General features: G+C 73.8%; 165 protein-coding genes, 5 tRNA genes, 1 other RNA gene and 2 pseudogenes (1 of these 173 running past the window's edge). 110 read left to right on the plus strand and 63 right to left on the minus strand.

Translation table 11 applies throughout. The features are described from left to right. From E0504_RS24360 to E0504_RS24375, 4 genes are all read left to right on the plus strand, one after another. Positions 1–751: the 3' portion of an ATP-binding cassette domain-containing protein gene (locus E0504_RS24360; RefSeq protein WP_071061785.1), read on the plus strand. 32 nt of this gene lie to the left of the window's left edge; the window shows 751 of its 783 coding nt (coding positions 33–783); its start codon lies beyond the left edge, outside the window; the stop codon is at positions 749–751. Next, a complete protein-coding gene (locus E0504_RS24365; protein WP_131625925.1) occupies positions 748–2,076 on the plus strand; it encodes a sugar ABC transporter permease in 1,329 nt (442 codons plus the stop codon). Before E0504_RS24360 ends, E0504_RS24365 begins: the two co-directional genes overlap by 4 nt. A 429-nt stretch (positions 2,077–2,505) precedes the next feature. Continuing rightward, complete coding sequence (gene dxs / locus E0504_RS24370; RefSeq protein ID WP_112108136.1) at positions 2,506–4,458, plus strand: 1-deoxy-D-xylulose-5-phosphate synthase; 1,953 nt, start codon at positions 2,506–2,508, stop codon at positions 4,456–4,458. Between the two features lie 201 nt (positions 4,459–4,659). Next, positions 4,660–5,742 carry a lysylphosphatidylglycerol synthase domain-containing protein gene (locus tag E0504_RS24375; RefSeq protein WP_112108144.1) on the plus strand — a complete coding sequence of 361 codons (1,083 nt, stop codon included), beginning with the start codon at positions 4,660–4,662 and terminating at the stop codon, positions 5,740–5,742. A 392-nt stretch (positions 5,743–6,134) separates the two neighbouring features. Here the strand turns inward: E0504_RS24375 and E0504_RS24380 are convergent, their stop codons facing one another. The 8 genes from E0504_RS24380 to E0504_RS24415 all read right to left on the minus strand — a co-directional run bounded on the left by E0504_RS24380 (position 6,135) and on the right by E0504_RS24415 (position 15,618). Further along, on the minus strand, positions 6,135–7,655 hold the full coding sequence (locus E0504_RS24380; protein WP_131625926.1) for a DHA2 family efflux MFS transporter permease subunit: 1,521 nt from the start codon (positions 7,653–7,655) through the stop codon (positions 6,135–6,137). Between the two features lie 150 nt (positions 7,656–7,805). Then, positions 7,806–8,318, minus strand: coding sequence for a TetR/AcrR family transcriptional regulator (locus E0504_RS24385; RefSeq protein ID WP_071061649.1), 513 nt, complete (start codon positions 8,316–8,318; stop codon positions 7,806–7,808). Between the two features lie 169 nt (positions 8,319–8,487). Then, positions 8,488–10,656 carry a 3-hydroxyacyl-CoA dehydrogenase NAD-binding domain-containing protein gene (locus E0504_RS24390; RefSeq protein WP_131625927.1) on the minus strand — a complete coding sequence of 723 codons (2,169 nt, stop codon included), beginning with the start codon at positions 10,654–10,656 and terminating at the stop codon, positions 8,488–8,490. After that, on the minus strand, positions 10,653–11,870 hold the full coding sequence (locus E0504_RS24395) for an acetyl-CoA C-acyltransferase (protein WP_112108133.1): 1,218 nt from the start codon (positions 11,868–11,870) through the stop codon (positions 10,653–10,655). The genes E0504_RS24390 and E0504_RS24395 overlap by 4 nt, the downstream gene beginning before the upstream one ends. A 165-nt stretch (positions 11,871–12,035) precedes the next feature. Beyond that, positions 12,036–13,502, minus strand: a complete 1,467-nt coding sequence (locus E0504_RS24400; protein ID WP_235014487.1) for a ribonuclease D — start codon at positions 13,500–13,502, stop codon at positions 12,036–12,038. Between the two features lie 165 nt (positions 13,503–13,667). Continuing rightward, the gene (locus E0504_RS24405; protein ID WP_235014484.1) at positions 13,668–14,330 is read right to left on the minus strand and encodes a DUF3000 domain-containing protein; all 663 of its coding nucleotides are present in this window, start codon (positions 14,328–14,330) and stop codon (positions 13,668–13,670) included. A 233-nt stretch (positions 14,331–14,563) separates the two neighbouring features. Then, positions 14,564–14,833 carry a hypothetical protein gene (locus tag E0504_RS24410; protein ID WP_071061661.1) on the minus strand — a complete coding sequence of 90 codons (270 nt, stop codon included), beginning with the start codon at positions 14,831–14,833 and terminating at the stop codon, positions 14,564–14,566. Between the two features lie 377 nt (positions 14,834–15,210). Then, on the minus strand, positions 15,211–15,618 hold the full coding sequence (locus E0504_RS24415; protein WP_112108143.1) for a DUF3817 domain-containing protein: 408 nt from the start codon (positions 15,616–15,618) through the stop codon (positions 15,211–15,213). Between the two features lie 150 nt (positions 15,619–15,768). On the opposite strand from E0504_RS24415, the gene hemE reads away from it, so the two are divergent. The 4 genes from hemE to E0504_RS24440 all read left to right on the plus strand — a co-directional run bounded on the left by hemE (position 15,769) and on the right by E0504_RS24440 (position 22,281). Then, positions 15,769–16,851, plus strand: coding sequence for a uroporphyrinogen decarboxylase (hemE, locus tag E0504_RS24420; RefSeq protein WP_112108130.1), 1,083 nt, complete (start codon positions 15,769–15,771; stop codon positions 16,849–16,851). 226 nt (positions 16,852–17,077) lie between these two features. Beyond that, positions 17,078–18,490: a protoporphyrinogen oxidase gene (gene hemG, locus E0504_RS24425; protein WP_131625961.1), complete on the plus strand. Its 1,413-nt coding sequence runs from the start codon at positions 17,078–17,080 to the stop codon at positions 18,488–18,490. A 110-nt stretch (positions 18,491–18,600) separates the two neighbouring features. Continuing rightward, on the plus strand, positions 18,601–19,455 hold the full coding sequence (gene hemQ, locus E0504_RS24435) for a hydrogen peroxide-dependent heme synthase (protein WP_165938599.1): 855 nt from the start codon (positions 18,601–18,603) through the stop codon (positions 19,453–19,455). A gap of 1,317 nt (positions 19,456–20,772) precedes the next feature. Further along, positions 20,773–22,281 carry a sugar transferase gene (locus E0504_RS24440; protein WP_112107779.1) on the plus strand — a complete coding sequence of 503 codons (1,509 nt, stop codon included), beginning with the start codon at positions 20,773–20,775 and terminating at the stop codon, positions 22,279–22,281. 48 nt (positions 22,282–22,329) lie between these two features. Here the strand turns inward: E0504_RS24440 and cysC are convergent, their stop codons facing one another. Then, positions 22,330–24,150 carry an adenylyl-sulfate kinase gene (gene cysC, locus E0504_RS24445; RefSeq protein ID WP_131625928.1) on the minus strand — a complete coding sequence of 607 codons (1,821 nt, stop codon included), beginning with the start codon at positions 24,148–24,150 and terminating at the stop codon, positions 22,330–22,332. 35 nt (positions 24,151–24,185) lie between these two features. Here cysC and E0504_RS24450 point away from each other — a divergent pair, with 35 nt between their 5' ends. Both E0504_RS24450 and E0504_RS24455 read left to right on the plus strand, forming a co-directional pair. Next, a complete protein-coding gene (locus tag E0504_RS24450) occupies positions 24,186–25,079 on the plus strand; it encodes a 3'(2'),5'-bisphosphate nucleotidase CysQ (protein ID WP_020462642.1) in 894 nt (297 codons plus the stop codon). A 50-nt stretch (positions 25,080–25,129) separates the two neighbouring features. Beyond that, positions 25,130–26,338: an ATP-dependent DNA ligase gene (locus E0504_RS24455; protein WP_235014330.1), complete on the plus strand. Its 1,209-nt coding sequence runs from the start codon at positions 25,130–25,132 to the stop codon at positions 26,336–26,338. Between the two features lie 65 nt (positions 26,339–26,403). Here the strand turns inward: E0504_RS24455 and E0504_RS24460 are convergent, their stop codons facing one another. The 6 genes from E0504_RS24460 to glgX form a co-directional block, all read right to left on the minus strand. After that, positions 26,404–28,515 (minus strand): hypothetical protein, encoded by a 2,112-nt coding sequence (locus E0504_RS24460; protein ID WP_071061672.1) that lies wholly within the window; start codon positions 28,513–28,515, stop codon positions 26,404–26,406. Between the two features lie 12 nt (positions 28,516–28,527). Further along, positions 28,528–28,863: a hypothetical protein gene (locus E0504_RS24465; protein WP_112107774.1), complete on the minus strand. Its 336-nt coding sequence runs from the start codon at positions 28,861–28,863 to the stop codon at positions 28,528–28,530. Between the two features lie 243 nt (positions 28,864–29,106). Continuing rightward, entirely contained in the window at positions 29,107–29,919 is an 813-nt protein-coding gene (locus E0504_RS24470; RefSeq protein ID WP_131625929.1) for a pyrimidine reductase family protein, read from the minus strand. Positions 29,920–30,117: 198 nt separating this feature from the next. Next, the gene (treZ, locus tag E0504_RS24475; RefSeq protein ID WP_131625930.1) at positions 30,118–31,950 is read right to left on the minus strand and encodes a malto-oligosyltrehalose trehalohydrolase; all 1,833 of its coding nucleotides are present in this window, start codon (positions 31,948–31,950) and stop codon (positions 30,118–30,120) included. 102 nt (positions 31,951–32,052) lie between these two features. Beyond that, positions 32,053–34,629, minus strand: a complete 2,577-nt coding sequence (gene treY / locus E0504_RS24480) for a malto-oligosyltrehalose synthase (RefSeq protein ID WP_112107777.1) — start codon at positions 34,627–34,629, stop codon at positions 32,053–32,055. Continuing rightward, complete coding sequence (gene glgX / locus E0504_RS24485) at positions 34,619–36,826, minus strand: glycogen debranching protein GlgX (RefSeq protein ID WP_112107778.1); 2,208 nt, start codon at positions 36,824–36,826, stop codon at positions 34,619–34,621. Before glgX ends, treY begins: the two co-directional genes overlap by 11 nt. Positions 36,827–36,953: 127 nt before the next feature. Between glgX and E0504_RS24490 the strand changes: the two genes are divergently transcribed. From E0504_RS24490 to E0504_RS24505, 4 genes are all read left to right on the plus strand, one after another. Continuing rightward, positions 36,954–37,403 carry an NfeD family protein gene (locus tag E0504_RS24490; RefSeq protein WP_071061800.1) on the plus strand — a complete coding sequence of 150 codons (450 nt, stop codon included), beginning with the start codon at positions 36,954–36,956 and terminating at the stop codon, positions 37,401–37,403. A gap of 40 nt (positions 37,404–37,443) precedes the next feature. Further along, positions 37,444–38,502 carry an SPFH domain-containing protein gene (locus tag E0504_RS24495; protein WP_243657605.1) on the plus strand — a complete coding sequence of 353 codons (1,059 nt, stop codon included), beginning with the start codon at positions 37,444–37,446 and terminating at the stop codon, positions 38,500–38,502. Between the two features lie 252 nt (positions 38,503–38,754). Then, complete coding sequence (locus tag E0504_RS24500) at positions 38,755–39,288, plus strand: DUF3145 domain-containing protein (protein ID WP_041254795.1); 534 nt, start codon at positions 38,755–38,757, stop codon at positions 39,286–39,288. Between the two features lie 192 nt (positions 39,289–39,480). Further along, positions 39,481–39,774, plus strand: coding sequence for a DUF4193 domain-containing protein (locus E0504_RS24505; RefSeq protein WP_018500123.1), 294 nt, complete (start codon positions 39,481–39,483; stop codon positions 39,772–39,774). A gap of 77 nt (positions 39,775–39,851) precedes the next feature. Here the strand turns inward: E0504_RS24505 and E0504_RS24510 are convergent, their stop codons facing one another. Then, the gene (locus E0504_RS24510; protein ID WP_071061687.1) at positions 39,852–40,463 is read right to left on the minus strand and encodes an isochorismatase family protein; all 612 of its coding nucleotides are present in this window, start codon (positions 40,461–40,463) and stop codon (positions 39,852–39,854) included. Between the two features lie 171 nt (positions 40,464–40,634). Between E0504_RS24510 and E0504_RS24515 the strand changes: the two genes are divergently transcribed. Together E0504_RS24515 and E0504_RS24520 are read left to right on the plus strand one after the other, a co-directional pair. Beyond that, entirely contained in the window at positions 40,635–41,450 is an 816-nt protein-coding gene (locus E0504_RS24515; protein ID WP_020462633.1) for a DUF3097 domain-containing protein, read from the plus strand. 225 nt (positions 41,451–41,675) lie between these two features. After that, entirely contained in the window at positions 41,676–42,563 is an 888-nt protein-coding gene (locus E0504_RS24520; protein ID WP_112107106.1) for an N-acetylmuramoyl-L-alanine amidase, read from the plus strand. Between the two features lie 184 nt (positions 42,564–42,747). On the opposite strand, the gene E0504_RS24525 is transcribed toward E0504_RS24520, so the two are convergent. From E0504_RS24525 to E0504_RS24535, 3 genes are all read right to left on the minus strand, one after another. Further along, positions 42,748–42,822: transfer RNA gene (locus tag E0504_RS24525), tRNA-Val, on the minus strand. 13 nt (positions 42,823–42,835) lie between these two features. Continuing rightward, positions 42,836–42,907, minus strand: a tRNA-Cys gene (locus tag E0504_RS24530). A 43-nt stretch (positions 42,908–42,950) separates the two neighbouring features. Beyond that, a tRNA-Gly gene (locus E0504_RS24535) sits at positions 42,951–43,022 on the minus strand. Between the two features lie 647 nt (positions 43,023–43,669). Between E0504_RS24535 and E0504_RS24540 the strand changes: the two genes are divergently transcribed. Further along, positions 43,670–44,806: a chorismate-binding protein gene (locus E0504_RS24540; protein ID WP_198145367.1), complete on the plus strand. Its 1,137-nt coding sequence runs from the start codon at positions 43,670–43,672 to the stop codon at positions 44,804–44,806. Between the two features lie 125 nt (positions 44,807–44,931). Here the strand turns inward: E0504_RS24540 and E0504_RS24545 are convergent, their stop codons facing one another. Then, complete coding sequence (locus tag E0504_RS24545) at positions 44,932–45,363, minus strand: SsgA family sporulation/cell division regulator (protein WP_018500117.1); 432 nt, start codon at positions 45,361–45,363, stop codon at positions 44,932–44,934. 540 nt (positions 45,364–45,903) lie between these two features. Between E0504_RS24545 and E0504_RS24550 the strand changes: the two genes are divergently transcribed. After that, a tRNA-Val gene (locus E0504_RS24550) sits at positions 45,904–45,975 on the plus strand. 239 nt (positions 45,976–46,214) lie between these two features. Here the strand turns inward: E0504_RS24550 and E0504_RS24555 are convergent. Next, complete coding sequence (locus tag E0504_RS24555) at positions 46,215–47,639, minus strand: cytochrome P450 (protein WP_131625931.1); 1,425 nt, start codon at positions 47,637–47,639, stop codon at positions 46,215–46,217. A 301-nt stretch (positions 47,640–47,940) separates the two neighbouring features. Here E0504_RS24555 and E0504_RS24560 point away from each other — a divergent pair, with 301 nt between their 5' ends. Beyond that, positions 47,941–48,510, plus strand: a complete 570-nt coding sequence (locus E0504_RS24560) for an HIT domain-containing protein (protein ID WP_112107092.1) — start codon at positions 47,941–47,943, stop codon at positions 48,508–48,510. Positions 48,511–48,638: 128 nt separating this feature from the next. On the opposite strand, the gene E0504_RS24565 is transcribed toward E0504_RS24560, so the two are convergent. Beyond that, a complete protein-coding gene (locus E0504_RS24565) occupies positions 48,639–50,915 on the minus strand; it encodes an elongation factor G-like protein EF-G2 (RefSeq protein ID WP_131625932.1) in 2,277 nt (758 codons plus the stop codon). A 328-nt stretch (positions 50,916–51,243) separates the two neighbouring features. Between E0504_RS24565 and pgsA the strand changes: the two genes are divergently transcribed. From pgsA to E0504_RS24585, 4 genes are all read left to right on the plus strand, one after another. After that, on the plus strand, positions 51,244–52,116 hold the full coding sequence (gene pgsA, locus E0504_RS24570; RefSeq protein ID WP_131625933.1) for a phosphatidylinositol phosphate synthase: 873 nt from the start codon (positions 51,244–51,246) through the stop codon (positions 52,114–52,116). 25 nt (positions 52,117–52,141) lie between these two features. Beyond that, on the plus strand, positions 52,142–53,002 hold the full coding sequence (locus tag E0504_RS24575) for a phosphatidylinositol mannoside acyltransferase (RefSeq protein WP_071061699.1): 861 nt from the start codon (positions 52,142–52,144) through the stop codon (positions 53,000–53,002). A 13-nt stretch (positions 53,003–53,015) separates the two neighbouring features. After that, complete coding sequence (locus E0504_RS24580; protein ID WP_071061701.1) at positions 53,016–54,149, plus strand: glycosyltransferase family 4 protein; 1,134 nt, start codon at positions 53,016–53,018, stop codon at positions 54,147–54,149. A 132-nt stretch (positions 54,150–54,281) separates the two neighbouring features. Continuing rightward, a complete protein-coding gene (locus E0504_RS24585; protein ID WP_112107089.1) occupies positions 54,282–54,845 on the plus strand; it encodes a hypothetical protein in 564 nt (187 codons plus the stop codon). On the opposite strand, the gene E0504_RS24590 is transcribed toward E0504_RS24585, so the two are convergent. Beyond that, complete coding sequence (locus E0504_RS24590) at positions 54,758–55,477, minus strand: hypothetical protein (RefSeq protein WP_112107088.1); 720 nt, start codon at positions 55,475–55,477, stop codon at positions 54,758–54,760. The genes E0504_RS24585 and E0504_RS24590 overlap by 88 nt on opposite strands. Before the next feature lie 881 nt (positions 55,478–56,358). On the opposite strand from E0504_RS24590, the gene pdxS reads away from it, so the two are divergent. The 13 genes from pdxS (at position 56,359) to cutA (ending at position 72,092) form a co-directional block, all read left to right on the plus strand. Continuing rightward, on the plus strand, positions 56,359–57,324 hold the full coding sequence (gene pdxS, locus E0504_RS24595) for a pyridoxal 5'-phosphate synthase lyase subunit PdxS (RefSeq protein ID WP_020462622.1): 966 nt from the start codon (positions 56,359–56,361) through the stop codon (positions 57,322–57,324). Beyond that, positions 57,321–57,932 (plus strand): pyridoxal 5'-phosphate synthase glutaminase subunit PdxT, encoded by a 612-nt coding sequence (gene pdxT / locus E0504_RS24600; protein ID WP_071061708.1) that lies wholly within the window; start codon positions 57,321–57,323, stop codon positions 57,930–57,932. Before pdxS ends, pdxT begins: the two co-directional genes overlap by 4 nt. Further along, a complete protein-coding gene (locus E0504_RS24605; RefSeq protein WP_071061710.1) occupies positions 57,929–58,684 on the plus strand; it encodes a YebC/PmpR family DNA-binding transcriptional regulator in 756 nt (251 codons plus the stop codon). The genes pdxT and E0504_RS24605 overlap by 4 nt, the downstream gene beginning before the upstream one ends. Positions 58,685–58,799: 115 nt before the next feature. After that, entirely contained in the window at positions 58,800–59,336 is a 537-nt protein-coding gene (gene ruvC / locus E0504_RS24610) for a crossover junction endodeoxyribonuclease RuvC (RefSeq protein WP_112109192.1), read from the plus strand. Continuing rightward, complete coding sequence (ruvA, locus tag E0504_RS24615; RefSeq protein WP_112109209.1) at positions 59,333–60,037, plus strand: Holliday junction branch migration protein RuvA; 705 nt, start codon at positions 59,333–59,335, stop codon at positions 60,035–60,037. The genes ruvC and ruvA overlap by 4 nt, the downstream gene beginning before the upstream one ends. 31 nt (positions 60,038–60,068) lie before the next feature. Continuing rightward, complete coding sequence (gene ruvB / locus E0504_RS24620; protein WP_112109208.1) at positions 60,069–61,130, plus strand: Holliday junction branch migration DNA helicase RuvB; 1,062 nt, start codon at positions 60,069–60,071, stop codon at positions 61,128–61,130. A gap of 112 nt (positions 61,131–61,242) precedes the next feature. Beyond that, positions 61,243–61,773 (plus strand): preprotein translocase subunit YajC, encoded by a 531-nt coding sequence (yajC, locus tag E0504_RS24625; protein ID WP_071061714.1) that lies wholly within the window; start codon positions 61,243–61,245, stop codon positions 61,771–61,773. A 238-nt stretch (positions 61,774–62,011) separates the two neighbouring features. After that, positions 62,012–64,072 carry a protein translocase subunit SecD gene (gene secD, locus E0504_RS24630; protein WP_131625962.1) on the plus strand — a complete coding sequence of 687 codons (2,061 nt, stop codon included), beginning with the start codon at positions 62,012–62,014 and terminating at the stop codon, positions 64,070–64,072. Position 64,073: 1 nt separating this feature from the next. After that, entirely contained in the window at positions 64,074–65,327 is a 1,254-nt protein-coding gene (gene secF, locus E0504_RS24635; protein ID WP_112109194.1) for a protein translocase subunit SecF, read from the plus strand. A 124-nt stretch (positions 65,328–65,451) separates the two neighbouring features. Continuing rightward, a complete protein-coding gene (locus E0504_RS24640; protein ID WP_071061720.1) occupies positions 65,452–66,006 on the plus strand; it encodes an adenine phosphoribosyltransferase in 555 nt (184 codons plus the stop codon). 202 nt (positions 66,007–66,208) lie between these two features. Continuing rightward, positions 66,209–68,800, plus strand: a complete 2,592-nt coding sequence (locus tag E0504_RS24645) for a bifunctional (p)ppGpp synthetase/guanosine-3',5'-bis(diphosphate) 3'-pyrophosphohydrolase (protein ID WP_112109195.1) — start codon at positions 66,209–66,211, stop codon at positions 68,798–68,800. 17 nt (positions 68,801–68,817) lie between these two features. Further along, on the plus strand, positions 68,818–71,568 hold the full coding sequence (locus E0504_RS24650) for a RelA/SpoT family protein (RefSeq protein WP_131625935.1): 2,751 nt from the start codon (positions 68,818–68,820) through the stop codon (positions 71,566–71,568). Positions 71,569–71,762: 194 nt separating this feature from the next. Beyond that, a complete protein-coding gene (gene cutA / locus E0504_RS24655) occupies positions 71,763–72,092 on the plus strand; it encodes a divalent-cation tolerance protein CutA (RefSeq protein WP_020462610.1) in 330 nt (109 codons plus the stop codon). A gap of 104 nt (positions 72,093–72,196) precedes the next feature. Here the strand turns inward: cutA and E0504_RS24660 are convergent, their stop codons facing one another. Then, positions 72,197–73,663, minus strand: a complete 1,467-nt coding sequence (locus E0504_RS24660; protein ID WP_071061728.1) for a helix-turn-helix transcriptional regulator — start codon at positions 73,661–73,663, stop codon at positions 72,197–72,199. A gap of 200 nt (positions 73,664–73,863) precedes the next feature. On the opposite strand from E0504_RS24660, the gene E0504_RS24665 reads away from it, so the two are divergent. Then, a complete protein-coding gene (locus E0504_RS24665) occupies positions 73,864–75,672 on the plus strand; it encodes a DEAD/DEAH box helicase (RefSeq protein WP_235015021.1) in 1,809 nt (602 codons plus the stop codon). A 150-nt stretch (positions 75,673–75,822) separates the two neighbouring features. Here E0504_RS24665 and E0504_RS24670 read toward each other — a convergent pair whose 3' ends face one another. Beyond that, positions 75,823–76,683, minus strand: coding sequence for a peptidylprolyl isomerase (locus E0504_RS24670; protein ID WP_071061730.1), 861 nt, complete (start codon positions 76,681–76,683; stop codon positions 75,823–75,825). Positions 76,684–77,056: 373 nt separating this feature from the next. Here E0504_RS24670 and serS point away from each other — a divergent pair, with 373 nt between their 5' ends. Further along, a complete protein-coding gene (gene serS, locus E0504_RS24675) occupies positions 77,057–78,319 on the plus strand; it encodes a serine--tRNA ligase (protein ID WP_020462606.1) in 1,263 nt (420 codons plus the stop codon). A 45-nt stretch (positions 78,320–78,364) separates the two neighbouring features. On the opposite strand, the gene E0504_RS24680 is transcribed toward serS, so the two are convergent. The 5 genes from E0504_RS24680 to crtI all read right to left on the minus strand — a co-directional run bounded on the left by E0504_RS24680 (position 78,365) and on the right by crtI (position 84,373). Continuing rightward, entirely contained in the window at positions 78,365–79,351 is a 987-nt protein-coding gene (locus tag E0504_RS24680) for a phytoene/squalene synthase family protein (RefSeq protein ID WP_131625936.1), read from the minus strand. A 73-nt stretch (positions 79,352–79,424) separates the two neighbouring features. Continuing rightward, a complete protein-coding gene (locus E0504_RS24685) occupies positions 79,425–80,384 on the minus strand; it encodes a VWA domain-containing protein (protein ID WP_112109198.1) in 960 nt (319 codons plus the stop codon). After that, the gene (locus tag E0504_RS24690) at positions 80,381–81,481 is read right to left on the minus strand and encodes a DUF58 domain-containing protein (RefSeq protein WP_071061740.1); all 1,101 of its coding nucleotides are present in this window, start codon (positions 81,479–81,481) and stop codon (positions 80,381–80,383) included. Before E0504_RS24690 ends, E0504_RS24685 begins: the two co-directional genes overlap by 4 nt. Next, entirely contained in the window at positions 81,478–82,680 is a 1,203-nt protein-coding gene (locus E0504_RS24695) for a MoxR family ATPase (protein WP_112109199.1), read from the minus strand. The genes E0504_RS24690 and E0504_RS24695 overlap by 4 nt, the downstream gene beginning before the upstream one ends. Before the next feature lie 172 nt (positions 82,681–82,852). Continuing rightward, positions 82,853–84,373, minus strand: a complete 1,521-nt coding sequence (gene crtI / locus E0504_RS24700) for a phytoene desaturase family protein (protein ID WP_112109200.1) — start codon at positions 84,371–84,373, stop codon at positions 82,853–82,855. A gap of 354 nt (positions 84,374–84,727) precedes the next feature. Here crtI and E0504_RS24705 point away from each other — a divergent pair, with 354 nt between their 5' ends. Further along, the gene (locus E0504_RS24705) at positions 84,728–85,414 is read left to right on the plus strand and encodes a hypothetical protein (RefSeq protein WP_083390869.1); all 687 of its coding nucleotides are present in this window, start codon (positions 84,728–84,730) and stop codon (positions 85,412–85,414) included. A gap of 128 nt (positions 85,415–85,542) precedes the next feature. Continuing rightward, the gene (gene metF / locus E0504_RS24710; protein ID WP_235015023.1) at positions 85,543–86,418 is read left to right on the plus strand and encodes a methylenetetrahydrofolate reductase [NAD(P)H]; all 876 of its coding nucleotides are present in this window, start codon (positions 85,543–85,545) and stop codon (positions 86,416–86,418) included. An 89-nt stretch (positions 86,419–86,507) separates the two neighbouring features. Here the strand turns inward: metF and E0504_RS24715 are convergent, their stop codons facing one another. Then, positions 86,508–86,759, minus strand: coding sequence for a hypothetical protein (locus E0504_RS24715; protein WP_041254788.1), 252 nt, complete (start codon positions 86,757–86,759; stop codon positions 86,508–86,510). On the opposite strand from E0504_RS24715, the gene E0504_RS24720 reads away from it, so the two are divergent. Then, positions 86,722–87,489 (plus strand): CDP-alcohol phosphatidyltransferase family protein, encoded by a 768-nt coding sequence (locus tag E0504_RS24720; RefSeq protein WP_112109202.1) that lies wholly within the window; start codon positions 86,722–86,724, stop codon positions 87,487–87,489. The two genes, E0504_RS24715 and E0504_RS24720, sit on opposite strands and share 38 nt — an antisense overlap. On the opposite strand, the gene E0504_RS24725 is transcribed toward E0504_RS24720, so the two are convergent. The 7 genes and pseudogenes from E0504_RS24725 to E0504_RS24755 all read right to left on the minus strand — a co-directional run bounded on the left by E0504_RS24725 (position 87,473) and on the right by E0504_RS24755 (position 99,488). Continuing rightward, a complete protein-coding gene (locus E0504_RS24725; RefSeq protein WP_131625937.1) occupies positions 87,473–89,008 on the minus strand; it encodes an NAD(P)/FAD-dependent oxidoreductase in 1,536 nt (511 codons plus the stop codon). The genes E0504_RS24720 and E0504_RS24725 overlap by 17 nt on opposite strands. A 461-nt stretch (positions 89,009–89,469) precedes the next feature. Next, positions 89,470–90,162, minus strand: a pseudogene (locus E0504_RS52235) (glycosyltransferase family 2 protein); the annotation flags it as partial. Beyond that, positions 90,159–90,977, minus strand: coding sequence for a carotenoid biosynthesis protein (locus tag E0504_RS24735; protein ID WP_131625938.1), 819 nt, complete (start codon positions 90,975–90,977; stop codon positions 90,159–90,161). The gene E0504_RS24735 and the pseudogene E0504_RS52235, both read right to left, overlap by 4 nt. A 128-nt stretch (positions 90,978–91,105) precedes the next feature. Continuing rightward, positions 91,106–91,717: a GNAT family N-acetyltransferase gene (locus E0504_RS24740; RefSeq protein ID WP_112109205.1), complete on the minus strand. Its 612-nt coding sequence runs from the start codon at positions 91,715–91,717 to the stop codon at positions 91,106–91,108. A 91-nt stretch (positions 91,718–91,808) separates the two neighbouring features. Then, positions 91,809–94,316 carry an FAD-binding oxidoreductase gene (locus E0504_RS24745; RefSeq protein WP_131625939.1) on the minus strand — a complete coding sequence of 836 codons (2,508 nt, stop codon included), beginning with the start codon at positions 94,314–94,316 and terminating at the stop codon, positions 91,809–91,811. A gap of 314 nt (positions 94,317–94,630) precedes the next feature. Next, entirely contained in the window at positions 94,631–95,416 is a 786-nt protein-coding gene (locus E0504_RS24750) for a spheroidene monooxygenase (RefSeq protein ID WP_112109207.1), read from the minus strand. 1 nt (position 95,417) lies between these two features. Continuing rightward, positions 95,418–99,488: a BTAD domain-containing putative transcriptional regulator gene (locus E0504_RS24755; protein ID WP_131625940.1), complete on the minus strand. Its 4,071-nt coding sequence runs from the start codon at positions 99,486–99,488 to the stop codon at positions 95,418–95,420. A 287-nt stretch (positions 99,489–99,775) separates the two neighbouring features. On the opposite strand from E0504_RS24755, the gene E0504_RS24760 reads away from it, so the two are divergent. The 6 genes and pseudogenes from E0504_RS24760 to E0504_RS24790 all read left to right on the plus strand — a co-directional run bounded on the left by E0504_RS24760 (position 99,776) and on the right by E0504_RS24790 (position 105,417). Continuing rightward, positions 99,776–100,591 carry a hypothetical protein gene (locus tag E0504_RS24760; protein WP_071063920.1) on the plus strand — a complete coding sequence of 272 codons (816 nt, stop codon included), beginning with the start codon at positions 99,776–99,778 and terminating at the stop codon, positions 100,589–100,591. 120 nt (positions 100,592–100,711) lie between these two features. Then, positions 100,712–101,281 carry an SAV_6107 family HEPN domain-containing protein gene (locus E0504_RS24765; protein WP_235013602.1) on the plus strand — a complete coding sequence of 190 codons (570 nt, stop codon included), beginning with the start codon at positions 100,712–100,714 and terminating at the stop codon, positions 101,279–101,281. Positions 101,282–101,360: 79 nt separating this feature from the next. Continuing rightward, positions 101,361–101,672: pseudogene (locus E0504_RS24770) on the plus strand (IS607 family transposase); the annotation flags it as partial. Beyond that, a complete protein-coding gene (gene tnpB / locus E0504_RS24775; RefSeq protein ID WP_112104789.1) occupies positions 101,669–102,997 on the plus strand; it encodes an IS607 family element RNA-guided endonuclease TnpB in 1,329 nt (442 codons plus the stop codon). The pseudogene E0504_RS24770 and the gene tnpB, both read left to right, overlap by 4 nt. 476 nt (positions 102,998–103,473) lie before the next feature. Next, entirely contained in the window at positions 103,474–104,736 is a 1,263-nt protein-coding gene (dinB, locus tag E0504_RS24785) for a DNA polymerase IV (RefSeq protein WP_112104787.1), read from the plus strand. 258 nt (positions 104,737–104,994) lie between these two features. After that, positions 104,995–105,417, plus strand: a complete 423-nt coding sequence (locus tag E0504_RS24790; RefSeq protein ID WP_020462585.1) for a DUF3040 domain-containing protein — start codon at positions 104,995–104,997, stop codon at positions 105,415–105,417. Between the two features lie 134 nt (positions 105,418–105,551). Here the strand turns inward: E0504_RS24790 and E0504_RS24795 are convergent, their stop codons facing one another. The 3 genes from E0504_RS24795 to E0504_RS24805 are packed head-to-tail and all read right to left on the minus strand — an operon-like array spanning position 105,552 to position 110,776. After that, on the minus strand, positions 105,552–108,029 hold the full coding sequence (locus tag E0504_RS24795; protein WP_112104786.1) for a transglutaminaseTgpA domain-containing protein: 2,478 nt from the start codon (positions 108,027–108,029) through the stop codon (positions 105,552–105,554). Further along, complete coding sequence (locus E0504_RS24800) at positions 108,023–109,741, minus strand: DUF58 domain-containing protein (protein WP_131625941.1); 1,719 nt, start codon at positions 109,739–109,741, stop codon at positions 108,023–108,025. The genes E0504_RS24795 and E0504_RS24800 overlap by 7 nt, the downstream gene beginning before the upstream one ends. A gap of 6 nt (positions 109,742–109,747) precedes the next feature. After that, a complete protein-coding gene (locus E0504_RS24805) occupies positions 109,748–110,776 on the minus strand; it encodes a MoxR family ATPase (protein WP_020462582.1) in 1,029 nt (342 codons plus the stop codon). A gap of 526 nt (positions 110,777–111,302) precedes the next feature. On the opposite strand from E0504_RS24805, the gene mraZ reads away from it, so the two are divergent. From mraZ to murC (E0504_RS24860), 11 genes are all read left to right on the plus strand, one after another. Beyond that, entirely contained in the window at positions 111,303–111,734 is a 432-nt protein-coding gene (mraZ, locus tag E0504_RS24810) for a division/cell wall cluster transcriptional repressor MraZ (RefSeq protein WP_026239192.1), read from the plus strand. Positions 111,735–111,966: 232 nt separating this feature from the next. Beyond that, positions 111,967–112,968, plus strand: a complete 1,002-nt coding sequence (gene rsmH, locus E0504_RS24815; protein WP_112106085.1) for a 16S rRNA (cytosine(1402)-N(4))-methyltransferase RsmH — start codon at positions 111,967–111,969, stop codon at positions 112,966–112,968. Beyond that, positions 112,965–114,389: a hypothetical protein gene (locus tag E0504_RS24820; protein ID WP_131625942.1), complete on the plus strand. Its 1,425-nt coding sequence runs from the start codon at positions 112,965–112,967 to the stop codon at positions 114,387–114,389. The genes rsmH and E0504_RS24820 overlap by 4 nt, the downstream gene beginning before the upstream one ends. After that, positions 114,386–116,788: a penicillin-binding protein 2 gene (locus tag E0504_RS24825; RefSeq protein WP_131625943.1), complete on the plus strand. Its 2,403-nt coding sequence runs from the start codon at positions 114,386–114,388 to the stop codon at positions 116,786–116,788. The genes E0504_RS24820 and E0504_RS24825 overlap by 4 nt, the downstream gene beginning before the upstream one ends. Positions 116,789–117,035: 247 nt before the next feature. Continuing rightward, positions 117,036–118,577 carry a UDP-N-acetylmuramoyl-L-alanyl-D-glutamate--2,6-diaminopimelate ligase gene (locus E0504_RS24830; RefSeq protein ID WP_112106088.1) on the plus strand — a complete coding sequence of 514 codons (1,542 nt, stop codon included), beginning with the start codon at positions 117,036–117,038 and terminating at the stop codon, positions 118,575–118,577. After that, the gene (gene murF, locus E0504_RS24835) at positions 118,574–120,055 is read left to right on the plus strand and encodes a UDP-N-acetylmuramoyl-tripeptide--D-alanyl-D-alanine ligase (protein ID WP_112106089.1); all 1,482 of its coding nucleotides are present in this window, start codon (positions 118,574–118,576) and stop codon (positions 120,053–120,055) included. Before E0504_RS24830 ends, murF begins: the two co-directional genes overlap by 4 nt. A gap of 7 nt (positions 120,056–120,062) precedes the next feature. After that, positions 120,063–121,130, plus strand: coding sequence for a phospho-N-acetylmuramoyl-pentapeptide-transferase (gene mraY / locus E0504_RS24840; protein WP_071063813.1), 1,068 nt, complete (start codon positions 120,063–120,065; stop codon positions 121,128–121,130). Between the two features lie 2 nt (positions 121,131–121,132). Next, complete coding sequence (gene murD, locus E0504_RS24845) at positions 121,133–122,713, plus strand: UDP-N-acetylmuramoyl-L-alanine--D-glutamate ligase (RefSeq protein WP_131625944.1); 1,581 nt, start codon at positions 121,133–121,135, stop codon at positions 122,711–122,713. 56 nt (positions 122,714–122,769) lie between these two features. Next, entirely contained in the window at positions 122,770–124,209 is a 1,440-nt protein-coding gene (gene ftsW / locus E0504_RS24850; RefSeq protein WP_131625963.1) for a putative lipid II flippase FtsW, read from the plus strand. 135 nt (positions 124,210–124,344) lie between these two features. Next, positions 124,345–125,475: an undecaprenyldiphospho-muramoylpentapeptide beta-N-acetylglucosaminyltransferase gene (gene murG / locus E0504_RS24855; RefSeq protein ID WP_112106092.1), complete on the plus strand. Its 1,131-nt coding sequence runs from the start codon at positions 124,345–124,347 to the stop codon at positions 125,473–125,475. 98 nt (positions 125,476–125,573) lie between these two features. Further along, positions 125,574–127,112, plus strand: a complete 1,539-nt coding sequence (gene murC, locus E0504_RS24860) for a UDP-N-acetylmuramate--L-alanine ligase (RefSeq protein WP_112106093.1) — start codon at positions 125,574–125,576, stop codon at positions 127,110–127,112. 115 nt (positions 127,113–127,227) lie between these two features. Here the strand turns inward: murC (E0504_RS24860) and E0504_RS24865 are convergent, their stop codons facing one another. Next, a complete protein-coding gene (locus E0504_RS24865; protein ID WP_112106094.1) occupies positions 127,228–127,818 on the minus strand; it encodes a nitroreductase/quinone reductase family protein in 591 nt (196 codons plus the stop codon). A gap of 113 nt (positions 127,819–127,931) precedes the next feature. Then, positions 127,932–129,572, minus strand: a complete 1,641-nt coding sequence (gene murC, locus E0504_RS24870) for a UDP-N-acetylmuramate--L-alanine ligase (RefSeq protein ID WP_131625945.1) — start codon at positions 129,570–129,572, stop codon at positions 127,932–127,934. A 306-nt stretch (positions 129,573–129,878) separates the two neighbouring features. Between murC (E0504_RS24870) and ftsZ the strand changes: the two genes are divergently transcribed. The 7 genes from ftsZ to E0504_RS50495 all read left to right on the plus strand — a co-directional run bounded on the left by ftsZ (position 129,879) and on the right by E0504_RS50495 (position 135,391). Beyond that, positions 129,879–131,507, plus strand: a complete 1,629-nt coding sequence (gene ftsZ, locus E0504_RS24875; RefSeq protein WP_131625946.1) for a cell division protein FtsZ — start codon at positions 129,879–129,881, stop codon at positions 131,505–131,507. Positions 131,508–131,513: 6 nt separating this feature from the next. Beyond that, positions 131,514–132,188 (plus strand): peptidoglycan editing factor PgeF, encoded by a 675-nt coding sequence (pgeF, locus tag E0504_RS24880; protein WP_083391030.1) that lies wholly within the window; start codon positions 131,514–131,516, stop codon positions 132,186–132,188. Next, the gene (locus E0504_RS24885; RefSeq protein WP_131625947.1) at positions 132,185–133,144 is read left to right on the plus strand and encodes a YggS family pyridoxal phosphate enzyme; all 960 of its coding nucleotides are present in this window, start codon (positions 132,185–132,187) and stop codon (positions 133,142–133,144) included. The genes pgeF and E0504_RS24885 overlap by 4 nt, the downstream gene beginning before the upstream one ends. 10 nt (positions 133,145–133,154) lie before the next feature. Further along, on the plus strand, positions 133,155–133,712 hold the full coding sequence (locus E0504_RS24890) for a cell division protein SepF (protein WP_071063794.1): 558 nt from the start codon (positions 133,155–133,157) through the stop codon (positions 133,710–133,712). Between the two features lie 106 nt (positions 133,713–133,818). Further along, the gene (locus tag E0504_RS24895; RefSeq protein ID WP_020462564.1) at positions 133,819–134,073 is read left to right on the plus strand and encodes a YggT family protein; all 255 of its coding nucleotides are present in this window, start codon (positions 133,819–133,821) and stop codon (positions 134,071–134,073) included. A gap of 94 nt (positions 134,074–134,167) precedes the next feature. Next, positions 134,168–135,217, plus strand: coding sequence for a DivIVA domain-containing protein (locus tag E0504_RS24900; protein ID WP_112106097.1), 1,050 nt, complete (start codon positions 134,168–134,170; stop codon positions 135,215–135,217). 6 nt (positions 135,218–135,223) lie between these two features. Then, positions 135,224–135,391, plus strand: coding sequence for a hypothetical protein (locus tag E0504_RS50495; protein ID WP_165938600.1), 168 nt, complete (start codon positions 135,224–135,226; stop codon positions 135,389–135,391). Positions 135,392–135,487: 96 nt separating this feature from the next. On the opposite strand, the gene ileS is transcribed toward E0504_RS50495, so the two are convergent. After that, positions 135,488–138,733 carry an isoleucine--tRNA ligase gene (ileS, locus tag E0504_RS24905; protein WP_112106098.1) on the minus strand — a complete coding sequence of 1,082 codons (3,246 nt, stop codon included), beginning with the start codon at positions 138,731–138,733 and terminating at the stop codon, positions 135,488–135,490. Positions 138,734–139,229: 496 nt separating this feature from the next. Here ileS and lspA point away from each other — a divergent pair, with 496 nt between their 5' ends. The 7 genes from lspA (at position 139,230) to E0504_RS24940 (ending at position 146,164) form a co-directional block, all read left to right on the plus strand. Then, a complete protein-coding gene (gene lspA, locus E0504_RS24910) occupies positions 139,230–139,976 on the plus strand; it encodes a signal peptidase II (RefSeq protein ID WP_373693934.1) in 747 nt (248 codons plus the stop codon). Further along, a complete protein-coding gene (locus E0504_RS24915; RefSeq protein WP_131625948.1) occupies positions 139,973–140,914 on the plus strand; it encodes an RluA family pseudouridine synthase in 942 nt (313 codons plus the stop codon). The genes lspA and E0504_RS24915 overlap by 4 nt, the downstream gene beginning before the upstream one ends. Before the next feature lie 503 nt (positions 140,915–141,417). Continuing rightward, positions 141,418–142,293 carry a hypothetical protein gene (locus E0504_RS24920; protein WP_243657606.1) on the plus strand — a complete coding sequence of 292 codons (876 nt, stop codon included), beginning with the start codon at positions 141,418–141,420 and terminating at the stop codon, positions 142,291–142,293. Between the two features lie 306 nt (positions 142,294–142,599). Then, positions 142,600–143,244, plus strand: a complete 645-nt coding sequence (locus tag E0504_RS24925) for a DUF6308 family protein (protein ID WP_020462558.1) — start codon at positions 142,600–142,602, stop codon at positions 143,242–143,244. Positions 143,245–143,389: 145 nt separating this feature from the next. Further along, positions 143,390–144,352 (plus strand): ABC transporter ATP-binding protein, encoded by a 963-nt coding sequence (locus E0504_RS24930; RefSeq protein ID WP_020462557.1) that lies wholly within the window; start codon positions 143,390–143,392, stop codon positions 144,350–144,352. Further along, positions 144,349–145,317 (plus strand): ABC transporter permease, encoded by a 969-nt coding sequence (locus tag E0504_RS24935; protein WP_131625949.1) that lies wholly within the window; start codon positions 144,349–144,351, stop codon positions 145,315–145,317. Before E0504_RS24930 ends, E0504_RS24935 begins: the two co-directional genes overlap by 4 nt. A 157-nt stretch (positions 145,318–145,474) precedes the next feature. Beyond that, on the plus strand, positions 145,475–146,164 hold the full coding sequence (locus tag E0504_RS24940; RefSeq protein ID WP_200835389.1) for a hypothetical protein: 690 nt from the start codon (positions 145,475–145,477) through the stop codon (positions 146,162–146,164). A 44-nt stretch (positions 146,165–146,208) separates the two neighbouring features. On the opposite strand, the gene E0504_RS24945 is transcribed toward E0504_RS24940, so the two are convergent. Continuing rightward, a complete protein-coding gene (locus E0504_RS24945) occupies positions 146,209–146,883 on the minus strand; it encodes an LON peptidase substrate-binding domain-containing protein (RefSeq protein WP_071063780.1) in 675 nt (224 codons plus the stop codon). Positions 146,884–147,070: 187 nt separating this feature from the next. Between E0504_RS24945 and E0504_RS24950 the strand changes: the two genes are divergently transcribed. Beyond that, the gene (locus E0504_RS24950) at positions 147,071–147,439 is read left to right on the plus strand and encodes a hypothetical protein (RefSeq protein ID WP_131625950.1); all 369 of its coding nucleotides are present in this window, start codon (positions 147,071–147,073) and stop codon (positions 147,437–147,439) included. 31 nt (positions 147,440–147,470) lie between these two features. On the opposite strand, the gene E0504_RS24955 is transcribed toward E0504_RS24950, so the two are convergent. Together E0504_RS24955 and E0504_RS24960 are read right to left on the minus strand one after the other, a co-directional pair. Beyond that, positions 147,471–149,747: a hypothetical protein gene (locus tag E0504_RS24955; RefSeq protein ID WP_131625951.1), complete on the minus strand. Its 2,277-nt coding sequence runs from the start codon at positions 149,745–149,747 to the stop codon at positions 147,471–147,473. Positions 149,748–149,982: 235 nt separating this feature from the next. Continuing rightward, positions 149,983–150,204, minus strand: coding sequence for a hypothetical protein (locus tag E0504_RS24960; RefSeq protein ID WP_020462551.1), 222 nt, complete (start codon positions 150,202–150,204; stop codon positions 149,983–149,985). 174 nt (positions 150,205–150,378) lie between these two features. Here E0504_RS24960 and E0504_RS24965 point away from each other — a divergent pair, with 174 nt between their 5' ends. The 3 genes from E0504_RS24965 to E0504_RS24975 all read left to right on the plus strand — a co-directional run bounded on the left by E0504_RS24965 (position 150,379) and on the right by E0504_RS24975 (position 153,397). Further along, positions 150,379–151,335 (plus strand): Nif3-like dinuclear metal center hexameric protein, encoded by a 957-nt coding sequence (locus E0504_RS24965; RefSeq protein ID WP_131625952.1) that lies wholly within the window; start codon positions 150,379–150,381, stop codon positions 151,333–151,335. Between the two features lie 11 nt (positions 151,336–151,346). Further along, a complete protein-coding gene (locus tag E0504_RS24970; protein ID WP_112107803.1) occupies positions 151,347–152,090 on the plus strand; it encodes a zinc ribbon domain-containing protein in 744 nt (247 codons plus the stop codon). 170 nt (positions 152,091–152,260) lie between these two features. Further along, the gene (locus E0504_RS24975) at positions 152,261–153,397 is read left to right on the plus strand and encodes a bifunctional RNase H/acid phosphatase (protein WP_112107804.1); all 1,137 of its coding nucleotides are present in this window, start codon (positions 152,261–152,263) and stop codon (positions 153,395–153,397) included. A gap of 103 nt (positions 153,398–153,500) precedes the next feature. Here E0504_RS24975 and E0504_RS24980 read toward each other — a convergent pair whose 3' ends face one another. Together E0504_RS24980 and E0504_RS24985 are read right to left on the minus strand one after the other, a co-directional pair. After that, entirely contained in the window at positions 153,501–154,493 is a 993-nt protein-coding gene (locus E0504_RS24980; protein WP_131625953.1) for a hypothetical protein, read from the minus strand. After that, positions 154,490–155,116 carry an RNA polymerase sigma factor gene (locus tag E0504_RS24985; protein ID WP_200835390.1) on the minus strand — a complete coding sequence of 209 codons (627 nt, stop codon included), beginning with the start codon at positions 155,114–155,116 and terminating at the stop codon, positions 154,490–154,492. The genes E0504_RS24980 and E0504_RS24985 overlap by 4 nt, the downstream gene beginning before the upstream one ends. A 427-nt stretch (positions 155,117–155,543) precedes the next feature. On the opposite strand from E0504_RS24985, the gene E0504_RS24990 reads away from it, so the two are divergent. Beyond that, positions 155,544–156,551 carry a hypothetical protein gene (locus E0504_RS24990; RefSeq protein ID WP_235014342.1) on the plus strand — a complete coding sequence of 336 codons (1,008 nt, stop codon included), beginning with the start codon at positions 155,544–155,546 and terminating at the stop codon, positions 156,549–156,551. Positions 156,552–156,716: 165 nt separating this feature from the next. Then, complete coding sequence (locus E0504_RS24995; RefSeq protein WP_243657607.1) at positions 156,717–157,928, plus strand: ABC transporter substrate-binding protein; 1,212 nt, start codon at positions 156,717–156,719, stop codon at positions 157,926–157,928. A gap of 231 nt (positions 157,929–158,159) precedes the next feature. Here E0504_RS24995 and rnpB read toward each other — a convergent pair. After that, positions 158,160–158,575, minus strand: an RNA gene (gene rnpB / locus E0504_RS25000) — RNase P RNA component class A. Between the two features lie 119 nt (positions 158,576–158,694). Here rnpB and E0504_RS25005 point away from each other — a divergent pair. Continuing rightward, positions 158,695–159,198 carry a lipopolysaccharide assembly protein LapA domain-containing protein gene (locus E0504_RS25005; protein WP_071063760.1) on the plus strand — a complete coding sequence of 168 codons (504 nt, stop codon included), beginning with the start codon at positions 158,695–158,697 and terminating at the stop codon, positions 159,196–159,198. A 453-nt stretch (positions 159,199–159,651) separates the two neighbouring features. On the opposite strand, the gene E0504_RS25010 is transcribed toward E0504_RS25005, so the two are convergent. Both E0504_RS25010 and E0504_RS25015 read right to left on the minus strand, forming a co-directional pair. Further along, a complete protein-coding gene (locus tag E0504_RS25010) occupies positions 159,652–160,299 on the minus strand; it encodes an MBL fold metallo-hydrolase (protein ID WP_112107809.1) in 648 nt (215 codons plus the stop codon). A gap of 126 nt (positions 160,300–160,425) precedes the next feature. Continuing rightward, entirely contained in the window at positions 160,426–161,526 is a 1,101-nt protein-coding gene (locus E0504_RS25015) for an S-(hydroxymethyl)mycothiol dehydrogenase (RefSeq protein ID WP_112107810.1), read from the minus strand. 549 nt (positions 161,527–162,075) lie between these two features. On the opposite strand from E0504_RS25015, the gene E0504_RS25020 reads away from it, so the two are divergent. The 9 genes from E0504_RS25020 (at position 162,076) to der (ending at position 171,186) form a co-directional block, all read left to right on the plus strand. Then, positions 162,076–163,065, plus strand: a complete 990-nt coding sequence (locus E0504_RS25020; protein ID WP_112107811.1) for a ParA family protein — start codon at positions 162,076–162,078, stop codon at positions 163,063–163,065. Positions 163,066–163,178: 113 nt separating this feature from the next. Then, positions 163,179–163,868 (plus strand): M50 family metallopeptidase, encoded by a 690-nt coding sequence (locus E0504_RS25025; RefSeq protein ID WP_112107812.1) that lies wholly within the window; start codon positions 163,179–163,181, stop codon positions 163,866–163,868. 67 nt (positions 163,869–163,935) lie between these two features. Then, the gene (locus E0504_RS25030; RefSeq protein WP_131625954.1) at positions 163,936–165,039 is read left to right on the plus strand and encodes a ScpA family protein; all 1,104 of its coding nucleotides are present in this window, start codon (positions 163,936–163,938) and stop codon (positions 165,037–165,039) included. Next, on the plus strand, positions 165,036–165,752 hold the full coding sequence (gene scpB, locus E0504_RS25035; protein ID WP_020462537.1) for an SMC-Scp complex subunit ScpB: 717 nt from the start codon (positions 165,036–165,038) through the stop codon (positions 165,750–165,752). The genes E0504_RS25030 and scpB overlap by 4 nt, the downstream gene beginning before the upstream one ends. Next, positions 165,749–166,528, plus strand: a complete 780-nt coding sequence (locus E0504_RS25040) for a pseudouridine synthase (protein WP_071063746.1) — start codon at positions 165,749–165,751, stop codon at positions 166,526–166,528. Before scpB ends, E0504_RS25040 begins: the two co-directional genes overlap by 4 nt. Then, positions 166,525–167,715 carry a prephenate dehydrogenase gene (locus E0504_RS25045; protein WP_112107815.1) on the plus strand — a complete coding sequence of 397 codons (1,191 nt, stop codon included), beginning with the start codon at positions 166,525–166,527 and terminating at the stop codon, positions 167,713–167,715. The genes E0504_RS25040 and E0504_RS25045 overlap by 4 nt, the downstream gene beginning before the upstream one ends. 213 nt (positions 167,716–167,928) lie before the next feature. Then, entirely contained in the window at positions 167,929–168,759 is an 831-nt protein-coding gene (gene cmk, locus E0504_RS25050) for a (d)CMP kinase (RefSeq protein WP_071063742.1), read from the plus strand. Further along, complete coding sequence (locus E0504_RS25055; protein ID WP_112107816.1) at positions 168,756–169,685, plus strand: 1-acyl-sn-glycerol-3-phosphate acyltransferase; 930 nt, start codon at positions 168,756–168,758, stop codon at positions 169,683–169,685. The genes cmk and E0504_RS25055 overlap by 4 nt, the downstream gene beginning before the upstream one ends. A 112-nt stretch (positions 169,686–169,797) precedes the next feature. Continuing rightward, positions 169,798–171,186, plus strand: coding sequence for a ribosome biogenesis GTPase Der (der, locus tag E0504_RS25060; protein ID WP_071063738.1), 1,389 nt, complete (start codon positions 169,798–169,800; stop codon positions 171,184–171,186). A gap of 750 nt (positions 171,187–171,936) precedes the next feature. On the opposite strand, the gene E0504_RS25065 is transcribed toward der, so the two are convergent. Next, positions 171,937–172,010, minus strand: a tRNA-Pro gene (locus tag E0504_RS25065). Between the two features lie 144 nt (positions 172,011–172,154). Then, a complete protein-coding gene (locus E0504_RS25070; protein ID WP_112107817.1) occupies positions 172,155–172,661 on the minus strand; it encodes a hypothetical protein in 507 nt (168 codons plus the stop codon). Between the two features lie 339 nt (positions 172,662–173,000). Between E0504_RS25070 and E0504_RS25075 the strand changes: the two genes are divergently transcribed. The 14 genes from E0504_RS25075 to E0504_RS25140 all read left to right on the plus strand — a co-directional run bounded on the left by E0504_RS25075 (position 173,001) and on the right by E0504_RS25140 (position 187,221). Next, positions 173,001–174,062 (plus strand): class F sortase, encoded by a 1,062-nt coding sequence (locus E0504_RS25075; protein ID WP_243657608.1) that lies wholly within the window; start codon positions 173,001–173,003, stop codon positions 174,060–174,062. Positions 174,063–174,801: 739 nt separating this feature from the next. Beyond that, on the plus strand, positions 174,802–175,845 hold the full coding sequence (locus E0504_RS25080; RefSeq protein ID WP_112107818.1) for a C40 family peptidase: 1,044 nt from the start codon (positions 174,802–174,804) through the stop codon (positions 175,843–175,845). A gap of 226 nt (positions 175,846–176,071) precedes the next feature. Then, positions 176,072–176,674 (plus strand): CDP-alcohol phosphatidyltransferase family protein, encoded by a 603-nt coding sequence (locus E0504_RS25085; protein WP_112107819.1) that lies wholly within the window; start codon positions 176,072–176,074, stop codon positions 176,672–176,674. Positions 176,675–176,700: 26 nt separating this feature from the next. After that, positions 176,701–179,217 (plus strand): mannose-1-phosphate guanyltransferase, encoded by a 2,517-nt coding sequence (locus E0504_RS25090; protein WP_071063728.1) that lies wholly within the window; start codon positions 176,701–176,703, stop codon positions 179,215–179,217. A 67-nt stretch (positions 179,218–179,284) separates the two neighbouring features. Beyond that, a complete protein-coding gene (locus E0504_RS25095) occupies positions 179,285–180,202 on the plus strand; it encodes a DUF881 domain-containing protein (protein WP_131625955.1) in 918 nt (305 codons plus the stop codon). Then, positions 180,199–180,549, plus strand: a complete 351-nt coding sequence (locus tag E0504_RS25100; RefSeq protein WP_112107821.1) for a small basic family protein — start codon at positions 180,199–180,201, stop codon at positions 180,547–180,549. Before E0504_RS25095 ends, E0504_RS25100 begins: the two co-directional genes overlap by 4 nt. Further along, entirely contained in the window at positions 180,546–181,397 is an 852-nt protein-coding gene (locus E0504_RS25105; protein WP_112107822.1) for a DUF881 domain-containing protein, read from the plus strand. Before E0504_RS25100 ends, E0504_RS25105 begins: the two co-directional genes overlap by 4 nt. Before the next feature lie 114 nt (positions 181,398–181,511). Beyond that, positions 181,512–181,892 carry a glycine cleavage system protein GcvH gene (gene gcvH / locus E0504_RS25110; protein ID WP_112107823.1) on the plus strand — a complete coding sequence of 127 codons (381 nt, stop codon included), beginning with the start codon at positions 181,512–181,514 and terminating at the stop codon, positions 181,890–181,892. Between the two features lie 409 nt (positions 181,893–182,301). Continuing rightward, positions 182,302–182,847 carry an FHA domain-containing protein gene (locus E0504_RS25115; RefSeq protein WP_020572244.1) on the plus strand — a complete coding sequence of 182 codons (546 nt, stop codon included), beginning with the start codon at positions 182,302–182,304 and terminating at the stop codon, positions 182,845–182,847. Next, positions 182,825–183,679: a MerR family transcriptional regulator gene (locus tag E0504_RS25120; RefSeq protein WP_373693935.1), complete on the plus strand. Its 855-nt coding sequence runs from the start codon at positions 182,825–182,827 to the stop codon at positions 183,677–183,679. Before E0504_RS25115 ends, E0504_RS25120 begins: the two co-directional genes overlap by 23 nt. A gap of 159 nt (positions 183,680–183,838) precedes the next feature. Further along, entirely contained in the window at positions 183,839–184,324 is a 486-nt protein-coding gene (locus E0504_RS25125; RefSeq protein WP_006540374.1) for a bifunctional nuclease family protein, read from the plus strand. A 360-nt stretch (positions 184,325–184,684) separates the two neighbouring features. Beyond that, entirely contained in the window at positions 184,685–185,311 is a 627-nt protein-coding gene (locus E0504_RS25130; RefSeq protein ID WP_112107828.1) for a MerR family transcriptional regulator, read from the plus strand. 63 nt (positions 185,312–185,374) lie between these two features. Next, on the plus strand, positions 185,375–186,412 hold the full coding sequence (locus E0504_RS25135; protein ID WP_112107824.1) for an ATP-binding cassette domain-containing protein: 1,038 nt from the start codon (positions 185,375–185,377) through the stop codon (positions 186,410–186,412). Then, positions 186,409–187,221 carry an ABC transporter permease gene (locus tag E0504_RS25140; RefSeq protein ID WP_020462472.1) on the plus strand — a complete coding sequence of 271 codons (813 nt, stop codon included), beginning with the start codon at positions 186,409–186,411 and terminating at the stop codon, positions 187,219–187,221. The genes E0504_RS25135 and E0504_RS25140 overlap by 4 nt, the downstream gene beginning before the upstream one ends. 61 nt (positions 187,222–187,282) lie before the next feature. On the opposite strand, the gene E0504_RS25145 is transcribed toward E0504_RS25140, so the two are convergent. After that, a complete protein-coding gene (locus tag E0504_RS25145; RefSeq protein ID WP_083391037.1) occupies positions 187,283–187,825 on the minus strand; it encodes a hypothetical protein in 543 nt (180 codons plus the stop codon). Between the two features lie 527 nt (positions 187,826–188,352). Here E0504_RS25145 and E0504_RS25150 point away from each other — a divergent pair. The 6 genes from E0504_RS25150 to E0504_RS25175 all read left to right on the plus strand — a co-directional run bounded on the left by E0504_RS25150 (position 188,353) and on the right by E0504_RS25175 (position 196,269). After that, positions 188,353–191,244 carry an FtsK/SpoIIIE domain-containing protein gene (locus tag E0504_RS25150; protein ID WP_112107825.1) on the plus strand — a complete coding sequence of 964 codons (2,892 nt, stop codon included), beginning with the start codon at positions 188,353–188,355 and terminating at the stop codon, positions 191,242–191,244. A gap of 56 nt (positions 191,245–191,300) precedes the next feature. Beyond that, positions 191,301–192,533 carry a hypothetical protein gene (locus E0504_RS25155; protein WP_243657610.1) on the plus strand — a complete coding sequence of 411 codons (1,233 nt, stop codon included), beginning with the start codon at positions 191,301–191,303 and terminating at the stop codon, positions 192,531–192,533. Positions 192,534–192,644: 111 nt separating this feature from the next. Then, entirely contained in the window at positions 192,645–192,908 is a 264-nt protein-coding gene (locus E0504_RS25160; RefSeq protein ID WP_018499991.1) for a hypothetical protein, read from the plus strand. 393 nt (positions 192,909–193,301) lie between these two features. After that, on the plus strand, positions 193,302–194,822 hold the full coding sequence (locus tag E0504_RS25165) for a trehalose-6-phosphate synthase (RefSeq protein WP_071063714.1): 1,521 nt from the start codon (positions 193,302–193,304) through the stop codon (positions 194,820–194,822). A 38-nt stretch (positions 194,823–194,860) separates the two neighbouring features. Continuing rightward, positions 194,861–195,085 (plus strand): hypothetical protein, encoded by a 225-nt coding sequence (locus tag E0504_RS25170; protein ID WP_071063712.1) that lies wholly within the window; start codon positions 194,861–194,863, stop codon positions 195,083–195,085. Positions 195,086–195,177: 92 nt separating this feature from the next. Then, complete coding sequence (locus tag E0504_RS25175) at positions 195,178–196,269, plus strand: ATP-grasp domain-containing protein (RefSeq protein ID WP_235013967.1); 1,092 nt, start codon at positions 195,178–195,180, stop codon at positions 196,267–196,269. Positions 196,270–196,313: 44 nt separating this feature from the next. Here the strand turns inward: E0504_RS25175 and E0504_RS25180 are convergent, their stop codons facing one another. The 4 genes from E0504_RS25180 to E0504_RS25195 all read right to left on the minus strand — a co-directional run bounded on the left by E0504_RS25180 (position 196,314) and on the right by E0504_RS25195 (position 199,345). Continuing rightward, complete coding sequence (locus tag E0504_RS25180; RefSeq protein WP_112106299.1) at positions 196,314–196,865, minus strand: histidine phosphatase family protein; 552 nt, start codon at positions 196,863–196,865, stop codon at positions 196,314–196,316. A 269-nt stretch (positions 196,866–197,134) separates the two neighbouring features. Next, positions 197,135–197,503: a WhiB family transcriptional regulator gene (locus tag E0504_RS25185; RefSeq protein WP_020462464.1), complete on the minus strand. Its 369-nt coding sequence runs from the start codon at positions 197,501–197,503 to the stop codon at positions 197,135–197,137. A gap of 784 nt (positions 197,504–198,287) precedes the next feature. Next, positions 198,288–198,671 carry a rhodanese-like domain-containing protein gene (locus tag E0504_RS25190; RefSeq protein ID WP_112106298.1) on the minus strand — a complete coding sequence of 128 codons (384 nt, stop codon included), beginning with the start codon at positions 198,669–198,671 and terminating at the stop codon, positions 198,288–198,290. After that, positions 198,668–199,345: a cysteine dioxygenase family protein gene (locus tag E0504_RS25195; RefSeq protein ID WP_131625956.1), complete on the minus strand. Its 678-nt coding sequence runs from the start codon at positions 199,343–199,345 to the stop codon at positions 198,668–198,670. The genes E0504_RS25190 and E0504_RS25195 overlap by 4 nt, the downstream gene beginning before the upstream one ends. Before the next feature lie 622 nt (positions 199,346–199,967). Here E0504_RS25195 and E0504_RS25200 point away from each other — a divergent pair. Next, positions 199,968–201,806, plus strand: coding sequence for a GAF domain-containing sensor histidine kinase (locus tag E0504_RS25200; protein WP_243657611.1), 1,839 nt, complete (start codon positions 199,968–199,970; stop codon positions 201,804–201,806). 74 nt (positions 201,807–201,880) lie between these two features. Here the strand turns inward: E0504_RS25200 and E0504_RS25205 are convergent, their stop codons facing one another. From E0504_RS25205 to E0504_RS25215, 3 genes are all read right to left on the minus strand, one after another. Continuing rightward, positions 201,881–202,540 carry a response regulator transcription factor gene (locus E0504_RS25205; RefSeq protein ID WP_049795750.1) on the minus strand — a complete coding sequence of 220 codons (660 nt, stop codon included), beginning with the start codon at positions 202,538–202,540 and terminating at the stop codon, positions 201,881–201,883. A 134-nt stretch (positions 202,541–202,674) separates the two neighbouring features. Then, the gene (locus E0504_RS25210) at positions 202,675–203,886 is read right to left on the minus strand and encodes an MFS transporter (RefSeq protein WP_131625957.1); all 1,212 of its coding nucleotides are present in this window, start codon (positions 203,884–203,886) and stop codon (positions 202,675–202,677) included. A gap of 106 nt (positions 203,887–203,992) precedes the next feature. Continuing rightward, positions 203,993–204,862, minus strand: a complete 870-nt coding sequence (locus E0504_RS25215) for a rhomboid family intramembrane serine protease (RefSeq protein ID WP_071063700.1) — start codon at positions 204,860–204,862, stop codon at positions 203,993–203,995. 187 nt (positions 204,863–205,049) lie between these two features. Between E0504_RS25215 and E0504_RS25220 the strand changes: the two genes are divergently transcribed. After that, positions 205,050–206,447, plus strand: a complete 1,398-nt coding sequence (locus E0504_RS25220) for an MFS transporter (protein ID WP_235014886.1) — start codon at positions 205,050–205,052, stop codon at positions 206,445–206,447. A gap of 19 nt (positions 206,448–206,466) precedes the next feature. Here E0504_RS25220 and E0504_RS25225 read toward each other — a convergent pair whose 3' ends face one another. Next, entirely contained in the window at positions 206,467–206,835 is a 369-nt protein-coding gene (locus tag E0504_RS25225) for a hypothetical protein (RefSeq protein ID WP_112108858.1), read from the minus strand. Positions 206,836–207,429: the final 594 nt, after the last annotated feature.

The raw sequence follows: 207,429 nt of genomic DNA on the forward strand, positions 1-207,429 counted from the left end.
CTCCAAGCGTTTCGGCGCGGTGCAGGCGCTCACCGACGTCGACCTGGACCTGCGCGCCGGGGAGGCGCTCGCCCTCGTCGGCGACAACGGCGCCGGCAAGTCCACGCTGGTCAAGTGCATCTCCGGCGTCTCGCCGCCGACCGGCGGGGAGATCTGGTTCGCCGGCCGCCCGGCACGCCTCGAGCGCCCGCAGGACGCGGTGGCTCTCGGGATCGCGACCGTCTACCAGGATCTCGCGCTCTGCGACAACCTCGACGTCGTCAACAACCTCTTCCTCGGCCGCGAGCGGCGCCGCCGGCTGGGCCGGTTCGCCGGCGCGCTCGACGAGATCGGCATGGAGCGCAGCGCGCTGGACCTCCTGCGCACCCTGGCGGTGAGCATCCCGAGCGTGCGCATCCCGGTGGCGTCGCTGTCCGGCGGCCAGCGGCAGTCCGTCGCGATCGCGCGCTCGCTGCTCGGTGATCCGGCGGTGGTCCTGCTCGACGAGCCGACCGCCGCGCTGGGCGTGGCGCAGACCGAGCAGGTGCTCGACCTCATCGTCCGGCTGCGCGAGCGCGGCCTGGCCGTACTCGTGATCAGCCACAACCTCGCGGACGTCTTCGCCGTGTGCGACCGCGTCGCGGTGCTCCGGCTCGGCCGCAACGCCGGCACGTTCGACATCGGCTCCGCCTCCCGGGAGGACGTCGTGGCCGCGATCACCGGCGCCGACACGGCCCACGGGACGGGCCGGGCGGAGGTGCGTTCGCGATGAGTGAGCTCGCGCCCGGCGCCGCCGAGCCCGCAGCCGGCTCCGCCCAGTCGAACCCCGCCCAGCCGGTTCCCGCCGCGGGGGCGGTCGGTGTCGTCGCGCCCGGGCGGGGTGACGCGGCGGTCGACCCGCGCCTGCTCTTCGCCGGCCCGGGCCTGCGCGGCCTGGCGGACTCGGCGCTGCGCCACGTGCGCGCGGGCGAGCTCGGCTCGCTACCGGTCATCGTCGGGCTCGTCGTGATCTGGACGATCTTCCAGTTCCAGAACTCGAACTTCCTCACCTCCTACAACCTCACGAACCTCGCACTGCAGGTCGCCGCGACCGGGACGATCGCCACCGGCGTCTTCCTCGTCCTGCTGCTCGGCGAGATCGACCTGTCGGTCGGCTGGGTCAGTGGGCTGTGCGCGTCGGTCATGGCGGTGCTGTCGGTGCGCCACGGGTGGGCGCCGGTTCTGGCGATCGTGGCCGCGCTGGTCGTCGGCGCCGCCGTAGGTGCCCTGCAGGGCAGCCTGTTCGCCGTGTTCGGCGTCCCGTCCTTCGTCGTGACGCTGGCGGGCTTCATCGCCTGGCAGGGCGTGCAGCTCAAGGTGCTCGGCCGGGACGGATCGCTCAACCTGCCGGACAGCGAGATCACGAAGCTGACGTCCACCTTCTTCACCGACGCCACCGGATGGGTGATCGCCGGGATCGCCGTGGCCGGGTATGCCGGTGCCCAGCTCGCCGAGGTCCGCGGCCGCCGTCGGGCCGGGCTGCGGCCCCGCCCGATCGCGGAGGTCGCGGTGCGGGTGGTCGTCGTGGGCGGCGCGCTCATCGCGGCGGTGGCGATCCTCAACGACGACCGCGGGCTGCCGCTGGCGCTGCTGATCTTCGGCTGCCTGGTGCTGCTGGTGGACCTGGTTTCGCGGCGCACCAGCTACGGCCGCCACCTGTACGCCGTCGGCGGCAACGTCGAAGCGGCGCGCAGGGCCGGCATCAACGTGCGCGCGCTGCGCGTCTCGGCGTTCGCCGCCGCGTCCTGCCTGGCCGGCGTCGGCGGTGTCCTCGCCGCCGCGCGGCTGACGAGCGTCACGCAGGCCTCCGGCGGCAGCGACACGCTGCTCAACGCGATCGCCGCGGCGGTGATCGGCGGGACGAGCCTGTTCGGCGGGCGCGGTCGAGCCTGGTCGGCGCTGCTCGGCATCCTGGTGATCGGTTCGATCGCCAACGGGATGGACCTGCTCGGTCTCGACCAGTCGGTCAAGTTCATCATCACCGGGTCGGTCCTGCTCGCCGCGGTGCTTCTGGACGCGGCCGCGCGCCGGGGGAGGCAGGCGAGTGGCCGCGGGTGAGCCGCCCGAGTCCCCAACGGCGCTGACCGTGTGTAATCGCGAGCGAGCCGATCAGGGGTGCCCATAACGGCCGTTCACATGTGACGGCGACGTGACAACAAGATGACAGACCCAGCAGCGTTCGTGCGAAGGGCCCGCCGGCCCGGGAAAAAAGCCCCGCCGGCGGGCCCTTGTGGCGTCGGGAGCGGCCCGGCGTGGGGCCGCACGCCAGGCCCTCCGACGCGTCATGCCTGGTTCCCGGGCTCTCTTCACCGACTACTCGTCGCACATTACCGACAACGGGGAGGTGGATTCTACCGCGACCCGGCGAAATATCTGACGCTCTTCGGGCAGCTCACATGTCGGGAGCCTGTCTGCGGAGCCCGGGGTGCCCTGCGTAGACTTTGCCGGACCCGGACCGATCCCCTTTCGGGGGAGGGAGAGCACGCCGTGTCGCTTCTGTCGACGATCGACAGCCCGCAGGACGTCAAGCGCCTCGACCATGAGGAGCTGGTGACGCTCGCGGCTGAGATCCGTGATTTCCTCATCCACGCGGTTGCCCGCACAGGCGGCCACCTAGGGCCGAATCTGGGCGCTGTAGAACTGACTCTCGCAATCCACCGAGTGTTCGATTCACCATTCGACCGTGTCCTCTGGGACACGGGCCACCAGTCCTATGTTCACAAGATTCTGACCGGCCGCCGGGAGCAGTTCGACCGCCTCCGTCAGCGCGGCGGGCTCTCCGGCTACCCGAGCCAGGCCGAGTCCGAGCACGACATCATCGAGAACTCGCACGCCTCCACGGCGCTGTCGTACGCCGACGGGCTGTCCCGCGCCTACGAGCTGCGCGGGGAGAACCGGGCCGTCGTCGCGGTCGTCGGCGACGGGGCGCTGACCGGCGGAATGTGCTGGGAGGCGCTGAACAACATCGCCGCCAGCGACCGGCAGGTCGTCATCGTCGTCAACGACAACGGCCGGTCCTACTCACCCACCATCGGCGGCCTCGCCGACCACCTCGCGTCGCTGCGCCTGGCGCCCGAGTACGAGCAGGTCCTGGACGTCGTCAAGCAGGTGCTGGGCCGCACCCCGCTCGTCGGCGCGCCGCTGTTCGACGCCCTGCACGGCATCAAGAAGGGCATCAAGGACGTCGTCACCCCGCAGGGCATGTTCGAGGACCTCGGGCTGAAGTACGTCGGCCCGGTCGACGGCCACGACGTGGTCGCCATGGAGTCGGCGCTGCGCCGGGCCAAGGACTTCGGTGGCCCGGTGATCGTCCACGCCATGACCCGCAAGGGCTTCGGGTACCCGGCGGCCGAGCAGGACGACGCCGACAACTTCCACGCCGTCGGCGTCATCGACCCGCTGACCGGTAAGCCGAAGTCGGCAGCCAAGGGCGCCACCTGGACCTCGATCTTCTCCGAGGAGATCGTCCGGATCGGTTCCGAGCGGCCCGACGTGGTCACCATGACCGCGGCGATGCTCCAGCCGGTCGGCCTGAAGTCGTTCGCCAAGGCCTTCCCGGACCGGGTCTTCGACGTCGGCATCGCCGAGCAGCACGCGGTCACCTCGGCCGCCGGCCTGGCCATGGGCGGTCTCAAGCCCGTCGTGTGTATCTACGCGACGTTCCTGAACCGCGCCTTCGACCAGGTCCTCATGGACGTCGCCATGCACCGCCAGCCGGTGACCTTCGTGCTCGACCGCGCCGGGATCACCGGCGAGGACGGCGCGTCCCACAACGGCATGTGGGACATGTCCTTCCTGCAGGTCGTGCCGGGTCTGGCGATCGCCGCCCCGCGTGACGCCGCGACCCTGCGCGCCGAGCTCGACGAGGCGGTCTCCAACACCGACGGCCCGACGGTCGTGCGTTACCCCAAGGGCAAGGTCGCCGCGGACTCCCCGGCGATCGACCAGGTCGGCGGGGTCGACGTCCTCTACCGGGCGCCGGCGGCCGCGCGGCACCGCGAGGTGCTGCTCGTCTCGATCGGCGCGATGGCCCCGACCTGTCTGGACGTCGCCGAGCGTGTCGCCAGCCAGGGCATCGGCATCACCGTGGTCGACCCGCGGTGGGTCAAGCCGCTCGACCCGGCGCTGGTCGACCTCGCCCGTGACCACGACCTCGTCGTCACCGTCGAGGACAACGGGCGGGTCGGTGGCGTCGGTGCCTGCGTCGCGCAGCTGCTGCGGGACGCCGACGTCGACGTCCCGGTGCGTGAGTTCGGGGTCGCCCAGCGCTTCCTCGACCACGGCAAGCGCGACGACGTGCTGGCCGAGGTCGGCCTCGCCCCGCAGGACCTGGCCCGCAAGGTGATCGAGGCGGTCGCCAAGCGCCAGCACGCCCTCATGGGCGACGAGGTCGGCGCGGACGAGTCCAACCAGACCCCCGCCGGCGGCGGTCAGGCCTGACCGGCCGGGCCTGACCGGCAGGGCCCGCTCGGCCGGTCACGACCGGCCGGGCCTGGACCGGCCAGGCCTGACCGGCGCGGGGCCGGGTCGCGCCCGTGTGCGCCCGGCGCGGGTGCCGTCCGGTGGACGCCTTAGGCTGACCCGGTGAGTCGGCGTCCCGCGCACCGCGAATCCCCGTCCGCCATGGCTGGCGGGGACGTCGTGCGTGGGCCCGCCGTCGCACCGGCGGCGGGCCCCGACGAGGCCCGCCCGGCGGAGGAACCGGCTGCCCCCGCCGCCCGTCGGGGCGTGCGGTGGTGGGTGGTCCGCGCAGCCCTGGTGCTCGCCGCCGCGCTTCTGGTCGTGGCGCTGGTCGGCCAGTGGAACGACGTCCGGGACTCGCTGGGCGACCTGACCGTTCTCGGTGTCGTCGGCTCCGGCGTGGCGACGACGCTCGCGGTCGGCGCCACCGTCCTGTCCTGGCGTGCCGTGCTCGCCGGGCTCGGTGCGCTGCTGCCGCTGCGCGCCGCCGTCCGGATCTTCTGCGTCGGCCAGATCGGTAAGTACATTCCGGGCAGTGTGTGGCCCGTCCTCGCCCAGATGGAGCTCTCCCGCGACTACGGGGTCTCCCGGCCGAAGTCGGCCCTGGCGAGTCTTGTGGTGCTCGCGCTGGCGGTGCCCTGCGGCGGTCTGGCTGCGGCCGTCACCCTGCCCTTCTCCTCCCGCGACGCGCTCGCCGACTACTGGTGGGCGCTGGCGGTGGTGCCCGTCTTCGCGGTGGTGCTCTACCCTCCGGTGCTCGCCAGACTGCTGGCGGTCGCGTTCCGGCTGCTGCGCCGCCCGCCGCTGACCGAGCCGCTGACCGCCCGCCCCATCGCCGTCGGCGCCGGCTGGCTGCTGGGCAGCTTCGCCTGCTACGGCGTGGGGACCTGGCTGCTGGTCCGTGACCTGCAGCCGGAGGTCGGCGGCGCCCGGCTGGTGGCGCTGTGCGTCGGCGCCTACGCCCTGGCCTGGACCGCGGGCTTCCTGGTGCTCGTCCTGCCCGCGGGCGCGGGCGTGCGCGAGGCCGTACTGGTGCTTGCCCTGGCCCCGGCGCTGCCGAGTGGCCCGTCGACGCTGATCGCTCTTGTCGCGCGCCTGCTCGCCACGGTCGCCGACATCGTCTGGGCGCTGGTCGGGGTGGCGCTGCGCCCGCGTGGCGAGGCGGTCGCCAGTAGGCCGGAGGACCTCGCCGGGTCGGGCCAGGCCGGCCCACGGGCCGGGGGCGCCGCGGCCGTCGCCCAGCCGGCGCCGAGTAACCGCTGACCCGCGCACCGGCGTGGGAATGTCGCCGTTCCGCACCGTCAATGATCGGAAGCGTGACCGGTGAGGTGCCCAGAGCGATGTCCTCCGTATTCGGATCATCGATCGGGTGTCCTACGGGCGGAGTTCAGGAAACTGTGGCGCCCCAGCTTTTTCGCCGGAGGTGACGCTCAGCGTTGAAGCGGCCGGTGATGCTTTTGTCCTGGGGGGCTTCGGCGGCCTGATGCGCCGGGTGGGTTTTTGTCGGTGGCCTGTTCCGACTGATGCCGTGAACCGGGGCGAATCGGTGGGATCCAGCTACTGATCGCGCCGCCGAGTATCGATTCTCCGCAGGCGGGCGCAAACGACGTCCGGGTACGGATCACCGTGGTCGGTGATCCGTACCCGGACCCGCTTCAGACGGACGACGGCCGGCCGACCACGGGCAGGGCCCGGGGTGCCGCGGGCGTGGCGGCTGCCGCGGGCGTGGCGGCTGCCGCGGGCGTGGCGGGTGCCGCAGGCGTCGCGGATGCTGCCGTCCTCGCGGGCGCTGCCGTCCTCGTGGGCGACGGCAGCAGCGTGGCCACTGCCGCGGCGGTGAGCAGGACGGCCGCCCCCACCCACAGCGCGGGCCGGGTGCCGTCCACGAACGCCCCCGGGCTCCCGTAGCCGCCGTTCGCGGCGAAGACCGAGGCCAGCACCGCGACCCCCAGGACGCCGCCGAGCTCGCGCATCGCGTTGTTCGTGCCGGAGGCGAGACCCTCCTGCTCCGCCGGGACCGAACCGAGGGCCACCGACGCGACCGGAACGAAGAACAGCGCCATGCCCACACCGGCCAGGACGAAGGGCGGGACGAGCCCGGCGTAGTCGGCCCCGGTGTCCAGGATCGTCGCGAGCCAGGCCAGGCTCACGGCCTCGATCGCCATACCGGCCACGATCAGCGGGCGCCCGCCGATCCGATCCGAGAGCGGTCCGGCGATCGGGGCGATCAGCAGGGGCATCGCCGTCCAGGGCAGCGTGCGGATGCCGGCCTCGAGGGGCGAGTAGTCGAAGACGTTCTGCAGGGCCTGCGCCAACAGGAAGATCGACCCGAACATGCCGACCGAGAACAGCAGCGACACGGCGTTCACCGCCGCGAACCCGCGGCGGCGGAACAGGGCCATCGGCAGCATGGGGCTCCCGCCGCGCCGGGCCACGCGCCGCTCCCAGGCGATGAAGGCGCCGACCCCGGCCGCGCCGGCCAGCAGTGACGTCAGGACGGCCGGGCTCGTCCACCCGTGGCTCTCACCGCGGACCAGCCCGAGTGTGACGCCGAGCAGCCCGGCGGAGATGATCGCGACCCCCGGCAGGTCCAGCCGTCCGGCCGGCCCGCGGGACTCCGTGAGCCTGCGCAGCGCGAGCGGGACCGTCACCAGGCCGATCGGCACGTTCAGCCAGAAGATCCACTGCCAGCTCGCCCCCTCGGTGATCGCGCCACCGACCAGGGGCCCGACGGCCACGGCAAGCCCGGACATCGCCCCCCACACGCCGAGCGCGGCGCCCCGGCGCTCGGGTGGGACCGCCGCCGACAGCAGCGTCAGGCTCAGTGGCAGGACCAGCGCCGCGCCGACGCCCTGCATGGCCCGGGCGGCGATGAGCGCCTCGATGGACGGGGCGAGCGCCGCGCCGAGGCTGCCCAGGGTGAACACCCCGAGCCCGGTGGCGAACACGGCCCGCCGCCCGAGCCGGTCGCCGAGTGCGGCGCCGGTCAGCAGCAACACCGCGAACGGCAGCGTGTAGGCGTTCACCACCCATTCCAGGCCCTCCAGGCCCGCCCCGAGGTCGTCGCGGATCTGGGGAAGTGCGGTGGTGACCACCAGGTTGTCCAGGGCCACCATGAACGCCGTTATGGACGTCACGACGAACGTCCAGACGGTGGCGGATCGCTTGTCGGTCACGAGTTCCCTCCAAGGTCTTGAGTGCTCACTACCTTCGTTGGATAGTGATTGGTCACTAGATTCGTGGTGTGGGCGAGGGTGCGGACAGGTGGAACGGGTGCGAGGGAGGCGAACGCGGGTCTGGAACGGCGTGGGCCGACCCAGGCCGGTCTAGCTGCAGATCTCCCGGGCCCAGCGGTCGCCGATCTCCTGCAGGTTCATCGCGGCCACGACGTTGAGCAGCATGCCGTGCCCGAAGAACGTGCGCAGTTCCTCGTCGTCGCATCCGCTGACGCGTTCGACGGTCTGCCACAGGTCCCGGAAACCCTGCCGGGTGACCTCCTGGATGTCCGGGTCACCGCAGGAGGCGTAGCTCTGCATCTGCATGAGCAGGTAGGTGCGGTCGGTGAGCAGCTCGTCGTAGGCGGACCCGATCGCCGTCAGGGCGTCGGCGCCGACCAGGTCGCCCGCCGCGGTCTCGAAGCGTTCGCGAGTCAGGGTGAAGGTGGCCCGGACGGCCGCCAGGAACAGTTCCTTCTTGGTGGGGAAGAGTCGGAACAGATAGGGCTGGGAGATGCCGGCACGACTGGCGATCGCCTCGGTGGACGTGCCGGTCAGGCCGCCCAGGGCGAACTCCTCGACGGCCGCCGCGAGCACCACCGCGCGTCGTTGCTCCGCGCTCATCCGGGTGCCGGCGCCGCCGGTTGTCCTTGGGGCCACAACCTCAAGGTAGTGGTCACTCAATAACCAAGTCAAGGAGAATGTCGGCCCGGAGCGCGGCGGATCCGAGCGGCGGCCTCGGACGGGCACTCCGGGCGGGCAGTGCCGGTGTCCGCCCGGAGTGCCCGTCCGATCAGGCGACGGTGGCGACGCCCGGAGGGTTGAAACGGCGACCGGTCACGCGTTCGCTGATGCCGGTGCGGTCCAGGTACGGGGTGATGCCGCCGAGGTGGAAGGGCCAGCCGGCGCCGAGGATCATGCACAGGTCGACGTCCGCCGCCTCGGCCACGACGCCCTCGTCCAGCAGGAGCCTTATCTCCTGGGCCAGCGCCGAGAGCGCCGCCTCGCGGACCTGCTCGGGCGTCATCGCCGCGCCCTCCCGAGCGGTCGGCGCGGTGCCGTCATCCATGCTCCGGACGAGATCGGCGACCTCCGGGTCGACGATCTGCTCGCCGCCCGGTCCGGCCGTGTAGAAGCTGCTCTTCCCGGCGGCCACGACCCGCGCCAGGCCGTCCGGCGTGCGGAACCGGTCGGGCATGGCCTGGTGCAGGGTCCGGGCCACGTGCAGTGCGACCGGCGGGCCGACCAGCGAGAGCAGGACCAGCGGCGACATCGGCAGTCCGAGCGGGTCGAGCGCGCCGTCGGCCTGTTCGATCGGGGTTCCGGTCTCGGTGGCCGCGAGCACCTCGCCCATGAACCGGGTGAGGAGGCGGTTCACCACGAAGGCCGGCGCGTCCGCGACCAGCACCGCGTTCTTCTTCAGCTGCTTCGCGACCTGCAGCGTGGTCGCGATCGCGGCGTCGTCGGTCCGCGGGGTGCGGACGACCTCGACCAGGGGCAGCACCGCCACCGGGTTGAAGAAGTGCAGCCCGGCGACCCGCTCCGGATGGGTCAGGTCGGCGGCCATCTCGGTCACCGAGAGGGCCGAGGTGTTGGTGAGCAGCAGCGTCTCCGGCTTCACCACGGACTCGAGCTCGGCGAGCACCGCCTTCTTGACCGACATGTCCTCGAAGACGGCCTCGATGATCAGGTCGGCGTCGGCGAACGCGTCCTTGGTCAGTGAGCCGGTCACGGAGGCCTTGAGCCGGTTCGCGCGGTCGTGGGAGATCCGCCCGCGCAGCAGCAGGTTGTCGATCTCGCTGTGGACGTGTGCGACTCCCGCGTCGAGACGCGCCTGGTCGAGGTCGGTGAGGACGACCGGCACCTCCAGCCGCTGGGCGAACAGCAGCCCGAGTTGGCTGGCCATCAGCCCCGCGCCGACCACGCCGACCTTGGTCACCGCTCGGGCCAGCGAGCGGTCGGGCCCGCCGACCGGCCGCTTGGCGCGCCGGTTCACCAGGTCGAAGGAGTAGAGCCCGGCGACGAGCTCCTCGCTGGACCCGAGATCGGCCAGCGCCGCCGTCTCGGCGGCGTACCCCGTGTCGGCGTCCGCGGTCTCCGCCAGGGCCATCAACTCGAGGGCGCGGTAGGCGGCCGGGGCCGCGCCGTGCAGCCGGGCGTCCGCGAGGACGCGGCCGCGCTCCAGCGCCGCGGCCCAGGCGGCACCCCGCTCGACGGGACGGCGGCCCTTGGCCGGGTCCACCTCGCCCCGCAGCACCTGGCCGACCCAGTGCAGCGCCTCCTCGAGGAAGTCCGCGGCATCCAGCAGGACGTCACCGAGGCCGAGCGCGAACGCCTTGGGGCCGCGCAGCGTCCGGTTCTGGCTGAGCGCGTTGTCGATCATGATGGTGACCGCGTTCTCCGGGCCGACCAGGCTCGGCAGCAGCTGGGTGCCGCCCCAGGCCGGCACCAGACCGAGGAAGACCTCGGGCAGCGCGATCGGCGCGGCACCGGCGGAGATCGCCCGGTAGTCGCAGTGCAGCGCCAGCTCCAGGCCGCCGCCCATCGTGGCGCCGTTGACCAGCGCGAAGGTGGGGACCCGCCGGTCGCCCAGCCGGCCCTCGCCGACCCGGCGCAGCGCGGTGTGCCCAAGCTCGCCGAGCGCGGTGAGCTTGGGCCGGACCTCGGCCGGGTCGGTCAGCGACGACCGGTAGGAGAGGTCCGCGCCGGCGCAGAAGATGAACGGCTTGCCGGTCACCGCCACCGCCGCCACCGGCGGGTCGTGGGCCTCGATCTCCTCGACGGCGGTGAGCAGCGACCGCAGCCCGCCCGGGCCGAAGGTGCTCGGGCGGGTGTGGTCCTGCCCGTTGTCCAGGGTGATGAGCGCGACCGGGCCGCTCACGCCGGGCAGTTGTGCGTACCGGACATGGGCCTGCGTGACGACCTCGTCCGGGTGTTCCAGGGTCATCGCGGCGCTGCTCATGCTCCTTCTCCCGTTCGGCCGAAGTGCGGGTTCTCCCAGATCGTCGTCGCTCCCATGCCGAAGCCCACGCACATCGCGGTCATCCCGTAGCGGACCTCGGGATGCTCCTCGAACTGGCGGGCCAGCTGGGTCATCAGCCGCACTCCGCTGGAGGCGAGCGGGTGCCCGTACGCGATGGCGCCGCCGTAGGGGTTGACCCGCGGGTCGTCGTCGGCGAGGCCGAAGTGTTCCAGGAAGGCGATCACCTGCACGGCGAAGGCCTCGTTCAGCTCGAACAGGCCGATGTCGTCGATGCTCAGGCCGGTGCGGGCCAGCGCCTTCTCCGTGGACGGGATCGGCCCGACCCCCATGACCTCGGGCGCCACACCGGCGAACCCGAACCCGACCAGCGACATCTTCCGGGTCAGGCCGAGCTCGGCGGCGACGTCCGCGGCGGCGAGCACGCAGCCGGTGGCGCCGTCGTTGATGCCCGCGGCGTTGCCCGCGGTGACCCGCCCGTGCGGCCGGAACGGTGTCCGCAGCCCGGCGAGGCCCTCGACGGTGGTGCCGGGCCGGGGCGGCTCGTCCGCGGTGACCAGCTCCCAGCCGCTGTCGACGTGCCGCGCGGCGACGGGGACGAGGTCGGGCTGGATCCTGCCGTCCGCGTACGCCTTGGCGGCCTTCGCCTGCGACGCGGCGGCGTACGCGTCCGCCCGGGCCCGGGTGATCCCCGGGAACCGGTCGTGCACGTTCTCCGCGGTCATGCCCATGACCAGCGCGGAGGAATCGACGAGACGCTCGGAGACGAACCGCGGGTTCGGGTCCACGCCCTCGCCCATCGGATGGCGCCCCATGTGCTCGACGCCGCCGGCGATGGCGATGTCGTAGGCGCCGACGGCGATCGCGGACGCGGTGGTGGTCACCGCCGTCACCGCGCCCGCGCACATCCGGTCGATGGCGTAGCCGGGCACCGACTCGGGCAGCCCGGCCAGGATGCCGGCGACCCGGCCGATGGTCAGGCCCTGATCGCCGATCTGGGTCGTCGCCGCGATCGCGACCTCGTCGACCCGCTCGGGCGGCAGCGCGGGATTGCGCCGCATCAGCTCGCGGATGACCCGGACCACCAGGTCGTCGGCCCGGGTCTCGGCGTAGACGCCCTTGGCCTTGCCGAAGGGAGTGCGTACACCGTCGACGAACACCACGTCACGGATCGAACCCTGCGCGCTGACGAACACCACCGGCCTCCTCGACGCCTCACCCGTGGGCGGCACGTGCGCGGCCCGCGGCAGACGGTGTCGGGCCGGCTGCCCGCAGTGGCGCCGGACCGCGACGGGAACAGCCTACGGCAGGAGTTACCCATGGGTAGGTAAGGGTCGGTACGTACCGCGCGTGCGGCCGGATCAGGACGCGGCGGGTTCCCCACCGGACGGCGGACGGCCGCCGGTCCGCCGCGTTCTCGCCCGCGCGGACCCGCCGCCCGCCGCGGCACCGGTGCCGCGGCCGGCCGTCCCGGAACCGGTGCCGCCCGCTCCGCCGCCGGCGGTCTCGCCGCCGGTGGCTCCGGGCACGGCGGCGGTGCCCGCGGGCGGGTCCACCAGGGCCGCGGCCACCGCGGCCGCCGTCAGCTCGACCTGCCAGGGGCGGGCGCCACCCGTGGTCAGCGCGGCGGTCACCGTCTCGGTGTCCCGCGTGGCCGGGGGAGCCCAGGTGACCCGGCGGGCGAGTGCCGGCTCCAGCAGGTTCTCCACCGGCATGCCCTGATCCTCGGCGATCGCGTTCAGCGCCGCGCGCACACGGGCCAGCCGCGCCGCCGCCACGGGGTCACGTTCCGCCCAGCGGTTCTGCGGGGGGAGGCCGTCGCCGCCCGGGCCCGCGGTGCTCGGCAGCTGGTTCTCGGGCATCTCGGCGGCGGCGCGCAGGGCATCCATCCAGGTGGTCGCCGAGCGCCGCATCCGCTGCCCGGAGAAGATCGGCAGCCGGGTCAGCGCGGCGGCGTCCTCGGGGACCTTCAGTACCGCGTCCATGATCGCGCTGTCGGGCAGCACCCGGCCCGGCGCGATGTCGCGGGCGCGGGCGACCCGGTCTCGGGCCTGCCACATCGACCGGACGGCGGCGAGCTGGCGGCGGCTGCGCGCGCGGTGGATCCCGCTCGTGCGCCGCCACGGCTCGGCCCGCGGCTCCCGCGGCGGAGCGGCGGCGATCGCGCCGAACTCCTGCCGGGCGAACGCCATCTTGTTCTGCGCGACCAGCTCGCTCTCGAGCTGGTCGCGCAGCTCCACCAGCAGCTCCACGTCGAGAGCGGCGTAGCGCAGCCACGGTTCGGGCAGCGGGCGGGTCGACCAGTCGGCGGCGGAGTGCCCCTTCTCCAGCCCGAAGCCGAGCACCCGCTCGACCATGGCGCCCAGCCCCACCCGTTCGTAGCCCAGCAGACGGCCGGCGAGCTCGGTGTCGAACAGCGTCTTCGGGCGCAGGCCCAGCTCGGCCAGGCAGGGCAGGTCCTGGCTGGCGGCGTGCAGCACCCATTCAGTGTCGCCGACGGCGTCCTGCACGCCGCTCAGGTCGGGCAGTGCGATCGGGTCGATGAGCAGGGTGCCCGCGCCGGCCCGCCTGATCTGGACGAGGTAGGCGCGCTGGCTGTACCGGTAACCGGAGGCGCGCTCGGCGTCGAAGGCGACCGGGCCGGTGCCGGCGGCCAGCCGCTCGGTGGCGCGGGTGAGGTCCTGCGGGTCGTCGAGGACGGGCGGGACGCCACCGGCCGGCTCCAGCAGCGGGATGGGTACGGTTGCCGACTCTTCGACAGCGGCGGCAGCATCGATCGCCGCACCCTCACTGACCTGGTGCGTTGAGTCAGGAACCGTCGACGTCACGATCGGCGATGGTACGTGTGAATGACCGGCCTGGCAGCCCAGTCGGCCGAGCAATCGCACTAATTATACGCTTCGTGTTCGATGGTGGCTCCAAGGTAGTCGTCGCGGATGCGCTCCGTTGACATTCCCGGTGCGCAGTGTTCGGACGGGGAGGTTCGGATCTGCTCAGGCGCGGCGGGCAGGTAGCGGTACGACCCCGGAGAGACGCGGCGGCAGCCCCGCCATCGCGGCCAACAGGTCGGCGAAGGAGTGCAGGTGCGCGGCAGCGTCCGCCGGGTCCCACGGCGCCGCCCCGTCGGCCCCGCTGTGCGGCGGCTCCGGCACCGTCGGGTCCTCGGCTTCCTCCACCGATCCTGCCCAGCGTGGTGACCAGGAACACCGGAGCTCGACGTCGAAGTTGTCGCCGTCGGTGGCGAGCACCCCGAAGCGCCGGGACGAGGTGGTGGTGACCGTCCCGCCGAGGGCGCCGAGCTCGGCGCCGTGCGACTGCAACGACTCCCGCAGCCACGACCAGGCGACCCCGGGCAGCAGCGGGTCGTCGGCGACCTCCGGGTCCACCGAGGCGCGCGCATAGCAGACGATCCGGGTGGTGCCCTCCCAGGCGTCCTGCCCATCGGGGTCGAACAGCAGCACGAACCGGCCGGAGGCCGCCTCGTCGTCACCGGTGAGGCCCCCGGCGAGCGCGAACGCGTAGGGAGCGATCCGGGCGGGCGCGGGGATCTCGCGGACGGCGACGTCCGGCCGCAGCTCCTCCAACGCCGCCCGCAGCGCCTCGGTGGCGGCCACGAAGAGCGCCGGAGCGTCGCTCGGTGCCCGCGTGCCCCCCATGGCGGCAACGTTAGGGCGTGCACCTTGGTCGCGCTGGCCGGACGTCGGAGAGTGCCGCTTAGCGCCCTCCGGGTGGGAACGGGCGCTTCGGGTCAGCGGGGCGAGCCGTGCCGGCACGGCCTGCTCGGGCGGCTGCGCCGACGCCGGGCGTGTCCCGCCGAGCGCCGCCGGCCGGCCGGCCGGGACGAACGGGTCGCCCGGGAGGCCTGGATGTGGTGCGGGACTGTGCAGGCTCACGCCACGGCCCTGGAATCGGATCGGCCGGCGCCGCGGCGCGCGGTAACGGTCACGACGGTCACGGGCCGGTCGGCCCCGGCACCCGCCGGTGGCACCGCGGCGGGCGCGGCGCCGACGAGAATCGCGTGGCCGCACACGACACAGGCACGTTCCGGGCAGTCGGCGCTGTGGCCGTCCTCGCACGGCGGTTGCTCGAACTGTTGCTGTCGCGCGCATCCCGCGCAGTAGCGGATGTGATCGTCGGCGCTCACCAGGACCTGGTCCACTCGCGTATCACTCCCCGGGCACGGCTGCGTCGTTCGCGTGGTAGCTGCGTCGTTCGCGTGGTGTCAGCCTGCGGGCGGGTGTGGCGTGAACCTGACCGCGGCGCAGCCCCCCGCGGGCCGCGTCAGCGCGCCGTCCAGCCGCCGTCGGCCGGTCGGTCAGGAGGCTGAACGCGGGACATCGCGGATTGTTGCCGCCTATTCCGACCGGTCTGACGGTGCCACGGGTAGGGCGGTTCTCCGCGCATTCTCACCGGCGTGTCGCGTGCGGCCGGCTGTGCGCGGTGCGGGGCCGACGTTCCCTCGGGGGTGGAAGGAGGTGGTTCGTCGCCGCCGGGCGGGTGACCTCGGCGTACGGGTGACCCAGAGCGCCGGCGAGCTCAGCTCGCGGGCGCGGAGCTGGCGCGCCCCGGGGAGCCGCCGTGCCCGGACGTGCCGTGCCCGGCCGCGCCGTCGGATGCCGGGGCCGGCTCCCGTAGCCAGTGCCGCTCCACGAAGAACGGCGCTACCGGCAGGACGGACGCCCCGAGCGCGAGCAGAGTCCGCTTCACCGGCCACCGCCGCAGCGACCCCACGTACAGGACGAGCAGGCAGTACGCGATGAACAGCCCACCGTGGACCGGCCCGAGGATCTTCACGCCGATCTCGTGGTCGGCCCCGTGCTTGACCGCGGTCGCTATCAGGAGCAGGAGGAAGGAGGTCGCCTCGGCCAGGGACACCGCGCGGGCGGCGCCCATCGGCCACGCGCCGTCCCGGGTGGAGCCGTCCTGAATGGAAGGGTCGGTCATCGGACACTCCTCGACGTCGCTTGCGGCCTCGCCGTGCTCTGACATCGCCGGACGCGTTCTCCAGCCTGACTTCTACTGCGAGTAGAAGATATCGCACACAGTCGTGTGCCCTGCGCGGCATCTGTCCGCCGGGCGTGCAACGATCGGGCCATGTCCCTCGGAAGTACCGCCGTTGCGCCGCCTCGCCCCGGGGTCTCGCCCCGACGTCCAGGTCTCGCCGCGACTTCGCCGTTCCTGCGCGCCGCCGCCGGGGACCGCCCCGACAGCGTGCCCGTGTGGTTCATGCGGCAGGCCGGCCGGGTGCTTCCCGAGTACCGCGCCCTGCGCGCCACCACCGCCATGCTCGATTCCTGCCGCAACGCCGACATGGTCACCGAGATCACCCTGCAGCCGGTGCGCCGTTTCCGGCCCGACGCCGCGATCTTCTTCTCGGACATCGTCCTGCCGCTCGCGGCCGTCGGGGTGGACGTCGACATCGTCGCCGGGGTCGGGCCCGTGGTGGCCCATCCCGTCCGGGCGCCGTCCGACCTGGACGTGCTGCGCCCGCTGGAGCCCGGTGACGTGCCCTACGTGAGCGAGGCGGTGGCCTCCCTGGTCCGCGAGCTCGGGCAGACGCCGCTGATCGGTTTCGCCGGTGCGCCGTTCACCCTGGCCAGCTACCTGATCGAAGGCGGGCCGAGCCGCAGCCACACCCGCACGAAGGCGCTCATGTACGCCGAGCCGGTGCTGTGGCACGACCTGCTCGGCCGGCTCGCCGACATCACGGCCGCCTTCCTGCGGGTGCAGGTCGACGCCGGCGCCGACGCCATCCAGCTGTTCGACTCGTGGGCGGGCGCGCTCAGCGAGGACGACTACCTGCGCTACGTGGCTCCGCACAGCACCCGGGTCCTCGCGGCGTTCGCCGACGACGGCATCCCGCGCATCCACTTCGGGGTGAACACCGGGGAGCTGCTCGGCGCGATGGGCGCGGCCGGCGCGGACGTCGTCGGGGTCGACTGGCGCGTCCCGCTGGACGAGGCCGCCCGCCGGGTCGGCCCCGGCCGTGCCGTGCAGGGCAACCTCGACCCGGCCGCGGTCTTCGCCCCGTCCGACGTCCTCGCGGCGAAGGTCCGCGACGTCTGCCGCCGGGGTGCGGCCGCTCCCGGGCACATCTTCAACTTCGGGCACGGCGTGCTTCCGGAGAGTGATCCGGGCGTGCTGGCGCACATCGTGGACCTCGTCCACCAGTTCTGACAGCGGGGCGGCAGCCACCGACTCGCCAGGCCCGCGCACGGGGCCGTAGGCCGGTCCGGGGCCGCTCGGCGGTGCCCGCCACCGGCGTGGCACGGCCGCGGGCGAGACTGGAGCCGGCCGCGGGACTCGGGCCGGCCCGGCCAGGTGAGGTCGGTGGAGCCGTGGGCCCAGGGCCCCGATCCGGGGGCGGCCACACGGGGACGGCGTGAAGGGGCTGGGAGAAGACGTGCGGGTTGTGATCATTGGAGCGGGTATCGCGGGGCTGTCCGCCGCGAGCGCGCTGGCGGGCAGGGCCGAGGTCACCGTGGTCGAGGCCGGTGACCGCATCGGCGGCAAGCTGCGCACCACCCCGATCGAGGGGCTGGCGGTGGAGGAGGGCGCGGAGGCCTTCCTCGTCCGCGTGCCGGAGGCGCTCCGGCTGGCCCGGCACATCGGGCTCGGGCACGACATCGTGCATCCGACGACGACCAAGGCCTCGCTGTGGGTGGGCGGGCGGCGCCGTCCCATCCCGCCCAACACGATGCTGGGGGTCCCCACCGACGTGCTCGGCCTGGTGCGCTCCCGGGTGCTCTCGCCCTTCGGGCTGCTGCGCGCCGCGGCCGACCTGGTGCTCCCGCGCACGACCCTGCCGACGGACCCGACGGTCGGCGGGTACGTCGGCGCCCGCGTCGGGCGGGAGATCGTGGACCGGCTGGTGGACCCGCTGCTCGGCGGCGTCTACGCTGGGCGGGCTGACGCGCTCTCGCTGCAGGCGACCGTCCCCCAGCTCACCCCGATCGCGACCGAGGACCGCTCGCTGCTGCTCGGCGCGCACCGCGTCCGGGCCCGGACCGGACCGGCCCCGGCGCAGACGCCCGTGTTCGCCTCGCTGCGCGGCGGCCTGGGCTCGTTCGCGGAGAAGGTGGCCAGCACCAGCGGTGCCACGGTGCGGACCGGGCTGATGGCCCGGGAGCTGCGCCGGGTCGAGGGCGGCTGGCAGGTGCGCTGCGACCCGGTGGGCGGCGGTGAGGTGCCCCCGCCCCTGGTCGCCGACGCGGTGATCCTCGCGGTTCCCGCCGGCGCCGCGCGTGATCTCCTCTCCCCGATCGCCCCGCACGCGGCCGCGCCCCTCGCGGGGGTGCCGTACGCGTCGGTGGGCCTGGTCACACTGCTCTACCGGGGAGCTGTACCGCCGCCCGGCAGCGGCCTGCTCATCCCCGCGCGGGCCGGCCTGTCGATCAAGGCGGTGACCTACCTGTCGGTGAAATGGCCGCACATCGCCCGCGGCGGCGACCTGACGGTCGTGCGGGCCAGCGTGGGCCGCGCCGGCGCCGACGACGACCTGCGGCGCGGCGATGTCGAGCTCGCCGGCGTCGCCGCCGCCGAGGTCGCCCAGGTCACCGGGATCAGTGCCCGTCCGATCGCCAACCGGGTCAGCCGCTGGGGCGGGGCGCTCCCGCAGTACCTGCCGGGGCACCTGGGCCGGATCGCGGCCGTCCGGCGCGCGCTGCCGGCGGGCATCGCGCTCGCCGGCGCCGGCTACGACGGTGTGGGCATCCCGGCGTGCATTCGTTCCGGCGAGGCGGCCGCGGCGTCGGTGGTGGGCCAGCTGCGGCCGGACGGGACGCAGGCGGCGGAGTCCGAGCCGGCGGGTGCCTGACCCGCGGGAGCCTGGGGCGGAGGGCGCACCGCGGTGGTGGGCGCCCCCGCACCCCGCGACGGTGGGCCTGGCTCGCTCGCCGACCCGCGGCCGGGGTGGACAATGGTGGCATGTCAACTGGCGATGACGTCCAGCGCAGCGGCACCACCTCGGCGTCCGCGTCCTCCGTTCCGGGTGGGCGGCCTCCGGTCACCGTGCCCACCAACAGCGCCCCCCCCACCACCACCGTCCCCACCGGTGCCCCCGCCTCCGGCGCTCCCGGACCTGCCGACGGGGAGTCCACGAAGTCGGCCCGTGAGCTGAACGACGAGCTGCTCTACACGGGCTGGTTCGTGTTCGCCGCCCGACAGCCGCTGCCCGCCGATCGCGCGGGCATCACGGCGGAGGCCGGCGAGCTGCTTGACGGCGCACTGGCGAAGGACGTCTACACCCGTGGTATCTACGAGGTCTCCGGCTACCGGGCCGACGCCGACGTGATGATCTGGTGGACCTCACCCAACCCGGACCTGCTGCAGCAGACCTACCAGCGTTTCCGGCAGACCGGCCTGGGGCGGTGCCTGGAGCCGGTGTGGTCCGCGGTGGGTCTGCACCGTCCGGCGGAGTTCAACCGGAACCACATCCCGGCCTACGTGCGCCGGGAGGACCCGCGGGACTACATCTGCGTGTATCCGTTCAACCGGTCGTTCGAGTGGTACCTGCTGCCCGACTACGAGCGCCGCGGCCTGCTCGCCGAGCACGGGATGATGGGCCGGGAGTACGAGGACGTGCGGGCCAACACCGTGGCCGCGTTCGGCCTGGGTGACTACGAGTGGCTCCTGGCGTTCGAGGCCGACGAGCTCCACCGGATCGTCGACTGCATCCGCCACCTGCGGGCGAGCGCGACGCGCCGCCACACCCGGCTGGAGACGCCGTTCTACAGCGGCGCCCGCAAGCCGCTGCCGGACGTCGTCGCCGCCCTGCCGTAACCCCGGGTCCCGGCCTTCCGGTTCCGGTCTCGCCTCCGCGAGCTGAGCCCCGGTCTCGCCTCCGCGAGAAGAGGTCGGCGCCTGCCCGGGCGCCCCCACCCGTCCGGCAGGCGCCGACCGCCCCATTGCTGCCCTCACGGCCGGGCGGCGGATGTCGACCCGGGCGGGCAGAAACCACCGGCATCCATCGGTCCGCAGAACCCGGGCGCTCGGTGGTCGGCGGCCGGACGCTCCCCGGCCCGGCCATGACTGACAGTAGCATCGCCGCTCGGTTCTGTCTGCTACTCGACAATAGAATGCACTGAACGTAACCGCAAATCGCCTCAATTCGGTTGATTCGGTTTCTGTGTGACGGTGAGCAACTGAAGGGCCTCGGTTGTTTTAACTACTCCTAGTCATCGGCGGGGCGGCCATACCCGACGCGGAGCTGTCGGAAACACGGCTTCGGCCCCGGGCGGGGCGCTGGTCGGCGGCGGTGGTCGTGCCGGTAACGTTGCCGCCTGACCATCGAGCGCCGCATGTCGGGGCCTGGGCGGACCGCGGCGGTCCGCGTCGGCGTCCCGGGTCGCGTCGGTTGCCCACACCGCGCGGAGGTGTTCCCCGGGCCGATTCGGGGCTGCCCGGGTCCGTACACGATCGCTGGAGGTCGGAGTCGGTGAAGCCGCGAGCGATGAAGCCACGGGGGAGTGAACCTGCGATGAACGCCTCGGTGCGAGGCGTCAACGTGCCTGGGCCCCGGGTCCGACCTTGTGTCCGCGTCGGCGATCTGCCCCACGAGCCGGTTGGTTCTGATCGACAATGGCTGCGGCGGGGAGATGCGCGGGGGGCGGTCTCCACCCGTCCAGCTCGCCGATCGGAACTGATGTACCGAGGTCCTGGGGGGGTCCTGCTGTGACGGAGACTGTGTCCGGAGGAACGAGACCATTCGGGGGGGCGAGATCGTCCGGGGGGGCGGTGCCCCCCGGCGGCCCGCGTTCGTCCGGCGGAGCCATGCCGTCCGGTGGGGCGAGGCCGGCGGGAGGGGCGAGGTCCGTGGGTGGAACGAGGCCGGCTGGTGGATCCTGGCCGCCCGCCGGCGGCCCGGGTGTCGTGCCGCAGTCCCGCGGCTACTTCGAACCGGGCCAGCCGACCCCTCCGGGGCCGCCCGTGCGGCCAGGCTGGCCGGGGCCGCCCGAGGAGTCCGACTGGCTGGAGTCGGAGCCGCCGGCAGAGGCTGACTGGTCGGAGCCGCCGGCGGGAACCGGCTGGCCCGAGCCGCCGGCCGCGCCCGGCTGGCCGGGGCCGCCCGCGCAACCGGCCGCCGGCCGGCACCATCGTGTGCCCGCTGGCACGCAGTTCGACTTCGCCCACGTCGAGACCTCGCCCGACGCGACCAGCTACCGGGCCCAGGTCGGCTGGGAGCGGCGCTACGTCCGGCTGCTGGTGCTCTTCGACGCGATCGCCTGTGTGATCTCCGCGGGCCTGGCCTACTTCGTCCGTTTCGGGGACGTCGTCGACTTCGACACCAAGCCGCCCTCCTCGAAGCCGTACATCATCATGACGGTCCTGCTGCCGCTGGCCTGGGTGCTGGCGATGTCGCTCAACCGCGCCTACGAGAGCCGCTTCCTCGGCGGCGGCTCGGAGGAGTTCCGGCGGGTCGTCAACGCCGCCGCCCGGCTCACCGCGCTGGTCGCCGTCGCCTCTTACGCGACAAAGGCCGAGATCGCCCGTAGCTACGTGCTCATCGCCTTCCCGGCCGCCACACTGCTGTCGGTGGCCGGCCGCTCCGCCGGGCGCGGCATCCTGCACCGCATGCGGCGGCAGGGGCGTTGCCTGCACCGTGTCCTCGTCGTGGGGGCCGGCGAGTCCGCGGCCACCCTCGTCCGGCTCGCCCAGCGCGACCCGACCACCGGCTGGTCCGTCGTCGGTGTCTGCCTGGACCGCCTGCCCGGCCGGCACAGCCACGACCGCCCCGAGCGCAGCGGGTTCGACCTGCTCGGTGTGCCGATCGTCGGCACCTCGGAGAACCTGCACACCGCCATCCAGGCGACCCACGCGACAACCGTCGCGATCGGCCCGCAGATGGACGGCGAGACACTGCGCCGGGTCCTGTGGGCCCTCGAGGGCAGCGACGTGGACGTCCTGGTCAGCTCGGCGCTGACGGACGTGACCGGGCCGCGGATCTCGATCCGGCCGGTGGCCGGCCTGCCGCTGCTCCACATCGAGGAGCCCGAGCTCAGCGGCACGCGCCGGCTGATGAAGATGGCCTTCGACCGGATCGTCGCCGGCATCGCGATCCTGCTGTTCGCTCCGCTGCTGATCGGGCTCGGCCTGGCGGTGCGGTTCACCAGCCGCGGTCCGGCGATCTTCAAACAGATCCGGGTCGGGCGCGGCGGCAGCGAGTTCCGGATGTACAAGTTCCGTTCGATGTATGTAGACGCCGAGCAGCGCAAGGCCGAGCTCGAGTCGAGCAACGAGCGCGCCGAGGGCCTGCTGTTCAAGATGCGGGACGACCCTCGGATCACCAAGGTGGGCAAGTTCCTCCGGAAGTGGTCGCTCGACGAGCTGCCCCAGCTGTTCAACGTGGTCAACGGCAGCATGTCGCTGGTCGGCCCGCGCCCGCCGCTGCCCTCGGAGGTCGCGCGCTACGAGGACGACGTCTACCGCAGGCTGATGGTCAAGCCCGGCCTCACCGGGCTGTGGCAGATCAGCGGGCGCAGCGACCTGGAGTGGAACGAGTCCGTCCGGCTCGACCTGCGCTATGTCGAGAACTGGTCGCTGGCCATGGACTTCGTCATCCTGTGGCGCACGCTGTTCGCCGTGCTGCGCCGCGAGGGCGCCTACTGACAGCGGGTCCCTCCTGCTGCCAGCGGGCTGGCGGGTGCCCACTGGGGCCTACTGGCCGCGGGCGCCCTCGACCCAGCCGGCCTCGACCAGGTGCGCGAGCACCCGGTCGACGGCCTGCTCGGTCGGCAGGCCCGCCGTGTCGACCACCACGTCGGCGTCGGCCGGCTCCTCGTACGGGTCGGAGACGCCGGTGAAGGCGGGGATCACCCCCGCCCGGGCCTTGGCGTAGAGGCCCTTGCGGTCCCGTGCCTCGCACACCTCCAGCGGGGTCGACACGTACACGAGCACGAAGCCGCCGCCGCGGGCGGTGGTCATCGCCCGCACCTGGGCGCGGACGTCAGCGTAGGGCGCGATCGGCGCGCACACGGCGATCCCGCCGGCGCCCGCGACCTCCGCGGCGACGAAGCCGATGCGGCGCACGTTCGTGTCCCGGTCGGCGCGGGAGAAGCCCAGGCCCTGGGAGAGATGCGTCCGCACGATGTCGCCGTCGAGCAGGGTGACCCGCCGGCCCCGTTCGAGCAGCCGGCACACCAACAGGCCCGCCAGGGTCGACTTGCCCGAGCCGGACAGCCCGGTGAACAGGATCGTCAGGCCGCGCTGGCGGCGCGGGGGAACCGCGCGGGTCAGCTCGGCCGCCACCGCGGGCGGGGTGAGCTCGGCGGGCAGCGGCACACCCGCGTCGAGCAGGGTCGTGAGATCGTCGGCGCGCGGCGCGCCGATCGCCGGCCCGGTCAGGCTGCCGGCACAGCCGTAGACCTCGGCGAGATGGGCCCGCAGGGCGGTGAGCTCGGCGATCTCGTCCAACGCCGGCTCGCTCGCCGCCTCGTCGGCCAGGCCGCCCGGGGCGGTCGCGCTCATCGCCGGCTCACGGGGCGCGGCGAGCCGCTCCGACGGGACGACCGGGACCAGTACGAGCATGCTGCGGTGCCGGCGGGACTCCGGCGCGAGCGCCGCGGTGTGGGCCGGCTCCGGCGGGCTGGCCGGATGCGTCCGGCCGTCGTCCCGCGACACCGCGTCGGAGGCGACCGGCTCGTGGGCCAGCGTCGCCTCGGCCGGCCGGGGCGGTGCGTCGATCGCGTCCAGCGCGGCGAGCAGGCAGCGCACCCGCAGGTGGTGCGCGGCGTCGGCCGGGTCCGCCCCGCCGACCGGGGCCAGGATCACGCAGTGCTTGCCCTGCCGGGTCAGCGCGCGGATGCGCCCGACGTCGGCGGTGTACAGCAGGCCGTCGGCCCACACCGCCCACGGGGCCGCGCCCGCGCCGGTCGCCCAGCCCCGGGCGGCGAACTCGGCGCGCAGCCCTTCCGGGGTCAGCCGTAGCCGCGGGTAGTCCGGATGGCTGGGCAGCTCCAGGCCCTCCACCGTGCCGACCAGGCGCACCGGGCCCGCCCCGGTGGCAGTCGCCGGCGTTCCGGAGGCCTCCGCCGGCATCGCGGTGGCGGGCGTCGGTGAGTCGTCCGCGGTGGGCTCCAGACCGAGCAGGTGCAGGGCCGCGATCATCACGCCCTCGCGGTCGCGCAGCGCGACGTCCATGCCCGGGCCCAGCGCGGCCGCTGTCTCACCGGGGACGGTCAGGCTCGGCACCGGCGGCCCGGCGGGCTGGCGGGCCCGGCCCGGGTAGCTCGGCGCCGGGCCGAACGCGCCGAGCAGCATCAGCTCCAGGTCGGTGAGCTGGCGCGTGTCGAGCACGACCGACGGCCAGGCCACCGAGGCGGCCCGCAGCTCGCGGGCGCGGTCGGCAGCGACGACGGCAAGCGGACAGACGCCGTTCGCGCCGCGCTGCTCACCAGCGCCCGGTATGTCGGGCGGACCAGCCGTGGCATGCGGATCCGGGGCGGACGAGCCGACGGCGGTGTCGGAGGTGGCGCTCACACCCGCGACGGTAGCGGGTGGAAGACTCCCACCCGATGAGCACCGACGACATCCGCCGGCCGGACGGGTTCGCCACGGTTCCGGTCGACATCGCCACGGATGAGCTCAGCGATGCCACGCTGGCCGTCCGGCTGGCCACTGACGCGGGCAAGCTGCTCCTGCGGATCAGGGCCGAACTGGGATTCGCCGAACCGGCGACCCTGCGCGAGACCGGCGACGCCCGGTCGCACCGGCTGCTGGCCCGCGCCCTCGGCCGTCACCGGCCGGGCGACGCGGTGCTCTCGGAGGAGGCGGCGGACGATCCGGTGCGGCTGGGCGCGGACCGGGTGTGGATCGTCGACCCGCTCGACGGCACCCGTGAGTTCGCCGAGCCGGGGCGGACCGACTGGGCCGTGCACGTCGCGCTGTGGGAACGAGGCGAACTGACCGTCGGGGTCGTGGCGCTGCCCGCGCTGGGCGTGACGCTCTCGAGCGAGGGCCCGCTCCCCGCCCGGGCGCTCCCGGCGGCACGCGGGGCCGGCGCGGTGGCCGCAGGCCCCGCGGGGAACCGGGGGATCCCGGCCGGCCCGGTGGCCCCGGCAGGCGCCGACGCCGCGGTGCCGCGCATCGTCGCGAGCCGGACGCGGGCGCCGCGGGTCGTCACCGACGTGGCCGAGAAGCTGGGCGCGACCGTGCTGCCGATGGGGTCCGCCGGGGCTAAGGTGGCCGCGGTCATCCGCGGCGACGCCGACATCTACGTCCACGACGGCGGGCAGTACGAGTGGGACTCCGCGGCGCCGGTGGCCGTCGCGCGGGCGGCCGGCCTGCACACCAGCCGGCTCGACGGGTCGGAGTTGCGTTACAACCAGCCCGACCCGCTGTTGCCCGACCTGGTCGTGTGCGATCCCGCCCACGCCGAGCAGGTGTTGGCCGTGACCCGCGCGCGCTGACCCGCCTGCCGTGCTCGCGATGCGCCGGCCCGATGCGCGAGGATCGGCGGGTGGACCTGCCTGTGACACCACCGGTGAAGCCGATGCTCGCCCGCGCGGCGCCGCAGATCCCCCCGGACATGCTGTATGAGCCGAAGTGGGACGGCTTCCGCGCCCTGGTCTTCCGTGACCGGGCCGAGCTGGAGATCACCTCGCGCAGCACCCGGCCGATGACCCGCTACTTCCCCGAGCTGGTCGAGGTGCTGCTCGCGGCACTGCCCGACCGCTGCGTGCTTGACGGCGAGATCGTCGTCGTCGGCCCGGACGGACTGGACTTCGAGGAGCTGTCGCAACGGGTGCATCCGGCGACCAGCCGGGTGGCGAAGCTCGCGCTGGAGACCCCGGTCTCGTTCGTCGCGTTCGACCTGCTGGCACTCGGTGACGAGGCGTTCACGGACCAGCCGTTCGCCCGGCGGCGCGCCGTGCTCGAGGAGGTTCTCGCCGGCCACGCCGGCCCGGCTGCGCCCGGATCGGCACCGGTCCGGCGAGTCCCGAGCGGGGTCTACCTCACGCCCTCGACCGGCGAGCTCGACATGGCCCGGCAGTGGTTCGAGCGCTACGAAGGCGCGGGGCTCGACGGGCTGGTCGCCAAGCCGCCGGACGGGGCGTACCAGCCGGACAAGCGCGTAATGTTCAAGATCAAACATGACCGCACCGCCGACTGCGTCGTGGCCGGCTACCGGCCGCACAAGAACGATCCGGAGGCGGTCGGGTCGCTGCTGCTCGGGCTCTACGCCGACCCCGCGGACGAGGCCGACTCCGAGGACGCGACGGACCCGGCCCGGGAAAGCCCGCTGCTGTCCGTCGGGGTCACCTCGGCCTTCCCGATGGCGCGCCGGCGGGAGCTCGTCCGCGAGCTGGCCCATCTCGTGGTGCCGATCGACTCCCACCCCTGGGCCCGCCAGGGCCCGGAGAACGCCGCGCAGCCGGGCGGCGACGCGGGCGAGGAACCGACAGCGGCCGCGGGGCAGCCGGCGCGCACGCCCTGGGACGCCGAGGAGAGCCGGTGGGCCCGTGGCCGTGACCTCTCGTTCGTCCCGCTGCGGCCCGAGCTGGTCGTCGAGGTGCGCTACGACCACATGGAGGGACCGCGCTTCCGGCACACCACGCAGTTTGTCCGTTTCCGGCCTGACCGTGACCCCGGCGGATGTACCTACGCCCAGCTCGAGCGCCCGGTGCGGTTCGACATCGCCGACGTCCTGCGCATCCCGCCGGACTGACCGGCCCAACCTCAGGTTCGGGCGCGCGGCCGCGGCGGTGCCCGGGCGGCGGGTGCGGTGGGGGATCATCCCGGCGGCACCTTGCCCGCGGGCGCAGACCGGGCCCAGCCCGGGGCCCACCCGGGCACCACGTCCGCGGGTGGCGCCGTGAGCACCGCCGGCAGCCGGTCGTTGTTCGCCACGATCGCGGGGCTGGCCAGCCAGGCGGCGTACGCCGTCCGCTGCTCCCGGTTCATCCGGGCGACGTCCATCGGCTCGCCGCCCGGACCGGTGAAGTCGTTCGCCGGCCCGGTGACGAACCCGTCGGCGCGCGGGTCGCCGGTGTAGTGGCGGGTACCGCCACCGGGGAGCTGGACGACGACCGGCCGCAGGGGGTCGCCGTCCCGGTGCCGCCACATGTCCGCCACCGAGGCGCGGTAGCGGGACTGCCACCCCGGAATGGCCCGTAACCCGGCGCGCAGGTCGGCCAGGACGGCCTGGGAGCCCGCGGTGGGCAGGTGGGCGGTGGCCCGGCGGACCCGGTCCTCGACGATCTCGACCGTCAGACCCCGGGCGGCGTTGGTGAGGGTCCGGACCACGCTGGTGAAGTCGATGGACTTCGCCACCTCGGCCAGGATGTCGATCATGACTGCGGTGCGCAGCCGGTGCTCCTCCTGCCTCGTGGCGTGCTCGCGCAGCACCCGCTCGGCCGTCTCGCTCAACGCCGTCCCGAAGAACGTGGTCACCTCGTTCGCCTGGTGGTAGGCCAGGGCCCGCGGGCTCGCCGGGTAGTGCGCCGCGCCGGGACCGTTGTAGCCCCGGGTCTGCTCCCAGGCCCGCTGATCGATGCCCGCCCCGACGGCCACCGCGTCCGCCGCGAGCAGCGGGGCGCTGGCGCCGCCGCGCAGGCTCTCACGCAGCAGCGCGGCCCACTGCCGGGGCTCCCGCCCGAGCCCGGGCGCGTCGAGCGCGGCGGGGTCGGGCGGCAGCGGCGAGACGACCGCGGCGTAGAGGTCGTCGCGCCAGGCGTGCAGGACCTCGCCGTAGGCCGCTCGCATCCGCGGGGAGACCTCGCTCGGGCCGGCCCCTGCCACCACGTCCACCAGTTGTGCGACGAACTGCCGGGCGGCGCCCGGGCGCGCCAGCCGAGCCTCCGCGCCGCCGGCCGCCGCGACCAGCTCCGTGCGCGCCGTCTCGAGTTCCGGGGCGCGCCAGCCTCCGGCTGGGCGCAGGCCGGCCGGCACGTCGGCGCTCTGCGCCCTGGAGGCGTGCAGGAGCTGGGGGAGGTGCCTGGTGCTGAAGGTGGGCGCGAGCTCGGGGTCGGCGGCTATCGCGCGCAGCAGCGCGGAGCCGAACGCCTCCCGGCTTAGCCGGTCACCGCCCGCATCCCCGGCGCCGCCCGCGCCTCTGATGCCGGCCGCGCCCCTGGCGGCGGGCCCGCCCGGCCCCGCCTGGAGGCCGACGTCGCGCAGCGAGCCGTCGCCCGTCCCGAAGAGCAGTTCGCCGAGGCGCGCCAGCAGCGCGGAGGCGAAGCGGCCGTGCCGCAGCAGCGGCCCGAGCAGCGAGGTCTCGACCTGGTCGTCCCGGCGCCGGCTGTTGAACCGGCCGAGCCAGGAGGCGTCGAGGCGGCGCAGCCGGCTGTAGCTCGCCAGGGTGCGACCGATGATCTCCTCGCCGTGCCGGGCGGCGCCCGGCTCCCGGGCCCCGAGGACCTGGTGCAGAAGACCGGCCAGAGCGGAGGGGCCGAGGCGGTCGTAGAAGCCGGTCACGAAGTCGGGGTCCGCGGCCCGCCCGGACAGCGCCGCCGCCAGGTCGGCCAGCCTGCTCCGGTCGCGGCGGTCGGGATCCGGGCGGAGCAGGCGGTCGGCGAGCGAGCGCCCCGCGGCCCGGGCCTGTTCGGCGGTGTCGTACAGGTCGGGAACGCCGCGCAGGGCGGCCGGGGGCAGCGGGCCCGTGGTCCCGGGATCGGCGGCCTCGGCGAGTGCCAGCCGCCGGCGCAGCATCGTGATGTCCTGATCGGCCCAGGCGTGGGCCGCCCGCAGCCTGGCCGGCGTGTCACCGGCGATCCGGGTGGCGTCGACGTGGGCCGACAGCAGCCGGGCCTGGGCCTGCGCCGTCTCCCGCAGGTCGGCCATCGCGGTGATCAGTCTCCGCAGCGAGTGGGGATCGACAACGACTCGGTTGGCGGGTGCGGGCATGGCTCGGCGCGGTCACCGGCCGCCGGCCGGCAGGGCCGGCCCGGGGTGCCGGGCACGGGGATCGTCGGCGGGCACCCACTCGGGCTGTCCGGCCAGTGACCGGCGGCAGGCGTCGGCGAACGCGTCGACGGTGCCGAGGGTCGCCGTGCGCGCCTGCTCGGCCTGGCGCCGCCAGTCGCTCGCCGCGCGGCCCTGCCAGCCGCCCTCGTCCGCGACGGCGAACAGCCGGTGGAAGGCGTCGGCGAGCCTGACCCGCCCGTCGGCAGCCGCCGCGAGCGCGGCCTCGACCGCCTCGCGGTGGCGGTTCGGGCGTGCAGCCTCGCCGGTGGGCGCGCCCGGCCCGGTCATCGGCCGTCCGCACGCCCGGGTGCGGACGGCGAGGTCGCAACCACCCGTCGATGCGCCGGAGCAGGTCGTTCGGAACTCATGAAGGCCACCGTTCGCCGAAGCCGCCGGGGAGACCGCCGGCCGGGCCCACCGTCTCCCGTCGGAGGCCGGCACCGGAGGTCGCTGTCGACGCTATTCACGCGGATCGCCGCCGCACCCGGCGTCAGCCAGGCTGTGGACGAAACGAAACCGTGCACAGGGCGGTCAGCGGAGGTAGCGCAGGAACAGCGCCCCGTCCTCCTCCAGGACCTGGCCGAGCCGCAGCCCGACGGGCGCCGGCCACGTCGGGCCCTGCATCAGTCCGAGGCGCCCCGGCCCGGCGAGGAGCGGGGCGAGGGTCAGGCACAGCTCGTCGAGCAGGCCGGCCTGGGCGAACTGGGCGTGCAGGCGCGGGCCGCCCTCGGTCAGCACGCGCAGCAGCCCGCGCTCGGCGAGTGCGTCGAGCGCGGCGCGCGGCTCGACGGTCTTATCCCCGCAGACCACGATCTCCGCCACAGGCTCGAGCGCACGGCGCCGCTGCGGTGGGGCGGCGTCGCAGGTCAGCAGCAGCGGCCGGACGGCCGCGGTGAACAGGCGGGCGTCCGGGTCGAGCTCGAGCCGCCCGCTGACGACCGCGACGGGGGGGACGGGAGCGAGCCCGGCGGCGGCCCGCCGCTCCCGCCGCTCGGCCGGCACGAGGACCGGGCCGTAGTCCTCAGTCCGCGCGGTGCCGGCGCCGACCAGGACCACGTCGCTGAGCCAGCGCAGCGTCCGGAACACCCGCAGGTCGGCGGGGCCGCCCAGGTCCGCGGAGCGTCCGTCGAGCTCGATGGCGCCGTCCGCGGACGCCACGAAGTTGGAGCGGACGTGCGGGACCCCCGGAGTCGGCTCCGGCAGCGCGTAGGCGAGGTCGAGGTCGACGTCGACGTCGTGGTCGGCATCGTCCGGTTCGTCCGCGGCACGCGCAGCCTCCGGGCCGTCCTGGGGAGCCGCGCCGTCGAGAGGAACTGGGGCGCCACCGGACAGAAGAATGCGCATCGGCCCGACTGTAACCGGCGCCGCCGCGAGCGGTGGTGCCGCTGCTGCCAGGATGGAAACGTGAACACGTACGTGGTCCTGTTGATCGGTGTACTGATCGTGAGCCTGGTCGGGCTCGGCCTGCTCTACTACGCGCTCTCCCGCTCGGCGGCCCGCCGGCGGTGAGCGGGCCGGGGCCGCCGACCCGCGAGCCGGCGGTCAGCGAGCCGGCAGCAGCCGCACGATGACGACCGACTCGCCGGCGAGCTCGACGCGGCCCGGCATGTAGGTGAACCCGGGGCGGGACGCGGCCGGCGCGTCGAACGGCACCCCCTCGACCGGGACGGCCTGCCGCTCGGGCGAGAGGTTGCACACGACCGCCACGTCACCCGCCCGGGAGAGCCGGCGCAGCACGAACCAGTTCGCCGCGGCGTCGTAGGAGCAGCGCACCGACGCCAGCGACGGGTCACTGAGCTGCGGCAGCCGGCGGCGCAGCGAGATCAGCCGGCGGTGCCAGTCGAGCAGGGCGGCGTGCTCCGGGCGTTCGGGCTCGCGCCAGTCCAGCCGGGAGCGCTCGAACGTCGCCGGGTCCTGCGGGTCCGGGACCTCCTCGGGCCCCCAGCCGTGCGCGGTGAACTCACCGCGGCGGCCCTCGCGGACGGCGTCCGCCAGCCGCGGGTCGGTGTGGTCGGTGAAGTACTGCCAGGGCGTGGTGGCGCCCCATTCCTCGCCCATGAACAGCATCGGCGTGAACGGGGCGGTCAGCAGCAGCGCGGCCCCGATCCGCAGCCGGCCGTCGCTGAGCGTGGCCGACGCCCGGTCGCCGGTCGCCCGGTTGCCGATCTGGTCATGGTTCTGCAGGAACGTGACGAAACGGTAGGCCGGCGTCCGCGGCGGCACCGGCCGCCCGTGGGAGCGGCCGCGGAACGCCGAGTAGCCGCCGTCGTGCACGAAGGCGGAGCCCAGCGCCTTCTCCAGCGTCTCGAACGAGCCGAAGTCGCCGTAGTAGCCCTGCCGCTCGCCGGACAGCGCGGCCCAGAGCGCGTGGTGGACGTCGTCGCACCACTGGCCGTCCAGTCCGTGCCCGCCCGCCTCGGGGGCAACGACCATCCGCGGGTCGTTCAGGTCGGATTCGGCGACCGCGAACAGTGGGCGGCGCTGCTGGGTGCCGAGCCGGTGCACCTCGTCGGCGATCTCCTCCAGCAGGTGGCGTGCCCGGTTGTCGGCGAACGCGTGGACGGCGTCCAGGCGCAGACCATCGCAGTGGTAGTCCCGCAGCCAGGCCAGCGCGCTGTCGATGACGAACGCGCGGACCTCGTCCGAGCCGGGGGTGTCCAGGTTCACCGCCGGGCCCCACGGGGTGCTGTAGCGGTCGGTGAAGTAGGGCCCGAACCGGCTCAGGTAGTTCCCGTCCGGGCCCAGGTGGTTGTAGACCACGTCCATGATCACGCCGAGCCCGCGGTGGTGCGCGGCGTCGACGAAGCGCTTGAGGCCCTCCGGCCCCCCGTACGGCTCGTGCACGGCGAACAGCCCGACGCCGTCGTACCCCCAGCCGTGCCGGCCGGGGAACGCGTTCACGGGCAGCAGCTCGACGAGGTCGACGCCGAGGTCCACCAGGTGGTCGAGGCGCTCGATCGCCGCGTCGAAGGTGCCGCCCGGCGTGAACGTGCCGACATGCAGCTCGTAGACCACGCTGCCGGACAGCGGCACCCCGTGCCAGTGGCCGTCCGTCCACGGGAAGCGGGCGTGGTCGACGAGCCTGGAGCGGCCGTGCACGCCGTGCGGCTGCCAGCCCGACCGCGGGTCGGGCAGTTCCTGCTCACCGACGTCGAGGAGGTAGGCGTAGTCCGCTCCGTGGTGGGCGGAGGGAACGTCGACGGTCCACCAGCCGCCGGCGGCGGCGGACATCTCGTGCACGGTGTCCCGCCGGCCGCCGGCGCCGCCGCCCGTGCCGCCCGCCTCAGCCGCGGCGTCGCCGTCCGCGCCGCCGCCGTCCGCGATGACCACACTGACCGTCTTCGCGTCTGGTGCCCACACCCGGAAGGAACTCATGACTCCTGTCTACCGGTCCGACGTCCCCTCGGTGGCGGTTCCGGGGGGCGGGATCCGCCGAGCCGTGGATCCGGCACGACCCGGGCCGGGCGGGGCCACACTTCAGGGCGTGCGGATCAGCAGGCTGACCGGGAAGTCGCGCAGCAGGCGCAGCACGTAGGCCGTGCCACCGTCGTGCCGCCGGCCGGTGAGGACGTCCGCCCAGCGGCCCTCGGGCAGGGTCACGGTGGTGTCGCGCCACCCGCCCCCGCGGCGCAGCCCGAGCACGAGGCGGGGGACCACGGTCACCACCGACTCGGAGCGGCTGAACGCGACCACGTGCTCCGCCGCGGACCCCGACGCCCACAGCGGCCGGTACGTCCCCTCCTCCCCGAACCACTCGGGGTGCTCCCGGCGGATGCGCAGCGAGCGCGCCACCACCAGCAGCTTCGCCGCCCCGGAGTCGTCGATCACGGGCGGGCGCCGCGGCGCCGCGAGCTCGGAGCCCGGTTCGACGCCCAGCTCGGTGAGCATCTTCGTCCGCTCGCCGAAGTTGACCGGACGGCGGTTGTCCGGGTCCACCAACGAGTGGTCCCACAGCTCCTGGCCCTGGTAGACGTCCGGGACGCCGGGCATCGTGAGCTGGAGCAGCTTCTGCGCCAGGCTGTTCTGCCGGCCGAGCTCGACCAGGGTGGAGACGTAGGTGTCCAGCGCGGCGACGAACTCCTCGTCCTCGAGGGCGGCCTCGACGTAGTTCGTCAGCGCGGCCTCGTACGACGGGTCGGTGTCCGTCCACGTCGTGAACAGCTTGGCCTCCCGCACCGCCTTGACCATGTACTGGGTGACCCGGTCGGCCGAGATCGGCCAGGCGCCGACGAGCGTCTGTACCAGCAGGTACATCGTCACCGGATCGGGCCAGCCGGCCTCCGGGTCGGCGTGCCGCTCGCCGAGGCGGGCCAGCCGCCGCACGATGTCGGCCCAGCCCCGGGGGTCCTCCGAGAGCACGGCGAGCCGGGCGCGGACGTCCTCGGACCGCTTGGTGTCGTGCGTGGAGAGCGTGGTCATCGTCAGCGGCCACGTCCGCTGCGTGGTGATGTTCGCCTCGTGGAACTCGTTGACGGCGCTGCGCGGATGCCCCGTCGGGTAGGCCGGGAGATCCCCGGGCGCCCCACCCACCTCGTTGAGCGCGACCATCGGGACGTACCGGTAGAAGGCGGTGTCCTCGATCCCCTTGGCCATCACCGGGCCGCAGGTCTGCTGGAAGCGCACCACGAACTCGCTCGGCCCGCCGAGCGCGAGGTCCTCGATGAGGTCGATCTCGCTGGCCCGGCCGGGCAGCGCCACCCGCGCCTGCTCGCAGGCCCGCACGATGTGGCCGCGCGCCTCCAGGCTGGGCGTGCCGTCGGGGCGGATGTAGGCGCGGTAGACCTCGAAGGCGGCGAGCACCTCACGCAACGCCTCGCGCAGGCCGGCCCGGGTGAGATCGGCGCGGTCGCGGCGGGCCTCGGCGAGGGCGAGCCCGGTGAGCCGGTCGACCTCCGGCCGCAGGACGCTCGTGAGCACGTCCATCTTGGCCTCGCGCGCCACCGGCGCGAAGTCCGGTGAGCGCCCCGTGATCTCCGTGTACAGCGTGGACATCGCGCGCGCGGACACCGGATCGAGGAAGAGCCTGGTGAGCCGGTTGAGCGTCTCGTACCCGGTGGTCCCGTCGCAGGCCCAGCCCTCGGGCAGCGCCTCGTCCCGCTCGACGATCTTCTCGACGACCGTCCAGACCCCGCCGGTGGCCTCGGCGAGCTGGCGCAGGTAGTCCTCGGGGTCGGCCAGGCCGTCGGGGTGGTCGATCCGCAGGCCCTCCAGGTTGCCCGAGCGCACCTGCTCGATCAGCAGCCGGTGGGTGGCGGCGAAGACGTCCGGCTCCTCCTGGCGCAGGCCGGCCAGCGAGGGGATGTCGAAGAAGCGCCGGTAGTTCAGCTCCGTCCCGCCGACCCGCCACCAGCACAGGCGGTAGTACTGGGCGTCCAGGGTGGCGGCGACGTCGGAGGGGTCGGCGGTGCCGGCGGCGACCGGCAGCACGTGGTCGTAGTAGACGACGATCCACTCGCCGTCCTCGTCCTGCTCGACGGCGATCTCGTCGGCGGCGAGGCTGTCCGCCAGCGACTGGCCGAGCAGCGGCAGCAGGACCCGGCCGGGGTTGTCGGGGGAGTCCCAGTCGATGTCGAACCACGAGGCGTAGGGGGAGTCCGGGCCCTCGCGCAGCACCGACCACCACGCCGTGTTCGTGGTGCCGGGCGTGAGCACCGCCATGTGGTTGGGCACGACGTCCGCGATGATGCCGAGCCCCGCGCGGCGCGCGGCGGCGACCAGCCGGCGCAGCCCGCCGAGCCCGCCCAGCTCGGGGCTGATCTGGCTGTGGTCGACCACGTCGTAGCCGTGGGTCGACCCCGGCGCGGCCTCCAGGACCGGTGACAGGTACAGGTGCGAGACTCCGAGCCCGGCGAGATAAGGAATGATCACCGCGGCGTCGGTGAACGAGAACTCCATGTGCAGTTGCAGCCGGTAGGTACCGGTCGGGACGACGCGGCCCTCGCCCTCCCCGCGCTGGTTCTCCCGCGCTCCGGCGCCCTCGCGGCGGCGGTCGGACGCGGAGTGCCGATCGGCGGGCCCGTGCCGGTCGGGTCCGCCGGGCCGGTCAGTTGACACGGCAGAGCACAAGCGTGGCGCGGGCGTCCACCTCGAGCGGGTCCTCGGCCTTGACCACCCGGTCGACGTCGACCGGATCGAGATCGGTGCCACCGAGCACCGCCGAGATCTCGGCGGTGGACGAGCGCGTGTCCACGATGATCTCCCAGGTGGTGCCGAAGTCGACCGGTGGAACCCGGAACTGGATCGGCTCGTGGTGGGCGTTGAAGAACAGCAGGAAGGAGTCGTCGATGATCGCCTCGCCGAGCGCGTTGGGATCCGGGATGCCGTGCCCGTTCAGGAAACAGCCGAGCGAGCGCGCCGTTCCGGACTCCCAGTCGGTGTCGGACATCTCGCTACCGTCGGGTCGAAGCCAGACTATGTCCTTGGCGGCCAGGTCGACGGCGGCCGCGCCGTCGGGTCGCCCGCCGACGCCGTCCTCACCACCCGCCGAGCCGCGGATCGACTCGCCCTGGAAGAACCGCCGCCGCCGGAAGACCGGATGGGTCCGCCGGAGATGCGAGAGCTGGGCGGTGAAATCGATGAGACCGGCGTTGCGCTCGGCGTCGGACCAGTCCAGCCAGGAGATCGGGCTGTCCTGACAGTAGGCGTTGTTGTTCCCCTGTTGGCTTCGGCCCATCTCGTCGCCGGCTACCAGCATGGGCACCCCCTGCGAGAGCAGCAGGGTGGTGAGCAGGTTGCGGGTCTGCGCGTCACGCAGCCGGTTGACCGAGACGTCGTCGGTCGGGCCCTCCACGCCGCAGTTCCAGGACCGGTTGTCGTCGGAGCCGTCCCGGTTCTCCTCGCCGTTGGCCTCGTTGTGCTTGTCGTTGTAGGAGACCAGGTCGTGCAGGGTGAAGCCGTCGTGGGCGGTGACGAAGTTGATCGAGGCCCAGGGGCGCCGGCCGCTGTCCTCGTAGAGGTCGGACGAGCCGGTGAGCCGGGAGGCGAACTCGGCGATGCCGTGGTCCTGCCCGCGCCAGAAGTCGCGGACGGTGTCGCGGTACTTCCCGTTCCACTCCGTCCACAGCGGGGGGAAGTTGCCCACCTGGTAGCCGCCCTCACCCAGGTCCCACGGCTCGGCTATCAGCTTGACCTGGGAGACGACCGGGTCCTGCTGGACGAGGTCGAAGAACGACGACAGCCGGTCGACGTCGTAGAACTCCCGGGCCAGGGTCGCCGCCAGGTCGAAGCGGAAGCCGTCCACGTGCATCTCGGTGACCCAGTAGCGCAGCGAGTCCATGATCAGCTGAAGCACGTGTGGATGGCGGACCCGCATGCTGTTGCCGGTGCCGGTGTAGTCCATGTAGTACTGCGGGTCGTCGTCGACCAGCCGGTAGTAGGCCGCGTTGTCGATGCCTCGGAAGCACAGCATGGGGCCCATGTGGTTGCCCTCGGCGGTGTGGTTGTAGACCACGTCGAGGATCACCTCGATGCCCGCCTCGTGCAGGTTGCGGACCATCCCCTTGAACTCCTGCACCTGCCGGCCGTCGCCGCCCGCGGAGGAGTAGCCGTTGTGCGGCGCCAGGAAGGCGATGGAGTTGTAGCCCCAGTAGTTGCGCAGCCCACGACTGACCAGGTGCTCGTCGTGGACGAACTGGTGCACTGGTAGAAGCTCGATCGCCGTCACGCCGAGACGGCGGTAGTGCTCGATCATCACCGGGTGGGCCACGCCCGCGTAGGTGCCGCGGTACTCCTCGGGCAGGCCCTCGTGCCGCATGGTCAGGCCGCGCACGTGCGCCTCGTAGATCACGGTCTCGTTGTAGGGGCGGCGCGGCGGCCGGTCACCGTTCCAGTCGAAGAACGGGCTGATCACCACGGACTTCATCATGTGCGGCGCGGAGTCGGTCGTGTTCACGCTGTCGGGATCGCCGAAGTTGTAGCCGAAGACGGCCTGGTTCCAGTCGACCTCGCCGTCCACCGCCTTGGCGTACGGGTCGAGCAGCAGTTTGTTGGGGTTGCACCGGTGGCCACGCGCGGGATCATGGGGACCGTGGACCCGGTATCCGTACCGCTGGCCCGGCAGGACCGTCGGCAGGTAGGCGTGCCACACGAACGCGTCGCGCTCCCGCAGCTCGATCCTCCGCTCGGCGCCCACGGCGTCGAACAGACAGAGCTCGACACGCTCGGCGACCTCCGAGAAGATCGCGAAGTTCGTCCCCGATCCGTCAAAGGTGGCACCGAGGGGATAAGGGCTGCCAGGCCAGACCTGCGACATACGCACGAAGCCTACGGCTCACTCCCCGTCGGTGACTTGGGGGCGCGCGAACCCCGACCGGTTCGCCCACTGCCGCCATTGAGGTTTCGTTGATCGCAAGATAATTGATCTTATTAAGGTGATGGTCATGGCGGACGAGGTCGTGTGGATCGTCGTCGCCGGCGCGCTCCTCGTCGGCGAGCTGCTCACGCTCGACCTGGTCCTGGTCATGTTCGCGCTCGCGGCGCTGGTGGGGGCGGGACTCGCCGTCCTGGGGGCCGATCTGATCGTGCAGCTCGTGGGGTTCGCGGTCGCCGCGGCCGGGCTCACGTTCGGCCTGCGGCCCGTCGCCCGCCGCCACCTCACCAGCGGCCCCGTGCTGCGCACCGGGACCGACGCCCTGGTCGGAGTGCCGGCCGTCGTCCTGGAGCGGGTCGACGGTTCGACCGGCCGGGTCCGGCTCGCCGGTGAGGTCTGGTCCGCGCGGTCGTACCCGGCGACGGACGAGTTCGAGGTCGGGGCCACCGTGCGGGTGCTGCGCGTCGACGGTGCCCACGTGATCGTGCACGCGGACGCCGTGCGCCGGGAGCTGGATTAGAGCGCGGCGACACTGCGCGCCGGGAGCTTGAGGAGTGAACATGGGCGGAGTCATCGCCGCCGCGGTCGCGGCACTGGTGGTCCTGATCTTCCTGGCGCGGACCGTGCGGATCGTGCCGCAGGCCCGGGCGATGGTGGTCGAGCGCCTCGGGCGCTACCACCGCACGCTGACGCCGGGCCTGGCGATCGTGCTGCCGATCGTCGACCGGATCCGGGAGCGCATCGACCTGCGGGAACAGGTGGTCAGCTTCCCGCCCCAGCCGGTCATCACCGAGGACAACCTCGTCGTCGGGATCGACACCGTCATCTACTTCCAGGTCACCGACCCGCGCGCGGCCACCTACGAGATCGCCGACTTCATCCGCGCCATCGAGCAGCTCACCGTGACCACGCTGCGCAACGTGATCGGCGGGATGAACCTCGAGGGCACGCTCACCTCGCGCGACCAGATCAACGGGCAGCTGCGCGGGGTGCTCGACGACGCGACCGGCCGGTGGGGCATCCGGGTCAACCGGGTGGAGCTCAAGGCCATCGACCCGCCCCGCTCCATCCAGGACTCGATGGAGAAGCAGATGCGGGCCGAGCGCGACCGGCGGGCCGCGATCCTGACCGCCGAGGGTGTCAAGGCGAGCGAGATCCTGCGGGCCGAGGGCGAGAAGCAGGCCGCGATCCTGCGGGCGGAAGGCCACCGGGAGGCCCAGATCCTCACCGCCGAGGGCGAGGCGAAGGCCATCGGCACCGTCTTCGGCGCCATCCACGAGGGCGACGCGGACCAGAAGCTCCTCGCCTACCAGTACCTGCAGATGCTCCCGCGGCTGGCAGAGGGCCAGGCCAGCAAGCTGTGGATCGTCCCCAGCGAGCTCACCGCCGCCCTCGGCGGCCTGGCCGGGCCGGGCGGCCTGTTCGACGTCGGTGGCCGGGCAGCCGGCCCGTCTGGTCCGGCTGGTCCGTCCGGCCCGGTCGAACCAGCCGGCCCGGCGGGACCAGTCAGCACGGCGGGACCAGTCAGCACGGCAGGACCAGTCAGCACGGCAGGACCAGCGGGGTCACACAGCCGGGATCCGGGGCACGTGGCCGGTCCGGGGCCTGCCCGCGACTGACGGGGCGGGACGGGCGGACCGGGCCCGGTGCGGACCCGACCATCGCCCGTGGCCGGCCGGGACGTTGGGTCCGCGCGGCCCGCGGACCAGCCCTTCCGCCGGGGTGGGGGTCACCACATGTGGCACCAGGGGAGGGGGTGGGTCTAGTCCTCGAACGCCGGTCATGGCACGATCGACTGGTATTCGAGGGGTCCGGCGTGACGAGACGCAGGGGAAGGCGTTCCTCGTCGACGGAGGTCCCGCGTGGTGGCAATGTCCTCGACAGCTCGTGAGCTGTCTTCCGGCTCGTCGTCCTTCGCCGTGCCGGGCAAGTTGGCGGTGCTCGCATGTCCGCCGGCACTGTGCCCGCACCTGGAGTTCGCCGTGTCCGGTGCCCTGTCCGCCCCGGTCTCCCTGACCTGGACGGCGCAGCCGGGCCGGCCCGGTTTCCTGTATGCCGGTCTGGAATGGCGGGCGAGCCCGGGAACCGCCGGGCGGCTCGCCGCCGTCCTGCGCCGGCTGGGTCATGTCACGTTCGAGGCCGTCGAGGGGCCCTCGCCCGGCTGCGACGCGGAGCGCTACTCCTTCACTCCCGATCTCGGCCTGCACCGGGCCGCGATCGCCGCCAACGGGGACGTCGTCGTCGGCGAGGGGGCGCTGCTGGCGCTGATGGAGCGCGGCGAGGCGCGGGAGACCCTCTCGCGGGGCCTGCACCGGCTGCTGGGAACCGCCTGGGACGACGTCCTCGAGCCGCTGCGCCGTGGGGCGCACGGAGCTCCGGTCACCTGGCTGCGTCGTACCGGGTGACGTCCGCCGACGACATTCCGTGCCCGGGGAGATTGCCCCGTTAGAAGCCCGTGTGTGTCCTTGTGAGCCCGCGCTCACCTCCCTGTGGCCAAGCCCACATCGTGTTCGCGTGGGCCTGACGGGCACATACCCCCGGGGTCGTGCGTTGTGGGTTGCGCACGACGAGCGCACAACCTTTCTGGGAGTACTTCAGTGGCCACCGATTACGACACCCCCCGCACAGCCGATATCGAGGAAACCTCGGAGCAGAGCCTCGAGGCGCTCAAGGCCCGGCGGGCGGACGCGGCGGCCGACCTCGGTGACGATGTCGATCCGTTCGAGACCGAGCTCGGCCTGCCCGGCGCCGACCTGTCCGGAGAGGAGCTGACCGTCCGCGTCCTGCCTCGGCAGGCAGATGAGTTCACCTGCACCAGTTGCTACCTTGTCCACCACCGCAGCCAGCTCTACGACGCCCGGCGGATGGTGTGCCGGGACTGCGCCGCCTGACAGCGGCTTCACACCGACAGCGGCACCGCCGCGGGAGCCCGCGGCAGCGCCGCGGCGGGTGACCCGGCGGGGCGGCGTCAGCCCCCTCCCCGGGCGGCCAGGCCCTCCACCCGCACGCCCGCCCCGACCATCCGGGCGATCGCGCGTTCGCGATCACCCTCCGCCAGCTCGACGAACCGGGTCAGCTCCAGCGGGAGCGTCACCTCCAGACCCAGCGCACGGGCGTCGAGCGCCGTCTCCAGCACGCAGTAGTCACCAGCCAGGCCCACCACCACGACCGTGCGGACGGAGCCGGCGGCAAGCCGCTCGCCGAGCACGGTCGCCGACCGCTCGCCCGAACGTGGGTCACGGACGGAGAAGCCCGAGTACCCGTCGTGGCCGTCCACGCCCTTGCGGATCACCTCACCGGCCACCGTCAGGTCGGGGCACAGGCGCGCCCCGGGCGTGCCTCGCACGCAGTGCGGCGGCCAGATCCCGCCCTCGGTGACGAAGTGCGGCGTGGACGGCGGATGCCAGTCCTGGGTGTAGAAGACCGGGGAGCCCGCGCTCGTCGCTGCCGCGATCTCCCGGTTCACCCCGGCGACGATGTCCTCGCCACCGGCGACGTAGAGGCTGCCCCCGGGCACGGCGAAGTCGTTCTGCAGGTCGAGGACGACCAGCGCCACGCCGGGCCCGTACCGCGTTGCCATCGCGTCACCTCGATCCCGATCCGGCGGCGCCTCGCCCGGGCCCCGGACGCCCCTCGCCCGCGCCGCTCGGCAGACCGCCCCGCGCCCCGCCCGCGGGTTCCGCCCCGCCTGTGGGTGGAGGGCGGCGTGTCGCCGGGAATGCCCGCGCCTGTCCCACTGTAAGTTGCGGGCGTGCGCAGTCGCGACTACGGACACGACGTCCTGGCCCAGCCCGAACGCCGGGCGCCCAGGAAGCCCCGGACGGTCGAGATCGAGCCGGACCTGGTGGTCGAGGACGCCGACTCGGGCTACTGCGGGGCGGTCGTCGGCGTGGAGGCCGGCGGCGTGATGCTCGAGGACCGCCGCGGGCGCCGTCGGGTCTTCCCCCTCGGCGAGGGCGCCTTCCTCCTCGACGGCGAGCGGGTGACCCTGGCCCGCCCCCGTCCGGCCGCGCCCGCCCGGCCCAGCCGTACCGCCTCGGGATCGATCGCCGTCCCCGGCCTGCCGGCGCGGGTGGCCCGCGCCAGCCGCATCTACGTCGAGGGCCTGCATGACGCCGCGCTGGTCGAGCGGGTGTGGGGCGACGACCTGCGGATCGAGGGCGTCGTCGTCGAGCCGCTGGACGGCGTGGACGACCTGCCGTCGATCGTCGCGAGCTTCCAGCCGGCGGCCGGGCGCCGGCTGGGTGTCCTCGTCGACCATCTCGTGGCGGGGTCGAAGGAGAGCCGCATCGCCGCGTCGGTCGCGGGCGCGCACGTGCTCGTCACCGGGCACCCCTACATCGACATCTGGCAGGCGGTGAAGCCCTCCTCGGTCGGGATCGAAGCCTGGCCGCGGGTGCCGCGCGGGCAGCAGTGGAAGGAAGGCGTCTGCCGGGCGCTGGGGGTCGCCGAGCCGGCCGACATGTGGCGCCGGGTGCTGGGCGCCGTCGACTCGTACGCCGACCTGGAACCGGGCCTGCTCGGGGCCGTCGAGCGGCTGATCGACTTCGTCACCGAGCAACCCTGACGAGATCGTGCCGGCCGCCGCTGGCCGAGACCGCTGGATGCCTCGGCCAGGACCACGCCGCGCCCCGGTCGAGGCCGGTCCCGATGAGTCGGCGAGGCGGTCGGTCGCGTACGGTCGGTTCGGACTTTCCGGTCTTCCGGCCCAGCTCTGCCGATCTCGCTCCAGTCAACACCGGACGCTGGACGGGCCGTGTCCAGGAGGGGGCGGACAGAATCGGGGGCTGACATGCCCGGGTACACGCCAAGGAGAGTTTCGCCCTACGTGCTGCTCGGCGTGGCATCCCTGGTCGCCATCGCTGTCGCGCTGGCCGGGATGGCCTTCTGGCCCGGGTCGTCGGATCCACCCCGGTCGCCCCAGGCGGCATCCACGGCGGTGCCCCTGCGTGATCCCCATGCGCTGACCGGGCGGACGATCGTGCTCGACCCGGGCCACAACGGCGGGAACGGTGCCGCGGGATCGGCCATCAACCGTCTCGTCGACGCCGGCGGGTTCCAGAAGGAATGCGACACCGCCGGCGCGGAGACCGACGCCGGATATCCGGAGCACGCATTCACCTTCGACGTGGCGACCCGGGCCGCGGGCCTGCTGCGCTCGCGCGGGGCGACGGTGATACTCACCCGCAATGACGACACGGGCGTCGGTCCCTGCGTCGACGAGCGGGCCCGGATCGGAAATGCGGCCGGCGCGGAGGCTGTGGTCTCCATTCACGCCGACGGCGGGCCGCCCGAAGGCAGCGGATTTCACGTCATCGCGCCTGCGGCCAGTCCGGACGGTGGAAACGGGGGCATTCTCACCGCCTCGGCGCGGCTGGCGGATCTGCTGCGCGGCTCCTTCGGCGCGGCGACCGGCCAGCGTCGGGCGGACTATCTGGGAGATGACGGGATCACGGTCCGCTCGGATCTGGGCGGGCTCAATCTCTCCCGTGTTCCCAAGGTTTTCCTCGAGTGCGGAAACATGCACAACCCGGGCGACGCCGGGCGGATCAGCGACGCCGCCTGGCGGCAGCGGGCGGCCGAGGGCATCGTCGACGGCCTCGCGGCCTTCCTGGTCAGCGCCCCGTCTGGCGGCCCGTCCGGCGCCCCGACCGGCGTGGCCGGGCCGGCCACGGGCTAGCCGGCCCCGAGGGTCGGCGGGCTGGCCGGCTTCGGGCTGTCGCGGTGGGCGCGCCGATGGTCCGGGCTGTGCGCCTCGGCCGCGTGTCGCAAGTGAATCATGATGTTCGCCTGGTGCACGCAGGGGCCCGGGAAACCAGAAAGGCCATCCCCTGAGGGATGGCCGTTTGCGCTGATAGCGCGGGTGGTGGGCGATACTGGGATTGAACCAGTGACCTCTACCGTGTCAAGGTAGCGCTCTCCCACTGAGCTAATCGCCCGGAACCTGATCAGAGGCGGAGGCGGGAATCGAACCCGCGTACAGGGCTTTGCAGGCCCTTGCCTAAACCACTCGGCCACTCCGCCGTGAAAGGCCGTGATGGCTTTACTTCTGACCACACCGCTTCCGAGCGGACGACGGGATTCGAACCCGCGACCCTCACCTTGGCAAGGTGATGCTCTACCACTGAGCCACGTCCGCATGCTCCGCTGCTGCTTCTGCTACGAGGAGGAATTTACCACGAGCAGGTGGGGCGCCGATCTGGCTGGCGTCCCGCTTGGCGGTGCAGGTAGCACTCTAGCGGACGATCGGGGCGGTCGTCGAATGTGGGTGCCACCGTGCCGGGATGTCGCCCGGATGTCGCCCTGGTGTCGATGAGATGTTGCGTTGGAGCACGATCTTGGTGTCACCGGTGTGTCGCCCGGCCGCGCGGGCCCGGCGTGCGGTGGGCGGGGGCCGGGCTCGCCGTGGGTAAGGGTCAGGACCAGGGCGGGCGGCAGCCCCGGAACTCGGGCGGGCGAAGGTCTGGGACCTGGGAGGGAGAGCGGGGCCGGGGCGGGAGAGCGGGGCGGGAGCCGTCCGGCCGGGGACTGGCCGGACGGACCGCGGGGCCGGGCGTGGGGGCGGACCTGGTGAGGGACGGCGCACAACGGGGGTAGGCAGAACAGGGGTGGTGGGACGGAGGCGCGTACACAGGGGCACAGGGCAAAACCTCCGCCGTCTCCGGGCGCCACGCGCACGGTGACCTGGGCGTGGGGTACGGCGACCACGGCGATACGGTGATCAGGATGACTGGGGCGAATGGGGGCACAACGCGCGGGGGCTCGACGGACAGGAGTGGCACAAAGGTGCGTCTACGAGCGACCGGCGGGCCCGTCGCGGCGCGGGTTCGCGGCCGGGAGTCCTATCTGCTGGCGGGCGGCAGGCTCGCCACCGGGGTCGTGGAAGTGCACGACGACCTCCGGGTGCTCGACCGCGGTGGCTTCTGGGGAGTCGTCGTCGACTTCGAGGGTCGTACCCGCTGCGTCCGGTTCAGGCACGTGCGCCCGGCGCCTGACGTCACGGCGCTCGCGGCCGGGCCGTGGCGCGGCCCCGCCCGGACGGACTGGGCGACGAGCATGGACGCCGCGGCCTACATCGCCGGCGTCCACGCGATCCGGTCCGAGATCGCCGCCGGCGAGGTCTACCAGGTGAACCTGTGCCGGCTGCTGTCCGCGCCCACCGTCCCCGGCCCCGCCGGCACGGACCTCGCCGCGCTGGCGACCGTCCTGGCCGCGGGCAACCCAGCCCCCTACTCGGTGGTGCTCGACGCCCCCGAGGCCGGCGTACGCATCGTCGGGGCCTCACCGGAGCTGTTCCTGTCGCGGGAGGGTGACCTCGTACGGTCCGGCCCGATCAAGGGCACCGGGCGCACGGTCGCCGACCTGCGGGACAAGGACGTCGCGGAGAACGTCATGATCGTCGACCTCGTTCGCAACGACCTGGGACGGGTCGCCCGGCCCGGCAGCGTCACGGTGCCCGCGCTGTGCGCGGTGGAACGGCATCCCGGCCTGGTTCACCTCGTGTCGACCGTGCAGGCCACGCTGGCGCCGGGTGTGGGGTGGGCCGAGCTGCTGGCCGCGACCTGCCCACCCGGCTCGGTGTCGGGAGCGCCCAAGTCGAGCGCGCTGCGGATCATCCGGGAGCTGGAGCCGGTGGCGCGCGGCCACTACTGCGGCGGCATCGGCTGGGTGGACGCCGACAGCGGACGCGGCTGGCTGTCGGTGGGAATCCGCACGTTCTGGCTCGCCGACGAGCGGATCTGGTTCGGGACAGGCGCCGGCATCACCTGGGGCAGCGACCCGGAGGCGGAATGGCGCGAGACCGAGCTGAAGGCGCACCGGCTGCTCGCCCTGGCCTCGTCACCAGGGCGGGACGGCCGGACCGGTCCCTCCATGCCGCCACGCGAGGCGGCCCGGACCCGGCGGATCGCGGCGGCCCGCTGACCGCGGACAGCAAAACGCCTGGTGGGGAAGTTCTCCCCACCAGGCGAATGATCGTGCGCCTGATCTGTGCCGGAAGTGCCCGCACCGGTTTGCCGGGGTCGGACACGGTGCCGACCCCGGTGAGATCACCGCTCGGGGCCGCCCCAGATCAGTAGGGCGAGTTCGGCATCCAGGTCGATGACGTCGCTCTCCCCGCCGAGCGGTACAGCGGAGTACGTGCGGCGGAGGAAGGCCAGCACCTCCGCGCGCGGCATCTCGAACAGAGCGTGACCGGATGGACTGGACAACGACAGGCAGACGATCCGCCCGCCCGACTGCGCGGCGGGCCAGACCTGGACATCGCCGTCGCCGGCTGGCCGGCGCACGCCGTCGCTCAGCAGCTGCCGGGCGAATGTCCATTCGACGACCTCGTCGGCGCCGGTACGGAAGCCGATGCTGACCGCATAAGGGTCAGCAGGCTCGTATCGGACGGTGGCGGCGACCGGAACCGGGGCGCCGCCGGGAACGACGAGCCGAAGGGCGAGTTCTGCGGTGATCGAATCGTGACGAATAGTCATCGGGCGGCCTCTCATGGTGCGTGGTGCGGGCGAGCACCCGTGTAACGAGATAGTTCCCTCTCTGAGTCCCGTTGGAAACAAGGTTATGCCAAGACAACATCCGTTACGGCGATTCGGGCGAGTTGCCCTACCCAGGAAGCCCGACCGAAGTCCTCCGAGAAGACCCGGCCGGCGCGGTATGCGCGGCCGTCGGCCTTACGTGGCCGGACGATCGCTGTCCGCGTTCGACTGAGGGTTCCCCCGAGCACAATGGCCGTTCTGCCGAGGCCGTGCCACTCACAGCCTTCCCTGTCCGGACCCGTCTCAACCACGGCGAGTCCCGGTCAACCCGGCGCTGTCCGGCCATCGGCCGGAGGGTTGACATGCCCGCATCCGTCCGGCGGCCACCCCCCGTCCGACACTCGGTCCCGTCCGTGTAAGCTGAGTCCAACCTCAGCGAGGACGCAACACATCCCAGCCGAGGGGCGGTTCCGGAAGGCCGTCCAGGCCTCGGAACACCCATACGGGTGCACCCGACCAGGCGTCCAACCAGGCCAAGTCGGGCGTATAGCTCAGTGGTAGAGCGCTGCCTTCACACGGCAGAGGTCCGTGGTTCGAAACCACGTACGCCCACGCGATCGGGCGCGGTCTGGTCGATCCCCCTTTGGGGGATCTTCCTGGGCTCCCGCGCGATGTCTTTCGGGGGGCCCAGCCCCCCGAACCCCCCAGGTGATGTGTCTGGGGGGTTCTTTGTTGTTTGGGGTGGCACTTTGGTGGGGGTTGCTCTCTGTGTGGCTGGTGGGTGGCGGGGGTCTGGTGGGTGGCGGGGGTTAAGTGCCGCTGCGAGGCTGGTGGGTGGAGGGCGTGGGGTGTCAGTGAGGCTGGTGGGTGGAGGGCGTGGGGTGGGGTGTGCGGGGGTGGGCGGTCATCTGTAGGGGCTGGGGGCGCAGGGTTACGCGGGGGATGGGGGTTACCGGGCGGCCTGGGGTGGGGGTCAGGGTTCGGATGGAGCTGATCGCGGCCAGGGCCAGTGCTCCTTCCATCTCGGCGAAGGTGTTGCCGATGCACTGGCGGGTTCCGCCGCCGAAGGGGAAGTAGGCGTACTTCGGGCGGGTGGGGTCGGGGGTCAGCCAGCGCTGGGGGCGGAACTCCTCGGGGGCGGGCCACCAGGTGGGGTCCCGGTGGATCACCCACTGGCTCAGCAGGACGTTCGTGTCCGCGGGCAGGTGGTACCCGGCGAGGGTGACGTCCCTCGTCGTGCGGCGCAGGAGGATCCACGCGGGTGGGTACAGGCGCAGGGTCTCGCTGAACACGGCCCGGGTGTAGGGCAGCTCGGCCAGGTCCGCGGTGGTCGGTTTCCGGCCGTTGAGGACGTCGTCGAGTTCGGTGTGCATCCGGTCGCGGGCCTGCGGGTTGGTGGCGAGCAGGTGGTAGGCCCAGGTCATCGCGTTCGCGGTGGTCTCGTGACCGGCCAGCAGGATGGTCAGCGCCTCGTCGCGGATCGAGGTGTCGTCCAGGGGGGCGCCGGTGTCGGCGTCGCGGGTGGCCAGCAGGGTGGACAGCAGGTCGGAGCCGGCGGCGTCGAGTGATCTGCGCTGCTCGATCATCTCCATGACCACGGCGGTGAGGTCGTCCCGCGAGTCGCGCGCCGCTCGCAGCGGGCCGATCGGCAGGTGCTGCTGCAGGCGCATGGCTCCCGGGAGAACGGCCAGCTGGGACAGCCGCATGTTCGCGGCGACGGCGCGGCGCACCCGCCGGACCACCTCGCTGTCGACGTCGACGCCGAACACGGTGCGGGCGACGACCGCGAGGGTCAGCTCGCTCATGTCGGTGTGGACCTCGCGGCGGGAGCCGTCCGCCCAGCCCAGCGCGGTGGCGCGGGACAGCTCGGAGATCGCGGTGCCGTAGCCGGCGATCCGCTCGCGGTGGAACATCGGCTGGATCAGCCGGCGGCGGGTCCGGTGGAGGTCTCCGCCGCTGGTGAGCAGGCCCGAACCGAGCAGCAGGGACAGCGGCTGGATTCCCTCGCCCGGCGGCATGGTGCGCCGGCGCAGGCCCTTCGCGTAGGCACGCTGCTCGCCCACCAGGACCTGCTCGACCGCGTCGGGGCCGCACACGAGGTGGAAGCCGCCGCGCCCGACCGGCACCCGGACGATCGGGCCGTAACTGGTGCGCAGCCGGGTGAACAGGCGGAGCGGGTCGGCGAGCAGCTCGCGCAGGAACGCCGGGGTGGCCCGGCCCGGCCCCGGTGCCTGCGCCCCGGTGTGCCCCGCGGTGGGGAGGCGGTCGATCGACATGTGCGGCTCCAGGAGGCGCTCCGGGGACAGCGGCCCCGTACCGCGCCCTCGGGATTCATCCTGGACCCCGGGTCGGGTGGCCGACCGTCTCGCCGGCCGCGGGCGGGCCTGTACTGGCCGCCCGTGCGCGGTCCGCGGGTGGGTACCGTGGTGTCTCGGACGGGTACCGGCGGGCCGGCTGGTGATCGGCGGCGGCGGGACGGGGCTCGCGGGGCGCGGGAGGCGGCAGCGTGGTGAGGGTGGCGCAGGTCGGAGGGCGGTGCTGGCGGGAGCCGATCCCGTCGGCGGCGGGGCCGGGCAGGTGAGCGCGACCGCGGCGCCGGACGGCACGCCCGTCGACGAGCAGGCTGGTGTCGGCCACCCGGACGCCTTCCAACGTCTCTACACGCCGCATCGCATGGCGTACATCAAGGGGGCGGGGCGGTCCCCCGACGACGAGTGCCCCTTCTGCGCCATCGTGGCGATGACGGACGAGGACGGCCTTGTGGTCGCCCGGGGAAAGTCCGTATACGCCGTACTTAATTTGTATCCATACAACGCGGGTCATTTGATGGTGGTGCCGTACCGCCATGTCGCCGACTATGCCGAGATGGACTACGACGAGACGGTGGAGATGTCGTTGTTCGTCCAGCACGCGTTGCGCGCGTTGCGGATGGCCAGTGGCGCGCATGGCTTCAACACCGGTATGAACCTCGGTTCGGTGGCCGGCGCCGGAATCGCAGCCCATGTGCACCAGCATGTTGTTCCGCGCTGGGGCGGTGACACGAACTTCATGCCCGTCGTCGGCGCGACCCGGGTGTTGCCGGCGCTGCTCGGCCAGACGCGGGAGCTGCTTGCGCAGGCGTGGCGGCGCACCGGGCAGACGGCCTGACCCACCCGCGCGGGGTGGGCCGGCGGCCGTCCGCGGTGACCCGCTGTCACCCGGGAGGGTCGGGCCCGGCGCCGTCCGGCACAGCCGCGCCCGCGCGGGTCATGCCGGCGCGGGGCGGCCGTGCGGGGTCACGACTTCTCGGTGAACCTGGCCGTCAGATGGTCGGGAACCGGCTCGTAACCGAGGGGGCGGCGGCTGAAGACGCCCGTCCCGTGGCTCACGGAGCGTAGGTCGACGGCGTAGCGGGTCATCTCGGCCGCGGGGATCTCCGCGTGGATGGCGGTGCGCGCCGGGACCTCCGGGCCGCCGTTGCCGACCGGCGCCATCCCCACGACCCGGCCGCGCCGCGCGGAGACGTCGCTCATCACCGCGCCGACGTGCTCGTCGGGCACGGTGACGTGCACCTCCAGGACGGGTTCGAGCAGCACCACGCCGGCCGCGCGCGCGGCCTCCCGCAGCGCCAGGCCGCCGGCCGCCTGGAAGGCCATGTCGGACGAGTCGACACTGTGCGCCTTCCCGTCGACCAGGCGCACCCGCAGGTCGACGGCGGGGAACCCGGCATCCAACCCCCGCTCCAGCTGGGCCCGCACTCCCTTCTCCACCGAGGGAATGAACTGGCGGGGGACCGCGCCGCCGACGACCTCGTCCACGAACTCGAAGCCGCTGCCGGCGGGCAGCGGCTCGACCTTGAGGCGGCAGATCGCGTACTGCCCGTGGCCGCCCGACTGCTTCACCAGCCGCCCGACGCCCTCGGCCGGCCCGCGCAGCGTCTCCCGCATGGGAACCCGCAGCGGGATCTTCTCGAGGGTGACGCCGAACCGCTCCCGCAGGCGGTCCAGGACGACGTCGCAGTGGGCCTCGCCCATGGACCACAGGACGAGCTGGCCGGTCTCGGCGTCCTGCGTGACGGTCAGGGTGGGGTCCTCGGCGCAGACGCGGCCCAGCGCCGCGGACAGCTTGCTCTCGTCGGAGCGGGCCGGGGCGCGCACGGCTACGGGCAGCAGCGGCTCCGGCATCGTCCAGGCGGGCAGGTGGCGCGGGTCCGCCGGGTCGGAGAGGGTGTCCCCGGTCTCGGCGGTGGACAGCCGGGTGATGACGCAGATCCCGCCGGCGGCGCACTCGTCGACCGAGTGCAGCGCGATGCCGACGGCCTGCGAGAGCGCCCCGACCCGTTCGTCGTCGTCGTGGTCGGGATGTCCGGCGGCCGCTCGTCCGTGGCCTGAGACGTGTACGGCCGCGTCGGGGCGCAGGATGCCGGAGAAGACCCGGACGAGGGACATCCGGCCGATGTACGGGTCGGTGGTGGTGCGGACGATCTCGGCGACCAGGGGCCCGGCCGGGTCGCCGACCGCCGGTGGGCACGGTGAACCGTCCGGGCGGGTGAGGCTGGGCAGCGGGTGCTCGCGCGGGGACGGGAAGGCGTGTGCGAACAGGTCGAGCAGCTCCACGGTGCCCAGGCCGGGCGGCACGCCACGAGCTCCGGCCGCGGCGCGTGACGGTACCGCGAGCGGCAGGACTGGGTAGAACGACCCGCGCGCCACCGCGGTCTCCAGGTCGTCGAGCAGCATCTTGGGGTCGAGCTCCTCGCCGCCGAGGTACCGCTCGAGCAGGCTCTCGTCCTCGCTCTCGGCGATGATCCCCTCGACCAGGGCACCGCGCGCCGCCCCCGCGGCGCCGGTCAGCTCGGCCGGGGGCTCCTGCTCGCGGCGGGTCCCGGCCGAGTACTCGATCACCCGTCCGGTGAGCAGGGCGACGAGCCGGGACGGCTCCGCGCCGCCGGGTTCGGGCAGGTAGACGGGCAGGACTCCGGCGCCGAAAGTCTCCTGGCAGGCGAGCAGGGTCGCGTCGAAGTCGGCCCGGGGATGGTCCAGCCGGGTGATGGCGATCGCGCGGGGCATGCCGACCGCCGCGCACTCCTCCCAGAGCATCCTGGTCGACCCGTCGATGTCCTCGAGGGCGCTGATGACGAACAGGGCGGCGTCCGCCGCGCGCAGGCCCGCTCGCAGCTCCCCGACGAAGTCCGGGTATCCGGGGGTGTCCAGCAGGTTCACGGCCAGGCCACGGTGGCACAGCGAGGCCAGGACGAGCGAGATGCTCCGCTGGGCCGGTTCTCCGCCGGGGGATGCGCCCGCGCCGCCCCCGGCGGCACCCACCCCGGGCGCGCCCCCGTCGGCCCCGGCGCGGGCCTGGCCGCCGGCGCCTCTGCCGTTGGCGTTGGCGCGGCCGTTGCCACCCTTCCTGCCGCTGCCGCTGCCGTTGCCGTTGCCGGCGGCTGGCATGGTGGCGGCGGGCTGCCCGTCGAGGAACTCGGCCACCTGGAGGAGATGCCGCAGCAGGGTCGTCTTGCCGGCACCGGTGTGCCCGACGAGGACCACGTTGCGCACATCACGCGGAGTTGCTGACATTCCGGCCTCCCAACAGGGTGCGGCGGAGCCGGTGCGCCGGCGCGACTCCGCCGGCGCGGATCCGCCTGGCTCGCGGTGCCCGCGGCCGGCCGAGGGGCCGTACCCCGCGGGCGTGCTGTGTTCTGCGTGGCAGGTCTTGCGTGGCAGGTCCTGCGCGCCGTGTCTGTCGTGTGTCCGCCGCGGGCACTGGTACGTACCCCGAAGAGTCCTCCGATGTGACGTGGGGAACAACCCCAGCCCCGATCGTGATCGGATATGAGCGGATCGTGACGGCGGTACTGTGAGACCGCCCCAACCCGGGCGGTACGCCAGAGACGACGGGACGGACATGCTCGCAAGCAAGGCGCGACCCCAGATCCAGAAGGTGCTCGATCCGTTGAGCCAGTGGGCCGCGCGCTCGTCGGTGTCACCCGACATGGTGACGGTGATCGGCACGATCGGGGTGGCCGGCGGGGCCCTCGGCTTCTTCACCCGCGGAGTGTTCTTCGTCGGAACGCTCGTCATCACCCTGTTCGTCTTCTCGGACCTGATGGACGGGGTGATCGCCCGGGCCCGCGGCATCTCCTCCAAGTGGGGCGCGTTCCTGGACTCGACCTCCGACCGGGTCGGCGACGGCGCGATCTTCGGGTCACTGGTGATCTGGTACGCGGGCGACGGCGACTCGCTGCCGCTGGCGGGCGCCGCCCTGCTCTGCCTGGTCGCCGGCTCCGTGACCTCGTATGTCAAGGCCCGCGCCGAGGGCCTGGGGTTCAGCTGTGACGTCGGGTTCGCCGAGCGCGGCGAGCGTCTGCTGATCCTGCTCGTGGCCGCCGGCCTGTACGGCCTGGGCGTGCCCTATTTGCTGCCCGCGGCGCTGTGGTTCCTGGTCGGGGCTACCCTGCTCACCGTGAGCCAGCGGGTGGTGCACGTGCACCGCCAGTTCGTCCGGTCCGGGCGGCCCACGCTCGCCCCGCCGGCCGGCTCGCCGGCACCCGACCCGGCTGTCGAGCAGCCCGGCTCGCCGGGCGGCGACCCGTCCGGTGCCGCGTCGGTCATGAGCGCGGGCGGCGGCATGGACGGCGCGCCCACCCCGGCCGGGGTGGGCGGCGCGCAGCAGCCGGCGGTGCCGGCACAGCAGCCGCAGCAGCCGCAGCAGGCCGTGCTGGCACAGCAGCCGCCGCCGCCGGTGCCCGCGGTGCCGCGGATCGCTCCGGGCCACTGACCGCGCGAATCGGAACCGACCGTCGATGACGTCCGCGGGGCGGGTGACGCTGCTCGGCTACGTGCTGGGGTGGCGTCTCGTCCGGCTGCTGCCCGAGCGCGTCGCCGCCTGGTGTTTCGCCCGCGCCGCGGATCTCGCCCACCGCCGTGGCGGGCGCGGGACGGCGCGGCTGCGCGCCAACCTGGCCCGGGTCGTGCCGCCGGGCACCGACCTCGACGCGCTGACCCGGTCCGCGCTGCGCTCCTACGCGCGGTACTGGATGGAGGTCTTCCGTCTCCAGGACATGCCGACCCGCCGGCTGATCGGCGCCATGCGGGTGCTCGACGAGGACCGGCTGCGCCGCGCGCACGCGACCGGCCGGGGCGTCATCCTGGCCCTGCCGCACATGGGGAACTGGGAGCAGGCCGGGGCGTGGCTGGTGGCCACCGGCATCCCGTTCACGACGGTGGCCGAGCGGCTGCGCCCCGAGGAGCTCTTCGAGCGGTTCGTCCGGTTCCGCACCGCGCTCGGCATGGAGGTCATCCCGCTGACCGGCGGCACGCAACCGCCGTCGGACCTGCTGGCCGAGCGGCTGCGCGCCGGCGGCGCCCTGTGCCTGCTGGCGGACCGCGACCTCAGCTCCGCCGGGGTTGCCGTCACCTTCTTCGGGGCGACGGCGACCATGCCGCCGGGGCCGGCCGCGCTCGCGCTGCGCACCGGGGCGGTCCTGCTGCCGGTCACGCTGTGGTTCGACGACGACGGCTGGAGCGCGCGGATCCATCCCGAGGTCGAGCACACCGACATCCCGGCCATGACCCAGCGGCTCGCGGACGAGTTCGCCTCCGGCATCGCCGCCCATCCGTCCGACTGGCACATGCTCCAGCGGATCTGGCCCGACCGGTCATGAGGAGCAGCCGGCGGTGAGAATCGGACTCGCCTGCCCCTACACCTGGGACGTGCCCGGGGGCGTCCAGGCGCACGTGCGTGACCTCGCCGAGACGCTGCTCGACGCCGGGCACGAGGTCTCGGTGATCACCCCGGTGGACGACGAGTCCACGCTGCCGGCGTACGCCGTGGACGCCGGCCGCGCGGTGCCGGTGCCCTACAACGGCTCGGTGGCCCGGCTGCTCATGGGGCCGGTCTCGGCCGCCCGGGTGCGTCGGTGGCTGCGCGAGCACGACTTCGACGTGCTGCACGCGCACGAGCCGACCGCGCCCAGTGTCAGCCTGCTGGCCTGCATGCTCGCGGACGGCCCGCTGGTGGCGACCTTCCACACCGCCAACCCCAGGTCAAGGATCCTCACCGCGGGGCACCGCGCGCTGCGGCCGTCGCTGGAGAAGCTGCGGGCACGGATCGCCGTGTCCGAGGCGGCACGGCGCACGCTCGTGGAGCACCTCGGCACCGGCGCGATCCTCATCCCGAACGGAGTGGCCGTGCGGGCCTTCGAGGGCGCCCGCCCACTGCCCGGCTACGGCACCGCGCCGACGGTGGCGTTCCTCGGCCGGATCGACGAGCCGCGCAAGGGCCTGGACGTGCTGATGGCCGCGTTCCCGAGGCTCGTCGAGAAGGTGCCGGACGTCCGCCTGCTGGTCGCGGGCCCCGGCGACACCGAGGCGGTGCGCTCCCGCATCGACCCCGCGCTGCTCGGACGGGTCGACCTGGTAGGGCTCGTCCCGGAGGCCGACAAGGCCGCGGTGTTCGCCTCCGGCAGCGTGTACTGTGCCCCGAACACGGGGCAGGAGAGCTTCGGGATCGTGCTGCTCGAGGCGATGGCGGCCGGGACGCCGGTCGTCGCGAGCGACATCGACGCGTTCCGGCGGGTGCTCGACAACGGGCGGGCCGGGCGGTTGTTCGGGGTGGGGGAGCCGGCGGAGCTGGCGGCGAACCTGGCCGAGCTGATCGAGGACCCGGCCGAGCGAGCCCGGCTGGCCGAGCGCGGCCGCGCCGTCGTCGCCCGGTACGACTGGCGGGTGATCGCCCAGAGCATCGTCGGCGTGTACGAGATGGTCTCCGGTGACCGCCCGGTGTCGGTCGCCGCCCCCGAGGAGAGCTGAGCCGGCCGGCCGGTATCCCGCGGCGGCCGGATCGCGGCGCCGGCCGGTGTCCTGTGCCCGGCGATATCCCGCGCCGGCCGATATCACCGACCGGCCGTGACCTGTCCACCGGGGTTGACTACGCTGCGCGAGATGACAGTCGTGGTGGTCGTGGTGGTGGCCGTAGTGGTGATCGCCACCTACCTGACCTGGCTGGCGAGTCGGCTCGACCGGCTGGCCGGCCGGGTCGACGCGGCGCGCGCCGGCCTCGTGGTCCAGCTCATGGCCCGGGCCGACGCGGCGCACGAGCTCGCCCGCCGCCGTGACCTCGCCGAACTCGCCGACATGGCCGAGCGTGCCCGGGCCGGCCATGTCGCCCTGCTCGCCGGCGCCGGTCTGGGCACCACCGCGGAGGACGCGGAGAACGCGCTGAGCCGGGCGCTGCGCGCCCCGGCCGTCGTCGCCGTGGGGCAGCGCGCCCCGGAGGAGGTGCGCGCCGTCGACTCGGCGGCGGCCCGGGTGGCCCTGGCCCGCCAGTTCCACAACGACGCGGTCGGCGACGTCCGCTCGCTCGCCGGCCGGCGCCTGGTGCGGGTCCTGCACCTGTCGGGGCGCCGGCCGCTGCCCGCCTACTTCGAGATCGACGACGCGCTGCCCGCCCGGGAGGAGGACCCCCCGCCCCGTTCGGACGACCCGGCCGGGATCCCCGGAGCCTGAGCGCTCGCGTTGCGCGTCGTCCCCTGCTGGTCCGGCACGGCGCTCTGGTCGGGCTGCCCCGCGCCCGCGCCGGGCACCGGCCCGAGACACAGGACGAAGTCAGGCCCCGGCCCGGTCTGCGTGTAGCTCGCGGTCGTCTCCGTCCAGAGGTCGCACCGGGCGTCGGAGTCGCCGTCCAGCCTGGTCAGGACGACGTACTGGGCCTGCGGTGACGCGCAGTCGACGATCGAGATCCGCTGGCCGTCCCGGCGGACGCAGTCGCCGGAGCGGGCCCCCGCCTCACTCGGGTCGCTCGTCGCGATCGCCGCCACGACCAGCGCGAGCGCGAGGAGCGGGACCAACAGGCCGAGGGCCTCGGGCCGGCGGAACAGCGGGCGTCCCGGCCGCAGCGGCGGGGCGAGGGCGGGCCCCGGCGGGGGCAGCTTGCCGATCTTCGAGTGCTCGGTGAAGTTCAGCAGCAGGATCACCGGGGTGATGAACAGCGACGCGATGCCCCACCAGCCCTGCCAGAGCGTTCGCGCGTTCATGGCGCGCAGCGTCGCGGTGCCGCAGGTGCGGCAGAACGGTCCGTGCTCGGCGCGGAACCGCATGAAGATGATGAAGCCCTGGTGCCCGCGGATCGTCGCGGGCACGGCCGGGGCCGCACCGCAGATCCGGCACCGCGTCCCCCCGGGCCATCCGGCGGGCCCCGGCCGCGCCCACGGCTGGGGCCCGGCGGGCCCCGGCGCCGTGTACGGCCCGCCTGGCGGAGGCCCGGTCGGCGGCGGGGGGCCGGGGAAGGGCGGCGGGCCACCACCCGGCCGGCCCGGATACGGCCCGCTGGGTGCCGGCCCGGGGTAGGGCCCGGCGCCGGGCGGGGGCCCGTAGCCGCCGGGCGCGCCGCCACCCCACGGCGGCTGTCCAGGAGCAGGTTGCCCAGGTCCAGGCTGCGGGCCGGGCGGTCCACCGCCGTAGGGACTTGTCATGACTCTCCTGGAAGGTTCCGCGTCGTGGCACGGCAGGATACTGCGCTGGTCACCGGGCGGATATCGGTACGGACACCCGGTGTGCCCTCCGGTGCGCCGCCTGGTGCGGGGCCCCGGTGTGGAGATCGCCACCGTCGGTGGTGATCTCCACGATGCCGAAGATGGGGTAGGGCATGCGCGTCTCGGCCGTACCATGGAGCCGAATCCATGTCCGTCCGGGTCCGTCCGGCCCGGAACGACCACCGAACAGCCTGGTCCCCGCGTGGCCCGTGCCGGTCGGCCGGTCACCGGTCTCCCGGCCTCCGGCCGGGGCTCCCCGCACCGGGCCGCCGCCGTCGGTGCGCCGGCGCGGTGCCGCCGGCGAACCGGCGGCACCCGAACCGGCGGCGGACGCCACCGTCGGGCCGCCACCACCGGACGGGTCGCCACCACCGGACGGCTCAGCACCACCGGACGACGGGGTACCGCCGGCGGGTCCGCACCACCGCGGATCCCGTCCGGAGATCCCGTCCGAAGTACTTGTCCGAACTACCCGAAAGAGACGACACATGATGTCCGACGGCCTGACCGCCCCCGCCCCCGCCCCGGGCGCTTCGCCATCCGGCCCCGTCGCGCCGGCGGACGGCGCGGAGCGGCACGCCGGCACCGCCCGGGTCAAGCGCGGCATGGCGGAGATGCTCAAGGGCGGCGTCATCATGGACGTCGTCACCCCCGAGCAGGCCCGCATCGCCGAGGAGGCGGGCGCCGTCGCGGTCATGGCGCTGGAGCGGGTGCCCGCGGACATCCGGGCGCAGGGCGGCGTGGCGCGGATGAGTGACCCCGACATGATCTCCGGGATCATCGAGGCGGTCTCGATCCCGGTCATGGCCAAGGCCCGCATCGGGCACTTCGTCGAGGCGCAGATCATCCAGGCGCTGGGTGTGGACTACGTCGACGAGTCCGAGGTCCTCACCCCGGCGGACCCGAACCACCACATCGACAAGTGGGGCTTCACGGTTCCCTTCGTCTGCGGAGCGACGAACCTGGGCGAGGCGCTGCGGCGGATCTCCGAGGGTGCCGCGATGATCCGCTCGAAGGGCGAGGCGGGCACCGGCGAGGTCTCCAACGCCGTGGTGCACATGCGCACGATCCGGTCGGAGATCGCGCGGCTGTCGGGGCTGCCGTCCGAGGAGCTCTACGCCGCGGCCAAGGAGCTGCGTGCGCCGGTGGAGCTGGTCACCGAGGTCGCGCGGCTGGGCCGGCTGCCGGTCGTGCTGTTCACCGCGGGCGGCATCGCCACCCCGGCCGACGCGGCGCTGATGATGCAGCTCGGCGCGGACGGCGTGTTCGTCGGCTCCGGCATCTTCAAGTCCGGCGACCCGGCCCGGCGCGCCCGGGCGATCGTCGAGGCCACGACCATGTACAACGACCCCGGCGTGCTGGCGAAGGTGTCGCGCGGCCTCGGTGAGGCCATGGTCGGCATCAACGTCGGCGAGCTCCCGCCCGAGGCGCGCTTCGCCGCCCGCGGCTGGTGAGCGTCCCGCGGATCGGCGTCCTGGCGCTGCAGGGCGATGTGCGCGAGCACGTCCGCGCCCTGCGCGAGGCCGGAGCCGACGCCGGTGAGGTGCGCCGGGCCGGTGAGCTCGCCGAGCTGGACGGCCTGGTCCTGCCCGGTGGCGAGTCCACTACGATCGGGCGGTTGCTGCGCGTGTTCGACCTGCTCGAACCGCTGCGGGCCGCCGTGGCCGGTGGTCTGCCGGTGTTCGGCTCGTGCGCGGGCATGATCCTGCTCGCGCAGGACGTGATCGACGGCCGCCCGGGCCAGCCGCTCATCGGTGGGCTCGACGTGGTCGTCCGGCGCAACGCATTCGGCCGCCAGGTGGAGTCGTTCGAGACCGACCTGGTGGTGGACGGCGTCGACGGGCCGGCGGTGCACGCCGTCTTCATCCGGGCACCGTGGGTAGAAAAGGCGGGGGACGGCGTCGAGGTACTGGCCCGGGTCGCCGACCGGCCGGTCGCGGTCCGGCAGGGGCCGCTGCTGGCCACGTCGTTCCATCCTGAACTGACGGGGGACATCCGGGTGCACCGGCTGTTCGTGGAGATCGTCCGATCCGAGCTCGGGCTCAAGAGGGGCAGGTCATGAGCGGTCACTCCAAGTGGGCGACCACCAAGCACAAGAAGGCGGTCGTCGACGCACGCCGGGGCAAGCTGTTCGCCAAGCTGGTCAAGACCGTCGAGGTCGCGGCCAAGACGGGCGGCGGCGACCCGGCCGGCAACCCGACGCTGGCGGACGCGATCGCCAAGGCGAAGTCCCAGTCGGTGCCGAACGACAACATCGACCGGGCCATCAAGCGGGGCTCCGGCGAACTCGCCGGCGGGGTGAGCTACGAGTCGGTCACCTACGAGGCCTACGGGCCGAGCGGGGTCGCCGTGCTCGTCGAGTGCCTCACCGACAACCGCAACCGGGCCGCCTCCGACGTCCGGGTCGCGATCACCCGCAACGGCGGCACCCCGGCCGACCCGGGCTCGGTGTCGTACCTGTTCAACCGCAAGGGCGTCATCCTGATCGACAAGACGCCCGACCTCACCGAGGACGACATCCTCCTGGCCGTGCTGGACGCCGGGGCGGAGGAGGTCAACGACGTCGGGGAGGCGTTCGAGGTCGTCTCCGAGGCCACCGACCTGCACGCCGTGCGGGTGGCGGCGGCGGAGGCCGACCTGACGGTCGCCTCGGCGGACATCTCCTGGCTGCCCTCGGTGAGCGTCCCGCTCGACGCGGAGCCGGCCCGGAAGGTCCTCAAGCTGGTCGAGGCGCTCGAGGATCTCGACGACGTCCAGAACGTCTGGTTCAACGCGGACATCTCCGACGACGTGATGGAGCTCGTCTCCAGCTGAGCCCGCGCCGTCCGGGTATTGCCGGGCGGTCGCCTGTTCGGCGTGTCGTGGATGTCGGTGTTGCCCCGGCCACTAGGATCGAACGGATGTTCGTCAGTGTGGTCGGGAGGGCTCGGTGCGTGTACTCGGAGTCGACCCGGGGCTGACCCGCTGCGGCCTCGGGGTGGTCGACGGCGGCCCCGGCCGCCGGGCCAGCCTGGTCGAGGTCGGCGTGGTGCGCACGCCTGCCTCGGGCGAGGTGGCCGACCGGCTGCGGGCCGTCTCCGAGGGCGTGGACGAGTGGCTGGACCGGGTCCGCCCGGACGCGGTCGCGGTCGAGAAGGTTTTCAGCCAGGCCAACGTGCGCACGGTGATGGGCACCGCGCAGGCCGGCGCGGTGGCCATCGTCGCCGCGGCCCGGCGCGGGCTGCCGATCGGTCTGTACACGCCGAGCGAGGTCAAGGCCGCCGTCACCGGCAGCGGGCGCGCGGACAAGGCCCAGGTGGGGTTCATGGTGACGAAGCTGCTGGATCTTCCGGAGGCGCCGCGCCCGGCGGACGCCGCCGACGCGCTCGCCCTGGCCCTGTGCCATCTGTGGCGCGGGCCGGCACTGGCCCGGATGCGCGCCGCGACCCCCGCGCGGAGCCCGGGCGTGCCGGGTGGCCGGCGATGATCGCGTCGGTCAGCGGCACGGTGGAGGTGCTCTCGCCCGGCTCGGCGGTCGTCGACGTCGGCGGCGTCGGCGTCCTGGTGTGGTGCACGCCGTCGACGCTGGCCCGGCTGCGGGTCGGCGAGCGCGCGCGGTTGGCGACGACCCTCGTCGTCCGGGAGACCGAGTTGACGCTGTACGGGTTCCGCGACGCCGACGAGCGGGACGTCTTCGAGATCCTGCAGGGCGCGGCCGGGGTGGGGCCCAGGCTCGCCCAGGCCGTCCTCGGCGTGCACAGCCCGGACGTCATCCGTCGGGCTGTCGCGGAGGAGGACCTGGCCACGCTCACCAAGGTGCCGGGCATCGGCCGCAAGAGCGCCCAGCGCATCGTGCTCGACCTGCGGGACAGGCTCGGCCCGCCGTCATCCCCGGTCCCGCCGCCGCGCGCCGCGGCGCCGCCGCCGGCCGCCGCGGATCCGCGTCTCGGCGCCGCGGGCGAGCAGGTCCGGGACGCGCTGGTCGGCCTCGGTTACTCCGCGAAGGAGGCGCTGGACGCGGTGGTCGCGGCTCGGACGGCGCTGCACGGCCCCGGCGACGGCGCGGCCGTGACCGACGGCGGTGACGGCGTGACGGGTGACGGCGCGGCGGGCGGCGCGGACCCCGCCGGTCCGGTCGACCCCGCGGCGCTGCTGCGGGCGAGCCTCGCCGTGCTGCGGCCGCGATGACGCCCCGGATGACGACGCCCTGGAGGTCGCCGTGAGCGGCGAGGGCCTGGTCTCGGCGGCGGCGGCCCCCGAGGAGCAGGCGTTCGAGGCCGGCCTGCGCCCGAAGAACCTGGACGAGTTCGTCGGCCAGCGCAAGGTGCGGGAGCAGCTTTCGATCATGCTCGAGGGGGCGCGCGGCCGCGGCCGCCCGCCTGACCACGTGCTCCTGTCCGGTCCACCCGGGCTGGGTAAGACAAGCCTGGCGATGATCATCGCCGAGGAGCTCGGCGTGCCGCTGCGGATGACCAGCGGCCCGGCGATCGAGCGGGCCGGTGACCTGGTGGCGATCCTGACCGCGCTCACGCCCGGCGAGGTGCTCTTCCTCGACGAGATCCACCGCATCGCCCGTCCCGCCGAGGAGCTGCTGTACGCGGCGATGGAGGACTTCCGCGTCGACGTGGTCCTCGGCAAGGGCCCGGGCGCGACGGCGATCCCGCTCGACCTGGCGCCGTTCACGCTGGTCGGCGCCACGACCCGCTCCGGCCTGCTGACCGGCCCGCTGCGGGACAGGTTCGGCTTCACCGGCCACATGGACTTCTACGACGCCGCCGAGCTCGCGCTGGTGCTGACGCGCTCGGCCCGGCTGCTCGGCGTCCAGCTGACCGAGGGCGGCGCGGTCGAGGTGGCGGGCCGCTCCCGGGGCACCCCGCGGATCGCGAACCGGCTGCTGCGCCGGGTCCGCGACTACGCGGAGGTCCGTGCCGACGGTGTGGTCTCCCGTGAGGTCGCCCGCGCCGCCCTGCGGATCTACGACGTGGACGCTCTCGGTCTGGACCGGCTCGACCGGGCGGTGCTCGACGCGCTGGTCCGCCGGTTCGGCGGCGGGCCGGTGGGGCTGAGCACCCTTGCCGTGGCGGTGGGCGAGGAGGCCGACACGGTCGAGGACGTCTCGGAACCGTTCCTGCTCCGGGCCGGCCTGCTGATCCGCACGGCCCGGGGGAGGGTGGCGACCCCGGCCGCGTTCACCCACCTGGGCCTCGAGCCCCAGTCGGACCAACTCGGCAGGTCACAGGCACCGGCGGCCCTGTTCGGGGAGGACCCGCCGGCGTCCTGAACCGCCGTCCGGGTGGGTCGGCCGGTGCCTTCGGGGAACACACCACCGGCCTGCCCGCTGTGGGTGTGGCGCGGATACGTACGATCAGCCGCGACACCCAGGAGGGCGGGACGTGCAGGTAATCGCGGCCGTGACAAGCGCGGCGGACAACAACGGCGGCAGCTCCATCAGTGGGCTGATCTTCCCAATACTGATCGTCCTTCTGATCGTCTACTTCTTCTCGACCCAGCGGCGCCGTGCGCGTGCGCAGCAGCAGCAGCTTTCCCAGATCGTCCCCGGCACGCTGGTCCTGACCACCGCCGGCCTCTACGCGACCGTCGTCGAGATGGACGGCGCCGACGTCCTGCTGGAGATCGCGCCGGACGTCGTCTGCCGGTTCGGCCGCAGCGCGATCGCCCGGGTGATCAGCACGCCCGGCCAGGACGGCGACACGGACGAGGACACCGACGGCCATCCGGACACCGACGGTCACCCGGACACGGACGGACCCGGCCCGGACGCGACCGGGAAGTCCCTCGGTGGCGACTCCGGCACGGGGAGCGGGGACGCCGGCACCGGTGCCGGCGGAGCGACCGGCAGCGGGGCCGGCCGCGGTGCCGAGAGCACGGACGACGCCGCGCGGCCGCCGCGCAAGGAACTGTAGGGCGCGCGCCGTGGCTGTAGGGCGTTTCGCGCCCCCTTGCGCCCGGTTCAGGGGGCGCGCGGGCGGCCGCTAGGGGTCTGTGGTGCGGCCGTGGTGCCTGCCGTCGCTGACCGTCACGCGCCTGTCGGCAGCCGGTGGTGTCACAGCCGGGCCGTCGGAACGTACCCTCGGTGACACTCGTTCGGAATCGTTGAGCGCCGCCGGGATCGGTGACGGTGTGTGAGGAAGGGACTTGGCGTTGGCACGTCGCTCGGCACGAGCCTCCGGAGGCGTCTCCGTCGGCGCCCGGCTCGGAGTACTCGGTGCTCTGCTCGCCGTCCTCTACGGCCTGATGGCCGTCACCGGGGTCTGGACGCCCAAGCTCGGCCTGGACCTCCAGGGCGGGACAAGCGTCATCCTCACCCCGCGTTCGATCACCGGCGGATCGGTCGACAACGGGGCTCTCAACAAGGCCGTGGACATCATCCGTGAGCGGGTGGACGGCCTCGGCGTGGCCGAGGCCGAGGTCCGCCGCGCGGGTAACACCATCGAGATCTCCGTGCCGGGCCGCGGCCGCAACGACGTCGTCGACCTGGTGGGCCAGACCGCTGAGCTGCGCTTCCGCGAGGTCTACCGGGCCGACGTCGCGCAGTCGGCTCCCGCGACACCCGCCCCGGGTACGACACCCGCCCCGGGTGCGACGCCGACGCCGGGTGCGACGCCGACGCCGGGCGCGACGCCGACGCCGGGCGCCACACCCGCTCCGGCCGACATCGCGCCGGCGCCGACGGCCACCGCGCCCGCCTCGCAGCGGCCCGCCGCGCTCGGGCCCGCCCCGGGCATCGGCGAGCAGCCCGGCCTGGTGGCCCAGCCCGCCAGCTTCACGAGCGGGTCCGGGAGCTCCGGGCCCCGCATCGAGCTCGCGGCCGCGACCAACCAGTCCGCCTCGCCCGCGCCGGCCGCCGCTCCCACGGCCAGCGCGCCCGCCGCCACACAGCCGGCCGCGACCGACCCGGCCGCGACCAGTCCGGCCGCGACCAGTCCGGCCGCGACCGATCCGAACGCGGCGGTCGACCCGAACGCGCCGACGCCGCCCGCCGACGTCGCGGACAAGTTCGCCAACCTCACCTGCTCGGCCACCGGCGTGCGGAGCACCTCGGTGAGCCTGGACCGCCCCGAGGACTGGATCGCCGCCTGCGACCGCAACGGGACGACCAAGTACCTGCTCCAGCCCGCGGCCCTCGTGGGTACCGACGTGTCCACCGCCTCGGCGGGCCTGCTCAGCAGCGGTGGCGGGAGCACGAGCGTCACCACCGGCCAGTGGGTCGTCAACGTCGACTTCACCGGCTCCGGCCAGACCAAGTTCACGAACCTGACCGAGAAGACGATCGGCAAGCAGGTCGCGATCGTGCTCGACGGCATCGTCCAGTCGGCGCCGCAGACGAACGAGCGGATCGCCGGCTCGGCGCAGATCTCGGGGAGCTTCTCCCAGTCCGACGCCGAGGACCTCGCGAACGTCCTGCGCTTCGGCGCGCTGCCGCTGGCCTTCGAGCGCTCGCAGGCCGAGTCGGTCTCCCCGACCCTGGGCCGCGAGTCACTGCACGGCGGGCTGCTGGCCGGCGCCATCGGGCTCGGCCTGGTGATCATCTACTCGTTCCTGTACTACCGGGCGCTGGGCATCGTCGTGATCGCCTCGCTGGGGGTCAGCGCGGCGCTCATCTACGCCTCGGTCGTCCTGCTGGGCGACGCGATCGGGTTCACCCTGACGCTCGCCGGCATCGCCGGACTGATCGTGTCGATCGGTGTGACAGCCGACTCGTTCGTCGTCTACTTCGAACGGATCAAGGACGAGGTCCGGGCCGGCCGCAGCGTACGGACCTCCGTCGAACGGGCCTGGCCGGCGGCCCGGCGCACCATGCTGTCCGCGGACACCGTGTCCTTCCTCGCCGCGGCGGTGCTCTACGTCCTGTCGGTCGGGTCGGTCCGGGGCTTCGCCTTCACCCTCGGCCTGTCGACGCTCATCGACGTCCTGATCATGTTCATCTTCACCCGTCCGCTGGTCACCGCGCTGGTCCGGCGGCCGTTGTTCAGTACCAGCCGTTTCTCCGGCCTGATGGTGCGGTCGACCGGCGGTGCCGCCGCGGCGGACCGGCCGCGACTGACCCGGCGCGCGGACGCGGGCGCTCCCGGCGCCGAGGACGGCGGCCCACGGGCCGCCGGTGACCTTGACCCGCCGGATCCAGGACCCCGGCTCGAGAAGCCGGGCACGGGGCCGCGGGTGGCGGGCCGACGCACGGCCGGACAGAGGCGGGAGCACTGACATGTCGTTGATAGGTCGGCTCTACCGCAGCGAGTTCAGCGTCGACTTCGTCGGCCGTCGCCGTGTCTGGTACATCGTGTCCGGCGTGCTGATCACGATCTGCGCCCTCAGCATGATCTTCCGGGGATTCTCCCTCGGTATCGAGTTCTCCGGCGGCGCCGTCTTCCAGTTCCCGTCGAACGGCGGGACGGTCGAGCAGGTCGACAGCCTTCTGAGCAAGAACGGGATCGACACGTCCGACAGCGTCGTCCAGCAGCTCGAGACGTCCCGCCAGTTCCGGGTGCAGACGCCCACGCTGACCGACCAGCAGACCGAGGCGCTGCAGAAGGACTTCGCGACGAACTTCCACGTCGCCAACCCGGACGAGGACATCGCCGTCTCGACCGTCGGGTCGTCCTGGGGATCGACGATCACGAGCAAGGCGATCCAGGGCCTGATCGTGTTCCTCGTCCTGGTGATGATCTATCTGTCGATCCGGTTCGAGTGGAAGATGGCGGCGGCGGCGATGGCCGCGCTCATCCATGACCTCATCGTCACGATGGGTGTCTACTCGCTCGTCGGCTTCGAGGTCACCCCGTCCACGGTCATCGCCGTCCTGACCATCCTCGGCTTCTCGCTGTACGACACGGTGGTCGTCTTCGACCGGGTCCGCGAGAACACGGCGGGGATGGCGACGTCCTCGCGGCGCACCTACGCCGAGGCGACCAACGACGCGCTCAACGAGACGCTGGTCCGCTCGCTGAACACGTCCCTGATCGCGCTCATCCCGGTGGCCTCGCTGCTGTTCGTCGGCGCCGGCCTGCTGGGCGCCGGCACGCTCAAGGACCTCGCCCTCGCCCAGTTCGTCGGCATCGCCTCGGGCACCTACTCCTCGCTGTTCTTCGCCACCCCGCTGCTGGTCGACCTCAAGCGAGGTGAGCCGGCGGTGAAGGCACTCGACGCCCGGGTACTGCGGGCGCGGGCGAGCGCCGCCCGCGCGGCCAAGACGACCGAGTCCGGGGGCGGCGGCCGGCCGGCGGCGCGCCGCGGCGCGGATCCGGAGACGGCCGTCCCACTGGCCGACCCGGACTCGGACCGGCGCGACGACGGCCGGGATCCGGCGGACACTGTCGGCATCGCCACCGGGATGCGCGCGGCCCCGGCCGGGGCCGCCAGCGGCGCGGCCGGGCGTGGTGGCATGCCGTCGGCCCAGCGCCGCGCCCCGAACCGCAAACCGTCCCAGCGAGGCCGCCCGAGCGGCAAGAAGCGACGCTAGGGGCGGCCCGCCGCGACGGAGTAACAGAGGCAGAACCACGACCGGCAGAACCACGACCGGCACGACATCGGCGCGAACCGCCGCCCGCGGGGCGGCGACAACGAAGATCGGAGAGGTCACCACGATGACAAGCGTCGACAGCCAGCCGGACCTGAGCGCGGCCGAGGCCGTGCTGGGCGCCCACGTGCGCGACGTCATGGACTTCCCCAAGCCGGGAGTCGTCTTCAAGGACATCACCCCGCTGCTCTCGACTCCGGCCGCCTTCGGAGTGGTCGTCGGTGCGCTGGCGGACCTCGCCCGCGGGCTGGGCGCCACCACGATCGCCGGCATCGAGGCGCGTGGCTTCCTGCTGGCCGCCCCGGTCGCCGACCGGGTCGGCGCCGGCATCGTCCCGATCCGCAAGCAGGGCAAGCTGCCCGGCCGGACCCGCAGCGAGGCGTACGCGCTGGAGTACGGGACGGCCGTCCTGGAGATCCACGAGGACGCCGTCCCGACGGGTGAGCGGGTCCTGATCGTCGACGACGTGCTCGCCACCGGCGGCACCGCGGCCGCCGCGCACACCCTGCTGCGCGGGTGCGGCGCCGACGTGGTGGGGCTGGCGGTGCTGATGGAGCTGACCTTCCTCTCCGGGCGCGACCGGACCGGCACGCTCGACATCACCTCGATCATGAAGATCTGACCGTGTCCGGCGCGTCGCCCGTGTCCGGTCACGGTTCGTGACCGGCGCTCGGCATTGACGCGAACGGCCTGCCCGCCGGCCTCTGGCGCGCCCCTGGCCGGGCGGGGTTGCGGAAGGCCCGGCGCCCCCGCAGCGTTAACCTCGACGTCAGGAGCCCTTCGCACATCCGTGCCACGGCTGAAGTGCTAAGCAGGAGCGGCCTGTGCCTGAGGCGCCGGTGACCACCGGATCCGTGCCGACGGCCGCGTCATCCGCCGGGGATACGCGGCCGGTCCAGGCTGCCCTGTCCGCGACCGACCGCACGCCGTCCACCGCCGACCGCACGCCGCTCGCGGGCGGCCAGCTCCCGCGCACCGGGCCGTCCGCCGCGCACGGCGGCCGCGACGGCGCCGAGGGCGGGTCGGGGTCCTCGCCCGTCCCGGACGCCACCGGAGAGGACGCCGAGAGCGGCTCGCCGGTGGTGCCGCGGCTGGGCCACGAGTCGCCTCCGCTGCCTCGCCGGGTCCGCCGCTTCTCCCGGCTGGGGGCGCACCGCGCCACGCCGCCCTCGTCGCTGGATCCGGTGCTGCGGGGGCTGGTCGCGAACCACCCGCGGATGGACATCGGGCCGGTGCAGCGGGCGTTCGAGGTGGCCGACGCGGCCCACGCCGGGCAGGTCCGTTTCTCCGGGCACCCGTACATCACCCATCCGATCGCGGTCGCCAGCATCCTGGCCGATCTCGGCATGGACATCCCGACGCTGTGCGCCGCGCTGCTGCACGACACCCTGGAGGAGACCGACCTCCCGCCGGAGACGATCGAGGCCGAGTTCGGCCCGCAGGTGCTGCAGATCGTCGACGCCGTCAGCAAGCTCAACCGGGTCAAGGTCGGCGAGGCCGCGCAGACCGAGACCATCCGCCGGATGGTCGTCGCCATGGCGCGCGACCCGCGGGCCCTGGTGGTCAAGCTCGCTGACCGCCTGCACAACATGCGGACGCTGCGCTTCCTGCCCGAGCACAAGCAGGAACGCAAGGCGCGCGAGACGCTGGAGATCTACGCGCCGCTGGCCCACCGCCTCGGGATGAACTCCCTCAAGTGGGAGCTGGAGGACCTGGCCTTCGCGGCGCTGTTCCCGAAGCGCTACGACGAGATCGTCCGCCTTGTGGCCGACCGGGCACCCAGCCGCGACGTCTACCTCACCGAGACGTCCACGCAGGTGCAGACGCAGCTGGCCGAGGCGAGGATCAAGGCCGTGGTGACCGGCCGGCCGAAGCACTACTACTCGATCTACCAGAAGATGGTCGTCCGCGGCCGGTCCTTCGAGGACATCTACGACCTCGTCGGCATCCGGGTCCTGGTCGACTCGGTGCGGGACTGCTACGCGGCGCTGGGCACCGTCCACGCGAACTGGAAGCCGATCCCGGGCCGGTTCAAGGACTACATCGCGATGCCCAAGTACAACATGTACCAGTCGCTGCACACGACGGTCATCGGGCCCGAGGGCAAGCCGGTCGAGCTGCAGATCCGCACGCACTCGATGCACAACCGGGCCGAGTACGGCATCGCGGCGCACTGGAAGTACAAGGAGGACGGCTCCGGCGCGGGCTCCCGGTCCGGCGGCTCCCGCTCGTCGGGCTCGTCGGCGTCGCGGCGGGCCGCCGCGAACAGCGGCGCCGGGGGCACCGACCCGAACCTGCGCAACTGGCTGCGCCAGATCCTGGACTGGCAGCGCGAGACGGCCGACCCGGGGGAGTTCCTCGACAGCCTGCGCTTCGACATGGCCGACGACGAGGTCTTCGTCTTCACGCCGAAGGGCGACGTCATCCCGCTGCCGGTCGGGTCGACGCCGATCGACTTCGCCTACGCCGTACACACCGACATCGGCCACCAGTGCGTCGGCGCCCGGGTCAACGGCCGGCTCGCGGCGCTCGACACCGCGCTGGAGAACGGCGACACGGTCGAGGTCTTCACCTCGCGGGCCCACTCGGCCGGCCCGAGCGAGGACTGGCTGACCTTCGTCCACTCGTCCCGCGCCCGGACGAAGATCCGCCAGTGGCACGCCCGGGAGCGCCGCGAGGACGCGATCGTCGCCGGCCGGGACGCGATCGGCCGGGCGATGCGCCGCCACGGCCTCCCGCTGGCCCGCCTGATGACCGGCGACGCGCTGCTGACCCTGGCGAAGGACATGCGCTACGCCGACGTCGCGGCGCTGTACGCGGCGGTCGGAGAGAAGAACATCAGCGCGCAGGCGGTGGTGAACCGGCTGCTACAGGGGCTCGGCGGTCCCGAGGGCGCCGAGGAGGACGCGGCCGAGATCGAGCTGCCGATCCGGGCCCTGCGCCGGGCCACCGGTGACGCCGGCGTGCTCGTCACCGGTTCCCCGGACGTGTGGGCCAAGCTGGCCCGCTGTTGCACGCCGATGCCCGGCGACGCCATCGCCGGCTTCGTCACCCGGGGCAAGGGCGTGTCGGTGCACCGTGCCGACTGCGTCAACCTCGCCGGCCTGCGGGGCGGCCCGCACGACCGGACGGTCGAGGTGGAGTGGGCGCCGTCATCGGGCTCGGTCTTCCTGGTGGTGATCCAGGTGGAGGCGCTGGACCGGACCCGGCTGCTCTCCGATGTGACCAGGGTGCTGTCCGACCACCACGTCAACATCCTCTCCGCGTCGGTCACCACGACGCGCGAGCAGGTGGCGGTCAGCCGGTTCACCTTCGAGATGGGCGACGCCAAGCATCTCGGTCACATCCTCGACGCCGTCAGATCCACCGACGGTGTGTACGACTGTTTCCGAGTCACCTCGGACGCACAGAGCTGACTGCGAGGGGGCACGCCGTGAATGCTGAGGCCGCGGGAGCGGGTCTGCCGGCGGGCGGCGGCTTCTCGCCCGCACTGCCCGCACTGTCCAGGGCGGACGGTGACGCGGACTCCCGGACGATCGCCGCGGCCCGCCAGGCCAGCATGCGCCTGGCGCACCTGGCCCGCCGGATGGCCGCGCCGCGCACCCCGCAGGTGCCCCCCGAGCTGCGCGATCTCGTCGAGGCGCACCGGGACTTCCATCCCAGGGCCGACATCAGCGCGGTGATCCGCGCCTACTCGGTGGCGGACGGCCTGCACGCCGGCCAGACCCGGCGCAGCGGCGACCCGTACATCAGCCATCCGCTGGCCGTCGCCGAGGTGCTCGCCGAGCTCGGTGTCGACACGACGACCCTGATCGCCGCGCTGCTGCACGACACGGTCGAGGACACCGGCTACACCCTCGAGTCGGTCGCCGCAGAGTTCGGCGGGGAGGTCGCCAACCTCGTCGACGGTGTCACCAAGCTCGACAAGATGCGTTTCGGTGAGGCCGCCGAGGCCGAGACGCTGCGCAAGCTGATCGTCGCGCTCGCCCGCGACTACCGCGTCCTGGTCATCAAGATCGCCGACCGGCTGCACAACATGCGGACCCTCGGCTTCATGTCACCGGCCAAGCAGCAGAAGATCTCCCGGGTCACGCTCGAGGTCCTCGCTCCGTTGGCGCACCGCCTCGGGGTGAGCGTGATCAAACGGGAGCTCGAGGACCGCGCGTTCGCGGTGCTCGACCCCGAGGAGCACCGCCGGATCTCCACCGTCGTCGACGACTTCACCACCGCCGAGCGGGCGAGCGGTGTGCTCGCCGCGATGGTCACGCGGATGCGCGCCGGCCTCGCCGAGGCCCGGGTGGACGGCGCGGTGTCCATCCGGACCAGCCACATCTTCTCGATCTACAAGCGCGGCCAGGAACGCGGCCGCCAACCGCGCGACTACAACGACATCGTCCGGGTGCTCGTGCTCGTCGACGACATCACGGACTGCTACGCCTCGCTGGGTGTCATCCACGGGATCTGGCGACCGGTGCCCGGGCGGCTGCGCGACTTCGTGGCGACCCCCAAGTTCAACATGTACCAGAGCCTGCACACCAGCGTGATGGACGAGACCGGGCGCACGATCGACATCCAGATCCGGACCCCGTCCATGCACCGCCTGGCCGAGACCGGGATCGTCGCGAAGCCCGTCGGCCCCGGCGCGGACGGCGCCCGCCTCGAAGGGCTCTCCTGGCTGCACAGCCTGCTCGACTGGCAGGTCGACACCGTCGACCCGGGGGAGTTCCTGGAGTCGCTGTCGTCCGACCTGAACTCCGACGAGGTGCTCACCTTCACCCCCAAGGGCAAGATGATCGCCCTGCCGGCGCGCTCGTCGCCGGTCGACGTGGCCTACGCGGTCCACACCGACGTCGGCCACCGGGCCATCGGAGCCCGGGTGAACGGCCGGCTCGTGCCGCTGCACACCCGGCTGCGCAACGGCGACGTCGTCGAGATCCTCACCTCGAACCTGCCCGGCGCCGGCCCGAGCGAGGACTGGCTCGAGTTCGTGCGGACGTCCCGCGCCCGGGTCCGGATCCGCAAGCGGCTGGCCCGGCAGCGACGCGACGCGCAGGCCCGGGCCACCCAGGCGGCCGCGGACCGGTCGCTGGTGGTGACCGAGCGTGCGGCCTCCGACGCCCGCGCCGCGGGCGCGCCGTGGACAGCCCGGGGAGCGGGCGCGGGGGGCGGCGGGCGGGTCACCCGGCTGCGCCCGTCCGCGCAGCCCGCCCGGGTGGCGGACACGGTCGACCCGAATGGTCCCCGGGGCGGCGCCGACGGGGCCGCGGGCTCGTCGCGCGCCCATTCCGGTGGTTCGACAATGCGCGCCGGTTCTCCACGTACCGGCGGCGCGGCTTCCCTGGGCGGTTCGATTATCTCGGGCGAACCCGCCGGATTGAACGGTTCCGCCGGGCTGAACGGCGCGGCCGCATTGAATGGCACGGCCGGTCCGCAGGAATCCGTGAGATCGGGTGACAGCGCCACTTCGGGCGACAGTGCCTCTTTGGGCGCCGCCGCCGGCCCGGGAGGGTCTGGTGGTCAGGGCCGAGATGCCCGTTCCGGTGGCTCCAGGGGCTCAGGGGAGGACAGCGCGCTGTCCCGGGGCGCGCGGCGTACGCGGCGTTCCACCGCGGCACAGCGTGGTGATCGCCCGGGTGGCCCGGACGGGCCCGGCACGGGGAGTTCCCAGGGCTGGGAATCCGCCTCGTCCGCGGGGGGTGACGGTTCCGCGCGCCGGGGAACACAGAACTGGGCGGGCTTCGCCGAGATCGACGGCGCGGATGTGCCGGTGCGGCTCGCGCGATGTTGTCTTCCGCTCCCGGGCGACACGGTCGTCGGCTTCACCACGCACAGCAGCTCGGTCTCTCTTCACCGGCAGGAATGCGCGAACGTCGCCGCTTCGGCGTCCTCGCGCGAGCAGGTGACCGTCAAGGGGTGGACCGCTCCGGAGAGTCAGACCTTCCCCGCAGAAATCGCCGTGGAGGCGTTCGACCGCTACGGATTGCTGGCGGATATCACCGAGGTCCTCTCGGACACCTCCGCCTCGGTGCGGGCGGCGTCCACGTCGACATCCGAGGACAGGGTGGCGCGCGCTCGCTTCACCATCGAGGTCACCGGCCCGGACCAGCTCGACCGCGTGCTGGCGGCCGTGCGCGGGGTAGGCGGCGTGTACGACTGTTACCGGGCATGTCAAACAACGGTATGACGCCGCGTGGCCACCCGGGAGATTTATGCTCTCCGTGTCGCTATGACCCCGGAAGTCGCGTTTCCCCGCATTCCGGGCAGCGGTGGAGATCGCGTCGAATGTGCCTGTCGCCGCCGTCGCGGAAAATCGACGGTGGCGCGGGAGATACGATGTAGAGTATCCCGTGTAGCCATCGGTGATGGGTGGGAGTACGCGTGGGATACCTTCAGGTCATCACGAGCATCGACTCACCGGACGCCGCGGATCGTATCGGCAGGGCTCTCGTCGAGCGGCGCCTCGCCGCCTGTTTCCAGGTGGTCGGGCCGATTCGGAGCACTTATCGCTGGAACGGCGAGATCGAACAGTCCGAGGAATGGCTGTGTCTCGCCAAAACAACTACCGACCGGGTGACCGAGCTGATCACGGAGCTCTCCGCCGCGCATCCCTACGAGACGCCGGAGATCATTGCGACTCCGATCGTGCATGGGCATACGGACTATCTCGACTGGATCTCGGCGGAGACCGAACCGACGGTCCACAACTGAGACATCCCGGCGCTGAGACATCCCGACATCCCGACATCCGGGCCGCCCGGTTGCCGGGATGTGCCCGGCAGCCGGCCTCCGGTGGGCGCCGGCCGCGGGGGCGCTCAGGTGAGCGCGCGGAGCTGCTCGTCGAGGTCGCGGACGGCCTGCGTCTGCTGCCAGGGCCGCAGATGCTCCCGGACGCGGCGGACCCTGGTCAGCCCGAGGGAGAAGTCGGTCGCCGCGACGATGGCGAGCGACTCGGTCGCGTACTGGGTGGCGGCCTCGATCTCCCGGCGCTGGATGTGGACCTCGGCGATGTCACCGAGCAGCAGGGACCGCTTCTTGGTGCCGCTGTGCGGGGTGGTGGCGCGCAGTGCCTCGGTCGCCGCCGCGTGGGCCGCGGCCGGGCGCCGCAGCCGGGTGTAGGTCGTGACCTTGATGCCGTCCAGACGGCCGCGGTCGAAGAACTGTGTCCAGACCCGGTCGCCGTCGTCGGCGCGGTCGAACGCGTCCTGGGCGCGGTCGAGGGCGGCCAGCGCGGCCCGCCCCTCACCGCGGGCCGCCTGCTCCTCGGCCTCCCGCCCGGCCAGCCAGGCCTTCGTCATGACGGTGCTGCCCGTCGCGGCGCGGCGCTGCGCCTCGGCCAGCAGTGCGCAGGCCTGGTCGTGACGGCCGATGCCCGCGCTGTGATAGCTCTCGTAGCCCAGCACGCAGGCCCACAGCGCGCTGTCGTCGGCCTCCCGCGCAGCCTCGATGGCGACCCGGTAGTAGGCCAGGGCCGAGGGGACGTCGTTCATGTCGAAGGCGAGCCAACCGGCCAGGGCGGCGGTCTCGCCGGCCGTGGAGGCGAGGTCCCGGCGGACCGGCGAGCGGCCGCTGGACTCCAGGAGCTGCGTGAGCGTCCCCAGATGCCCGGTGACCCGGGGGAACAGGGCCCGGGCCGGAACCCGCTCCTCGAGGCCGTACAGGCCCGCGGTGCAGCGGCTCAGCTCGTCCGCGAGCTCGGGGGTGACCGTGGTGCGTCGGCGCAGCGCGGCGGACAGCCGCTCCCAGGGCGCGTCGTCGCCACCCATGCCCAGCGGGACGACCGCGACACCGCCGGCCGCCGCGAACAGCCGCAGAAACCCGCGCCGCTCCACCGGGAGAGCGTTGTGCAGGCCGGCGTCGGCCTCGGCGGCCTGCAGGAGCAGCGTGCCGGCCGGCACGATCTCCCGGGAGGCCTTGTCCGCGCCGGACGCGTGCGCCGGAAGCCCCGTGTTGGGGTCGTCGTCCACGAAGCCGAGCTCCGCCGACGACCGCTCGAACAGGGCCCGCAGGAGCCGCTGGTAACGAAGGCTGGGCTTTTTATCGCCCTTCTCCCATTTGCAGATCATATTTCCCGTCACGCCGGCCTCGCGGCCCTCGTGTATGACGGAAAAACGCCGGATCTCACTGGCCAGTCGTTCCTGCGACCAACCGCGTTCCTCCCGGCAGGTACGCAACCGCACGTTCGGAGTGCGGGTGATCCCGGCCGATGCCGGCCTGTGGTCGTTCGCCTGCGCAGTCCTCGGCGTGGCGCGACCAGCCGACGGTCCTGTCGAGCGCTGCATCGGGACCTCCGAGTCAAGCGGTTGACTTCAGGAGCTTAACCCTGAGTTAGCAAAGACGGTGATACCCCCTGTGTGGTCCTTCGGTGACAAGAAAGCGACAAATCATGGCACCGGTTGAGCTGCCCACAGGGAGTGGCCGGGTGGCGCCGCGGTGCGCGGCGTCGTCGTCCGGCCGGCGCACCACCATAGAGTCTGATGTCGTGAGAGTCGGACCCCTGCCTCAGAGCTCCAGCGGGCAAGGCCCCAGCGGGCGAGGCCCCCGCGCGCGCGGCGAGGCCCGGCCCCTGCGGGCATGGCAACGCGCAGCCCTGGAGACCTACCGGTCGCGCAGCGCGTCCGGCGGCCGCGACTTCCTGGCCGTCGCGACCCCGGGCGCCGGCAAGACGACGTTCGCGCTGGAGATCGCCGCCGACCTGTTGGCCGCGGGCGAGGTGCGTTCGGTGACCGTGGTCGCCCCGACCGAGCACCTCAAGCGGCAGTGGGCCAACGCCGCCTCCGCGGTCGGGATCGACCTGGACCCGACCTTCCGCAACTCGGCCGGCGCCACCGCGTCGGACTACACCGGGGTCGCGGTCACCTACGCCCAGGTCGCCGCGCACCCCGCCCTGCACCGCATGCGCACGGCCGCGCGCCGCACGCTGGTGATCCTCGACGAGATCCACCACGCGGGCGACGCCCTGTCCTGGGGCGAGGCGGTCCGGGAGGCGTTCGAGCCGGCCGCCCGCCGGCTCGCGCTCACCGGAACCCCGTTCCGGTCCGACGTCAACCCGATCCCGTTCGTGACCTACCTGCCCGACGCCGAGGGCGTGACGCGCAGCGTCGCGGACTCCTCCTACGGCTACGCCGAGGCGCTGCGTGACGGTGTGGTCCGTCCCGTGCTCTTCCTCGCCTACTCGGGTGAGATGTCCTGGCGCACCAGCGCCGGCGCGGAGCTCAGCGCCCGGCTCGGCGAGCCGCTGAACAGCGAGCAGACCGCGGCAGCGTGGCGCACGGCCCTCGACCCCCGCGGAGACTGGATGCCCGCGGTCCTGGCCGCCGCCGACACCCGGCTCTCCCAGGTGCGCCGGGGCGGGATGCCGGATGCCGGAGGCCTGGTCATCGCGACCGACCACACCAACGCCCGCGCCTACGCCGGCCTGCTGCGGCGGATCACCGGCGTGTCTCCCGTGATCGTCCTCTCCGACGACCCGACCGCCAGCACGAAGATCGCCACGTTCCGTGAGTCGACGGACCGGTGGATGGTCGCCGTCCGCATGGTCAGTGAGGGCGTGGACGTCCCCCGCCTGGCGGTCGGCGTGTACGCCACCTCGGCCTCGACGCCGCTGTACTTCGCCCAGGCCGTCGGCCGGTTCGTCCGTGGCCGCGGACGCTCGGAGACGGCGTCGGTGTTCCTGCCCAGCGTCCCGTCGCTGCTGGCACTCGCCGGCGAGATGGAGGTCCAGCGCGACCACGCGCTCGACAAACCGCAGCGTGAGCCGGACGCGTTCGACGACGACGCGCTGCGCGAGGCCAACCGCCGCCGCGACACCCCCGAAAAGCCCGACACCCTGTTCACCGCGCTCGGCTCCTCCGCCCAGCTCGACCGGGTGATCTTCGACGGCGGCGAGTTCGGCACGCCGGCCGCCTCCGGCTCCCTCGAGGAGGAGGACTTCCTGGGTCTGCCGGGCCTGCTCGAGCCCGACCAGGTCGCGACCCTGCTGCGCCAGCGCCAGGCGGCGCAGCAGGCCGCCGCGGCGAAGGCGCGGCCCGCGGCCGGCGAACCCGTGGTGCCGGCCGCGCGGCAGGGGGAGGCGGGCACCGACCCGGCCGACCGGCCCGTCCACGAGCAGATCGGCGACCTGCGGCGCGAGCTGAACAAGCTTGTCGCCGCGCACTACCATCGCACCGGAAAGCCGCACGGGATGATCCACGCCGAGCTGCGCCGCTCCTGCGGCGGCCCGCCGAGCGCCCAGGCCAGCACGGCCCAGCTTCAGGCCCGGATCGACACGATGCGCCGCTGGGCCGGCTGAGCCGCCCCGCCGACCCCGGTCAGACCCAGCCCGGCGACCCTCCGTCGGCCTCGTCCAGCGCGCCGGTCCTCGTCCGTCCAGGTTGTTCCGCCGCCCCGTCCCGGGCGGTCAGTCCGGGGCGGGGCGGCGGGGCGATGGGGCGGATCGAGGTCAGGGCCCCTGGGTGATCTCGATCGACTTGATCTGCGGCTTGCTGGCCGGCGCGCCGTCCGACCCGCCGCCCTCGACACCCGGGGACGTCAGCTTGTCCAGGACGTCGAGGCCCTCGGTGATGTGGCCGAAGACGGTGTAGCCGCCGGCGAGCGCCGCGGCGCCCTGCTGGCTCGGGTCGGCGTAGTTGATGAAGAACTGGCTGCCGTTGCTGTCCGGCTGGCTGCTGTGCGCCATGGCCAGGACACCCCGGTTGTAGTTCACGCCCTCGGTGTTCTCGTTGGCGTAGCCGAAGCCCGGGCCGCCCATCCCACTGCCGGTCGGATCCCCGCACTGCAGCACGTTGATGCCGGCGTCGGCGCCACCCGTCTGCCGGTGGCAGGCGGTGTCGTTGTAGAAGCCCGCCTCGGCGAGCGTGCGCAGCGCGTTCACCGTGCAGGGAGCCTTGTCCGCGTCGAGCGCGGCCGTCATCGTGCCCTGGTCGGTGGTGATGACCATGGTGGCGGGGGCCTTGTTCACCGTGGCGGCGGCCGTCGGGAGCCCCACCGGGCGGGACGGCGACTCGCCGCTCGAGGTGTAGACGCAGTCACCGACCTTGCTCGTCTGCCCGGCCGGCACCGCCGGTGCCGCCGACGCCGACGGGTTGGCCGCGGGATCGGTCGCGCTGAGATTGTCGTTGTCCCCGCCGCCGCTGAGCAGGACCGCGGCGATCACCGAGCCGACGATGGCCACCACGGCCACCGCCGCGACGATCGTCAGGCGGCGTTGCCGTCGCTGGTACGCCTGGCGGCGGCGCTGCGCCTGGCGCGCCGCCCGCGCGGCGGCTATCTCGCGCTGCCGCCGTTCCTTCGTGCTCGACACCCTCGCCGGCCTCCCGCTCCTCGTCAGCGTGACTACCGGATGGTCATCAGGTCGTCACCAGGTCATCCGTCCATCAGGTGATCGGCCCCGGCCGGCAATCCTCGTCAGCGTGCCGGCACCGGTCCGCCACGAGTGTGCGCATCCGGACCTGTGCGCGACCTGTGAGCCGCGCGTAGTCCGTCCGGGGCGTCGGTGCGACACGGAACCCGAGGGCGTGACCGGGCGCACCGCCGTCACACAGGGTACGCGGGGGGAATGCCGTGGAAACCGGTGTGCCGAGCCGGGCGCCGGCGGGCCCTTACGGCAGGGGGTCCGGGGAGGCGACTGATAGCGTCTGCGCACAGGGAACCGATACGAAGGCTGACACGAATTCATGCTCGACAAGCGCTTCATCCGGGAAAATCCCGACGCCGTGAAGGAGGCTGTCCGCCTCAAGGGCGTCGACCTCGACGTCGACGAACTGCTCCAGCTCGACCAGGAGAACCGCAAGCTGCAGTTCGAGGTCGACGAGGCCCAGGCCCGGCGCAAGTCCTTCGCCAAGCAGTTCGCCAAGGCTGACGAGGCGCGCCGCGCCGAGCTGCGTGCCGAGCACGCCGAGTTCGACCGGCAGCTCCGTGACCTGCGCGAGCAGCTCACCCGGACGAGCACGCGGATGTCCGAGCTGATGCTGCTCACCCCGGGCATCCCCTGGGAGGGCGCCCCGGTCGGCCCGGACGAGTCCGCGAACGTGGTGGTCCGCACCGTGGGCACCCGCCCGGAGTTCGACTTCACCCCGATCGACCACACCGAGCTCGCCGAGAAGCGCGGCTGGGCCGAGTTCGCCCGGGCCCGCAGGGTCGCCGGTGAGCGGGCGTACGCCCTGGTCGGCGACATGGTCATGCTCGAGCGGGCGGTCCACTCCTACGCCCTCGACCTGCTGCGCGAGCGGGACTTCACCCCGGTGTCGGTCCCCGCGCTGGTCAAGGAGGGCCCGCTCGTCGGCACGGGCATGCTCCCGAAGGCCCGCGAGGAGATCTACGAGATCCCCGCCGACGACGCGTTCCTCGCCGGGACGGCGGAGGTGGCCCTGGTCGGCCTGCACGCCGGGGAGATCCTCGACGCCAGGCGCCTGCCGATCCGCTACGCCGGCATCTCGCCGTGCTTCCGGCGCGAGATCGGCAGCGCCAGCCGGGACGTCCGCGGGCTACTGCGGGTACACCAGTTCGAGAAGGTCGAGCAGTTCGTCCTGTGCGTGAACGACCCGGCGGAGTCAGCCCGCTGGCACGCGGAGCTGCTGGCTACGGCCGAGCACATCCTGGCCGACCTGGGCCTGCACTACGAGGTCGTCGAGTGCTCGACCGGGGACATGGGCCTGGGCAAGTTCCGGATGAACGACATCAACACGTGGTTCCCCACCCTCGACCTGTTCCGGGAGACCCACAGCTGCTCGACGCTGCACGACTGGCAGGCCCGCCGGGCGAACCTGCGCTACCGCGACGCGGACGGCAACGTACGTTTCGCGCACACCCTCAACAACACCGCGGTGGCCACGCCCCGCCTGCTGGCCGCGATCCTGGAGAACTTCCAGACCGCCGACCACCAGGTCAGGGTGCCCGAGGTGCTGCGCCCCTACCTCGGCGGCCGCGACCTGCTCTGAGCCGCGACCCGCTCTGAGCCGTGATGTGGGGGCTGGTGGGGCGGCTTAGCTCGTCGAGGGATGGCGGCGGGAGCGGGTGGCGCGGATCAGGGCCGGCGTGGCGACGGTGAGGCGGCGGCCCAGGCCGACGGATACCCGTCGGTCGAGGATCTGGTAGTCGGCGCGTTCGATCTCGTCCAGGATGTCGCCGTAGAGGTGGAACGCGGTCCAGAGGCAGTCGCGGGACGTCGGGTGCAGCAGCCGGATGCCCGGTCGGGCCGAGCGGAACAGCTCCCGCGCACGGGCGATCTCGTGGGTCAGCAGCCGGCGCACGGGGCCGTCGACCACCCCGGTGGCGAGGCGCTCCCTGGTGACTCCGAACAGGTCCAGGGACGTCTGCGGAAGGTAGACGCGGCCGCGGCGCAGGTCCTCCCCGACGTCGCGGAGGAAGTTCGCGAGTTGGAAGGCGGCGCCGAGGTCGCGGGCGTACGCCTCCGCCGAGGCGTCGACGGGCTCGAGGATGGGCAGCATCTGCAGGCCGATCACCACCGCCGAGCCGTGGACGTAGACCATGAGGTCGTCCCAGGTGGCGTAGCCGGTGACGGTCAGGTCCATCGCCATCGAGGTCAGGAAGGCCTCGAAGTACGCGACCGGCAGGTCGAAACGCCGAATCGTGTGCAGGACGGCTGGCAGCACCCCGGCATCCCCGGCACCGACGGAGCCTGCCCCGCTCCCGTCGACCCCGACCCCGACCCCGACCCCGACCGAGCCGGTGGCGAGTGCGGTGAGGAAGCGGTTGCCCCACTGTCGCAGCCACTGTGCCTTCGCCTCGTCGGTCAGCGTCGAGTCGAGGTCGTCCACGATCTCGTCGGCGTACCGCGCGAAGCCGTACAGGGCGTGGACGTGCGGGCGCTTCCACCGTGGCAGCAGGAGGGTGGCCAGGTAGTAGGTGCGCCCGTGGACGGCGTTCAGCTCGCGGGCGGCGCGGTAGGAGCTCCGCAGGCGCGGATCGGTGATGCCGGCCGCGTCCAGCTCGCTGCGCAGGCCGCTCACAACAGCCAGCGTAGCCGGCGGATCAGCACAACCGGCAGATCAGGGCACCCGGCGGATCAGCGTTGCCGGCGGATCAGGGCAGCCGGGAGGACAGCGCGAGTGAGAGCGCGGCGGCGGCCAGCCCGAGCCCGAGGGAGAGGCCGACGAACCAGGTCGTGATCTCCCGGTACTCCGTGCGGTAACCGATGGAGCTGCCCAGGCCCCGGTAGACGGACTGCAGCTCGTCACCGGAGGTCGCCCGGTGGTACGAGCCGCCTGTCTGGTCGGCCAGCTCACGCAGGGCTTCCTCGTTGACCGGTACGGGGATCTGCTGGCCGCCGACGTCGAGGGTGCCGTCCGAGGTGCCGTAGGCGATGGTGTCGACGGGGATCTCGGCGTCGCGCGCGGCCGTCGCCGCCTGCGCGTTCGGGCGCCCTCGTGTGGTCTCACCGTCCGAGAGCAGGACGATCGCGGCGGGCGGTGGTGGCTGCCCCTCGTCGGAGAGCCGCTGCCCGGCGGTGGCGATCGCCTGCAGGGAGGCGTAGATGCCCTCACCGACGGCGGTCGCCGGGCCGAGCTGCAGCCCGCGGATTCCCGAGCGCACCGACTCCCGGTCGGTCGAGGCGGGGACGAGGACGGCCGCCGAGCCCGCGAACGACACCAGCCCGAGGTTGATCCGCGGCGGGAGCTGGTCGACGAAGGCCTGGGCGCCCTGCTTGGCCGCCTCGAGCCGGGTCGGTGTGATGTCGGTGGCGGCCATCGAGTTCGACACGTCGATGGCCAGGATGATCGTCGCTCGTTCGCGTGGCACCCGTTCGGCCCGGGCGGGGCGGGCCATCGAGATGACCAGGCCGGCCAGGGCGAGCAGCAGCAGTGCCGCCGGGACGTGGCGGCGCCACCACTGCGGGCGGCGCGGCAGGACGCTGGAGAGCAGGGCGGTCGACGACAGCCGCGCGGCGTAGACCCGGCGGCGCAGCGACACCACGACGTAAGCCGCCGTCAGCGCGCCGACGGCGAGGAAGAGCCACAACCAGTGACCGGCCAGGAAGCTCACGGCGCCGCCGCCCGCCTGCCCCGACGGCCGCCTGCCCCGGCCACAGCTGCTGTCCCGGGTCGACCCCGGCCGGTGGCCGGCGGGAGCGATCGCGGGTGGCCCGGTAGCCGGGTCGAGTCCACGGGTGGGCGTCGTGCCGCGCCGCGGCTCGTCCGGCTCGCCGAGACGAAGCGGACGATGTCGATCAGCCAGTCGGAGTCGGTGCGCAGCACCAGGTGCCCGGCGCCCGCCCGGCGCAGCGCGAGGGCGACCTGGGAGCGGTGCTCGGCCGCGGCCAGGCGGTAGCGCTCACGCAGTCGCCGTGAGGACGTCGGAACCTCCACCAGCTCGCCGGTCTCCGCGTCCACGACCGGAAGCAGGCCCACGGCGGGCAGCGTCAGCTCGGCCGGGTCGAGGACCTCGACCGCGAGGAGCTGGTGGCGCGCCGCGAGGACGCGCATCGGCCGTTCCCAGTCGAGGTCGGTGGAGAGGAAGTCGCTGACGACCACCGCGAGGCCACGGCGCCGGCGCGGGCGGTCCAGGGCGGCGATCGCGGCGGCGAGATCGGTGGCGGCCGCCGGGTCGGGCCGGCGCAGCGGCCGGTCGTGCGCCCCCTCGGGGACCGTCAGCAGGGTCCGCAGCAGCGTTCGCAGGCCCTGGCGGCCGGGCCGGGCGGGGATGACCCGTGGCCCGGCCGGGGTGAGGGCCACGGCTCCCATCCGGTTGCCCGTGCGGGCGGTGAGGAAGCCGATCGCCGCCACCGCGGCGATCGCCAGATCACGCTTGCGGACCGAGGTGGTGCCGAACTCCTGGCTGGCCGTCAGGTCGACCAGCGCCCACGTCTCCAGCTCCCGGTCGGCGATCAGGTCGTGCACGTGCGGGACGGTCGTCCGCGCGGTGACCGCCCAGTCCATCCGGCGGACGTCGTCGCCGACGTTGTACTCCCGGCTCTCGGCCTTCTCGGTGCCCTGGCCGGGCAGCAGGCCGAGATGATCGCCGAGCAGCATGCCGTCCAGCCGGCGGGTCACGGTGAGCTCGAGGCCGCGCAGCGTCCGCTCGACCGACGGCGACGTCGCCGCGGGCTGGGGCGCGGCCGGATCCGCGCGGGGAGCGGTCACCGGGACGACCCGCCATCGAAGTACTCGGGGAAGCCGGTGCGTGGGTCGGTGCGCCAGCGCCCGGAGTGCGTGACCGGTGGGGGGATGCGCCCGTTGCGCCCGTGGTCGGCGCCGGCCTGCTGGCGGGGCGCGACCTGGGGGTGCGGCAGCGCGTCGAGGACGCGGCCGGCGATCTCCTCGGCGGTGAGCCCCTCGGCCAGCGCCTCGTAGGAGAGGACCAGGCGGTGCGGCAGGACGTCGAGCGCGACCGCGGACACGTCGTCGGGGACCACGTAATCCCGGCCGCGCAGCAGGGCGAGCGCCCGGGCCGCGGCGATGAGGCCGAGCGAGGCCCGGGGGGACGCGCCGTACGCGAGGTGCCCGGCCAGTTCGGGGAGGTCGACGTCGGCGGGGGAGCGGGTCGCGAGCACCAGGCGGACGGCGTACTCGGTGATCGCGTGGTGGACGAACACGTCGTCCGCGCGGTTCTGCAGCCTGATGAGGGACTCCGGCTCGAGGACGCCCTCGGCGGTGGGTGGCCGCACGCCCATCCGCCGGACGATCTCCAGCTCCTCGGCCGCGGTCGGGTACGGAACGTTGACCTTCATCAGGAAGCGGTCGCGCTGCGCCTCGGGTAGCGGGTAGACGCCCTCCGACTCGATCGGGTTCTGCGTCGCCAGCACAAGGAAGGGCCGCGGCAGCGGGTGAGTGATCCCGCCGAGGGATACCTGCCGTTCCGACATCACCTCGAGCAGCGCCGACTGCACCTTCGCGGGCGCGCGGTTGATCTCGTCCGCGAGAACGAAGTTCGCGAAGACCGGGCCGAGTTCGATGTCGAATGTCTCCCGGCTGCTGCGGAAGATCCTCGTTCCGATGATGTCCGAGGGGACGAGGTCGCTGGTGAACTGGATCCGCACGAAGGAGCCGCCGACGACCGTCGCCAGCGTCTGCACGGCCAGCGTCTTGGCGACGCCGGGCACGCCCTCCAACAGGCAGTGCCCCCGGGCCAGCAGCGCGACGAGCATGCGCTCGACCATGTGATCCTGGCCGACGATGACCTTCTTGACCTCGAACAACGCCCGCTCGAGCAGGGCCGCGTCGTCGGCCGCCTCGATCGCGGAGGGCTCGGCCGGACGGCTGGCCGCCGAACCCGAGCCGGCGGGCGCCCGGACCTCCGCGCCGGGTGCCGCCACGCCGGGATCGGTCGTCCACTCGTTCATGGCGCCATCCTCCCAGACGCTGTGCGGAATCGAGTGCCAACGGACTCGGGACAGTGTGGCCGGAAGCCTCTTCTAAGGTGCCCTTCAGGAAGTTCTCACCTAATACCGCGCCGAAACTCCGGGGACACGAAACCCGGGTGACGCCCCGAACGCCCAATGACACATTACGGCGTCAGGGAATAGCCCTCAGTGTCCGCGTGCGGTAGCCACGATCACGGCCGAGAACCCGCTCGGCGGCCAGCCGGCCCGATATCAGCACCATCGGAACTCCCACCCCCGGCCGGGTCCCGCTGCCGGTGAACACCACGTTGGCCAGTCCCGGCGCCAGGTTGGACGGCCGGAACGGGCCGGTCTGGCGGAAGGTGTGCGCCGCCGCGAACGGCGCGCCGGCGGCCATCCCGCGGGCCCGCCAGTCCGCCGGGGTGGTCACCTGCTCGACGTCGATCGACGTTCCGAACCCGGGGTAGCCGGCACGCTCCAGTGTGGCGACGACCTCGTCGCGGTACCGCGGGCCGAGGACCGACCAGTCCAGCGGCGCGGTCAGGTTCGGGGTGGGGAACAGGACGTAGTAGCTGTGCCCGCCCGCCGGCGCGGCCGCCGGCTCGGTGACCGACGGCGTGCTCACCAGGAACGACGGGTCGCTCATCAGCTCCCCGCGCCGGATGATCTCGTCGAAGGTGCGCCGCCACGCGCCCCCGAAGTGGATCGTGTGGTGCGTCCCGGACGGGTGGGCACCCTGGGCGCCGGCGAGCAGCAGGAAGCAGGACGGCGAGTACCGCAGGCGGTCCAGCCGCGCCGGGGCGGCGGAGGCGGGCAGCAGGTCGCGGTAGGCCACCGGGAGGTCCGGGTTGAGGATCACGACGTCCGCCGCCACCCGCTCGCCGGCGGTGGTGTGCACGGCGACCGCCCGCCCGCCGCGGACCTCCACCCGGTTCACCTCGGTGCCGTAGCGGAAGGTGGCCCCGTGCCGGGCCGCGGCCCCGGCCATGGCCGCGGCGACCGCGTGCGGGCCGCCGTCGGCGTGGAAGACGCCGGCCACCGAGTCCATGTAGGCGATCACGGCGTACAGCCCGAGCGCCTCGTGCGGGTCGAGCCCGGCGTACATCGCCTGGAAGGAGAACAGCCGCCGGGTCCGCGGGTCGCGAAGGTACCGTCCGACCACGGTGTCCAGGCGGCGGAACCCGCCGAGCGCCGCCACCCGGGCCAGCGAGGGCCGCATCAGGGCCAGCGGCGAGTCGACCTGGGCGTCGATGAAGTCGCGCATCTGCGCCTGGAACATGCGGGTCGCGAACCGGGTGAAGTCACGGAACCCGGCTGCCTCGGCCGGCCCGCACAGCTCCCGCACCCCCTGCTCGGTGTGCTCCGGGTCGGCGCGGACGTCCAGCACGGACCCGTCCGCGAAGCGGGCCCGGTACATCGGGTCGAGGCGGCGCAGCGGCAGCCACCGGCCGAGGTCCTCGCCCACGCAGTCGAGCGCGTCCGCCACCAGGTCCGGCATGGTGAGCACGGTCGGCCCGGTGTCGAACCGGTAGCCGCCCAGCCGTAGCGACCCCGCGCGCCCACCGGGGGTGTCGTCACGTTCCAGGACGGTGACCCGCCGGCCCGCGCCGGTCAGCCGGAGCGCGGCCGAAAGTCCGCCCAGCCCGGCTCCGACGATGACGACGTGGTCCGTCGGCCCGGTCACTGTTCGCATCGGAGGTCCTCTCTGCACCCGCCCGGCCGTCCACCGCTCGGGTGGGTACGGTCTCACCGGGCCCGAGCGGGCCTCCGCTCCGCCCGCCGCAGGTGGCCCCGCCGCCGCGGCCCCGTCGGTGGGGCCACCTCGGTGGGACGGCCCGGCGCCCACCCGGTGACCGCCGCGCGGCGGGAGCCCTGGACCGCCGCCCGGGGCGGGCCAGGGGCGGCCGTGCGCCGAACATCTCACCGCGGACGGGACCTCGGGCCGGCGCCCGGTGCCGGCGGTAGCGGGTAGCGTTCGACCGTCCTGATCGGCGACCCTGTGGGGTCGCCGCGTCCAGAGGTCGTCCAGAGGTCGTGCGGAGGTGTCGTGTCTGATCTCGTCGTCGTCGCGCTCGGCGTCGCGCTGCTGGTGGTGACCGGCAGCGCTCTCATCCTGCTCCGGATGCCGCCGGAACGGCTCGAGCGCACGGTCGACGAGGTGACGTCCGTGGAGGTCCGGCTCGCCGCCGGCCGGGTCGAGATCGGCGAGTACGACCGGTCGGACGTCGCCGTCGAGATCCTCGCGCGCCGCCGACCCGGGCGGGCGAGGCCGACCATGACCCGCTCGGGCGGTGTGCTGCGGATCGACGGGCGGACGAGCGAGGCGCTGGCCCGGCTGAAGCTGCCGCGCGGGACGAAGGCCCGGGCCGAGGTCCGGATGGGGGAGATCACCCTCTGGGGCTCCGCCGGTGACCTGGTGCTGGTCACCGAGGGCGGCGGCATCACCGGGCGGGAGCTCTCCGGTGCGCGGGTCAGTGCCCGTAGCCGGACCGGCGACGTCAACCTGCACTTCGACGGCCCGCCGGACGACCTGTCCGCGGTCAGCGAGGACGGCATGGTGACCCTCGTGTTGCCCGAGGATGAGTACGGGGTCGAGGCGGAGGCCGGGAACCCGCAGTCCGCGGTCGTCGACCTGCCGAGCGTGCCGGGGGCCGCGCGCCGGGTGCTGGCGCGCAGCGTGGCCGGCAGGATCAGGATCAGGCCCGCGTCACCGCGCGGCCCGGTGCGGATCTAGCGCCGACCCGGCGCCGCGGTGGCCGTCACGGGCTCGGCAGGCCCTGTCCGGGGTATGGGCTGCGGCCGGATTACTCTCTTCTGCATGACAGGGTCCCTCTCATGACGGCGGCTGGGAGCACGACGCGGATGTCGACCCCGACGGTGGCCGAGTGCCTGGCCTCCGGACGTACCTCTTTCTCCTTCGAGTTCTTCCCACCGAGGACGGCCGAGGGCGAGCGGCATCTGTGGACCGCGCTGCGTGAGATCGAGGCCCTGCACCCGACCTTCGTGTCGGTGACCTACGGAGCCGGCGGTTCCACGCGGGACGGGACCATCCGGGTCACCGAGCGCATCGCCACCGAGACCACGCTGACGCCCATCGGGCACCTGACCGCGGTGAACCACTCGGTGGGCGAGCTGCGTCAGGTCATCGGCGGCTACGCCGGCGCGGGCGTGCGCAACGTGCTGGCGCTGCGGGGCGATCCGCCGGGCGACCCGCAGGCGGAATGGGTGCGTCATCCCGACGGCCTGGGGCACGCCGACGAGCTCGTGCGGCTCGTCCGTTCCCTCGGGGATTTCTGCGTCGGCGTCGCCGCCTTCCCGGACAAACACCCGCGGTCGCCGGATCTGGAGACCGACGCGCGGTTCCTGGTGCGAAAGCTGGACGCGGGCGCCGACTTCGCCATCACCCAGTTCTTCTTCGGTGCCGACGACTATTTCCGGCTGGTCGAACGCGTACGGCGGCTCGGCTGTGACGCACCGATCATTCCGGGTGTGATGCCGGTTACCAATTTGGCCCAGATCGAGCGCATGGCGCAGCTTTCCGGCGCGGATTTCCCGGCGGATCTCGCGGCCCGTCTGCATGAGGTCGCGGACGATCCCGCCGCGGTCCGGGCGATAGGTGTCGAGGTCGCCACGGAGCTCTCCGAGCGGCTGCTCGCCGGCGGCGCGCCGGGGCTGCACTTCATCACGCTGAACCGTTCCAGCGCGACGCGTGAGATCTACCAGTCCCTGGGCCGCTGACGATCCGCCTGTGGCCTGTGGCCTGTGGCCGCGCGGTGCGGCGCCGCGCTCCCCGTCCGGCCGGGCGCGCGGCGGCGGGCGGCGTGGCTTCAGTCCTGTTCCTCGTAGGCGTCGAAGACGCAGAGTAGCCATTCGTCGCGGAAAGTTTGTTCCCGCACCAGCGCGAATCCCGCGTGGTTCGCCGCGTCGATGACGGCGGTGACCAGACCGAGATCGAGAGCGTTGAAGACCGGGGTGATGCGCACGGCCAGTATCACCTGGTCACGGTGCGCGCTGAAAACGTGATCGGGGTCCAGGTCCTCGATGGACTCGACGACACCGGTCGGCTGGTCGGATACCACGACGGAACTCTACGGCGCGGGCACGATGGACGGTGTGCGCACCCCGATACCCGATCGAGACACCTACCTGGTCGAATGGGCCGCGCTACACGGCGGGTACGACCCCCGAAGCGGCGCGCGCATGATCCGGATCTGGCTCGATCTGGTGTATCGCCTGGCCAGGCCGCTGGCCGCGGCCGGCGTCAGTCCGGGCGCGGTGACGGCGGCGACGGTCGCCGCCACCACGCCGGTGATTCCCGCCGCATGGGCGGGAGGCCGTTGGGTGCTGGTCTGCCCACTCGTCGTCGTGGCCGGCGGCCTGCTGGACAATCTCGACGGCGCGGTCGCCGTGCTGCGCGCCCGGGTGACGAGCTGGGGCTACGTGCTCGACTCGGCCGCCGACCGGGTCTGCGACGCCTGCCACCTGCTCGCGCTCTGGCTGGTCGGGGCACCGGTCGCGCTGGTCGTGTCGGCGGGCGGCGCGATGATGATGCTCGAGTACGTGCGGGCCCGCGCGGCCGGTGCCGGGCACGGTGAGATCGGCACCGTGACGGTGGGGGAGCGGCCGACCAGGATCATTCTCGCGGCGGTGGGTCTCGCGCTGGCCGGGGCCGTCCCAGCACATGCGGCCGCGGTGGCCACGGTCGCCGCGGCGGCCACGCTGGTGGTGTGCGTCGTCGGGCTCGTCCAGTACCTCGTCTCGGTGCGGTCGGCGCTGTCGGCGGGCGGCGGGGTCAGGCCGGGCCGATGAGATCGGCGACGATCTTCGCGGAGAGCGTGACCAGCGGCAGCCCGCCGCCCGGATGGGCCGAGCCGCCGACCAGGAACAACCCGGGCACCGGCGAGCGGTTGCGCGGGCGTAGGAACGCCGACCGCGGCCCGTTGGAGGACACGCCGTAGATCGAGCCGCCCACGGCGCCGGTCGCGCGTGCGAGGTCGGCCGGCGAGATCGTCCGGTACCAGCGCACCCGGGCGCGGACGTCGAGCCCACGTGAGGCCAGCACCTCGAGGATGCGGCGGGCGTAGGCGTCGGCGAGCCCGGGCCGGTCCCAGTCCACACCGGGACCCCGCGGTCCGGCAGTGGCGGCAGCGGTGGCGGCGTGCGGGCTGGCGTTCACCAGGACGAACCACGCCTCGTCGCCCGGCGGTGCGGTTGCCGGGTCGTCCGGCGCGGCGATGTAGACGGTCGGATCCCAGGCCAGCCGGCCGCCGAAGACCGCGTTGAACTCGTCTTCGTAGTCGGCGGGGAACAGCACGGTGTGGTGGGCCAGGCCCGGCGTCCGCCCGCGCAGTGCCAGCAGCAGGACGAAACCGGACAGCGACGGCGCCAGCCGCCGGATCCGCCGCCGGCTGGCCGGATGGTCGACGAGCGGGCGCGGGCCGGCCCGCCCGGGCGCCGCGGGCGGTGCGCCGTCGTAGAGCCGGGCCGCGTCGACGTCGGACACGACCAGGTCGGCACCCAGCAGCGTTCCGTCGGCCAGGCGGACGCCGTCCACCCGCCCCCCCGGCGTGCGGGTGATCCGTGCGACCGGCGCGCCGGTGCGGATCACCGCGCCGCGCTCGGCCGCCCGCTCGGCGATCGCCTGCCCGAGCAGCCGCAGCCCGCCCGGGACGTACCAGCCGCCGAACCGTCGCTCCACGTGCGGGACCGTGACCAGCGCGGCCGGCGCCCGGCGCGGATCCGAGCCGGTGTAGGTCGCGTACCGGTCCAGCATCATGCGCAGCCGCGGATCGGTGAGGTGACGGCGCCCGATACCGCGCAGGGTGGTGCCGGGTGCGACGGTGGCCAGCCTCAGCGGGCGGCGCGCGGCGGTCCGCGCCAGCGCCGCGGCCGAGACCGGGCTGCGCAGGAAGGGCTGTTCGGACACCGCCCAGACCCGGCGGGCGCGCTCGTCGAGGCGCCGCCACTGGGCCCCGGCCCCGGCGCCCAGCCTCGCGTCCAGCTCCGCGTGGAACGCGGCGTCGTCGGCGTGCGCGGTCACCGCCGCCCCGTCGGCGAACCGGTAGGCGGCGATCGGGTCGAGGCGGCGCAGCGTGAGCCGCTCGCCGAGCGGCCCGCCGGTGGCGGCGAACAGCTCCTCGAACACCTCGGGCATCGTCAGCAGGGACGGGCCGGTGTCGAACCCGTAGCCGTCGCGTTCGTACCAGCCGAGCTTGCCGCCGATCCGCTCCGCCGCCTCGCAGACGGTGACCCGGTGCCCGGCGGCGGCGAGCCGAGCGGCGGCCGCGAGCCCGCCGACGCCCGCCCCGACCACGACGACCGTCGCCACGGCTCCGAGCCTATGCGCGGTCGTCCGCTCCCGGTCGGTGGCCCGTTCAGCGCGCGGCCTTTCCAACGGATGGTGCCGTGCCGGTGCCGCCACCAGGACAGCGCCGTCAGGTAGCCGAGCAGGCAGACGGAGACCGGATGGGCCGCCGCGTCCGGCCAGGCACGGCCGCCGGTGCGCCGGGCCGCGATCAGCCGGCTCACCGTGCCGGCCAGCAGGCCGACGAGCCCCGCGCGTGACCCGCGCGCCGCGGCGACCGCCGGGCCGACGAAGAGCCATCCGAGCACGGCCAGCTGACCCACGCTGGCCGCCGGGGTGCCGCCCGCGGCCCACAGCGACTTGGCGTAGCCGTCCCGCAGTGGCTGCCAGCCGTCGTACATCCAGGTGACCGCCAGCTCGGTGCCGTCGGCGACCACACCGCGCCCGCCGGAGCGCTTGACCGCGCGCAGCAGCTCGATGTCGTCCAGCACGGCGCCGCCGACCGCGCCGTGCCCGCCGGCCCGGCGGTAGGCCGCCGCGTCCACGCAGAGGAACTGGCCGTTGGCCGCGGCCAACGACGGGCGGGCGGAGCGCTCGGCGGCGCGCAGCGGGAGCAGCGCCAGCCACGACCATTGCAACAGCGGCTGCACGAGCCGTTCGGCCGCCCCGGCGGCGACCTGCCGCGGGTAGGGCGAGACGAGGTCCAGGCCCGATCCGCGCAGCAGGCCCACGGCCCGGGCGAGGCCGTCCGGGGCGAGGGTGACGTCGGCGTCGACGAAGACCAGCACGGTGCCGGTGGCCTGGCGCGTCGCCCGGGCGCAGGCGTGGGGCTTGCCCAGCCAGCCGTCCGGCGGCTCCGGTCCGGTCAGCACCCGCAGGCGCCGGTCCCGCTCGGCGAGCCGGCGCAGGATCACGCCCGTGCCGTCCGTCGAGCCGTCGTCGTAGACGATCACCTCGAGGTCGGCGACGTCGCGGGAGCCGAGCAGAGCAGTCAGGCAGGTGTGCACCCGCGCCGCCTCGTCCCGCACGGGCAGGATCACGCTGACCCGCTCCCGCACCGGGACGGCCGGCGCCGGGACGCGCAGCAGCGCCGCGTTCACCGCCGTGTGCGCCGCGACGGCGACGGCTCCGGCCGCCCCGGAACGCACCAGCGCCGTTGCCAGTCTGCCTCCGTTCACAGCTCAGAGCGTGCCAGGTCCCGTTCGCGGGCGGTGCCGGCCCACCCGCGGGCCGCGTCGCGGCGGCCGAGCAGCACGGTGAGGCCGAGCAGCGAACCCATCGCGGCACCGCCGGCGAGCGCCACCCCGGGACGGCCGAAGAAGGCGAGGTTGGCCAGCACCGACGAGGCGCAGGTCCAGCCCAGCAGGGCCATCGGCACCCGGTCGGCGGAGGGCGCGGCGGTGGCGGTCCGGGCGGTGGCGGGCAGGGCGGCCAGCGCGCCGGTGAGCAGCGTGCCGACGAGCAGCCATCCGGCCGCGTTGCTGAGTGGGATGCCGTTGAGCGCGGGACCGCCGGAGGACCACGCCCAGTAGCCCTCGGCGACCATCTGCGGGTCGAGGAACAGATCCCAGGCGGTGAGCGTGGCGCCGCCGACCAGCGCCGTCACTGCCCAGCGCGCGGCCGGTGCCCGCACCAGCGAGCGGGCGCAGCGGCGGCCGAGCACCAGCGCCGGCAGGCCCATCATCGCCCAGGCCAGCGGCACGACGACCGGGACGCGGGCCACATCGGGGCCGAGTGCGGAGCCGTACGCGTAGTGGCCGAACGGCCAGCCGGTACGCAGGCCGACCGACTCGGCCAGCAGGCCGGTGCCGGCGGCCAGCGCCGTCGCGGCCGCGGCCCACGCGGGCCCGTGGACGGCGGCCGCATGGCTCACCGCCGCCGCGAGGAAGGCCAGGACCGACAGCACCGTCACGGCCGCCCGCCTGTCCCCGGAGGTCAGCGGATAGGTGATCTGGAGCGCGACGGCCACCGCGGTGGCGAGCCAGGGCAGCACGGCCGCGGCCCGCCCCGCAGGGGCGGCTGGAGGTGGGTCGGCCCGCCCCGCAGGGGCGGCTGGAGGTGGGTCGGCCCGCCCCGCAGGGGCGGCCGGAGGTGGATCGGAACCGGCTGGTCCCGACCGGCTCACGGCACCCGGGCGGGCTGGCCTGCCGGAGCGGAGCGCGGCGGGTCGTCGGCGTCCCGCCCGGGCAACTCCTTGCCGAGCACGGCGTACTCGGTACCGCTTCCGGGGAACTGGAAGTGTGACAGCAGGGGCACGAATCCCTCGCTGGCGTACAGCCGGCGCGCGCGGCTGCCGGGCAGCTCGAGCGCGGAGAGCGCCGCCGTGCGGTGCGGGACGTCCCGCAGCAGCTCCCGCAGCAGGTCACGGCCGATGCCGCGGCCCTGGTAACCGGGCAGCACGTGCAGCTCGACGACCTCGAGGCAGTCGGCGAGCCAGTGCGCCGCGGTCCCCTCCGGCAGCGCGCCGGCGACGACGTCGTGCCACCACTGGCCGTTCTTGCCGGGCAGGCCGTAGGTCATGCCGACCAGCTCGTCGCCCGGGGTCACCGCGGCGACGGCGCGCAGGTCACGGCGGTCGAAGTGACGGCGCGCGTGCGTCGCCCTGTCCCGGGCGGCGCGCACCGGGTCGTCCTCGTGGTGGTCGAGGAACGCGGCCTTGTACACGGCGATGACGTCGTCGAGCCGGGCCCGCATCCGGGCCGGTGACCACCGCACGATTCGGACGTCGGTCAACAGCCTTGCCTCCTGTCGCGCCGGGCCATCCGACGATAACGCGCGGCGCGAGGCCACCGCCCGTCGGCCGGAACGGGTCTGGCAAACAGTGCTATAGCCGACCCCCGCCGACGGGCAGCCCGGTCCGGTCACCGGCCATGGCCAGCTGTGCCCACCACGGGTGGCCGTCGAGCAGGTCGGCCACCAGGTCCGCGAGGGCCGGCGCCTGGACGGCTCCGCCCGCGTTCGTCCCGGCCGCGACGACGATCCGTCCGCCGAGCTCCGCCGGGGCGTCGACCACCGGCAGGCCGTCCGCGGTCATCGGCCGCTCGCAGGTGCGCACCTCGCGGACGTCCAGCCGCCCGTCGGGCCCGCGCAGCGCGGGGAAGAGATCGCCGATGGCCACGATGAGCGCTGTGACGAGCTCCTCGACGGCCCCTGCGACGCCACCACCGCCCGCTTCGGTGTCGCTGTCGGCCGGGATGAGGCGCGCGCCGCGCCAGGACGCCAGGCCGAGGTACCCGAAGCCACCGCTGACGTGGATCATCGACTGGTCGGCGGCGGGCGTCACGTTGATCACACCGAGCGGATCGCCCGCGTGGATCTTCAACGGTCGGGCCACGCCCGGGTTCGGCAGGGTCAGCGACACCCCGAGCACGTTGGCGACGCAGCCGGCGTCAGGCCAGCGCCTCCCGAGCAGCCGGTACAGGTCACGGCCGCCGACGGTGAGGACGACCCGGCCGGCCGGCACGACCGTGCCGTCGCCGAGCTCCACCTCGACCGCCGCGCCGGTGGGCCGCAGCCCGCGGACCGCGGCCGACGCGACGACCGGCACGCCCCGGCCGCGCAGCAGGTCGGCGAGCGCACCGGCCAGGTCGTGGACGGCCACGGCGCACCCGTCGACCTCGACGGTCCCGCCGCCGGACCGGCGGTCGGACCGACAGCTGGGTCCGGCGCCGAGCCCCGCGGCGAGGGCGGGCCAGTGCCGGCGGACCGCCGCGGCGTCCAGGTCGGTGGTGTCGTCGTTCGCCCGGGTCTGCAGCGCGCGGCCGGTGGCGAGCCCGGCGTCGTCGAGGTAGACCCGGGCCAGCCGGTTCCCCCGCAGGCAGGCGCCGAGGTCGTCGGGACGGGCCTGGAAGATCTCCTCCCACCGCCGCAGCCCCAGCCGATTGAGCGCGATCACCGCCTCGGTGGCGAGGGCGCGCATCCCCGGCCGGTCGGTGAACTGCTCGAACGCCTCGGCCCAGGCGGCCTCGGGCGCCGAGAGCGATTCCGGCGGGCGCAGCCGCCATCCGCCATCCGTCGGGGTCCGGGCGAGGACCCCGGCGCGGGTGGCGTCGGCGTGCGGCAGAGTCTCGGTCGTCGACAGGTGACGTCCGTTGGTGCCGGCGAAGGTGGTGCCCTGCTCGTCGACCCGGCGGCGGTCGGCCGGCGCCGCGTCGAGGACCACGACCCGCCGCCCGGCCTCATGCAGCCGCAGCGCCACGGTCAGGCCCACGATCCCGCCGCCGACCACCACGACGGCCTCGGCCTCGGCCCGGCTCGGCCCGGCGGGTGGGCGCGGGAGCTCCCGCCGGTCGTCGAGATCGAGGCGGGCGAGGGCGGTCAGGACGGCCTGGTCGAGATCGGCCGCGCACTCCGGCGCGCGCATCGCGGCCGACACGAGGGTGAAGCCGGGCCGCACCCGCGGCGGGTCGTCCGGGTCGTACCGGCCAGCCAGCAGCGCTCGCACCGGGTCCAACAGCCGTGGGGCGTTGTCCAGGACGACCTCGAGATCGAGCTGGTCGAAGGCCGCCGTCAGCGCCTGCCCGGTGAACACGTCGGGCTCGCACACCGAGACGATCCGGTGGCCGCCGAACCGCTTGAGCCGTTCGGCCCCGATGAGGCCGGCGGTGGGATGCTCCCCGCCCGTGGTCAGCGGGACGGCGAGCCCGAGCAGGTCGGCCGCGTCGAGCACGGACTCGACGTCCCGGGCCGCCCGGATGCGTCCCGCCGGCAGCCGTCTGGCCGCCAGCCAGCGGTCGAGGCCGCCGGCGCCGGCGGCCAGCGACGGGCTGTACACGATCACGTCGTGGCCGCGGGCCACCGCCTCGCGCGCGACGCGGCTGTTGATGTCACCGCTGCCGATCAGCCCCACCGTCGGCGGCCGTGGGCGGTGGCCCGCGGCGCGGCGGGGCGCGAGGAGCTCGTCCGCCATGAACCGGGCGACGTGCCGGGCGTTGACCTCCGGGGTGTTGCGTACGGTCACGCCGAGCTCCGCGGCCGCGTCGGTGTCGATCTCGGCCAGTGACGTCCCGCGGCGGATCACCGCCAGCGCGCGCCGGTCCGGTGTCCTCCGCATGGCCTGCGCCCACCGGTGCAGCGCGTCGCCCGGAACGTGGTTGGCCCCGACGACGAGAGTGTGCGGCCGGTGTTCGGTCAGCGCCGCGGGCAGGTCTGCGGGCCGTCCGGCGAGCTCCGGGAGCAGCACCGCGCCAGCCCGGATGGCCAGCCCGGCGACCCGGGCGGTCACCGCCGTCGCGATGAGGGTCCGCCGCCCGGCCGGGGCGGCGTCGGTGGTGCTCCCGGCCGGTCTCCCGCGCGCGGCGAGCGGGGCGGAGGGGTCGAGGGACCTTGGCATGCGAGTTACGCCACCCGGGTTGGATCGAACGCGGCCGGCCGCGACCGTCGTGGTCGGCGGGAACGGAGCGGGAAACGGACAGTGGGGGGACGGAGCGGGAACAGAGCGGGGAACGCTGGGGCACGGGATGCTGGGACATGGGGTGGTGGAGGTACGGGGCGGTGGGCGCCCAGGGGCACCGGGCGCGCCGGGCGCCGGCCGTCCCGTCATCGGTCGTCCCGCCGCCGGCCGCCCTGCCGGCGTCAGTCCGGTCGGCGTCCGCGTGCGCGGGAGTCGGCCCGGGCCTCGGCGGGACCCACATTCGCGCAGGATCTTCAACGGGTTGTCAAAGGATGATCGGCCTTCCCGGCGGACGGCGGGATGTCGAGCGGGTTCACACCCCCGATCGTCCCGCGTGAGCCCAGCACGACAAAACGGGCGAACAGCTCCTCGGCGTACCAGCCCGCCGCGGGGGTCCGCCGCACCGCCGCGGCGTGCGCCGGCCCCTGGTAGGCGAACGCGCGCAGCGCCGTGACGTCCCGCCACAGGCTGAAGGTGCCCTGCAGGCCGATCGGCGCCTCGCCGATGCCCGCGGCGAACAGCAGCCCGCCGGCGCCGCGCAGCTCCGCCGCGACCGGCGGGACGGCCCGCCAGAACGCCACGGCCTGCCGCGGCGCGAGCCGGGCCCGGGTGACAGCCGCCACCGGCCCCCCGCCGTGTTCCCCGCCGTGTCTTCCACGGTGCTCGCCGTCGGGGCGGCGGTGGCTCGCCGGGCCACCGGGACGGCCCCCGAACGGCGTACGGCCCGACCACCGCCCCCGGGAGGCCACCGGGCGCAGCTCCACCCGCCAGCGCTCGTCCGCGATGCCGGCCCATGATCGGATTGTCCTGGAGCGCTCGAAGCCCCGGGCCGCCGAGGGTGTGTCCCACACCGCCAGCAGCGCCCACCGCAGCGGGTCGGCGTCGAGCGGGGTGAACCGGTGGCTCGAGCCGGTGCCCAACAGCTTGCCGAACGTCAGCCCGGACGTCCGCCGCAGCGTGGGCCGGTCGAGCGCCATGCGCGCGGCGGCGTGCCCCGCCCGCCGGCGCGGGACGTGCCAGAAATCGACGGTGACGAGCACGTCACGGCACCGATCGGGGCGACGGCAGCGGGCCTGCCGGCCCAGGGCCCGCCGGGCCAGGAGCCGCCGGGCCAGGAGCCGCCGGCCCGGAGGCGGGCGGCCCGGCGGCGGGCGGAGTGGGCGCGGGCGGAGTGGGCGCGGGCGGCGGGGGGCGCATCGGCGCGAGCCGCAGCGGCGGGCCGTCCGGCGCGGGGGCCGTGGTCTGCGGTCCGTACTTCTTCGCGAAGGCGTCCGCGGCGCGGTCACGCCCCTCCCAGGCCGGCACGACCCGGCACCGGTGCAGCTCGGTGAGCGGGTGGCGGCCGGTGCCGCCGATCTCGGTGACGAGGCCGTCGGCGCCGCCGTCGTGGACGAGCCGGGTCAGCTCCTCGTCGGCCAGGTAGACCGTGTCGCCCAGCCGCGCGTACCTCGCCTGAATCGTGCGGGCGTCCCGGTCGGGGCCGTGGGTGCGCAGGATGCGCAGCGGGACCCGGAGATAGTCGTCGAGGCTGACACTGCGGTCGGGATGCCAGATCTTCTCGAAGTGCTGCTCGACGAACTGGACGAGGGTCGAGGAGATCGCCGCCTCGTGCTGGGTCGTGGCTGCCGACGAGTGCCCGAACGGGAAGGTCGAGATCAGGGCCCCGCTGTCCCACCGGTGGTAGGTCGTCAGTGGCTGGTCGCCATAGATCCGCACGGAGAGCCGGGGTCGCAGCGCGGGGACCAGCCGCGCCCGCACGGTGTCGAGCACGCGCAGGTTCGCCCTGATCACATTTGGGACGTCGATGCTGTGCAGCAGGTCCTCGGCCCGGCCGGCCGCGGGCGGGGAGTCGGGGTCCAGGAGCAGGATCTGCACCATCGCCCCAGCGTCGACCGCGGTGAGCAGAGCCTCGGCGAAGGCCTCGACGTGCGCCGGGGCCAGCAGGTCCGTCCACGTGTTGAGCAGGCGGACGCTGCGCCGGCTCGTGGCGACCCGTCCGATGAAGTAGGCCGGGTCGAAGTCGCCGAGCAGCCGGCCGCTGGCGAACTGGGTCGGCGCGGTGCTCGCCGGGCGGGTCAGCCGCGACTCGGCCGCGGCGAGCTCGGTGGAACCGTGCTGGCGCAGCAGGGTGACCGCCTGCTGCCAGGACCGGCGCGCGGCGAGATGATCGTCGAGGCGCGCCAGGATGTCGCCCCGCCGGACCAGGATCCGCGGCTCCCACAGGATGTCGGGCAGCGCGCTCAGCAGCGGCAGGCTCTCGTTGTAGTGGGCCAGGGCGCGTTCCGGCCGGTGCCGGTGCAGGTCGCCGAGCCGGCGCAGCGCGAGGGCTTCCAGCGACCGGCTGGTCAGCTCGCGCGCGATCGACAGGCTGATCGACAGGCAGGTGATGCCCTCGCCCAGCTCGTCGCGGTCGCCGTGCGCCATCGCCAGGCAGATCAGCGCCTCGGCCTCCGCGCGCCGCGCGCCGCCGCGGCGGGTCAGCGCCAGGCACTGCTCGAAGTGCTCCACCGCGCCCTCGGCGTCCCCGCGCCCGCGCGCGGCGTCGGCCAGCCCGTGCAGGGTGCGGGCCTCGCCGAGCGCGTCGTCGTACTCGACGAAGATCGAACGGGCACGTTCCAGGCGCTCGGTCGCGAGGTCGAGGTGGTCGGCGGCGCGGGCACCGAGGACGGCCGCCGGCTCCCCGTCGTTGTCGGCACCGGGCGCGTCCAGCCGCCAGAAGGCGTGCTCGAAGGCGAGGGTGATGTCGCGTTCGCCCAGGCCGCACAGCAGGACCGCCTCGGCCAGCCGGTTGCCGCGCCGCCGCGCCGCCGCGAGCGCGAGGGTGTGGATCCGCTCCCAGTCCGACCAGTGCGCGCCGAAGGCGCAGAACTCGGCGGCCTCGATCGCGAGCAGCCAGGTCGGCTCGTCGAGGCCGTGCCGGTGCGCCTGGTCGACGAGGGCCAGCAGGTTGACCCGCTCGCCGCCGAACCACAGCAGCGGCTGGGCGGTGAGTGCCGCGACCACGTCCGGGTCGACGGCGTGGCCCGGTCCACCGGAGCCACCCGCGGCGGGGGTGTGGGCGGCGGGCTCGATGGTGCGCGCGGTGCCCGGCGCGAACTCGTCGACCGCGCCGCGCAGCACCGCCAGATAGGCGTACAGCAGCCGGTCGAGGGCCTGCGCGTGCTCGGGAGCCAGCCGCGGCACCTGGGCTGCCGGCGCCGCTCCGGTGTCCGTGCCTGTGGGGGCGGCGCGCGGGACGTCGCTGGTCGCCGTCCGGGTGAAGGCCGGGCCCGGGGGGACGGTGGGGTGGGCCGCGCCGGCGGACGCCTCGTTCTTCTCCCGGGCGAAGACCCGGAGCAGGTCGTGGAACCGGTACCGCTCGGTGCCGGCCCGGTCGACACCGCGGCGTTCGAGCAGTTGGGCGTCGACGAGGCGGTCCACGACGTCCTCGGCCTCGTCCAGGCCGACGTCCAGGACGGCGGCGGCGGCCCACGGGGCGAAGTCGGCCAGCTCGGGCAGCGCCAGCAGGCGGAACGCCCGCTGCTCGTCGGCGGGGCGGCCCTCGTAGCTGAGCCCGAAGCTGGCGCGGACCTCGAGGTCGCCCGCCTCCAGCCAGGACAGCCTGTCCCGCTCGTTGGCCAGCCGGGAGGCCAGCCGCGTCAGCCGCCAGTGCGGGTGGGCGGCCAGCTTGCGCCCCGCGATCTGGATGGCGAGCGGCAGGTACCCGCACAGCCCCACGATGTCGCGTGCCGCCTCCGGCTCCGCGCTCACCCGCCGCTCGTCGACCACCTTGGAGAGCAGCTCCACGGCGTCGCCGGGGTGCAGGACGTCGACCATCCAGTAGGAGGGGGTCAGCCCGTGCATCCGCGAGCGGCTGGTGACGATGACCACGCTGCCGGGGCTGGTCGGGAGCAGCGGGCGGATCTGCGCCTCGTTCGCCGCGTTGTCCAGCAGGATCAGCACCCGGCGGTTGACCAGCAGCGACCGGTACACCTCGACCAGATGGTCGGGGTCGGAGGGAACCGCGGCCCGGCTTACCCCCATCGCCTGGACGAAGCGGCCCAGCACGCGGTGCGGGTCGAGCGGTTCGCTGGTGCCGCGCAGGTCCACGTACAGGGCGTCGGCGAACTGGGCGCGGACGCGGTGGGCCACATACACCGCGAGCGCGGTCTTCCCCGCCCCGGCCTTGCCGGCGATCGCGGCGACGACCGTCCCCTTCGCGCCCGCCACCGGGTCGGTGAGGGTGGCCAGGATCTGGTTCCGGATCGTGTCGCGGCCGGTGAACTCCTCGATGTCGGGCGGGAGCTGGTAGACGCCCTGCCCGGTGGGCGGCGCCGACACCGGCCGGCCCAGCGCACGTGGCGGCGTCCAGGCCAGGCCCGGATCGGCGCGCAGGACGTCCTCCTGGAGCCGTTGCAGCAGCGGGGATTCCAGACCGAGATCGTGGAGTGCCTCAAGGCCTTCCCGGCAGGCCCGGGCGGCGTCCTCGGTGCGTCCGTCGCGGTAGAACGCGAGAACAAGCTCCCGGCGCAGCCCGTCGTCGTGCGGATGTCTCGTGACGAGCATCCGCAGATCACCGATGACCTCGCGGTGTCGGCCCAGCGACAGATCGGCTGAGATTCGCGTCTTCTGGATGTCAAGGTGAAGCTCTGTCAGTTTTTCGACGTAGCCCGTTGCGAAGGGATAGTCGACGAGATCGACCAACGGTTGGCCGCGCCAGAGCGCCTGCGCCTCCTGCAACGGCGCGATGGCGCTGACCGGGTCGCCGTCCTCGATGGCGCGCCGGCCCTGCTCCAACAGCCGCCGGGCGCGTTCGGCGTCGATCTGCGCCGGCCCCACATCGAGCAGATAACCGGCTCCCCGGCGGATGAGCACCTGGGCTGAGCTGGGGCTCTCCAGCCGGCGGCGCAGCTCGCTGACGTGCGTCCGCAGGGTGGCGAGTGCCCTTTCCGGGGCTGGTTCGCTCCAGATCACCTCGATCAGGCGCTGGGTGGACAGCACCTGCCCGGCCTCGAGCAGCAGCGCCGCGAGCAGCACCTTTCGCTGGGTGCCGCCGAGCACGACGGGAACACCGCCCGCGGTGACCTCCAACGGCCCCAGGACGGCGAACTGGAGCCGGTCCGGATCGGGCATCTGGTCCTCTCGGGAGAATGCGGTCGCCGGTGTGGTGCGCCGGCGGTGTTCGTCCTTCTGATTCTGCCTTTCCCGCGGCGGGCCGTGGCGGACACCGGGACAACCGCGGAATCGTCGCGCGTGCGATTCGACGCTTTCAACTCCGGGTCAACGGCAGTCGTGATCGGGTGTGTACCGGTTGTTGATCGGTCCGGGGTGCACTCGTTGTCGAGAGCCGTACCGGGCCGCCGCGCATTTCGGCGGGGGGTGTTCGGGGTCCCGCGGTGGCTGGAGGGAGGGTGTCGATCATGTCGATCTTCGAGTTCTCGGGCATCGGAGCGGTGACGGGTGCGTCCCGCGGCGGAGCGGACGAGGCACCGGATCACCGCCGCCGTGACGGCGGCGCGCGGCGGGCGGCCGCGGACCGGGCTGACGTGAGCCGGGTGGAGGCGGGCCGGGCGGGTGCCGAGGGGGCCGGCGCGGGCCGCCGCGGGGTGGCGCCCGGCCTTGCCGCGCGGCTCGACGGCCTGCTGCCGCTGGAGGTGGGCTACGACTTCGTGTCGGGCACCCGCAACCAGGTGTGGGTGCGCGGTGACCGGGCGGCCGTCCTCGAGAGGTGGCATCGGGACGGCGGGGTGGAGCTCATGGTCGCCGACCGCCCGTTCCGGCTGGAGTCGGACCTCGACGGCGTGGGGGTGCGGGTGGTCGATCCGGTGGCGCGGCTGCCGCTCGCCGCGTTCCGGCCCCGGCCGCGGGGCGGCCTGGTCGACCTCGCGGACGGCTCCACGCTGCGCTGGCTGCGCCCGCGCCGCCGGGCCGCCGGGTACGTCTTCGAACGCGGATTCGTCGGCTGGCGGAACGCCAACATCGTCCGGTTCGCGCACGACGGGGTCGCGATCGTGCTGGTTGACCCGTCCGACCTGACGCGCCATCGCCCGCCGGTGGCCCGCCCGGACTTCGGCGCCGCGACGGTGGCCGACCCACGCCGGGGCTGGGTGCCCGAGGTCACGGTGCTCGTGCTGCTCGGCTGGTTCCTCCTGCTGCTGGAGGACGACCCGGTGCCTCCGGCGCCCGCCTACCCCGATCTCGACCCGTCCGCGTGGCGCGCCACGCCGGCGGGTTGACGGCCGGCCGGCCCGGGATTACTTTCGAACATGCGTTCGATGTCGGGGTGGCCCGGCATCACGTGATCTGGCATCACGTGATCCAGCATCACGCGGTTCGGCATCGGAGAGGTGATCCCAGTGGGTGCGGTTCGGCGAAGCACTGTCAGTGGGTTCGGAGTGGCCGGCGACCAGAGCGCGGTGGGCCGCCAGGGCACGGTGAGCCGTCACGACGGTTCCGGTCCGCGCGGGCCGGTCCCCGGGCAGCTTCCGGGCCGGACGATGCTCCCCGCCTCGGGGCTCCCGCGGCGCTCCCGGGACGAGCTCCTCACCTCGGCCCGGCGCGGGCTGGCCGAGGCGGCCTTCACCCGCCCGGCGGCTGAGCGTTACGCGTTGGCGCATCTCGCCGCCCTGCGGGCCGCGGCCGCCGTTCTCGCTGCCCGCGCGCAGCCCCGCCCGGGTCGTCGGGGCCGCCCGGTGAGCGCGTGGCGGCTGCTCGCGCTGGTGGCCCCCGAGCTCGAGGAGTGGTCGGCGTTCTTCGCCGCGGGTGCCGGGCGGCGGGCCGCGGCCGAGGCCGGGCTCGCCGTCGTGACGACCAGGGACGCCGACGACCTCGTCCGCCAGGTGGAGATCTTCCTCGGGCTCGTCGAGGCGGCGCTCGGCGTGCCCTCCCAGCCCTCGTTGGCGCAGGCCGCGTCCCCGTGGGGTTGAAAACTGTTGTCAGTTGAGTGCCAGTTAGCGCTGAGTGGCGCTGTGTGGTGGTGGTGTGAATCTCAAGGAGTGGGCGGCTGTGAACGGGGTCGGGTCGGCACTCGACGGCCCTCGGCGGGAGTTCCTCGCTCTGCTGCGTGACCCGGCGGTGACGACGATCGTCGTCGAGCATCGTGACGGGTTCGCCTGGTTCGGCGCCGACTCTGTCGAGGCGGCGCTTGCCGCGTCAGGTCGCAGACTCGTCGTCGTCGACCCGGCCGACCAGGTCGACGATCTTGTCCGGGACATGACGGAGATCCTGACGTCGATGTGTGCCCGGCTCTATGGCCGCCGGACCGCCGCGGACCGGGCCGCCCGCGCGGTGGCCGCCGCTACCGCGGACGTGCCGTGAAGGTTCTCCAGGCGTACCGGTTTGCGCTCGACCCGAACGACGCCCAGCTCGCGGATCTCCGTAGACATGCCGGGGCGGCCCGGTTTGCCTACAACTGGGGTCTGGCTCGGGTGAAGGCCGCGCTCGAACAGCGAGACGCCGAGAAGTCGTATGGCCTGACCGGGGACCTGCTCACCCCGGTGCCGTGGACGCTGCCCGCGTTGCGGCGTGCGTGGAACGCGGCGAAGAACGAGGCCGCCCCGTGGTGGTCGGCGTGCTCGAAGGAGGCGTACTCGTCCGGACTGGACCAGCTCGCCCGCGGGTTGAAGAACTTCACTGATTCCCGCACGGGGAAGCGGAAGGGGAAGCGGGTCGGTTTCCCCCGGTTCAAGAAGCGGGGCAGGGCCCGCGACTCGTTCCGGTACACGACCGGCGCCTACGGCCCGGCCAGCGACCTACAGGTGAAGCTGCCCCGCCTGGGCCGGGTCAAGGTCCACGAGGCGATGGGTGCGCTCACCGGCCGGTTGGCGGCCGGGTCCGCCCGGCTGCTCGGTGCGACCGTGTCGCGCACGGCGGGCCGCTGGTTCGTGGCGTTCACCGTCGAGATCGATCGTGAGATCCCCCAGAACCCGTCGGCCCGCCAACGTGCGGGCGGCGCGGTCGGTGTCGACGCGGGAGTGAAGCACCTCGCTGTCCTGTCGACCGGTGAGCAGGTCGACAACCCCAGGCCACTCACCCGCTCGCTGCGCAGGCTGCGCACCGCGTCCCGGGCCTATGCCCGCTCGAAGCCGGGCAGTGCCGGGCGCCGCCGGCGCGCCGCCGCACTGGGCCGCCTGCACGCCCACGTCGCCAACCAGCGGCGCGACGGGCTCCACAAGCTCACCACCCGGTTGGCGACCAAGCACGCCACTGTCATCGTCGAGGATCTGCATGTCGCCGGGATGGTCCGTAACCGCCGGCTCGCTCGCGCGGTCTCGGACACCGGCATGGCCGAGATCCGGCGTCAACTCACCTACAAGACCGTCTGGTACGGCTCGCGGCTCCACGTCGCGGACCGCTGGTATCCGTCCTCGAAGACCTGTTCCGGCTGTGGCTGGCGAAACCCAAGCCCCACCCTGTCGGACCGTACCTTCGCCTGCCAGTCCTGCGGGCTGGTGATCGACCGCGACCTGAACGCCGCGGTCAACCTGCGTCACCTCGTCGCCGCCAGTACGTCGGAGACGGAAAACGCCCGTGGAGCCGACCGTAGGACCCAGCCTGCTGGGCGGGTGGCTGTGAAACGGGAACCCGGCACCGCGCGAGCGGGTCGGACCGGGGGTTCCTCACCGAGAGGCGAGGCGGCATGACCGGGCGCTACCAGGCGCTCACATGCAACGGCGGTGGCACTGATCGTGCGCGGCCGGCTGGAGAGCGCGGAAGGCGTGGTGAACATGATCGTCGAGAGCCCACTGCCGCGGTGGCGGTGGGTGGGCGCTCCAGGGACTTCCGATGACGCCCCACTGATGACGGCCCACTCTTGCGTCGAGACCTACGTTCGGTCACCATCGGTTACAGCTTGGGGTTTGATGATTACTGAGGGTGGTGGTTTTCGGTGGTGGTCGCTGGTGTGGACGAGCGGCGCGCCGGCCGGGCGGTGCCGAGGCCGCCCTTGGCGCGTTGGCGGCCCGTGGTGGGGCGGCGGCCGGCGGCGGGGCCGTCCGGGCGGGCGCGGCCGATGGAGAGAGGACGGAACACCTGGCTGGTACGGGTCGCCGGGCTCTCGGTGGGCAGCCTCGCCGTCGGCCTGGTCATCGGGTTCCTGCTGCCGCGCTGACGGCCCGCGGTGAAGCCCCCGCCGGAGCCCGCCCCACTGGAGCCCGGCGGGGCAGGGCCGTCCGACAGTCGGATCCTGCACGTCGACATGGACGCCTTCTACGCCTCGGTCGCGGTGCGGGACGCCCCCGAGCTGTGTGGCCGTCCAGTGATTGTGGGCGGGGGGAACCGGGGCGTGGTGCTCTCCGCGACCTACGAGGCTCGGGCCTTCGGGGTGCGCAGCGCCATGCCGATGGCGCGGGCCCGCGGGCTGTGCCCCACAGCGGTGGTCGTCCCCGCCGATCACGGCCGCTACCGCGAGGTCTCCCGCGCGATCATGGACGTCTTCCGGGACGTGACGCCGCTGGTCGCGCCGATCTCCCTGGACGAGGCGTTCCTCGACGTGGGCGGCGGGCGGCGGCTGTTCGGCACCCCGGTCGACATCGCGCGGGCCATCCGCGGCCGGATCGCGACCGAACAGGGCCTGACCTGCTCGGTGGGGGTGGCGCCGTCGATGTTCGTCGCGAAGATCGCCTCAGCCCGGTGCAAGCCGGACGGCCTGCTGGTGGTGCCCCCCGACGAGGTCCTCGCCTTCCTGCACCCACTGCCGACCGCGGCGCTGTGGGGGGTCGGGCCGCGGACGGAGCAGGCGCTGACCCGGTTGGGGATACGCACGATCGGCGACATCGCGCGCACGCCCGCCGACACGCTGCGGCGCGCCCTCGGAGCGGGCGCGGGCGGCCACCTGCACGCGCTCGCGCACGGGCGGGACGGCCGCCGCGTCGAGCCTGACGGCGTCGACGTGTCCGTCGGCGCCGAGGAGACCTTCTCCGCCGACCTGGCCGACCCCGAGCGGCTCGCCCGGGAGCTGCTCCGCCTCAGCGGGCGCGTCGCGGCCCGCCTGCGGGCCCGGGGCCAGGTCGCCCGCAACATCTCGATCAAGGTCCGGCATGCCGACTTCAGCACCGTCACGCGGGCTCGTACCCTCGCCGAGCCGACCGACGTCACCTGGGTGATCTACCGCACCGCGGGCGAGCTGTTCGACGAGCTCAGGGCCACATCCCGCCCGCTGGTGCGCCTGCTCGGGGTGCGGGCGGCCCGGCTGTCCGCCGCCGGGCGGACGAGCCACCAACTGGCGTTCGACGAGCGGCCGTCAGGCTGGGCCGAGGTCGACCGGGCCACCGACGGCGCCCGCCGGCGGTTCGGGGAGGAGTCCGTCCGGCCCGCGTCGCTGCTGCCCGACCGCCCGCCGCGCCCGGCTCCTCCCCGTGAGTGGGGGCCTGGCCGAGTGTGAATCCGGTGTCCTGGAAGGCTCGAACGCCCCTGGAACGGCCGCGGCCACGATCACCGAACGGCATGATCGTACGATGAGCATGGCATGAACCCCGCTGGCCCGGGCAGGAGCCCAGTACGCCGAATAGCTCTGGTCGGAGTGGGTTCGAACCGGCTTGGACACAGCATGACCTGTTGCCTACCGCCTCGGCCCCGCACATGCCTATTCTTGGGTGTCAGGTTCCGTCCGGCGGGCCTGAAGGTCGTGGGAGGAGCGTCGATGCCGCTCTCGGAGAACGAGCAGCGCCTACTGGAGCAGATCGAGCGCGCTCTCGTCGAGGACGATCCCAAGTTCGCGAGCACGGTCCGGTCGACGAACCCCAGGACCTACCTCCTGCGGCGCGTGCGGCGCAGCGGGGTCCTGTTCGCGCTCGGTCTCGTCGTCCTGGTCGTGGGTGTGGTCCTCAACCAGGTACCCCTCACCGTGATCCTGGGGATCCTGGGGTTCCTGATGATGCTCTTCGCGGCACTGCGGGGGGCGGCCGACCTGCGTCGGATCAGCGGCCGGGGCAATGACGTCGGTCGTCGCCCGCACGGGTCGAAATCCAGGCCCGGTTCCGGCGGCCGGTCGCGCCCGGCGCGGCAGTCGTTCATGGAACGGGTGGAGGAGCGGTGGCGCCGCCGCTGGGAGGACCGTCCCTGATCGGGACCGCTCCCGGAGCCCGGCCAGGCTGAGCCCGGCGGTGAGCCGATCTCAGCCTGGTGGCTCAGACGGGTTCTCGCTCGAGCCCGGTCTCGCTCGAGCCCGGTCTCGGTCGGGCTCGGGCTGGCGCGATCTCAGGCGGGCGGCTGCGGCGGGTGTGTCCGCCCGCCGGCGGAGGCACCGACCCCGGCCTCCTGGTCGTCGTCGGCGCCGTTGTCCGGCGGGTCATCGGCCCGGTGCCGGATGCGCCCGAGAACATCGCGCACCGGGATCTCCCGCGCCCGCTGCATCATCGACGGCGGGGCCACCGTCGCCATCGCGCGGCGGCCCCGGGGCGCGACCGACCACAGCACCCGGCGGGCCAGAGCCAGGTCGGCCAGGACGTCCACGCCCGGATCGGGCGCGGCCATCCCGGCGGGGGCGTAACGGGCCCGCTCCTGGGCCATTGCCATCCGGATCAGGGCCTGCCGGGCGGCGTCGACCTCCGCCGACCCGGCTTCGGGGCCGGCCTCGAGGTAGGCGATGAGCCGCTGCGCGCCCGAGCGCGGTGAGTCGCTCGTCCGCAGGTGGATGCCGAGGTCGGCGGCCACGTCGACCAACTCGGCCCAGGCCGCGTGCACGCGCGCGACTGCCTCGGCGTCCTGGCGGTCGGGGCCACCCGAGCCCATCCGGCGGCGCCGCAGCGCCACCCTGGACAGGGCCGGGATGCTGAGCAGGACCAGGATCCCGAGACCCAGCCCGACCCAGGGCAGCCAGGAGGGGGGGAAGGTGTCCTTGTGGGTGCCCGCGGCCTTGGCGTCGGCCTCGGCGGTCAGCTCCTCGGCCGCCCCGCCCTGGTCGTCGGGGACGGGCACCGCGCTCGGCGTCGGCTCGACGGCGACATCCCCGTTCCCCTGGGGGACTTCGGCCGGGTCCGGGCCGGTGGTCGGCTCGGTCGTCGACGGGGCGTAGTCCGGGGCCGGGGTCGCGCCGTCCGAGCGGCGGGTCGGCTCGAACGGGAGCCAGCCCAGGGTCGGGAACCAGACCTCGGGCCAGGCGTGTGCCTGCTTGTTGGTGATCACCCAGGTGCCGTCGGCAGCGCGGGTGCCGTGCGTGAAACCGATGGCCACCCGGGCGGGCAGCCCCAGCATCCGCACCAGGACGGTCATTGCGGACGCGAACTGTTCGCAGTACCCGCGCCGGCTCTCGAAGAGGAACTCGCTGAGCGCGCCGTCCTGGACGGTGGGTGCGCCGTTGAGGTCGTAGGTGAACTCCGAGCCGCGCAGGAAGTTCTGGATGGCGAGGACCCGGGCGTAGCCGGTGCTCGCGCCGGTGGTGATCTGGGCGAGCAGTGTCCGCAGCCGTGGGTCGACGTCCGGCGGCAGCTGAGTGACGACGTTCATCGACTCGGGCACCGGGCCGGTGGCGGCGGCGATCTGCTGCGCGGTGGGGTCGGGGACCGCCGCGCTGACGGTGTAGCGCAGCCCGGCGGTGGAGGTGCGGGTGGAGAAGACGGTGCCCGTCGGTTCGGCGAGGCGCCAGTCGCCGGCGAGCCCGTCGAAGTCGGTGGGAATGCCCGGCACGGGCAGGTAACGCTCGGCCATCTCGCCGGAGACCGCCACCGACGCGGTGGTCGAGATCGTGCGGACGCCCCGTTCCGGTCCGGGCAGGCCCTCGCTCACCCGGGCTTCCTTCGTCGCGTTCAGGGCCCGCAGGGTGAAGCGCTGGCCGTCGAAGTTCTCCAAAGCGGTGAGTCGCAGATACTGCGGATTGTCCGTGGTGACGCGCAGGAGCGGGATCTCGCGGTCGTCATGGAGCTGCTGGGAGAGCGAGACGATCGGCTGCACGACGCTCGCCGAGCTCGGGCCGTCGCCCGAGCGCCTGCCGCCGCCGTTGTCGATCACTCCGTGCCCGTCCAGGGAGGGCACCAGCAGTGGCACCGCCGCCGCGATCACCAGCGACCCGACGGCCACCCGGGCACCGAGTGATCCCAGTCCGTTGCGGATGACCCGGGGGGGCCGGTCACCGACCGGGTGGCCCCACCGGGTCACCATCCGGTTGCCGTCCAGCAGCATCAGCGCGACGAAGCCGACAGAAGCGAGGACGAAGGGAAGCGTGCCGACCCCGGCCGGCAGGACGGCGGCCGGCACGACGAACAGGCCGAGCAGCGGCAGGCCGGCCAGCGGGGGCCGGTCCACGACCACCACGATCAGGTCGACCGCCATGACGACCAGGTACACGGCGACGAAGACCAGGACCACCAGGCCGGGCCGTTCCGGCACCGGCACCGCGAGCTCGCCGATGTCGTGCTTGCCGGCCAGCGCCAGCTCGCGCAGCGCCGTCACGGTGGACGGCGTCGGGATCACGCCGAGCAGGGCGGTGTCCCGTGCGCTCACCCTGGTGAGGGTGGTGAGCAGGCCGATCAGGCTGAGGCAGATGCCGGTGGACGCCGGCAGCCGGAACAGGGCGCCGAGCAGCCGGCCCAGCACCGCGGTGCTCACGGCGACCGCCGTCGCGATCAGGACGGGGCCGAACCACCAGCCGAACCCGTCGAACAGCGGGGCCAGCGCGGCGCTGGCGAGTAGACAGGCCATCCCGCCCAGCGCGGCGGAGAACGGCCGTGGGGTCACCATCCGCGACCATTCGGTGGGGGGCCGCCTCCCGCGGTGGCGGGGGTCGCGGGCTCGTGGGGGGAGCCGGGCCGGTACAGCGGGCCGGTCGCGGTCGCGGTCGCGGGCGGGGGTGGCGTCGGGTCGGCGGGGGCCCGGTCCGCCCCACCCTCGGCGGGCGCCGCGCCGCGGCGGGCGTCCCGACCGTGCGAGCCGCCGACCGAGCCGCCGTTGGGGGAGCCGCTGTGGCCCGAACCGCCGTTGGCCGAACCGCCGTTGGGCGAGCTGCCGTTGGGCGAGCTGTAGTGGGGGGAGCCGCCGTGGAGCGAGCCGCCGTGGAGCGAGCCGCCGTTCGGCGCCGCGCCGGCCCGGCGGGCGGAGGCGTCGTGCTCCGCGCGGGGGGCGGACCCCGCGTGGGCGGCCGGACCGGTGCCCGACACGGACCCGTACGACACCCGCGCCATGCCGCCGACGGCGTTCCCGACGGCGAACCGGCGCCCGGCCGACGCGCCCGGACGGAAGATCTGCGGCCAGGTGTCGGCGAGGCGGGCCCCGGCACCCGCGACCAGGACGGTCCAGCCGTGCCTGGTCAGGGTGTGCCGGGTGACCTCCAGGTCGCCCCCGGCCGCCGGGGAGGCGCCCCAGCCGGCGAGATCCACCAGCACCGCGATGGCCGGGGCGTTGCGCGGCCGGGCACCCGCGATCATCGAGGCCGTCGCCTGGTCGGTGCGTCCGAGCACGACGACGACCATGCCGGAGTGCTCAGCCGAGCGCAGACTGGCCAGCGCCGGGCTGAGGGTGGCCGACGGGGTCGGCGCGATGACCGCCAGCTCGTCGAGCAGCGCGCCCACGGCGTTGCCGGGACCGGTCGCCGCGACACCGGTGTCGGCGATCAGCCGGACGCCGTAGCCGCTGCGGGCGAGGTTGACCGCGATCGAGCCGGCCGCGCCGACCGCCCAGGAGAAGGGGTCGTCCCGGTCCATCTCGGGCCAGGCCGTGTGCCGGGTGTCGAGCAGCACGGTGGCGGCGCCGGTCAGCGGCCGCTCGTCGCGGCGCACCATCAGCTCACCCAGCCGGGCCGTGGTCTTCCAGTGCACCTTGCGCAGATCGTCGCCGGAGCGGTACGGCCGTGTGGTGGAATCGTCCTCACCCGCCCGTGCCGACGAGCGGCGTACCTCGTTGTTCAGCGAGGACGAACCGACCAGCGGCGTCAGCGGCAGGCGCTCCAGGGCGGGCGCGACGATCAGCTCGTCCCGCCCCCGGAAGCTGCGCTCCAGCTCGCACAGGCCGAACGGGTCGGTCAGCCGGATCGTGAGCGGGCCGACCTGGTACCGGCCGCGGACCCCGGCGCGCAGCGGGTAGGAGAGGTCACGGGAGCCGCCCGGCTCGATCTGGTCCACCACGAAGCGCGCGCGGAGGCCGAGGTTGGGGGTCGTGTCCTCGACGAGCAGCACCGAGGACGGCAGCCGGGAGACGTTGTCCAGCCGGATCCGTACCGAGACGGTGTCGCCCGCGGTGACCCGCGGCGGCTCCAACCGGCGGGTGCAGGCCAGCCGGTAGCGGGTCCGCGCGACGAACCCGGCCGCGAACAGCGGCAGCGCGACAAGCAGGGCACCGACCGCGAGGAGGTCCTGCTCGCCGATGACCGCTGCCGAGGCCACGCACGCCCCGCCCGCGGCGAGGAACGAGCGGCCGCGGACCGTCAGCCCGCGTACCGCAGCGAGGAAGTCGCGCACGTGTCTCTAACGGCCACGTCGCGAGGGACGTGCCGGGTCCTGCCGGGCGATCGGGATCCGGGCGATCAGGTCGGTCACGATCCGGGCCGCGATGTCGTTCGTCGGCTCACCCGACAGCATGATCTCAGGATGCAGCAGCAGGCGGTGCGCCAGCACCGGGCCGGCGACCGCCTGGACGTCGTCCGGGAGCACATAGCCGCGCCGGCTGACCGCGGCGTGCGCCCGGGCCGTACGGATCAGGTGCAGCGTGGCCCGCGGGGACGCGCCCAGCGTGATCTCCGGGTGCCGCCGGGTGGCTCCGACCAGGTCGACGATGTACTGGCGGACCTCGCCGGAGACGTGCACCGAGCGCACCGCGTTCGCCAGCTTGGCGACCTCGGCCGCGGTGGTGACCGGGACGACGTTGGTCAGCGGGTCGCTCTGGCCGTGGTTGTCGAGCATCGCCAGCTCGGCGCCGGGCGAGGGATAGCCCATCGAGACCCGGGCGGTGAAGCGGTCGCGCTGGGCCTCGGGGAGCGCCCGGGTGCCGTCCATCTCGATCGGGTTCTGGGTGGCGACGACCATGAACGGGGCCTCGAGGCGGTAGGTGACACCGTCCACGGTCACCTGCTGCTCCTCCATGCATTCCAGGAGGGCCGACTGGGCCTTGGGCTCGGCCCGGTTGATCTCGTCGCCGACCACGATGTTCGCGAACACCGGGCCCGGCCGGAACTCGAAGTCGCGGGTGCCCTGGTTGTAGACGCTGACGCCGGTCACGTCGCTGGGGAGCAGGTCCGGAGTGAACTGGATCCGCCGCACCCGTGCGTCGATCGAGCGGGCGAGGGCCTTGGCGAGCATGGTCTTGCCGACGCCTGGCACGTCCTCGATGAGGAGGTGCCCCTCGGCGAACAGGACCACCAGAGCCGTGCGGACCACATCCGACTTGCCGTCGATGACGGTCTCCACCGAGCGGCCGATCCGGTCGGCGACCTCGGACAGATGATCGATCTCGCCCGCCGGGTCGCGCCAGCGCAGTACTCCCGGCTCCGTCACCACGGTGCGGGCCTCCTTCGGATCGCGTGTCCCGGTCGTCGCCCCCGGTGCGGGGATGTCGTGCGCGGGGGCACCGTCGCCGCCCTGGACGCCGCCCCCGGAAGCAACCCCGGAACAGCCCGGACATCATCCTGACGCGGAGCACTCCCCCACGAGTGTGACATCCATAAGGGGGGGTCCGGGAGGACTGGTCGGTGATGGCCGCCGTTGCGGTTGTGGCCGTGGGCTGCGGCCCGGTCGTCCGTACCCGGGCGAGGGGTCATTTGTTCCCTTTTTCGCCGCCTGACTGTCGTGTATCAACCTGGTTTGCGGCGATTTATACCAGCCTCCCTACGGAGCGCTTACCGCCCCCGAGCCCGGAGTGGGAGCGGTGGGGTGGAGCGGGGTGTCTTGGGGGTGTCGGGTGGGGGGGAGTGGGGTAGAGTGGCGCGCAGTGGGGGTGGGGAGCTCGCGGGTAGCCGCCGGCTGGTGAACCAGTCGTCGTCTGATGGTCACGGCGCGTCTCTCCGGGCCTGGCGGGGAGGCTCCGGTGTTTCTCGGCAGCCACACGCCGCGGCTGGACGACAAGGGGCGGCTGACTCTGCCTGCGAAGTTCCGCGAAGAGCTGGAGGGGGGGCTAGTGATCACGAAGGGGCAGGAACGTTGTCTCTACGTGTTCCCCTTGGCGGAGTTCACCCGCATCAGTGAGTCCCTCCGTACCGCTCCGGTCACCGCGAAGGCGCTTCGCGACTACAGCCGCGTCTTCTTCTCGTCGGCCTCCGACGACGTCCCCGACCGCCAGGGGCGGATCACCATTCCGCCGCCGCTGCGGGCGTACGCGGGGCTGGTCCGCGAGTGCGTGGTCAACGGCGCCAACACCCGGGTCGAGATCTGGGACTCCCAGCGTTGGGACACCTACCTCGCCGACCAGGAGGAGACCTTCGCCGAGCTGTCGGAGGAGGTCCTGCCCGGAGTCATCTGAGTCGTCGAAGGCGTCGCGTCACCATCCGGTCGTCTGTCGAGGTCTCCCCCCGCTCCCACCGGACACCACTTCCCCGGCGTCCGGCGGATCGAGCGGGGCGGGACCTGGGTGTACGACTCTTCCGGCCGTTCCCTTCCCGATGGCCGCCGGGGACGGCGTACCCGCCAACGCACCGGCGTGCCCGCCCGCATATCCGAAACACCAGATCCGACAAGCGGCCGAGGGGTTGGCAGTGGACGTCACGCACACGCCGGTGCTGACCGAGCGCGTGATCAAGCTGCTTGACCCCGCGCTGCGCCGTCCCGGTGCGGTCGTCGTCGACGCCACTGTCGGGCTGGGCGGTCACTCGCACGCGCTGCTCGAGGCCTTCCCGCAGGTCCGCCTCATCGGTCTCGACCGGGACACCACCGCCCTCGAGCACAGCCGGCGCCGCCTCACCGGCCTGGGTGACCGCGTCGGCCTGAGTGACCGCGTCGACCTCGAGCACGCCGTCTACGACCAGCTGCCGGACGTCCTCGAGCGGCTCGGTGTGCCGTCGGTGGACGGTGTCCTGTTCGATCTCGGCGTCTCGTCCATGCAGCTCGACCTCGACGAGCGCGGCTTCGCCTACTCCCGGGACGCCCCGCTGGACATGCGGATGGACCAGGAGCGCGGCCCCACCGCGGCCGACGTCCTCAACAACTACGACGTCGACGCGCTGACCCGGGTGCTGCGGGAGTACGGCGAGGAGCGGTTCGCGCGCCGCATCGCCCGGGCGGTGGTGACCCAGCGCCAGGCCGCGCCGTTCACCACCTCCGCGCGGCTGGTGGACCTGGTCCGCGACTCCATCCCCGCGGCGGCGCGCCGCACCGGAGGCAACCCGGCCAAGCGCACCTTCCAGGCGCTGCGCATCGAGGTGAACTCCGAGCTCGAGGTGCTCGAGCGCGCGGTGCCCGCCGCCTTCGACGCGCTGGCCGTGGCGGGCCGCCTGGTCGTCCTCTCCTATCACTCCCTGGAGGACCGGCTGGTGAAACGGGTGCTGACGCCGCGCTCGGTGCCCTCCGTCCCGCCGGACATGCCGGTCATCCCGGATGACGCCCGGCCGACGTTACGGTGGCTGACCCGCGGCGCGGAGCCGGCTTCCGACACGGAGATCGAACAGAACGCGCGCGCCGGGTCGGTCCGGCTGCGCGCGGCGGAACGCACGGCGGCCGAACCGGGCCGCGCGCACAACCAGACCGGAGGTGTCCGATGACCGCTCCCGCGAACCCGCTGCCCCGCGGTCGCGCCCGTCCGGGTCATCACACGTCCGGCTCCGAGTACCACGCGACAGACCACGACGTGGCCGCCTACCCGGGCGCCGCGCACGACGCCGCGCACGACGGCACCGCGTACGCCTATGACGTGGCCGCGTTCGAGAGCACCGGCTACGACGACACGCCCTACGAGAACGCGCCCTACGACAGCGCTCCCTACGCGGACGCGCCCCACGAGGACGCGCCGTACGGCGCGTCCGGCTACGGCGACCCCGTCTACGACGACTCCGCATACGGCGGCGTCAATTACGGCGATACGGCCCCCGGCGAGCCGGCGGCCGGCGACCACACGCTCGGCGAGCCTGTGGCCGGCGAGCCCGCGTTCGGCGATTCCACGGCCGGTGACCTCGCGGATGCCGGGTCGCCCGTCGGGGAGCCCGCGTACGCCGACGAAGCCGGACGCCGCGCCGACCCGTCCGACGAGGTGGCCGTGCCCGGCCGCGCCCGTCGCCGGCCGGTCGCCGCCGGCGTGGGCGCGGTAGGCGCCGGAGCGCCCGCCCGCTCGTCCAGCGCGGCCCGTTCGTCCAGCGCCACGCGCACGACCGCCACGCGCACGACCGGCGCGCGCACGACCGCGGGGCACACCGTCCCGGCCCGGCCCGGCAGCGCGCGCTCGGGCACGGGACGGACAGCCACCGGACGATCGGGAACGGGCCGGTCCGGTGCGGGACGTCGGCCGTCCGCGATGGCGGTCGGCGCGACCACGGTTCCCCTGCTCGACTCACCACTGCGGCGGGGAGCGCGGCCGGGGCTGTCGGTGCTGCGGGTGCCGGCGCGGTCCACGGCGCCGCGCGGGCCGTTCGTGGTGCTGCTGCTCGTGCTGATGGGGGCGGGACTGCTGTCGCTGCTCCTGCTCAACACGGCGCTGATGGAGAACTCCTTCCACGCCGACGAGCTCGAGCGGCAGTCCACCGAGCTGACCCGGCAGGAGCAGCAGCTGTCGCTCAAGCTCGACGAGCAGTCCGACCCGGGGCAGCTCGCCGCCCGCGCGAACCAGCTCGGGATGGTGCCCGGCGGCGTTCCCGAGTACCTGCCGGCCAACGCGCCGCTGCCGCCCGGGGCGCGCGTCCTGACCCGGGACGCGGGCAGCGGCATGCTGCTCGTCGTGGTCCCGGGCCCGTCGGCGGCTCCGGCCGGCGCCGCCGCGGCGACGGACTCCGCGGCCACCCAGTCCGGCGCCTCGGCTCAGTCGGGCGCCTCCGGCGCGGGTGGCACGTCCACCCAGCCCGCGGCTGGCGGCGAGGCGGCGGCTGGCGGCGAGGCGGCGGCTGGCGGCGAGGCGGCCGGGTCCGCCGCCGATACGCAGGCCCGTACCGGGACCGACACCGGGACCGACGGAGAGGCGGGAGCCGGTCAGTGAGCCAGACGACCCGCGGTCCGTCCTCCGGCCGCGGTCGGAACCGACTCCGTCTCGTCACGAACCCGCAGCCGGGGAGCCCGGACGCGCGGTCCGCGCGCCACGACGGTGACGACCTGCTCGATCCGTCCGTGCGCCGGTTCTCCGGCCGTGACCCGGACGGCGGCCGCGGCCGGGTGACCCCACCCCCCCGCGGCGGCGACCGACGCCGCGACGACCGCGACGACCGCGACGACCGCGACGACCGCGACGAGCTTGACGAACAGACCTGGGACGACGCCGCCGCCGAAGCCACGGAACGGGCGGCGCGCCGGCCCCGCCCCGCCGCGGCCGGACGGGAGCGCCGGGCGGCGACGGCCCGGGCGGGTCGGTCGTCCCCACGGGTGTCTCCGCTGCGCAGCGCGGCCGCCGGCTCGGCGACGCCACGTGAGCAGCTCCGCCAGGACCAGGCCGCCCGCGCCACATCCGCCCGTACGACCTCCGCCCGCGGAGCGGCCGGCCGGCGTAACCCGACCCGGGGGGCGGCCAGCCGGACGACGTCCGGGCGGATCCCCCCCGTCCGGCGCCCGCATCCCTCGAGCGGTGGGGCGGGCCGCAACCGGGCCACCTCGATCCGCCGCGGCCTCGGGGGCACGCCGCCGCGGCCGTCGCGGCCGTTCGTCCTCGCCAGCCCCCGCCGCCGGGTCCGGGTGTCGGTGGTACTGATGATCGCCGTCCTGGTCGTGATCGCCGGCCGGCTCGCGCAGCTGCAGGGCTTCGCCTCGTCCAACTACGCGGAGCAGGCCGAGCAGCAGCGGCTGCGCAAGTCCGTCCTGCCCGCCGACCGTGGCATGATCACAGACCGGCACGGCGACGCGCTGGCGCAGGACGTCGAGCGCCGGGCCGTGTACGCGGACCCGTGGCTGATGAACGAGGCCCAGGTCGTCGACGCGGCGCGCAAGCTGGCCCCGCTGCTCGGCGAGTCCGAGAACACGCTGCGCAAGAGCATGACGTCCAACGATCCCCAGGTGCGGTTCGTGTACCTGGGCCGTCGCCTCGACCGGGCGGTCGGGGACGAGGTGGACAAGCTGGGCCTGCGCGGCATCGGCGTCCTTCCCGAGCGGGGGCGCTGGTACCCGTCGCTGACCCTGGGCGCCAACTTCGTCGGCTTCACCAAGCTCGGCGAGAACGACGCGATCGTGGGCGCCGGCGGCCTGGAGCTGGCCTACGACAGCGTGCTGCGCGGGACGGACGGGCGCCGCCAGATCGAGGCCGACCCGTCCGGGCGGGAGATCCCCTCGGCGCAGAGCGTGGAGAAGGACCCGGTCAGCGGCTCCACACTGCGCCTCACCATCGACAACTACATCCAGTGGGACGCCCAGAGCGCGATCGCCGAGGCGGTGCGGACCTCGGAGGCGGACGGCGGCACGATCGTCGTGATGAACCCGAAGACGGGTGACCTGCTCGCGATGGCCGACGCGCCCCAGTTCGACCCGAACAACATCACCTCCCGGGACATCGACGCGATCGGAAACCGCTCGACCGGCCAGGCCTTCGAGCCCGGCAGCGTCAACAAGGTCATCACCATGGCCGCGGCACTGGACCGGAACCTGATCGAGACGACGACCCCGATCACCGTGCCGCCGTCCATCGAGCGGGGCGGGGTGACGATCACGGACTCGGAGCCGCACGGCACCGAGCACCTCACCGCGGCCGGCGTGCTCGCCCGGTCCAGCAACATCGGGACGGTGCTCGTCGCCGAGCGGGTCGGCAACGACAACCTCGAGCAGATGATGCGCGCGTTCGGGCTCGGCAAGGCGACCGAGGTCGACTTCCCCGGCGAGGCCGCCGGCATCCTGCCGCCGGCCGCGGACTGGTCGGGCAGTCAGGCCGCGACCATCGCCTACGGCCAGGGCACCTCGGCCACGGCCCTGCAGATGGCGTCGGTCTACGCGACCGTGGCGAACGGCGGCATGCGGGTCGCGCCGCGGCTGGTGGACGCGATCACCGGCCCGGACGGGGTCACACGGCCCACCCCGCGGGCGCCCGAGCGCCGGGTGGTCTCCCCGGAGACCGCCTCCACGCTCACCCGCATGCTCGAGGCCGTCGCGACGACGCAGGGCACCGCCCCCGCGGCCGAGGTCGCCGGGTACCGGGTCGCCGGCAAGACGGGCACGGCGAAGCGGTACGACCCGGTCAACGGCGGCTACGACGGCTACGTCTCGACGTTCATCGGCTTCGCCCCGGCCGACGACCCCCAGGTCGTCGTGGAGGTCGTGCTCGACCACCCGCGCAAGGGCTTCTACGGCGGCGAGGTCGCCGCGCCGGTGTTCAAACGGGTGATGAGCTTCGCCCTCACCACGCTGGGCGTGCCGCCGCCGGGGACCAGGCCCGAACCGCTGGTGCTCGACCTCGACCGCTGAGAACGGGCGAGAGCACCGAGGACGAGCAGGAGCACCGCGGACGGGGAAGGCACCGCGGACCGGGGAGAGCGTCGTGGACGGGCGAGCGCGGGACGTCGCGCGCCCGTCCACGACGGGGGCCGGGGGCCGGGAGTCGCCGCCGGTTTGGCCCAGGCTGTCCCGACACCTGCGCGTCGGCCCGGTGGACCACCGCCGTCCACGGCGCCCGTGCGGATCCCCCGCCTGCCCGCCCACTAAGGTCGTCCCCGTGACCACCCCGGCACTACGTCCGGCAGCGCCGTCACCGCGGTCGCTCACCGCTCTGCCCGACGTCCTCAGATCCATCACCGTCGCGCCCGGTCCGTCGGGCGGGGCGGCCCTCGCCGGTGTCGTCCTCACCGGCGTCACCCACGACTCGCGCGCGGTGCTGCCGGGCGACCTCTACGCGGCGCTGCCCGGCGCGCACGTGCACGGCGCCGACTTCGCCGCCGGTGCCGTCGCCGCCGGTGCCGTCGCCGTCCTCACCGACCCGGTGGGCGCCGCGACGCTGTCCGGCCGGCTCGCGGTGCCCGTGCTCGTCACCGACGACCCGCGCCGCGACCTGGCGCCGGCCGCCGCCTGGATCTACGGCGACCCGTCGAGCGCGCTGACCCTGCTCGGGGTCACCGGCACGAACGGCAAGACCACCACCGCCTTCCTCCTGGACGCCGGCCTGCGCGCCGCCGGGTACACCACGGGCCTGCTCGGCACGGTGCAGACCCGGGTCGCCGGAACGGTGGTGCCCTCGGTGCGCACGACGCCCGAGTCCGGCGACCTGCAGGCGCTGCTCGCGACGATGGTGGAGCGGGGCGTCGGGGCGGCGTCGATGGAGGTGTCGAGCCACGCGCTGGCCCAGCACCGGGTGGACGCGCTGCGCTTCGCCGGCGCCGCCTTCACCAACCTCAGCCAGGACCACCTCGACTTCCACCCGACGATGGAGGACTACTTCGCGGCGAAGGCGGCACTGTTCGAGCCCGCCCGCAGCGCGGCCGCCGTGGTCTGCGTCGACGACGACTGGGGCCGCCGGCTCGCGGCGCTGCGCCCGGACGCGCGCACCTACTCGGTGACCGGCCGCCCGGCCGACTGGTGGCCGGAGGACGTCGTCGCCGGCCCGGCCGGCAGCGTGTTCCGCGCGCTGGGCCCGGACGGCGCGAAGGCGGACCTCTCGCTCGCCCTGCCGGGCCGGTTCAACGTCGCCAACGCGCTGGGCGCCCTCGCGCTGCTGGCCGCCGTCGGTGTCCCGCTGGAGGCGGCGGCCGAGGGCATCTCGTCGCTGCCGGGGGTCCCGGGCCGGATGGAGCGGATCGACGCCGGCCAGCCGTTCCTCGCCCTCGTGGACTACGCCCACACCCCCGACGCGGTCGAGACGCTGCTCGCCGCCGTGCGCCCGATCGTGACCGGGCGGGTGGTCGTCGTCCTCGGCTGCGGTGGGGACCGCGACCGAGCCAAGCGGCCGCTGATGGGCGCGGCCGCGGCGCGGCTGGCCGACCTGGCCGTGTTCACCAGCGACAACCCCCGGTCCGAGGACCCGGCGCGCATCCTCGAGCAGATGCTGGCCGGCGCCCGCGGCGCCCCTGGAGCGGGCGAGATCGTCGTGGAGCCGGACCGGGCGAGCGCGATCGCGCTCGCGGTCGGCGCCGCCGGGCCCACCGACGCCGTGATCGTGGCCGGCAAGGGGCACGAGAGCGGGCAGGACGTCGCCGGTGTCGTCACGCCGTTCGACGACCGCGAGGTGCTGCGCTCCGCGCTGCTGGCGACGGCGAGCCGATGATCGCGCTGACTCTCGCCGAGGTGGCCGCCGCCACCGGTGGCCGGCTCACCGCCGGCGCGGACCGGTTGACCCCGGTCACGTCGGTGGTGATCGACTCCCGTCAGGTCGGCCCGGGCGCGCTGTTCGTCGCCCTGCCCGGTGAACGGGTGGACGGGCACGACTTCGCCGCCGGCGCGGTCGCGGCCGGCGCGGTGGCCGTCCTCGGCGCCCGGGAGACGGGCGTGCCCACCGTCGTCGCCGCCGACCCGGCGGCGGCGCTGGCCGCGCTCGCCGCGCACCTGCGGGACCTCGCCCCGGCGACCGTGGTCGGGGTGACCGGCTCGGCCGGTAAGACGACCACCAAGGACCTGCTGGCCGACCTGCTCGGCAGGCTCGGCCCGACGGTCGCCGCGGTGGGCTCGTTCAACAACGAGATCGGCCTGCCGCTGACCCTGCTGCGCACCGAGCCCGACACCGCGTTCGTGGTGCTGGAGATGGGCGCCCGCGGCATCGGGCACATCGCGACGCTGTGCGCGGTGGCCCGCCCGCACGTCGGGCTGGTGCTCAACGTCGGGTCGGCGCACGTGGGGGAGTACGCCGACGGGCGGAACGGCATCGCCGCGGCGAAGGGCGAGCTCGCAGAGGCGGCCACCGGCCTGGTCGTGCTGAACGCCGACGATCCGCTGGTGGCGGCGATGGCCGGCCGCGCCGGCGCCCAGGTGGTCACCTTCGGCCGCGTCGCGGCGGCGGACGTCCGCGCCGAGCGCGTCGAGGTGGGCGGCGACGGCCGGGCCGCGTTCGACCTGCTGGCCGGCGGGGAGCGCCACCGGCTGCGCCTCGGCCTCGTCGGCGCGCACCAGGTGGCCAACGCGCTGGCCGCCGCGGCGGTGGCGACATCACTCGGCCTCGCGCCGGCCGAGGCCGCGGCAGCGCTCGAGGAGGCCCGCCCGCGCAGCCGCTGGCGGATGGAGGTGACGACCACCGCGGACGGCGTGGTCGTGCTCAACGACTCCTACAACGCGAACCCCGAGTCGATGCGCGCGGCCCTGACCGCGCTGATGGACATGCGGGGAGCGGGGCGGGCGTGGGCGGTGCTGGGTCCGATGGGCGAGCTCGGCGCCGACGCGGAGGCCGCGCACGACACCCTGGGGCGGCTCGCCGCCGGGCTGGGCGTGTCACGGCTGGTGGCGGTCGGCGCCGGGGCGCGCCGGGTGCATCAGGCGGCGGAGCACGAGGGCGCCTGGGCCGGCGAGTCGACCTGGGTGCCCGGGGTGGACGAGGCGCTGGCGCTGCTGGCCGCGCAGGTCCGCCCGGGTGACGTGGTTCTGGTGAAGGCGAGCCGGTCGTTCGGGCTCGAGCGGGTGGCCACGGGGCTGACCGCGGATGGTGGGGCCGGCCCAGCGGGCCGGCGGGACGGCGCCGCCGGCGCCGCGATCGAGGGGATCGAGAACACGTGGAACACGGTGGGACACTCCGGCGAACCAGGCGTGCGCGGGTGACGCTCGCGTGAGAGGAGTTCTCTTCGCGGCACTGGTCGCGCTGGTCATCTCCCTGCTCGGCACCCCGTCGGTGATCCGCTTCTTCCGGCGGCAGGGCTACGGGCAGGAGATCCGTGAGGACGGGCCGTCGAGCCACCTGACCAAGCGCGGCACGCCCACCATGGGCGGCACCGTCATCATCCTCGCCACCCTCGCCGGGTACTTCGTCTCGCACCTGGTCACCGGCATCGGCTTCACCGCCTCGGGCCTGCTGGTCCTGATGGTGATGACGGGCCTGGGCCTGGTCGGCTTCCTGGACGACTACATCAAGATCCGCAAGCAGCGCAGCCTGGGGCTGACGGCCCGGACGAAGTTCGCCGGCCAGGCCGCGGTCGCGCTGGCGTTCGGGCTGCTGGCCGTCCGGTTCAAGAACGACAGCGGGCTGCTGCCGGGCTCGACGTTCATCTCGGTCGTGCGCGACACCGGGTTCTCGATCGGCCTGATCGGCTTCCCGCTGCTCGCCTGGATCATCATCGCCGCGACCTCGAACGCGGTGAACCTCACCGACGGCCTGGACGGCCTGGCCGCCGGCACGTCCGCGATGGTCTTCGGCGCCTACGTGGTGATCTCCTTCTGGCAGTTCGGCAACGTCTGCGAGGCCGGGGCGCTGACCGAGGGCTGCTACTACGTGCGCGACCCGCTCGACGTCGCGTTGGTCTCCGCCGCCGCGATGGGGGCCTGTTTCGGCTTCCTGTGGTGGAACGCCAGCCCGGCGAAGATCTTCATGGGGGACACCGGCTCGCTCGCGCTCGGCGGGGCGTTCGCCAGCATCGCGATCGTCAGCCGCACCGAGCTGCTGCTGTTCGTGCTGGGGGGCCTGTTCGTCATCGAGACGCTGTCGGTCATGATCCAGGTGGCGTTCTTCAAGGCGACGAAGAGACGGGTGTTCAACATGGCGCCCATCCACCATCACTTCGAACTCGCCGAATGGCCGGAGACGACGGTGATCATCCGGTTCTGGATCGTCTCCGGCCTGGCCGTAGCGTTCGGCCTGGGCCTGTTCTACGCCGAGTATCTTTCCCACGGGGGCGGTTGACCATGAGTACTTCCGCCACACCGGTGCCCGCGGGCGCGGCGCTCGCCGGCGCTCAGGTCACGGTCGTCGGAGTGGGCGTCTCCGGCGCCGCGGCGGCCGGTGCGCTGGCGGCCCGCGGCGCCCGGGTGGTCGTGGTGGACGCGGCCGACGGCCCGGGCCAGCGCGCCGCCGCCGAGCGGCTGCGGGCGGAGGGAATCGAGGTCCGGCTCGGCGGCCTGCCGGCCGAGGCCGGGGCAGCGTCGCTCGTCGTCACCTCGCCGGGTGTCCCACCGGACACGCCGCTGCTGCGGGCGGCGGAGGCCGCCGGGGTACCGGTGTGGGGCGAGGTGGAGCTCGCCTGGCGGTGGCGCGGGCTGTCCCGGTGGCTCGCGGTCACCGGCACGAACGGCAAGACCACCACGACCGAGATGCTCGGCGCGATGCTCGTCGCCGGGGGGCGGCGCGCCACCACAGCCGGCAACATCGGCACGCCCATCGTGGCGGCCGTCGAGACCCGGCCGCCCTACGACGCGCTCGCCGTCGAGCTGTCCAGCTTCCAGCTGCACTACACCTCCACCGTCGCCCCGCGCGCGGCGGTGATCCTCAACGTCGCGCCGGACCATCTCGACTGGCACGGCGGAGCCGACGCCTACGCGGCGGCGAAGGCGCGGATCTGGGCGGCCCCGCACACCGTCGCCGTCGGCAACGTGGACGACCCCGTGAGCCTGGAGTTGCTGTCGCGGGCGCCGGGCCGGCGGGTCACCTTCGGGCTGGACCCGAACGCCACCCCACGGCCCGACCTGACCGTCGTGAACGGGTACCTGGTCGACCGGGCCTTCTCCGGCGGGCGGCTGATCGCCGTGGCCGATCTCGGCGCGGCCGGCCGCTCACCCGGGCGGCGCCCGCCCGCCACCGGCATCACCGGCGGCGGGCCGGCCGGCGGCAGGGTCGGTGGCGCCGTGGCGGGTGGCACCCGGGCCGGCGCGGCCGGGACCGGCGACGGGCCGGGCCCGTTCGGCGGCGGCCAGTTCCGGGATGACCGCTTCCCCGGCTTCGCCACCGGCGCTGAGCTGGGATCGCACAACATCGCCAACGCGCTGGCCGCCGCCGCGCTGGCCCGCGCCGACGGGGTGGACCCGGCGGCCATCGGCGCGGCGCTCGCGTCGTTCCGGCCCGGCGCGCACCGCAACGTCACCGTCGGCCGGCGCGGCGGCGTCCGCTACGTCGACGACAGCAAGGCCACCAACCCGCATGCCGCCGCGGCGTCGCTGCGCGCCTACCCGTCGGTGGTGTGGATCGCGGGCGGTCTGAACAAGGGCCTTGAGTTCGACGATCTCGTTGTCTCGGCCCGTCACGGGCTGCGCGCGGTGGTCCTGATCGGCCAGTGCGCCGACGAGGTGGCCGCGGCTCTCGCCCGACACGCCCCCGATGTCCCCGTGGAACGGGCCGCGGGCATGGACGATGCGGTGGAGGCCGCCGCGAAGCTCGCGGCACCGGGCGACACCGTGCTGCTGGCGCCCGCGGCGGCGTCGATGGACATGTTCCGTGACTACGCGGAGCGCGGCGACCTGTTCGCCGCGGCCGTGCGAGCGCGGGGAGGCTGACCGCCGGCGCTCTCCCTCCCAGCGCGGCACCGGAGAGGGGGAGCGTGAGTGAGCGCATGACGGGTGCGCGAACCACCAGAACGGGGACGGCCGTCGCCGGGTCGAGGCCCGCGGGGAGCACCGGCCCGGGCACGACCGGCGCGGGCGGGGCCGGCGCGGCGGGCTCCGAGGCCGCCACCGACACGGGCGGCGCCGGCGGGCTGCGCCCCGGCACCGGCGGGCCGGAGGCCACCGGGGCCAGGCGGGGCTGGGTCGGCGACCCCCGCACGCCCGTCCTCGACCGCCCGCTGGCCTCGTACTACCTGCTGCTCTCCTCCGCCGGCCTGTTGCTGCTGCTCGGCCTGGTGATGGTGCTCTCGGCGTCCGCCCCGCGGTCCTTCCAGGACTTCGGCTCGGCCTACACGCTGTTCCTGCGGCAGGCGACCTGGGCCGGCATCGGCATCCCGCTGCTGCTGGTCGCGAGCCGCCTGCCGATCCGGGTCTTCCGGGCCGCCGCCTACCCGTTGCTGGGCGTGACCGTCCTGCTGCTGATGGCGGTGCTCGTCCCGGGGATCGGGCACGTCGAGAACGGTTCGCGGCAGTGGATCCCGATCGGCCCGTACACCCTGCAGCCGAGCGAGTTCGCCAAGATCGCCCTCGTGCTGTGGTGCTCGGACGTCCTCGTCCGCAAGCGCCGGCTGCTGGTCAACTGGAAGCACCTGATCATCCCGGTGGTGCCCGGCTTCCTGTTCGTCGACCTGCTGCTCATGCTCGAGCCCGACCTGGGCGGCTCGATCTGTGTCACCGTCGTCCCGCTGGCGGTGCTCTGGGTGATCGGCACCCCGCTGCGGATCTACGCCGGGCTGCTCGGCGGCATGGTCGCCGGCGCCAGTGTCCTGGCGATCAGCGCGCCGTACCGGCTGGAACGACTGATGTCCTTCCGGGATCCCTTCGCCGACCCGAACAACACCGGTTTCCAGGCCGTCCACGGCATCTACGCGCTGTCGTCCGGTGGTTGGTGGGGGGAGGGGCTGGGCGCCTCCCGGGAGAAGTGGCCGGATCTGCTGCCCGCCGTGCACACCGACTTCATCCTCGCGATCATCGGCGAGGAGCTCGGGCTGCTCGGGAGTCTGGTGACCGTCACGCTGTTCGGCGTGCTGGGCTACGCGGGCCTGCGGATCGCGCACCGCGCCGACGACCTGTTCATCCGGCTGGCCGCCACGGCGGTCACCGCCTGGATCATCGCGCAGGCCGTGGTGAACATGGGCGCGGTCGTGGGAATCCTGCCGATCACCGGGGTGACCCTGCCACTGGTGTCCTTCGGTGGATCGGCGCTGCTGCCGACGATGGGCGCGCTGGGCATGCTGCTGGCCTTCGCCCGCCGCGAGCCGGATGCCGTCGTCTACCTCGCGGCGCGCGCCGAGGCGCGCCGCGCAGGGCGTGCGGGGCGCGCTGGTCGGGGGTGGCTGCGCCGCCGCCGCGCCGCGCGGGCCGAGACTCCCGAGGCGGCGGTCTAGAACGGTCGAGCTCGGCCCCCCGGAACGGCGGTCCGAGCGGCCGCGCCGAGGCGTCCGTGTGGTCGGCCGATCCGCCCGCGTGTTCGGCCGACCATGTTGCGTGCGCGCCGCCGCGATGTGGAATCGTCAGGGCCGATGTTGCGAAGTGTGCTGCTCGCCGGCGGCGGAACTGCCGGCCATGTGGAACCGGCCCTCGCGGTCGCCGACGCGTTGCGCGCGGACGACCCCAGGATCCGGGTGACCCTGCTCGGTACCGAGACCGGGCTGGAGGCGAAACTCGTCCCGGCTCGCGGCTACGAGTTGGCGACCGTGCCGAAGGTACCGATGCCCCGGCGCCCCTCGCCGGCGCTGCTCACGGTGCCGAAACGGCTGGCCGCCGCCGTCGGCGCGGCGCGCGCCACGCTGCGCGAGGTGCGGGCGGACGTCGTGGTGGGCTTCGGCGGCTACGTCGCCGTGCCCGCCTACGTGGCCGCGCGCCGCCTGGGGGTGCCGATCGTCGTGCACGAGGCCAACCCGCTGCCCGGCCTCGCGAACCGGCTGGGGGCGCGGCTCACGCCGTTCGTGGCCACCTCCTACCCCAGCACCCCGCTGCGCGGGTCCACCCTCACCGGGATTCCGCTGCGCGCGGAGATCCTCACCCTGGACCGCTCGGCGCCGGCGGCGCGCGCGGCGCGGGCCCGCTACGGCCTGGACGCCCACCGCCCGACCCTGCTCGTCTTCGGGGGGTCGCAGGGCGCCCGCTCGCTGAACACCGCGATGGTCGGCGCCGCGCGGGAGCTGACCGGCTCGGGCGTGCAGGTGTTGCACGCCACCGGGCCGAAGAACTACGAGGAGGTCGCCGCCGCGCTGCCCGCCGGGCTGGCCGCGCCCTACCGGGCGGTGCCCTACCTGGACCACATCCCCTCCGCCTACGCGGCCGCCGACATGAGCCTGTGCCGCTCCGGCGCGATGACGTGCGCCGAGCTCGCGGCGGTCGGCCTGCCGGCGGTGTACGTACCGCTGCCGCACGGCAACGGCGAGCAGCGCCGCAACGCGCTGCCGACGGTGGAGGCCGGCGGCGGGCTGCTGGTGGACGACGCCGAGCTGAGCCCCGGCTGGCTGGCGGCCAACCTGCTCCCGGTGCTGACCTCGGCAGAGCGACTGGGGAAGATGTCCGCGGCCTGCGCCGGCACGGGCCACCCGGACGCCGCCCGCGCGATCGTCGCGATGATCCGGCTGGCCGAGCCGACCCGCAGGCGGGCCCGGCCGAGGCACGCGGCGAACTGAGCGACCGTGGCCAGCGCCTTCCCGCCCGCGCCGCGCCTGAGCCCGGCGCGCGTGGGTCCGACGCACGCCCGCGCGCGGCACTGCGGCAGGATGGCCACGTGACGGCGCGAGATCTCCCGGAGGGCTGGCGGCGGGTCCACCTCGTCGGCATCGGCGGGATCGCCATGAGCGGTCTGGCGCGGCTGCTGGTCGCGCGGGGCGCGACAGTCACCGGCAGCGACGCGGTCGAATCCCGGCGGCTGGCGTCGCTGCGCGCGCTCGGCATCCCGATCACGGTGGGCAACGGCCCGGACAGTTTCGACGCGTCACGGCTCGACGGGGTCGAGCTCGTCGTCGTCGCGCCCGCGGTGCCGACCGACGACCCGGAGCTCGCCGAGGCGCGCCGGCGCGAGCTGCGCGTGCTGCCCCGCTCCGCCGCGCTCGCCGGGCTGATGGCCGGGCACCGGGGCGTCGCGGTCGCGGGCTCGCACGGCAAGACCACGGTGGCGATGATGCTCACCGCCGCCCTGCAGGCCTGCGGTGAGGACCCGACATTCGCGGTCGGCGGCGATCCGGGCGAGGCCGGTTCGCACACCCACGCGGGCAGCTCCGAGCTGATGGTCGTCGAGGCGGACGAGGACGTCGGCGCGTTCTGGCAGCTCCAGCCGTACGGCGCGGTGCTGACCGGGGTGGCCGCCGAACATCTCGACCACTACCGGACGATGCCCGCGCTCGCCGCCTCGTTCGCGACGTTCCTGCGCCGGGTCGACCCGGGCGGCTTCCTGGTCGCCTGCGTGGACGACACGGCCGGCTGGGCGCTCGCCACGGCGGCGGCCGATCACGCCGACCGGTGGCGCCGGGCCGGCGGCCCGGACGGGCGCCCGGCGGACGCCGCCGCGCACAGCACCACAGGCGGGCAGGGCACCGCGGGCGCGGGCCGGCCGTGGCTGACGGGGTACGGGTTCGGGTCGTCGGCGGACGTCCGGCTCGTCGCCGAGGAGATCTCGATCGCGGGCACCAGCGCGGAGGTCGTCGTCCATGGCGTCCGGCTGGGCCGGCTGTCGCTGCGGGTCCCCGGCCGGCACCACCTCCTGGACGCCGCGGCGGCCCTGGCCGCCGGGATCGCCCTGGGTGCCCCACCAGCCGGCCTGCTGGCCGGGCTGGCCGAGTTCGCCGGGGTCCGCCGCCGCTTCCAGCCGCTCGGGTCGGCGGGCGGGGTGCGGGTGGTCGACGACTATGCCAACCACCCGGACCGGGTGGCCGCCGCGGTCGAGGCGGCGCGGGCGGCTGCCGGCGGCGGCCGGGTCGTCGTCGCGTTCCAGCCGCACCTGTACAGCCGCACGGCCCTGCTCGCCGACCGGTTCGGTGCCGCGCTGGGCTCGGCCGACGCGGTCGTGGTGATGGACGTCTACGGCGCCGGGGAGCAGCCCGAGCCGGGCGCGGGTGGTGCCCGGGTCGCCGCGGCCACCCGGGCCGGGGCGGCGCGGGCCGGGGCAGCGCGGGTCGTGTACGAGCCGTCGTGGTCGGCCGTCCCGGGCGTGCTGATGGATCTGGCGCGGCCGGGCGACCTGGTCATGACACTCGGCGCCGGCGACGTGACGCAGGTCGGCCCGGAGCTGCTGCGCCTGCTGGCCGAACGGTCGGCCCTGCCGGGCTGACCCAGGCCCCCAGCCCCGGTCTGATGATCCATCGCAGAAGTGTGGCGGCTGGGTGAGTCCATGGACTCACCCAGCCGCCACACTTCGTTTCGAAGCGCTGCCGGCCGGGGGCCGGTCAGCGCAGCGCGGCGAGGACGACGACCGGGATCTCGCGGGTCGTCTGTTCGTGATGGGTGCGCAGCCCCGGCATGCCGTCCACCAGCGCCGCGTACAGGCGCTCGCGCTCGGCCCCGACGGCGGTGGACGCCTCCGCGTCGAACCGGTCGGCGTCCAGCTCCACGGTGACCTTCGGGTGCGCCAGCAGGTTCCGGTACCACTGCGGGTGCGCCGCGGCGGCCATGTTCGTGGCGTAGACGACGAGGCGCCGGGTCGGGACGTCCCGCTCCGGGCCGTCCGGCCTGGCGTTCAGGCTGTCCGGCGTGGCGGGCGGGCCGGACGGCGTGGCGTGGGGGCCGTCCCGAGTGACGTTCGGAGCGTTCGGCGGGGCGTCGGGGGCGCCGTGCGCCGGGTGGCCGTCCACGACGTAGCCCAGCGGGGTGGTGTGCGGGCGTCCGGTGCGCTCGCCGACGGTTGTCAGCAGCAGGAGCCGGGAGCCGGACAGGGTCTTCTCCAGCCTGCCGCCGTTGGCCCGGTACTCGGCGATCACCGCCTGGTTGACCACCCTGAAGTCGAACCCGCGGCTGCGCGGGTCTCGAGTTTCGGTCATCGTCGGTCCTCACCCTTGCCGTCGGGGCACCCGCCGGGAGGGGGGAGTGTTCGTTCACCGGAGAATGTCACGCGGCGCAGTCAACCACCGACTCCGCGCACTGCCCCGCAGGGTCAGGCCGGCAGGCCCGTCGCGTCCTGGTCGCCCGCCCGGCTGCTCCCGGAAAATGCGTCGGTGCCGCCGGCGGCGAGCAGGTCCAGCAGGCGCGGGCCGAGCGTGGTGATCGTTCCGGCGCCGAGGGTGAGCAGCATGACGCCGTGCGTGCCGCCGGCCGCCGCGTCGCAGAGGTCCCCGCGGCCGCCGAGATCGGCGAGGTCGGCGACGAGCCGGCCCGGCAGGTCGGGCCAGGCCACGTAGCCGGCGGCGGCCGGCCGCCTGATCCGCCCGGCGAGGTCGGACGCGTGCAGGCCCAGGTTGTCGGTCTCGCGCGCGGCGTACACGTCGGTCACGTAGACGCGGTCGGCGTCGCCGAAGGCCGTCGCGAAGTCGTCGAGCAGCGCGGCGAGGCGACTGAACGTGTGCGGCTGCGCGACCGCCCAGACCTGCCGGCCGGCGGCGCGGTCGCGGGCCGCGCGCAGGGTGGCGCGGATCTCGGTCGGGTGGTGCGCGTAGTCGTCGACGATCTCCACGCGGGTGCCGCCGGGCGCGCTCGCCCGGCCCACGACGTCGAAGCGTCGGGCCGCGCCCGCGTACGTCCCCAGCGTCCTCAGGGCGTCCGTGGGCGGCACCCCCAGCTCGGCGGCCGTGGCGAGGGCGGCGAGGGCGTCCAGGGCGATGTGGGGGCCGGGCAGCGCCAGGGTGAGCTCGCCGACCCGGTTCCCGTCGCGCAGCACGGTCGAGGTGGAGCCACCGCCGGGCAGTGGGACGTAGTCCACCGCCCGCCACGTCCGCCCGGGGGTGAAGCCGTAGTCGACCACCCGGGCCCGCGGCGCGTCGGCGCGCCGGTCGGGCTCGGCCCGCCGGTCGAGTTCGGCGAGCACCGCGGCGACGCCGGGATGGTCGCCGCAGACGACCAGCCGCCCGCCCGGGCGGACCCGGGCCGCGAAGTCGGCGAACACCGCGCGCACCGAGGCCTCGTCCGGGAAGAGGTCCGGATGCTCCCACTCGACGTTGGTGATCACCGCGAGCTCCGGGTCCAGCCCGGCGAACGCGCCGCCGTACTCGTCCGCCTCCAGGACGAACACGTCGCCCCGTCCGGTCACGGCGCTGCCGCCCAACTGGGCCACATCGGCACCGATGACCGCGGTCGGGTCGACGCCGCCGGCCGCGAGCACCAGGGTCAGCATCGCCGCGGTGGTGGTCTTGCCGTGTGAGCCGGCGACCGCCACGAGCCGGTAGGGCGCGGTCAGCTCCGGCAGCCAGTCCGAGCGCCGCCGGACGGGGATGCCGAGCTCGCGGGCGGCGATGATCTCCGGGTGGTCGTCACGCAGCGCGCTGGAGGCCACGACGACGTCCGCCGCGGACAGCTCGGCGGCCAGCGCCGCCGCGTCGGCGGCGGGACCGACCCGGACGGGGACCCCCAGCTCACGCAGCATGGCGACCCGCGGTGAGTACTCCTGGTCACTGCCGGAGACCTGGCCGCCGGCGGCCAGGTGGATCTGGGCGAGGGGTGACAGCCCGGCGCCGCCGATGCCGAGGAAGTGGACCCGCCGGGCCCGCTCGGGGCGGTCGCGGGGATCGGGGACGACGGGCGGCGGCGCGGCGGCCGGGCCTGCTGGGGCGGCCGGGGCGTCGTCGGAGTGCGGTCCGGTCACGCCACGCAGTACACACCACAGGGCAGGGGTTCGGCGGAGGTGCCCCGGGCGAGCCGGGACCGGTGTGACGAAGGGGACGCGAATCCCATCCGTGTGACGCGCCGCCAGCGTCCTTGACCACCGACGAAGCCGTGCCTACTGTCCGATCCACAGTCGGAAGTTGACATAACTGTAACCGTCTAGCTGACGGTGAAGGTTGAGGCTGCTCGGCTGCTTCCCCGCTCCAATCGGTCGTAAGACCGCGGGCTAACGGAGCCGGGGAGCCCCCCTGCTCGCCCACCGACGCCGCTGGAGGACCGACACCGCATGGCAGCCCCCCAGAACTATCTCGCGGTCATCAAGGTCGTCGGGATAGGCGGAGGCGGCGTAAACGCCGTCAACCGGATGATCGAAGTCGGGCTAAAGGGTGTCGAGTTCATCGCCATCAACACCGACGCCCAGGCGCTGTTGATGAGCGATGCCGACGTCAAGCTCGACGTCGGCCGTGAACTCACCCGTGGCCTGGGGGCCGGTGCCGACCCGGAGGTCGGCCGCCAGGCCGCCGAGGATCACCGCGAGGAGATCGAGGAGGTCCTCAAGGGGGCCGACATGGTCTTCGTGACCGCGGGTGAGGGCGGTGGCACCGGCACCGGTGGTGCTCCCGTCGTCGCCAACGTGGCCCGCTCGCTCGGCGCGCTGACGATCGGTGTGGTGACGCGCCCGTTCACCTTCGAGGGCCGCCGCCGCGCGACCCAGGCCGACACGGGCATCGACACCCTCCGCAATGAGGTTGACACCCTCATCGTCATCCCGAACGACCGCCTGCTCGCGATGACCGATCGCGACATCAGCGTCCTGGACGCCTTCCGCAGCGCAGACCAGGTGCTGCTCTCCGGTGTCCAGGGCATCACCGACCTCATCACCACCCCTGGTCTGATCAACCTCGACTTCGCCGACGTCAAGACGGTCATGTCGCACGCCGGCAGCGCCCTGATGGGCATCGGCCGGGCACGGGGTGACGACCGGGCCACGGTCGCCGCCGAGCAGGCCATCGCCTCCCCCCTGCTGGAGGCCAGCATGGACGGCGCACAGGGCGTCCTGCTGAACATCTCCGGTGGGTCCGACCTCGGTCTGTTCGAGATCAACGCCGCGGCCGAGCTGGTCGCCGACGCGGCCCATCCCGAGGCGAACATCATCTTCGGTGCGGTGATCGACGACGCCCTCGGCGACGAGGTGCGGGTCACCGTGATCGCCGCCGGGTTCGACACCGTGCAGGACCGACGGACCCGCACGCTCGCCACCCAGCGCCGACCACCGGGGCCGGGCGGCGCGGCCGGCGGCCCGCCGCAGCCGGGGGCCCCCGGCCAGCCGGCGGCCCAGCCGGGCTCGGGCGGCGCGCCGAACACCACGGCGCTGCCGCCGATCCCGAACGTGCCGGCGCCGCCACGGCCCGCGCCGGCCCACTCGACCTACCTGCCGCCGACGAGCCAGCAGGTCGGGCACTACGTGCCGGACCCGCTGCCCGACGACCGCGCCCCGAGCCAGGCCGGCGCGCCGGCGGTCGGGTCCGCCGGCGACCAGCGGCCCATGGGCGGGCCGCCCCGCCGGGAGCACCCGGACACGGTCGGGGAGGGCGGCTACGCCCGCTCCGCGCCGGCTGCCGGCGCCCCGGGTACCGGGCACCCTGCTCCCGGGCACGCTGCTCCGGCCCACGCCGCGCCGGCCCATGCCGCCGCGGCCCAGGGCATGCCCCGCGCCGGGCTCGGGCACGCCGGGGCCGCTCCCGGCGGGGCCCCGGGCGCGCCGGGAGCGGCCCCGGCCGGCGGGGCTCCGCCGCAGGCCGGCCGCGGCCCGGAGCCGGCTCGTCCCGGCCCGCGCCCGGCCTACCCGCCGCGCCGCCCCGTCCGCCCGGTGGCCGACGACGACGAGCTGGACGTTCCGGATTTCCTCAAGTAGGCGGCGATGCCCGTCCTGGTGACCTCGCGTGACGGCGGCACGAGCATGCCGCCGTACGCGGGGCTCAACCTCGGTGACCACGTGGGTGATGATCCGGAGGCGGTCAGCGTGAACCGGCGGCTGCTCGCGTCCCGGGTCGGCCGGCCGGTCCAGTTCATGCGGCAGGTGCACGGGGCCCAGGTGAGCCTGGTGCGGGCACCCGGACCGCCGCCCGAGGCCGACGCCATGGTCACCGACGCCGCCGGCGTCGCGCTCGCGGTGCTGGTGGCCGACTGCGTGCCGGTGATGTTCGAGTCGCCGGCGGCGGTCGGCGTCGCGCACGCCGGCCGCCAGGGGATGGCGGCGGGCGTGCTGGCGGCCACCTTGAAGATCTTCGACGAGCTCGGCGTCGACCGCTCGTCGATCGACGTCACGCTGGGCCCGGCGATCTGCGGGCGGTGCTACGAGGTGCCCGCGGACATGCGCGCCGACGTCCAGCGGCGGGTTCCGGGCAGTGGGTCGGAGACCCGCGCGGGCACGCCCGCGCTGGATCTCCGGGCCGGGCTGCGCGCCCAGCTGGCGACGGCCGGCGTGGGCCGTGTTGTGCTGTCCGATCGTTGCAGCGCCGAGTCGGGGGATCTCTACTCGTACCGCCGCGACGGGCGGACCGGGCGGTTCGCCGGCCTCGCCTGGCTGCCATGAGCGGCCTCGAGCGCGAGGTGGACCCGCGCCGGCTGGCCGAGTTGCGCGAGCGGCTGACCGTCGTCCGTGACCGGATCACCGTGGCGGCCCGGGACGCCGGCCGCGACCCGGCGGAGCTGACCCTGATCGCCGTCAGCAAGACCCGACCCGCCGAGGACGTCCTCGCGCTGGTCGCGCTGGGTGTCCGCCACTTCGCCGAGAACCGCGAGCAGGAGGCCGGGCCGAAGACCGAGGCCGTCCGGCTGGCGCTGGCCGCCGCCGCGGCGGGCGGCTCGGATGAGCACACGATGTGGTCCGATGATGACCGTTTCCGGGAATCGAGTCCGTTGGCCGACACGTCGGGGGCATGGCGTCCATCACGTGTGGATCAGGGTCCGACCCTCGGGCCGGCCGCCGGGCCCGATGTGCCGGTCTGGCATTTCGTCGGCCAGCTCCAGCGCAACAAGGCCCGGGCTGTGGCGGGCTGGGTGCACTGCGTGCAGTCGGTGGACCGAGCGCGACTGGTCGAAGCCCTTTCCCGGGCGGCAACGGCACGTGGTCGTCAGATTTCAGTGTGCATACAGGTCAATCTGGACATTACGGAGCCCGTCGGTGCACCGGGTGCGCCCGCGGCGCGAAATGCCCTGTCTACCAGGGAAAGTGAGCCCACCGCCGGGGCTGTGGACGGTGCTCGCGGCGGGGCCCTGCCCGCGGACGTACCGGCGCTCGCCGAGCTCGTCGCGGGCTCCGAAGGGCTTGTTCTGACGGGTGTGATGGCTGTCGCGCCACGCGGAGCACCTGCCAGGCCGGCCTTCGCCCGACTCCGTGAGGTATCCGACCGACTTCGTTCCGAACATCCCGCGGCGACGCTAGTCAGTGCAGGGATGTCCGGTGATCTCGAGGATGCGGTCGCGGAGGGCGCGACACACCTTCGGATCGGCACCGCTTTGTTCGGTGAACGGCACGGTGTCCCTTAGAGTCGCGCCCATGGGGCTCGGTCGCAGGGCGATGGTCTACCTCGGGCTCGCCGAGGAGGACGAGGACTATCTCGACGACGACTATGACGACGGCGGTCACGACGCCGTCCGAGGCGCCGTCCGGGACGATCGGCGGGCCACGCTCGACCCGGTGCCGATTGACCGGTCGGTCCGCCGGATCGATGCACGTGAGGAGCCTGTCGCCATGCCGCGACGCCCACCGGTGGAGCATCTGCGACCCCCCGTGCCGACGCCGATGCGCCGCGTAGCGCCCGTCGAGGAGCCCCGGCCGTACCGGATCACGACGCTCCAGCCGCGTAGCTACAATGAGGCCCGTCAGATCGGTGAGGAGTTCCGGGACGGGACTCCCGTTATCATGAACCTCACCGAGATGGACGACGTCGACGCCAAGCGGCTGGTCGACTTCGCCGCAGGGCTGATCTTCGGGCTCCGTGGCGACATCGAGAAGGTGACCAACAAGGTCTTCCTGCTCTCGCCGCACAACGTCGAGGTCACCGAGACAGACAAGCGACGCATCCGCGAGGGTGGGTTCTACAACCAGTCGTAGTAACCAGTCGTAGCCAGGGCAAGATCATCCAGTAGGGTCGTCACCACTTCCCCTCGTCCTCCCGGGAGAGAGCACCATCAGCGCACTTGGAACTCTGCTCTTTTGGGTGCTGACGGCCTACCTGCTGCTCCTGATCGCTCGGTGGGTCATCGACCTGGTGCTCGCGCTGAGCGGCTCCTTCCGGCCGACCGGCCCCCTGGTCCTGCTCTTCGAGATCGTGTACACGGCGACTGACCCTCCGTTGCGATTGATTCGGCGGTTCATTCCGCCGTTGAGGGTAGGTAGCGTTGCGCTTGACCTCGGGTTCCTGCTTCTCTTCATAGTGATCGTCGTTTTGCAGAGCTATGCGCAGAGGCTGTGACTGAGGTCGTGTGCACACCGCGAGTGCGGGCAAGGCAGACTGCCCGCAGACCGCCCTCTCTTCGGGGAGCGGCGATGCCGCACGAGGAGGCAACGTGGCGCTGACACCGCAGGATGTTCAGAACAAGGTCTTCAGCCCGACGAGGTTCCGCACGGGCTACAACGAGGACGAGGTCGACACCTTCCTTGATGAGGTCGAGGCCGAGCTGACGCGACTGCTCGACGAGAGCAGCGACCTGCGCAGGCAGCTCGACGAGGCCCGCCGGTCCGGCGGTGGCGGTCCCGGTGTCCCGGCACAGATCCTCGACGAGAACCAGCAGCTGCGCCGCCAGCTCGAGGAGTCCCGCCGGCAGTTGGCGCAGGCGCAGGCGCAGGCCGCGCAGGCGGCCCAGGCCGCCCGCGAGCGGCCCCCGATGCCCGCCGGCCCGCCTGGCGCGGGTCCGGGTGGTCCGGGTGGTCCGAATGGACCCGGCGTGCCCGGTGGTCCGCCGGTGTCCGGTGGCCCGACGGCGGTCATGCCCGCGCTGGTCGGCGGGGGCGGTCAGGCCCCGGCCCGCACGGGCCCGGGCGCCGGTGGCCAGAACGACGCCGACATCGAGCAGCGCGTCGCGCGGACCCTCGTGCTCGCCCAGCGGACCGCCGACGAGGCGCTGCGGGAGGCCCGCGCCGAGTCGGAGCGGGCCCGCCGCGAGGCGCGCGCCGACGCCGACCGGATCCTCGGTGAGGCCCGGGCGCACGTCGCCGAGCAGCTCGGTGGGCTCGAGGACGACAAGCGCCGCCTCGAAGGCCAGGTCGAGCAGCTCCGCGCCTTCGAGCGCGAGTACCGCACGCGGCTGCGCGCCTACCTGGAGATGCAGCTGCGTGACCTCGACGGCATGCCCACACAGCCGGCCGTCGGGCCGGGCATGCCGGCGCGCCCCGGGCTCAACCCCGGCGCGCCGACACCCACCCCGGCCCCCGCGAGCGTCGGCATGGCGCAGACCGGTGGCGGCCAGCCGCCTCAGCCCCAGCACGTGGGAGCGCAGGCGTTCCAGGGCGGCCCGCAGATGGGCGCCGCGACGCTGGCGCGGGAGAGCAACGGTCACGGCGGGCGCCCGGATCTCGACCCGGGCCGCCGCGACGCTCCGGGCATGCAGGAGTTCTAGGCCAGCATGGTGATGATCAGCGGCGCCCTGGTGGTGATCGCCGCGGTGCTGGCCGTGCTCGGCCTGTTCGGCGCGGCCACCTGGTCGTACACGTCACTGATCGTCGTCTGCCTCGCCGCGGTGCTGCTGCCCGTCGCGGCTGTGCGGCGCGCCGGGAAGAAGACGCCAGCCTAGCCCTCGCTGCGCTGCGCTGCGCGGAACCACGGCTGTTGCCGCCGCGCCCGCGCCGGCGGGGTCTCCACCGGCGCGGGCGAGAAGTTCGGGTGGCCGTCAGCCAACCGTCGGCGGCGCGGGGGCCGTCCTGGTCAGCGCGAAGGTCAGGCCGAGCTCCGCGGATGATCCCCGGTGCCATGCCGGCTCCGCCGTCTGCTCGACCGGTGCCTCCTGGAACACTGTGGCCAGGATCTCGTCGGCGACGGTCGCCGCGTGCTCACGCAACGCTGCCGCCGTCTCCTCCTTGGCGGCGGCCCAGCGCAGCTCGACCCGGTCGGTGATCTCCAGCCCCGCGGCCCGCCGCGCGTCCTGCAGGACGCGCACCACGTCGCGGGCGAGCCCGGTCCGGGCCAGCTCCGGGGTGACGGTCAGGTCGAGGGCGACCGACAGGCCCGACTCACTCGTCACCGACCAGCCCTCACGCGGCGTCTCGGTGACGATCAGATCCTCACCGCCGAGCTCGATGCGCTCGCCGTCCACGGTGACGGTCAGCCGGCCGTCCACCGGTGCCCCGGCGGTGGTGACGGCGGCGGCGACCGCCTTCGTGCGGTTGCCGAAGCGCCGTCCAAGCGCCCGGAAGTTCGGCTTCACGCTGATGTCGACGAGGTCCGAGGTCGCGGCCTCGACGGCGACGACGTTGAGCTCCTCGGCGATCTGCGCGCGCAGCTCCGCCGAGAGGTCGTCGAACGCCGAGGAGCCGACCACCGCGCGCGGCAGCGGCTGACGGGTGCGCAGCCCGCTGGCGGCCCGGGCCGCGCGGCCGAGCTCGACGATCCGGCGCACGAGGTCCATCCGCTCGGCCAGGCCCGGCTCGACGAGGTCCGCCGGCAGCTGCGGCCACGAGGCCAGGTGCACCGAGTCCGGGGCGCCGGGCAGGATGCCGGCGAACAGCCGGGACCACAGCCAGTCGGTCAGGAACGGGGTGAACGGCGACATCACCCGGGTCAGGCCGTCCAGGCAGGTGTAGAGGGTGGCCAGCGCGTTCGGGTCGCCCGCCCAGAAGCGGCGGCGGGAACGCCGGACGTACCAGTTCGACAGGTCGTCCACGAAGCGGGCGATGCGGCGCCCGGCGCGCAGCGCGTCGAAGCCCTCGAGGGCGGCGTCCACCTCGGCGACGGTGTCGGCGAGCTCGGAGAGCGCCCACCTGTCCAGCACCGGGCGTTCGGCCGGGGCCGCGGCGCCCTCGCCCGACCCGTCGGCGCCGGTCGGGCGCCAGTCCGCCGCGCCCGCGTAGAGCGCGAAGAACGACGCGGTGTTCCAGTAGGTGAGCAGGATCTTGCGGACGATGTCCTCGATCGACTCGTGGCTGACCCGGCGGTCCGACCACGGTGAGCCGCCGGCCAGCATCAGCCACCGGACGGCGTCCGCCCCGTGCCGGTCGAACAGGTCGAACGGGTCCAGCACGTTGCCGACGTGCTTGCTCATCTTGCGGCCCTCGGCGTCGAGCAGCAGGCCCAGGCACAGCACGGTCTCGTAGGACGACCGGTCGAAGACCAGCGTGCCCACGGCCATGAGCGTGTAGAACCAGCCCCGGGTCTGGTCGATCGCCTCGCAGATGTACTGCGCCGGGTACTGCTTCGCGAACTCGTCGGCGTTGCGGTGCGGGGCGCCCCACTGGGCGAACGGCATCGCGCCGCTGTCGTACCAGACATCGATGACCTCGGGCACCCGCCGGGCGGTCTCCCCACAGGTGGGGCACGGCAGGGTCACGTCGTCGACGAACGGGCGGTGCGGGTCGAGCGTCGAGTGGTCCGTGCCGGTCAGCTCGGAGAGCTCCGCCAGCGAGCCGACGCAGGTCAGGTGGGACGGGTCGGCCTCGCACCGCCAGACGGGCAGCGGGGTGCCCCAGTACCGGTTGCGGGACAGCGCCCAGTCGACGTTGTTGCGCAGCCACTCGCCGTAACGGCCCTCGCGGATGCGCTCGGGGTGCCAGTCCGTCCGCGCGTTCTCGGCGAGCAGGCGCTCGCGGACGGCCGTCGTGCGGATGTACCAGGACGGCAACGGGTAGTAGATCAGCGGCGTGTGGCAGCGCCAGCAGTGCGGGTAGCTGTGCGTGTAGGTCGCCGCCCGCCACATCAGGCCCCGCGCGGTGAGATCCGCGGACAGCGGCGCGTCGGCGTCCTTGAAGAACAGCCCGCCGACCAGCGGCACGTCGGGCAGGAAGCGCCCGTCCGGCCCGACCGGGTTGACGACGCCGAGGCCGTTGGCGCGGCAGACCGCGAGGTCCTCGGCGCCGAAGGCGGGTGCCTGGTGGACGAGCCCGGTGCCGTCCGTGGTCGTCACGTAGTCCGCCAGGACCACCGAGTGCGGGCGGGCGGACGTCCCGGCGCCCCGGCCGACGGCGGTCTTCCCCGCTGCCTCCTCGAAGCGCTCCAGCGCGATCAGCTCGAACGGCCGGGCGTAGCGGGTGCCGGCGAGCTCGGCGCCGGTGAAGCGCTCGACCACCTCGGCGCCCTCGCCCAGGGCCGCGGTCAGCAGCGGCTCGGCGACGACGAGCAGTTCACCGCCGGCGGCCCGGGCCAGCACGTAGCTGACCTCGGGATGGACGGCGACCGCGGTGTTGGAGACCAGCGTCCACGGGGTGGTCGTCCACACCAGCAGGTGCGCGCCGTGCTCGGCCAGCCCGTGCGGGCCCTCGACGACCGGGAACCGCACGTAGACCGACGGGTCGTCGGTGTCGCTGTAGCCCTGGGAGACCTCGTGGTCGGACAGCGGCGTCTCGTCCCGGGGGCAGTACGGGGTAACCCGGAAGTCCTCGACGAGCAGGCCCTTGTCGAAGATCTGCTTGAGGGACCACCAGACGCTCTCGATGTACGAGGTGTCCATCGTCCGGTAGGCGCCGTCGAGGTCGACCCAGTAGCCCATCCGCTCCGTCATCGCGGAGAAGTCGGCCACGTGGCGCAGGACGGACTCGCGGCACCTCTCGTTGAACTCGGCGATGCCGTAGTCCTCGATGTCGCTCTTGCTGGTGAAGCCGAGTTCCTTCTCGACGGCGAGCTCGACGGGCAGGCCGTGGCAGTCCCAGCCCGCCCGGCGGGGCACGTGGTAGCCCTTCATCGTCTTGTAACGGGGGAAGAGGTCCTTGAAGACCCGCGCCTCGACGTGGTGGGCGCCCGGCTTGCCGTTGGCGGTCGGCGGGCCCTCGTAGAACACCCACAGCGGCCGGTCTGCGCCGGCCTGCAGCGAGCGGTGGAAGACCTTGGAATCCCTCCAGCGCTCCAGCGTCTCGCGCTCGAAGGCCGGAAGGTCGACCCGCGCGGGCAGGGGGCGGAAGGCGGGCGTCGGGGCGTCGGGGGTACTCATCGTGGCTGGTCTCCGTCGGCGGTGGGGCACTCCGGCGGAGGGACGACACCTCGCCGCACACCGGCATGGGCCGGTGGCGGCACGAGGTACCGCGGTACCACCCTCCTTGCGCGCCCGGGTGCGCTTCGCGATCTCTCGTGGACGGCGACCGGGCGGCCACTCTTGTCATGCGGCGGCGGCCGGATCTACTGGGGGCTCACAGCCCTGTTCTCCCGGCGGCTCAGGGTGATCTTCACGGCGCGCTGGCCACCGGGCTCGCACCGCCCCCGGCTCGCTGCGACTGCGCCTGCCGCTACTCGTCCCGTCAAAGCCTTTCCGCGCTTCCAGCGTAGCCGACGGCCAACGGTGATCGCGGCCGCGGATCGCCGGCGGATCACCGGCACCCGTGCCCGGCACCGGGCGGGCACTCAGGCCGGGTCTCGGGTCGCGTCTCGGGCCGGTGGCCGGCCGGCGGGCGGATGACCCGTGAGATCGCACCCGTACAGTGGTGTGTGTGGTGGCCGAGCCGGGGATGGACAAGGGCGTCCCGTACAGGAACACCCAGTACGGGAGCACCGTGAACGCCGGTGCGGCGGGAGTGGGTGCCCCGGGTGCCGCCGACGCGGGCGGCGGCGCCCCGAGCGGTGACGCCGCGGTCAAGCCCGGCCGTGACCGCCTGGTCACCTCGCACCGTGCGGTGCTCGTCGTCGCGCTGACCTCGCTGTGTCTGATCGTCCTGGACATCGGCACGAAGCTGCTGGCCGTCGCCCAGCTCACCGGGCGCGCCCCGATCGAGATCATCCCCGGCGTGCTCGACCTGCGCCTGACCCGGAACTCGGGGGCCGCGTTCAGCCTGGCCGGCGGGGCCACGGTCATCCTCAGCCTGATCGCGCTGGCGGTCGTCGCGGTGGTCGTGGTCACCGCCAGGCGGCTGGCCTCCATCGGGTGGGCGTTCGTCTTCGGCGCGATGGTCGGCGGCGCGCTGGGCAACCTGATCGACCGGCTGTTCCGCGCCCCCGGGCCGCTGCGCGGGCACGTCGTGGACTTCGTCCACATCCACCACTGGCCCATCTTCAACGTCGCCGACTCGGCGATCGTCTGCGGCGGAGTGCTCGCGGTCATCCTCTCCCTGCGCGGCATCGGCCTCGACGGCACGCGCCTCTCCGCCGCCCCGCCACCCGACCCCGGGTCAGCGGAGCCGGCCGGACCATCCGGTCCGGCGGGGCCGAGCCACGCCGGCGGTCCCGGGCCCGGTGACGCGTGAGCACGGCCGACACCGACCGGCGCTCGCTGCCGGTCCCCGACGGCCTCGACGGCATCCGCCTGGACGCCGCCATCGCCCGCATGTTCGGCCTGAGCCGCACGGCCGCCGCCGCGCTCGTTGACGACGGCCAGGTGAGCGTCGACGGCCAGGTCCGCGGCCGCTCCGACCGGGTCAGCGGCGGCGCCTGGCTGGACGTAGCCCTCCCCGCCCCGCCCCGTCCGCTCACGGTGGAGCCCACCCCGGTCGCGGGCCTGCGCATCCTGCACGACGACGACGACATCGTGGTCGTCGACAAGCCGGTCGGCGTGGCGGCCCATCCGGCCCCGGGGTTCACCGGCCCGACGGTCATCGGCGCGCTCGCCGCCGCCGGCTACCGGGTCTCCACCTCGGGCTCGGCCGAGCGCCAGGGCGTGGTGCACCGCCTGGACGTCGGCACGACCGGGGCGATGGCTGTCGCGAAGAGTGAACGCGCCTACACCCTTCTCAAGCGGGCCTTCCGGGAACGCGAGGTGGAGAAGGAGTACCGGGCGGTCGTCCAGGGGCACCCGGACCCGCTGCGCGGGACGGTCGACGCCCCCATCGACCGTCATCCCCGCCGGCCCGGCCTGTTCGCCGTCGTCGCGGACGGCAAGCCCAGCGTGACCCACTACGACACCGAGGAGGCGTTCCGCGCCGCCTCGCTGCTGTCGGTGCGGCTGGAGACGGGCCGCACCCACCAGATCCGGGTGCACATGGCGGCGCTGCGGCATCCCTGCGTGGGCGACCTCTCCTACGGGGCGGATCCGACGCTGGCCCAGCGCCTCGGGCTGACCAGGCAGTGGCTGCACGCCGCCCGGCTCGCCTTCGCCCACCCGGCGGACGGCACCTGGGTCGAGTTCATCAGCCCCGATCCCGACGACCTGGCCGAGGCGGTGAAGCGGCTGCGCGACCAGACGTGAGGACGCCGGTGCCGGCGGACCCCGGCCCGCCTTCCGCACAGTCCTCGAGCGAAGGCCCCGAGGCGGTCCGCGCGCCCGAGAAACCCACGCCCGAGAAACCCACGCCCGTTGAACCCGCGGACGACGCCGCGGCGGTGACCGCCTCCGGTCTGCCGCCGGCCAGCGGCCCCTCTGCCGGCGCCCCGCCTTCCGGCGCCCCGCCTTCCGGCGCCCCGCCCGCGGGCGCCCCGCCCGCCGCCGACGGTCCCTCGGGGGGCACTCTCTCGGTCGACGGTCCCTCGAGAGAGGACCCCCTGCGAGAGGGCATCCTGGACGAGGACCCCCTGGGCGGCTCTCCTCCGGACGACGGTGCTGCCGCTGATCCCTCAGCCGCCGATCCCGCCGATCCCACAGCATCCACCGGGTCCACAGAATCCGCCGGGCCCGCGCCGTCCGCGGGGCCCGCTGAGCCCGCGGGTGACGTGCCCGGCGACGGCTCCCCGCCGGGCGGGTTGGGACGCTCCGTGATCCGACTGCTCGACCGGGTCGACGACGCCGCCCTGCCGCCGGTCGGCCGGGTGCTGGAGTCGGTCGCCGGCCGTCTCGCCGGCGCACGCGACCGCCCTCGGGCGCGCCTGCGCCGCGCGTGGGCGGCACGCGGGGGCCCGTACGTCGACGGCGACGGCCCCCCGCCACCGGGCCGGGCCAGCGTCATCACCGGGCGCGCCCTCGAGGCCATCGGCCGGCTGCTCGTGCTCGGGCTGGTCGTGCTGATCGTCGTCGGTGCCGTGACCACGATGCTGCGCGGCGCCGATCCCTCTGGCAGCCATGCACCCGGCCCCGGCCCCGGCCCCGGCAACGCTCCGGCCGGGCCCGTCGAGCCCACGGTCACCGTCGGCCCGGCCGTGGGTGAGTCGCCCGCCACGTACGCCGCCGAGGCCGCGGCGAAGCTGGACGGCCTGACCCGGGCGGCCCCGGACGCCGACCTCTACGCCGTCGTCAGCCTGGCCGGCTACCGCACGCCGGACGAGATGCTGCAGATCTTCACCGCCTACCGCACGCTCGAGGTGTTCTTCGGCGTCCCGCCGGACGGGGCGGTGATGGCCGCCACCGTCCGCGACCCGGTCGCGGACCTCACCGCCGCCTTCGACAGCGAGGCCGACGCCGCCGACACCCGCGCGCACAGCGCCACGGACCCCGCCGAGGCCGAGCACGCGCGGCAGGAGGCCACGGCGCTGCGCGCGCGGTGCGGCTGCCTGTTCGGCGCGGTCGTGCGGGCGCCGGCGGCCCGGCTGGTCGACCTCGGACACATCGAGGGGGTGCGGGTCGTCGACCCGGCCCCGCCCGGCATCTCCCCGGAGACCGTGCGCTTCCTCCCGCTGCAGCCCGACCCGCGCTGAGCGGGCGCCCGCGGTCCCGGGTGCCGTGGGCCACGGGTGCTCCCACCCCCCGAGGTGCCCACCCGGCACGTTGGGGGCGGGCACGGCCGGGCGGCGGGGCCCCCGCCACGCCGCGCGTGGGGAGCCGCCGACCGCCGCGATCGGCCCGGCACGGCGGCCGTCAGGAGGGTCGTCTTCCACCGCCCCACCGGGACAGGGCAGGATTGCACCAGGTCCATGGGACGTCCACCGGTACGGCCGGGCGGCGGGGACCTGACCGGCGGCCGTGCGACGGACGGCCCGCCTGATGACGAAGGGGGCACTCGGGTGAGGTTGGCCAGGGGCACCCGGGAGGTCTTCGACGCGGAAAGCCTGCTCGAGGAGTACCTGGGACCACGCAAACGGGGACTGCGGTACGCGTACCCCTACTACGACGGGCTCGTCACCAACGGCGACCCGGACCTGCTGTGCACGGGTGACCTGCTGTCGCCCTGTCTGCTCGGTGTGAACGTGGACCTCGACCGGATGCACACGCTGACCGCGCTGACCCCGCTGCTGCAGCGGGCGCTGGACCGGCTCCCCCCGGGGATCGAGTTGATCGAGGCGGACGAGGTGACCCTCGACCTGGTCGCGGCCCTCTACGACCCGCTGGACGACCCCGACGTCGCGGACCGGGACGTCAAGGGCTCGCTGATCGCCAAGGTGCTGCACCGCAAGCGCCCGGCGCTGGTGCCCCTGTTCGACTCGAAGGTGCGGATCTTCTACCAGCACGAGGACTGTGTCCCCCCGTCGCCGCGCGACGGCCGGTCGTGGCGGGAGTACATGCAGCTGCTCGTCCGCGCCATGCAGTACGACCTGCGGGAGAACGCCGACGAGTTCCGCCGGCTCACCGGTCTCGTGCCGCCGGGCGGCCCGGCGGTGACCCCGTTGCGCATCCTCGACATCGTCGTCTGGATGAGCAGCGCGGTCTGATCCCGTCCGGTCCGATGGCATGGCACGAGGCGGTGGGACGGGTGCTCTGGGTGTGTGACACCGCTGTCACGCGGGTGGTAGGTGTCGCCGGTGTGACGTCGGCGGCATCGGCCCGCGGCCTCCGCTCGGCGTGTCGGCTGCGAGAATGGCAGCCGTGCTGAGCTACGCCGTGCGTGGCCTCACCCGGCGGCACGGCGCCGGGGAGTGCGCCGTCCTCGCGAACGACCGGATCGACCTCGACGTCCGTCCGGCCGAGGTCTTCGGCGTGCTCGGTCCGAACGGCGCCGGCAAGACCACCCTCGTCCGCCAGCTCATGGGCCTGCTCCGCCCCGACACCGGCTCGATCACGATGTTCGGGCACGACGTCGTCAGCCGTCCCGGAACCGCCGCCCGGATGGCGGCCTACCTGGGCCAGGACGATCTCGCGCTGGCCGAGCTGCCGGTGGGCGTCGCGGTGGAGACGACCGCGCGGCTGCGTGGCCTGTCCCGGGCGGGTGCCCGCCGGGAGCGCGACGAGGTGATCGAGGAGCTCGCCCTGGGCGAGGTGGTGAACCGCCCGCTCGGCCGCCTCTCGGGCGGCCAGCGCCGACTTGCCTGCGTCGCGGCCACCCTGGTCGGCGAGCGCCCGGTGCTCGTGCTCGACGAGCCGACGACCGGCCTCGACCCGGTGGCCCGCCGTTCGGTGTGGACGGCGCTGGAGCGCCGCCGCTCCGCGCGCGGCACCACGGTCGTGCTGATCACACACAACGTGCTGGAGGCCGAGACCGTGCTGGACCGGGTGGCCGTGCTCGACGCGGGCCGGGTGATCGCCTGCGACTCGCCGGGCCGGCTCAAGGCGTCGGTCTCCGACGACGTCCGGCTGGACCTGGTCTGGCGGCACGACCCGCCGGTCGACGACCCGACCGTGGCCCGACTCGCCGCCACGGCGCGGGTGACCGGCCGCCGATGGACGACCCGGCTGGCCCATGCCGAGGCCAGGGACGCCCTCGGTCGCCTCACCACGGGGCCGGCGTTCGCCGCCCTGGACGACTTCAGTCTCGCGACTCCGTCGTTGGAGGACGTGTATCTCACTCTCGGCGGAACCTGCCGTGATCTGGAGCGGACATGACCCTGACGACTCCTCACCCCGCCACCCCCGCGGGTCCGGCCGGCCTGCCGCCCGCGACGGGTGTCGGGGTGGCCGCCGTGCCGTCTGAGGACCGCTCACCCGGTCGTGCGGGCGGGAAGACGGGCAGGAGGAAGGCCGGCAGGAAGGGCCGGGCAGCCGCCGGATCCGGCGGGGCCGCGGCCGGGGCCGCCGCCGAGGAGGCGCCCGTGCCGCTGCCCCCGCCGACCGCCTTCCCGGCGGCGGTGTCGGCCGTCTACCGGGGCCAGCTGGCCCGTGCCCGGGTGGCCCGGGTACCGCTGCTGTTCGTCGCCGCGTTCCAGTCCCTGGGGATCATGATCCTGCTGCGGGGCATCGTCGACGTCGGCGACGACTCCGCGGCGGCCTCCGTCGTGGCCGGCTCGACGGTGCTCGTCGTGGCCTTCGTGGCGCTCAACCTGCTCGCGCAGCGGTTCGGGGCCCTGCGTGCGGCCGGGGCGCTCGACTACTACCTGACGCTGCCCATCCCCGGCGCCGCGGTGGTGCTCGGCACGGCCGCGTCGTACGCGACGTTCGCGGTGCCGGGCACGGTCGTCACCGTGGTGGTCGGCTCGCTCCTTTACGGGCTGCCGATGGGCGGCCTGTGGCTGCTGATCCCGGTGACGGTGCTCGCCGGGGCCAGCCTGGCCGGGATAGGCGCGGCGATCGGCCTGCTGGCGCCGAAGCCGGAGCTGGCCACGGTCGCCGGGCAGCTCGGCATGAGCGTGGTGCTCTTCCTCGGTGTGATCCCCGCCGACCGGCTGCCCGGCATCGGCCGGCTGGCCCGTGATCTGCTGCCCAGCAGCTACGCGGTGGACGCGCTCGCCGAGGGCTTCGCCCCGGCGGTGGACTGGGCGCATGTGACGGTCGATCTCGCGGTCTGCGCGGCGGTCGCGGCGGTGGCGCTCGTCGTCGCCGTGCGGTCGCTGCGGCACGCCGGCCGGTCCTGAGCGGGCATCCGGGCATCGCGGCCGCTTCGGTGGCGCGGCGCGGCCGTGGAGAAGGCGGGTACGGTCGACCCCCGGGCTCGGTGCCGACGGCGGTCGACTCACCCCCCGGGGATCCGGGTCGGTGGACCGGTACGGCAGGCGAGGAGACGGACGGGTCGTGGCAGAGTGGCCGGGCGACAGCCGGGGCGCGCGGGCGTGCTCCCGTCCCGAGGCGGAGCCCGAGACCGGCGGCATCGCCGAACCCCGCGGTATGACCGAAGCCGGGGAGCCGGCCGCGTATCCGGTGGTGGAGCCGGCCGCGTACCCGGCGGTGGAGCCGCCCGCGGAGCCGGCGGTGGCGGAGCCGATCACCGGCCGGGTGGGGCTGCTCGCCGGGCTCGTGTGCGCACTCGCGATGCTGCTGGTCGGCCCGCTGCTGGGCCTGCTCTGGTCGGTCAGCGCACCCCGGCTCGACGTCCAGGCGGTGCTCTCCGGCGCGATGTCGGTGTTCGGGGTGCAGAGTACGATCGACGCCTACTTCGCCATGATCTGTGCGGTCGCGGGGCTCGTGGGCGGGCTGGTCGCCTACCTGCGCGCGGCGGACGCGGGCTGGCCGGTGCCGATCGGCCTCGCCGCCGGCGGGATCGGCGGCTCGCTGCTCGCCGGCTGGGTCGGGCACCTGCGCCGCTCGGGCCAGGTGCTGGACGCGCTGCCGCCCAACGCCACCCCGCTGCTGCGCGACCTGGTCGACTTCCAGGTGCGGGCCACCGGGCTCTACCTCGTCCTGCCTGGTGTCGCGCTGCTCGTGCTGTCGGTGGCGCTGTGGGCGGGCGGCACCGCGCCCGGATGGCCCCGGCGGCGGCGCTGACCGTGCGCCTTCAGTGACCGTGCGCCTTCAGCGAGCGTGCGTGGTCAGTTGGAGCTCGGCTTGATGCGACTCAGCTCGTTCGAGCCCACGGTGGTGATCCGTTCCAGCAGGCCCAGCTCGCGGCGCAGCAGCGCCCGCTCGGCCCGGAGCCTGGTCGCGGCGTCGGGCGCGGCCAGCAGCCCCTGCCGCTCGGTGATGTCGGTAACCACGGCGGCAGCCACCAGGTAGGACAGCGCGGTCGGGTCCGTCGGCAGGTCGGGCAGCTTGATCTCGACGGTGCCGCTCGCGGCGAGCCGCTCGGTGTACTCGCGCAGCAGCCGGGCCACCACCGCGGTGTTGGTGGTCGCGTCGGCCTCGTCACCGACCGGGTCCGTCATGAAGTCGACGTCCCCGACGAGGTAGGGGCGGTCGCCCTCGTCGACGGAGCGCACGCGGAAGCGCGGGCCGCCGACGGTCACGATGGAGAAGCGTCCGTCCGGGTGTGCCTCGACGCGGCGCAGCAGCGCCGCGCAGCCGACCTCGTGGATCATGGGGACGGCCGGGCCGACCTCCCGGCCTCGGCGGATGGCGACGACCCCGAACTGGCGGGTCTCGGTGTCGGGGATCTCGAGCAGCTCGCGGATCAGTACGCGGTAGCGTTCCTCGAAGATCTCCAGCGGCATCAGCAGACCTGGAAGTAGGACGGTGCCGAGTGGAAACAGTGGCAGGCGCTCACCCATCCGTCTCCCTCACCCCCTTCGCCGGAGCGTCACCGACCCGTTGCGCGGGCCCGTATGCTCCCAGCCTGTCCTGTACCGGCCGCCGCGTCCATCCGCGTTGGTGGTGGCGGCTGTCATGACGGGGGTGGTGGCGATCACGGCGGGGGAGCGGTTGCGCGGGCGCGAGCCCGCAGGACGGAGGACGCGGGTGCCTGATCAGAACCGCGACGGTACGTGGGGGACCGAGCGCGAGCTGCTCCTCGTGCTGGGGCCCGATGCCGAGGCGGGCCGGGCCGTGCTCGACCTGGTCGCCGGCTGGGGTCAGGTGACGTCCCGGCTGCCACCGCGGCTCGCGCTCGTCGTGCTGCCCGCGGACCGGATCGGTGCGACCGGTGAGCTCGCCGGGGTCGTCGCCGTGCTCGAGGCGGACGTCCCGCCGGCGCTGCGCGAGACGCTCGCCCCCGAGGAGGGGCTGTTCGTCGACGGCTGGCTCGCCCGCGGCCGGAGCAAGCCGACCCGCCCGGGGGAGGGCCGGCGGTGGGACGATCCCGCCGCCCCGGGCGAGCCGCCCCGCTGACCGGAGTCTGACGGCCCGCCCCGCCGGTGGGTCAGAAGACGCGGCGCGGCGCCGACCACACGGCCGCGGCGCCCGAGCGGTACAGCAGGTACAGCCGGTTCGCGACCCGGGCCAGCACCTCGAGGTTCCCGTCGTAGTTGCTCTGGATCATCGAGACGGCGTCCACATGCCCGAGTTCCGCCGCGAACGGGCGGGGGCCGCTCCACACCGGGTCGGCGCGGTTGTTGTCGCGGAAGAAGTGGATCAGCCCGGTTCCGGCGGACGGCACCACGACCTCGAAGTTGCGCGCCCCCGGGAACACGCTCTGAATCAGCGCGGGGTTGCCGGACACCCCCTCGGCGAAGATCCCGCCGGTGCGCCAGACGGCTGCCTGGTCGCGCGTCAGGTGCACCAGTCGGGTGCCGACCAGGGCGACGGCCTCCAGCATCCCGGCCCCGCCGCCCAGCGTCCCGTGGATCAGGCTGACCGCGTCGACCCGTCCCAGGTTGGCCGCGAACAGCTTCGGCGCGCTCCACGGGTAGCCGTAGACGTCGTGGTTGCGCCACATGTGCATGATGCCGACATCGGCGGCCGGGGCCAGCAGCTCGAAGTTGCCCCTGCCGCCCAGCCGGCTCTGCACCAGCGACGGGACGCCGCCGACGCCCTGGGCGAGCTGGACGGGCGCGCGCCACTGGAACGCCCCGGTGCTGTCCCGCCACAGGAAGAACAGCCGCGAGCCCACGCGGACGGCCACCTCCAGCGGGCCCGGGTTCGCCAGGGTGCTCTGCACCATCGTCACCGCGTCGACGCGGCCGAGGGCCTGCGCGGTCTGCCATGGGTCCCGCCACGGTGCGCCGGCGGCGTCGTTGTCCCGCCAGACGTGGGTGAGGCCGGCGTAGGCCGACGGCGCGACGACGTCGAAGTTGCCCCGCACGCCCAGGCCCTTCGCCTGGAGGAGCACCGGGTTGCCGCTCACGCCGTGGCCCCAGCCGAGGTGCGCGGGCGTGTACCGGCACAGGGCGAACGTGTTGGCGCGCATCAGGCAGTCGACCGGCGCCGGCGCGCAGGAGTCGCAGTTGCCGTTGGGCACCCCGTACCGACCCCAGCTCCCGCCGCAGTCGCAGCCGGCGCCGCCGTACTCGTCCGGCGCCCCGAAGATGTGGCCGGTCTCGTGCGCGAACACGCGGTCGATGTTGTCCGGGCCCCAGCCGTCGGCGTCGGCGGCGAGCACCATCCGCGGGCCGCCGATCGACGCGTAGGCGAAGTGTCCGAGCGGGTACTTCGTGACGAACGCGCAGTAGGCCCACCGGGTGCGCAGCCGGGCGCGCAGCGCCTCGACGTAGTCGTAGACACCGTCGAAGTTCGCCGCGTAGCCGAGCCGGCTCATCGTGGGGTCGCGCCAGAGGGCCTCGAGGTCGTTCGCGGACGGGTTGGCGGGGGTGGGCAGCCGGACGATCTGGATGTCGTAGCTGAACGTCAGCTCGGCCGCCGGGTTCTGCGTCGCGTACCAGGACAGGCCGTTCTGCACCTCGGCCACGATCTTCGTGCGTTCCGCGGCGGAGAGCTGCAGGGCCGGCGTCGGCCCCTCGACGAGGATGAGCCCGACCGCGACGGAGCCCTCCAGGTAACTGCTGAGCGCTCCGGCGGACGGCGCTCCGGCCGTGCCCGTCCCGGCCGCGCCCGAGGGCGACCCGGTCGCCTCCGGTCCCGAGGCGTCCGATCCGAGCCCGTTGAGCAGCGAGCGCACGGTGGGTGCGAGCGGGGTGGCGCCTGGGCCCGCCGAGCCGCGCGGCGGGGCGATGTCGGTGCACGGCCGGTTCATGTCCCAGGGCGCGGCGTCGCGCGGCCGCGAGCGCTTGCGCCGGCGGTAGTCGTCCCCCGCGCGCAGGCGGAACGCCTCGACCCCGAGCGCCTCGGTTCGGTCCAGCCCGCCGGGCAGGCTCAGCGTCGACACGACGGTCCCGTCCACCGGGGTGGTGCCGGCGGAGACCCCGCGAGCGGTGGCCACGGCCGCGGTCGCCAGCGGCCGGCCCACCACCCGGACGCGGCCGTAGCGGTGGATGGCGCGCTCGCGGTGGCGGGGGTCCTCGGTCACGTCCTGGGCACCGGGGTCACCCGGGCCGCTCGGGCCGGAGATCTCGGACGGGCCGGCGTCACCGGTTCCGCCGGAGCCACCGACGTCGCCGGCGGAACCATCCGGGAGCTCACCCTCGGCGCCACCGGCGGCGTTTCGCGACAGACCGATCAGGCCGCGCCGCGCGTCGGCCTCGGGGCCGGGGTCATCCAGCGTGATGAGGATCCGCTCGTCGGCCGGCACGTCCCCCGCCATAGCTAATCGGGTGTCCTTTCGTAGAGAATGCTCTGCGGAGTTGTATCGCGTTGCGTCGACGTTGTTGTCGGATTCCTGGTGATGGCAGTGACTACCCGCGGCGCGAGCACGCGCGCTCGCGCCGTTGTCAGCTCTGTGTGCCGCCGAAGGCAACCGGATGTGTGCCGCCGGGGGCCGTCGGGTGTCCCGCCGAGGACGCCCGCGTGCCGCCGAGGGCGTCTGGGCGCGGGGCGCTCTACTGGGGCAGTCGCTGCCCGGGGTTGAACGCCGGCGGCGCCGGCGCCGCCGGGGGGCCCTGCTGCCAGGATGTGCCGACGGCGAGCCGCTCCGGCGCCGCCATGGCGTCGGCGACCTTGCCCATCAGCGCCTCCACCAGCCGTACGGCCTGCGGGGTCGCCAGGTTCAGGACGATCTCCGAATCCCCGGCGATCTGGAACCGTACCGACACGTCAGCCATTACTCGAGCTCCTTCTCCACGGCGTGGTAACCCCGTGCGGACGTCCTACGCCAGGGGTGACGTTACGGGTCATGCCGGGATGAAGTGACGGCACCCGGTCCGGAACCAGCGCGATGGTCACCGGTCGACCCGGCCGGCTGACCGTCTGCTGACCATCCGAGTAGGGTCGCGGGGATGACCTCCGTTGGTGCGACGGTCCGTGACTGCGTCTCCGTTCTCGAAGCATGCTTCCCGCCGGCCTGGGCGGAGTCGTGGGACGCGGTGGGCCTCTCGGTCGGTGACCTGGACGCCCCCGTGACCGACGTCCTGTTCGCGGTCGATCCGACGCCCGCCGTCGCCGCCGAGGCGGCGAGTGGCTCCCAGCTGCTGGTCACGCACCATCCCCTGTTCCTGCGCGGCGCGCACACGGTCGCCGAGACGACCGCCGGCGGGCGCGTGGTGGCGACCCTGGTCCGGGCCGGTGTCGCGCTGTTCACCGCGCACACCAACGCCGACGTGGCCGACCCGGGCGTCAGCGACGCGCTCGCCGCCGCGCTCGGCCTGCGCGAGGTCCACCCGCTGGCAACGGGATCGACCGGCGCGGGGGCCCGCGCCGACGCGCGGGCCCGCGGGCGGACCGACGCCGGCACCGAGTGCCGCGGCCTGGGCCGGGTCGGCGTCCTGCCGGCCCCCGAACCGCTCGGCGCCTTCTGCGAGCGGGTGGCGCGGGCCCTGCCGGCGACCGCCGGCGGCGTGCGGGCGACCGGTCCGGCGGACCGGCGGGTCCACCGGGTGGCCGTGTGCGGGGGAGCGGGCGGCGAGCTCGTCGGCGCCGCCGCGGCGGCCGGGGCGGACGTCCTGGTGACCGCGGACGGCCGGCACCATCACACCCTCGACGCGGTCGGCGCCCACCCGCTCGACGTCGTCGACGTGGCGCACTGGGCCAGCGAGTGGCCCTGGCTCGCCGGCGCCGCCGACCGGCTGCGCGCCGGCCTCGCGGCCCGGGGACGTACGGTGAGTACCTCGGTGTCCACACTCGTCACCGATCCCTGGCAGCTGCATGTGAGCGCCGCGCCCACGTGGCGCGAGCCCGCCACCGGCCTGCCAGTCCCATCCCATGCGCCCGGCGCACGCCGGGAAGAAAGGCTCTAGGCGAGGAGTCCATGAAGGCCGATCCCGCAACCCAGCTTCGCCTCCTCGACCTCCAGGCGCTGGACACCGCGCTCGACCGGCTCGCCGTGCGCCGCCGCGGCCTGCCTGAGCTCGCCACCATCGCCGAGCGTTCCGAGGCCCTCGACCGGCTCGACTCGGACATCGTCCGGGTACGGACGGAAATCGCCGACATCGGCCGTGCCCAGCAGAAGCTCGAGAACGAGATCGAGCTCGTCCGCGGTCGCGCCGACCGCGACCGCGCCCGGCTCGAGTCCGGTCAGGTCGCCAACCCGCGCGAGCTGGAGAACCTGCAGGCCGAGCTCGCCTCGCTGGCCCGCCGGCAGGGCGTCCTCGAGGACGAGGCCCTCGAGCGCATGGAGGCCGTCGACGCGCTGGAGAGCCGGCTGGCCGGCCTGGTCGCCGAGCAGGAGCGGGTCGCCGCCGAGCGCCGGGCCGCCGAGGAGCGACGTGACGAGCAGTTCGGCGAGATCGACACCGAGGCGGCGAAGCGCCGCGCCGAGCGCGACGCCCTCGCGCCGGCCCTGCCCGAGCCGCTGGTCGTCCTGTACGAGCGGGTTCGCAGCTCCTCCGCCGGGGTGGGCGCCGCCGTGCTGGTCCGCCGCCGTTGCCAGGGATGCCACCTGGAGCTCTCCGGCGGGGACCTGCGCGCCGTGGCCGCCGCCCCGGCCGACGAGGTCGTGCGGTGCGAGGAGTGTCGACGCATCCTGGTCAGGACGGCCGAGTCCGGGCTGTGACCACCCGCTGACGTCACGCGTCCGGCCGCCCGCTGTCCACATCGCCGAGCGGCCGGTAAAGTCTTCTATCCCCCCCGAGGGGTGACTCCCCTCCGAGGGGTGGACGAGCCCCTCGCGGGAGCCGGCCGAGCAGACTCGCGGGAGCCGGACGAGCAGAGGGGAGTGGCGGCATGAGCGCTGGGCGCAGACTGGTCGTCGAGGCCGACGGAGGATCCCGCGGCAATCCCGGGCCCGCCGGGTACGGCGCCCTCGTCCGGGACGCCGGCACCGGCCAGGTGCTGGCCGAGCGGGCCGCCTCGATCGGCACGGCCACCAACAACGTCGCCGAGTACGAGGGCCTGCTCGCCGGCCTGCGGGCCGCCGCGGAGCTCGACCCGGGCGCCGACATCGAGGTCCGGATGGACTCCAAGCTCGTCGTCGAGCAGATGAGCGGCCGTTGGAAGATCAAGCACCCGTCGATGCGCCCGCTGGCGGCCCAGGCCGCCGAGATCGCCGCTGGGCTCGGGCGGGTCCGGTTCGTCTGGGTGCCCCGGGCCCGCAACGGCGACGCCGACCGGCTGGCGAACGAGGCGATGGACGCCGCCGCCGCCGGCCGGTCCTGGGAACCCTCCGTCCCGCAGTCGCCGGACCCGCTGCCGCACCAGGCGCCCACCACGCACCGGCTCTCCGGCTGGATGGCCCCGCCCGCTCCGCCGATCACCATGGTCCTGCTCCGCCACGGCCAGACGCCGCTGTCGGTGGAGAAGCGGTTCAGCGGAACCGTGGAGGCCTCACTCACCGACCTCGGGCTGGAGCAGGCCGCCGCCGCCGCGGACCGGCTGCGCGGCGAGCCGTTCGACGCCGTGATCAGCTCGCCGCTCAAGCGCGCCCGCCAGACCGCGGACGCGCTGGGCCGCGACTACCTGATCGACGAGGACCTGCGGGAGACCGACTTCGGCGCGTGGGAGGGGATGACGTTCGCCGAGGTCCGCGAGCGCTTCCCGGACGAGCTGAACGCCTGGCTCGCCGATCCCTCAGTGCCGCCGCCGGGCGGGGAGAGCCTGCTGAGCACGGTCGCCCGTGTCGCGGCGGCCCGCGACCGGATCATGGCCCGGTATCCCGCCGGGCGCGTCCTCGTGGTCTCGCACGTGACCCCGATCAAGGGGCTCACCCAGCTCGCGCTCGCCGCCGAGCCGACCGTGCTCTACCGGCTGCACCTGGACCTGGTGTCGATCACCACCATCGACTGGTACTCCGACGGACCCGCGGTGCTGCGGGGCTTCAACGACACCCACCACGTCGCCCATCTGGTCATTCCCGGCGAGTAGGGCCGCCGGGCGGTTCCGGTTCGTAGGCGCGTCGGGTCATCTTGGCGAGTCGACCCGCCAGGGTGGTCCCGGTACGCAGCCCGGCTGGCCGCGGCGCGGGTGCTCAGTGCTCGGTGCCGCCGGGTGCGCCACCCGGGGCACCGCTGGGAGCGACCCCGGTGCCGAGCCCGGGCTGCGCCCCCGCCCCGCCGGCGCGGACCGGGGTGCACGGCGCGACCTGGCCTTCGACGACGGCCGAGGAGATCGTGCCCGGGCGGCTCGGGTCCGCCTCGTCGTAGCTGCCGACGATCACCAGTGACTGGCCGGGCTTGAGCGCACCCCGGGTGACCTCGAACGCGGTCGACTCCTCCGGCCCGGCGTCGACGGTCAGGACGGCGGGCTCTTCTCCGGCTTCGGCCGGAGCCCCCGCCTGGGTCTGCCCGCTCGGGTCCTGTCCGTTCCGGTCCCGCGCGCCGGATCCGTTCGGGTCGCCGCCGACCGCTCCCCGCTCGGCGGCGCCGGTCCCGGCCGGATCGGCGCCCTCGGCCACCGTGCCGGGCGCGGAATCCGGGGGTTGGCCGCCGTTCGAGACGCCACCCTCCGCCGGCGGCGTGACGTCACTGCCCGCCGGGGGTGCACCGCCGCCACGCAGCTGCTGGCAGGTCTGGCCGATCGGGACGAAGTCGACGACCGCGTTGATCCCGGCCGCCCGCAGGTCGGCCTCCAGCTGCTTGGCCTGGCGGAACTCGTTGATCTGGACCTTCACCGTCCCGTCCGGCTCCTCGCTCAGCGCGTAGGCGGGGGATGCCGATCCCGGCAGCACCAGCGCGGCGGTCAGCGACACGGCGGCCGCGGCCGCCCCGACCACACCGAGACGCAGCACCCGGCGCCGGCGTCGCGGCGGCGTTCCCGGGCCGTCGACCCGCTCCAGGAGGTCCCGGCGCGACGGACGCGCGCCGTCCGCTCCCATTACCGCGTTCGATTCAGCGTGCGTGGGCGCGTTCGCGGTCCCGGCCGCAGCGGCGAACAGCCGCGTGCGGACCCGGGCCCGGCCTTCCGCCGAAAGCGGCGGCACGTCTGCGCCGAGCCGCGTCAGCAGGTCGAGGTCGTCGGTCATGATGGCTCACTCTCCAGAAAAGGACGGAAGTCGGAGCGGGTCGGGGCCGACCTGGCGGCCAGCGGATCGGCGGCCAGCGTGGCGCGCAGCCGGTTGCGGGCCCGGTGGATGCGCGACCGGACGGTGCCGACGGGCACGGCGAGGGCGGTCGCGATCTCCTCGTACCGCAGGTCTCCCCAGGCCAGGAGCAGCAGCGCGTCCCGCTCGCCGTCGGGGAGCTCGGCGAGCGCGCGGACCAGGGACTGGACGGTGGCGTTCGCGTCGACGCGGTCCGCGACCCGGTCCGCCGCCGCGGGCTCTGGCCGGTCGGGCAGTGCCCGCTCCAACACCCGCCAGCGCCGGGCCTCGGCCCGCCGGTGGCCCTGCAAGATCCTGGTCGCGATGCCCAGCAGCCAGGGCAGCGCGCCGTCCGGCCCGCGCGCCGGGTCGAACCGGGAACGCTGCTCGAAGGCGGCGACGAAGGTGTCGGAGACCAGGTCCTCGGCGAGGTCCGGCCCGGCCCGCCGGGCCAGGTACCGGTGCACCCGGTCACCGTGGCGCTCGAAGAGGTCGGCGAAGACCTCGGGCTCACGCAGGACCGCACGAGCAGGTCGGCGTCGGTCGGGATCACCGTCATGCCTCACCAGCTCGGTCGTCGCTGATGCCGGAATTCGCCGCCGGGTTTCCGGGTGGGTGTCTGTTCACATTACGTATTGGTCCGCCGCGCCGATCCGGTTCCCGCGAACGTCCACGACCGGGACCGAACGGCCTGCCGGGACCGAACGTTCCGGGCCGGGACCAGCAGAGACGGAGCGGTCGGACACGTGTGCGTACGGCCGCGAGGCCGATCTGTGTCCTTGCGTGGTACCTGAGGGTGACGGAATGCCTCCGGGCTCGCAGGATTCGGGACATGCGCCAAGCACGGGGGCCTTGGACCGTCACACCTCGGACAGCACCACCTCGGATGACACCGTCCCGGATCACGCCACTTCGGACACATCAGACGCCCGCCACCGTGCCACTCGGTGGATCCGGCGGAGCCGGTGGAGGAAACAGCGGAGGACGCAATCGATGGACGCCACCTCGCGGCGTCGACTCATCGCGGTCGGCGTCCTGTTCCCGCTGGACCTCCTCGTCCCGCGAGGCGGCGGCATGAGCCCGTCCAGCGATGTGCTCGACCACCTCGACGACAGGGTCGCCCAGCTCACCGCGGGTTACGAGCGGGCCCCGATCGGGGCGACCGCCGTCCACCTGCGCCGTCACCTCCCCGTCGTCCGCTCGCTGCTGCAGCGTGACGTCGTTCCGCAGGCGACGCGGCTGCGGCTGCACCGGGCCGCCGGCCGGCTCGTCGCCCTCTGGGCAGCCACCCGGCACGACCTCGGCGACCTGCCCGGTGCCGTCCTCGCCTTCGAGGAGGCATTCGTGCACGCGGCCGAGGCCCGCGACGAGGAGCTGATGTGCTGGGTGCGGCTGTGGCAGTCGTCGCTGGCGCGCAAGGCCGGCCGGCCGGCGGACGCGGTCGCGCTCGCGGCGTCGGGAGCTGCCCTGGTCGGCCGCGGGAGCCCGGCCGCGGCCCGCGCCGCCGCCATCGAGGCTCGAGCGCACGGCACTCTCGGTGACCGGTGGGCGGTGCACGAGGCGGTCGGCCGGGCCTGGAGCATCGCGGGAACACTGAGCGCCGAACAGCTCGGCCGCCCCGGGTTCTCGATCGACACGCTGCACGTGCTGACGCTGTCGGAGCTGTCGGCGGCCGCGTACGTCGAGCTCGGTATGCCGGGCGCGGCGAGCGTCTACACCGACGCGGCGATCCACCACCTGGACGCCGTAGGCGCCACCGGGCTCCGCTCGATGACCCGGATCGCCGCGGCCACCGCAGCGGCCAAGCGGCGGGACCTCGACCACGCCGTCGAGCTGGTCGACGAGGCGCTGTACATCTCCCGCCACCGCCCGAGCATCGTCATCGGCGGGCGCGCCGAGCGGTTCGTCGGCGAGGCCCGCGGCTACCTCGGATGGCACTCCCTCCTCGACGACCTCGACGAACGTCTCCGGACCTGGCGGCCGCCCCGCCTTACTACCTGACCCTGCGTTCTGTACTCACAGCCTTCCTTTGCGTGTTCCGGCTATGCCTCCTTGCCGGTTGAATTGGATCGATAATTTAGACGGAGTACAATTTCTGAGGAATGGACGGCGTGGCTCGCCGCGCCGTAGAACGTCATCCCCAGTTTGTCTTCCGTGGAGGAAAGCGTGGGTTTAGGTCGCGTCAGGACGCTGTCGGGGCTCACGGCTGTGGTCGTTGCCACCGGGTTGACGAGCTGCTCCCCGGGTTCGAGCGCCGGGAGCCCACGAGCCGCCTGCACCAGCCCCGGGGTGACGTCCGACCAGGTGAAGCTCGGTCTGGTGTACTCCGAGTCGGGCATGGGAAGCACCGCGATCGCCTCGGCCCGGTCCGGAGTGGACGCCAGAATCGGCCTGGTCAATGCTGAGGGCGGGATACACGGCCGCAAGGTTGTCTACGAGTGGCGTGACGATACGAACACGCTCGCCCAGAGCGCCACCGTCACCGAGGAACTTCTCCGGGACGAAGGGGTCTTCGGTCTCGTGACGGTCACCACCGCTCTCGGTAGCTCATTGGAAAGCCTCGCGGCGCAAAAGGTTCCCGTCGTCGGCTTCGGTCTGCAGTCCTGGGCCGAATACCCGAACCTGTTCTCCGACATGTACGAGGCTTCCCCTGAGACCGTCGGCCGCTACGTCCGGGCCAACGGCGGCAGCAGGGTCGGCATCCTGACCACGGGAACTCCGGCGTCCACGGTGGATGCCGTCACGTGGTACAGGACCGCGTTCCAGTCGATCGGGCTGACCTCGACCGATGCCATCTCCTACGCCCGCGGCAGCGACAGCCCTGCCAGGGTGGTTCGGGAGCTGGCCACTGCCGGCGCCGACGCGCTGATCGGTTTCACGACCCCTGAGGACATGGCCGACGTCGTGCAGGCCGCCCGCGCGGCGAACCTGCGACTCGCCACCACCGTCTCGTTCACCGGCTACGACAGCGCGGTGCTACCCGTGCTGGGACAGGAGCTCGCGGGTGTCTCCTTCCCGGTGTACTCCCGTCCTTTCGAGGTCGGCGGCGCCGCCATCGACCGCCACCGCGCGGCGATGACCCGCTACGCACCCGAAACCGTCGAGCCCGACCAGCAGTTCGCCCTGCATGCGTACGTCTACAGCGACATGTTCCTGCGTGGGCTCGACCTGGCCGGCGACTGCCCCACCCGCGAGGGCTTCATCGGCGCGCTGCGGAAGGTCACCGGCTACGACGCGGGCGGCCTGATCGAACCCGTCAACCTGACCACCAACAGCACGCAGCCGCTCAACTGCTATGCCTTCGTCCAGATCAATCCCACCGGGACCGCGTTCCAGGTCACCCGCCCCCGCCTCTGCGCCGACGGCACCGCCGGCTGACCGCCTGGGGTCCGCGTCGGCCGGCCTGAGGACAGGGGCGTCACGATCGCTGGCGCCAGGGGTGGCGTCGGCCCGAACCGCAGGCCGCGGGAGCCAGCCCGACGTCTGCCACCGGCCACGCCGGCGCCGCGGGAGCAGATCCGCTCCTGCGCCGTGGGTCGGGTGACGACCCGCCAGACGATCGGCGCCAGGACCGCGCGCAGTGCGACCAGGTCGCAAGCTGTGATGGGGCGGACGAGTCGGCCTGTACGCCGGGTTCTGTTCCGGGTCGCCTCGCGGCTTGCCGGTGACGGTCATCTATCTAGGACCGCCGTTGCCGACGGCCTCCAGCGGCCTACCCGCAGGCTCGGGCGAGCAGCCCTCAGACGCCTGCGCAGCCCGCGACCGTGACCGGCCGGGGCCTCTTGGCCTTGCTCCGGGTGGGGTTTACCTAGCCGCCCGGGTCACCCCGGGCGCTGGTGCGCTCTTACCGCACCGTTTCACCCTTACCGGCGCCATGGCGGCACCGGCGGTCTGTTCTCTGTGGCACTGTCCCGCGGGTCACCCCGGGTGGGCGTTACCCACCACCCCGCCCTGTGGAGCCCGGACGTTCCTCGGCGGCACCCGGGCTCGCGCCCCGGTACCGACGCGACCGTCCGGCCAACTCGTCCGCGCTGCTCAGCATATGGCACTGGCCGTCCTAGACTTCGGGCACGGGGTGAGGCGGCGGGGGGGAGCGACTCCCGACCGCGCGGCCCGACAGGTACCGATGGGTAGGGGGCGGGCGATGACGGCACCACAGCAGCCAGGTGGCGGGGGTGAGCAGCCGCGTCCGGTGGCCTCCGGGCCGGCCGCGGGCGTTCCGGTCGGAGGCCCGCCGACCTCCGTCCCGGGCTCGTACCCGCCGGCCGGCGCGGTCCCGCCGGCGCCGCCTGCGTCCGGTGCCGTTCCGCCGGCGGTGCCCGGAGCGGTTCCCGGCGCGCCAGGCACCGGTACCGGGCCCACCGGTCGCGGGGCCGGCCGGGCCGCCCGCCGGGGCGTCGCCTACTCGACCTACGCGATCACCGTGCTGGTGCTGCTGATCGCCATCGCGGTCATCGTGTTCGTGGTGAAGAACGACCAGCGGGTGAGCATCTGGCTGTTCGGGTCGACCCAGGTGATGTCGGTGGCCGCCGCGCTGGCCGCCTCCGCCGCCGCGGGGCTGTTGGTCGGGCTTCTGATCGGCGTGATCCCACAGATCAGGCTGCGCCGGCAGCTGCGCCAGCTCCGCCGGGAGGACCGAGCCGCCTGAGCCGCCCGAGCCGCCCGAGCCGGCTGACCCTTCCGCTCCGCCACCCGGCCCGCCTCACCCGACAGATCGAGCTCGACCGGGTGAACCGGGCCGGGTGCACGGATCAGCCGATCCGCTGGTTCTGCCGGTGTGTTCTGCCGGCCGGTCGCGCCGGTCATCATGATCTGTCCGGGTTTCGTGGACTTCGCCTTCGCCTCGACCGGTGGTTCGTTACCGCCGATGCCCAGGCGAATACGAAGGCGATCAGCCCGGCGAATGCGGCGCACGAACGCTGATCTGATCCCGGCTCTGATCGGCTCTGATCCCGCCTCGGATCTCGGCGGGAAATCCCGCGGGAACGGCCGGTCCCGCACACCGCGTACCGCACGACAGGCGCGCCGCCTTCACGTTCAAACGCGGGTTGTTTCGAACGCGCCGCCGACGGCTTCACGGTGATCGCCGCACCGGAATAGCTCAGTGGCCGCGGAGCACCCAGTCGTCGTAGTCCACGGCTTCCTCGCCGATGGTCGTGTCGTCGCCGTGGCCGGTGTGCACGACCGTCCCGGAGGGCAGGGTGAGCAGTTTCGCCCGGATGGAGCTCAGGATGGTCGGGAAGTCGGAGAACGACCGGCCGGTCGCCCCCGGGCCGCCGCGGAACAGGGTGTCCCCGCTGAACAGCACGGGGTCGCCGTTGATCTCCCCGAACAGGCTGACGCCGCCCGGGGAGTGGCCGGGGGTGTGCAGCACGCGCAGGGAACCGCCCGGGATCGGGATCACCTGGCCGTCGCGCAGCGCCTCGTCCGGCCCGCGCTCGGGGTAGACCTGCCGCCACAGCACCGCGTCGGCCGGGTGCAGCGCGATCGGGGCGCGCACCCGGTCGGCCAGCTCGGCAGCCGCGTTGATGTGGTCGTTGTGGCCGTGCGTCGCGATGATCAGGGACACCCGCCGGCCGTCCACCGCGGCCTCGATGACGGACGGGTCGTGGGCCGCGTCGACGACGACCACCGACTGCTCGTCACCGACGAGCCACACGTTGTTGTCGACGGTGAACGACTGGCCGTCGAGGGTGAAGTCACCGCGGGTGATCACCCGATCGATCCGCTGACCGCCGCTGACCGCCACAGGAAACTCCTCTCCGCGCCGGTTCGTGCACCGGCCGACCCGGGACGACCGTACCCGTCCGGCCTGCCCCTGAGGCACTTCGTCGGCCCGCTGTACCCGTCCGGATTCACCGGAACGGGAGGGCGCTCAGATCAGGACGACGCTGCGCAGCACGTCACCTCGCCGCATCCGCTCGAAGGCCCGCTCGACGTCCCCGATGCCGACCGTCTCGGTGACGAACGCGGCCAGGTCGAGCCGGCCACCGCGATGCAGGTCGATGATGATCGGGAAATCCCTGGTCGGGAGGCAGTCGCCGTACCAGGACGACGCCAGCGAGCCGCCGCGGCTGAACACCTCGATGAGCGGCAGCTCGACGGTCATCGACGGGTCGGGCACGCCGACGAGCACCAGCCGTCCGGCCAGGTCGCGGGAGAAGAAGGCCTGTCGGTAGGTCTCGGGGCGGCCGACCGCCTCGATCACGACGTCCGCCCCGTTGCCGTCGGTCAGCGCCCGCACGGCCTCCACCGGGTCCTCGTTCCGGGAGTTCACGACGTGGGTCGCGCCGAACCCGCGGGCCCACTCGAGCTTGCGGTCGTCCACGTCGACGGCGATGATCCGGCGCGCGCCGGCGACCGACGCGCCGGCGATGGCCGCGTCGCCGACCCCGCCGCAGCCGAAGACGGCGACCGTCTCGCCGCGGGTTATCCGTCCGGTGTTCACCGCGGCGCCGAAGCCGGCCATGACCCCACAGCCGATCAGGCCCGCCGCCTGCGGCGGAACGGCCGGGTCGACCTTGACGCACTGCCCGGCGGCCACGAGTGTCAGCGGCGTGAAGGCGCCGATGCCCAGCGCGGGGGAGAGCGGGGTGCCGTCCTGCAGCGTCATCGGGTTGACGGCGTTGCGGGAGTCGAAGCAGTACCAGGGCGCCCCGCGCAGGCACGACCGGCACGTCCCGCACGGCGCCCGCCAGGCCAGCACCACGTAGTCACCCGGGGCGACCGAGGTGACCCCCTCGCCGACGGACTCGACCGTCCCGGCCGCCTCGTGGCCGAGTAGGAACGGGTAGTCGTCGTTGATCGCGCCCTCGCGGTAGTGCAGGTCGGTGTGGCACACCCCGCACGCCTGCACCCGGACCCGGGCCTCCCCGGGGCCCGGCGGCGGCACGATGATCCGTGTCAGCGCCACCGGCGCGCCCTTCTCGACCGCGACGACCGCCTCCACCGTCACTGCCTGCGGGCCATCCGTCATGGCACTCCCTTTCACCATCGCCGTGTCATCACCGACTCACCTGGACGTCAGCCAACACCCGACCGTCATCTCACCGCAATGTCGTCGCGCAACCGGAGCCGGCGGGCGGGGGAGCGGCTCTGCGCCCGCGGCGTCCGGTCCGGCGGCGGCGACGTAGGCGGCGGGTACGCGGTGACGTAGGCGACGGTGTGCGGCAACGTGCGCTTCGGGTACATGGAGCGCAAGATGAAGTACCGCAGATATCGCCGCGAAACGCGCCGGGTGGGCACCGAAGTTCGAGTCACACATGAGGCGAGGAACGCGACACGCCGACTGGCGGCCCCCGAGACCGCCGATACCGGGTCCGGGTCGGTACGCTCCAACCGGTCCGTTTCTGCTCGTCACAGGAGGAGACCTCCGCCGGGAAGCAGTAACAGCCGACGCTGTAACAGCTGATGCGGTATCAGCTGATGCGGACGCACCCGAAGCTGAGACAGCCGAAGCAGGGGCACCCGAACCAGAAGTATTCACGCAGGGACTGCCCGAGCAGTCGTGAGGAGCAGGTACACCGTGGTCCGTTCCGACTCCGCCGCGGTCTCCGGTCCGCCGGGCCGCCGCTACTACGGTGAGGTGACGGTCGGCGAGCCCCGCCTGTCCGAGGACGGCCGGCTTGAGGTCGGGGGCGAGGAACCCGACGAGGGTGTCGGCAAGCCCGGTCCGACCGGGCGTCCGATGCCGGTGTTCCCCGTCCCGCCGGCACTGAGCTCACACGGCCCCGCCTGGGTCGTCGCCATGTGCAACCAGAAGGGCGGCGTGGGCAAGACCACGAGCACGATCAACCTGGGGGCCGCGCTCGCCGAGTACGGCCGGCGGGTGCTGCTCGTCGACTTCGACCCCCAGGGTGCGCTCTCGGTGGGCCTGGGCATCAACCCGATGCAGTTCGAGGTCACCGTGCACGATCTGCTGCTCGGCGGCGACGCCGACATCCAGGACACCATCGTCGAGACCCAGGTCGAGGGCCTCGACCTGTTGCCGAGCAACATCGACCTGTCGGCCGCCGAGGTGCTGCTGGTCACCGAGGTCGGCCGCGAGCACAGCCTGGCCCGCACCCTCGCCCCGGTGATGGACGTCTACGACGTCATCCTCATCGACTGCCAGCCGTCGCTGGGCCTGCTCACGGTCAACGCCCTGACGGCCGCCGACGCCGTCATGGTTCCGCTGGAGTGCGAGTACTTCGCGCTGCGCGGGGTGGCGCTGCTCCTGCAGACCATCGACAAGGTGCGCGAGCGGCTGAACTCCCGCCTGGAGCTCGCGGGCATCCTGGCGACCATGTACGACGCTCGTACGCTGCACGCTCGCGAGGTGCTCGCCCGGGTCGTCGAGCGGTTTCCCGAAGAGGTCTTCCACACGGTGATCAACCGGACGGTACGGTTCCCGGAGACCACCGTGGCCGGGGAGCCGATCACGACCTACGCGCCGACATCTGTCGGTGCGGCCGGATACCGTCGGCTGGCCCGGGAGCTGATGGCGCGCTACGCGACGCCGCCCGCGGTCGGGTGACCCGGGCCGGCCCGCCCGGCTGACCTGTCGGCCAGCCGGTGGGCCGGTAGGCAGCGGGACCCGGTCGGCGGGTCCTGGAGGTAGGACGACGGATCGGGGACGGACGACAAGCCGTGCTGTTTCACCTCGCCGAGCCCGCGGCGCTGCTCGGGATCGTGCTCGCCTTCGTCATCGGCATCGTCGTCCACGACGGTGCGCAGATCCTCGCGGCCCGGCTGGCCCGTGACCCGATCCCGAGGCGCTCCGGGCGGCTGACCGCCGGGGTGGGCACCCAGCGGATCAGCCCGTTCAGCTGGGTCGGCGTGCTCATCGGCGGTGCCGGGTGGGCGGAGCCGATCCGGATGAACGACGTCTGGCGCAAGCGCCGTTTCCACGTGGCCGCCGCCCTGCTCGCGGGCCCGCTCTCCTACGCGCTGCTCGCGCTCGCGTCGCTCGCCGGCGCACGCGCGCTCACGCAGCGCGCAGTGATCGACACCGGGGACCGCGCGGCCGAGATCGTCGGCGGCACCTTCTCGGTGGAGCTGCTGCTGTGGATGGCGATCACCTTCGGGTCGTTGTGCATCCTCAGCCTCGTCCCGGTGCCGCCGACGGACGGCGGGCGCATCCTGTTCCTGCTCGGCCCGCAGTCCGAGGGCTGGCGCAAGGCGAACCACCGGCTCGCCGAGGGCAACGTCGGGGTGGTGATCCTCCTCGCGGTGATCATCCTGCCGGTGCTGTTCCCCGGGTTCCCGTCGGTGATCGGTCAGCTGATCTGGCCGCTCACCCGCGGCCTGGGCTCCCTGATCGGGATCGATCTGCCGTAGGCGGGCCCAGGTGGGTGCGGCCGGTGTGCACGTCGGGACGATACGTCACAGGGCGTAACGTGGCCGTATGAGCTCGTCCGGGACAGACACGGCCACCGGTGTGGGCGTGCTCGGCCCGGCAGAGGACGAACCGGTGCCCAACGGGCCCACTGCTCCCACAGGGTCCACCGGACCCGCCAGGCCGATGAAGGCCGCCGGGGCCGCCGCGCCGACCGCGCGTGGCGGGCGCACCGAGCCGTTCGTCGTCGAGCTGGAGAACTTCTCCGGCCCCTTCGACCTGCTGCTCTCGCTGATCGCCAAGCATCGGCTGGACGTCACCGAGGTGGCGCTGTCGCAGGTGACCGACGAGTTCGTCGCGCACATCAGGCGGCTGGGCAAGCACTTCGACCTCGGCCAGGCCACCGAGTTCCTGGTGATCGCGGCGACGCTGCTCGACCTGAAGGCCGCCCGCCTGCTGCCCGGCGCGATCTCCGACGACGAGGCCGAGGACCTCGCCCTGCTGGAGGCCCGTGACCTGCTGTTCGCCCGGCTGCTCCAGTACCGGGCCTACAAGGAGGCCGCCGCGATCTTCACCGCGATGATGGCGCTGGAGTCGAGGTTCGTCCCGCGGGCGGTGCCGCTGGAGCCGCGCTACGCCGCCGCGCTGCCCGAGGTGCAGATCAGCATCGGGCCGTCCGAGCTCGCCGCGCTCGCCGCCCGGCTGCGTGAGCCGCCGCTGCCCCCGCAGGTGGCCACCGACCACGTCCACCTGCCCCGGGTCAGCGTCCGCGAGCACATGATCGCGGTGATCGGGATGCTGCGGGAGCTGGGTGCCGCGTCGTTCACCGCGCTGTGTGCGGGCCTGGCCGAGACGATAGAGGTCGTCGCGCGCTTCCTGGCCCTGTTGGAGCTGTTCCGGGAGGGCCGGATCGTCTTCGAGCAGGAGCGCCCGCTCGGTGAGCTCATCGTCCGCTGGGTCGCGCGCCCCGAGGACGACGACCGTCCTGTCGGTGCCTCGCTCTACTCTGGCGAGGATGAGCCGGACGAGCCCTTCGCCCCTGTGGTGAGCACCGCCCCCGCCGGGGACACCGCCGCCGGTGCCGGTGCCGGAGCGGGGGAGGGCACCGGAGCTGAGGACGATCCGCTCGACGGCCGCCGCCGGCCGAGGCGACCGAGGAGACCGACCGCGTGACCCCTGATTCCACCAACGGGCCAGTCGGCGCCGACGGCTTCGCCGGCACCGACGGGCCCACCGGCACGGGCGCGCCCGCTGGCACGAACGGGGCGGTTCCCGCGCCCCGGTCGCCGGCTCCGCCCCGGTCGCCGGGCCCGCGGGTGCCGCCGGCTCCGCCCGCGGGCGAGCGGCCATCCGACATCGCGCTCGTCGAGGCGGTGCTGACCGTCGCGGAGAACCCGGTCGGCGTGGCCGAGTTCGCCACCGCACTCGACATCCCCGCCCGGCGGGTCGAGGCGCTGCTCGCCGAGCTCGCCGCACAGTACGAGCGGGACGGGCGCGGCTTCCGGCTGCGCCACGTGGGTCGGGGCTGGCGGCTGTACACGGCCGACGAGTGCGCCCCGTGGGTCGAGCGCTTCGTGCTGGCCGGCCAGTCCGCCCGCCTCTCCCAGGCCGCGCTGGAGACGCTGGCGATCGTCGCCTACCAGCAGCCGGTCAGCCGCGGCCGGATCTCCGCGGTGCGCGGGGTCTCGGCCGACGGCGTCATCCGTACCCTCACCGCCCGCAACCTCGTCGAGGAATGCGGCCACGACCACGAGTCGGGAGCCATCCTGTACCGCACCACCGACTACTTCCTGGAACGCATGGGCCTGCGTGACCTGGACGAACTGCCCCCGCTCGCACCCCTGCTGCCGGGTGTGGACGATGTCGATGACATCGTGGCGTCATGAACGGCACCGAATCCGAGTCCCCCGGCACCCGCCGCCGGGACCCGGCGTCCGAGGGCATCCGTCTGCAGAAGGTGCTGGCCTCCGCCGGCATCGGTTCTCGCCGGCACAACGAGGAACTGATCGACTCCGGTCGCGTCCGGGTCGACGGCGAGGTGGTCCGCGAGCAGGGCCGTCGGGTCGACCCGGAGACGGCGGTGATCGAGGTCGACGGCGAGCGCGTCGTCACCCGCACCGGGCTGGTGCACCTGGCGCTGAACAAGCCGCGCGGTGTGCTGTCGGCGATGTCCGACGACCGCGGCCGGCCGACCATCGCCGACTTTCTCACCGAGTTCGGCTCCGTCGGCCTGTTCCACGTCGGCCGGCTGGACGGCGACAGCGAGGGCCTGCTGCTCGTCACCAACGACGGCGATCTCGCCCACCGGCTCACCCACCCGTCCTTCGGCGTGCCGAAGACCTACCTGGTCGAGATCAGCGGCCCGGTCCGTCGCGACGTCCCGCGCCGGCTGCGCTCGGGGGTGACCCTCGAGGACGGCCCCGTCTCGGTCGACGCCGCCCGGATCGTCGACGTCGCCGCGTCCCGGGTCATGATGGAGCTCACCCTGCACGAGGGCCGCAAGCACGTGGTCCGCCGCATGATGGAGGCCGTGGGGCACCCGGTGCACCGCCTCGTCCGGGTCTCGTTCGGCCCGGTGACGCTCGGCACGCTGCGGGCCGGCCGCGCCCGCCATCTCACCCGGCACGAGGTGGGGGCGCTCTACAAGGCGACCGGGCTGTGAGTCCCGGCGAGCCCCCCACGGCGGCCGGGCGGTTCTCGCCGCCCTACGTCCGCCCGGGGGTCGAGGCGGCCGCGGGGGGCTCGCCCGCGTGGGATCCGGCGCACCTGCCCGAGCTGCGCCGGGTGGCCGTCGTCGGGTCCGGGCTGATCGGCACGAGCATCGGGCTGGCACTGTCCGGGCGCGGCGTGGAGGTGTTCCTGCGCGACTCCGACGGCGCCCAGGTGAAGCTCGCCGAGGCGATGGGCGCCGGCCGGCCCTGGCAGGGCGAGCGGGTCGACCACGCGGTGATCGCCACGCCGCTGCCCACCGTCGCCGCCGAGCTGCGTGACCTGCAGCGCGGCGGCCTGGCGACGACGGTCAGCGACGCCGGCAGCGTGAAGACCCGCCCGCTGGTCGAGGCCGTCCAGCTCGGCTGTGATCTCGGGGCCTGGTGCCCGGCCCATCCGATCGCCGGGCGGGAGCGGCACGGGGCGGTGTCCGCCCGCGCGGACCTGTTCGCCGAGCGGGTGTGGGCGGTCTGCCCGGTGGCCCACACCGGCGCGGACGCGATCGCGGCGACCGCCGCCCTCGCCCTTGCCTGCGGCGCGACACCGGTGCGCACCACCCCCGAGCGCCACGACGCCGCGATGGCCGTCCTCTCGCACGTTCCGCAACTGGTGGCGAGCGTGCTCGCCGGGAGCCTGCTCGGCCTCGACTCGCACGACCTGCCGTTCGCCGGCCAGGGCTTCCGGGACACGACCCGCCTCGCCGACAGCGACCCCGTCCTGTGGGCGTCGATCATCGAGGGCAACCGCGGGCCCATCGCCGAGCGCGTGCGCCGGCTGGGGCGGGAGTTCACCCACCTCGCGGACGTGCTCGCAGAGGGGACCCGTGACGAGGTGGTCGAGGCGGTCACGGCGGCGATCCACGGCGGGCGGCACGGCCGGTCGCTGCTGCCCCGCAAGGCCGGCGCCCGGGCACTTCCGTGGGGCTGGGTCGGTGTGGTGCTCGACGACCGTCCCGGCCAGCTCGCGGCGCTGTTCGCCGTGATCGGCGGGTGGGACGTCAACATCGAGGACGTCGGGCCGTTCGAGCACAGCCTGGACGCCCCCGCCGGCATCGTCGAGATCGCGGTCGATCCGGACGGCGCGGACGGACTCGTCGAACGGCTGACGCGGGCCGGATGGACGGCATATCGGCGCTCGTGACGGACCAGCGAGTAGCCTGAGCCGGGTTGGCCGTCCGGCAGGTGTTCTAGGGACCACCAGCCTGGGACTTCCGGCCCGGAGACAGTCGGGGTGGGCGCGCCGCGCCGCCCCGGCCGCGACCGGGCCGTCGGCCCGGGTCCGAGACGCCGCCGGCCTGGCGTGGACGAAGGAACATGCGGGTCGCACAGACACGCGTCCGGACGGAGGAGACGGGTGAGCCCCGACGACGGGTCCGCTTCGCCGGGGGCTTCGGCCACCGGCAGCCACGACGATGCTTTCAGGACGGGGGGCCCCGGGACGACGGTGGCGCCCTCGGTACCGGGCCCGGTGACCGCCGGGGCCGCCCCCGCCGCCCCCACCGGTCTCGTGGTCGCGGTGGACGGCCCGGGCGGCTCCGGGAAGAGCACCGTCTCCCGGGAGATCGCGCGCCGGCTCGGCCTGCGCTACCTGGACACCGGGGCGATGTACCGGGCGGTCACCCAGGTCGCCCTGGAGCGCCGCATCGACATCGAGGACCCGGCCGCGGTGGCCGAGGTCGTCGAGCGCACCGTCCTCACGGTCGGCACGGATCCCGACCGCCCGTCGATCTCCGTCGACGGGGTGAACGTCGACGAGCAGATCCGTACCCGGGCGGTGACGAACGCCGTGAGCGCGGTCGCCGCCGTGCCCGCCGTGCGGGCCCGGATGGTCGCGCAGCAGCGCGAGATCATCGCCGAGGCCCTCGTCGCCGGCGGCATCGTGGTCGAGGGCCGCGACATCGGCTCGGTCGTCGCGCCGGACGCCCCGGTCAAGGTCTTCCTCACCGCGTCCACCGAGGTGCGCGCGCTGCGGCGGTCCCGGCAGCTGGGAGAGAAGGGCGTCGACGACGTGGCCCGCACCCTGGCCGAGCTCGACCGCCGTGACGCCCTCGACAGCTCGCGCACGGTCGACCCGCTGTCCATTCCCGCGGGCGCGATCGTCCTCGACTCCAGCGCGCTGTCGGTCCCCGAGGTGGTGGACGAGGTCCTGCGCCAGGGCGAGCACGTGCTCGCCACGACCTCATGACCGCCGCCGACGGCCGGCTCGACACGCCGGACGGGCCGGTGGCCGAGCCGGTAGCCGGGGCCGGCGCTCCGGTCGAGCCCGCTCCGGTCGAGCCCGCCGCGGTCGAGTCGGCTCCGGCGGCTCCGGCCGCGGGCGGAGTCGAGCCGGCGCCGAAGGCCGTCGTGCCAGCTCCGAGCGGCGTCGAGTCGGCGACGAGTGGGGCCCGGGCCGAGCGGGTCCGTCCGGCGACCTCGGTCGGGGCGCCGGCGCACCGCGGTGCCGCGTCGAAGCCGTTCAACGACATCACCCACCGCGTGCTCAAGCCGCCGGTCCGCCAGGTCCTCAACCACCTGGTGATGAACGTGGTCCACGAGGGCTGGGAGAACGTCCCGCACGGCGAGCCTCTGATCTTCGCGGGGAACCACAGCAGCTGGATGGACGGGCCGCTCGTCGTCATCGAGGCGCCGCGCACCGTGCGGTGCCTGGTGAAGTCCGAGATGTACAAGGGCATCCTGGGCAGGCTGCTGCTGTTCGTCGGCCAGATCCCGATCAACCGCGGCCGCCCGGACCGCGACGCCCTGCACACCGCGCTCGACGAGCTCTCCCGCGGCGGCGCCATCGGCGTGTTCCCCGAGGGCACCCGGGGCAGCGGTGAGATGGCCGCCGTCCAGCACGGCATCGCCTACCTGGCCGTGCACGGGCGTTGCCGTGTCCTTCCCGTGGCCTGCATCAACACCGGTGCCGCGCTGCCCCGGGGCGCCAAGTGGCCGCGTCGGTCGGTGAAGGTCCGGGTGGTGTTCGGCAAGCCGTTCGAGGTGGAGGTGCCGGCGAACCCGCGTTCGCGGCGGGCTCTGGCCGCCGTGGCGGAGGACATCCGGGTCCGGCTGGCGGATCATCTGGCGACGGTGCGTGCCGGCGAGAGCCGGGATTCGTCGGCGGCGGAGTAAGTTCTACCGGATCGCTGTTTGTTCCGAGTGCGCCGGACGGGTCCGCCGTCCGCGGAAGGACAGCTCGCAGTCAGTTCACCGAGATGTCCAGCCCAAGCGGAGTGCAGCCGTCATGAACACCGAAGATCTCGCCGCGTCCGTCGACGACGGCCCTGTGGGCGCTGCCCTCCCGCTGGCGGGAGGGCAGCCCGTCCTCGCCGTCGTCGGCCGGCCGAACGTGGGCAAGTCGACGCTGGTCAACCGCATCCTGGGCCGCCGCGCGGCCGTCGTCGAGGACGTCCCCGGCGTCACCCGTGACCGGGTCGCCTACGACGCGGTGTGGAACGGCCGCCGGTTCACCCTCGTCGACACCGGCGGCTGGGAGCCCGACGCCCGCGGCCTCGCCGCCCGGGTCTCCGACCAGGCCCGCGCCGCGCTCGACACCGCCGACGGCGTGCTGTTCGTGATCGACGCCACCGTCGGCGCGACCGACGCCGACGAGGCCGTCGCCCGGGTGCTGCACCGGTCGGGCCGGCCGGTGATCCTCGCCGCGAACAAGGTCGACGACGCCCGCACGGAGGCCGACGCCGCCGCGCTGTGGAGCCTCGGGCTGGGCGAGCCGTACCCGGTGTCCGCGCTGCACGGCCGGGGCAGCGGCGACCTGCTGGACGCCGTCCTCGCGGTGCTGCCCGAGGCACCCCGCGAGCGGTTCACCGAGGAGGACGGCCCCCGGCGCGTGGCGCTGATCGGGCGGCCGAACGTCGGCAAGTCCAGCCTGCTCAACAAACTGGCCGGCAGCGAGCGCTCGCTGGTGCACGACGTCGCGGGTACGACCCGCGACCCGGTGGACGAGCTCGTCACCGTCGGCGGCGAGACCTGGATGTTCATCGACACCGCCGGCCTGCGGCGGCGGGTGAAGGAGGCCTCCGGCGCCGAGTACTACTCGTCGCTGCGCACCGCCTCCGCGCTGGAGGCCGCCGAGGTCGCGATCGTCCTGCTCGCCGCGGACGAGCCGGTCACCGAGCAGGACCAGCGGATCATCAGCATGGTCACCGACGCCGGCCGGGCCCTCGTCCTCGCCTTCAACAAGTGGGACACGCTCGACACCGAGCGCCGTCTCGACCTGGAGCAGGAGATCGTCCGCGAGCTGGGCCGGGTGGCCTGGGCGCCGCGGGTGAACATCTCGGCCCGCACCGGCCGCGCCACCGACCGGCTCGCCCCGGCGCTGCGGACGTCCCTCGACTCGTGGGGAACGCGCATCCCGACCGGCCGCCTCAACGCCTGGATCGGCGAGGTCGTGGCGGCCACGCCGCCGCCGTCGCGGGGCGGGAAGCTGCCGCGGGTGCTGTTCGCGACCCAGGCCGGGGTGCGCCCGCCGCGCTTCGTCGTGTTCACCACCGGATTCCTCGAGCCGGCCTACCGGCGTTTCCTGGAGCGCAAACTGCGCGAGGACTTCGGCTTCGCCGGCACGCCCATCGAGATCTCGATCCGGGTCCGCGAGCGTCCCGACCGCCACCGCTAGCCCCGGGGCTGAGCCGTGCTGTCGTACCCGCGCTCCTTCTCGGTGGTGACGGAGCGGTGTGCCGGTACAGCAGAGCGCGGCCGCTCGGCTTGGTGCCGTTGTAGCTCGGCATGGCGGAACTGGTAGGCGGTGCCAGCCTGCCGCGGTTTGAGGAAGTCCCTTCGCGAGGTCAGCCATGAAGCCGGCCATGAGCCCGGCCGCCGCACCGGCTCCGAGCCCGGCTTGGGTGGGTGACCAGCGCAGTCTTTGAGCAGGCCGATCCGGTCCCTTCACGAATCCGCCCGGGATCCCGAACGTGAGACCGATCTGGCGGGGATCCTGCGGGGTGAGCACCGGATCCCGATGAGCTTCGGACGCAGTGCTGTTCATCGTCTTCCTGCCTGAGCTGGCGTCCCTGGCCATCGAGACACGGCTGCGGAATGAGCTCGCTCCCGACAGAGAGCATCACCCCGGACATGCGTCCAGTCATGCAGGAGGAGGTGTCGGGCGCCTGATCGCAAACAACGGGAGTCGGGTGGACATACCTCGCGCTGACGACAGCGTGACGTTCCTGCATCCGGTGCCGTCGGTTCGTCGTGGCCCGGAAGCGGGGAGCCGCTGGGCGGCGCGGCACCTGACGGATCAGGTCCCGAGGTCCCAACGGGGACGAGGCGGAGCCCTTCAACCGGGATCGGCCAGGTGGTCCCGACAGCACGAAAAAGCCCGCTGACCAGGCTTCTGCCTGTCCAGCGGGCGGTAAACCGTTTTGTGTCGGGACGACAGGATTTGAACCTGCGACCCCCAGACCCCCAGTCTGGTGCGCTACCAAGCTGCGCCACGTCCCGTGCTGACGAACGCTACCCTACCGGAGATCCGGCGCTGTGGTGGGGGTCGATCTCACACACCGGCTCAGGTCCGTCCCGGGGGATCGGCCGGCGCGACATGACCACACCGGCCGATCCGTCCTAGGCTCCTGGGGGGCGGTCGGTTCAGATCGACCCGTGGCCGCGGCGGCGCATGCCCGCGCCGATCAGGATGGCACCGAGACCGGCCCCGGCGATCGGCAGCAGCGGCGAGTTGCCACTGTCCGCGGTGCCGCCACCGCCCGCGCCGACGCCGCCGACCGGGGCCCCTCCGGCGCCCGCACCGACACCGACACCGGCACCGGCGACGACGCCGACCGGGCAGTCCCTGTCCTTGTCCTTGTCGTCGAACCAGTCGTCGTCCTTGTCCCTGTCGTCCTTGTCCCTGTCGTCCTTGACGGCGTCCTTGTCGTCGACGAAGGCACGGGCCTCCTTGTCGCCTTCGCGGTCCTTGTCGTCCCTGTCCTTGTCGCCGAAGATGTCCCACTCCTCGGACTTCTTGTCGTCGCACCGACCCTTGTCGTCAAAGATGTCGGCGTGCGCGGCCGTCAGTCCGGGTCCGAAGCTGAGGATGACGGTTGCCGCGCTCGACATGGCGAGAAGCGCGGCGCTCCGTCCCATTCCCTTCCTCATCTGGTCCCCTCTCTCACGCATGGTTATTGCTTGGTCACTGCGAGTGACACCATAGCGAGGAGTGGTCGGGATGGGACGCAGCGAGACGGCGTGGTGCGACGGGTCCGAACGGGCCGCGGGTGCGACCGGCGCGGGACCGGCATCCATTGCGGGACATGGGTTGAGCTGCGGCGCGCGACCGCCTCACACCTCCTTGCCGGATGTGGTCCTGGCGTGGGTCGTTCGCGTCACGCGACTCGACGCGCAACTACGCTCGGCTACCGCCGAGGCTCGATACCATCACCTTGCGTAGTTCTTGGTGGGTCGGTGTCGATGGACGGTCGCTGGACGGAGACAGTCGTGAAGCGTGGAGCGACGGAGCGGTCGCCGGTGCGTATGACGTTCTCCCGCCTGTTGCTCGTCGCGGGCGTGGTACTGGTCGTCGGGAGCGGGTTCCGGCTGACCGAGTCCGATCCCGCCCCGCCCTCGGACACCGAGAGGGTCGACGTCGCCGGCCTCGGCACCGCGATCGACCAGGCCGGCGCCCTGGACGGGACGGGTGCGCCCACCGGCCCGGCGGCCGCCGCGCCGGTGCCGGTGCTCCCGCCGGTCGTGGTCACCGACCCGACGCGGGTGCGGATCCCGGCGATCGGAGTGGACGCGGCGATCGTCCGGCTCGGGCTGAACGCCGACGGCTCGCTGGCCGTGCCGAAGAAGTGGCAGGAGGTCGGCTGGTACGACCGGGGCCCGGCGCCCGGCGCGCTCGGCCCGTCGGTGCTGGTCGGCCACTACGACTCGACCTCCGGGCCGGCCGTCTTCTACCGCCTGCGGGCGTTGCGCGCCGGGGACCAGATCGAGGTCACCTCGCCGACCGGGCTGCGCACGACATTCACGGTCGACCGCACGGAGGACACGACCAAGAAGGCGTTCCCGACCGATCGCGTCTACGGCGCGGTGGGCCGGCCGGAGCTGAGGCTGATCACCTGCGGCGGGGCGTTCGACGAGGACACGAACCACTACCTGAGCAATCTGATCGTCTACGCGCACGCGAACAGCCCGTCCGTGCCGGGCGCCCAGCCGCCCGGCGCCGGGGCGCCGCCCGCCGGCGCCCCGGCGCCGGCCGTGCCAGCGCCGGCTGTGCCCACTCCAGTCGCGCCGGCCCCGTCCCCGTCCCCGGCCGTGTCCGCGCCGGCCGTGTCCACTCCAGTCGCGCCGGCCGTGTCCGCGCCGGCTGTGCCCGCTCCAGTCGCGCCGGCGCCCGCCATCCCTGTGCCGGTCGGGGTGGCACCCGCAGCCCCGGTGTCTGTCGCGCCCGTGCCTGTCACGCCCGCTACGGCCATGCCCGCGCCCGCCGCGCCCGTGCCAGGCGCGGGCGCGGGCGCGGCGCCGAACGCCCCCGCTCCGCCGGCCCCAACCGGCTGAGCCGGCCGGCGACCTTTCGCCGGATGTTTCGCGGTGGCCCCAATGTGCTTTGCGGGCGCTCCGCGGCGGTCGCGCGCCCCCCACGAAGGTCGAGCCCGCCCCGCCCATTCTGTTTCACGCGTATTGCCCGGTGTGGCCGCGCAGACCCGCCGTCGCTGGCGCCCGGACCCAAAAGGCCACGTCCGGGGCGGTCTGGCGGCCCGTGCGGGGGCGTTCCGGCGCGCGTCGCCCTGATGATCCGCCCGGCTGGCGCCGGAAGCCCGAATGCCCATATCAGGCAGGCATCAGCGGCCTCTCCCCGGGTGCCGTCACGGCCCGCCCGCCCCACGCCCGCCGGGTGTTGATCCGACGGAAAGTAAGCGGCTATTTCCATGTCGTGATCGAACCCTCGCGTTCCGGGAAGGTGGGCGATTGTTGTGAGGGGGGTGATTGTCGGGCAAGTGCCGAAGTCCACTATCTTCAGCATCGGCACCTGCGTGCACAGCTATTTGAGAGTGCCGAGCACCGTCCGATGTATGTAAAGCGTCGAGCCGAAGCGCCGTGTCCTGCCCCCGGCCCGACGACCCCTCCGAGACAGGCGGGGCAGGACGAGGGACCTCGGCGGTCCCGGTGACCGGGCGATCCGTCCGGCCGCCGGACGGCCGATCCGGTCCCGCCGGCCGTGCTGGCCGGCGGGTCGGTGTGCGATGCCGAGCGCGGCAGAGCGCCTCACAGGCGCCGGTAGAGAGAAGGACACGCGTTGCCCCGTCGTGGAATTGCCTGGCTGCCCGAGGACTGGGAGCAGTTCGTCAAGGGGCGACAGCGCCCCTCGAACGCCCGATCGGGTACGGGCGCCCGGCGGCGCACCTCCCAGCCGCCTCGTCGGGCGGCGACGATCGCCGCGTTCACCACGGGCACGCTCGCGGCCTCGACGGCGGCCTTCGCCGCCACGGTGCCGGCCACCCCGGACGGCACCGCGTCCATCGACCCGGGCGCGACCCAGACGGCCTCCGTTCTGCCGGGCCAGGGCGGGACGGCCGCGCCGGACGCCGCGGCCGCCGCCGCGCCGCTGGCGGGGGCGATCGCGTCCTCCGAGCCGATGTTCACCAAGGTCTCGCTGACGGCGGACAACACCACGGTCGCGCCGAACGCCCCGGTGGTGCTGACCGTCCGGGCCAATGAGGCTGGCGGCGCTCCGCTGGCCAACCAGCGGGTCCGCATCGTCGTGGTGAACGGGCCGAAGTGGCAGACCTCGACGGCGCTGACGACCGACACCAACGGTCAGGCCCAGATCACCGCGCGGCTGCTGACCACCACGACGATCACCGCCGTCTTCGACGGCACGAGCGCGCTGCGGCCCTCGCTGGCCGGCGCGGCCACGATCACGATCAAGGCGCCGACGGCGCCCCGCCCGGCCGTCAGCCAGGCCATCCCGTCGGTGATCCCGGGCAGCTCGATCGGGGAGAAGGCCGTCTACCTGGCCTCGCTGCAGAAGGGCAAGCCGTACGTGTGGGGGGCGGAGGGCCCCTACTCGTTCGACTGCTCCGGCCTGGTCCAGTACGTCTTCAAGCAGCTCGGACGTTCCCTGCCGCGCACCGCGCAGGGCCAGTACAACGTGTCTACCCACGTGCCGCAGTCCGGTAAGCGCCCCGGCGACCTGATCTTCTACGGGACCGAGGGCAACATCTACCACGTGGGCATCTACGCCGGGAACGGCTACATGTGGGCCGCGCCGCAGACCGGCGGTGTGGTGTCGCTCCGCCCGATCTACAGCTCCACCTACAAGGTCGGCCGGATCATGTGACGCGCGGGGCGGCACTCGGCCCGGTTCGGGCCGAGTGCCGCCCCGCGCTCCCGCACCTGGCCGCGCGCCGTCCCGCACCACGCCGGGCCCGGACGGCGGCTACCACTCGGCGACCCGGCCGGCGCCTATCCGCTAGCGTCAGAGCCGACGACCCGCGTCCAGCGGTCGGCGCGCGAGCCGTCGGCGCCCGTCTTCGTGCGGCCGGGTCGGGGAGGAGGGACGCGGCGTGACGGCGGAGACGCAGGCCTCCGACCGGATCTGGACCATCCCGAACCTGCTGTCCGGTCTGCGCCTGCTGGGCGTGCCGCTCTTCCTCTGGCTCGCGCTGGGCCCGGAGGCGGACGGTGCCGCGCTGGGTGTGCTCGCCTTCGCCGGCATCAGCGACTACCTGGACGGCAAGCTCGCCCGGGTGCTGAACCAGACCAGCCGCCTCGGGGTGACTCTCGACCCGCTGGCCGACCGGCTCTACATCTTCGCGACCATCGCCGCGCTCACCCTGCGCGACATCGTCCCGCTGTGGTTCGCGTTGGCGCTCGTCGCCCGGGACGTCGCGCTGCTGGGCCTGGTGCCCGTGCTGCGCCGGCTCGGGGTGGGCGCCGCGCTGCCCGTCCACTACCTCGGCAAGGCGGCCACCTTCAACCTGCTGTACGCCTTCCCGCTCCTGCTGCTGTCCGCCGGCGACTCGTGGCTGGCGACGGCGGCCCGCCCACTCGGGTGGGCGTTCGCCATCTGGGGTATCGCTCTTTACTGGTGGTCCGGCCTCCTCTACGCAGAACAGGCCCGCCGGCTGGCCGGGGAACGCGCCCGCCTGGCCGCGGCGCGAAAATAGGGAGGTAACCCTTGAGAGCCGTCGTGATGGCGGGCGGCGAGGGCACCCGGCTGCGGCCGCTGACCGCGAACCTGCCGAAGCCCCTGCTGCCGGTCGTCAACCGCCCGATCATGGAGCACGTCCTGCGGCTGCTCAAGCGGCACGGTTTCGACGAGACCGTGGTGACGGTCCAGTTCCTCGCGGCGATGATCCGCAACTACTTCGGCTCCGGCGACGAGCTGGGCATGCACCTGTCCTACGCGACGGAGACCACGCCGCTGGGCACCGCGGGCAGCGTGAAGAACGCCGAGGACGCGCTGCGCCACGAGGAGTTCCTGGTCATCAGCGGTGACGCCCTGACCGACATCGACCTGACCGACCTCGTCGCCTACCACCGGGCGCAGGGCGCGCTGGTCACCGTCGCGCTCAAGTCGGTGCCCGACCCGCTCGAGTTCGGCATCGTGATCACAGGCGAGGACGGGCGGATCTCCCGGTTCCTGGAGAAGCCGACCTGGGGCCAGGTGTTCTCCGACACTGTCAACACCGGCATCTACGTGATGGAGCCGGAGGTCCTCGACCACGTCCCGGCCGGCGAGGCGGTCGACTGGTCCGGGGATGTCTTCCCCCGGCTGGTCGCCGCCGGGGCGCCGGTGTTCGGCTATGTCGCCGGCGGCTACTGGGAGGACGTCGGCACCATCGCCAGCTTCCAGCGCGCCCAGGCGGACGTGCTGAACCGGCAGGTGGACGTCTCGATCGGCGGGTTCGAGGTCTCCCCGGGGGTGTGGATCGGCGAGGACGCCGACGTCCATCCCGACGCCATCCTCAAGGGACCGCTGGTCGTCGGCGACTACAGCAAGGTCGAGGCCGGCGCCGAGCTGCGCGAGTTCACCGTGCTCGGCAGCAACGTGGTGGTGAAGCGGGGGGCCTTCCTGCACCGGGTGGTCGTCCAGGACAACGCGCTCATCGGCCCGCGGACGAACCTGCGCGGCTGCGTGATCGGCAAGAGCACGGACGTGCTGCGGGCCGCGCGCATAGAGGAGGGCGCGGTCATCGGCGACGAGTGCGTCATCCAGGAGGAGGCGTTCGTCTCCCATGACGTCAAGGTCTACCCGTTCAAGACCATCGAGGCCGGGGCGGTCGTCAACACCAGCGTCATCTGGGAGTCGCGCGGGCAGCGGTCGCTGTTCGGCCCGCGTGGGGTCTCCGGACTGGTCAACGCGGAGATCACACCGGAGCTGGTGGTCCGCCTGGCCAGCGCGTACGCGACGACGCTGAAGAAGGGCTCCACCGTCACCACCGCGCGGGACGGCTCGCGCGCGGCCCGGGCCCTTAAACGGGCCGTGATCAGCGCCCTCACCGCCGGCGCGATCAACGTCCGTGACCTGGAGGTGGCCCCGCTGCCGGTCGCGCGCTTCGACGTCCGCACCTCGGACGCGGCCGGCGGAATCATGCTGCGCTCCAAGCCGGGCGACGCCGAGCGCATCGACATCGTCTTCCTCGACGCCGACGGCGACGATCTCTCCCCGGCCGCGCAGCGCAAGCTCGACCGCGTGTTCACCCGGCAGGAGTTCCGCCGAGCGTTCCCCGGCGAGATCGGCGACCTGCGCTTCCCGGCGCGCACGGCCGACGTCTACACCCAGGACCTGCTCGACCGGGTGGACACCAGCGGGCTCGCCGAGGCGGATCTCAAGGTGGTCGTCGACCCGTCCGGGGGAGCGGCGTCGCTGCTGCTGCCCACCCTGCTCGGCCGGCTCGGCGTCGACGTGCTGACCGTCAACGGCCGGCTGGACGAGACCTACCCCGAGCCCGGCGCCGAGCAGGAGCGCAGGGCCCTGGACCGGCTGGGCGCGCTCGTGGCGAGCTCGCGCGCCGCGTTCGGGGTCCGCTTCGACCACATCGGCGAGCGGATCACCATCGTCGACGAGCGCGGCGACCTCATCAGCGACGAGCGGGCCCTGCTGGTCATGCTCGACCTCGTCGCGGCGGAGAACCGCGGCGCCCAGGCGGCGGTGCCCGTCACCACCACCCGGGTCGCCGACCAGGTGGGGCGCTTCCACGGCCTGACCGTGCGGCGGATGTCGATGTCCGGCTCCGAGCTCTCCCGGGTCGTGCAGGCCGAGCCGATCGTCTTCGCCGCCGACGGGCGGGGCGGGTTCGTCGTGCCGGAGTTCGCCCCCGTGATCGACGGCCTGGCGGCGTTCGTCCGGCTGGTCGCGCTGGTCGCCCGGACCAGGCTGACGCTCAGCGCGATAGACGCGCGGATCCCTCCGGTCGCGATGGTGCGGGCGTCGGTGCCCACACCGTGGGCGGAGAAGGGCACCGTCATGCGCCGCGTCGTCGAGTCGGTGGACGTCGACTCGGGCGACCAGGTCGACACCACCGACGGGGTGCGCGTCGTCGGCCCGGACGGATCCTGGGTGCTGGTGCTGCCCGACCCGTCCGAGGCGGTGACCCACCTGTGGGCCGAGGCGGCGGATCTGGGTGGCGCGCAGAAGCTGGTGCGCCGGTGGAGCGCCGTCGTGGAGACGGTGCCGCCGGAGCAGGCTCCCGTCAACCGTCCATGATCGTAATGGCTTCCCGGCGGCGGAACGCGACGGGTATGCCACAGTGGCCAGCCGGCCATCGGCGAGAATGCCGGATGTGCACGGACGGACACGGCTGACCACGCGCGCGAGCGGGGGGAGCCCGCTGGCGGGCGGCGCCGCGGCGACGGTGCTCGAGCGGATCGTGGCCGACGCGCTCGAGCCCGCCTACGCGCGGGACTCCAACGCCGCGCGCGGAGCCGGTCGGCGCGGTGGCGGTCGGCGCGGTGGCGGGTGGGCCAGGCGGCTGCTGCTGCCCCTGACGCTGCTTCTCGCGGGCCTGCTTGTCGCCGTGAGCGTGCGCCAGGCGGTCGATGACGCGCCGTCCCGGGAGCGGCTGCGGGCGCGGCTGAGCGCCGAGTACGAGGCCCGCTCCACCCACCGGGACGGCCTCGCCTCCTCGGTGGCCGTGCTCCGCTCCGCCACTGAGGGCCTGGTGAACCGGCGCCGGACGGCCGACGGGCTCTGGGCGGTCGCGAACGCCGAGATCGACGCGCTCGCGGCGCCGGCCGGCCTGGCGCCGGCACGCGGCCCCGGCGCGAGGGTGACCCTCGTCGACCCGTCGGCCGGGCCGCCCGCCGACGCGGGCAACCCGCGGCCGACGGCACAGGGCCCCGACGGCCGGCTCGCCGACCACGACCTGGCCGACATGGTGAACGCGCTGTGGGCCACCGGCGCCGAGGCCATCGCCGTGAACGGGGTCCGGCTGACCGCGCTGAGCGCGGTGCGCGCCGCGGGCGACACGATCCTGGTCGGCCTGAGCCCGGTCGCGGCACCCTACGTGGTCGACGTCGTCGGGGACCCTGACACGATCGTTCCGGGGGTGACCGCCGCGGCGGTCACGCTGCGCCTGCGCACCCGGATGGGCGCGCCCCCGAACGCCGTGACCGTCGCCCGCCTGGACGACGTCACCGTGCCGCCGGCCCCCAGCCCGAGCCTCCGATATGCCCGAGGGAGCGGATCTTGACCCGTGAAGGTGCGATCACCGGCCTGCTCGCGCTCGTTGTCGGCGTCGTCGCCGGGCTCCTCGTCGCGCCGAAGCCCCCGACCTGGCTGGACCCGTACCTGCCGGTGGCGGTGGTCGCCGCGGTGGACGCAGCGGTCGGGGGCCTGCGCGCGGCGCTGGAGCGGGTCTTCTCCGACCGTGTCTTCGTCGTGTCCTTCCTGTCGAACGTGCTGCTGGCCGTGGCGCTCGTCGCGCTGGGCGACGCGCTCGGCGTCGGCGGCGCGATGTCGACCGCGGTGGTCGTCGTCCTCGGCATCAGGATCTTCACCAACGCGAGCGCGGTCCGCCGATCGCTGCTGAAACTGTGACCGACGAGCTGCCGTCCCGCACTCCTCGGCTCCACGTGCCGCCGCCCGGCGAGTCGCCTCCCGGTGAGCCGCCGCTCGGGGAGCCGCCGGACACCACGGGGCCGGCCGGCGGCGGCCCCGCTGTCGTGCACCCGACTGTCGGGAAGGCGACGAGCGGCGGCACCGGCTCCCGGGTGCGGCTGTTGCGATACGTGACGGTTCTGTTGCTCGCGGTGCTGGGATTCGGTGTCGCCGTGATGATCCGGATCGCCGACACGCCCGAGCGGCTGGCGGCGGCCCGGCCCGACGAGCTCGCCACCGAGCTGGAGGACCTCGCCGTCGCCGGGCGGCGGCTGGAGGTGGAGGCCACCGGTCTCGAGCAGACCCGCGCCGCGGTCGCCGACGGCGCGCGCGGCGACGCCGACCTCGACCGGGCCCGCCGCGAGGCCGAGGCCCTGGCGGTACTCGCCGGCACCGGCCCGGCGACCGGGCCGGGCGTCACCCTCCGCATCGACGACCCGCGGGGGACCGTCGAGGCGTGGATCCTCGTCGACGCCCTGCAGGAGCTGCGGGACGCCGGTGCCGAGGCGATCGAGCTCTCCGGTGTCCGTGTTGTGGCCTCCACCTACATCGTCGACGCTCCCGGCGGCGGTATGACCGTGGACGGCGGCAGTGCCGTGCCGCCCTACGACCTGCGCGTGGTCGGGGACGCGCACACGCTTGCCCAGGCAATGCGGATTCCTGGCGGAGTGCTCGATACGGTAGCTACCCGGGATGGCGCGCATGCTGAGGTCACGAACTCGGATCGGATCGAGATCAGGGCGCTGCGGGCCGTTCCGACCCCCCGTTTTGCCCGTCCAGCCGGTTGAGGGGCGTGCCCCGCGACGACGCCGTCGCGGTGGGCGCCGGCCGTCCGGACGGTCCCATGCGTCCGTCGACGCCCGTGCCGGCGCTCGGCACCACGACCGCAGGAGGCGATTCCGGTGTACCCGGACGACCTGAAGTACACCCGTGAGCACGAGTGGGCCCGGGCCGAAGGGAACAGGGTGCGGGTCGGCATCACCGCGTACGCGCAGGAGGCACTCGGCGACATCGTCTTCGTGTCGCTGCCCGAGGTCGGGCAGGCCGTCTCGGCCGGGGAGCCGTGCGGCGAGGTCGAGTCGACCAAGAGCGTCTCCGACATCTACGCGCCCGTCTCCGGTGAGGTCGCGGCCCGCAACGAGGCGCTCGTCGCCGCTCCCGAGCTGGTGAACTCCGACCCCTACGGGGAGGGCTGGCTGGTCGAGGTCACGGTGGTGGACGCGGCCGTCCTCGACGACCTGCTCGACGCCGCCGCCTACCGCGAGCACGTCAAGGAGCAGTAGCCGCGCGTGAAGTTCGCGGCCGGCGTGAAGTTCGTGGCCGGACTGTCATTCCGGGACGGGCGTTCCCGGGGCGGGCGCGGTCATTGGACGGTGCTATGCGCATTGGCCTGGTTATGTCCTACCTCGTCCGATGTCAAGTGAAGGGCGGCCACCGCCCGTGTGCGGTGGCGCCACGCCGAACAAACACCCGACGCACCCTTTTCACGACGGTGCGCCTGATGCACTAGCCTCGAAGTGCGCCGTGACGGCATCGGCCGCGGACACCGCCGCGTTCGGCCGTTCGCGCGGGGTGAGTGCCCGATCACATCGGGTCAGGCCCCTGTCGGGGAACATTCCTGCCGCCGTCAGGGCGGCGGACCGAGCGGCCGGGCTCCCGCCTGCGGGCATCCGGCAGGAAGCGGACGAGACTGTGTTCTGCACGAGGTGCGGCCAGCAGAACCCGTCCGACGCGCTGTACTGCGCGCGGTGCGGGTCGCCTCTGGTGCGTCCGGGCGAGCCCGTGGCGCCGGAGCGACCCGCGGAGCAGACGTCGACGCTCAACCTGGCCGCCGCGCTCTCCGGCATCGAGGGTGACCACGTCGACGAGTCGACCGAGCGCGACGCCGTCGCCGCCGTCGACGCGCTTCCGCCCGGCTCGGCCCTGTTGGTCGTCAAGCGAGGCCCGAACGCGGGCAGCCGGTTCCTTCTCGACGCCGATCTCACCACCGTCGGGCGCCATCCGGAGAGCGACATCTTCCTCGACGACGTCACGGTCTCCCGGCGGCATGCCGAGTTCCACCGGTCGCCCTACACCAAGGGATTCTCCGTGCGTGACGTCGGCAGCCTGAACGGTACCTACCTGAACCGGGAGCGGATCGACTCCGCGGAGCTCACCGGCGGCGACGAGGTCCAGATCGGCAAGTTCCGCCTGGTCTTCCTGACGGGCGCGACCTATGGGGGGGTCGGGGTTCGGTGAACAGGTCCACGACGAGGTGAGCGGCGGCAGCAGCGCCGCGGCGGAACCCATGCGCTCGTCCGGTCGTGCGGAGGAGTCCCGGCCGGGATCGTCGCGGCGGGGCGGCCCGGGACAGCGGCCCGAGGATGCCGCGAAGACCCTGAACATCGGCGAGGTGTTGGACAGACTTCGCACCGAGTACCCCGACATCACCCTCTCGAAGATCCGCTACCTGGAGTCCGAGGGGCTGGTCGAGCCGGCGCGCACCAGCGCGAACTACCGGAAGTACTCGCTCGACGACGTCATGCGCCTGCGGCACGTGCTGCACGCCCAGCGTGAGCGGTACCTCCCGCTGCGCGTGATCAAGGAGGAGCTCGCGGCGCTCGACCGAGGCGACACCCCGCTGCCCCGGACGGGCCCGCGTGCCGTGCCCGACCGGCCGGCTGTCCGCGGCCTGGACGGCCTGCTGGGCGCGGAGCGGGTCCGTCTGTCCCGCCGCGAGCTGCTCGCCGCCAGCGGCCTCGACGACGACTCGCTGGCCGAACTGGAGGGCAACGGGCTCGTCGGCCCGATCGCGGGCGGCGGCTACTACGACTCCGACGCCCTGCTGGTGGCCCGTACCGTGGCCCTGCTCGCGGCGCACGGCGTCCAGGCGCGGCACCTGCGTGCCGCCCGCGCGGCGGCGGATCGTGAGGCAGGTCTCATCGAGGCGGCGGTCGCGCCGCTGCGGTCCGGTCGTCTGTCGGAGTCGGATGGTCGCGCCGCGGAGACCGCCGACGAGCTCGCCACCCTGCTGGTGCGCATGCATGCCGCGCTGTTGCGGACCCGGTTGACCGGCAGCCGGCCAGGCTAGCGGGGCACGGTCACCCAAAACGGCGCCATCTTCCACGGAAAGTGAGAACTGGCGGGCGCGCTGACGCGGGGCGGTAGCGGGGATACTGTCTCCCCGTGGGGTTTTCTGGCTCCGGTCACAGCGTCCCGCCCTACCCCACCTGCGCTAGGAGGTAGATCGGTGCATCGGCTGGACATCGTCGGCGTGCGTGTCGAGCTTCCGTCGAAGCAGCCGATCGTCCTGCTCAAGGAGGTGGGCGGGGAGCGGTACCTGCCGATCTGGATCGGCGCGGTCGAGGCGACGGCGATCGCCTTCGCCCAGGAGGGCATCACCACGGCCCGGCCGATGACCCACGACCTGATGCGGGATGTGCTGCGGGCACTCCAGACGGAGCTGACCCAGGTCACCATCACCGACCTGCAGGACGGAGTCTTCTTCGCCACGTTGGTGTTCGGTAACGGCGTGGAGGTCTCCGCCCGCCCCTCGGACGCGATCGCCCTGGCCATGCGGATGGGCGCGCCCGTGTACGGGGTCGAGGCGGTCCTGGCCGAGGCCGGGATCACCGTCCCGGAGGAGCAGGAACAGGAGCAGGAGAGCGAGCTGGAGAAGTTCCGGGAGTTCCTGGACACCATCTCGCCGGAGGATTTCAACACGCCGGGCTCCTGAACCAGGCTCGGAGGGCCGCGAGGCCCGGTGCCGCGCCGGATGTGACCCGAGCGGGGTAGCTCGTCCGGTTGGGCGCACACTTGTCCTGGTGCGGCCAGCATGTCCGCTGGACTACGGACACGCCGGCTTGGATCATTGAAGAGACGATGCCCCGCCCTTACGGTCGGGCGAACCGACTGCCTATCCGGTGCGCCGGCCGGCGCGGGGATGCGTCGCCGTTCGCCGCCGGGGGCGGCCACGGTGCCCCGCCGCCGACGCGGCGCGGGCCCGGGCTGGTGGGCGTGTGGCGCGGCGCCGGTGTGGGCGGTGTCGTCAGCGGGCGGGCCGTGAGGCTCCCGGACTGTCCGGAGGATGGGACTGGTGAATGGTGGCACCTCGATCGGAGCAGCCGCGCGGGTGGCGCCGGAGGAAGCCGATCCCGCCTGGGTGGATGCCGAGCGGACGACCATGATCGAGCAGGGTCAGCTCTTCGGCGACGAGATCCCGCAGCCGCCCGGTGACGACGTCGGATACCGCGGGCCGACGGCCTGCTCGGCGGCCGGCATCACCTACCGCCAGCTTGACTACTGGGCGCGCACGGGCCTGGTCGTACCCAGCGTGCGCGGGGCGAGCGGGTCCGGCAGCCAGCGCCTCTACTCGTTCCGCGACGTGCTGGTCCTGCGGGTCGTCCGCAAGCTGCTGGAAGCCGGGGTGTCGCTGCAGAACATCCGGGCCGCCGTCGACCATCTGCGGACCAGGGGAGTGGCGGACCTCGCCCACCTGACCCTCATCAGCGACGGCTCGACCGTCTACGAGTGCACCTCGGACGACGAGGTGATCGACCTGGTCCGGGGTGGTCAGGGCGTCTTCGCGATCGCGGTCGGGCGGGCGCTGGAGGACATGCGCGGCCAGCTCGCGGAGCTGCCCTGCGAGCGCCCCGGCAACCCGGCGGCGACGCACCCCGGCGACGAGCTGGCCCACCGCCGGCGGCGGCGCAGCTCGGCCTGATCGGCACGCCCCGCGGGGAAAAACCATTGGGGAACTGTCGGTGGCCTGGCGTACGGTCCCCGTGTGACGGATCATCCCGCGGTCCTCGTCGAGGGCCTTCGCAAGAGCTACGGCCGACATACGGCCCTCGCCGGGCTCGACCTCCTCGTCGCGGAGGGCACGGTCCACGGCGTTCTCGGCCCCAACGGGGCCGGCAAGACGACCGCTGTCCGCATCCTGGCCACGCTGCTCGCCGCCGACGGTGGGCGGGCCGAGGTCCTCGGGGTCGACGTGCTGCGCCAGCCGCAGCTGGTCCGTCCCCGGATCGGCCTGACCGGCCAGTACGCGGCCGTCGACGAGCGGCTGACCGGCCTGGAGAACCTGGAGATGTTCGGCCGGCTGTACCGGCTGTCAGCCCGCACCGCGCGGGCGCGGGCGGCCGAGCTGCTCGAGCGCTTCGACCTCGCCGAGGCCGCCGGGCGGCAGGCGAAGACGTACTCGGGCGGCATGCGTCGGCGCCTAGACCTCGCGGCGAGCCTCATCATGGCGCCGGCCGTGCTGTTCCTGGACGAGCCCACGACGGGGCTGGACCCACGCAGCCGCCAGGCGATGTGGCGGGTGATCGCCGACCTCGTGCGCGACGGCACCACCGTGCTGCTCACCACGCAGTACCTGGAGGAGGCCGACCAGCTCGCCGACCGGGTCTCCGTCGTCGACACCGGGCGGGTCATCGCCGAGGGAACCACCGACGACCTCAAGCGCCAGATCGGCGGCGACCGGCTCGACATCACCGTGGCCGAGGGCTGCGACCTCGGCGGTGCCGCCGAGGTGCTGGCCCGGTCCGGTACCGGCGCGGCCACCGTGGACGCCGACGAGCGCCGGGTGAGCGTCCCGGTCTCCGGCGCGGGCATCCTCGCCGAGGTCGTGCGCGGCCTCGACGAGATCGGGGTCACGATCGTCGACGTCGCGCTGCACCGCCCGTCCCTCGACGACGTCTTCATGACCCTGACCGGTCACGGCGCCGCCCCGACGGGTGCGACCGGCCCCGGCGGGCCGGGCGGTGACGACGGGCCTCCCGGCCCGCGTACCGGCGACGACGAGCGGGATCTGGTGAAGGCATGACCACTCTCGACCTGACACCCGTCGCGCGGCGGAGCCGGCTGACCTGGGAGCTCCTCGACGCCTGGGTGATGTGCCGGCGCAACCTGATGAAGACCTGGCGGGTGCCCGAGCTGCTGGTCTTCGCGACCATCCAGCCTGTGATGTTCGTCCTGCTGTTCAGCTACGTGTTCGGGGGCGCGATCGACGTCGGCCCGGATCTCGACTACGTCGACTTCCTGATGCCCGGCGTCTTCGTGCAGACAGTGATCTTCGGCGCGATGATGACCGGGATCGGCCTCGCCAACGACAAGGAGGAGGGGCTGATCGACCGCTTCCGGTCGCTGCCGATGAGCCGCTCGGCCCTGCTGACCGGGCGGACACTCGCCGACCTGGTCCGTAACGCCTTCATCATCCTGATCATGCTGTTGGTCGGCCTGGCGGTCGGCTTCCGCTTCGGTGACACCACGGTTCCGGCCATCCTGGCGGGATTCGGCGTGATGCTGATCTTCTCCTACGCCTTCTCCTGGGTGTCGGCGGTGATCGGCATGTCGGTCCGCAGCACGGAGGCGGCACAGTCCGGCGGGATGATCTGGGTCTTCCCGCTCGTCTTCGCCAGCTCCGCCTTCGCCCGGGTCGACACGATGCCGGGCTGGCTGCAGGCGTTCGCCGACCACCAGCCGGTCACCGTCACGGTGGATGCCGTGCGCGCCCTGTTCCTCGGCGGCCCGGTGGCTGACGACCTGCTGCTCTCGCTCGCCTGGTGCGGCGGGATCCTGCTGCTGTTCGGGCCGCTGGCCGTCCGGGCCTTCCGAAGGGACGCCGCAGGCTGACGAGGCCGCGAGATCAGGCCGCCCGGATCGCGGCAGGGCCCGATCGTGGCGGGCCGCGGCCTCAGGTGCGTCCCTCGGTGTTCTGGGCGTTGCCCAGGGTGGGCTCGTAGGCGACCCAGTCGGCGCGCAGCACGGGCCAGCCGTCGGCACGCAGCAGCTCCACGACCGCCGGGTCGTCGTCGACCACGACGGCGACCCGGCGGTGCACGCCGAGCCGGCGCAGCTCGGAGCGCTTGAAGATCCGCGCCGGGCGGCGGTCCGCGTCCGGGCGCATCCGTAGCTCGTTGAGGGGCAGCCCCTGTTCCCGCAGCCAGCGCTCGGTCGCGGCCCGGGAACGCTCCGGGCGCCCGGTCAACCAGAGCACCTCGTGGTCGCGGGCGAGCGAGCGCACCAGCTCCACCCCCTCGACCAGGGGCGGATCGACGTCCGCGGCAGCGAAGAACGCGTCCCAGTCACCGGGGCGGGCCCGCAGGAAGCGCAGGCGGTGCCGCACGTCGGCGACCACCCCGTCGACGTCGATGACGGCCAGCGGTCGGTCCGCCGGCGCCTCCGCCGCGGCGGCGGCCTGAAGCGGGCCACCCGCCACGCTGTCAACTTCAGCCACGCTGTCGAGACCAGCCACGCCTTCCATACCGGTCACGCTATCCACGTCGCCCGCACCGCCGCCGCCACCAACGCCGGCCGGGGCCCCGGGGCCCGCCAGCCCGTCCGGTTCGGTCTCCGACCCCGCGTCCAGGCCGGACATGCGCCCCGGATCCGCCACTTGTGTGCCTCCCGTACGGCGTCCACGTCGATGCTCCTCCGCCGGGCCATTGAACACGCGCGACACAGCGGATAAACCGTCGGTGTCCCGGCGGGCATCCGGTACGGTCCAGTTCATCATCGGGTGTTTCCCACGGTTATCGGCTGAACTGGCCGGGGACACCGGCCGGAGACACCCGGGTGGTCGCCGGTTCCGCATGCGGTGAAACGGCCCGACGTGACGCAACGGTCGCTAGCGTGGTGTGCCAGTGACTGATCGCTGGTGGTGATCCGCCAGCTGGCACCAGGTCAGGTGGCGGCGGGTGTCGTGGCGTCGCGGACGCGGCCCGGTCAGGAGACGTTCCGGTCGTCTGTCGCGAGGAGGTCGCGGTGTCGGGCACGCGGCGAGCACGCCTGCTCGTCTCCGGCATCACGGAGAGCCTGGAGGCGGCGCTCGCGCTCGCCGACCAGCTCGACGAGCAGGCGACCGAGCTGGCCTCCGGCGCGCTGCCCGTCCCGTCGGCCGCCGCGCTCGACCCGGAGACGCTCGGCGCGGTGCCGGCCGACCTCGCCGGCGATCTCGACCAGGTCGCGCTCGCGCTGAGCGAGGCCGGCGCGCTCGCCCGGCGGCAGGCGCCCGCGTTCGCCGGCGCCGGCTGGGACGCGCCGGAGTGGCGGGGAACACTGCCCGCGGGCGGCGCCGACCCCACGCCCGGGCCACCGGTCCGGCCGGGGCTGTGGCGGCTGGGCCGGATCCTCGTGCCGCCGCTGGCCCGCGGCGAGCGCACCGTCGAGGTGCCGCTGGCGGTGCCGCTGCTCGACGCGGGAAACCTCCAGATCGAGACCACCCGCCCCCGCCGCGGCGAGGCGGTCGGCCTGGTCCGCGGCCTGCTCACCCGGATCCTGGCGAGCGTCCCCCCGGGTGGCGTCCGGATCACTGTCTACGACCCGCACGAGCTCGGGGCCGGCCTCGCCGCTTTCGCCCCGCTGCGGGTGGCCGGGGTCGTCGGCCCGACGCTGACCAGCCGCGCGCGCCTCGAGCTCGCCCTCGCAGAGCTCTCCGGCGAGGTCGGTCGGATCACCGTCGAACGCCTCGCCGGCCGGTTCGACTCGCTACGCGAACGGGAGGACGCCGGCCTGCCCCGGTCGGAGCCGTGGCGGCTGCTGGTGCTGCTGGGCTGGCCGTCCCTGCCCGACGAGGCCGCCCGTGCGCTGGACGCGGTGGCCTCCCAGGGCCCCTCGTGCGGGGTGCACGTCATCGCGGTCGTCGAACCCGGGGGCGGTGGGGTCGACGTCCCCGGCGGGCGGGCCGCGGGGCGGCTGCCGAACGCGGAGACGATCACCGCGGTCGAGCTGCTGGCCCTGCGCGGCGAGAGCGACGGCGGGATGCCCGGCGGTTGGCGCACCACCCTGTCCGGCCTGCTCGGCTGCGTCCTGGACGCCCCCCCGCCGTCGGTGGTCGTCTCGGACGTCACCGCCCGGGTCGCGGCCGGGGTGGAGCGCGCCGCCGCCCGTGCGCCGGACCTGGGTGGCCTGCTGCCCGCCGGGCTCTGGGAGTACGAGAGCTCGGCCGGGGTCTCCGTCCCGGTGGCGCACGGCCCGGACGGCGAGGTCACCCTCGCCTTCGATGACGACACCGTGCACGGCCTCGTGGGCGGCCAGGCCGGGGCCGGGAAGTCGACCCTGCTGCTCGACGTGGTCTACGGGCTGGCCGCCCGCTACGGCCCGGACCAGCTCCGCTTCCACCTCCTCGACTTCAAGGAGGGCCTGGAGTTCGCCCAGTTCGCCGCGCGTCCGGGCGACCCCTTCTACCTTCCGCACGCCGACACCGTCGGCATCGAGAGCGACCGGGAGTTCGGCGTCGCGGTGCTGCGCGCCGCCCGGGACGAGATGCAGCGGCGCTCGGTGACGATGCGGGCCGTCGGCGCGCGCGACCTGCGCGGGCTGCGTGCCGCCGACCGCAGCTCCGCCTGGCCGCGCACCCTGATCGTGATCGACGAGTTCCAGGTCATGCTCACCCCACTCGACGCGGTCGCCCGGGAGGCGGTCGCGCTGCTCGAGGTGATCGCCCGCCAGGGCCGCGCCTACGGGATCCACCTGCTGCTGGCCAGCCAGACGCTGTCTGGCATCGACGCCCTGGACGCGACCGCGGGCAAGCGCGGATCGATCTTCGGCCAGTTCGCGCTGCGCGTCGCGCTGCGGACGTCGATCTCCGAGTCCCGGGTTCTGCTGTCGACCGCGAACGAGGCGGCGGGCGCGCTGTCCGGGGTCGGCGAGGCCATCGTGAACCGGCGCAACGGCCATCCGATCGGTAACGAGCACGTCCGGGTGGCCTATCCCGACCCGAAGGTGATCGCCGGGCTGCGGGAGCGGATCGAGGCCCTCGTGGCCCGGGCCGTCCCGCCGATGCGGGCGCCGCGGGTGTTCGTCGGCCACGCGCCGGCCGTCCTCGCCGACAACCCGGCCTTCCAGGCGCTGGCCGGGCGGCCGGCGCCGCTGCCCGGGGAGGCGGCGGGGGACCCGCTGGCCTTCGTCGGCGTCCCGCTGGACCTGGCCCCGCCGGCGGTGGGGGTGCGGCTCGCCCGGCTGCCGGGCCGGCACCTGGCGATCCTCGGCCCGCTGCGCCGCGAGGCGGTCGGCATGGTCCAGGCGGCCGCCGTGTCCGTCGGTGCCCAGACGCCGCGCGGCGGGCTGGTCGTCGACGTGGTCGCCGCCGATCCGGCCACGGTGGCCGCGGCCGAGGTCATGGCGGACGTCCTGCGGCGCTCCGGGCATCCCACCCATGTCACGGACGTCACCGGTCTGCGCGGGGTGCTGGGGTCGGCCGCGGCGGAGATCCGGGCCCGGGAGGAGGCCGCGCTGGCCGGGCGGGGCGAGGCCGCCGCGGGCATGCGGCTGATCGTCGTGTTCGCGATGGACGCCGGCCGCGCCGGGCTCGAGGCGCGCGACGACGCGTCGCGCCGGTCCGGTCTCGACGACCTGCGGACGCTGACCCGGCGTGGCCCGGCCACCGGCGTGCACCTGCTCTGCTGGTGGCGGGCGCCGTCCCGGCTCGTCGACGACCTCGGCCCGGGGCACCGGGACGACATCGCGGCCTGGGCGGCGACGGGCCTGCCCGGTGGTGACCTGTTCGGCCTGGCGGGACACCGTCCGGTCACGGCGGGCACGACGCCGAACCGGGCGGTGCTGTTCGACCGGCACGCCCAGGCCGAGCCGCGCACCGTCGTCCCGTTCGCCCCGCTCGGCACGGGGTCGGCGGCCGAGAGCGGAGCGGCGGTGTGAGCGGCGCGGGCCGGCGTGGGGTGAGTGATCCGCCCGAGGCGGGGAATGCGCGGAGGGTGGCTGATCCATATGGACTCCCGACGGGTCCCGACGCTGCCGGGGCGGGTGCCAGCGGCGGGCTGGGGCCTCCCGACCCCGGCTCCGGTCCCGATCCCAACCTCGGCCACGGGCGGGGGAACGGGAGCGTGAGCGGCGGCGGGAGCGCCCCGGGGGCGGGCGGGACGATCGGCTCCGGCCTCGCCGAGATCCCGGACGGGCCGCTCGTGCCGACCATGCCCTCAGGCGCCACCGCTCCCACCCCCCGGTCCGGCTCCGCCGCGGCCGTGCCGCCCCGGCCCGGCGCGTTCGTGCCGCGGGAGCTCGACCATCCGCTGGTAGCGGCCAACCGGTACCGGGAGCTGATGGGGGCCTCCGACGCGGTGCGGGCCCGGCTGGCCGAGAGCCTCGCCGCCCGCCAGGAGGGGCATGACGTGATCGCCCGCCGGCACCGCTCGGCGGCCGACGACATACGCACACGCATCGGCGTCGTCTGGGGGAGCGTCGGCGGGTCGCTGGCCCCGCACGGCCTGGGCGAGCTCGACCAGGTGCGCCCCCGCAGGGGCGAGGGGCCCGACCTCGAGGCCGTCTACCAGCGGTACGCCGGCGATCTGGACGGGCTCGACCGTGGCCGCGGCGGCCGTCCCACGGCTGTGACGATCGACGCGGCGGGCGGACGCCGCGCGTCGCGCGGCTCGCGGGCCCGCGGTGTCGACGAGCAGCCCTCCATGGGTCAGCGCGGCGGGAAGCGGCTCGGCGCGGCGTCCGGCGGCCTGGTCGGCGCCGACGGCCTGGTCGACCCGGAGCGGGCGAAGAAGCTGGCCTACCGGCTGTGCCTGGAGGTGATGGCCCGCTCCGCCGAGCTGCGCGCGGTGACGAAGGGCGCCTCCGGGATGTCCGCGGGGCTGGTCACCGCCCTGTGCTGCGCGCTCGGCGGCGCGCTGACGGTGGCGGCCCGGGTGTTCGTGGCGGCGCCGGCCCTGCCGTGCCTCGCCGCGGCCGGGGGAGTGGGCGCGATCGCGGTGGTCGCGGCCACCGGCTCGTCCGCGGCGGCCGCGGTGCGCAGCGCCCTGCTCGCCGCGGCGGCGGCGGCGGTCGCCGTCTTCGCCACGTTCGGTTTCGTGCCCATCGAGCCGGCGGGGGCCGTCGGCTCGCTGGCCGTGCTCGCGCTCGCGCTGCGGTTCGGGCTGGGCTTCGGCGCGGCCACCGGCTCGTCCAAACCCACCGGCCAGGGCGGATCCGGGCGGCGCTGAGGCCGGGGCCGGGCAGCCCGCGCCGGTGCGGGGACCAGCCGGTGCGGGGACCAGTGGGTGAGAGGACCCAGCCGGTGAGAGGACCCAGTCGGTCAACGAACGGAGTGCACGGTGGCAGGGACGATCGCCGACGTCAAGGCACAGCTCGACGAGGCGTTCCGGCGCACGGAAGATGTGACGGGCCAGCTCGAGGGCGCGCTCAACATGATCGAGGAAGCGCAGGCGATGGTCGTGGCGGCCACCGACGGCAGTGAGCACCTCGCCGTCGAGCAGCTCACCAGTGCGCTGGTCGAGACCAGGGACAGCCTGGAGAACGCGCTCGCCGCGCTCGGCAACGCCGTCCAGGAGGTCAAGGTCTACCGCGACGGTCTGTGACCGGGGGCGTACCACCGGCCCGGATCCGGCGTGGTGTCGGACACACTGCCGGTGGGACCGGTGTCGGCGGGGGAGAACCGCGGCGCGCGGTGCGGCCGGACCGGCCGGGCATGTGCACTGGTCGCGCAGTGGTGCGTACGTGGACGAACTGGTCGGGGTCCGTGCCACGGAGACCCGCACGCGCTGTGCGGTGGTGGTAACCCGCCGGGTGTCCGGGTAACAACGTCCTGGCCGGGCGGCAACGCGGTGCATCCGATAGCCAGGCTCACTACAGTCCGGATTGTCCCGTGCGCCCGACCCTTCGGCGGGCCGTGGCCGACAGTGCCCACATTGCCGGCCGTGCGCCGACCGACGGTGCCGGGCACCATGACGACCAGGAGGGCTTCTTCCGCCGTGTCGGACATCGACCTGCTCGATCTTCCGCTGGTTCTGCTGTCCAACCGAGGTCCTGTCAGCTTCGATCGTGACGCGTCCGGCCGGACCGTCAACCGTGGCGCCGGCGGGCTGGTGTCCGCGCTGTCCGGCCTCGCCGAGCACCTCGACGACGCGGTCTGGGTGTGCGGCGCCGCGACCCCCGAGGACGCCGCCGTCGCCGGTGAGAACGACGGCGGCGCGATCCTGGTGCAGACCCAGCCGACCCCGCACGTCGTCGAGGGGCAGCCGGACGGCCCGTCGATCAGGGTCCGGTTGGTGGTGACCGATCCGGACGCCTACGCCGACTTCTACAGCGTCTGGTCGAACCCGATCCTGTGGTTCATCCAGCACGGCCTGTACGGCCGGTCGCTGGCTCCGGTGCTCACCCGGGCCGAGCACGACGCGTTCGAGAACGGCTACGCCGCGGTGAACCGGGCCTACGCCGACGCCGTCGCCGACGAGGTGCGGTCCCGCGGCGGCAAGGCGCTGGTGCTGCTGCAGGACTACCACTTCTACCTGGTGGCCGAACACGTCCGCGAACAGTGCCCCGATGTGGTTCTCACCCACTTCGTGCACATTCCGTGGCCGGGCCCGGACGAATGGCGCGTGCTGCCCGGGAACATCCGGGAACGTCTGCTGCGCGGCCTGCTCGGCAGTGACGTCGTCGGCTTTCACACCCGCCGTTACGCCCGGAACTTCGTGCTGTGCGCCGGCGAGCTGCTCGGCCTGCCGATCAACCTCGACGACCTGACCGTCACGGTGAACGACCGGGTGGTGAGCGCCCGCTACTATCCGATCTCCGTCGACCCGGCGGCCCTCGACGCCACGCTGGCCAGCGAGGACGTCGCCGCCCACATGGCAATGCTGCGCTACGTGTTCCTCGACGAGGACCGCCAGCTCGTGCTCCGGGTGGACCGCACCGACCCCAGCAAGAACGTGGTGCGCGGTTTCCTGGCCTTCGGCACCCTGCTCGACCAACATCCCGAGCTCGTCGGGCGGGTCAGCTTCCTCGCGCTGCTGCAGCCGAGCCGGACCGACGTCCCGGAGTACGCCGACTACATCGCGCTGATCGGCGCGGTCGTCGCTGAGATCAACGCCAAGCACACCAAGGAGGGGCGCCAGCCCATCGATCTCCGCATGGTGGAGGACTTCGCGCTGGCGGTCGCCGCCTACTCGATCTGTGACGTGCTGATGGTCAACGCCATCGCCGACGGCATGAACCTCGTGGCCAAGGAGGTCGCCGTCGTCAACCGGCGCGGCGGCGTGCTCGCGCTGTCCGAGATGGCCGGGTCGCACGAGGAGCTGGGTGAGTTCGCCGTCACGCTGCACCCGTTCGACGTCCAGCAGATGGCCGACGCCCTCTACACCGCGCTCACGATGCCGATGGAGGAACGGCACCGTCGGCTCGCCGCGGCCGCCGAGCAGGTCCGCACGCACGACGTCCGGCGATGGCTCAACGACCAACTGGCGGATCTGCGTCACCTGGCTGGATTCTCCTGAGACGTTCCCGGGCGGGTACGCTCGGCGGGAGGTCGGGCATGGTTACCGTGGACGACGAGACAGGAGTGGACGTGTCGGAGACCGGTCATGTGCGGGGCAACGTGGGCTCTTGGGCGGCGGTGTACATCATTATCGCCGCCTTCATCTTCGGGACTCTCGCGTTGATCCTCGGTTCGGTGCCCCTGTGGATCGCGGCCGGTGTGGCGATCGTCGCGGGTGCCGCCATCGGCCTGGCCTCCAACATCATGGAGCAGGCGTACTGAGCGCGGCGCGCCTCTGGTTCAACCAGACCTGGCGCGGCACCTACCAGCTCATCGGGCTGCTGCGGGACGGAGCCGGCCCCGGCCGGCTGACGGTGCTCGGTTCCCACCAGATCCCGAGCACCCCGTTCCTGCAGGCCTGCGACGCCGTCATCGACGAGCCACCGGGCGAGGGCGACGAGTTCGTCGAGCAGGCACTGGCGGCGTGCCGCCGGCACGGGATCGACGTGTTCGTCCCCGGGCGCAACATGTTGGACGTCGCCGCCCGGGTCGGCGAGTTCGAGGCCGCCGGAGTGCGGGTCATGTGCTCCCCAGCCGCCTCGGCGCGGATCTTCACTACCAAGTCCGGGCAGTACGCGGCGATGGCGGCCCGTGGCCTGCCGGTGCCCCACACCCGGACGGTGACAACCTTCGCGGAGTTCGAGGCCGCCTGCGACGAGCTGTCGGCCGCGGGCTGCACGGTCTGCGTCAAACCGGACGTCGACCACGGCGGCCAGGGCTTCCGGATCATCGACGGGGACGCCGAGCGCCTGACGGCGCTGTTCGAGCCGCCGTCGGTGCGGGTCAGCCCCGCCACCATGGAACGCATCCTCGGCCGGGCCGGCAGCTTCCCCGCCCTCGTCGTGGGCGAGTTCCTGGACGGGCCGGAGTTCAGCGTCGACGTGCTCTCCCGCCCTGCTTCTGGCACGAGCCCCGCGCCCGGGGCGGGCCCGGTGGCGATGCCCGGCAGTGTCCTGGCGGCGGTGCCGCGAGGCAAGGACGGCCTGCCCTGGACCCGCAACCTGCGGGCGGACGCGGCCGTGACGGAGCTCGCCACCCGCGTCGTCGAGGAGTTCGGGTTGGCGTACCTGAACAACGTCCAGGTCCGCTACCGCGGAGCCACGCCGGTGCTGCTCGAGGTCAACACGCGGGCCGCCTCCGGGACCTACCAGTCGGCGGCGGCCGGGCTGAACCTGCCCTGGCTCGCGCTCGCGCTCCTGCTCGGGGAGCCGGTGGAGGTGGGCTCGCCGGACCTCCCGCAGACGCTCATCGCCTACAACGAGGCGATGGTCATGCGCCCGCTCGACCGCCTCTCGCCGCGCCCGCGTGGCCATGGCGTGGCCCGGGACGCCGCCCGTCGGCTGGGCTCGGCCGCCGGCCGGGTGCACCGCCGCAGCACCGGCCCCGACCGAGCCCAACCCGCCTGACGGCCCGGCCGGGCCCCTGCCGGTGCCAGTCGCTCCCTGGCGGCTCAGTCGTCCGCCGGGTCCCCGGGGGTGCCGGCGGACATCCGCAGAGAGCGCGGGGTGACGAAGTCGAGCAGCCTCGTCGTGGCCGGGCCGAGCTCGGCCCAGCGCGGCACCGAGGGGCCGTGCACGGCCAGCGCCGCCGTCGGGAACGTCGGCACGCGGTGCCGCTCGGACGGGGCGAGCAGCCCCACCGCGAGCGTGTGGATGCCCGGGTTGTGGCCGACCAGCAGCACGGTCGGGACACCGTCGTCGATCTCCCGCAGCCGGGCCAGCAGGTCGTTCGCCTCGGCCAGGTAGAGCCGGTCCTCCACCAGCACCGGGACGTCGCCGGGCAGCGCGTCGGCCAGGTGCTCCACCGTCTCGCGGGTGCGCACGGCGGACGAGCAGAGCACGAGGTCGGGCTCGAGACCGGACGCGGCCAGGTAGTCGGCGACCAGCGCGATACCGCGGCGCCCCTTCGGGGAGAGCGGGCGGTCCTGGTCACGGACCTCCGGGTCGGACGTCCAGTCGGACTTGGCGTGCCGCAGCAGCAGTAGGCGCGAGGTGGGCCTCACCGCGCGGCCTCGGCACGCGCGAACCCGTCGCCACCGGACACCATGGTCCTCCCCGTCTGTCGCCTGTCGAACGCCCGTCGAACGCGCCGGCACAGGCGCCGTGACGACTCGCAGACTGCCCATCGCCGGAGGTCTCCGTCAATGCCTTCGTTACGCCGCTCACCGGCCTGTGGTCTCGATGTGGTGGCGTGAGGCGTCCGACGAGGACGGCCCGGTCATCGCCGGGGGGGACGATGACCGGGCCGGAGGACGTGCGGCCCGTGGCCGGGTCAGCTCGCGACGGCGATGGAAAGCAGGAGGCGGTCCGCGGCGGCGAGCGCGTCGTCCGCGCTGAGCCGGCCCCGCGGGACGAGGGCGGAGCGTTGGTCCGAGGTCAGCCCGCCCCAGACCCCGTGCTCTTCCTGGCGGAAGATCGCGGTGGCCAGGCAGGCCCGCTGCACCGGGCAGTCGGAACAGATCTTGCGGGCCCGGGTCTCGGCGGCCGCACGTGCTTTGGTGTTGCGCCCGTCCGGCGGGAAGAAGGCGTCCGGGTCGCCGTCGCGGCACGCGGCGTCCTGGCGCCAGTAGACGGGCCAGCCCTCGCCGAACGGCTGCGGCGGGAGGTCACGACCGGGAAGTACGGGTACGCCGGCACTCATCGGTTGCCTCCCTCGCGGACGGAATCGGACGGCGACAGGGACATGGGTGCGGCGGGGCTACCGACCGGTAGCATGCCGGGCTGACTGGGCATACCGTCTCCTGCTGACGTTGCAAAGGCGGACAGGTGCGCTGCGGTAACGCACGTCCGGCGTAGCGCCATACACCGGACAGGCGGGCCTACCAGCACGAGTCGAGAAGCCCCCAGGTGCTTCCCAACAGTGCGCCCGGCGTGTACTCGGAGCCCCGCTCGGAAACGATCCCGTCTCGTCTCGTTAACCGAGGAACGTAGACTTCTCTCGACCGGATAGCAAGGGTTCCGGAACGCCGACGTCCGGATCTCTCCGGGCCCCCCGATTGGTGGTGCTCCGGGGCGGCGGACCTCACCTTCCCAGGTCCATGGCGGTTACGTCACCGTTTCCGCGCGCGCTGTGCGCTAGGTCTCCCAGGCATACAAGCGGCTGCTGTACAGGCATTCTGTAGAGGCAGCAAGATCGGTGTGACGGCACCGTGGCGGTGAGATGTCGGTGCGGGGAGCGCCGGTCGGGCGCGGCCGGAGGCCGCCTCCGGAGCGGGTTGCCGGCAGGTAAAAAAGGTACAAAATGCCGCCGGATTCCGGATGTCGTCGCTCATCGGCCTTGAAATGTGCTCAGGACCACATGAGGGTACCGTGGGTTTGAAACGTATCAACGGCCGGCGGCCGGGCGGCCGGCGCTCAGCTCGGATCGGATCGGCCGGCGATCGACTCGAGCTCGGTCGGCGGTCCGCCGGTGGTTGGGCTGGAGATCAGCTGGTGGTCGGCAGGCCCGCCGCCGCCCAGGCGTGGAACCCGCCGATCACGTCGGTCGCCGCGGGCAGGCCCAGGTCCTGGAGTGAGGCGGCGGCCAGGCTGGAGGTGTAGCCCTCGGAGCAGATCACGATCGGCACGATGTCGTCGCCGGTCGCGAAGGGGGCCCGGGCTTCGCAGGTCGGGTCCAGCCGCCATTCGAGCACGTTGCGTTCGATCACCACGGCGGCCGGGATCGAGCCCTCGGCGGCCCGCTGGGCCGCCGGCCGGATGTCGATCAGGACGGCGCCGTCGGTCAGCGCCGCCGCGGCCTGCTCGGGGGTGAGGCGGCGCAGCCGGGCACGGGCCGCGCCGAGCATCGCGTCGACCCGGCTCTCGCTCATGCCGGGACCACCGCGGCCATGCCCCGCGACTCCCGCGACTCCCGCGACTCGCGGGGCATGGGCGGCTCCGTCCGCCGGGCGAGGTCCGGCGCGTACCGCAGCGGCAGCTCGGGCGGCGAGTAGGCGTGGATCGTGGTGGCCAGGCCGTGCCCGCGGTTGACGATGCGGTGGACGTGATCCGGCTGGAAGACGGCGAGCGCCCCCGCCCCGTGCCGGTGCGTCCGGGTGATCTGCCAGTCTGCCCCGCACTCGTCCTCGTCCACGGCGCCCTCGGCGACGGCCAGCGCCCCCAGCGCGCCGCCGTGATCGTGGATCTCCGTCCGCTGCCCCGGGTGCCAGCCGATGAGCCACACCTCGACGGCGCCGGACAGCAGCAGGCGGGTGTACCAGCGGCTGTCCGGGTCGTGCCGGACGAGCGGCCGCCAGGCGAGGTCGGCGCCCGCCAGCCGGGCGACCAGTTCGCGCAGGTCCGCGAGGCCGAGAGTCATCGGCTCGTCGACGAGAAACCGGTCCGGCACGAGTGGCGCGACGCCGGACGGCGCGGCGCCGGGTGACGTGGCGCCGGACGGCGCGGCGCCGGGTGACGTGGCGCCGGGCGGTGCGGCGCCGGGCGACGTGGCCTCGTGCGTGGCCGCCACAGCCGGACGGAGCAGCGCAGGGTGGATCAGCGGCATCGGTGCCTCCTTGCACGAGTGCCACGCGCGACGCGAGTGCTGGCGGGCGGACGTCACGCAGGTGACGCCATCGCGGACACGTCGAACGCATCGGTGGGTCGAACGCATCGGTGAGCGGAGTGAAGAGGCCTCGTGCCGACAGCCGGCGCCGGGCGCAGGCGGGGCGGCTCCCAACCGGCCGTCGACGTCTCCGGCTGACCGGCGCTTCCCGCGGACCGGCGCGCATGCGCGGGCGGGCCGCGGCCGGTGACCGGCCCCGGGGCATCGGGTGCGGTGGCTGGGATCAGCCCCCGGGGGTGCGGGCTGGTGGCTTCGGCGTGCCTCTTCAGGGCGCCCCGCGGCGTCAGGCCTTGCGGGGCGGGCGGGACGGGCCTGGCGGGCGGCGGGCAACAGCCCGCCGGCGGTCAGACCCGGGTCGTACAGGCCGCGGTGACGACCCTGCTCAGGTCGGTCACGCGGTCGCTGTGCAGCAGGAAGCCCGGTACGGCCATACGAGGGACTCTACGCCATCCCGGTGCCCCGTTCGTGGCAGGGAGGAGTTCGCCGGATACGCGGGGGAGTCCCCCGGGGGGGGTCATGCGCTCGTTATCGTCACGGGAGGCGATCGGACGGGAGGCATGGGATGGTCCAGACCGGCGCCGGCCGTTGCCTCAAGCCCGCTCCGAGGTCGGAGGTCTACGCGGTGCAGAGCCGGATGCGCGGCCTGCTCGACGCCGTGGTCGATGTCGCGCGCGAGCTGAGCCTGCCAGTGACGCTACGCCGGATCGCGCAGGCGGCCCGCTCCCTGGTGGACTGCGAGCTCGGCGCGCTCGGGGTCCTCGGCCAGGACGGCGCCATCACCGAGCTGATCGCGGTCGGCCCGGGGGAGGAGGTTCCCCGCGATATCGCCCGGATGCCGCCCGGCCGCGGCCTGATCGGCGAGCCCGGGGGCGGCCCCCACCCGGGCGGGAACGCGCCGCGGGTGGGCACCGCCGTCGTCGCGCCGGAGACGCTCGGCTTCCCGCCCGGCCGGCCTCGTTTCACCACGTTCCTCAACGTCCCGATCGCCGTCCGCGGGGAGGCGTTCGGCAACCTGTACCTGGTGGGCAAGCACGGACCCGAGTTCACCCAGGAGGACGAGGACCTGGTCGAGGCGCTCGCCGCGGCCGTCGGCTTCGCCATCGAGAACGCCCGTCTTTACGAGGCCACCCGACGGCGCCAGGCCTGGCTCACCGCGAGTGCCGAGATCACCACGGCGCTGCTGTCGGTGGCCGAGCCCGTCGACGCGTTACGGCTGGTCGCCCGGCGTGCCAGGCAGATCACCTCGGCCCTGCTCGCCGCGATCGTGCTCCCGGTGAACAGCGCGGAGGCGGCCCGGCCCGGCCGCTTCGGCGTCCAGCCCCGCCGGCCCGCCGCGCGGGCCGGCGCGGCCCCGAGGTCGCTGGAGGTGGCCGTCGTCGACGGTCCGCTCGCCGAGCAGCTGCGGGGGCGGATGCTGCCCGAGCGGGTCGGGCTGTTCAAGATCATGAAGGAGGGTCGGGCGGTGCTCGTCCCCGCTGTGCGCGCCGATCCCGCCGCGCACAGCCTGCTGGGCGAGGCCGTCGACGGCCTGGTGATCGGCACCGTGATGGTCATCCCGCTGCTGGCCGCCGGGCGGCCGCTGGGGGTGCTCATGCTCACCGCGGCCCCGGGCGCGGTCCCGTTCGACCAGCTCGACCTGGAGATGGCGGCGGCGTTCGCCGGCCAGGCCGCGCTCGCCCTGGAACTCGCCCGCGTGCAGTGGGACAGGGAACGCCTCGCGGTGTTCGAGGAACGCGACCGCATCGCCCGCGACCTGCACGACGTCGTCATCCAGCGGCTGTTCGCCACCGGTCTGCAGATGCAGGGCCTCGCCCGGGTGATCGACGAGGGCGCCGCGGTGCGGCTCAACGACGCCGTCCGCGAGCTGGATCAGACGATCGCCGACATCCGCCATACGATTTTCTCGCTGACGGCGTCCGCCGGCTCCGTCGACCTGCGGGCCGAGATCGCCGGAATCGTGTCGCAGGCCGAGCAGGCGCTGGGCATCCGGCCCACGGCCCGCATCGACGGCCCGGTCGACCGCGGTATCCCGGAGGTGATCCATCCGCACCTGCTGGCGGCCATCCGTGAGGCGCTGTCGAACATCGCACGGCATGCCCGGGCTACCCGCATCGAGGTGCTGGTGCGGGTCACCAACACCGACGTCTCGGTGCAGGTGCGCGACAACGGCTGCGGCCCGGGTGGCGCGTCGCGCAGCAGCGGCCTGACGAACCTGCGCCGCCGGGCGCTCGACCTCGGCGGCCGGATGGAGTTCGGCCCAGGCGAGGACGGCATCGGCACGACGGTGACCTGGCACGTGCCGCTGGTTCAGCCCATCCCGCCACCGTGCGCGCTGCCGGCCGGGGACACCCCCGCCCCGCGACTCGGCGTCGGGCCCGCGGAGGGGCCTGGTGGGCCCTGAACCGGTCCGGCGGCGCGGTGCTCCCCGTCAGGCGCCCCAGTGGCCAGTCAGGGCCGGGGCTCCCACGCCGGCTGTCAGGACGACAGCTTGGTGGCGAACACGGCCGCCTGCGTGCGGCTCTCCATCCCGAGCTTGGACAGCATGCTCGACACGTAGTTCTTGACCGTCTTCTCCGCCAGGAACATGCGGGCGGCGATCTGCCGGTTCGTGAGCCCCTCGGCGATCAGCGCGAGGATCCGCCGCTCCTGGTCGGTGAGGCCGGCGAGGCGCTCGTCCTCCACCGGCCCCTCGCGCAGCCGGAACAGCACCCGGGAGGTGACCGCCGGGTCGAGCAGGGACTGGCCGGCGGCCACCTGGCGCACCGCGTCGACCAGCGCGGTGCCCCGGATCTGTTTCAGGACGTAGCCCGCGGCCCCGGCCATGATCGCGGTGAACAGGGCGTCCTCGTCGTCGAACGAGGTGAGGATGAGGCAGGCGATCTCCGGATCGTGCGACCGGACGTGCCGGCACACCTCGATCCCGCTGCCCTCCTGTAGCCGCGCGTCCAGGACGGCGACGTCCGGGCGCAACATGATGATGTCCGCGATCGCCTCGTCGGCGCGCCCGGCCTCGCCCACCACGACGATGTCGGATTCCTCGGAGAGCAGGTCACGCAGCCCGCGGCGGACGACCTCGTGGTCGTCGAGAAGGAAGACGCGGATGGAGCCCGCCCGCGACTGCTGGGCGGGCGTCACGCCGGCCCCGGAACTGCCCGTTGATACCTCTGACACCGTTGACTCCGCCCGACCCCGCTGTCGTTGAAGAACGTCGCTGTATGTCACGTGCAGCATGCAGATTATAACTCTGGTGAACGGCTGGTTAGCCGGGTTCAATCGTTGTGTGGACGATGATCCACCAGTCGACCTGAGGAGAGCGGGCGGCGGCCGGTCAGCGCGGCCGAACCGATGAGAACACCGGCCCCCGCGGTCACCAGCAATCCGCGGTGCGCGCCCCCGCCGTCCACCAGACTGCCGGCGACCGGCGCCCCGACGGCTATCCCGCTGACGACCGCCATGGTGAGCCAGGCGAACCCCTCGGTACGCGCCCCGGCGCCGACCAGGCGCTCGACCACCGCGTTGCCGGTGATCAGGGTGGGGGAGATGGTCGCCCCGGCCAGCAGCGCGAGCGGGATCATCAGCTCGAGGGTCACCCCGGCCAGCGGCAGGGCCATCCCGACCGCCATCACGGCCGCGGCGAGCAGGAACCGGCCGGACAGGGGCCGGGTGTGCGCCCGCGCGCCGTACACGAGTCCGGAGACGGCCGACCCGGCCGCGAACAGCCCGAGCAGCATCCCGCCCACCGCGGCGAGTCCCTCCTCCCGGGCGAAGGCGACCATCGACACGTCCACCCCGCCGAACGCGATGCCGATGCACAGGAAGATCAGCAGGAGGGTGCGGGTGCCCCCGTCGCGCAGCATGCGGGCGCTGGCGGCCGCGCCGCCGCCGCGCGGCCCCGGATCGCTCTCCCGCAGCGCGATCAGCGCACCGGTGCCCGTCGCCAGGAAAACCATCGACGCGACCAGGCCGGCGGGCGGCGCGATCAGCACCGCCAGCAGCGTCACCAGGGTGGGGCCGAGGACGAACACCACCTCGTCGAGCGCCGACTCGAGCGCCAGCGCGGTGCCGAGCAGCTCCCCGCCGCCGAGCCGGGCACTCCACCGCGCGCGGACGCAGGCGCCCACCGGGGGCAGCAGACCGCCGGCGACCGCCGACGCGGTGAACCACACCGGACGCGGCGCGCCGGCGGTCACCGCCACGGTCAGCGTGGTCATCGCCGCCAGATGACCGGCCAGGCAGCCGGACAGCACCCGGGCCTGCCCGAACCGGTCGAGGGCCCGCCCGAGGCGCGGGGCGAGCAGCGCCTCACCGACGGCACCGGCCGCCGCGACCGCCCCACCCACCCCGTAGGAACCGGTCTCGGCCTGGACGAGCAGCACCGTCCCCACGGAGACCATGGCGATCGGGAGCCGGCCCAGGAACGCGGCGGGGACGAAGCGGGCGGCACCCGGCGTGGCCAGGGCGCGGTGATATGCGGTTGTCATAGCCGCACCAACGGTGCCGTATCGCCAGGCTCGTCACCAGCGGTTTTTCCCCACACCCGCAGGGTGGCCCGGGCGGGCCCGCCCCTGTGGGGCCCGCCCGCCGGGCTCAGCCGCGGTGACGGGGCCGCCGCTGCTGGCCGAATCCGGGTGGCTCACGCACCCAGCGATGCTGGACCGCCCGGCGCGGATCGGGCCCGGCCGCGCGCAGCCGCTGGACGAAGGGCGCGACCAGCACGGCCCCCACGACGAACCCGACCACGTGCGCGCCGTAGGCGACGCTCCCACCGTCGGCCACCCCGAAGCCGGTGAAGTACACGTACTGCAGCGCGAACCAGAACCCGAGCACGATCCACGCCGGCAGCCAGAACGGCAGGAAGAACAACACCGAGACCAGCCCGATGACCCGGGCGCGGGGGAACACGACGAGGTACGCGCCGAGCACCCCGGCCACCGCCCCGGACGCGCCGATCAGCGTGTCGGTGGTGTTCCCCTCGAACGCGGCGAAGCCGTACGCCGCCGTGAAACCGCAGGTCAGATAGAAGAGCAGGTACAGCAGCCGGCCCATCCGATCCTCGATGTTGTTGCCGAACACCCCGAGGAACAGCATGTTGCCGAGCAGGTGCAGCCAGCTGCCGTGCAGGAACATTGCGCTGAGCACCGACAGGGCCGGCGACTTGTCGAACGTCGGCGGTGACTCCTGCAGGCAGCCCACCCGGCCCCGCGCGTCCACCGCGAGCCGGCCGGAGTTCGCCACCGACAGCTGCTCGTTCGACAGCAGCTCCTTCGGGATCGCACCCCATTCCTGGAAGAAGCGCTGCTGCTCGCACGCGTTCTGCGTCCGTGAGGTCTGTACCCCGGCAACCGAGCTGACCACCGGCGTGAAGAACACGAAGATCACGACGTTGGCGGCGATCAGCAGCCAGGTCACGACCGGCCTGCGCCGCAGCGGATTGATGTCGTGAATCGGAATGACCACATCGGACATCCTGCCGTAGCCGGTCAGACCGCCGTATCTGGCCGGGTCGCCGCAGCCGGGCAGGCCGCCCCCGGCCGGTCAGACGGCCACGAGCGGTGCGGCGCCGGCCGTCCACCGCGGTGGGATGCGACGCTCCTCACCTCGGTCTCGTTATCGCCGGCCTCTGGGTGGGGGGCAAGGTAGGGGCATGTCCGCCGCTGGCTCTGCCGACCTACCGGGAGGAGCCGCCTCCGGTGGCCCGGACACGGGGACCACGGCGGACGCCGCCGCCCCGCCCACCCGCGCGGCCCCGGTTCAGCCCCCAGCCGGCCGGGCCCGGCGGCGCCCGTCGACCAGCCGCCGGGCGGGGTTCGTCCTCGCGACGTACGCCTTCGTCGTCACCATGCTCGGCACCACCCTGCCGACGCCGATCTACCCGCTCTACCGTGAGCGGTTCGGTTTCTCCCAGCTCATGGTCACCGTGGTCTTCGCGACCTACGCCGTCGGCGTGATCGCGGCCCTGCTGCTGTTCGGACGGCTCTCCGACCAGGTCGGCCGCCGCCGTGCGCTGCTGCCCGGCCTGCTCGCCTCGGCCGCGAGCGCCGCGGTCTTCCTGCTGGCGGACAACGTCGGCGTCCTGCTCGTCGGTCGGGTGCTCTCCGGCCTGTCCGCGGGCGTGTTCACCGGGACGGCCACCGCGACGCTCCTCGACCTCGCGCCACCGCACCGGCGGGGACGCGCCACCCTGGTCGCCACCATCGCCAACATGGGCGGTCTGGGCTGCGGCCCGCTGCTGGCCGGCCTGCTCTCCCAGTACGCCCCCAACCCGCTGCGGCTGACCTTCGTGGTCGATCTGGCGCTGCTCGTCCCGGCCGCGGTCGGCATCTGGCTGATGCCCGAGACCGTCGAGGTGACAGGCCCGGCCCGGCTGCGCCCACAGCGCCCCCGGGTGCCACCGAGCGCCCGGTCGGTCTTCGTCGGCGTCGCGCTGGCTGCCTTCGCCGGATTCGCCGTCCTCGGCCTCTACACGGCCGTGGCACCCGCCTTCCTGGGCGCCGTGCTGGATCCGCCGAACCGGGCCATCACCGGACTGGTCGTCTTCGCGGTCTTCGCCTCCTCCGCCTGCGGCCAGGCCTCGCTCGACGTCGTCACCCGCCGGCTCGCCGCACCAGGACGTCCGCCCGAGCGCATCGGGCTCACCGTCGGCTGCGCCGGGCTGGTGCTGGGCATGGGCGTGCTCGCGCTGGGCCTGGCGACGTCGTCGGTCGCTGGCCTCGTGATCGGTGGCGTGATCTCCGGAGCGTCCCAGGGGATCGCCTTCCGGGCCGGCCTCGCCGCCGTGAACGCGGCCTCCCCGGCCGACCGCCGCGCCGAGGCCGCCTCCGCCTTCTTCGTCGTCGCCTACGTGGCGCTCTCACTGCCGGTCGTCGGGGTCGGCCTGCTCGTCGAGCTGACGAGCCTGACCACCGCCGGCCTGGTGTTCGCCGCGATCGTGGCCGCCCTGGCGATCGTCGTCCTGTCCCTGCTGCGCACCGGCGCCGGCGCCGCAGCTGCTGGTGGTGCCGCTACCGACGGGGCGGTCCCGGTACCGGCGCGGGACCGGTGAAGGGCGGGCGGCGGCTCCGCTACCGCCCGATCGCGGCGTCGGCGGCGGCGATGTCCTTGTGGAAGCGCTTGTGTATCCGCAGCTTCTCGCCGGTCGCCTCCGTCGTCCCCCACAGACCGCTGACCGGCCCCAGAACGGTCTCGCGGGGCAGGCGCGCGAGCGGCGCGTCTCCCTTCGGCTTCGTTGGCACGAGCTTGCCGGCCCTGAGCACCAGAATGCTCTGGTCCGTCACGACCACGATGCGGTAGTCGATCCAGAAAATGATCAACATGGTGAGAAGGAAGAAGTACGGGGTCGGCCCGGTCTGCGCCTGTAAGACGTGCTGCACGGTCTCACCTGGGGCGAGATAGGGCTGGGCGCGCGCGGCGAGTTTGTCACGGAGAGCCATCGTCACTGGTCCTGACTGTTTGTCGAAAAGCAAATATCCGAGATGATCGGACTAGTCCGGAAACTCTAGCGCGGCGCGGTCTCCCCGCTGCTCGGGGGTGGTGCTGGAATCTTTTTCGCATCGCCGAAAACCCTCGTCTCGTATGTTCCCGCAGGTGGAGATGGTGGGCCGTCCTGCTCGCACCCGGGCACGCCACCGGACGAAGGCGGTGACGTCCCCGCCCGACAGCCCGAATAGCCGTCCGGTGTCGTGAAGTTGACAGGATCGCTGGAACGGCTGATGATCGCTGGAACGGCCAAGATCTCGGAACCCTGCGCAACGCTCTCCTCTGGCAGGACGAGCGCGCGAGGAGCGCGTCGGCGATCAGGTAGCCCGCGATGCGGTCGCCGCCGTGCTCACTTGCTGGAAGAGACTCCCCACATGAGACACCCGCTTAAGAGCGCGCCGCGCTCGACGGCGGAACCTCGTAGTCCGGTTCCGGTTCCGGAACTGGGTGTGGTGGGGGTCGGAATGGTGGCTGTGTGTCGTGGGATATTTTCCACCCCGAGGCGGTGTTGCCTGATGGTTCATCGCCACCCCCTCCCGCCGTGCCAG

Source organism: Parafrankia sp. BMG5.11 (assembly GCF_004337455.1).

What these genes read in the sequence shown, in the direction of transcription:
- E0504_RS24365 (WP_131625925.1), top strand. Translation starts at nt 748, where the DNA reads ATGAGTGAGCTCGCGCCCGGCGCCGCCGAGCCCGCAGCCGGCTCCGCC.
- E0504_RS24385 (WP_071061649.1), bottom strand. Translation starts at nt 8,318, where the DNA reads ATGAGCGCGGAGCAACGACGCGCGGTGGTGCTCGCGGCGGCCGTCGAG.
- E0504_RS24390 (WP_131625927.1), bottom strand. Translation starts at nt 10,656, where the DNA reads ATGAGCAGCGCCGCGATGACCCTGGAACACCCGGACGAGGTCGTCACG.
- E0504_RS24405 (WP_235014484.1), bottom strand. Translation starts at nt 14,330, where the DNA reads ATGGGGGGCACGCGGGCACCGAGCGACGCTCCGGCGCTCTTCGTGGCC.
- E0504_RS24415 (WP_112108143.1), bottom strand. Translation starts at nt 15,618, where the DNA reads ATGACCGACCCTTCCATTCAGGACGGCTCCACCCGGGACGGCGCGTGG.
- hemE (WP_112108130.1), top strand. Translation starts at nt 15,769, where the DNA reads ATGTCCCTCGGAAGTACCGCCGTTGCGCCGCCTCGCCCCGGGGTCTCG.
- hemQ (WP_165938599.1), top strand. Translation starts at nt 18,601, where the DNA reads ATGTCAACTGGCGATGACGTCCAGCGCAGCGGCACCACCTCGGCGTCC.
- E0504_RS24450 (WP_020462642.1), top strand. Translation starts at nt 24,186, where the DNA reads ATGAGCACCGACGACATCCGCCGGCCGGACGGGTTCGCCACGGTTCCG.
- E0504_RS24460 (WP_071061672.1), bottom strand. Translation starts at nt 28,515, where the DNA reads ATGCCCGCACCCGCCAACCGAGTCGTTGTCGATCCCCACTCGCTGCGG.
- E0504_RS24465 (WP_112107774.1), bottom strand. Translation starts at nt 28,863, where the DNA reads ATGACCGGGCCGGGCGCGCCCACCGGCGAGGCTGCACGCCCGAACCGC.
- E0504_RS24470 (WP_131625929.1), bottom strand. Translation starts at nt 29,919, where the DNA reads ATGCGCATTCTTCTGTCCGGTGGCGCCCCAGTTCCTCTCGACGGCGCG.
- treZ (WP_131625930.1), bottom strand. Translation starts at nt 31,950, where the DNA reads ATGAGTTCCTTCCGGGTGTGGGCACCAGACGCGAAGACGGTCAGTGTG.
- glgX (WP_112107778.1), bottom strand. Translation starts at nt 36,826, where the DNA reads ATGTCGCAGGTCTGGCCTGGCAGCCCTTATCCCCTCGGTGCCACCTTT.
- E0504_RS24490 (WP_071061800.1), top strand. Translation starts at nt 36,954, where the DNA reads ATGGCGGACGAGGTCGTGTGGATCGTCGTCGCCGGCGCGCTCCTCGTC.
- E0504_RS24495 (WP_243657605.1), top strand. Translation starts at nt 37,444, where the DNA reads ATGGGCGGAGTCATCGCCGCCGCGGTCGCGGCACTGGTGGTCCTGATC.
- E0504_RS24500 (WP_041254795.1), top strand. Translation starts at nt 38,755, where the DNA reads ATGTCCTCGACAGCTCGTGAGCTGTCTTCCGGCTCGTCGTCCTTCGCC.
- E0504_RS24510 (WP_071061687.1), bottom strand. Translation starts at nt 40,463, where the DNA reads ATGGCAACGCGGTACGGGCCCGGCGTGGCGCTGGTCGTCCTCGACCTG.
- E0504_RS24520 (WP_112107106.1), top strand. Translation starts at nt 41,676, where the DNA reads ATGCCCGGGTACACGCCAAGGAGAGTTTCGCCCTACGTGCTGCTCGGC.
- E0504_RS24545 (WP_018500117.1), bottom strand. Translation starts at nt 45,363, where the DNA reads ATGACTATTCGTCACGATTCGATCACCGCAGAACTCGCCCTTCGGCTC.
- E0504_RS24555 (WP_131625931.1), bottom strand. Translation starts at nt 47,639, where the DNA reads ATGTCGATCGACCGCCTCCCCACCGCGGGGCACACCGGGGCGCAGGCA.
- E0504_RS24565 (WP_131625932.1), bottom strand. Translation starts at nt 50,915, where the DNA reads ATGTCAGCAACTCCGCGTGATGTGCGCAACGTGGTCCTCGTCGGGCAC.
- pgsA (WP_131625933.1), top strand. Translation starts at nt 51,244, where the DNA reads ATGCTCGCAAGCAAGGCGCGACCCCAGATCCAGAAGGTGCTCGATCCG.
- E0504_RS24575 (WP_071061699.1), top strand. Translation starts at nt 52,142, where the DNA reads ATGACGTCCGCGGGGCGGGTGACGCTGCTCGGCTACGTGCTGGGGTGG.
- E0504_RS24585 (WP_112107089.1), top strand. Translation starts at nt 54,282, where the DNA reads ATGACAGTCGTGGTGGTCGTGGTGGTGGCCGTAGTGGTGATCGCCACC.
- pdxS (WP_020462622.1), top strand. Translation starts at nt 56,359, where the DNA reads ATGATGTCCGACGGCCTGACCGCCCCCGCCCCCGCCCCGGGCGCTTCG.
- E0504_RS24605 (WP_071061710.1), top strand. Translation starts at nt 57,929, where the DNA reads ATGAGCGGTCACTCCAAGTGGGCGACCACCAAGCACAAGAAGGCGGTC.
- ruvA (WP_112109209.1), top strand. Translation starts at nt 59,333, where the DNA reads ATGATCGCGTCGGTCAGCGGCACGGTGGAGGTGCTCTCGCCCGGCTCG.
- secF (WP_112109194.1), top strand. Translation starts at nt 64,074, where the DNA reads ATGTCGTTGATAGGTCGGCTCTACCGCAGCGAGTTCAGCGTCGACTTC.
- E0504_RS24640 (WP_071061720.1), top strand. Translation starts at nt 65,452, where the DNA reads ATGACAAGCGTCGACAGCCAGCCGGACCTGAGCGCGGCCGAGGCCGTG.
- E0504_RS24660 (WP_071061728.1), bottom strand. Translation starts at nt 73,663, where the DNA reads ATGCAGCGCTCGACAGGACCGTCGGCTGGTCGCGCCACGCCGAGGACT.
- serS (WP_020462606.1), top strand. Translation starts at nt 77,057, where the DNA reads ATGCTCGACAAGCGCTTCATCCGGGAAAATCCCGACGCCGTGAAGGAG.
- E0504_RS24695 (WP_112109199.1), bottom strand. Translation starts at nt 82,680, where the DNA reads ATGAACGAGTGGACGACCGATCCCGGCGTGGCGGCACCCGGCGCGGAG.
- crtI (WP_112109200.1), bottom strand. Translation starts at nt 84,373, where the DNA reads ATGCGAACAGTGACCGGGCCGACGGACCACGTCGTCATCGTCGGAGCC.
- metF (WP_235015023.1), top strand. Translation starts at nt 85,543, where the DNA reads ATGTCGACCCCGACGGTGGCCGAGTGCCTGGCCTCCGGACGTACCTCT.
- E0504_RS24720 (WP_112109202.1), top strand. Translation starts at nt 86,722, where the DNA reads ATGGACTCGACGACACCGGTCGGCTGGTCGGATACCACGACGGAACTC.
- E0504_RS24745 (WP_131625939.1), bottom strand. Translation starts at nt 94,316, where the DNA reads ATGCCAAGGTCCCTCGACCCCTCCGCCCCGCTCGCCGCGCGCGGGAGA.
- E0504_RS24755 (WP_131625940.1), bottom strand. Translation starts at nt 99,488, where the DNA reads ATGCCCGATCCGGACCGGCTCCAGTTCGCCGTCCTGGGGCCGTTGGAG.
- E0504_RS24760 (WP_071063920.1), top strand. Translation starts at nt 99,776, where the DNA reads ATGTCGATCTTCGAGTTCTCGGGCATCGGAGCGGTGACGGGTGCGTCC.
- E0504_RS24790 (WP_020462585.1), top strand. Translation starts at nt 104,995, where the DNA reads ATGCCGCTCTCGGAGAACGAGCAGCGCCTACTGGAGCAGATCGAGCGC.
- E0504_RS24795 (WP_112104786.1), bottom strand. Translation starts at nt 108,029, where the DNA reads ATGGTGACCCCACGGCCGTTCTCCGCCGCGCTGGGCGGGATGGCCTGT.
- E0504_RS24820 (WP_131625942.1), top strand. Translation starts at nt 112,965, where the DNA reads ATGACCGCTCCCGCGAACCCGCTGCCCCGCGGTCGCGCCCGTCCGGGT.
- murF (WP_112106089.1), top strand. Translation starts at nt 118,574, where the DNA reads ATGATCGCGCTGACTCTCGCCGAGGTGGCCGCCGCCACCGGTGGCCGG.
- murD (WP_131625944.1), top strand. Translation starts at nt 121,133, where the DNA reads ATGAGTACTTCCGCCACACCGGTGCCCGCGGGCGCGGCGCTCGCCGGC.
- ftsW (WP_131625963.1), top strand. Translation starts at nt 122,770, where the DNA reads ATGACGGGTGCGCGAACCACCAGAACGGGGACGGCCGTCGCCGGGTCG.
- murG (WP_112106092.1), top strand. Translation starts at nt 124,345, where the DNA reads ATGTTGCGAAGTGTGCTGCTCGCCGGCGGCGGAACTGCCGGCCATGTG.
- E0504_RS24865 (WP_112106094.1), bottom strand. Translation starts at nt 127,818, where the DNA reads ATGACCGAAACTCGAGACCCGCGCAGCCGCGGGTTCGACTTCAGGGTG.
- ftsZ (WP_131625946.1), top strand. Translation starts at nt 129,879, where the DNA reads ATGGCAGCCCCCCAGAACTATCTCGCGGTCATCAAGGTCGTCGGGATA.
- pgeF (WP_083391030.1), top strand. Translation starts at nt 131,514, where the DNA reads ATGCCCGTCCTGGTGACCTCGCGTGACGGCGGCACGAGCATGCCGCCG.
- E0504_RS24885 (WP_131625947.1), top strand. Translation starts at nt 132,185, where the DNA reads ATGAGCGGCCTCGAGCGCGAGGTGGACCCGCGCCGGCTGGCCGAGTTG.
- E0504_RS24890 (WP_071063794.1), top strand. Translation starts at nt 133,155, where the DNA reads ATGGGGCTCGGTCGCAGGGCGATGGTCTACCTCGGGCTCGCCGAGGAG.
- E0504_RS50495 (WP_165938600.1), top strand. Translation starts at nt 135,224, where the DNA reads ATGGTGATGATCAGCGGCGCCCTGGTGGTGATCGCCGCGGTGCTGGCC.
- ileS (WP_112106098.1), bottom strand. Translation starts at nt 138,733, where the DNA reads ATGAGTACCCCCGACGCCCCGACGCCCGCCTTCCGCCCCCTGCCCGCG.
- E0504_RS24930 (WP_020462557.1), top strand. Translation starts at nt 143,390, where the DNA reads ATGGCAGCCGTGCTGAGCTACGCCGTGCGTGGCCTCACCCGGCGGCAC.
- E0504_RS24935 (WP_131625949.1), top strand. Translation starts at nt 144,349, where the DNA reads ATGACCCTGACGACTCCTCACCCCGCCACCCCCGCGGGTCCGGCCGGC.
- E0504_RS24945 (WP_071063780.1), bottom strand. Translation starts at nt 146,883, where the DNA reads ATGGGTGAGCGCCTGCCACTGTTTCCACTCGGCACCGTCCTACTTCCA.
- E0504_RS24955 (WP_131625951.1), bottom strand. Translation starts at nt 149,747, where the DNA reads ATGGCGGGGGACGTGCCGGCCGACGAGCGGATCCTCATCACGCTGGAT.
- E0504_RS24960 (WP_020462551.1), bottom strand. Translation starts at nt 150,204, where the DNA reads ATGGCTGACGTGTCGGTACGGTTCCAGATCGCCGGGGATTCGGAGATC.
- E0504_RS24965 (WP_131625952.1), top strand. Translation starts at nt 150,379, where the DNA reads ATGACCTCCGTTGGTGCGACGGTCCGTGACTGCGTCTCCGTTCTCGAA.
- E0504_RS24970 (WP_112107803.1), top strand. Translation starts at nt 151,347, where the DNA reads ATGAAGGCCGATCCCGCAACCCAGCTTCGCCTCCTCGACCTCCAGGCG.
- E0504_RS24975 (WP_112107804.1), top strand. Translation starts at nt 152,261, where the DNA reads ATGAGCGCTGGGCGCAGACTGGTCGTCGAGGCCGACGGAGGATCCCGC.
- E0504_RS24980 (WP_131625953.1), bottom strand. Translation starts at nt 154,493, where the DNA reads ATGACCGACGACCTCGACCTGCTGACGCGGCTCGGCGCAGACGTGCCG.
- E0504_RS24990 (WP_235014342.1), top strand. Translation starts at nt 155,544, where the DNA reads ATGGACGCCACCTCGCGGCGTCGACTCATCGCGGTCGGCGTCCTGTTC.
- E0504_RS25005 (WP_071063760.1), top strand. Translation starts at nt 158,695, where the DNA reads ATGACGGCACCACAGCAGCCAGGTGGCGGGGGTGAGCAGCCGCGTCCG.
- E0504_RS25015 (WP_112107810.1), bottom strand. Translation starts at nt 161,526, where the DNA reads ATGACGGATGGCCCGCAGGCAGTGACGGTGGAGGCGGTCGTCGCGGTC.
- E0504_RS25030 (WP_131625954.1), top strand. Translation starts at nt 163,936, where the DNA reads ATGAGCTCGTCCGGGACAGACACGGCCACCGGTGTGGGCGTGCTCGGC.
- E0504_RS25040 (WP_071063746.1), top strand. Translation starts at nt 165,749, where the DNA reads ATGAACGGCACCGAATCCGAGTCCCCCGGCACCCGCCGCCGGGACCCG.
- E0504_RS25055 (WP_112107816.1), top strand. Translation starts at nt 168,756, where the DNA reads ATGACCGCCGCCGACGGCCGGCTCGACACGCCGGACGGGCCGGTGGCC.
- der (WP_071063738.1), top strand. Translation starts at nt 169,798, where the DNA reads ATGAACACCGAAGATCTCGCCGCGTCCGTCGACGACGGCCCTGTGGGC.
- E0504_RS25070 (WP_112107817.1), bottom strand. Translation starts at nt 172,661, where the DNA reads ATGAGGAAGGGAATGGGACGGAGCGCCGCGCTTCTCGCCATGTCGAGC.
- E0504_RS25090 (WP_071063728.1), top strand. Translation starts at nt 176,701, where the DNA reads ATGGCGGGCGGCGAGGGCACCCGGCTGCGGCCGCTGACCGCGAACCTG.
- E0504_RS25095 (WP_131625955.1), top strand. Translation starts at nt 179,285, where the DNA reads ATGCCGGATGTGCACGGACGGACACGGCTGACCACGCGCGCGAGCGGG.
- E0504_RS25120 (WP_373693935.1), top strand. Translation starts at nt 182,825, where the DNA reads ATGGGGGGGTCGGGGTTCGGTGAACAGGTCCACGACGAGGTGAGCGGC.
- E0504_RS25140 (WP_020462472.1), top strand. Translation starts at nt 186,409, where the DNA reads ATGACCACTCTCGACCTGACACCCGTCGCGCGGCGGAGCCGGCTGACC.
- E0504_RS25170 (WP_071063712.1), top strand. Translation starts at nt 194,861, where the DNA reads ATGGTTACCGTGGACGACGAGACAGGAGTGGACGTGTCGGAGACCGGT.
- E0504_RS25185 (WP_020462464.1), bottom strand. Translation starts at nt 197,503, where the DNA reads ATGAGTGCCGGCGTACCCGTACTTCCCGGTCGTGACCTCCCGCCGCAG.
- E0504_RS25190 (WP_112106298.1), bottom strand. Translation starts at nt 198,671, where the DNA reads ATGAGCGAGAGCCGGGTCGACGCGATGCTCGGCGCGGCCCGTGCCCGG.
- E0504_RS25195 (WP_131625956.1), bottom strand. Translation starts at nt 199,345, where the DNA reads ATGCCGCTGATCCACCCTGCGCTGCTCCGTCCGGCTGTGGCGGCCACG.
- E0504_RS25200 (WP_243657611.1), top strand. Translation starts at nt 199,968, where the DNA reads ATGGTCCAGACCGGCGCCGGCCGTTGCCTCAAGCCCGCTCCGAGGTCG.
- E0504_RS25210 (WP_131625957.1), bottom strand. Translation starts at nt 203,886, where the DNA reads ATGACAACCGCATATCACCGCGCCCTGGCCACGCCGGGTGCCGCCCGC.
- E0504_RS25220 (WP_235014886.1), top strand. Translation starts at nt 205,050, where the DNA reads ATGTCCGCCGCTGGCTCTGCCGACCTACCGGGAGGAGCCGCCTCCGGT.
- E0504_RS25225 (WP_112108858.1), bottom strand. Translation starts at nt 206,835, where the DNA reads ATGGCTCTCCGTGACAAACTCGCCGCGCGCGCCCAGCCCTATCTCGCC.